This is a genomic window from Pleionea sediminis, from assembly GCF_007570825.1.
GTDB classification, from domain to species: domain Bacteria; phylum Pseudomonadota; class Gammaproteobacteria; order Enterobacterales; family Kangiellaceae; genus Pleionea; species Pleionea sediminis.
This window is the reverse complement of sequence record NZ_SUNB01000001.1, coordinates 1,614,802-1,845,487: the sequence shown is the minus strand read 5'-3', so window position 1 is coordinate 1,845,487 and position 230,686 is coordinate 1,614,802. Positions and strand designations below refer to the sequence as shown.

Annotated in this window: 201 protein-coding genes, 1 other RNA gene and 1 riboswitch (2 of these 203 running past the window's edge); of the genes, 90 read left to right on the top strand and 112 right to left on the bottom strand. The window is 39.7% G+C overall.

Annotated features, from left to right (window positions below; genetic code table 11):
- Together FAX86_RS07485 and rsd are read right to left on the bottom strand one after the other, a co-directional pair.
- Nucleotides 1-66, bottom strand: the 5' portion of a protein-coding gene (locus FAX86_RS07485) for an antibiotic biosynthesis monooxygenase family protein (protein WP_144392711.1). 225 nt of this gene lie to the left of the window's left edge; only the first 66 of its 291 coding nucleotides appear in the window; it begins with the start codon at nucleotides 64-66; its stop codon lies off the left edge, out of view.
- 8 nt (nucleotides 67-74) lie between these two features.
- Nucleotides 75-518, bottom strand: coding sequence for a sigma D regulator (rsd, locus tag FAX86_RS07480; protein ID WP_205859119.1), 444 nt, complete (start codon nucleotides 516-518; stop codon nucleotides 75-77).
- A 243-nt stretch (nucleotides 519-761) separates the two neighbouring features.
- Here rsd and FAX86_RS07475 point away from each other — a divergent pair, with 243 nt between their 5' ends.
- Nucleotides 762-2,693 (top strand): PAS domain-containing sensor histidine kinase, encoded by a 1,932-nt coding sequence (locus FAX86_RS07475; protein WP_164503500.1) that lies wholly within the window; start codon nucleotides 762-764, stop codon nucleotides 2,691-2,693.
- Between the two features lie 16 nt (nucleotides 2,694-2,709).
- On the opposite strand, the gene FAX86_RS07470 is transcribed toward FAX86_RS07475, so the two are convergent.
- The 3 genes from FAX86_RS07470 to FAX86_RS07460 form a co-directional block, all read right to left on the bottom strand.
- Nucleotides 2,710-3,252, bottom strand: a complete 543-nt coding sequence (locus tag FAX86_RS07470; RefSeq protein ID WP_144392708.1) for a disulfide bond formation protein B — start codon at nucleotides 3,250-3,252, stop codon at nucleotides 2,710-2,712.
- 111 nt (nucleotides 3,253-3,363) lie between these two features.
- Nucleotides 3,364-3,969, bottom strand: a complete 606-nt coding sequence (locus FAX86_RS07465; RefSeq protein ID WP_164503499.1) for a Yip1 family protein — start codon at nucleotides 3,967-3,969, stop codon at nucleotides 3,364-3,366.
- A gap of 731 nt (nucleotides 3,970-4,700) precedes the next feature.
- A complete protein-coding gene (locus tag FAX86_RS07460) occupies nucleotides 4,701-7,013 on the bottom strand; it encodes a Tex family protein (protein WP_144392706.1) in 2,313 nt (770 codons plus the stop codon).
- Between the two features lie 246 nt (nucleotides 7,014-7,259).
- On the opposite strand from FAX86_RS07460, the gene ompR reads away from it, so the two are divergent.
- Together ompR and envZ are read left to right on the top strand one after the other, a co-directional pair.
- Nucleotides 7,260-7,982 (top strand): osmolarity response regulator transcription factor OmpR, encoded by a 723-nt coding sequence (gene ompR / locus FAX86_RS07455; RefSeq protein WP_144392705.1) that lies wholly within the window; start codon nucleotides 7,260-7,262, stop codon nucleotides 7,980-7,982.
- 66 nt (nucleotides 7,983-8,048) lie between these two features.
- Nucleotides 8,049-9,329, top strand: coding sequence for a two-component system sensor histidine kinase EnvZ (gene envZ / locus FAX86_RS07450; protein WP_144392704.1), 1,281 nt, complete (start codon nucleotides 8,049-8,051; stop codon nucleotides 9,327-9,329).
- Nucleotides 9,330-9,420: 91 nt separating this feature from the next.
- Here the strand turns inward: envZ and FAX86_RS07445 are convergent, their stop codons facing one another.
- From FAX86_RS07445 to FAX86_RS07400, 10 genes are all read right to left on the bottom strand, one after another.
- A complete protein-coding gene (locus FAX86_RS07445) occupies nucleotides 9,421-14,451 on the bottom strand; it encodes a PKD domain-containing protein (RefSeq protein ID WP_144392703.1) in 5,031 nt (1,676 codons plus the stop codon).
- 196 nt (nucleotides 14,452-14,647) lie between these two features.
- Nucleotides 14,648-15,628, bottom strand: a complete 981-nt coding sequence (locus FAX86_RS07440) for an AgmX/PglI C-terminal domain-containing protein (protein WP_144392702.1) — start codon at nucleotides 15,626-15,628, stop codon at nucleotides 14,648-14,650.
- A 1-nt stretch (nucleotide 15,629) separates the two neighbouring features.
- Nucleotides 15,630-16,214, bottom strand: coding sequence for an ExbD/TolR family protein (locus tag FAX86_RS07435; RefSeq protein ID WP_144392701.1), 585 nt, complete (start codon nucleotides 16,212-16,214; stop codon nucleotides 15,630-15,632).
- Nucleotides 16,215-16,216: 2 nt separating this feature from the next.
- Nucleotides 16,217-16,723 (bottom strand): ExbD/TolR family protein, encoded by a 507-nt coding sequence (locus tag FAX86_RS07430; RefSeq protein WP_144392700.1) that lies wholly within the window; start codon nucleotides 16,721-16,723, stop codon nucleotides 16,217-16,219.
- Between the two features lie 7 nt (nucleotides 16,724-16,730).
- Nucleotides 16,731-17,435, bottom strand: a complete 705-nt coding sequence (locus FAX86_RS07425) for a MotA/TolQ/ExbB proton channel family protein (protein ID WP_144392699.1) — start codon at nucleotides 17,433-17,435, stop codon at nucleotides 16,731-16,733.
- A 10-nt stretch (nucleotides 17,436-17,445) separates the two neighbouring features.
- Nucleotides 17,446-17,742, bottom strand: a complete 297-nt coding sequence (locus FAX86_RS07420) for a hypothetical protein (protein ID WP_246128515.1) — start codon at nucleotides 17,740-17,742, stop codon at nucleotides 17,446-17,448.
- On the bottom strand, nucleotides 17,742-18,542 hold the full coding sequence (locus tag FAX86_RS07415) for a tetratricopeptide repeat protein (protein ID WP_144392697.1): 801 nt from the start codon (nucleotides 18,540-18,542) through the stop codon (nucleotides 17,742-17,744). The genes FAX86_RS07420 and FAX86_RS07415 overlap by 1 nt, the downstream gene beginning before the upstream one ends.
- Nucleotides 18,523-21,372, bottom strand: a complete 2,850-nt coding sequence (locus tag FAX86_RS07410; protein WP_144392696.1) for a tetratricopeptide repeat protein — start codon at nucleotides 21,370-21,372, stop codon at nucleotides 18,523-18,525. The genes FAX86_RS07415 and FAX86_RS07410 overlap by 20 nt, the downstream gene beginning before the upstream one ends.
- Entirely contained in the window at nucleotides 21,372-23,117 is a 1,746-nt protein-coding gene (locus FAX86_RS07405; protein WP_205859118.1) for a tetratricopeptide repeat protein, read from the bottom strand. The genes FAX86_RS07410 and FAX86_RS07405 overlap by 1 nt, the downstream gene beginning before the upstream one ends.
- A 2-nt stretch (nucleotides 23,118-23,119) precedes the next feature.
- A complete protein-coding gene (locus FAX86_RS07400) occupies nucleotides 23,120-23,713 on the bottom strand; it encodes an OmpH/Skp family outer membrane protein (RefSeq protein WP_144392695.1) in 594 nt (197 codons plus the stop codon).
- Nucleotides 23,714-24,114: 401 nt separating this feature from the next.
- On the opposite strand from FAX86_RS07400, the gene FAX86_RS07395 reads away from it, so the two are divergent.
- The 3 genes from FAX86_RS07395 to FAX86_RS07385 are packed head-to-tail and all read left to right on the top strand — an operon-like array spanning nucleotide 24,115 to nucleotide 26,128.
- On the top strand, nucleotides 24,115-24,765 hold the full coding sequence (locus FAX86_RS07395; protein ID WP_144392694.1) for an outer membrane beta-barrel domain-containing protein: 651 nt from the start codon (nucleotides 24,115-24,117) through the stop codon (nucleotides 24,763-24,765).
- A gap of 26 nt (nucleotides 24,766-24,791) precedes the next feature.
- Nucleotides 24,792-25,547: an SH3 domain-containing protein gene (locus FAX86_RS07390; protein ID WP_144392693.1), complete on the top strand. Its 756-nt coding sequence runs from the start codon at nucleotides 24,792-24,794 to the stop codon at nucleotides 25,545-25,547.
- Entirely contained in the window at nucleotides 25,517-26,128 is a 612-nt protein-coding gene (locus tag FAX86_RS07385; protein ID WP_144392692.1) for an outer membrane beta-barrel domain-containing protein, read from the top strand. Before FAX86_RS07390 ends, FAX86_RS07385 begins: the two co-directional genes overlap by 31 nt.
- A 28-nt stretch (nucleotides 26,129-26,156) precedes the next feature.
- On the opposite strand, the gene FAX86_RS07380 is transcribed toward FAX86_RS07385, so the two are convergent.
- From FAX86_RS07380 to FAX86_RS07365, 4 genes are read right to left on the bottom strand one after another with little or no spacing between them, the layout of a single operon-like run.
- Complete coding sequence (locus FAX86_RS07380) at nucleotides 26,157-27,350, bottom strand: UbiH/UbiF/VisC/COQ6 family ubiquinone biosynthesis hydroxylase (RefSeq protein ID WP_164503498.1); 1,194 nt, start codon at nucleotides 27,348-27,350, stop codon at nucleotides 26,157-26,159.
- Between the two features lie 2 nt (nucleotides 27,351-27,352).
- Entirely contained in the window at nucleotides 27,353-28,636 is a 1,284-nt protein-coding gene (gene ubiH, locus FAX86_RS07375) for a 2-octaprenyl-6-methoxyphenyl hydroxylase (RefSeq protein ID WP_144392690.1), read from the bottom strand.
- Nucleotides 28,637-28,676: 40 nt separating this feature from the next.
- The gene (gene pepP / locus FAX86_RS07370; protein ID WP_144392689.1) at nucleotides 28,677-29,987 is read right to left on the bottom strand and encodes a Xaa-Pro aminopeptidase; all 1,311 of its coding nucleotides are present in this window, start codon (nucleotides 29,985-29,987) and stop codon (nucleotides 28,677-28,679) included.
- 20 nt (nucleotides 29,988-30,007) lie between these two features.
- Nucleotides 30,008-30,592, bottom strand: coding sequence for a UPF0149 family protein (locus FAX86_RS07365; RefSeq protein ID WP_144392688.1), 585 nt, complete (start codon nucleotides 30,590-30,592; stop codon nucleotides 30,008-30,010).
- 113 nt (nucleotides 30,593-30,705) lie between these two features.
- Between FAX86_RS07365 and FAX86_RS07360 the strand changes: the two genes are divergently transcribed.
- The 4 genes from FAX86_RS07360 (at nucleotide 30,706) to FAX86_RS07345 (ending at nucleotide 32,036) form a co-directional block, all read left to right on the top strand.
- Nucleotides 30,706-30,906, top strand: coding sequence for a TIGR02449 family protein (locus FAX86_RS07360; protein ID WP_144392687.1), 201 nt, complete (start codon nucleotides 30,706-30,708; stop codon nucleotides 30,904-30,906).
- 6 nt (nucleotides 30,907-30,912) lie between these two features.
- Nucleotides 30,913-31,227 (top strand): cell division protein ZapA, encoded by a 315-nt coding sequence (locus tag FAX86_RS07355; protein WP_164503497.1) that lies wholly within the window; start codon nucleotides 30,913-30,915, stop codon nucleotides 31,225-31,227.
- 6 nt (nucleotides 31,228-31,233) lie between these two features.
- Nucleotides 31,234-31,416: non-coding RNA, 6S RNA (ssrS, locus tag FAX86_RS07350), on the top strand.
- Nucleotides 31,417-31,427: 11 nt separating this feature from the next.
- A complete protein-coding gene (locus FAX86_RS07345; protein WP_144392685.1) occupies nucleotides 31,428-32,036 on the top strand; it encodes a 5-formyltetrahydrofolate cyclo-ligase in 609 nt (202 codons plus the stop codon).
- Nucleotides 32,037-32,095: 59 nt separating this feature from the next.
- Here the strand turns inward: FAX86_RS07345 and FAX86_RS22175 are convergent, their stop codons facing one another.
- Nucleotides 32,096-32,236 (bottom strand): hypothetical protein, encoded by a 141-nt coding sequence (locus tag FAX86_RS22175; RefSeq protein WP_164503496.1) that lies wholly within the window; start codon nucleotides 32,234-32,236, stop codon nucleotides 32,096-32,098.
- 316 nt (nucleotides 32,237-32,552) lie between these two features.
- On the opposite strand from FAX86_RS22175, the gene rpiA reads away from it, so the two are divergent.
- Complete coding sequence (gene rpiA / locus FAX86_RS07340; protein ID WP_144392684.1) at nucleotides 32,553-33,212, top strand: ribose-5-phosphate isomerase RpiA; 660 nt, start codon at nucleotides 32,553-32,555, stop codon at nucleotides 33,210-33,212.
- A gap of 56 nt (nucleotides 33,213-33,268) precedes the next feature.
- Here the strand turns inward: rpiA and serA are convergent, their stop codons facing one another.
- On the bottom strand, nucleotides 33,269-34,498 hold the full coding sequence (gene serA, locus FAX86_RS07335) for a phosphoglycerate dehydrogenase (protein WP_144393216.1): 1,230 nt from the start codon (nucleotides 34,496-34,498) through the stop codon (nucleotides 33,269-33,271).
- A 182-nt stretch (nucleotides 34,499-34,680) separates the two neighbouring features.
- Here serA and FAX86_RS07330 point away from each other — a divergent pair, with 182 nt between their 5' ends.
- The 5 genes from FAX86_RS07330 (at nucleotide 34,681) to FAX86_RS07310 (ending at nucleotide 39,711) form a co-directional block, all read left to right on the top strand.
- Nucleotides 34,681-34,938: an acyl carrier protein gene (locus tag FAX86_RS07330; RefSeq protein ID WP_144392683.1), complete on the top strand. Its 258-nt coding sequence runs from the start codon at nucleotides 34,681-34,683 to the stop codon at nucleotides 34,936-34,938.
- A gap of 440 nt (nucleotides 34,939-35,378) precedes the next feature.
- Entirely contained in the window at nucleotides 35,379-35,996 is a 618-nt protein-coding gene (locus FAX86_RS07325) for an XrtA/PEP-CTERM system exopolysaccharide export protein (RefSeq protein ID WP_144392682.1), read from the top strand.
- Nucleotides 35,997-36,017: 21 nt separating this feature from the next.
- Nucleotides 36,018-37,553: an XrtA system polysaccharide chain length determinant gene (locus FAX86_RS07320; RefSeq protein ID WP_144392681.1), complete on the top strand. Its 1,536-nt coding sequence runs from the start codon at nucleotides 36,018-36,020 to the stop codon at nucleotides 37,551-37,553.
- 2 nt (nucleotides 37,554-37,555) lie between these two features.
- A complete protein-coding gene (locus FAX86_RS07315) occupies nucleotides 37,556-38,380 on the top strand; it encodes a CpsD/CapB family tyrosine-protein kinase (protein ID WP_144392680.1) in 825 nt (274 codons plus the stop codon).
- Nucleotides 38,381-38,382: 2 nt separating this feature from the next.
- Complete coding sequence (locus FAX86_RS07310) at nucleotides 38,383-39,711, top strand: hypothetical protein (protein ID WP_144392679.1); 1,329 nt, start codon at nucleotides 38,383-38,385, stop codon at nucleotides 39,709-39,711.
- A gap of 3 nt (nucleotides 39,712-39,714) precedes the next feature.
- Here FAX86_RS07310 and FAX86_RS07305 read toward each other — a convergent pair whose 3' ends face one another.
- Nucleotides 39,715-40,851: a DegT/DnrJ/EryC1/StrS family aminotransferase gene (locus tag FAX86_RS07305; RefSeq protein ID WP_144392678.1), complete on the bottom strand. Its 1,137-nt coding sequence runs from the start codon at nucleotides 40,849-40,851 to the stop codon at nucleotides 39,715-39,717.
- A gap of 155 nt (nucleotides 40,852-41,006) precedes the next feature.
- Between FAX86_RS07305 and FAX86_RS07300 the strand changes: the two genes are divergently transcribed.
- The 9 genes from FAX86_RS07300 to FAX86_RS07260 all read left to right on the top strand — a co-directional run bounded on the left by FAX86_RS07300 (nucleotide 41,007) and on the right by FAX86_RS07260 (nucleotide 51,494).
- Nucleotides 41,007-41,876 (top strand): XrtA system polysaccharide deacetylase, encoded by an 870-nt coding sequence (locus tag FAX86_RS07300; protein WP_144392677.1) that lies wholly within the window; start codon nucleotides 41,007-41,009, stop codon nucleotides 41,874-41,876.
- Nucleotide 41,877: 1 nt separating this feature from the next.
- A complete protein-coding gene (locus FAX86_RS07295) occupies nucleotides 41,878-42,912 on the top strand; it encodes a FemAB family XrtA/PEP-CTERM system-associated protein (protein ID WP_144392676.1) in 1,035 nt (344 codons plus the stop codon).
- 12 nt (nucleotides 42,913-42,924) lie between these two features.
- Nucleotides 42,925-43,941: a polysaccharide deacetylase family protein gene (locus tag FAX86_RS07290; protein ID WP_144392675.1), complete on the top strand. Its 1,017-nt coding sequence runs from the start codon at nucleotides 42,925-42,927 to the stop codon at nucleotides 43,939-43,941.
- Between the two features lie 5 nt (nucleotides 43,942-43,946).
- Nucleotides 43,947-45,206: an O-antigen ligase family protein gene (locus tag FAX86_RS07285; RefSeq protein ID WP_144392674.1), complete on the top strand. Its 1,260-nt coding sequence runs from the start codon at nucleotides 43,947-43,949 to the stop codon at nucleotides 45,204-45,206.
- 13 nt (nucleotides 45,207-45,219) lie between these two features.
- Nucleotides 45,220-46,395, top strand: a complete 1,176-nt coding sequence (locus tag FAX86_RS07280; protein WP_144392673.1) for a glycosyltransferase family 4 protein — start codon at nucleotides 45,220-45,222, stop codon at nucleotides 46,393-46,395.
- A 6-nt stretch (nucleotides 46,396-46,401) separates the two neighbouring features.
- A complete protein-coding gene (locus FAX86_RS07275) occupies nucleotides 46,402-47,859 on the top strand; it encodes a lipopolysaccharide biosynthesis protein (RefSeq protein WP_144392672.1) in 1,458 nt (485 codons plus the stop codon).
- A gap of 28 nt (nucleotides 47,860-47,887) precedes the next feature.
- The gene (locus FAX86_RS07270; RefSeq protein ID WP_144392671.1) at nucleotides 47,888-48,967 is read left to right on the top strand and encodes an acyltransferase family protein; all 1,080 of its coding nucleotides are present in this window, start codon (nucleotides 47,888-47,890) and stop codon (nucleotides 48,965-48,967) included.
- Nucleotides 48,968-49,263: 296 nt separating this feature from the next.
- Nucleotides 49,264-50,598 carry a DUF1565 domain-containing protein gene (locus tag FAX86_RS07265; protein ID WP_144392670.1) on the top strand — a complete coding sequence of 445 codons (1,335 nt, stop codon included), beginning with the start codon at nucleotides 49,264-49,266 and terminating at the stop codon, nucleotides 50,596-50,598.
- Nucleotides 50,595-51,494 (top strand): polysaccharide lyase, encoded by a 900-nt coding sequence (locus FAX86_RS07260; RefSeq protein WP_144392669.1) that lies wholly within the window; start codon nucleotides 50,595-50,597, stop codon nucleotides 51,492-51,494. Before FAX86_RS07265 ends, FAX86_RS07260 begins: the two co-directional genes overlap by 4 nt.
- 4 nt (nucleotides 51,495-51,498) lie before the next feature.
- Here FAX86_RS07260 and FAX86_RS07255 read toward each other — a convergent pair whose 3' ends face one another.
- The 7 genes from FAX86_RS07255 to FAX86_RS07225 all read right to left on the bottom strand — a co-directional run bounded on the left by FAX86_RS07255 (nucleotide 51,499) and on the right by FAX86_RS07225 (nucleotide 59,482).
- Nucleotides 51,499-52,365 carry an SGNH/GDSL hydrolase family protein gene (locus FAX86_RS07255; RefSeq protein ID WP_144392668.1) on the bottom strand — a complete coding sequence of 289 codons (867 nt, stop codon included), beginning with the start codon at nucleotides 52,363-52,365 and terminating at the stop codon, nucleotides 51,499-51,501.
- Between the two features lie 3 nt (nucleotides 52,366-52,368).
- Complete coding sequence (locus FAX86_RS07250; RefSeq protein ID WP_144392667.1) at nucleotides 52,369-53,823, bottom strand: MBOAT family O-acyltransferase; 1,455 nt, start codon at nucleotides 53,821-53,823, stop codon at nucleotides 52,369-52,371.
- 15 nt (nucleotides 53,824-53,838) lie between these two features.
- The gene (locus FAX86_RS07245) at nucleotides 53,839-54,804 is read right to left on the bottom strand and encodes a polysaccharide deacetylase family protein (RefSeq protein WP_164503495.1); all 966 of its coding nucleotides are present in this window, start codon (nucleotides 54,802-54,804) and stop codon (nucleotides 53,839-53,841) included.
- 78 nt (nucleotides 54,805-54,882) lie between these two features.
- Nucleotides 54,883-56,106: a glycosyltransferase family 4 protein gene (locus FAX86_RS07240; protein WP_144392665.1), complete on the bottom strand. Its 1,224-nt coding sequence runs from the start codon at nucleotides 56,104-56,106 to the stop codon at nucleotides 54,883-54,885.
- 12 nt (nucleotides 56,107-56,118) lie between these two features.
- The gene (locus FAX86_RS07235) at nucleotides 56,119-57,189 is read right to left on the bottom strand and encodes a glycosyltransferase (RefSeq protein ID WP_144392664.1); all 1,071 of its coding nucleotides are present in this window, start codon (nucleotides 57,187-57,189) and stop codon (nucleotides 56,119-56,121) included.
- Entirely contained in the window at nucleotides 57,186-58,358 is a 1,173-nt protein-coding gene (locus tag FAX86_RS07230; protein ID WP_144392663.1) for a glycosyltransferase, read from the bottom strand. Before FAX86_RS07230 ends, FAX86_RS07235 begins: the two co-directional genes overlap by 4 nt.
- The gene (locus tag FAX86_RS07225; RefSeq protein ID WP_144392662.1) at nucleotides 58,337-59,482 is read right to left on the bottom strand and encodes a glycosyltransferase family 2 protein; all 1,146 of its coding nucleotides are present in this window, start codon (nucleotides 59,480-59,482) and stop codon (nucleotides 58,337-58,339) included. Before FAX86_RS07225 ends, FAX86_RS07230 begins: the two co-directional genes overlap by 22 nt.
- A 299-nt stretch (nucleotides 59,483-59,781) precedes the next feature.
- On the opposite strand from FAX86_RS07225, the gene FAX86_RS07220 reads away from it, so the two are divergent.
- Both FAX86_RS07220 and FAX86_RS07215 read left to right on the top strand, forming a co-directional pair.
- Nucleotides 59,782-60,540, top strand: a complete 759-nt coding sequence (locus FAX86_RS07220; protein WP_144392661.1) for a methyltransferase domain-containing protein — start codon at nucleotides 59,782-59,784, stop codon at nucleotides 60,538-60,540.
- 12 nt (nucleotides 60,541-60,552) lie between these two features.
- Nucleotides 60,553-61,689, top strand: a complete 1,137-nt coding sequence (locus tag FAX86_RS07215) for an acyltransferase family protein (protein WP_144392660.1) — start codon at nucleotides 60,553-60,555, stop codon at nucleotides 61,687-61,689.
- Here FAX86_RS07215 and FAX86_RS07210 read toward each other — a convergent pair.
- The 19 genes from FAX86_RS07210 to yihA all read right to left on the bottom strand — a co-directional run bounded on the left by FAX86_RS07210 (nucleotide 61,682) and on the right by yihA (nucleotide 86,586).
- Entirely contained in the window at nucleotides 61,682-62,500 is an 819-nt protein-coding gene (locus tag FAX86_RS07210; protein ID WP_144392659.1) for a sulfotransferase, read from the bottom strand. The genes FAX86_RS07215 and FAX86_RS07210 overlap by 8 nt on opposite strands.
- Before the next feature lie 14 nt (nucleotides 62,501-62,514).
- Nucleotides 62,515-64,320, bottom strand: coding sequence for an alpha/beta hydrolase (locus FAX86_RS07205; protein ID WP_144392658.1), 1,806 nt, complete (start codon nucleotides 64,318-64,320; stop codon nucleotides 62,515-62,517).
- A gap of 13 nt (nucleotides 64,321-64,333) precedes the next feature.
- Nucleotides 64,334-66,868 carry a glycoside hydrolase family 2 protein gene (locus tag FAX86_RS07200; RefSeq protein WP_144392657.1) on the bottom strand — a complete coding sequence of 845 codons (2,535 nt, stop codon included), beginning with the start codon at nucleotides 66,866-66,868 and terminating at the stop codon, nucleotides 64,334-64,336.
- A 55-nt stretch (nucleotides 66,869-66,923) separates the two neighbouring features.
- On the bottom strand, nucleotides 66,924-67,898 hold the full coding sequence (locus FAX86_RS07195; RefSeq protein ID WP_144392656.1) for a DUF1839 family protein: 975 nt from the start codon (nucleotides 67,896-67,898) through the stop codon (nucleotides 66,924-66,926).
- On the bottom strand, nucleotides 67,899-68,828 hold the full coding sequence (locus FAX86_RS07190; protein ID WP_144392655.1) for an amino acid--[acyl-carrier-protein] ligase: 930 nt from the start codon (nucleotides 68,826-68,828) through the stop codon (nucleotides 67,899-67,901).
- Nucleotides 68,821-70,017, bottom strand: coding sequence for an acyl-CoA dehydrogenase family protein (locus FAX86_RS07185; RefSeq protein WP_144392654.1), 1,197 nt, complete (start codon nucleotides 70,015-70,017; stop codon nucleotides 68,821-68,823). The genes FAX86_RS07190 and FAX86_RS07185 overlap by 8 nt, the downstream gene beginning before the upstream one ends.
- A gap of 29 nt (nucleotides 70,018-70,046) precedes the next feature.
- Nucleotides 70,047-70,286 carry an acyl carrier protein gene (locus FAX86_RS07180; protein ID WP_144392653.1) on the bottom strand — a complete coding sequence of 80 codons (240 nt, stop codon included), beginning with the start codon at nucleotides 70,284-70,286 and terminating at the stop codon, nucleotides 70,047-70,049.
- Nucleotides 70,287-70,380: 94 nt separating this feature from the next.
- Nucleotides 70,381-71,016: a fibronectin type III domain-containing protein gene (locus FAX86_RS07175; protein ID WP_144392652.1), complete on the bottom strand. Its 636-nt coding sequence runs from the start codon at nucleotides 71,014-71,016 to the stop codon at nucleotides 70,381-70,383.
- A gap of 254 nt (nucleotides 71,017-71,270) precedes the next feature.
- The gene (locus FAX86_RS07170) at nucleotides 71,271-72,098 is read right to left on the bottom strand and encodes a hypothetical protein (protein ID WP_144392651.1); all 828 of its coding nucleotides are present in this window, start codon (nucleotides 72,096-72,098) and stop codon (nucleotides 71,271-71,273) included.
- A gap of 78 nt (nucleotides 72,099-72,176) precedes the next feature.
- Complete coding sequence (locus FAX86_RS07165) at nucleotides 72,177-73,322, bottom strand: GNAT family N-acetyltransferase (RefSeq protein WP_144392650.1); 1,146 nt, start codon at nucleotides 73,320-73,322, stop codon at nucleotides 72,177-72,179.
- A gap of 309 nt (nucleotides 73,323-73,631) precedes the next feature.
- Nucleotides 73,632-77,279, bottom strand: a complete 3,648-nt coding sequence (locus tag FAX86_RS07160) for an ATP-binding protein (RefSeq protein WP_144392649.1) — start codon at nucleotides 77,277-77,279, stop codon at nucleotides 73,632-73,634.
- 27 nt (nucleotides 77,280-77,306) lie between these two features.
- Nucleotides 77,307-77,981 (bottom strand): DUF4194 domain-containing protein, encoded by a 675-nt coding sequence (locus FAX86_RS07155; protein WP_144392648.1) that lies wholly within the window; start codon nucleotides 77,979-77,981, stop codon nucleotides 77,307-77,309.
- Complete coding sequence (locus FAX86_RS07150; protein ID WP_144392647.1) at nucleotides 77,968-79,443, bottom strand: Wadjet anti-phage system protein JetA family protein; 1,476 nt, start codon at nucleotides 79,441-79,443, stop codon at nucleotides 77,968-77,970. Before FAX86_RS07150 ends, FAX86_RS07155 begins: the two co-directional genes overlap by 14 nt.
- 170 nt (nucleotides 79,444-79,613) lie before the next feature.
- Nucleotides 79,614-80,054: a hypothetical protein gene (locus FAX86_RS07145; RefSeq protein ID WP_144392646.1), complete on the bottom strand. Its 441-nt coding sequence runs from the start codon at nucleotides 80,052-80,054 to the stop codon at nucleotides 79,614-79,616.
- Nucleotides 80,055-80,109: 55 nt separating this feature from the next.
- Complete coding sequence (fba, locus tag FAX86_RS07140; RefSeq protein ID WP_144392645.1) at nucleotides 80,110-81,174, bottom strand: class II fructose-bisphosphate aldolase; 1,065 nt, start codon at nucleotides 81,172-81,174, stop codon at nucleotides 80,110-80,112.
- 77 nt (nucleotides 81,175-81,251) lie between these two features.
- On the bottom strand, nucleotides 81,252-82,430 hold the full coding sequence (locus tag FAX86_RS07135) for a phosphoglycerate kinase (RefSeq protein WP_144392644.1): 1,179 nt from the start codon (nucleotides 82,428-82,430) through the stop codon (nucleotides 81,252-81,254).
- Between the two features lie 141 nt (nucleotides 82,431-82,571).
- Nucleotides 82,572-83,573 (bottom strand): type I glyceraldehyde-3-phosphate dehydrogenase, encoded by a 1,002-nt coding sequence (gene gap, locus FAX86_RS07130; RefSeq protein ID WP_144392643.1) that lies wholly within the window; start codon nucleotides 83,571-83,573, stop codon nucleotides 82,572-82,574.
- Nucleotides 83,574-83,751: 178 nt separating this feature from the next.
- Nucleotides 83,752-85,761, bottom strand: a complete 2,010-nt coding sequence (gene tkt / locus FAX86_RS07125) for a transketolase (RefSeq protein WP_144392642.1) — start codon at nucleotides 85,759-85,761, stop codon at nucleotides 83,752-83,754.
- Between the two features lie 195 nt (nucleotides 85,762-85,956).
- On the bottom strand, nucleotides 85,957-86,586 hold the full coding sequence (gene yihA / locus FAX86_RS07120; RefSeq protein ID WP_144392641.1) for a ribosome biogenesis GTP-binding protein YihA/YsxC: 630 nt from the start codon (nucleotides 86,584-86,586) through the stop codon (nucleotides 85,957-85,959).
- A 180-nt stretch (nucleotides 86,587-86,766) separates the two neighbouring features.
- On the opposite strand from yihA, the gene FAX86_RS07115 reads away from it, so the two are divergent.
- The 5 genes from FAX86_RS07115 (at nucleotide 86,767) to FAX86_RS07095 (ending at nucleotide 91,317) form a co-directional block, all read left to right on the top strand.
- The gene (locus FAX86_RS07115; RefSeq protein WP_144392640.1) at nucleotides 86,767-87,369 is read left to right on the top strand and encodes a c-type cytochrome; all 603 of its coding nucleotides are present in this window, start codon (nucleotides 86,767-86,769) and stop codon (nucleotides 87,367-87,369) included.
- 175 nt (nucleotides 87,370-87,544) lie between these two features.
- Nucleotides 87,545-88,150, top strand: coding sequence for a thioredoxin domain-containing protein (locus tag FAX86_RS07110; protein ID WP_144392639.1), 606 nt, complete (start codon nucleotides 87,545-87,547; stop codon nucleotides 88,148-88,150).
- A 5-nt stretch (nucleotides 88,151-88,155) separates the two neighbouring features.
- Nucleotides 88,156-89,001: an endonuclease/exonuclease/phosphatase family protein gene (locus FAX86_RS07105; protein WP_144392638.1), complete on the top strand. Its 846-nt coding sequence runs from the start codon at nucleotides 88,156-88,158 to the stop codon at nucleotides 88,999-89,001.
- Between the two features lie 5 nt (nucleotides 89,002-89,006).
- Nucleotides 89,007-90,584 (top strand): GGDEF domain-containing protein, encoded by a 1,578-nt coding sequence (locus tag FAX86_RS07100; protein ID WP_144392637.1) that lies wholly within the window; start codon nucleotides 89,007-89,009, stop codon nucleotides 90,582-90,584.
- 298 nt (nucleotides 90,585-90,882) lie between these two features.
- On the top strand, nucleotides 90,883-91,317 hold the full coding sequence (locus FAX86_RS07095; RefSeq protein WP_144392636.1) for a hypothetical protein: 435 nt from the start codon (nucleotides 90,883-90,885) through the stop codon (nucleotides 91,315-91,317).
- Nucleotides 91,318-91,377: 60 nt separating this feature from the next.
- On the opposite strand, the gene FAX86_RS22170 is transcribed toward FAX86_RS07095, so the two are convergent.
- The gene (locus FAX86_RS22170; protein WP_164503494.1) at nucleotides 91,378-91,533 is read right to left on the bottom strand and encodes a hypothetical protein; all 156 of its coding nucleotides are present in this window, start codon (nucleotides 91,531-91,533) and stop codon (nucleotides 91,378-91,380) included.
- A gap of 113 nt (nucleotides 91,534-91,646) precedes the next feature.
- Entirely contained in the window at nucleotides 91,647-92,348 is a 702-nt protein-coding gene (locus tag FAX86_RS07090; protein ID WP_144392635.1) for a DUF599 domain-containing protein, read from the bottom strand.
- Between the two features lie 73 nt (nucleotides 92,349-92,421).
- Here FAX86_RS07090 and FAX86_RS07085 point away from each other — a divergent pair, with 73 nt between their 5' ends.
- Nucleotides 92,422-94,479, top strand: a complete 2,058-nt coding sequence (locus FAX86_RS07085; RefSeq protein ID WP_164503493.1) for a thioredoxin domain-containing protein — start codon at nucleotides 92,422-92,424, stop codon at nucleotides 94,477-94,479.
- Nucleotides 94,480-94,502: 23 nt separating this feature from the next.
- Here FAX86_RS07085 and FAX86_RS07080 read toward each other — a convergent pair whose 3' ends face one another.
- A complete protein-coding gene (locus tag FAX86_RS07080; RefSeq protein WP_246128514.1) occupies nucleotides 94,503-96,488 on the bottom strand; it encodes an OPT family oligopeptide transporter in 1,986 nt (661 codons plus the stop codon).
- Between the two features lie 207 nt (nucleotides 96,489-96,695).
- Here FAX86_RS07080 and FAX86_RS07075 point away from each other — a divergent pair, with 207 nt between their 5' ends.
- Complete coding sequence (locus tag FAX86_RS07075) at nucleotides 96,696-97,880, top strand: MFS transporter (RefSeq protein ID WP_164503492.1); 1,185 nt, start codon at nucleotides 96,696-96,698, stop codon at nucleotides 97,878-97,880.
- Nucleotides 97,881-97,909: 29 nt separating this feature from the next.
- Here FAX86_RS07075 and elbB read toward each other — a convergent pair whose 3' ends face one another.
- Nucleotides 97,910-98,566, bottom strand: coding sequence for an isoprenoid biosynthesis glyoxalase ElbB (gene elbB, locus FAX86_RS07070; protein ID WP_144392632.1), 657 nt, complete (start codon nucleotides 98,564-98,566; stop codon nucleotides 97,910-97,912).
- Nucleotides 98,567-98,674: 108 nt separating this feature from the next.
- Between elbB and FAX86_RS07065 the strand changes: the two genes are divergently transcribed.
- Nucleotides 98,675-99,286, top strand: coding sequence for a glutathione S-transferase family protein (locus tag FAX86_RS07065; RefSeq protein ID WP_144392631.1), 612 nt, complete (start codon nucleotides 98,675-98,677; stop codon nucleotides 99,284-99,286).
- A gap of 322 nt (nucleotides 99,287-99,608) precedes the next feature.
- Here FAX86_RS07065 and polA read toward each other — a convergent pair whose 3' ends face one another.
- Nucleotides 99,609-102,344, bottom strand: a complete 2,736-nt coding sequence (polA, locus tag FAX86_RS07060; protein WP_144392630.1) for a DNA polymerase I — start codon at nucleotides 102,342-102,344, stop codon at nucleotides 99,609-99,611.
- A 436-nt stretch (nucleotides 102,345-102,780) separates the two neighbouring features.
- On the opposite strand from polA, the gene FAX86_RS07055 reads away from it, so the two are divergent.
- Both FAX86_RS07055 and FAX86_RS07050 read left to right on the top strand, forming a co-directional pair.
- Nucleotides 102,781-103,299, top strand: a complete 519-nt coding sequence (locus tag FAX86_RS07055; protein ID WP_144392629.1) for a TRAP transporter small permease subunit — start codon at nucleotides 102,781-102,783, stop codon at nucleotides 103,297-103,299.
- The gene (locus FAX86_RS07050; protein ID WP_144393214.1) at nucleotides 103,296-104,648 is read left to right on the top strand and encodes a TRAP transporter large permease; all 1,353 of its coding nucleotides are present in this window, start codon (nucleotides 103,296-103,298) and stop codon (nucleotides 104,646-104,648) included. Before FAX86_RS07055 ends, FAX86_RS07050 begins: the two co-directional genes overlap by 4 nt.
- Nucleotides 104,649-104,702: 54 nt before the next feature.
- Here the strand turns inward: FAX86_RS07050 and FAX86_RS07045 are convergent, their stop codons facing one another.
- Nucleotides 104,703-105,341 (bottom strand): hypothetical protein, encoded by a 639-nt coding sequence (locus tag FAX86_RS07045; protein WP_144392628.1) that lies wholly within the window; start codon nucleotides 105,339-105,341, stop codon nucleotides 104,703-104,705.
- A 78-nt stretch (nucleotides 105,342-105,419) separates the two neighbouring features.
- A complete protein-coding gene (locus tag FAX86_RS07040; protein ID WP_205859117.1) occupies nucleotides 105,420-106,517 on the bottom strand; it encodes a TRAP transporter substrate-binding protein in 1,098 nt (365 codons plus the stop codon).
- A 180-nt stretch (nucleotides 106,518-106,697) separates the two neighbouring features.
- Between FAX86_RS07040 and FAX86_RS07035 the strand changes: the two genes are divergently transcribed.
- The 3 genes from FAX86_RS07035 (at nucleotide 106,698) to FAX86_RS07025 (ending at nucleotide 113,277) form a co-directional block, all read left to right on the top strand.
- Nucleotides 106,698-109,754: a DEAD/DEAH box helicase gene (locus tag FAX86_RS07035; protein ID WP_144392626.1), complete on the top strand. Its 3,057-nt coding sequence runs from the start codon at nucleotides 106,698-106,700 to the stop codon at nucleotides 109,752-109,754.
- A 168-nt stretch (nucleotides 109,755-109,922) separates the two neighbouring features.
- On the top strand, nucleotides 109,923-111,077 hold the full coding sequence (locus FAX86_RS07030; protein WP_144392625.1) for a hypothetical protein: 1,155 nt from the start codon (nucleotides 109,923-109,925) through the stop codon (nucleotides 111,075-111,077).
- Between the two features lie 70 nt (nucleotides 111,078-111,147).
- A complete protein-coding gene (locus FAX86_RS07025; RefSeq protein ID WP_164503491.1) occupies nucleotides 111,148-113,277 on the top strand; it encodes a pilin in 2,130 nt (709 codons plus the stop codon).
- Between the two features lie 27 nt (nucleotides 113,278-113,304).
- Here the strand turns inward: FAX86_RS07025 and uvrD are convergent, their stop codons facing one another.
- Nucleotides 113,305-115,491, bottom strand: a complete 2,187-nt coding sequence (uvrD, locus tag FAX86_RS07020; protein WP_144392623.1) for a DNA helicase II — start codon at nucleotides 115,489-115,491, stop codon at nucleotides 113,305-113,307.
- 111 nt (nucleotides 115,492-115,602) lie between these two features.
- Between uvrD and FAX86_RS07015 the strand changes: the two genes are divergently transcribed.
- From FAX86_RS07015 to FAX86_RS07000, 4 genes are all read left to right on the top strand, one after another.
- The gene (locus tag FAX86_RS07015) at nucleotides 115,603-116,424 is read left to right on the top strand and encodes a 2-keto-4-pentenoate hydratase (protein WP_144392622.1); all 822 of its coding nucleotides are present in this window, start codon (nucleotides 115,603-115,605) and stop codon (nucleotides 116,422-116,424) included.
- Nucleotides 116,421-117,416: a D-2-hydroxyacid dehydrogenase gene (locus FAX86_RS07010; RefSeq protein ID WP_144392621.1), complete on the top strand. Its 996-nt coding sequence runs from the start codon at nucleotides 116,421-116,423 to the stop codon at nucleotides 117,414-117,416. Before FAX86_RS07015 ends, FAX86_RS07010 begins: the two co-directional genes overlap by 4 nt.
- Before the next feature lie 14 nt (nucleotides 117,417-117,430).
- Nucleotides 117,431-118,867 carry a coniferyl aldehyde dehydrogenase gene (locus tag FAX86_RS07005; protein ID WP_144392620.1) on the top strand — a complete coding sequence of 479 codons (1,437 nt, stop codon included), beginning with the start codon at nucleotides 117,431-117,433 and terminating at the stop codon, nucleotides 118,865-118,867.
- A gap of 74 nt (nucleotides 118,868-118,941) precedes the next feature.
- Nucleotides 118,942-119,409 (top strand): hypothetical protein, encoded by a 468-nt coding sequence (locus FAX86_RS07000; RefSeq protein WP_144392619.1) that lies wholly within the window; start codon nucleotides 118,942-118,944, stop codon nucleotides 119,407-119,409.
- 4 nt (nucleotides 119,410-119,413) lie between these two features.
- Here the strand turns inward: FAX86_RS07000 and FAX86_RS06995 are convergent, their stop codons facing one another.
- Genes FAX86_RS06995 through FAX86_RS06975 form a run of 6 tightly spaced genes read right to left on the bottom strand, consistent with a single transcriptional unit; the run spans nucleotide 119,414 to nucleotide 125,525 of the window.
- The gene (locus tag FAX86_RS06995; protein ID WP_144392618.1) at nucleotides 119,414-120,148 is read right to left on the bottom strand and encodes an HAD-IA family hydrolase; all 735 of its coding nucleotides are present in this window, start codon (nucleotides 120,146-120,148) and stop codon (nucleotides 119,414-119,416) included.
- Entirely contained in the window at nucleotides 120,141-121,043 is a 903-nt protein-coding gene (gene xerC, locus FAX86_RS06990) for a tyrosine recombinase XerC (protein ID WP_144392617.1), read from the bottom strand. Before xerC ends, FAX86_RS06995 begins: the two co-directional genes overlap by 8 nt.
- Before the next feature lie 2 nt (nucleotides 121,044-121,045).
- On the bottom strand, nucleotides 121,046-121,735 hold the full coding sequence (locus FAX86_RS06985) for a DUF484 family protein (RefSeq protein WP_144392616.1): 690 nt from the start codon (nucleotides 121,733-121,735) through the stop codon (nucleotides 121,046-121,048).
- Entirely contained in the window at nucleotides 121,732-122,562 is an 831-nt protein-coding gene (gene dapF / locus FAX86_RS06980) for a diaminopimelate epimerase (protein WP_164503490.1), read from the bottom strand. The genes FAX86_RS06985 and dapF overlap by 4 nt, the downstream gene beginning before the upstream one ends.
- 4 nt (nucleotides 122,563-122,566) lie before the next feature.
- Complete coding sequence (gene lptM, locus FAX86_RS22855) at nucleotides 122,567-122,698, bottom strand: LPS translocon maturation chaperone LptM (RefSeq protein WP_425467770.1); 132 nt, start codon at nucleotides 122,696-122,698, stop codon at nucleotides 122,567-122,569.
- A gap of 58 nt (nucleotides 122,699-122,756) precedes the next feature.
- Nucleotides 122,757-125,525: a class I adenylate cyclase gene (locus FAX86_RS06975; RefSeq protein WP_144392615.1), complete on the bottom strand. Its 2,769-nt coding sequence runs from the start codon at nucleotides 125,523-125,525 to the stop codon at nucleotides 122,757-122,759.
- 147 nt (nucleotides 125,526-125,672) lie between these two features.
- Between FAX86_RS06975 and FAX86_RS06970 the strand changes: the two genes are divergently transcribed.
- The 9 genes from FAX86_RS06970 to FAX86_RS06930 all read left to right on the top strand — a co-directional run bounded on the left by FAX86_RS06970 (nucleotide 125,673) and on the right by FAX86_RS06930 (nucleotide 136,137).
- Nucleotides 125,673-126,482, top strand: coding sequence for a nucleotidyl cyclase domain-containing protein (locus tag FAX86_RS06970; protein WP_144392614.1), 810 nt, complete (start codon nucleotides 125,673-125,675; stop codon nucleotides 126,480-126,482).
- Nucleotides 126,483-126,489: 7 nt separating this feature from the next.
- The gene (locus FAX86_RS06965) at nucleotides 126,490-127,578 is read left to right on the top strand and encodes a sensor histidine kinase (RefSeq protein WP_144392613.1); all 1,089 of its coding nucleotides are present in this window, start codon (nucleotides 126,490-126,492) and stop codon (nucleotides 127,576-127,578) included.
- Nucleotides 127,556-128,290 (top strand): LytR/AlgR family response regulator transcription factor, encoded by a 735-nt coding sequence (locus FAX86_RS06960; RefSeq protein WP_144392612.1) that lies wholly within the window; start codon nucleotides 127,556-127,558, stop codon nucleotides 128,288-128,290. The genes FAX86_RS06965 and FAX86_RS06960 overlap by 23 nt, the downstream gene beginning before the upstream one ends.
- A gap of 167 nt (nucleotides 128,291-128,457) precedes the next feature.
- On the top strand, nucleotides 128,458-129,390 hold the full coding sequence (hemC, locus tag FAX86_RS06955) for a hydroxymethylbilane synthase (RefSeq protein ID WP_144392611.1): 933 nt from the start codon (nucleotides 128,458-128,460) through the stop codon (nucleotides 129,388-129,390).
- A 55-nt stretch (nucleotides 129,391-129,445) separates the two neighbouring features.
- Nucleotides 129,446-130,093, top strand: coding sequence for a uroporphyrinogen-III synthase (locus FAX86_RS06950; protein ID WP_164503489.1), 648 nt, complete (start codon nucleotides 129,446-129,448; stop codon nucleotides 130,091-130,093).
- A 12-nt stretch (nucleotides 130,094-130,105) separates the two neighbouring features.
- Complete coding sequence (locus FAX86_RS06945) at nucleotides 130,106-131,419, top strand: uroporphyrinogen-III C-methyltransferase (RefSeq protein WP_144392609.1); 1,314 nt, start codon at nucleotides 130,106-130,108, stop codon at nucleotides 131,417-131,419.
- Nucleotides 131,416-132,651, top strand: a complete 1,236-nt coding sequence (locus FAX86_RS06940; RefSeq protein WP_144392608.1) for a heme biosynthesis HemY N-terminal domain-containing protein — start codon at nucleotides 131,416-131,418, stop codon at nucleotides 132,649-132,651. The genes FAX86_RS06945 and FAX86_RS06940 overlap by 4 nt, the downstream gene beginning before the upstream one ends.
- A gap of 9 nt (nucleotides 132,652-132,660) precedes the next feature.
- Nucleotides 132,661-133,968: a 30S ribosomal protein S12 methylthiotransferase RimO gene (gene rimO, locus FAX86_RS06935; protein ID WP_144392607.1), complete on the top strand. Its 1,308-nt coding sequence runs from the start codon at nucleotides 132,661-132,663 to the stop codon at nucleotides 133,966-133,968.
- A gap of 183 nt (nucleotides 133,969-134,151) precedes the next feature.
- Entirely contained in the window at nucleotides 134,152-136,137 is a 1,986-nt protein-coding gene (locus FAX86_RS06930; protein ID WP_144392606.1) for a S9 family peptidase, read from the top strand.
- 34 nt (nucleotides 136,138-136,171) lie between these two features.
- On the opposite strand, the gene FAX86_RS06925 is transcribed toward FAX86_RS06930, so the two are convergent.
- From FAX86_RS06925 to FAX86_RS06880, 10 genes are all read right to left on the bottom strand, one after another.
- Nucleotides 136,172-137,794: a tryptophan halogenase family protein gene (locus FAX86_RS06925; protein WP_144392605.1), complete on the bottom strand. Its 1,623-nt coding sequence runs from the start codon at nucleotides 137,792-137,794 to the stop codon at nucleotides 136,172-136,174.
- A 13-nt stretch (nucleotides 137,795-137,807) separates the two neighbouring features.
- Nucleotides 137,808-139,439: a tryptophan halogenase family protein gene (locus FAX86_RS06920; protein WP_246128513.1), complete on the bottom strand. Its 1,632-nt coding sequence runs from the start codon at nucleotides 139,437-139,439 to the stop codon at nucleotides 137,808-137,810.
- Nucleotides 139,440-139,443: 4 nt separating this feature from the next.
- Complete coding sequence (locus FAX86_RS06915) at nucleotides 139,444-140,232, bottom strand: hypothetical protein (protein WP_144392603.1); 789 nt, start codon at nucleotides 140,230-140,232, stop codon at nucleotides 139,444-139,446.
- A 79-nt stretch (nucleotides 140,233-140,311) separates the two neighbouring features.
- A complete protein-coding gene (locus FAX86_RS06910; protein ID WP_144392602.1) occupies nucleotides 140,312-143,275 on the bottom strand; it encodes a TonB-dependent receptor domain-containing protein in 2,964 nt (987 codons plus the stop codon).
- Nucleotides 143,276-143,515: 240 nt separating this feature from the next.
- Entirely contained in the window at nucleotides 143,516-146,311 is a 2,796-nt protein-coding gene (locus tag FAX86_RS06905; RefSeq protein ID WP_144392601.1) for a TonB-dependent receptor plug domain-containing protein, read from the bottom strand.
- Nucleotides 146,312-146,540: 229 nt separating this feature from the next.
- Nucleotides 146,541-147,062, bottom strand: coding sequence for a hypothetical protein (locus tag FAX86_RS06900; RefSeq protein WP_144392600.1), 522 nt, complete (start codon nucleotides 147,060-147,062; stop codon nucleotides 146,541-146,543).
- Nucleotides 147,063-147,192: 130 nt separating this feature from the next.
- Entirely contained in the window at nucleotides 147,193-147,459 is a 267-nt protein-coding gene (locus FAX86_RS06895; RefSeq protein WP_144392599.1) for a hypothetical protein, read from the bottom strand.
- Complete coding sequence (locus tag FAX86_RS06890; RefSeq protein ID WP_144392598.1) at nucleotides 147,456-148,022, bottom strand: hypoxanthine-guanine phosphoribosyltransferase; 567 nt, start codon at nucleotides 148,020-148,022, stop codon at nucleotides 147,456-147,458. Before FAX86_RS06890 ends, FAX86_RS06895 begins: the two co-directional genes overlap by 4 nt.
- A gap of 13 nt (nucleotides 148,023-148,035) precedes the next feature.
- The gene (locus FAX86_RS06885) at nucleotides 148,036-148,245 is read right to left on the bottom strand and encodes a YheV family putative zinc ribbon protein (protein WP_144392597.1); all 210 of its coding nucleotides are present in this window, start codon (nucleotides 148,243-148,245) and stop codon (nucleotides 148,036-148,038) included.
- Nucleotides 148,245-150,176, bottom strand: a complete 1,932-nt coding sequence (locus FAX86_RS06880; protein WP_144392596.1) for an ATP-binding cassette domain-containing protein — start codon at nucleotides 150,174-150,176, stop codon at nucleotides 148,245-148,247. Before FAX86_RS06880 ends, FAX86_RS06885 begins: the two co-directional genes overlap by 1 nt.
- Nucleotides 150,177-150,240: 64 nt before the next feature.
- On the opposite strand from FAX86_RS06880, the gene FAX86_RS06875 reads away from it, so the two are divergent.
- Nucleotides 150,241-151,662, top strand: a complete 1,422-nt coding sequence (locus FAX86_RS06875) for a sodium/proline symporter (RefSeq protein WP_164503488.1) — start codon at nucleotides 150,241-150,243, stop codon at nucleotides 151,660-151,662.
- Between the two features lie 3 nt (nucleotides 151,663-151,665).
- Here FAX86_RS06875 and FAX86_RS06870 read toward each other — a convergent pair whose 3' ends face one another.
- A complete protein-coding gene (locus tag FAX86_RS06870; RefSeq protein WP_144392594.1) occupies nucleotides 151,666-151,860 on the bottom strand; it encodes a hypothetical protein in 195 nt (64 codons plus the stop codon).
- A 197-nt stretch (nucleotides 151,861-152,057) separates the two neighbouring features.
- Between FAX86_RS06870 and FAX86_RS06865 the strand changes: the two genes are divergently transcribed.
- Nucleotides 152,058-153,449: a Na+/H+ antiporter NhaC family protein gene (locus FAX86_RS06865; protein ID WP_144392593.1), complete on the top strand. Its 1,392-nt coding sequence runs from the start codon at nucleotides 152,058-152,060 to the stop codon at nucleotides 153,447-153,449.
- Nucleotide 153,450: 1 nt separating this feature from the next.
- Here FAX86_RS06865 and ubiK read toward each other — a convergent pair whose 3' ends face one another.
- Complete coding sequence (ubiK, locus tag FAX86_RS06860) at nucleotides 153,451-153,705, bottom strand: ubiquinone biosynthesis accessory factor UbiK (RefSeq protein ID WP_144392592.1); 255 nt, start codon at nucleotides 153,703-153,705, stop codon at nucleotides 153,451-153,453.
- Between the two features lie 286 nt (nucleotides 153,706-153,991).
- On the opposite strand from ubiK, the gene speA reads away from it, so the two are divergent.
- The 6 genes from speA (at nucleotide 153,992) to FAX86_RS06830 (ending at nucleotide 160,043) form a co-directional block, all read left to right on the top strand.
- The gene (speA, locus tag FAX86_RS06855; protein WP_144392591.1) at nucleotides 153,992-155,878 is read left to right on the top strand and encodes a biosynthetic arginine decarboxylase; all 1,887 of its coding nucleotides are present in this window, start codon (nucleotides 153,992-153,994) and stop codon (nucleotides 155,876-155,878) included.
- 139 nt (nucleotides 155,879-156,017) lie between these two features.
- The gene (locus FAX86_RS06850; protein ID WP_144392590.1) at nucleotides 156,018-156,248 is read left to right on the top strand and encodes a DUF6489 family protein; all 231 of its coding nucleotides are present in this window, start codon (nucleotides 156,018-156,020) and stop codon (nucleotides 156,246-156,248) included.
- A gap of 11 nt (nucleotides 156,249-156,259) precedes the next feature.
- A complete protein-coding gene (locus FAX86_RS06845) occupies nucleotides 156,260-157,174 on the top strand; it encodes an acyltransferase (RefSeq protein WP_144392589.1) in 915 nt (304 codons plus the stop codon).
- Nucleotides 157,175-157,529: 355 nt separating this feature from the next.
- Nucleotides 157,530-158,288 carry a coiled-coil domain-containing protein gene (locus FAX86_RS06840; protein WP_144392588.1) on the top strand — a complete coding sequence of 253 codons (759 nt, stop codon included), beginning with the start codon at nucleotides 157,530-157,532 and terminating at the stop codon, nucleotides 158,286-158,288.
- 148 nt (nucleotides 158,289-158,436) lie between these two features.
- Nucleotides 158,437-159,396: a polyphosphate kinase 2 gene (gene ppk2, locus FAX86_RS06835; protein ID WP_144392587.1), complete on the top strand. Its 960-nt coding sequence runs from the start codon at nucleotides 158,437-158,439 to the stop codon at nucleotides 159,394-159,396.
- Between the two features lie 20 nt (nucleotides 159,397-159,416).
- Entirely contained in the window at nucleotides 159,417-160,043 is a 627-nt protein-coding gene (locus tag FAX86_RS06830; RefSeq protein WP_144392586.1) for a methyltransferase family protein, read from the top strand.
- A gap of 38 nt (nucleotides 160,044-160,081) precedes the next feature.
- Here FAX86_RS06830 and FAX86_RS06825 read toward each other — a convergent pair whose 3' ends face one another.
- On the bottom strand, nucleotides 160,082-160,627 hold the full coding sequence (locus FAX86_RS06825; protein WP_144392585.1) for a protein-tyrosine phosphatase family protein: 546 nt from the start codon (nucleotides 160,625-160,627) through the stop codon (nucleotides 160,082-160,084).
- Between the two features lie 276 nt (nucleotides 160,628-160,903).
- Here FAX86_RS06825 and FAX86_RS06820 point away from each other — a divergent pair, with 276 nt between their 5' ends.
- Nucleotides 160,904-163,540: a M6 family metalloprotease domain-containing protein gene (locus FAX86_RS06820; protein ID WP_144392584.1), complete on the top strand. Its 2,637-nt coding sequence runs from the start codon at nucleotides 160,904-160,906 to the stop codon at nucleotides 163,538-163,540.
- Nucleotides 163,541-163,689: 149 nt separating this feature from the next.
- A complete protein-coding gene (locus tag FAX86_RS06815) occupies nucleotides 163,690-164,133 on the top strand; it encodes a hypothetical protein (protein ID WP_144392583.1) in 444 nt (147 codons plus the stop codon).
- A gap of 59 nt (nucleotides 164,134-164,192) precedes the next feature.
- Here FAX86_RS06815 and FAX86_RS06810 read toward each other — a convergent pair whose 3' ends face one another.
- The 5 genes from FAX86_RS06810 to FAX86_RS06790 all read right to left on the bottom strand — a co-directional run bounded on the left by FAX86_RS06810 (nucleotide 164,193) and on the right by FAX86_RS06790 (nucleotide 168,161).
- Nucleotides 164,193-165,326, bottom strand: coding sequence for a PQQ-dependent sugar dehydrogenase (locus tag FAX86_RS06810; protein ID WP_144392582.1), 1,134 nt, complete (start codon nucleotides 165,324-165,326; stop codon nucleotides 164,193-164,195).
- A 97-nt stretch (nucleotides 165,327-165,423) separates the two neighbouring features.
- A complete protein-coding gene (locus tag FAX86_RS06805) occupies nucleotides 165,424-166,140 on the bottom strand; it encodes a sulfotransferase family protein (protein ID WP_144392581.1) in 717 nt (238 codons plus the stop codon).
- 516 nt (nucleotides 166,141-166,656) lie between these two features.
- On the bottom strand, nucleotides 166,657-166,917 hold the full coding sequence (locus tag FAX86_RS06800) for a TIGR03643 family protein (RefSeq protein ID WP_246128512.1): 261 nt from the start codon (nucleotides 166,915-166,917) through the stop codon (nucleotides 166,657-166,659).
- Between the two features lie 124 nt (nucleotides 166,918-167,041).
- Nucleotides 167,042-167,500 (bottom strand): hypothetical protein, encoded by a 459-nt coding sequence (locus FAX86_RS06795; protein ID WP_144392580.1) that lies wholly within the window; start codon nucleotides 167,498-167,500, stop codon nucleotides 167,042-167,044.
- Nucleotides 167,501-167,669: 169 nt separating this feature from the next.
- Nucleotides 167,670-168,161 carry a TspO/MBR family protein gene (locus FAX86_RS06790; RefSeq protein WP_205859116.1) on the bottom strand — a complete coding sequence of 164 codons (492 nt, stop codon included), beginning with the start codon at nucleotides 168,159-168,161 and terminating at the stop codon, nucleotides 167,670-167,672.
- Between the two features lie 179 nt (nucleotides 168,162-168,340).
- On the opposite strand from FAX86_RS06790, the gene FAX86_RS06785 reads away from it, so the two are divergent.
- Nucleotides 168,341-168,841: a SixA phosphatase family protein gene (locus FAX86_RS06785; RefSeq protein ID WP_164503487.1), complete on the top strand. Its 501-nt coding sequence runs from the start codon at nucleotides 168,341-168,343 to the stop codon at nucleotides 168,839-168,841.
- Nucleotides 168,842-168,942: 101 nt separating this feature from the next.
- Here FAX86_RS06785 and FAX86_RS06780 read toward each other — a convergent pair whose 3' ends face one another.
- The 10 genes from FAX86_RS06780 to FAX86_RS06735 all read right to left on the bottom strand — a co-directional run bounded on the left by FAX86_RS06780 (nucleotide 168,943) and on the right by FAX86_RS06735 (nucleotide 178,775).
- Nucleotides 168,943-171,270 carry a M48 family metallopeptidase gene (locus tag FAX86_RS06780; RefSeq protein ID WP_144392577.1) on the bottom strand — a complete coding sequence of 776 codons (2,328 nt, stop codon included), beginning with the start codon at nucleotides 171,268-171,270 and terminating at the stop codon, nucleotides 168,943-168,945.
- A gap of 330 nt (nucleotides 171,271-171,600) precedes the next feature.
- The gene (locus tag FAX86_RS06775; protein WP_144392576.1) at nucleotides 171,601-171,978 is read right to left on the bottom strand and encodes a hypothetical protein; all 378 of its coding nucleotides are present in this window, start codon (nucleotides 171,976-171,978) and stop codon (nucleotides 171,601-171,603) included.
- 290 nt (nucleotides 171,979-172,268) lie between these two features.
- On the bottom strand, nucleotides 172,269-172,991 hold the full coding sequence (locus tag FAX86_RS06770) for an RNA ligase family protein (RefSeq protein ID WP_164503486.1): 723 nt from the start codon (nucleotides 172,989-172,991) through the stop codon (nucleotides 172,269-172,271).
- Nucleotides 172,984-174,264, bottom strand: a complete 1,281-nt coding sequence (locus tag FAX86_RS06765; protein ID WP_144392574.1) for an AAA family ATPase — start codon at nucleotides 174,262-174,264, stop codon at nucleotides 172,984-172,986. Before FAX86_RS06765 ends, FAX86_RS06770 begins: the two co-directional genes overlap by 8 nt.
- Nucleotides 174,261-174,905 carry an RNA ligase family protein gene (locus tag FAX86_RS06760; RefSeq protein ID WP_144392573.1) on the bottom strand — a complete coding sequence of 215 codons (645 nt, stop codon included), beginning with the start codon at nucleotides 174,903-174,905 and terminating at the stop codon, nucleotides 174,261-174,263. Before FAX86_RS06760 ends, FAX86_RS06765 begins: the two co-directional genes overlap by 4 nt.
- 218 nt (nucleotides 174,906-175,123) lie before the next feature.
- On the bottom strand, nucleotides 175,124-175,627 hold the full coding sequence (locus FAX86_RS06755; RefSeq protein WP_144392572.1) for a VF530 family protein: 504 nt from the start codon (nucleotides 175,625-175,627) through the stop codon (nucleotides 175,124-175,126).
- A 78-nt stretch (nucleotides 175,628-175,705) separates the two neighbouring features.
- On the bottom strand, nucleotides 175,706-175,957 hold the full coding sequence (locus FAX86_RS06750) for a hypothetical protein (RefSeq protein ID WP_144392571.1): 252 nt from the start codon (nucleotides 175,955-175,957) through the stop codon (nucleotides 175,706-175,708).
- 104 nt (nucleotides 175,958-176,061) lie between these two features.
- Nucleotides 176,062-177,300: an NAD-binding protein gene (locus FAX86_RS06745; RefSeq protein WP_144392570.1), complete on the bottom strand. Its 1,239-nt coding sequence runs from the start codon at nucleotides 177,298-177,300 to the stop codon at nucleotides 176,062-176,064.
- Between the two features lie 75 nt (nucleotides 177,301-177,375).
- Nucleotides 177,376-178,083, bottom strand: a complete 708-nt coding sequence (locus tag FAX86_RS06740) for a hypothetical protein (RefSeq protein WP_144392569.1) — start codon at nucleotides 178,081-178,083, stop codon at nucleotides 177,376-177,378.
- Nucleotides 178,084-178,415: 332 nt separating this feature from the next.
- On the bottom strand, nucleotides 178,416-178,775 hold the full coding sequence (locus FAX86_RS06735) for a hypothetical protein (protein ID WP_144392568.1): 360 nt from the start codon (nucleotides 178,773-178,775) through the stop codon (nucleotides 178,416-178,418).
- Nucleotides 178,776-178,962: 187 nt separating this feature from the next.
- Between FAX86_RS06735 and FAX86_RS06730 the strand changes: the two genes are divergently transcribed.
- Nucleotides 178,963-179,769: a lysozyme inhibitor LprI family protein gene (locus FAX86_RS06730; RefSeq protein ID WP_144392567.1), complete on the top strand. Its 807-nt coding sequence runs from the start codon at nucleotides 178,963-178,965 to the stop codon at nucleotides 179,767-179,769.
- 18 nt (nucleotides 179,770-179,787) lie between these two features.
- Here FAX86_RS06730 and FAX86_RS06725 read toward each other — a convergent pair whose 3' ends face one another.
- From FAX86_RS06725 to FAX86_RS06700, 6 genes are all read right to left on the bottom strand, one after another.
- Entirely contained in the window at nucleotides 179,788-181,107 is a 1,320-nt protein-coding gene (locus FAX86_RS06725; RefSeq protein WP_144392566.1) for a type II toxin-antitoxin system HipA family toxin, read from the bottom strand.
- Nucleotides 181,101-181,364 (bottom strand): helix-turn-helix transcriptional regulator, encoded by a 264-nt coding sequence (locus tag FAX86_RS06720; RefSeq protein ID WP_144392565.1) that lies wholly within the window; start codon nucleotides 181,362-181,364, stop codon nucleotides 181,101-181,103. The genes FAX86_RS06725 and FAX86_RS06720 overlap by 7 nt, the downstream gene beginning before the upstream one ends.
- Before the next feature lie 137 nt (nucleotides 181,365-181,501).
- Nucleotides 181,502-183,547, bottom strand: a complete 2,046-nt coding sequence (gene fusA, locus FAX86_RS06715; protein ID WP_144392564.1) for an elongation factor G — start codon at nucleotides 183,545-183,547, stop codon at nucleotides 181,502-181,504.
- Nucleotides 183,548-183,994: 447 nt separating this feature from the next.
- Nucleotides 183,995-184,468 carry a hypothetical protein gene (locus FAX86_RS06710; protein ID WP_144392563.1) on the bottom strand — a complete coding sequence of 158 codons (474 nt, stop codon included), beginning with the start codon at nucleotides 184,466-184,468 and terminating at the stop codon, nucleotides 183,995-183,997.
- A 325-nt stretch (nucleotides 184,469-184,793) separates the two neighbouring features.
- The gene (locus tag FAX86_RS06705) at nucleotides 184,794-186,452 is read right to left on the bottom strand and encodes a P-loop ATPase, Sll1717 family (protein ID WP_144392562.1); all 1,659 of its coding nucleotides are present in this window, start codon (nucleotides 186,450-186,452) and stop codon (nucleotides 184,794-184,796) included.
- A gap of 30 nt (nucleotides 186,453-186,482) precedes the next feature.
- Complete coding sequence (locus tag FAX86_RS06700) at nucleotides 186,483-187,055, bottom strand: MBL fold metallo-hydrolase (RefSeq protein ID WP_144392561.1); 573 nt, start codon at nucleotides 187,053-187,055, stop codon at nucleotides 186,483-186,485.
- A gap of 614 nt (nucleotides 187,056-187,669) precedes the next feature.
- Here FAX86_RS06700 and FAX86_RS06695 point away from each other — a divergent pair.
- Nucleotides 187,670-189,709, top strand: a complete 2,040-nt coding sequence (locus FAX86_RS06695) for a hypothetical protein (protein WP_144392560.1) — start codon at nucleotides 187,670-187,672, stop codon at nucleotides 189,707-189,709.
- 193 nt (nucleotides 189,710-189,902) lie between these two features.
- Nucleotides 189,903-190,436 carry an NUDIX hydrolase gene (locus FAX86_RS06690; RefSeq protein WP_144392559.1) on the top strand — a complete coding sequence of 178 codons (534 nt, stop codon included), beginning with the start codon at nucleotides 189,903-189,905 and terminating at the stop codon, nucleotides 190,434-190,436.
- A 2-nt stretch (nucleotides 190,437-190,438) separates the two neighbouring features.
- Here the strand turns inward: FAX86_RS06690 and FAX86_RS06685 are convergent, their stop codons facing one another.
- The 9 genes from FAX86_RS06685 to FAX86_RS06645 all read right to left on the bottom strand — a co-directional run bounded on the left by FAX86_RS06685 (nucleotide 190,439) and on the right by FAX86_RS06645 (nucleotide 203,147).
- Nucleotides 190,439-191,134 carry a response regulator transcription factor gene (locus FAX86_RS06685; RefSeq protein ID WP_144392558.1) on the bottom strand — a complete coding sequence of 232 codons (696 nt, stop codon included), beginning with the start codon at nucleotides 191,132-191,134 and terminating at the stop codon, nucleotides 190,439-190,441.
- 1 nt (nucleotide 191,135) lies between these two features.
- On the bottom strand, nucleotides 191,136-192,920 hold the full coding sequence (locus FAX86_RS06680; RefSeq protein WP_164503485.1) for a sensor histidine kinase: 1,785 nt from the start codon (nucleotides 192,918-192,920) through the stop codon (nucleotides 191,136-191,138).
- Between the two features lie 75 nt (nucleotides 192,921-192,995).
- Entirely contained in the window at nucleotides 192,996-194,834 is a 1,839-nt protein-coding gene (locus tag FAX86_RS06675) for a vWA domain-containing protein (protein WP_144392556.1), read from the bottom strand.
- 265 nt (nucleotides 194,835-195,099) lie between these two features.
- Nucleotides 195,100-196,761: a PKD domain-containing protein gene (locus FAX86_RS06670; protein ID WP_144392555.1), complete on the bottom strand. Its 1,662-nt coding sequence runs from the start codon at nucleotides 196,759-196,761 to the stop codon at nucleotides 195,100-195,102.
- A 70-nt stretch (nucleotides 196,762-196,831) separates the two neighbouring features.
- Nucleotides 196,832-197,719: a vWA domain-containing protein gene (locus tag FAX86_RS06665; protein WP_144392554.1), complete on the bottom strand. Its 888-nt coding sequence runs from the start codon at nucleotides 197,717-197,719 to the stop codon at nucleotides 196,832-196,834.
- A 249-nt stretch (nucleotides 197,720-197,968) separates the two neighbouring features.
- Nucleotides 197,969-199,867 (bottom strand): winged helix-turn-helix domain-containing protein, encoded by a 1,899-nt coding sequence (locus FAX86_RS06660; protein ID WP_144392553.1) that lies wholly within the window; start codon nucleotides 199,865-199,867, stop codon nucleotides 197,969-197,971.
- 547 nt (nucleotides 199,868-200,414) lie between these two features.
- Complete coding sequence (locus tag FAX86_RS06655; RefSeq protein WP_144392552.1) at nucleotides 200,415-201,155, bottom strand: hypothetical protein; 741 nt, start codon at nucleotides 201,153-201,155, stop codon at nucleotides 200,415-200,417.
- Nucleotides 201,156-201,460: 305 nt separating this feature from the next.
- On the bottom strand, nucleotides 201,461-202,240 hold the full coding sequence (gene murI / locus FAX86_RS06650) for a glutamate racemase (RefSeq protein ID WP_144392551.1): 780 nt from the start codon (nucleotides 202,238-202,240) through the stop codon (nucleotides 201,461-201,463).
- Nucleotides 202,241-202,247: 7 nt separating this feature from the next.
- The gene (locus tag FAX86_RS06645) at nucleotides 202,248-203,147 is read right to left on the bottom strand and encodes a LysR family transcriptional regulator (RefSeq protein ID WP_246128511.1); all 900 of its coding nucleotides are present in this window, start codon (nucleotides 203,145-203,147) and stop codon (nucleotides 202,248-202,250) included.
- Between the two features lie 170 nt (nucleotides 203,148-203,317).
- Between FAX86_RS06645 and FAX86_RS06640 the strand changes: the two genes are divergently transcribed.
- From FAX86_RS06640 to FAX86_RS06630, 3 genes are all read left to right on the top strand, one after another.
- Nucleotides 203,318-203,914 carry an FMN-dependent NADH-azoreductase gene (locus FAX86_RS06640; RefSeq protein WP_144392549.1) on the top strand — a complete coding sequence of 199 codons (597 nt, stop codon included), beginning with the start codon at nucleotides 203,318-203,320 and terminating at the stop codon, nucleotides 203,912-203,914.
- An 8-nt stretch (nucleotides 203,915-203,922) separates the two neighbouring features.
- Nucleotides 203,923-204,768 (top strand): pirin family protein, encoded by an 846-nt coding sequence (locus FAX86_RS06635; RefSeq protein WP_144392548.1) that lies wholly within the window; start codon nucleotides 203,923-203,925, stop codon nucleotides 204,766-204,768.
- A 155-nt stretch (nucleotides 204,769-204,923) separates the two neighbouring features.
- On the top strand, nucleotides 204,924-205,442 hold the full coding sequence (locus FAX86_RS06630; protein WP_144392547.1) for a hypothetical protein: 519 nt from the start codon (nucleotides 204,924-204,926) through the stop codon (nucleotides 205,440-205,442).
- 98 nt (nucleotides 205,443-205,540) lie between these two features.
- Here FAX86_RS06630 and FAX86_RS06625 read toward each other — a convergent pair whose 3' ends face one another.
- The gene (locus tag FAX86_RS06625) at nucleotides 205,541-206,152 is read right to left on the bottom strand and encodes a hypothetical protein (RefSeq protein WP_144392546.1); all 612 of its coding nucleotides are present in this window, start codon (nucleotides 206,150-206,152) and stop codon (nucleotides 205,541-205,543) included.
- A gap of 18 nt (nucleotides 206,153-206,170) precedes the next feature.
- On the bottom strand, nucleotides 206,171-207,961 hold the full coding sequence (locus tag FAX86_RS06620) for a serine/threonine protein kinase (protein ID WP_144392545.1): 1,791 nt from the start codon (nucleotides 207,959-207,961) through the stop codon (nucleotides 206,171-206,173).
- Nucleotides 207,962-208,222: 261 nt separating this feature from the next.
- On the opposite strand from FAX86_RS06620, the gene FAX86_RS06615 reads away from it, so the two are divergent.
- From FAX86_RS06615 to FAX86_RS06600, 4 genes are all read left to right on the top strand, one after another.
- Nucleotides 208,223-209,341, top strand: a complete 1,119-nt coding sequence (locus FAX86_RS06615; RefSeq protein ID WP_144392544.1) for a DUF2868 domain-containing protein — start codon at nucleotides 208,223-208,225, stop codon at nucleotides 209,339-209,341.
- Nucleotides 209,331-210,710, top strand: coding sequence for a DUF3482 domain-containing protein (locus FAX86_RS06610; protein WP_144392543.1), 1,380 nt, complete (start codon nucleotides 209,331-209,333; stop codon nucleotides 210,708-210,710). The genes FAX86_RS06615 and FAX86_RS06610 overlap by 11 nt, the downstream gene beginning before the upstream one ends.
- 82 nt (nucleotides 210,711-210,792) lie before the next feature.
- Entirely contained in the window at nucleotides 210,793-212,193 is a 1,401-nt protein-coding gene (locus FAX86_RS06605; protein WP_144392542.1) for an Ada metal-binding domain-containing protein, read from the top strand.
- Complete coding sequence (locus FAX86_RS06600; RefSeq protein ID WP_205859115.1) at nucleotides 212,194-212,646, top strand: methylated-DNA--[protein]-cysteine S-methyltransferase; 453 nt, start codon at nucleotides 212,194-212,196, stop codon at nucleotides 212,644-212,646.
- A 71-nt stretch (nucleotides 212,647-212,717) separates the two neighbouring features.
- Here FAX86_RS06600 and FAX86_RS06595 read toward each other — a convergent pair whose 3' ends face one another.
- From FAX86_RS06595 to pepQ, 3 genes are all read right to left on the bottom strand, one after another.
- A complete protein-coding gene (locus FAX86_RS06595; protein WP_144392541.1) occupies nucleotides 212,718-213,092 on the bottom strand; it encodes a SirB2 family protein in 375 nt (124 codons plus the stop codon).
- Nucleotides 213,071-213,685 (bottom strand): YigZ family protein, encoded by a 615-nt coding sequence (locus FAX86_RS06590; protein ID WP_246128510.1) that lies wholly within the window; start codon nucleotides 213,683-213,685, stop codon nucleotides 213,071-213,073. Before FAX86_RS06590 ends, FAX86_RS06595 begins: the two co-directional genes overlap by 22 nt.
- A gap of 78 nt (nucleotides 213,686-213,763) precedes the next feature.
- Nucleotides 213,764-215,092, bottom strand: coding sequence for a Xaa-Pro dipeptidase (pepQ, locus tag FAX86_RS06585; protein ID WP_144392540.1), 1,329 nt, complete (start codon nucleotides 215,090-215,092; stop codon nucleotides 213,764-213,766).
- A 341-nt stretch (nucleotides 215,093-215,433) separates the two neighbouring features.
- Here pepQ and fadB point away from each other — a divergent pair, with 341 nt between their 5' ends.
- Complete coding sequence (fadB, locus tag FAX86_RS06580) at nucleotides 215,434-217,578, top strand: fatty acid oxidation complex subunit alpha FadB (RefSeq protein ID WP_144392539.1); 2,145 nt, start codon at nucleotides 215,434-215,436, stop codon at nucleotides 217,576-217,578.
- A 29-nt stretch (nucleotides 217,579-217,607) separates the two neighbouring features.
- Nucleotides 217,608-218,768, top strand: a complete 1,161-nt coding sequence (gene fadA / locus FAX86_RS06575; protein ID WP_144392538.1) for an acetyl-CoA C-acyltransferase FadA — start codon at nucleotides 217,608-217,610, stop codon at nucleotides 218,766-218,768.
- 98 nt (nucleotides 218,769-218,866) lie between these two features.
- On the opposite strand, the gene FAX86_RS06570 is transcribed toward fadA, so the two are convergent.
- Nucleotides 218,867-220,246, bottom strand: coding sequence for a M16 family metallopeptidase (locus tag FAX86_RS06570; RefSeq protein WP_205859114.1), 1,380 nt, complete (start codon nucleotides 220,244-220,246; stop codon nucleotides 218,867-218,869).
- Complete coding sequence (locus FAX86_RS06565; protein WP_205859113.1) at nucleotides 220,230-221,570, bottom strand: M16 family metallopeptidase; 1,341 nt, start codon at nucleotides 221,568-221,570, stop codon at nucleotides 220,230-220,232. The genes FAX86_RS06570 and FAX86_RS06565 overlap by 17 nt, the downstream gene beginning before the upstream one ends.
- A gap of 214 nt (nucleotides 221,571-221,784) precedes the next feature.
- On the opposite strand from FAX86_RS06565, the gene FAX86_RS06560 reads away from it, so the two are divergent.
- The 14 genes from FAX86_RS06560 to FAX86_RS06495 form a co-directional block, all read left to right on the top strand.
- The gene (locus FAX86_RS06560; RefSeq protein ID WP_164503484.1) at nucleotides 221,785-222,267 is read left to right on the top strand and encodes a Spy/CpxP family protein refolding chaperone; all 483 of its coding nucleotides are present in this window, start codon (nucleotides 221,785-221,787) and stop codon (nucleotides 222,265-222,267) included.
- A 49-nt stretch (nucleotides 222,268-222,316) separates the two neighbouring features.
- The gene (gene tusA / locus FAX86_RS06555; RefSeq protein ID WP_144392536.1) at nucleotides 222,317-222,550 is read left to right on the top strand and encodes a sulfurtransferase TusA; all 234 of its coding nucleotides are present in this window, start codon (nucleotides 222,317-222,319) and stop codon (nucleotides 222,548-222,550) included.
- A 147-nt stretch (nucleotides 222,551-222,697) separates the two neighbouring features.
- Entirely contained in the window at nucleotides 222,698-223,246 is a 549-nt protein-coding gene (locus FAX86_RS06550) for a DUF1285 domain-containing protein (RefSeq protein WP_246128508.1), read from the top strand.
- Complete coding sequence (locus FAX86_RS06545; protein WP_144392534.1) at nucleotides 223,243-223,479, top strand: hypothetical protein; 237 nt, start codon at nucleotides 223,243-223,245, stop codon at nucleotides 223,477-223,479. Before FAX86_RS06550 ends, FAX86_RS06545 begins: the two co-directional genes overlap by 4 nt.
- A complete protein-coding gene (locus FAX86_RS06540; protein WP_144392533.1) occupies nucleotides 223,476-223,847 on the top strand; it encodes a VOC family protein in 372 nt (123 codons plus the stop codon). Before FAX86_RS06545 ends, FAX86_RS06540 begins: the two co-directional genes overlap by 4 nt.
- Complete coding sequence (locus FAX86_RS06535; RefSeq protein WP_144392532.1) at nucleotides 223,844-224,365, top strand: M23 family metallopeptidase; 522 nt, start codon at nucleotides 223,844-223,846, stop codon at nucleotides 224,363-224,365. The genes FAX86_RS06540 and FAX86_RS06535 overlap by 4 nt, the downstream gene beginning before the upstream one ends.
- Before the next feature lie 5 nt (nucleotides 224,366-224,370).
- The gene (locus FAX86_RS06530) at nucleotides 224,371-224,901 is read left to right on the top strand and encodes a thioredoxin family protein (protein WP_144392531.1); all 531 of its coding nucleotides are present in this window, start codon (nucleotides 224,371-224,373) and stop codon (nucleotides 224,899-224,901) included.
- 32 nt (nucleotides 224,902-224,933) lie between these two features.
- A riboswitch (cobalamin riboswitch) is annotated at nucleotides 224,934-225,111 on the top strand.
- A 122-nt stretch (nucleotides 225,112-225,233) separates the two neighbouring features.
- Nucleotides 225,234-226,016: an ABC transporter ATP-binding protein gene (locus FAX86_RS06525; RefSeq protein WP_144392530.1), complete on the top strand. Its 783-nt coding sequence runs from the start codon at nucleotides 225,234-225,236 to the stop codon at nucleotides 226,014-226,016.
- Nucleotides 226,013-227,050 carry a FecCD family ABC transporter permease gene (locus FAX86_RS06520; protein ID WP_205859112.1) on the top strand — a complete coding sequence of 346 codons (1,038 nt, stop codon included), beginning with the start codon at nucleotides 226,013-226,015 and terminating at the stop codon, nucleotides 227,048-227,050. Before FAX86_RS06525 ends, FAX86_RS06520 begins: the two co-directional genes overlap by 4 nt.
- Before the next feature lie 15 nt (nucleotides 227,051-227,065).
- The gene (gene cobT / locus FAX86_RS06515) at nucleotides 227,066-228,109 is read left to right on the top strand and encodes a nicotinate-nucleotide--dimethylbenzimidazole phosphoribosyltransferase (protein ID WP_205859111.1); all 1,044 of its coding nucleotides are present in this window, start codon (nucleotides 227,066-227,068) and stop codon (nucleotides 228,107-228,109) included.
- 6 nt (nucleotides 228,110-228,115) lie between these two features.
- Entirely contained in the window at nucleotides 228,116-228,883 is a 768-nt protein-coding gene (locus FAX86_RS06510; protein WP_144392528.1) for an adenosylcobinamide-GDP ribazoletransferase, read from the top strand.
- A complete protein-coding gene (gene cobU, locus FAX86_RS06505) occupies nucleotides 228,880-229,407 on the top strand; it encodes a bifunctional adenosylcobinamide kinase/adenosylcobinamide-phosphate guanylyltransferase (protein WP_144392527.1) in 528 nt (175 codons plus the stop codon). Before FAX86_RS06510 ends, cobU begins: the two co-directional genes overlap by 4 nt.
- Entirely contained in the window at nucleotides 229,407-230,036 is a 630-nt protein-coding gene (locus tag FAX86_RS06500) for a histidine phosphatase family protein (RefSeq protein ID WP_144392526.1), read from the top strand. Before cobU ends, FAX86_RS06500 begins: the two co-directional genes overlap by 1 nt.
- Nucleotides 230,026-230,686, top strand: the start of a protein-coding gene (locus FAX86_RS06495) for a cobyric acid synthase (protein ID WP_144392525.1). It continues 797 nt past the right edge of the window; 661 of the gene's 1,458 nt are visible here — the first part of the coding sequence; the start codon lies at nucleotides 230,026-230,028; its stop codon lies off the right edge, out of view. The genes FAX86_RS06500 and FAX86_RS06495 overlap by 11 nt, the downstream gene beginning before the upstream one ends.

The window sequence follows — 230,686 nt, the reverse complement described above, 5'->3', positions numbered from 1 at the left end:
TATGATTGTCGCATATTCATCAAAACGCCCTGGTTTCAGCTGTCGCTCAATAATCACCCGAATCATACTCACTCCTAATGATGGGTTGCCAATGTTTCAATTAATTTATCTTCCATTTCAACACGACTGGCAATAGCTTCTCCCAATGCCGAGAGATCTCTATCGAGCTCTGCCATCGATTCCTCTATGGTCTTTGAGTCTGAATATTTATCATTAAAATCGACAACGAGGTCCGTTGTCTCACTAATTTTAGGGAACAGATCTTGAAGAAGCTTTAACGACTGAGGACCATTAAGATCGCAGTTACTCACCACTTGCTCGTAGACCTCAAAATGCCCAGCAGAAACATAGTCGATAAGGACATCGCAGAATTGGTCAATTTGGTCTTTACCAGGCAACATCATATCTTTACGCTTACCTGTTAAACGGCAATAAAGGACCAATAGTTCATTACGTTCTGCCAGCCAACGCTCAATAACAGACCGAGCTCGTGAATTCTGTTCTACAGAACCCGACATAGACATCTCCCAACGTTAAATCACTTTCGTGAACCGGAAACCTTTTCTATACCAATTAACCGACTAAAAAACTCAATTATTTCCGGTAATTTTACATCTTTTTATTGAACTAACTATCTTTTTATCACATCCTCAGCAGAACGCAAAGAGTTTTACCGTGCGGGAATTTGGGAATTCAACTAAGATTCTAATGTAGCAAGATCAGCGACTTATTGAAATTGAACCGTTATTAAAATGAAAAATATGCTACTTAAATTATCATTGGTCCACTGGATTCTCGTAATATCTCTTTTGCTGCTGTTATCCCCGATAGTAGTAGATTGGTTGTATTTCCTTTATACCAATCAAAAGCTAGATTCCAATAAATTACTGTTCGATGTTGAAGTTGCCATCATTACCGCAATCGTTCTGTTTTTGCCGGTTTATTTACTCTTAACGAAAGTGCACCGTAAAGAAATTCAGTCACTTGAAACCAAACGTAACGTAGCAGAGCTTATTGACCATGCAGCAGATATGATCTTAATAACACGACCCAACGGTCAAATTATTAATGCCAATAGAAAAGCTTGTCAGGTCCTTGGGTTTTCTGTCGAGCAACTAAAATCGATGCACAATACAGATATTGATATTGAATGCACCCTTTACCGAAATCCCAAAATGCACCAACAGCTTTTTAGCGGACAATCCCTTACTTTTGAATCCACCTACCGTACAGCAGATAATGAGCGAATTCCTATCGAGAATCATATTTCAATTGCCGGCTGGATGGACGGTACGCATTACTTGGAAATTGCTCGAGACATTACACGCCGGAGGAAAGTTGAAAAAGAACTTTATGACTCAAAAGAAGCTTTAGAAAGAGCACGAAATAGGCTAGAAAGCCGAATGCAAGAACGCAATGAAAAATTGGTTGAAGAAGTTCACAAACGCGAAATGACAGAAAAACGCATTTATGAAATCCGTCTTTTATTAGAAAACCTCGTTAACTCAATGCCCTCAGTCATCATTGCTCTTGATGAAAATCTAAAAGTGACACAATGGAACTTAGAAGCTGAAAAGGTTTTTGGTGTATTCGAAGGGGCAGCAATAGGTCAGGTAATTACACAATTATTGCCCCAATTTAAGTCCGTTATTTTTAAAATGATACGTCAAAGTAATAAAGGCACTAGAAAACTTTATCGAAACATCAATATACGAATGGGAGAAGAGAACAAACAGTTTGAAGTTATGGTTTATCCACTCAGTCAAAACGCGAGCTCAGACGATCCAGGAGTGGTAATCCGACTAGACGATATTACTGAAAAAGCACATTTTGATGAAATGCTGGTGCAAACTGAAAAAATGCTCTCACTCGGTGGACTTGCGGCAGGTATGGCTCATGAAATCAATAATCCTCTGGGAGCTATTCTACAAAGCACTCAAAACATTAACCGTCGCCTTTCACCGGACTTTCCAAGGAATCAAAAAATCGCAGAGCAGCTAAACCTTGATCTCGACAAAGTCGTCCAATATCTAGAAAAACAAAAAATACATTCAGCGCTAGGTGCCATAAAAGAAGCCGGAGAACGCGCTGCTACCATTGTTTCTGATATGTTAAGTTTTGCGCGTCCCAGCCAAGGAGAATCAACAAGCATCAATATTGAAGAAGCCCTACTAACCTCGATACGACTTGCGAAAAAAGATTTTACTCAATATCGTGAACATGGTTTCCGCGACATAAAAGTGGAACAACAAATAGAGCCCGACTTACCCACGATTAAGGCGCAAAAAAACCAACTACATCAAGTGCTACTCAATCTGTTAATCAACGCCGCTCAAGCACTAGCTGCTCAAGAAGACAATACTCACCCAACAATTACAGTCAAGGCACATATGGAATCGGTAAACCTTCGAATTGACATTATGGATAACGGGCCTGGGATGCCAGAAAAAATACGTAAGCGAGTTTTCGAACCATTTTTTACAACCAAGCCAGAAGGAAAAGGAACTGGGCTCGGACTTTCCGTTTCTTATTTTATAATAAGCGAGCAGTTAAAAGGTCAATTACGTGTCGAGTCTGCGCCTGATCTTGGTACTTGTTTTACAATCCTTATTCCTGCAAAAAATGAGGATGAAATAAAAACTCAAACAGAAGTTCACGAAGAGCAAATTCAGTTACCCTTCGAGAACATCTAGTCAATATTTACATTAATCAAAATGGCTTTCTTTGCTGCCAGCGAGTAAATAAGCCAAACAAACAAAATAGTGCAAAACCAGAAAATATGATTAGCATCCACTCTGGCATATTAAGCCATAGAAACTCCCAGCCATCTTCTTTTGCACATTCACCAGAACCTTTCAGCACAACTTCAACGACTTCTAAAAATGGCAATACATCCATCAAGTAATCAAGAGCAGGACCGCAGGCTGGAACTAAATGCTCAGGCAAACTTTGAAGCCAAACATGTCGACCACTCAAAAAGATTCCCAGTACCGCTATCAATAACCCAATAACAAAATAAACCCACTGCATTTTTGCTTCAGGGCGCGGACCGTGAATTGCCTTAACAAGAAACCATGCTCCAAAGGCCATAACCACCATGCGTTGAAAAATACACAATGGACAAGGCTCCAAGTTTTCAACATGCTGAAAATAAAGTGCAGCGCCAATTAGAGCAGCACAAAAAGAAGCGACAAGGAAATTAAACCAGCGAGTGTTGATCACACGCTGGCTTTGTAAAATCAAACCGGTCATAATTTCTAAGATCTTTAAACAAAGAGCTCGAGAATATCAAACCCTCATTAAAAATCCACGTTAAAAAATGACAAAACTGTTTCTATCTGTGTTTAACTTTTAGATAGCTAATTAACTCGTAAAGGCAGGAGCAAGACCAGAGCCCCAAAAAATTACGGTCACAGCTAACATCCCAACCAGAATACACATACAGGCAGTAATAATTGAGCCAGCAAACATAAAGCCGCGCTCTTTATCGATACCCATCATAATAGGAACGCCGGTATATAAAAGATAAACAGCCCAAGCAATTGCGACGAGAGAAAGAAGCATGTCCATCCAAAGAATTGGATAAGCGCCGAAAACACTGACAAGAAACAAAGGTGTGCAACTGTACGCGGCTAAGTTCATACAACGTTTCATTGAAGGACTCGAACCATAGGTTCTCGCCATCCAATGAATAAATGCTGCCAATGCGAAAACTGCAGCTAAAATAGCAAAGTATGCAGCAATGGAAAGCTTTAGCGCACTGTCTACAGTGAGCCGCTGTGTTTCTTCTGTAAAACTCAAACTCCAGCCAACGTAGGTACTTCCGACAAAGGCAGCCGATGGAGGAATTAATGCCATCACAACCAAAAATTTAAAATAAGTTTTTACAATGGAATCATTTTTTTCTGAGATTTTTTGCCATTGCTGCTCTGGCTCATAAAGCAACCCAAAAGTATTTCTCAACGACATGAAACCTGCCCTCATTTAAATTAACTCTTACTAGCATATTCCTTTTTTACGCCAATGCCGAGCTGCAACGCAACAAAAGATTAAACAAAACCAATACCTTAGAGCTGGATCAAAGAAAACATCATTAATTAAAAAAGTTTATATTTTTATCGAGATTTTTAATACATTTTAGTTATGTCCGTTTCTTTTCAGCGATAAATTAGGTATAAAGTGCGTCAGCCTAGACACTTTTTTATGGATGCTTGCGATTGCAATGGAGTTACTCAATGCTTAACCGTGGTTTATACGAACTTCTACCTTTCATTTATTTAATAACGTCTTTGGCATTGGTTATTTTTATTGATCAACCCACTCGCTGGATACCAGCTTTATTTTTTGGAATGAGTGGAGTAATGGTCCTTAGGTGGCGATATCAAGAACGTAGACGTTCTCGATCATAAACTTTTAACGTCATTTCGTTATTAAAAATAATTTTCTAATAATTTAAAAAGAGAAAAAGATAATCAAAGGACTTTGAAGGGAACTATTAAAAATATTCTACAAATAAAAAAGCCCCACTATGTGAGGCCATTAAAGGTTTTCCAGTCTGCAAGACCCGGTTTGTCCGAGTTTCTTTGTATTCGCTAGCGCAAAAACTTTATAACAAACCGTGATTCGCGTTGCAAATATTTTTTTACAATTGAGTTAAACTACCAAGAAATGTGTTCTAGTTTGTTTAAAAAACAAACTTATCACTTCCTTTTCAATGCATCCGCCAGCGCCATACCTAACGCTCCAGTCGGTGCATTAGTTACCTGTTTACGACCGCCAGAATGTTTTTTCTTTCGCATTGGGCGTTCTTTAGCCATTGGTTGTGTCGCTCCTTCTGGATTAGGACCAACCATTGATAAGCCAATTCGACGTCTTTTGACATCAACATCAACCACATGGACACGGACAATATCTCCTGCTTTAACAACTTCTCGAGGATTAGAAATAAATTTATCCGACATTACTGAGATGTGAACCAGCCCATCTTGATGAACGCCCACATCAACAAATGCTCCAAAGTCGGTGACATTAGTTACCGCACCTTCAAGTTCCATACCTGGCTTTAAGTCCTCAAGGCGCTCTACACCGTCTTTAAACTTTGCCATTTTAAAGTCACCGCGAGGATCCCGTCCGGGCTTTTCTAGTTCTTTTAAAATATCAGCGATTGTCGGTACACCAAACTGCTCGGTAACAAACTCTTCCGGAGTTAGTTTACGGATGACATCCGCTTTACCCATAACTTCTTTAATATCTTTCCCACCAACCTTTTCCAAAATGTTTTCCACTACTGGGTAGGATTCTGGGTGAACGGTCGAAGCATCGAGTGGGTTTTCGCCATCAGCAATACGTAAAAACCCAGCGGCCTGTTCAAATGCCTTTGGACCTAGACGCTCTACATTCATTAGTTGTTTACGATTTGCGAAACGACCATGCGACTCTCTAAAACTCACGATGTTTGAAGCAAGAGTTTTATTAAGTCCAGACACACGCGATAGCAATGGTGCTGATGCTGTATTCAAATCAACACCAACGGCATTTACACAGTCTTCAACAACTGCCCCCAAAGTTTTCGAGAGTTGGCTTTGACTAACATCGTGCTGATATTGACCAACACCAATTGACTTAGGTTCAATTTTAACCAGCTCCGCGAGAGGATCTTGCAATCGACGTGCAATCGATACAGCACCACGGAAAGAAACATCCAGATCTGGAAATTCCAACGCAGCAAGCTCTGAAGCAGAGTAAACAGATGCACCAGCTTCACTTACCATAATGCGATCAAATTTCAATTCGGGATGCTTTTTTTGTAACTCAGTCACTAATTTATCAGTTTCACGCGAAGCCGTTCCATTGCCAATACTGACCAAATTAACTTTATGCATCTCACATAAAGTCGCTAACTTGCGAATTGACTGGTCCCATTGATTTTGCGGTGCATGAGGAAAAATCGTCGTGTGTGTGAGTAGCTTACCCGTATCATCAACGACAACGACTTTCACACCGGTTCTTAAACCAGGATCCAGCCCCATGGTGACTTTTGCCCCAGCGGGTGCTGCCATTAGAAGATCCCGCAGATTATTTGCAAAAACATTAATTGCAGCGGTTTCCGAACTTTCTCTTAATCGACCAACAAGCTCTGTCTCAAAATGCATGTGTAATTTAATGCGCCATGACCAAAGTACTACCGTTTGCAGCCAAGAATCTGCCGGGCGGCCTTCGTTTTTAACTCCAAATCGGTCGGCTATCATTTGCTGACAAGGATTAGGAGCATTCTCGTCCTCGAGCATTTCTTTAGTCGGAACTAGCTGAAGGCTTAGTACGCCTTCATTACGCCCTCTTAGAACAGCCAAAGCACGGTGCGAAGGAATTTTGCTCAATAACTCAGAGTATTCAAAATAGTCTGAAAATTTACGTCCCGCTTCTTCTTGTCCTTCGACTAGAGTTGATTTAAGAAAACCATTTTCCCACAAAAAGTCTCGCAACTGGCCTAACAAAACAGCATCTTCCGCAAATTGCTCCATCAGTATTTGTCGTGCGCCATCTAACGCAGCTTTGGTGTCTTCTATTTTATGCTCGGGATTCAGGTAATTTGCAGCTTCTGTTTCTGGCTCGAGTGATGGATCAGACAATAAACTTTGAGCTAGTGGTTCCAAACCTGCTTCACGAGCAACTTGGGCTTTTGTTCTTCGTTTTGGCTTATAAGGCAGGTACAGATCTTCAAGTTCAGTTTTTGTTTCAGCAGCTTTGATCGACACTTCTAATTCAGGAGTCAATTTCTCTTGATCGGCCACACTTTTCAAAATAACAGAACGTCGTTCTTCCAGTTCCCTTAGATAAGTTAGGCGCTCCTCAAGTGTCCTCAACTGAGTGTCATCTAAACCACCCGTTACTTCTTTTCGATAACGAGCAATAAATGGTACTGTCGATCCTTCATCCAATAATTGAATAGCGGCTTCAACTTGTTGCGGCTTGACCGCTAACTGTTCTGCAATTCGTTGTGCGATATTTAGCATGTAGAGTTTCCTGCCCCGCTTATTAAAATGATAGTGAAATAATGAAAGCCAGCGATTATAACTAATGCTGGCTCTGAAAGGGAGCGTCACCTTTTTCTATGGCAAGAAAATACCAATAAATCGTTACATTCAAATGCTTGAGACAAAAGATAATTCATTGATACCATGGAAAAAATGCGATTCGTGCTAAACTTCTAACTAAGCGTGCAAAAAGAATAAAAATAGGAATTAATTGGGTATAAGACCATGACTGAAGAAACCCCGAAAATATTAGTTGTCGACGATGACCTTAGATTGCGTAGCTTATTAGAGCGGTATTTAAAAGAACAGGGGTATATTGTTCGAACTGTTGCCAATGCCGAACAAATGGACCGCTTTCTCGAACGCGAAAATTATCACTTAATGGTCTTAGACTTAATGCTTCCCGGTGAAGATGGCTTATCAATTTGTCGCCGACTTCGCTCAACGGAAAATCAAATACCTATCGTGATGCTCACCGCCAAAGGTGACGAGGTAGACCGAATCATTGGTCTAGAACTTGGTGCCGACGATTATCTCGCAAAACCATTTAATCCCAGAGAGCTACTGGCACGTGTCAAAGCGGTTCTGCGCCGCCGCATGAAAGAAATACCAGGAGCTCCAAGCACAGAGGAAAAAGAAATCCAGTTTGGCGAGTTCAAACTCAATTTAGCAACTCGAGAAATGAGTCGCGGTGAGCAAGTTATGAACTTGACCAGTGGCGAGTTTGCCGTTTTGAAGGCTCTTGTTTCCAATGCTCGTCAGCCGTTATCTCGCGATAAATTAATGAACCTGGCTCGAGGTAGAGATTACAGCGCACTGGAGAGAAGCATTGACGTACAAGTCTCCAGACTTCGACGAATGATCGAAGATGATCCTGCTAAACCGAGATATATCCAGACCGTTTGGGGCGTTGGCTACGTTTTCGTACCTGATGGTGGAGCAGCTTAAACCCTAACAACCTGAAATCTAAAAACGAATTTACAGTCTTTCCAATAAAAAAATTATGACCAATTTATGAGAATACTGCCTCGCGGAGCATTCGGCCGAACAGCGTTACTGATAGCGGGGCTGCTATTCGTAAACCTAATTGTTTACTTGTTCATGACTGCGTTTCTAGTTGTTCAACCGAGCAACGATATTTTGATGAAACAAATGGCCAATCAAATGAACACGATTGTTATACATGAGCAAAGTAACGTTTCCGATGATGTGCGTGAAGCTTTCGCTGAATCAACAGGTATTCAAGCATTTCCATTCAAAGAAGCATTAGGCAAAGGGTTGTCCGATGCCATTTATTACAAAAGCTTGTCCACTCAACTTTCCAAGTATTTAGGAAAAGGAACAGAAATCCGAATTGAAGAATCTGATAAAGCCTACTATTGGATTCTTCATCCCAGACAAAAAGATATGTGGATTCGTATACCTTCGATACGTGTGGATTATCGTATCTATTTAGTGCCAGTAATGTACTTCACAATAATATTTATCTTAAGTTGTTTGGGTGGATGGTTGTTTGCCAAACAATTACATCGACCACTAAAACGACTGGAAGTTGCGGCTCGAGAAATAGGCCGAGGAGACTATCCCGGAAAGCTTAAAGAAAAAGGTGCAAAAGAATTAGTCGCGGTAACTCGTGCTTTTAATCAAATGGCTAAAGATGTTCATCAACTTGAAGAAGATCGAACTTTATTGCTTGCTGGTATTTCCCATGATTTACGTACACCTATTACACGAATTCGTCTCGCATCAGAATTTTTAGGAGAAGCCGACGAAGAAACTAAAAATGGAATAATAGCTGACACAGAAGACATGGATGCTATTATCGATCAATTCATTTCATTTGTCAGAGATGGTCGAGACGAGCCAGAAAAAGAAGTTAACATCAACGAAATTATCGAGCAAATTGCCGAAAATAACGTATTGCATCAACGTGATGTCAGAACCAATTTAAAACCGATTCCCGATTACCCAGTTAAGATTCTCGCCATGAAACGTCTTATTGGAAACTTAGTAGAAAATGCATTTCGGTATGGAGAACCACCGGTAGAAATATCATCTTGGTGCGACAATAAGAAAATAATAATTACCGTAAGTGATCATGGAAAAGGAATTCCGGATATGGACGTAGAAAGACTTTTTCAGCCTTTTGCCAGAGGCGAAGAAGCTCGCACCGGTAGAGGCTCAGGACTCGGACTTGCCATCGTAAAACGAATCGTCGAGCTTCACCATGGTGAAATTTACTTATCAAACTTACCACGAGGTGGTTTGGAAGCTCGCCTAGAATTCTTTACATAAAGTCATAAACCCAATTGAATTTTCTGGCCACCTAATAAAAAGCCGCTCAAATGAGCGGCCAAAGTTTAAAGCTTGGTCATCGTTATTAGTGTTAGTCCTGGCACTCCAGTTCCATATTAGTTTGGAACATGAAGTTAGAGGCTACCGTATGACGTTCAGCAAAGAACAAGTCAAATGTATATCGGTTGCCAGGAGTAATACCAAGCTCATCTGCGATTTCATCTAGATTAATAGTGCGCTCGAGTACTGAATGAACACCACCAATATCTATCGCTAGTTTGCCATTGATGAATACCCAAAGGTCATCATCACCACGGAAAGTAAATTCTTCACCACCTTGATAATCAAAGCTCAAGTGTGTCTCCAATGTGAAGTGATAGTTATGATCTGGGTCTGTTAAGCCCGAGTTACCATAACCCTCAAAATCAATTGGGAAGAAACTGGAGTTCTGATATTCCCAAATAGTAGAACCTTCTTGACGTGTAACTAACAACTCTTTTTGTAGAGTTTTGTTTTCAGATGGTACGTCGTTATACCACATATTAAAGTAGTACTGCCCATTGGTTGTCTGTGTAGAACCATCACCATGAGCATACACAGGCTTACCATCTTCACCTAATTGCGACTCTACAATTCCGTAGTCGATAGCTACGCGATATTGGAAGTCAGGATGGTGCTTAGTGAAATCACGAATTGTGACCGGAATTAACCGCTGTGAATCACTCGCATCACATGATTGAAGCTCTTCAACTTCAACAGAAACCGTATCAGGTTTACTGTCCAGCTCACCATCATTAACAATCAATTGAAGAACGTATGTACCAACCGCATTCGGTGTGAATTGAGGCTCTGCACTGCGTTCATTAAGCAATGTTACGGCTCCATTTCCAGGGTGAGAAACAACAGTCCAGTGATAACTAATTGCATCATCATTTGGATCAAAGCTTGCCGTTCCATCTAGATTAACTAGGTCACCAGTAAAGGCCGTTTGGTTTTCACCAGCGTTAGCAACTGGACGGATGTTCTCTTCGGTCTTAATAACCATAGAGTCAGCCGCACTATCCAACATTCCATCATTAACGATAAGTTGAACGACGTAGTTTCCTCCAGCATCAGTTTCAATGGTTGGATTCATTGAGTTCGCGCCCATTAATTGCGCCGAGCTAGAATCTGGCTTACTCACAATAGTCCAGCGGAAAGATAATCCGTCACCATCAGGGTCAGAACTCGCTGAACCATCAAGCGTAACAATCGAACCTTCAGAAGCCTCTTGATCAGGTCCTGCGTTTGCTACTGGCGGCAAGTTTTGCTCAACAACAACAACCGTTTGATCAGGCTCACTGTTTAACGAACCGTCATTAACGACTAATTCGAAAACAAATTGCCCTGCAGAATCTAACACTAAGTTAGGATTAACAATTGTCGTGTTCGACAATTGAATGTCACTGTTATCGGGCTTACTAACGATTCTCCAGCTGTAAGTCAGAGTATCGCCATCCGGATCATTACTTAATGAGCCATCTAAACGAATTTCTTCGCCAACTTGACCACTTTGATCAACTCCTGCATTCGCAACAGGACGTGAGTTTTGTGGAGATAGTTCAACATAATCAGGCTGACTATCAAGCTCTCCATCATTAACGACTAATTTAATTCGATAAACTTGACTGTCAGAAATAATAACTTCTGGTGTCACTGAGTTTGCATTATTGATAACAATGTTTGCATCTTGCTCCGCTGGAGATACAAGAGCCCAACGATAAGTTAACTCGTCACCATCAGGATCAGAACTTGCTGAACCATCTAATTGAACAGCTTCATTACGAACAAAAGTTTGATCTTGGCCTGCATTGGCAACAGGTGCAGTATTAATATTCTCTGCAGTAACTCGAACTTGGTCAGGTAAACTGTTTGACTCTCCATCACCAACGATAAGTTCGACTGTATAGACACCACTAACATCAGCAACAATAGAAGGATTTATAGTGTTCGCATTCATTAACGATGCAGAACTTCCTTCAGGCATGCCGACAAGCGTCCATTGATAACCTAATGGTTCACCTTCTGGGTCAAAACTTGCTGAACCATCAAGGTAAACTGTAACACCGGTATTAGTCGTTACATCTGAACCAGCATCCGCGATTGGTGCTTCGTTAATTTGTGAAACAGACACTGTGACAGAATCAGGATCGCTATCTAATTCACCATCGTTAACTGTCAATTGGGCCACATAATCTCCGACCACATCAGGTTGTAATGTCGGATTCACTTTATCCGAATTCATTAACACAATTGAGCTACCAGAAGGCGTACTTGTTAAGACCCAACTGTATGTCAAAGGATCACCTTCAGGATCGGAACTTCGAGACCCGTCTAACGTTATAACATCGCTAACTTGAGCATTTTGATCAATGCCTGCATTAGCTACAGGTTTCTCATTAGGTCGAATCACTGAAATTGATGCTGTGTCTGGCTGACTTGAAAGCTCACCGTCATTCACAATTAATTGCACGGAATATTGACCTTCAATATCAGCTGTAATAGATGCATTTACCGAAGAAGCATTTGTAATGCTTGCAGAGCTTCCATCCGGCTTAGTAATAAGTGACCAACTATAATTGAGCGAGTCACCGTCAGGATCAGCACTTGCTTCACCATTAAGCATGAAAGTTTGCTGAGTCATTCCAGATTGATCTGGACCAGCATTAGCCACCGGCGCTTCGTTGATTTTCACAACGCTAATGGTCATGCTATCAACATTACTGTCAACTAAACCATCGTTCACAATCAATTGAATAACATAGTTACCTTCAATATCTGGAGTGATATTCGGATTAACTGTATTGCCATTAAACAAAGTTGCCGCACTATTTGCTGGTTTATTTTGTATCGACCAACGATAAGTTAGAGAAGCACCTTCTGGATCACTACTCGCACTACCATCTAGCATGAACTGTTGACCAACATCTCCAGACTGGTCTGCACCAGCATTCGCTGTTGGCGCTTGATTTGGCGGTGTATCAACACTTACGTTAACCGTATCAGGAGCGCTATCTAGCTTGCCATCATTTACGATTAACTGAAGGCGATAATTACCCGTTCTGTCTGGTGTGAAACTTGGCTTCACAGCACTTGAATCATCCAACACAACATTACTTTGCTCTGGAGTCGATAAAATCATCCAGCGATAAGTCAATGCATCACCATCAGGATCAGCACTTGCACTACCATCAAGCTGTACCGAAGAACCAAGAGTTACAGAAAGATCGTTTCCTGCATTAGCGACGGGAGCTTGATTTGGGTCAACAACCGTAATCGTTGCTGTATCAGGAATACTGCTATCTTTACCGTCATTTACTATTAATTGAACTCGGTATCGACCAGCGATATCCGACTGCAACTGTGCTTTAACTTCAGTCGCTTTAAGTAAAGTCGCATTACTTGCAGCCGGCTTTTCGATTAGAGTCCACTGATATGAAATAGTATCACCGTCTGGGTCAAAACTATTTGAACCATTTAATTCGAATAATTGATTTAATAAACCTGACTGATCATTTCCAGCTTCTGCAACAGGAATATTATTTGGAAACTCACAAACAATTTCAGTTGCATCAGGATTATCAACAAATTCAGGATCAAAAGGATTTAACATGAAATCGCGCGATTTCTTCGGCTGGCTTAAAGCTAACTCAGAAAAAACGGTGTCTTTCTTAGCGCGAACAACAGGTAGTCGAGAATCATCATTTGGATTAAACATCCAAATGCCATATTTAACATCCAAATTCGCATCCGTATCAGTTGATCGGCAGAAACGATTGACACCATTTTCAATAACCTGACACTGAGCCCAGCTCACCAAGGAGCGGCCTGTACCATCTTGATAAGGCGTTATTGCGCTGTACCAGCCTGCTGAAGAATATTGCCCAGGATATAAATCAACCTCTTGATTCGTTAAAGCGCGTGGAGAAAACTCTCCAAATAAAGTGTTATTTTGGTCGCTTAACTGTGGTTGTAGTTCCAACAAACCACCACCAGAAATAGAATTAAATTGATGACTCACAACGACTTGCAGATTTCCATTTTCTGCTTGAAGTAAATTGTCGATAGCCAAAAATGCAGCTTCAGAAGTATCCATCGTGGCTGTTTTGTATAACTGCTCCATTGCTTTCGTTTCAGCATCAATAGTTAACAATTGATAATGATTAGTTACAAAAACTAGGCCGTTAGAAGTACGCTTAGCTAGCGAACACAAATTATCTTCTGTCCAGGTATTGGGTAGATTAAGGCCTAAAGCACCATCAACACTAAAGTCACCACTCGCAGCCTCACATTGAGTCGCTGGCTGTGTACTTCGCTGCCAACGCACAAAGGCAATTCGCCCATCTTTTAATAAAGCTGGGTTTAAATCATGATTAGTTCGACCGTAAGTCATTTGAATAAGATTTTGACCATCAATATCCATTCGATGTAATAAAGATGGATTCTCAATAGGATCAACTTTTTCACACAAATCACCGACTAACTCTATATTTTCACGAGGATTTGCTGGATCGCCTGCATCACGGTCAGAAGAAAACAAGATTCGACCATCATCAGTAAAAGTAGGATTTGTGTCTTGACCCGCGTTCGCCATTTCATCATCAGCGATAACACGGCGAATAGATTTATCTTCAAATGAATAAATGTAAATATTCCACGTTGAATGTGATAACTCAGTACTTGCACCACGTGCAGCAAACGCTAACTGAGTGCCATCGGGGGAAACACTCAAGTCTTTAACGTCATAATTTGAAAAACCAAAATACTCACTTAAAACTTCTGCTTCCAATGCATCGACTTCAATACCATCTCTAACCTTGAGTTGAGCTCCTGGGAAAAAGTCGTAAGGTGAATGTAGATCGAGCGGAGATTGATCTTCAGCCGTCAATGTCTCATCAAACTGTTGCATAAGTGCAACCGATTGCGAAGATAAACTTCTCTCGACAAAAGCAAATGGAATCGTTTGTTTAATATCCAGCTCTTGCTGCTCTTCTTCTGGCTCTTCAGTTTTACAGCCAAAAAGAATGGTTACGGTCAGTAATACGACCCAAATTTTATTAAGATTTAAAAATAAAGAAGACATATATTTCCCCAATGTTTCTTTTCTCCTTTGAGCGCAGATCTTGCCACGATCAACTCACCGAAATATGGATTAAAGTCACAGATCAGAACAATTCTCGTACAGAAAAATTTAAAAATGAGACGTGTGTTTTGTGGCAAAAAAGCAACCAAAAATCCTGTGATAATTGGTTGCTTTTTGCACTAAAGTAAAAGCCTGTTTAGGCGGGAGAGAAATTGAATCTATAAGTTACTGCAGTTGCGGAAACATCTTTTTTACCAAAGTTTAATGACTTTATTCTTGCAAGAATTTGTTCATCAAGTTTTTCATAGTTAAGATCGCTATTCACAACTTTAGCTTCAGTTACCGTTCCATCGGGTTGAATTACTATTTTAAAAACGTACTGTCCAGCAAGTCCTGGTCGCTCCCTTTCTGCTTTGTAGTAAAGAGAATTTATCGGACCTTTATACCTTTCAATTACCATCCTGATACTCTCTACATCCCTTTGACCAGAACGATATTCGGAATATTTAGAAGAACCATTAGATACGCCCTCCTCAATAATCCCTTCAACAACAACGGTTTGATGATTTGATAAAGCAGTCGCCTCACCTTTCATTACTTTTTCAGAAACACTAATGCCTGTACTACGTTGAGCGGCTTTATTTTCTCCAAATACCTTGTTGTCGACCGTTGCAACAACACCCGCCTTTTTGGATGTAATTGTTTTGTTTTTCATTCCAGCAATATTTAACGCTCCGCGTAAAGCGCTCAATTCGCTCGAAACTTTATCTAACCCCTGTGACTTTTGTACCGACGCCTTTGCACTCACTGCTTTACTTTTATTCGCAGGCTTTTGCGTTGAATTACCCAATTTAGGTTTTGCCTTTTCAGCTTGAGGTTTTGGCTGTTCAAGCTTTTTAGCAGGAACAGGCTTGGGTTTTGGCTTCGGTTTAACCACTTCTGGTTTAGGTTGTGGTATTGCCTTTTTTTGTAATACAACTTTTGTTCTTACCACTTCCTTTTCTCGTGGCTCCAGCTCTTTCTCAAAAACAGGTAACCAAGGAATCGTAATAAACAATAGAAAAAGAATAATACCTGCAATGATATTAAGTTTTTTATAGCGTTCTTCCGTTGATTCAACGGGCTTCCACGGTAAACCAAGATCTAACGCTAAAGGTTGTTGTAGTGTTGCTGACATTTTATCCTCCCGAATTCTTTGAGTTGGATAATTGCGCAACCTTATCCGACGATACACCTGTTAAATGCGTCGTTTTAAAAGATTGAGTTGCAACACGGTTTACTGCCAGAGAAATATCTCTGAAGTCATTGTCTTGGCAAGTGCTTAACACTTCTTTTAGTAAACTATAAGAGACGTCTCGGTCACCCATTACTGTTGCCGATAATCCATTTTCTTTCTCATAGGCAGTTAACTCTCCACGCTTTTCCTTATAAAGAGTTAATGCCTCTGTTAAAGCTGAAATGGATTCTTCTTTGGATTTCAAAACATCATCAATAGCCACTACTTTCTCATCATTAAGCCAGATATTATCTTTACCAATCATAATAACGGCTTCTACATGAGGAGCGTCTGCTGAGCTAGAATTAGGCAAAGTTACAAACTTTGCATTTTCTAACCGTTCTGCATCACCAGAGTTTAAAAGTAGAAAGAATACCAATATTGTAAATATGTCCATTAACGCGACTAAGTTTAATTTTGTCGCGAAAACAGGCTGCTTCACATTAGAGAAGCTCAAATTGGATTCATTTAAATTTGTCGTTTCCATAATTATTTAATACTTGCGTCTGCCAGAGACACCTCTGGAAAAAGTTCAACTTCAACCATGCTTGCCGCAAGAACTGTTTTATGTGACTTCACCGTATCCATAGTGGAAATAAGTGTTTGATAATCAATTCCTGGCTCTGACAAAACTAAAACGTCTTTTTTGTCAGGAATTTGCTCTTTAACTTTCTGAAGCACTAAAGAGAGCCGCTGAAAATCATAAGACGAACTATTATCGTCTCCCTTTTTCATTGGAATTTCTTGAATCAATACATTACCAGGATAATAGACATCAATACCTTTTGAAGTCAGCATTACTTCCAGTTGTGGCGGCTCTTCATTTGCACTTACCGTACTCGGCGTCAAATTAGGAAGCTTAATCTCATGAACGGTAATTTGGGTAAATGTGAGACTTAATAGCATCACAGGCACCAAAACAATCATAAGATTCATGAAAGACGTAACGTCTAATTCAGCTTCTTCGACTTGTTTATTGCTAAATTTAAGAGCCATGGTAACCTCAGCTTGCTTCGCTTTGCGTCTTCTCAGCTTGGCTTGTATCTACTTGCACAGCCGCTCCAGCAAAAATCTGTCGGTTGTAAGTCATGATATTCAAAAATTTAACGGCCGCCATTTCAATGCTACTAACAATTGACGCTGTCTTATTTTGCAATAACGCATGAAACACAAGTAAAGGAATCGCAGCAATAAGTCCGAAAGCCGTTGTATTCATCGCAACAGAAATCGATTGAGAAAGTAAAGATGACTTTTCTGCAGGATCTGCGCTGGCAACAGCGGTAAATGCACCGATCAAACCAACAATAGTTCCTAAAAGACCTAACAATGTTGCAATATTCGCGAGTACTGAAAGATAACTGGTTCGCGATTGAAAACGCGGCATTGTTTCTAGCATACCTTCACTCATAGAGTGTTCAATATCAGCACGATGCTTAGTAACCTTCATCATATCCAAACCACAGCCAATAACTCGAGTTACAGGAGCTGTATTTTCGCGTGTATACAATTGCATCTTTTCCATATCGGTTGTTCGCAATAATGGTAAAAAGCCATCGAAAGCTTTAATATTACGAACACGCTCACGCGATAAAAACATCCAACGTTCGATTGTAATAACCAAACCCAAAACCAAGACAATAGAGATTGGATAGATAAACAATCCCCCTTCCTGGAAAAAATTTACTATAGTGCTATAAAAGTCAGTCATAAGTGCCTCTTTAATTCTCTTGATTGACTAAAGTCGTTTGTTCCAAATTTAACTCTTCATAAATAGCGATAGAGCGCTTCATTACTTTTCTATCAACTAAATCTAATGTCCGATCAATTTTATCGCTAATTTGCCACTGTAATTTATCGGGTGTTCCAATATTTTCCCAAGGTATAAAATAACTAACCGCAGGTTGTTCCTTATCTCCAATGAAGTTAGCTTCTAAAAATATTGTTTCTTTAGGCTCCTCTTTTTCGGCATTTACACCGAAACTTAGTAGAGACACCAATATTAATAGAGCTCTCATTATTTACTCTCCTTTTTATTGTTTTCTGCCAACTGCATCTGATATTCCTTTAACTTCAATGCAATATCTTCCTGAATATAGTTTGGCTTATTATTTCTTTCTTGAAGCTCTTGCATCCAAACAACAGCTCTTGGTTCCTTCGTCGAAGCTAATAAGTCGTAAGCTTCCAAATGTTGTTGAGCCAAAACCGGTTTATTTAAGTACAAGTCGTATAAAACCGCTAAATTTAAGTGCGCTTCTGGAAAGTCTGGCCATAAAACAAGAGCTTTGGCATAAGTGTTCTGAGCATGAATAAAGCGACCTAATAACCTCTGCGTTTTAGCAAGCTTGATATAGGCATTAACATTATTCTTATTAACCTCAATTGCTTTAGCAAAATGCTCAACAGCTGTATCCAAGTCTTTACTTTGTAAAGCCAGCTCTCCCTTAAGCATCCATGGTCCAGAAAGCTTATTATTCATGCTAATAAGCTGATCTAGTGTTTTATTGGCGGTTGAAACCTGCTTACTTTTAACGGCTTGCTTTGCCTTAATGAATAAAGTAACGACAGCCTTGTCTAATTGACCTTTTTCAGCAAGATAAGGATTTCGCTTTGCCGAATATCTTTTCTGCTTACCAGTTTCTTCATCAATCGAAAGATAGGGCAAAAACTTCTCTGTCGAGATTAAGTTTGCCGCTTGCTCACCATTGGTCAAAAGGGCAATTCCAGATTTCTTAGTCGTTGTTGAGCATGCAACTAACAATGCACACAACGATACAACACCGATTATGTTTATTGCTTTACCAAATTTCATCGCCATAACTCACTTCTATTTCTGATTTCGCGTATCGGGCGGGTCGAAGTTCCTTCATCGCCTGATAACTCTTTTCAATCCATTTATCGTATTCGCCTTCCCAAGCTCGATTAATATTCCCCTGGTGAAGCTCAACAACTGTATCCATTAACGGTGCGGCTTGCTCTTCAATAATGCCACGATAAGCCGACTTTTCTTCTGTAGATAGCCCGGAAGGTACCGGTGCTCTTTTCAATTCTTTTACTAGCTGTTGATAGAGTCCCGCCATTTTGACACTCGACATGGTGACAAACTCGAGAATTCCATAGTCAGCAGCTTGCTGATAACGCTGCACAGCGTCTCTCATCGCTTCGTTCTTTCTTGGAAGGCTTTTCGCCAAAGGTAAGGTCAGTCGCTTCCGTTTGAACTCAAAAGCAAAATAGTCACCGTACTTAATGTTGGCCCATGCTCCTAACCAACGGCTTCTTTCCGTACGCTGATTTCCGCCTTTTGCATCTCCCTCGATGATTCGTCGCAACCAAAACAACTGTTTCGATTTTTCGTCAGTTTTTTCGTACAAATCCGCTAAATTAAAGCGCGCTTCCATCCTGACATCGAAAGGCTGTTCATAGGTTCTAGCATACTTTCTGAACAATTTTATTGCTGTGTCGTAGTTCTTATTTTTACGATACATGCTTGCAGAGAGGAACAAACTATTACGTTTAACCTCTTCATCCTTATCATTTTTGCTAAGCTGTTCATATTCTTGAGCGGCTAGCAACCAGTTTTTATTTTGCTCATAAGCAAAAGCTAATTTTCTAGGGAACTCATTGGCATGTTCATATTTAGGAAATAATTGAATAAGCTCTTTGAGCAAGTTGATAGCTTCAGACCAACGCTCTGCACCAAGCATTAAGCGAGAAGCATCATATTGGGCAGTTACTCGAACACTTGAGTCTGGCGTTAACTTGACGATCTTTAATAGCTCTGTAATAGCAGATGCTTTGTCATCGTTAGCGACCATAACTTCCGAGTTTTTATAAATAGTTACAGCCAGACGCTCAGATATTGCCTTATGTTCACCACTCCCCTTCTTAACTAGTTGGCGTTGATTGACATAGTTTTTTTCCGCTTCTGAATAACGCTCTAATTTAAAGTTAGAGTGCGCCATTATTCCATAAGCTGTTTTCTTTAAGTTCTTATCAAGTTTTTTAGTCTTATTTATTAACTGCTGCGCTACTTCCAAAGCACGTTCGTATTGCTGTAATGAAAATAAGTACTCTGCAGCGTTAGTGAGAACTGAAGGAGAGCGATTATCGGTATGATAAACAGAAGCGAAACGCAACATACTTTCAACCGCTTTTGACTTCCATTGCGCATGCTCTTGAGAACTTTCCGACAAAGAGTCTAAATGTTTATCATAAGAAATAATGGCTGCATATCCAGCATTAGCGCCATTTTTTTGACTACCCTTATCTTTTAACTGATATGCAACATTCTCATAGTCGGTAACCGCTTCTTTATATCTACCCGCTTGAAACAATACTTCTGCACGTAAATAAGTAATTTCACCAACACGCTTGTCTGTCGGGAATGTTCTTAAGTACTCACTGTAAAAATGCGCTGCTTGATTAAATCCCTTCGACTCTACTTCAGTAAGCTTATCGAGCTGAGACTTCATTGAGCTATTGGGTTGACCACGTTTTTCTAATTTTTGTCGCTCTTTTTGGGCTAATTGAGCTTCACTATGGTAGTGCTTTGCGAGCTCATTTATATAGATTTTTAACTGCGATAAAATACCTGCGTTAATTGAGCCAACATTTCTTTCATACTCAGAGCCAATACCGTAATAACCAACATAGGTTTCTTTTTCTTGTAAAGCTTGAAGTGGAAATCCACCTTTTATATAAGTACTTATTAAGTGGCTATGCAACTCAGGTGCTTTAGCAGTAAAATTGTATCGATTTACATAAGCTCGGAATGATTGTGCTGAGTCTTCATAACGTTCTTTATCAAGAAAATATTGCCCCAGGCTGTTATAAACCATCCAAATGTAATCTTTACCACTTAGACCATCGATATCTTCAATGTATTCAGCTCCACCATACTTCGATAAGCCAAGACTAATAGACTTAAGAGTTTCCTCAGCCAGAGGCTTTTCAGCCTTACTAAGTTCGCCTTGACTATCAACTCTTTGCATTAATGTGTTAAGAACATTAACAAAAGCATCTAAGCTGTTTTCATACTTAAGCTGCTTATACTGCGACCAGCCCAACATGTAATTTGCATATAAATTTAATTTAGGATTGTTATAGGCCAGTGTAATCTTATATTCGTGCTCAGCTTGTCGGTATTCCTTTTTTGAGTACAAAATATCAGCCTTTCGAAAATGTGCCTCTGAATTATTTTTATAATTCGGATGATGACGCGTTAGCTTTGTTAACATCTCAAGAGCTTTATCTTGCTCACCTTCCATATCATATGCACGAGCCAACTGATAAAGGACATCGGCATTGTCTGGAGAGTTAGGATATTTTTTTAGAATATTTTGATAACTCTTAATGGCTTCAGCATAATAGCTTTTGGGTTGGGTAACGGTTTCTTTTAGTTGATCGTTACCGCCTTCAATCATATAAACGTCCGCAATTCGTCTTTCGATCTGCTCTTTAAGCTCATCATCTTTAAATAATGATAATAACTCTTGATACTCTTTTCTTACTTCTTGATGAGTAAGATTTTCAAATACGATTTCCTTTTCTTTTTTTGGCTGATAACTGAGATCGCCCAAAGTTTTTTGACCAGAGGAACATCCTAATAAGGCGAGTGAGATACCAATTGCAATACTTGTGCGTTTCATTATCCTTTATCTCCCGACTGCTTACTTCCATTGTTTCGCTGTTCTTTAGCTTTGTCTAATTTCATAAGTGTTGTATCGTATAATCTCGCTTTTGCTAAACGCGACTGAGCCCAGTAATAACGCATACGTTCTTCATGCTTATCAAGTTCAGCATTAACCAAACTTCTAACTATCGGCTCTAATTTGGCAATATAAGATTTCGCATTGGATAATTTCTTATCAATCGAAGCATGCTTTTGTTTTACTTCATTCAAATATTGCTTTGGCTGTTTATAAGGTGCTTTTACTAATTGCATTTGCGATGCCTTGCTTGTTAACAAAGTAAGCTCGCGATCAATGCTTTCAATTAACGCTTTAAATCGCTCTTGTTGTTCTTCAGATAAAGTTAATGCATGAAGTTTAAGTTGTGATTTTTTCTCTTCAAGTACGGCCGTAAGCTCTTTACTTCTCTTTACTAATTCAGTATCAACTGATTGCTTTCCTTTTTTGCTCGCGCTTAAAATAATAGCTTGATGCTCTAAAGTCTGACGCTTCCAGTAAGTTAGGTTCTTCTCTATTGCATATAAGTCAGATAACTCTCGTAAAGCTTCATTTAAAACCTTACTCGACATTAAATCGATTAAAAATGGAGTTAACTTTTGGTAGTCAACAGAGGGTTCTGATGCAAACCAATCTGTATCATCGACAATTACATCTAAATTCTGAATAAATTCTTTTGGTACATCCTGCTTAGCAATAATAGTTCGAGCCTCGTCAATTTTTGCAACACCTTTCTCAAAAGCTTCTATTGCTAAAAGATTGGCTTTCAATGCTTTTCTTGGAGAACCTTCCTGTTCATACAAATGAGCTAGTAAAACTTTCGCTTCTTGTACTTCAGGAATCGCAATTGATCGCGTATTTAATATTTCTAATGCAGCAACGGCATCATTAAATTGCTTCATCTTAATTGCTGTCCAAGCATAAGTTAACAATGCACGATTAGAATATAGGCCGCTTGTCCGAATAGCAGTAAGAAATTGCCATGCTTCTTTATTCTGACCTTGTTGTAAGAACAACTGAGCCAAACCATGTTTTGCTCGATCTGCGAGAGACGCAAACTCTTCACCATTATTTTGAAACGTAACAACTTGTTGTAGCTTTAAGGCTGCTGTTTGTGGTGTTCCTTCCCTTAAATGACGAATCGCTAAATTAAAAAGAATATAGGGATAATGGTAATTATTTTCTGGCAGCGTATTAACGATATTCTCCGTAACGTCAAGATGCTGAGCCTGATTGTTTATTAACGTAGCAAGATAATGGTACTCTGGATGAAGATCTTCAGGTACTTCACCTTCAATTTTTGATAACGCTTCATAAGCTCGTGTATTTTCAGACTTATGATAAAAAAGACTTGCTAAATAAAACCAAGCTCGATTTTGCGTTTCTTGATCAGCTCCCTCAGCCAATACTCGGTTAAAAGCCTGTTCCGCATTTTCTGCCAATCCATAAGATAGCATCATGCCACCTTGTAATAGATTTCCGGGAACACTTTCTGCAATCGGATTATCGATAGAGGTAGCGTAGTCATACTCAACTAATGCATTAAAATAATTCTTTTGGTAATATTCGTATAATACCGTACCCCACTCCAAATCCTCTTTAGTATGAGGGTTGTCTTCGATAGTGTTTGAGTTAACAGACGAGCAGAAAAAGCCAGCTGATAACACAAATGGCAATACGCTTTTAGTAATTGCGTTTAATTTCATTATTACCACCGCTTCAACTCAAAAACAGGCTCTTGAGTATCACCATCATCACCGATAGCGATCTCTAAGTATTCTCCAGCAGGTCCTTTATTAAAATCGAGAGACTTAGCTAATTTGTGAGAGCGACCATTAAGTCCAATACCAGTAAAAAAGACCGTCACATTATGCTTGCCTTGATTCACGTTAGTAACGTAAAGCTTCTGAATTCCACCTCGTGCCATAGATTCTCGCTGAGAATCCGAATAAACATGCGAAGAGACTAATTGACCATCAATTTTCAACTTAATACTTTCAAGCTTAAAGAACTGGCCAGTGGTAAGTGAGACGAAAACGGTGAACTTAGTACTTGATGGAAACAATAGCTTTTCTTCCATCTGGCGTAGTTCACTGTTTAAGCTTATAACATCTTGCTTGAGATCCTGTAGACCCTTAGATACCTGTTTAAGAGTGTCTAAAGCTTGTTTTTCCGATTGATTAAAGCTTCTCTCTTGACCAGCCTTACCTTGGCTTTTGTCATCAATTTTCGCTTCCGACGCCCACACATTCGAAAAAACTATTACCAAAATTAAAGTTAAAAATTGAATTGTTTTTTTCATGCCTTTACATATCCATTCGCACTATACGACTAATCCACGCGTCCAAAATTCTTAGCAGTTATTGCTCACTTTTCGATAAGAAAACGATGTGAACTTTGGGTATTCGTGATTACGAAAATGGACTATACACAAATCGAAAAATTGACTATATATTGAACTACCAAAACATCTAACTACGTCACAGATCCCAGTGCTCATGCTTTGAAATTTAAGACGTGAGTCACAACATCCTTGTTGCAAAATCGACACAGCAAAAGCTTTCGATACAATGCGAACTCGATGTAACGAGAGAATCAAGGAATGAGACATTGGCCTCAACCATCCTACTTTTCCTGAGTCTCGAAGCCAGCCCATTTGGGCATTAGGAATTAAATTCATCTTTTGATGGAGTCGGAAAGATTATGGTTAAAGCAAAACCATCTACATTTTTAGCTACGATAGTGACCGTAGCATCACTTTTGACCAACACTTCTGCGTTTGCACAAGAGTCGTCAAAATCAGTGAAAATCATTGAGCCTAACAACTCAATTACGAAAGCAGAATCAGCAGCCATAGATAGCGAAAACTTCGAAGCGGGAATCTATGGCGGATTTTTAAGTGTTGAAGACTTCAATACTAATCCAATCTTTGGGCTTGATTTTACCTATCACATCAACAACGACTTTAAAGTTTCGTTTCAAACAGCCACATCTGAGGTTGGAAGAGCCACATTTGAAGACGTTCTCGGCGGTAGTTTCTTAAGTGATGCAGACCGAAAATTTGAATATACCGGCTTAATAGGCGGGTATCGTTTATTCCATGGTCGCTCATACAGCAATGAAAAAAGTAAATATAATTCAAATATTTACTTGCTTTTCGGCGCCTCATCCATTGATTTTGCAGGCAATTCCGAGACCGGTCTGGTGATAGGCAGCAGCTACAAAACAGTAATCACAGATTGGTTGACTTGGGATTTAACGATTAAAGACCACATTGTCGACCGTACGTTTCTCGATAGCAGCAAGAAAACTCACAATATTGAATTCTCGCTGGGCTTAAATGCTTTGTTCTAAGCAAGTCAGTGAAAAGGAAGTTAAATATGAAAAAATCATTATGGCCATTGCTTTTTGCTCTTGTACTAACAACGAGCTCTCAGCATTTAATTGCCAAAGACACGGTTAAATTAGAGGTCATTGACCCCTACTTGGAAATGCACACGGGACCAGGCAACGGCTACCCCGTTATTTACACGGTTGAACAAGGTGAGTCGGTAGAAATACTTACACGCCGTCCTGATTGGTACGAAATAAAATCTGAGCGCGGCAGAAAAGGCTGGGTTAAAGCCTCTCAGATAGCACGAACACTCGTCCCCACCGGCGAACCTGTCGATTTACCAAACGTTAGTTTCGGTGATTATTTGGAGAATAGCTGGCGAATTGGGTTTAGCACGGGTCAGTTTTCCAGTGGAGCGCTTAAAGGCGCACAAACATACAGTTTCACCACTGGCTATCGGGTCCTATCTTGGTTAGGCGTGGAACTGGAAAGTGGGAAGTTTTATGACGCTGAGGTTCGAGGCGACTATTTGGGAGCCAACCTACAGTTTGAACCTTGGTCAGAGTGGGTCGTTTCACCTGTATTCACAATCGGAACCGGAGAAATGAATATTTCAGCTCAACCAGAGCTTATTGAACTGCCCATTAGTAACTCAAGTTACACTCAGTTCGGGCTCGGAGGCAGTTATTACCTTGGACGTAACTTTGTAGTTCGTGCGGGTTTTCGGGATTACACAGTATCAACAGAACAAGACGATGAGAGATTAAAACGATGGCACATTGGATTCAGCGCATTTTTCTAAAACTTTTTGTAGTAAGCCTGAGTGTTGCTTTTACTCATCCAGTCAATGCCAAGGATGATTCAACACAACAAGGTATGAATGAGCTCAACAACGAACAATTTGAGCTTGGTTTATCCGCAGGATTTTTAAACATTCAAGACTTCGGAAGTGAAATCGCAACCGGACTTCATGCAAACTTTATTGCGACAGAAAATACGTTCTTACAACTAAATTACGTGTTTACTTCGACCAGTGAATCTTCGTATGAAACGAATCAAGGTCCTCTTTTTTCTGGAGACGACCGTGATTTTAAACACCTCGACTTTTTAGTAGGTTACAACCTGTATCAAGGCGAACAGTTTTTTTCCGGTTCGAAGGCACAACTGTCTTCGCTATATATCATAGCTGGAGTGGGTGATACTTCGTTTGGTGGCGAAGAAAGATTCACTTACGTTGCTGGTGTGGGCTATCAGGTAGGTTTATCCCGAACTCTTAACTTAAAGTTTGACTATCGCAATTATATTTACGATTCAAGTTTACTTGAAGAAGATGAGAGTACGGTAAATACTCTGTTTTCAGTCGGTGTTAGTTACTTATTCTAAATGTCCCTTTCGCGTCGCTAATATTTCGTTAGCGGCGCACTCCCATCGCCTGATTTGCTAACAATCGTTTTAATCCCGACATTGAGTCGATACAACTGACTCCGAAATTACGAGCCAGAATAGTTAAGGGCGACTTCGAACGATAAATCCAATTAAGCGCCGTCATTGCTTTTTGAGTCAAATGATTATCTGATTTTCGTTCTCGCTCGTATGGTCTTAAACAAAAAGTCGCACCAATATCTCGTTGTTTATGCGCCGCCAGATTCACCTGATTAGCCAGCGATTGTGCATCCGCAAATCCGAGGTTTACTCCTTGACCGGCCAAGGGATGAATCGTGTGGGCTGCATCTCCAATTAATGCAACACGCGACTGAACATATTGTTCAGCATGACGCGCAATTAATGGAAAACATTCCGTATCAGAAACCAGTTCAACTTGTCCCAATTGATGATCTAATGCAGCTGCAATCTGTTTAGATTGCGTAATTTGATCGACAGATTTAAAGTTTTCCGCAAACTCTCTTGTTACCGACCAAACAATTGAACACATATGCCTGTCAGCAAGTGGTAAATAAGCAATTGGTCCTGTTTCTAAAAACCTTTGCCACGCCGTCAGTTCGTGATCATTTTCGGTTTTTATATTTGCAACCACAGCCACTTGCTCATAATCATGTACACTGGTTGAAAACTCAAACCATTCTCTTGTCTTTGATAAAGCACCTTCAGCTCCAACCAATAAAGATGCATCTAATTGCAAACCATCTTCAAAGCGGCATCGAATCGATTGTTCGCTTCGTTCAACAAATTCTATTGGTGAAGTAATTACATTAAATTGAGATCTCGATACCTTTAAAGCATCGTACAGCGCCGCTCGTAACCAGTTGTTTTCGACAATACAGCCCAGATTCGGAGCGACAACATCTTGAGCACTAAAAGACAATCGACTGGAACCATTTTCATCCCAAACTTTCATATACTGATAGGGAGAAATTCTAGATTGTGGCAAACACTGCCAAGCTCCTACTGATTCCAAAATATTTATCGAACGAGGAGAGATCGCACTAACACGTTGCATATATGGACTAGATTCATCCAACTGAGAAACGCTCGACATTAACGCAGGATCGACGATTGCAACTTTCAACCGATCACTCAGCAAGTTAGCAAAAGTTAAACCGACCAAACCACCACCGTTAATGATTACATCAAACTTTTTTGCCACAACTAGACTCCAGAATTCGATTTAGAGTGTGCATTTAACTTTGGCCAAAAATGGATATCGTTGAGAGGAATTCCTCGAGCAAGAGAAGGTAAGTTACTTTTTTGTCCCATGGCAAATGCAGAGAACTCAGTTTTAACTGGGCCTAAAACATCAAGCCACTTCAATAACCCATTACGGGCAATTGTTAAAACAGAAGATTTGTTTGCGAATAAACGAGCCAATGCATCTGTACTGGATAACGTAGATTGAATATCATTTTTTCGGTGCGTCCAGAACTTATCAAGATTTGAATAACTTCCAATATCATCATTATTCGAGACAGCGGTAGCCACAACTTCTGTTAATTGAGCAATATCACGCAATCCAAGATTAAATCCTTGACCAGCAACAGGATGTCCAGTGTGTAAAGCATTACCTATAAAAGCAACTCTCTTCTTAAAACCCACTTTTAACTGTCGTAAACTCAACGGATATATGACGCGCTTCCCTACTCGCTCAATGTTTCCTGTTCGAAAGCCGAAATGCTGCTGAAGAGCTTCTCGAAACTCTTTTTCAGTCATTTCCTCAATCAGCTCTCTCTGTTCTGGAGCGAAAGACCAAACGACAGATATTCTCTGATTTGTTAGTGGTAAAAAAGCAAGAGGGCCGGTATCCGTAAATCGTTCGTATGCCCAACCAGCTTTATGATGACTCGTAACGATATTACAAATAACGGCCATTTGCTCATAATCACTTTGGACTTTTTCTACCGCTAATTGCGTTGCGATTGGAGAGTGAGTGCCATCTGCTGCAATAACTAATCGACACGAGAGGTCACTTAAACTCCCCTCACGGTCAATCGTTAATATTGCTTTCTTATCGATATGTTCGACAGCAGTAACTTGGGCGGGAGTAATAACCGTTATGTTTGTATGCTGCTCTAGTAATCGATGAAAGACATTTCCAGCAACTCGATTTTCTACAACATACCCAAGCGCTTCGGTTCCATATTCTTCGGCATGTAAACGACACATTCCCATGTGCCCTTTATCTGAAACATGAATGTGCCTTATTGCTTCCGTCTGAGGTTCAAGATCTTGCCAAACGTTCATGGCTTCAAAAATTACTCGCGAACCATAGGACAAAGCAATACTTCGATCATCAAAGCTCGGTTGTTTTTGGTGATCATGGGAGTAAACATCAACAACCGCAATTCTAATTGGTAAAGGAGCCAATGCGAGCGCCATCGAAGCGCCAATCATGCCGCCACCGACAATAACAACATCAAATTGCTTTGATTCTTTCATTAATGACTCGATTTAAAGTCGTATTAAATAATTATGCGAATTAACTCGCCATCAAAGTTTCAATTTCTTCGACTGTCTTTGGAACACCAGCCGTTAAAACATCATTACCTTCAGCGGTTACCAAAATATCGTCTTCAATTCGAATTCCAATACCACGATACTTTTTATCAACACTTTCATCATCGGCAGGAATATAAATAGCAGGCTCAACGGTTAACACCATTCCCGACTCAAGAACTCTAGGTTCATTATCAATGGTATAATCACCAACATCATGAACGTCTAATCCTATCCAATGACCAGTTTTGTGCATGTAATATTTCTTATATGCCTCATCTTCAATCAACTGAGCTTTGTCGCCTTTAAGTATTCCCAACTCAATCATCCCATCTGTAAGAACATCAACAGCTGTTTCATGGGGCTGCATCCAATGATTGCCTGGACGCACCATTTCAATTGCAGCAATCTGCGACTTTAAAACGAGATTGTATAAATCTTTTTGAGCATTGGTAAATTTGCCGTTGATTGGAAAAGTGCGCGTAATATCCGAAGCATATCCTTGATATTCAGCTCCAGCATCAATTAACAACATATCGCCGTTTTTTAATCGGCTTTCATTTTCCGTATAGTGCAATATGCAAGCATTATCACCACTCGCAACAATGGATGCATAAGCTGGAAATCGAGCTCCATTGCGACAGAACTCATAATGCAACTCCGCTTCGATATCTAACTCTGTCATTCCAGGTTTACAGGTTTTCATGGCTCGAATATGAGCATCAACGGCTATTTCAGACGATTTTCGCATCAATTTAATTTCTGCTGCCGATTTAAATAACCGCATATCGTGTAACGCATGCCGTAAATCGACAAATTCACCGGGTGGTTGCGCACCTTTTTTAACTTGGGAACGAATTTTATTCACCCAATTCATCACCCTGCCATCAAGCTCATTATTTTTTCCCATTTCGTAATAAATTCTGCGACGCCCTTCCATTAAACCGGGCAAAATATCGTCAATATCATCAATGGGAAAGGCATCGTCGGCACCATACTTATCAACCGCGGCTTCCGGACCACATCGTCGGCCATGCCACGTTTCATGTTCGAGATCTTTTTCATTACAAAACAATACGAACTCGCCATGTTCTCGACCCGGAATCAGCGCCAAAACCGCGTTAGGCTCTGGAAATCCAGTTAGATAGTGAAAATCACTGTCTTGTCGAAACATAAAATGCGTATCTCGGCTACGAACTAACTCTTGAGCGGAAGCGACAATGGCAATGCTGCCATCTTCCATTGTTTGCATTAAGTTCTGCCGACGACGCGCGAATTCTTGTTTGTTAATCACACAACTCTCCCAACAATCTTTTAATGAATGGTGTCTTTTTGCCCTGGCTTTTGATGATCGGCTTGCATCAACATACTGCGAGTCTCGAGAAAAACAACCTGAGATGTAACCCGAACATGCTCAAGGACAGTATGCAAAGCTTGCTCCATCTCTTCGGTTTCCTCAACTTCCAAATCAACCTGGGAAATTTCCATCAAGTCCTCTAAAGCTTCGGACAAATCTTGACTGTCTACATCACGTTTACCAACAATCATGCCGTATCCTAACAAAAAACCTTGAGCCCACTCGCATGCACCCTCAAGGCGCTCTTCGATCGAAGCGGACTCAGGAGGCATAGCAAGCTCTAACTCAAAAATATCATTTTCTAAAATATCACCCAAATTTTTCACATAATTGTTTAGATCATCCATGATACCGCTCGGATACAATTTACCCTCATTGAGATGTCCCATCACCAGCGACTTCCAAGATTTTTGGTCATTCGGCATACCACCAGAATATAAACCGATTATCATGCCCTGAAATTCACTGGCTCGAGTTTCGCATTCTTGTTCGGCCAATATGTCTTCTAAATCGTCAAACGTCAGTAATTGCTCACTAGTCATAATTAAAACTTTTTTTAAATTGCCAATTGTGCATTGCGGTGTGATGATTATATCATTGACCCAATCTCCGCGTAGCTCTATATTTAAACCATCCGTAAAAACAACAGCTTGCTATGGAAAATTCAGAAATTTCTCAACTTGAAGGGCGAGTTGATCAGCTTTTAAAACGCTTTCAACAGCTCCAACAAGAAAATCGCTCTCTTAAGCTCAAACAAGATGAGCTCATTGCCGACCGTGCTCGACTGTTGGAAAAAAACAAATTGGCGACAGAAAAAATAGAATCGATTGTTTCTCGCCTAAAATCGATGGAGTAGTTAATCGTGAGTAAAAACGATCATTCCGTAACCTTACGCATTCTCGAGCGCGAGTATCAATTTTCTGCTGAAGAAGAGCAACGTAATCAGTTAATGGATGCAGCGCGCTTTCTGGATGGTCGAATGAAAGAAATTCGCGATAGCGGCCGCGTCGTTGGAACCGAAAGAATCGCGGTAATGGCAGCGTTGAATTTAGCGTTTGAATTACTTCATGGTGATGACAACTCTGGTAAGTCCTCTGTTGACACAAATCGTTTAACTCAACTTAAGTATCGTATTGAAGAAGTATTGGCATCCGACAGCCAATTAGAGTTAACATAACAAGAGTGCTGCCTGGGATGTTCGCGAGCAGAGAACGTCCTTGAGCCGATAATACTGTCTTTGGGAGTCAGGCAGTTATTGGTGTTGTGCAAACCCGGCATGTACCGGGAAGCCTGATCCGATACTTAGATTCCCACCTAGAGCCTTGGGTTCTAGGGCTTTTACCTGCAACGGCATTCCGGGTAGCGCGTTTATAATTTATGAACACTTCTAGTGAAGATTCCACTCAATCGCTCAAAAGTAACATTCGTCGCGAAATGCGACAGAAAAGACGAGTACTAGAAAGTCGCCAGCACTACTTCTCAGAGCAATTAAAACAGCAACTTTTTGCCTGGTCTAAATTTGCAGAAGCCAAACACGTTGCTGGGTACTTAGCGCAAGATGGCGAACTAAGTCTCGAACCAACATTAATATCAAGTCAAAATCACGGTAAGTTAACGTTTCTTCCAATTCTAAGGCCCTTACCTCCCAATCGATTATGGTTCGCACCATTTACCACAACAACTCAATTGAAAAAAAATCGCTTTGGAATTCTCGAACCGGTAACAACACCGAATCAACACTTTAGAATAAGTCGACTTGATATTGTTCTATTTCCGCTGGTTGCCTTTGATTCTCATGGCGGAAGACTCGGCATGGGAGGAGGATTTTACGACCGAACTTTTGAACATTTAATTACGCATAAAACGCGACCATCTTTTGTTGGAATCGCTTACGAACAACAACGAGTTGAAAGATTGCCTATAGAGCCTTGGGATATTCCTCTAGACGCGGTTGCCACGCCAGAAAAAGTTTGGGTGTTTTCTTAAAAAAATTTAAAAGCCCGAAAAATAAAAACCCCGCGACTTGCGCGGGGGTATATATTGAATTACCGGTTTATCTCAACAGCTCGTGTATCGCTTGGGTCTGACTTTTCGCTAAGATTGTTAGCACTGCCGACGCTCGATATTGCGATACCCAACCCCAAAACTGCCGCCAAGACAACCAGTATGTCTGGCTTTTTTTTCATGGTGCTCTCCAAACCCTGACTCTTTATGGGTCATTTTATTTTATTATTGATAGAGCTCCTTTTATTTGCGTACTTCCCTAGCCACCGAACCGTTATTTATTCGTTTTTTGTGTAAACATTGTTCAGCGGGTTTCACTTTACACCGATCAACTGTTACGATGCAACCCCTAATTTCTGCCCTATAAAAATCTGTTTTTCGCCAAAGACATACAATCTATTGACTATACAAGCAACACGGTTAATGAAGTAGTCGAAGGTCTTGTCGTAAAAGCTTATAATTGTTTTTAACCGCGAAAAATAAAGAGTTCAAAAACACATGTCTCAAGATGAGTTAAAAAAACAGGCCGCTATCAAAGCTCTCGAATTTATTGAAGAAGATGAGATTGTTGGTGTCGGAACTGGCTCGACCGTCAACTTTTTTATCGATGCTTTAGCCGAAAAAAAACATTTGATCCGCGGAGCTGTTTCCAGCTCAGAAGCCTCAACGGCTCGCCTAAGGCAACATGGAATTACGGTTTACGAATTGTCGGCAGCAGATCGAGTACCGGTATATATTGATGGTGCAGACGAAAGCAATCACCTATTACAACTCATAAAAGGTGGCGGTGGTGCATTAACGCGTGAAAAAATCATTGCAGCCGTTGCAGAAAAATTTGTATGCATAGCTGACGAATCAAAATTGGTTAAAAAATTAGGTTCTTTCCCTTTGCCTATCGAAGTTATTCCTATGGCAAGATCACATGTCGCCAGAGAAATCGTTAAGCTTGGCGGAGATCCGGTATACCGAGAAGACTTTGTAACAGACAACGGCAACCAAATTCTTGATGTCCATAACTTAGACATATTCGAGCCAATTGCAATGGAAGAAAAAATTAATCAAATTGTTGGAGTTGTCACCAACGGCTTATTCGCAGCTCGAAGCGCAGACTTTTTACTTCTCGCCTCTAAAGATGGTGTCAAGTCCATGACAGCTTAGTCGTTTCAAATTGAGGCCCGTACATCTGGGCCTCACAAATCATTACCTAAAGCCATTTAGTACAAGATTCGACTCTTAATAGTTCCTTCTATATTTTTTAACGCCTCATAAGCATCATCACTCGATGATTTATCCACATCAGTAACAACATAACCAATATCACCGGCCGTTTGGAGATATTGAGCAGCGATGTTCACTTGGTTAGAAGAAAAAATGTCATTTATCTTCGCCAAAATGCCTGGAATATTACGATGCATATGGCAAATGCGATGCTTACCTTCGTGCGAAGGCAATGCAACTTCGGGAATGTTCACCGAAGATAAGGTGGAGCCATTGTCACTGTATTTAACAAGTTTTTCGCTAACCTCAATTCCAATATTTGCCTGAGCTTCTATCGTACTTCCGCCAACATGAGGAGTTAAAATAACATTATCAAACTGTCTAAGGGGCGACTCAAACTCTTCCTGATTCGACTTGGGCTCAACTGGGAATACGTCTATCGCGGCTCCACGAACCTTTTCGCTGGATAAGGCAGATTCTAAAGCAGCAATATCAACCACCGTGCCACGAGAAGCATTAATTAAAATGGCGCCATCTTTCAGATGGCTGAAAGCTTCTTCATCCATCAAGTTTTTGGTTTGCGAAGTTTCGGGCACATGAAAAGTTACGACATCCGAAGTTTCCAGTAACTCATGATAACTATCAACTGGCATCGCATTGCCCAGAGCCAATTTACTTTCAATATCATAATATTGAACATTCATTCCCAAACCTTCAGCCAGTATTCCTATTTGAGTTCCAATATGGCCGTAACCGACAATACCCAGTGTTTTTCCTCTTGCCTCATATGAACCTGTTGCCGACTTCAACCACTCACCACGGTGAGCAGCAGCATTTTTAGCGGGAACACCTCTGAGCAGCAAGATCATTTCTGCCAATACTAACTCAGCTACACTTCGAGTATTGGCAAAAGGAGCATTAAAAACCGGTATTCCTTTGATGCGAGTCGCGTCAAGATCGACCTGATTAGTACCAATACAAAAACAACCTATTGCCGCAAGTTTTGGGGTGTACTCTAACAATTCTTCAGTCACCTGTGTTCTCGAACGAATGCCCAAAAAATGCGTGTCAGACAACACCTCTATTAGCTCTTTTTTCGGCAATGATTTTGGTGCTGAAACTATGTTTTCATAACCCGCGGCATGAAAAACCTTAGTTGCGCTTGGATGGATACCTTCTAATAAGGCAATTTTGATTTTCTTTTTATCAAATGATGTCGTTTGCAGAGCCACAATAAACACTTCCTGATTGAATATTCGCTTTTAGCTTAAGAAAAAAGCTTTAAAAAAGCTACAGATAGATCCAAACGATCCGTTATTTGACGTTACTGCCAAAAGTCGATTGAATTGGAAAGTGCAAATTTTGCTGGTAGCTGCTAAAATCGCGCCAAATTTTGTAGGACCACTTTATGAGCAACGCAAGTATTTCAGAAACCACAAAGCAACTACTGATAGACACCTTATCACTCAGCATGTCTGCAGAAGAGTTAAGTGAAGACACGCCATTGTTAGGTAATTTTCCGGAATTCGACTCAATGGCAATTGTCGCAGTCGTAACTCAACTTGAAGAAACTTTCGAATTTACCGCTGAGGATGACGAGCTGTCTGCAGAAGTCTTTGAGACCGTTGGCTCATTAATCACCTTTGTAGAGAACCACACAAACTAAAAACTATAAATTTCAATAAGATAACTTGGTCAGAGCGAGTTTCTAATTATTGACAAAACTTCTGCGAGTACAGTAGCATCTATGCGTAACTATTGGCAGAAGACCAGAAAATGAAGCCCTGAAAGTCAGCTTAAAATAGTGTCAAAGTTTTAAATGAACAAGGAAGTAGAGTGAGTGTGCAATGGATAGCAACTTTATCAGCCTGTCTTCGGTAAAGTTATCGCGATCAACCTATCCTCTTTAAAAGCAACCCGTCTTTTAAACATTTTCAACCAACTCTTTTATTTCTTTCTTCATTTTGAGATATGCTGAAGATTATTCTGTCTACTCTTTAGCTATAATTATGATAATAACTTACTGATGAGGGTCATTTGGAATAAGCAATGCGACCCTAACACTTTGATTTATATGACTATAGTTAAGAAACAAGGAATGAATAAATGAAAGTTTTTGCCATCGCCCTACTAACCTTCATCTTGGCAGGATGCAGTACCCAACCAACTGAAGTTGCAGGAATAAATCCAGCTCCCAGCAACACCGCGTTACTTGTCGACCAGTATTACATCGGTGTTGATGATGTCGTCACAGTTAATGTCTGGAAAAATCCCGATCTCTCAATAACCGTTCCAGTTAGACCTGATGGTCGAATTTCTGTGCCTCTCGTGGGCGAGATTGTCGCGGGAGGGAAAACTCCTGTTGATGTTTCTAAAGAAATCACCCAGAAGCTTTCAAGATTCATTAAAGATCCACAAGTAGCCGTTATTCTGGAGCAACTTAACAGCCATGAGTTCTTATCGAGGATACGAGTAACAGGCGCTGTTAGAACTCCTCTATCTATGAGTTTTCGACAAGGTATGACGGTACTTGATGCAATCTTAGAAGCTGGTGGACTTAATGAGTTTGCTGCAGCCAATCGAACGAAGCTTTTCCGCCGAGTCGATGATGAAGTGAAGACAATTCAAATCGAATTAGAAGATATTTTAAACGATGGCGATATGTCCACTAATTTTTCACTTCAGCCAGGAGACATCCTCTCAATACCTGAGCGTGTCTTTTAACTTTTTTATGGATAGCGAATAATGAGCCCGGAAATTACATCAACCATTCGAGTCGTTCAAAAAGAAATATGGAAACACCGCCGACTGGTGATTTTTCTCTATGTTTTTACTTCTGCAGTGTTCCTTGTTGCAGCTTGGACGTGGCCACGAATTTATACTTCATCCAGCAGTATTGAAGTTGACCAACAGAACATTCTAAGACCCCTGATGTCAGGCACAGCCGTCACCACCGGTGTTCAAGACAGGGCAACTATTGCCAGCAAGGTTATCTTTAGTCAGCGAGTGATGAATCAAGTACTAGAGTCTGATACATGGCAAGCAATTCATAAAAATGAACTTAGTACTAAAGACATGAGCAAGCTTGCAGAATATATAAAGCGACAAACGATGGTCAGAAACGCCGATCGTAACTTAATAGAGATTTCTTATAGTCACACTGATCCAATGGTTGCTTATGAAACAACAAAGTTAATGACGGAAATTTTTATCGATGAAAGTCTTGCAGCAAAACAAAATGAAAGTCGCTCAGCATTCGAGTTTATTAATAATCAAGTTGAAGTTTATCATGAGAAGCTGAAAAACGCTGAGCAAGCAATAAAAGACTTTCGTTCAAAAAATATCGATGCTTCTGAAAATGCTAAAAATAATGCAAATGCTCGATTAATAGAATTAAAGCGAGACCTCGAAACGGTAGAAATTGAAATATCAACACAAGAGTCTTCGCTTGAAACAATGACCAAGCAGATTACTGGACAAAGTGGGTTTCACAATAAAGCAAGTATCGAGCGAGAAAACGTATTAAATGAAAGGATTACTCAGTTAGAAACTCGTCTAGCCGATCTTAAACTTAATTATCATGATACTTATCCCGATATTGTTCAGCTTAAAGGTCAAATTAAAGAGCTGAAAGATCAAGTTGCCGACGAAGTTATATTACGAACTCGTTCAAAAAACGATCGTATTGTCGAAGCACCTACAGGCGAAACAGCAAGAACTTTAAGAACTCAAATTTTAAATACAGAAAATACGATTGCTTCATTAAAGGCTAGAAGTCAGCAATTGCTCAATTTGATTAATAAAGAACGAGAAACTCTTGACAACATAAACGCTGTAGAAGCGGAAATTTCGGAACTAACACGTGATTACACAGTTAATCAAAATATGTATCAAGAACTTTTGAGTCAACGAGAGAATGCTCGAATATCGATGAATATCGATAAAGAAAAGCAGGGACTATCAATGAAAGTTCAAGATCCCGCTTTTATCCCGGTTACCCCAAAAGGTCTTAGATTTGCTCACATTATCTTAGCCGGGCTAGCAATCAGTTTTATGTTACCCGTGGGTCTAGTATTCGGACTTACGCTACTCGACAAAAAAATTCGAACAGAGCTTCAAGTTCAAAATATTTTTAAAATTCCGGTGCTATCGTCTGTTCATCCGCCAACAGCACCTGGCGATCAGAAATCCGCAATCCTAAAAATGTCCTTTATGGTAATGACCGTTGTCGCTGTATGGACCGTATATGGTATTGCGATCTACTTAAGAATGAGAGGTTAATCATGAGCACAGTAGAAAAAGCCTTTTTAAAGTCGCTCGAGAAGGAAAAGAAAGAAGAGTCTCTCATTGAAAAAGCGGCTGAACAAACTGCATATTCAGAGCCAGTCAATGTCCAACGTAAAGACACACAGCAACTCGTGACATCAAGGAAAAGTATTTCCAATATGGCGCAAGTTGAAAAGTACTCTGCGAAAGAGCTTGCAGAAAGACGCCTGATTTTTTCGAATATGGCAAACAGTAAACTACTGGATAGTTTCAGAAATTTACGTACACGACTTTTAGCCAGCTGCGATAAAGATAACTTTGTTACTCTGGTAGCTCCGGTAGTTCCCGATAAAGAAAGTTATCTAATCAGTGCAAATCTAGCAGCAACATTTGCTTTAGATGAGGCAAAAACTTCAATGTTAATTGAGGCTGACATTCATAATCCTCGGTTAAATTCAGTATTTGATCTTGGGGACCAGCAAGGATTGATTGATTTTCTGGAAGACGATAGCCAAGATAGTGCAAGTTATTTACATAAAACTCGTGTGCCCCGGCTTCGTATGGTGCCAAGTGGTCTTAAAAGAGAAAATTCAGCTGAGTATTTTACATCGGACAAAATGCACGAATTTATTTCTGAATTAGTATCTCGATATCCCGATCGCTTCCCAATAATCAATGCACCTAGTATTTTAGACTCTGCCGATGCAAGAATACTCGTTGAACTTTGCGACCAAGTTGTTCTCGTCGTACCCTACGGTGAATGTTCGCAAGAAGATATCTTAAAGGCTTCTGTAACTGTCGGCCAAGAAAAACTCGCTGGATTATTACTGAATAACTTTTAACTATGGATAGAAAATATAAATGGATTGCAGTGCTTTTGTTATCACACTCAGCACTCGCGACTGAGTATGAGTACTCTTTAGGAACCTCTGGCTCTTCTAGCACTAATGTAACTCAGCGCCCAGATGGCCAGGAAGGCAGTGTCTATCAGGCAGACTTAACATTTGATATTTCAGATGAAAACTTATATGACTGGCAAATTGATTTTGCCAGTAGTTTGTCTCGATTGAATTACGATAATGATGAGTTAGCTGATGAAACTCGATCAAATATTAGATTAGAGTCGACCTATCAACCAAAAGACACTAACTTTTCACTAATGTTATTTGGAGATCTTTCTCAAGTACCTGCAAATCGGTTTCAAACAGAAGAAGTTAACAATTTAAGAGATAGTCAGACTGTGGCGTTTTCTCCAAATTATTTTGTCCGATTGGATTCACAAACAGACATAAATTTGAATTATCAACACATTGATTACCAGGTTGAAGACAGTGGACCAATTGTCGCTCAAGTTGATAACTCAAGAACGGCGCAGTCAGCATCTTTTTCATTAAACCGTCAAATTAATGCAACTAATCGACTTTCCTTAGTCCTTCAAGAAACTGACAACGACTATGATAACGATGAACAAGTTAATACTTTCGATTTTCGCCAGTCAGATCAAATTTTACGCTGGGTAGTTGTTAATGCAACAAATGAAATGCAATTAGATCTTGGTAACTCTAACGTCGATGGCGCCTCGGGTCAAAAAGCATCAGAGGAACAAATGCGCTTTTCCTGGAATCGACAAATGAATAGCCGACAATCGGTAACCCTAGAGCTGTTTGAAGGAGTAGCGAACTTAATCAATATCAATGCAGCCTCAGGAACCATTTCTATTAATCCTCAGGCGAATGCTTTGTTTCGAGCACAAAGGTCAGAATCAGGAACATTTCAATACGAATACAATACCGGGCTGGTCTCTTTTAGAGCGCAAATATTTGAAACGAATCTTTTTGGAATCTTTGCTGATAACGATGAAATTAGAAGAGGCCATGATATAACCTTGTCAACATCACTATCCCGTTTACTGAGCTCTCCTCTACAAAGACTGCTGACTTTTCGGTACTCCGATACCGAAACAGATTTCAATATTATTGGTAACTCGATTGAGGAAAATCGAATAAAACAGTCATTTATTCGCTATGACCACGTTTCATCATCGACACTTTCATTCTATAGCACGTTTGAAAAGCGAGAAGCTAAACAATTGGATCGTAATTTAGGAATAATTCCCAATACGAGCGAATACTTTACGCTGGGCTTCGTATATCGAGATCGAGGCCAGTGGTGATAACTAAAAGACTTGACTAATGCAATGATTCATTGCATCTAGATGTCTTTTAGTGACTCCATTGTGACAAGCTAACGTTATCAACCGTCGAGCGAATGACTTCGCATTCTCTAAATCAGACTCACCTAAAATTAAATCATTCGGTATATCTGAAAATTCAATCAACGATTTTTGATACATTTTCGATGCGCCCAGGCCTTTAGATTGTAATTCTGTATACAATTCATCTCGCTTTTGTTCACTTGGCAATAAAACCGGATAGCGGATTACGTGACCGATATCAGAAGGAATTAATGAATAAAAATCGATAAGTCCTTTGTCTTTATGTTGGGAAATCATTTTATGCAGCTCGTCCTGGTGATCGTCTAATGACTGATAACCGACGATAGCGCTTGATAATCTCGATGCGATAATCTCTGAAAGCGGATTTATTTCAATTAGTTTCTTATATTTAGTTTCTCCAAGCTTTAAAAAAGGCAACTTTGTTACCCAAAAATAGAATGCAGGAATCGATAATACTTTAATAATTGACCGTTTTAGTAGGTATTTAGTTTTAGCGAGTGCTGACTCATTAACAACATTGCTATTCTCCACTTCAAATTTACTGGACTTTGACTTTAAAACAGCGCCGCCGCCAAGAAGGCCAAGTGGTTTACCCCGTCCAAAACTTAAAGTCACCAGATCACCTTTCCAGTAATTATCAACATTACCAAGAGGCATACCTTGAGCACTATCTTCTATAACAACAACATTCGTTTTGCTCAACGTTCTTTTGATATCGATAATACGCTCAGGTATACCGAGAAAGTTGATAGCAATTACCGCTATCGTTGATGAATTTACAGTATCGAGGAGCTTAGAAAGGTTTATAAAAGGTAAGTTCTCTTCAAAATCGATCAATTTAACTTTTACACCTGCAAACTGACAGGCACTGAGGACATCAGGACAGGTATATCCAGGCACAATAACTTCCGGCTCAGCTATCTGTTGAGCACTTTCTTTTACTGCTATTATGGCTGCAGCGAGCGCCGATGTACCACTATCAAAACCAAATACATCAAAAGGGTGAAATACATCACACTGAAACTGGCCTTTCGTCACTCGTAAAGAATCACCAACGGGAGTTAGTTCACAAAACACAAAATATCCTTGTTAACGCTGAATTACCCTTATACAGACCATCATTTTATTATATAATTTAGGTTCAATACAGTTTACTTAAAAGTAAAGAACCTTAAGATTTACACCGCACAGGACAAGTGTTGTTTGTTGGCAGTTATAGGGAAAGAACATTCATGCAAAACATCCTCTCAATTGATGTAGAAGACTACTTTCAAGTAGCAGCCTTGGCTGAAACTATTCATACCGATGAATGGGAAAAAATTCCGACAAGGGTCGAAAATAATACCCTGCGTTTATTAGATATTTTCGATGAGTACAATGTAAAGGTCACTCACTTCATACTCGGCTGGGTTGCAGAGAGATATCCCGAACTGATCAAAGAAATTCACCGACGAGGTCATGAAGTAGCAAGTCACGGCTATAGCCACCAACTTATCTATGAGCAGTCTCCCGAAGTTTTTAAAGATGAAACTTTTCGTTCTAAAGCGATATTGGAAGATTTGTGTGGAGAAGAAGTTTTAGGATATCGAGCAGCAAGCTACTCAATTACGAAAAAATCATTATGGGCGCTCGATATATTGGCAGAAGTAGGATTTACCTACGATTCCAGCATATTTCCCATCGTCCACGATCGGTATGGAATACCTAATGCCCCAACTCAGCCTCATTTGGTTAAAACACCAAATGGATCAACTATTTTGGAATATCCATTGTCGACGATAAAAGCATTCGGTCAAACCATTCCTATAGCTGGCGGAGGTTACTTTCGCCTATATCCTTATTGGCTTTCGAGAATGATATATCGCCGACAACGTCGGAAAAATGAATCTTTTGTATTCTACTTACACCCTTGGGAAATTGATCCTGAACAGCCGAAAGTTGAAGTCAGTTGGTTTTCTAAATTTCGCCATTACAACAACCTTCAACATTGCGAAACAAGACTCAGAAAACTTCTTAATGAATTCAAGTTTGGCACAATGAAAGAAAAACTAGAAAGTCTTGAGCTTATAAATAATTCGAACTTAACGCCTGTGAGCTATTAGTATGTCTATTAAAATATTGACTCTCGATAAAGACAATACGCAAGCTTGGGATAGTTTTGTCAGTGAGAATAATGCTAGCCTATACCATCTGTCTCAGTGGAAAAACCTTATCGAAGAGGTTTTCGGGCATGAAACGCATTACTTATATGCAATAAACAATAGCAACAAAATTCTAGCTATCTTGCCAATTGTACAATTGAAAAGTTTTCTATTCGGGAATTATCTGGTTTCTATTCCATTTTTCAATTATGGTGGTATTTTCTCAGTCGACGATGAAGCAACGGATAAACTATTTCAGCATGCCGAAGAACTAAGGCGAAAACTAGGCTGCTCTCACATTGAATATCGACACCAAGAGAATATTAGTGATAACTTGCCAGTAAGAACTGACAAGGTCACGATGTTATTAGACTTACCGGAAGACCCAGGTACTTTGTGGAAAGCAATAGGTTCAAAACGTAGAGCCCAAGTTAAACGACCAATTCGCGAAGGCGTTGAGTTTAAAACAGGGGAAAAAGAACTCATTAACGATTTTTACACAGTCTTCAGTGAAAATATGAGAGATCTTGGAACACCGGTGTACTCAAAGAAGCTCTTTCAGGCTATTTTCGACAAGTTTCCGGATAAAGCCTCTATTGCTATTGTTTATCTTAATGATGCCCCCGTTGGCGCAGCATTTCTATTATCACACAATGGACAACAAGAAATTCCCTGGGCGTCTACACTTAGACGATATAATCGACTGGGAATTAATATGTATATGTACTGGAATATATTAGAATCTGCCATTAAGAATGGATTCAAGCGTTTTGACTTTGGACGCTCTGGCCAAGATGCAGGAACATTAAAGTTCAAAAAACAATGGGGTGCTGAAGAGCATCAACTTTACTGGCACTACAGTCTAGAAGAAGGCGAAAACATTCCAGTAATGAACCATTCAAATAAAAAATTTGAGTTAGCCATTAACTTATGGAAAAAACTGCCATTGAGCTTTACCAATCGTCTTGGACCTCTGGTCGTAAAGAATTTGCCATAAGGTGCTAATACGTTGCGCAAATTAAACATTATTTCAGATTTATTTACGACAAGCAGATTTCATCGAGTTTTTCGCTGGAGTCGTAGTAGGTTCTTTCCGATAGTTCCGATATTAACTTATCATCGCGTTATGGATATTGACGAAACCTATCCTTTCGACAGCGATTTAGTTAGCGCGACAACAGCCGAATTTCAGATGCAAATGGAGTACATAAAAAAACATTATACTCCAATAACAATGCAACAAATGATTCAACATATTGAAGGGGAAAAGCTCAATATAAAAAACCCGATACTTGTGACTTTTGATGATGGATTTTCAGATAATTACGCCACGGCTTTTCCTATCTTAAAATCACTTAATATTCCAGCAACTTTCTTTTTAACAACTAACTTCATCGATCATAATGAAGTACTTTGGTACGAAAAATTAGCCTTTATCATTAAATGCTCACATAAACAAAGTCTCGAAATTCCATCTCTCGGAAAAACATACAGTTTGAATCAACAGACACCTAGACAGGAAGTTTATACCGAAATAGTTGAAGCTTTAAAGTTATTATCTAACTCTGAACGCCAGAATACTTTAGAAGATTTATTTGCTCTCAATAAATCTACGTTAGAAAAAATGGATAACTTTAAACATTTAAGCATGCCTATGACTTGGGATAATATTCGAGAAATGAATGATTCTGGAATGGACTTTGGTTCACACACATTATCACATCCTATTTTATCGACTATTAGTCCAGAGCAATTAAAGATCGAGCTGATAGAATCCAAAAAGAGAATCGAGTCGGAGTTAAACCAGAAGGTAGATTCCATTGCTTATCCAGTTGGCCAGAGAGAGTCAACATCAAAAAATGTAGAGCAAGAAGTAGAGAAAGCAAACTATAAGATAGGTTTTTCGTATATCGATGGTGTTGATAATCGAAGTAAATTTTCACTAGGTCGAATTCATGTTGATTACAACATGCCGATGTCTTTTTTCAAATCCAAACTTATTTTGCCTGCTTTGTTTTGTGATTAATAATTATGGATAGTGACGTTTTTCTAAATGAAAAAAAAGACAATCCAAAATGGTATTTTATCATTTTGATAGCTTTCGTCTTTTTTGACTTGGTGAAACCTCAAGACTTCATACCTGGTTTAGGTATGTTTAGCTTCCCAATGCTTCTTACTTTAGCGCTATCGTTCATTTTTGTTATCGAGAAAAAAAGCTACTTAAGACAAGATAAAGGCTACATATTATTTATTCTATTTTGGGTGTTAGTATCTGCATCCATTCTTTATGCCACCAATACTAGAGCAACTTATGGCGCTAGCATGCTCTTATTCTGGATAGGCTTATCATTTGTTTTCCCGCTAGCGGCAATACTCAATAATCAAGAAAAATTAGAAAAGTTTATATTTTTTTGGTTAATCGCAAATGTAATGCTTGCTCTAGTCGTAATAAGAAATGGCGGTACTGGACCAGGTGGATACATGCGTGATGAAAATGACGTCTGTCTTGCCTTAATTATGGCTTTACCCTATGCCTATTTCGGCCTTTTTATGGACAATATAACAAAAAAACAAAAGGCCTTAATAACTTTAGCAGCAATAATCATACTTACTGCTATTTTGGTTACTCAGTCTAGAGGTGGTCTACTGGGGTTAGTTGCCGTAATTGGTATGTTTACATTAATGTCTAAACGCCCGGTAAAAAATGGACTCTTAATTTTACTCTGTACCGCCATCATCGGTGGAACAATAATTAGTATGCTTCCACCCGATTATATTAGTGACATGGCTGGTATAACTAATACAGAAGATTCAACCGCTGATGAACGCTTATGGTCTTGGAGTATTGGTTGGGTGATGTATCTGGAGAATCCGTTTTTTGGCACAGGTGCTGCAAACTATCCTTGGACCAACCATTTTTACTATGAAATGAGTCCAATGTGGGAGCCTGGCCGCCGTTTTATGGGGGGAAGAGCAGCACACTCTGTTTATTTTACAGTTTTACCAGAACTTGGAACGCTTGGAACGATTTTATTTTTTGCTGTAATAAAAGTGATTTATAATCGCTGCCGAGACGTTAGAAAGTCACTTTCAAGCCATCTTGATGTAACTGAATTCAAAAAGTTTTATTTATTGTTCAGTGCCTACTTATGTTCACTCATTGGTTTTTTAATTGCGGGAGCATTTATATCGGTTTTGTATTATCCCTTTATTTGGTACTTGTTGGGTATGACTTTAGTCAGTCATAGAATATATAAAAATAATATTTTGCTTAAAATTCAAAATAGTTAAATCGGAATAGTTAATGGTTGATAGTAAACCGTATGTTTTATTTATAGAAACAGGTTACAAATATAATATAGAGAATCTCTATAAGCACAAGTGTGAATTAATTTCTAAAAACTTTCGCGGTCAAGTAATTACATTCGGAGATCAAGGTGACTATCAATACGATGATGTAAAGATCAAGGTTTTTCCAATCTTATCGGCACCGAAATTAATTGCTCGCTATATTCGCTGGTTACTTAAAATAATTATGCTTCTTAGGACATTTCTATTTTCTGCTTATTATGCAAGAAAGCGAGTCAAACAGAATAAAGATTTAGATTTAATTGTAACTTATGACCCACTAACAACCGGTGTGATGGGTGTTCTTGTCTCAAAGCTCACAAAAGTACCTTTGGTAGTCGAAGTTAACGGTGACTACACTGACTGGACTAATTTCAGTCATATTAAAAATAAATACTGGCGTAGTCTAAAACGCAAGTTAGCTATACGAACGCAAAAATTCGTTTTTAAACACTGCGCAGGCATCAAATTATTGTATAAAACACAAATAGATTGGGCAAAAAAACATACAAAAAATAAGCAAGTCAAAGTTTACCCTAACTATTTAAACATTAGAAATTTTAAGTTTATCGATGAGAATAAAACCATATCAATTATTGGGTTTCCATTCGATGTAAAAGGTATTGATATTGCGATAGCAGCTTTTAAAGAAGTTTCTGACAAATATCCAGATTGGCAATTGGAAATACTAGGATATTATCCCGACAATGAAAAGGAATTGATTGAAAAGCATATTAATGGGCATAAACGAATAACTCGCTTAACCCCCATAGATAGAAAGCTCATGGAAGAGTATGTTGGAAAAACTGGCATCGTATTATGCGCTTCAAGAACCGAAGGCTTTCCCAGGGTAATAAAAGAAGCAATGATGGCTAGAAAACCTTGTATCGTGAGCGATGTTGGTGGTTTAGGTGAAGTGTTTTCCAATGGTCAAAATGGTTTGATGTTTGAGAGCGAAAACATTGATGAACTAGCCGAACGCTTAAGAACGCTCATTGATGACGATTCACTTAGAAAAAAACTCGGAAAGAACGCCGAAGTCTTCGCTAAAGCCTCTTATAGTGATGAAGCATTTATTAATAATGTATCAAGTTTTTATAACGACGTTATAAAAGCTAATCAGAGCTCTTAATTAGCCATGGCCGATAGCGATTCTATAGAGCATAAGACACTGACTGGTGGAAAAGCCTATGCTTTTATTAGTATTTTCTCCCAGATTATTTCTTGGGTTTTTACATTTGTTGTTATTCGACTTTTAGATCCTCAAGATTACGGATTAATGTCAATGGCGTCTTTTTTGACGTCATTTATTTTTGTCTTTAGCAATCTTGGGCTCGGTGCTGGAGTCGTACAAAGAGAAACTGTTAATCAAGCTGAACTATCGAGTGTATTTTGGTTTTCTATTCTAGTTGGATTAATAATGTCTATCGCAGTGTTTGGGCTGGCCTACCCAAATGCGTTAATTTTCGAAAATGAACAACTCGTCCCCATAACGCAACTTGTTTCCATAATGTTTATTACGTCTTCCATTGGAACAGTCCCTCAAAATATTCTGAGCCGAAATTACCAATTCAAAGACATCGCATTGATAAACATGTCTGCTTCGTTTATCACAAGTATTATTAGTGTTTGGATGGCCTATTCAGGATTCGGGGTTTATACATTAATTTACTCAGCAATTCTATTGGGGCTTATCAAGTCTATCGGATACTTGTGGGTCAGCAAATGGATACCGAGCGTAGCTTTTAGTCTTCAATTAGTTAAACCATTCTTGAAATTTGGTGTAACTTTATCGATAGCAGACTCCATCACTCGACTACTCGAGACATTCGATAGGTTAATTATTGGAAAACTCTACAATGAAGTATTACTTGGTTATTATGCAACGGCTATAAATCTCTCAAGTATGCCAATAGACAAACTTTCACCGTTAATTAACCCGGTGTTACTACCCATGTTTTCTCGTTGGCAGAATGATTCTGAAAAGAGTTCAAGTGCCTATCTTAAAGTACTTAAGTACTATTTATTTTTGATGTCGCATATTTATATGGGAGCACTCTTAGTCGCTGACAATTTAATTTTAGTTGTGCTTGGTGAAAAGTGGGTAAACACTACCTATATATTCAAAGGTTTCTGTATCGTTCAACTTTTTAAAGTGCTGTCTTCATACCATAAAGTTTTACTAACCTCTCAGGGCAAAGCATCACAAATACTTAAATATGATGTGGTTATGACTATTTTACTCATGCTTTCTATCCTTATAGCGGCTCTGGACAGCTTTGAATCTGTAGTCATTGCATGGGTTTCAGTTTATCCCGTTGTTACCATTATTTGGATGCTAACAAGCCTTTCAAATTCGGGTGTTGCAATTAGCAACTATAGCAAAACAATCTTGATTGGTTCGGTATCGTCAATTGTAATGTTTGCTGTAACATTTGCTTCGCAGTGGTTATTTAGAGACTTTTATCAAAGCATGACTGCGGTGTATCAGTTAATATTTCAATTTTCACTCGCTGGCTTCACTTTTTTAATATTTGTAGCGGCGTTTCAAAGAAATATTGTTGTCGAGTTGTTGCAACTATTTAAAAGCAGATAAGATATAAAATTATTGAGGGAACGACATAATGCGACTTATTGAATTGGATTTATTTCGGTTTATTGCGGCACTCGGTGTGGTACTGTTTCATTATGTTGCCTGGTTTGTCATTGACAATCCCTCGAGCTCGACTCTTTTAGATAGCATCTATTTGATTGCCCAATATGGCTTTCTCGGTGTTCCCCTATTTTTTATGATCAGCGGTTTTGTTATTTTAGCTTCTGCTTTTAATAGAAATAATATCGAATTCGCCGCCGCTCGGTTTGCTCGCTTATATCCTATCTATTGGTTGTGTGTGTCAATCACAGCACTCGCCGTTTGGTTGATTGGAGACAGTGCTTCAGCAGTAGAGCTCAAGCAGTACATTGTAAACATGACCATGCTTCAAAGCTTTGTCAAAGTATCGAATATTGATGGTGTTTACTGGACATTAGCAAAAGAATTGCAATTCTATTTCTGTATTTTCTTATTAATTAGCTTTGGTGTTATACGACGCGCAAAAATATGGGTATCAATATGGTTTATTGCGACAATAACGTTTCTTTTATTCAAACAACCGTTTTTTATGGGATGGTTTATTTCACCTGAATACTCTGCTTTTTTCATCGCCGGCGTATGTAGCTTTTTAATGTATAACAAACAAGACACTTTATTTTTTACAATAATTTATTTTTTAACTCTACCTCTCGCCGCCGTATCGACGTATCAAACGTCACCTGGATTTTTAGCCAACGCCACAGAATTTGAGCGATATGTATCTATCGGAGTCGTCGTCGTATTCTATGTTGCATTTTGGCTACTTGCTTCAGGTAAAATAAAGTTTCATCAGCAATGGCACGGCTCCATTATTTCATTGGGCGCTCTGACCTATCCGTTGTACCTTATTCACAACCGAGCCGGAAAAATTCTTTTGGATTATTTAGAACCCTTTATCGGTCCAGAGTTAGCGGTTTTAGTGTCAACGCTTTTAATGTTAGTAATTTCTTACTTAATGGTTATTCACTTTGAGCAACGCGTCGCAAAACCTTTGAAAATTGCTTTATTAAAACTCACGAACAAGCTCTCGTTTTTAACCTTCTTTAGCCATCGAAACAAGGTTAAGAGTTAACTTTGAAACTTATATGATGTGTTTTTAATAGAGCATTTTTGTATAAACGAAATAATTTAAACGTTTAAGGTCTCAGTTAAATATATCATTTTTGATATATATGAGTTATAAATAATATTGGTGAGACCCCTCTCACAAAATATACGAGAATACATTAAGTAATTTAGGGACGAACCGATACTAGTTTATAATTTAGCCTTAATGAGTGTGCATTTCGGAATCTGATTATTCAAGGTAATGGAAGACTCAGTTCTGAATTGGCGCAGATTCAGATCGCATAAATGTGAGGAATAACTATGAAACTCCCATTCAGATTCATGTTAGCTATGATAATACTGATTGTTGCAGGTCCTCTGTTCGCAGCAACCTATTATGTAGATAACCAACACGAATCAGCAAGTGATGCCAACAGCGGGAGTGAGAGCTCACCTTGGCTCACTATTCAAAAAGCAGCAAATACTGTTCAGGCAGGTGATACAGTAATTGTTAAAGAAGGAGTCTATACAGAGCTCTCAAATCAATCTCCAGGTACCGACGTAAGAGGTTTAAAACCCCAAAATTCAGGTACTGCAAACGCGCCTATCATTTATCAAGCCAATCCTGGTGACTCAGTTATTATTGATCAGTCAAATGGCGGCATCGGTTTCTATATTTCTGGACGCTCCTATATCACTGTGAAAGGATTTATCATAAGAAATATTCGTGGCCGTACTGATTTTTCGGCAGGAATAATGACCGCTGCTAATGCTTCCCATATAACGCTAGAAGACAATATTATTTTTAATATTGATGGTATCGCCGGTGCAAATGTCGCGGGAATTCGATTTGATAATACAACATTTTCTACAGCACGCAATAATTTGATTCACAATGTAACTGTAGACGGCGTAAGTAACCAGAATGCTTCTGCAATTACCAGTTTCGGTATGGAAGATGTCATCATTGAAAAAAACACCATGTACAACGCCTACAACGGTGTCTATCACAAACGCTCCTCAGGTGGCACGGGGGCATTAATTCGCTTTAACATTATTCATACAGTGACTCGCGGATTATTCTATGACGTCGCCGGCACAGGAAATGCTCCTCATGTTAATCAACGAATAACGCAAAATGTAATTTATGGTGTAAAAGATGCGATAAGGCTTGATGCTAGTGACGCATCAGGCGTTAATGATGGATTCCATGTGTGGAACAATACAATCACAGCTGACGGTTCAGCGATATGGATTGAAAACGTTAAAAACGCGAATATTTATAATAATCTAGTTTTCGGTCCATTAGGAAAAAGTGCGTTCCGGACAGGTCCTACCAATGCTCAAATTAGCGAATTAAACTTCAATAATTATCACGATGCTGAACAATTCGTTTTGAATGTATTTACCGATAATGAAAAACGTTATAACTCTTTTAGCTCTTGGAAAAGTAGCGAGAGTTTCGACCAAAACAGCACAAACGTCGACCCAGTATTTGTTGATAAGTCTGCCAGGAATTATCGCTTATCTCCTGATTCTCCATTAATTGGTGCGGGAAAAGAAGCGGTAACCATCGGCGCTTACATAACAGGCCGAGAGGAGATCGGTTATGTGGGAAAGCGCCCAAAGACGCCAACAGGAGTTAGCGTCGAATGATAAATAGATACTGTCTACTTTTAATATTAGGTGCTTCAGCAAATTCTGTGCTTGGAGACGAATCATTTTGTCCCCAGGGCTCTAGCCCAAATCCAGCGGTATTATTTTGCGATAGCTTTGAGACCCAAGGAAATTCAGAATTACAAATTGACGCCAGCCGCTATTACGACTTTGATAATGACGAAGGTGACTTTATTCGCTCAACAGAAGAATCAGCTCATGGCAATTACTCAGCCAGAGTACTTTGGCAACCAGGAGAGCAAAGCGCTGGAGCAATGCATGTCAACTTCGGACGTTCACCCCTAAATAGCACGATTCAATCTGATCAGAACTTTTCTGAAATATACTGGCGTTTTTACGTGAAACTTCCAAACGATTTTGAAGGTTATCCCGACAAATTAAGCAGAATTACGATTATGGCTAATTCCAACTGGGCACAAGCAATGATTGGTCATGTCTGGGCAAACTCTTCGAGACGTGACCACCTACAAATTGACCCAGTATCAGGAATCAAAAACGACCAGCTCGTAACAACAAAATACAATGACTTTGCTAATTTTACCTGGCTGGGTGCCTTAGATGCTGATACAACCTTTCAAAAAGGAGATTGGGTATGCGTAGAATCTCGAGTTAAGCTCAATGACTCAGGTTTAACTAACGGTGAATTTGAACTGTTTATTAATGGCGACTCAAGTGCATCCAAAACCAATATTAACTGGGTTGGAAATTGGGATAGCTATGGTTTGAATGCCATAATGTTATCGAATTATTGGAATGGCGATGGCTCTCCTAGAGAACAAACTCGATATATCGATGCATTAGTCATATCAACTCAACGGATAGGCTGCCTTTCTGAAGTCAGGCCTAATCCACCTTCTGACGTAACCGTCCAGTAACTTATTATCGAATTTCGCCAATTAGCTCTGCTAACTTGGCCCCGCCTCTTCGATTCAAATGATCTTGATTTAAAAAGTAGTCTGGACGATCTTTAAACTCATGCTTGAAGTCCAATACTCTAATTTGATTTTCTTTGGCTAATTGCAAAACTTGCTTATCATCTTGATTGACCAAATTAAGATAGACACCACTTAACGGATATCGAATTCCAATGATTTCGATATTGTTGTCACGACATTTTTGAACTATTTCTGAAAACTTTTGGCGCATTAATTCAGAGTATCCCGAATAGTTAAATTGAAGCTCATAACGCGACTGGGCAATTCTCTTTCTCGCTTCCAAAGGTAACTCACTCCATTCGGTATCTTCACCGACCTCTTCTGGCTTTAAGATACGTTTAATCTGGGACTTAGCAAATGAGTTTAGATAGTCTCTAACCTTAGGGTTCAGTAAAACAAAATATCTCTGCAAGACTTCTTTAATCAACGAATAGTCGGAAATTATAGTAGTGAAACTAAGGTACTTAATGGAACGGTCGTTGTTATTATGCTTGTCCCTATAGGGAGAGAGAATGTGGTCATCTAATGTAATGTATACTTTTTTTACTTGAGTATTTTCGATTAAATAATCGAGTTTTCTTGCCATATCGCTGTACGAGTCACTTGCTGCAGAAAAATTATATATGCCATATTTTTCAGCAAAATCATTTATAGCTAAACCGTGAGAGTCAGCAAGAATGTACTCATCAAATTTCAAGCTACTTTCCTCGTAAGGAGCAAAATAGCCTGGCGTAACGGCTACCAGAACAATTATATTAATTGCGATAACAACAATTAAGAATTTAAAGCCATTTATCAAAAATCGTTTCATAATTTAAAACTGAAAGTAAATAAATTCTAGGGACGATGAGTAATTACCGAACATATAAATAGACAACATAACACCCAAATATACAATCCATCTTATGGAGCGACTCGAGATAACATCAACTTTGGCCAGAGGATGATCTCTATCTCTTCCTAACCATTCAACACACATAAATGCCGATACTAGTAATAAAGTTCCCATAGCTTGATAAAATTGATCCATCACAAATGGATCAAACAACTTAACCGAAAATATTGTCGATAAATAGCTTATTGCATGCGTCATATTCTCAGCCCTAAAAAACACCCAGGCTAGTACCACCAATAAAAACGTAATAGACATTTGAGTAAACTCCTTAAATGTTGGTAATAGCTTATCTTTCGCCACAATTTCGATGTACTCTCGATTTTTATCAGCTAACAAAATAGGAATGTAGTATAAAGCATGTAGTGCCCCCCAAATAATAAAGGTCCAGTTAGCACCGTGCCAGAAGCCGGATACCAAAAAGATAACAAACACATTTCTTATTTTTTTTGCTTGTCCAACTCGGCTCCCACCAAGCGGAATGTATACGTAATCCCTAAACCAACTGGAAAGAGAAATATGCCAACGTCTCCAAAACTCTGAAATATCACGAGAAAAATATGGATAAGCAAAGTTTCTTCGTAACTCAAAGCCAAACAATCGCGCTGTACCGATTGCTATATCTGAGTAACCTGAAAAGTCACCATAAATTTGAAAAGCAAAAAAGATTGCGCCTAAAAGCAAGACTCCACCGGATAAATCAGCAGACCCATTAAAAATCATATTAGCATAAATAGCACAATTGTCTGCGATGACAATTTTCTTGAAAAATCCCCACAAGATTTGTCGCATACCATCCACTGCGTGGGTATAGCTGAACTTTCGTTCAACATCGAATTGATGCAAAAGGTGGGTCGCTCTTTCAATAGGACCGGCAACTAATTGTGGGAAAAAGCTAACAAAAGCGCACACTGATAAGAACTCACGATCAGCATGTAATTTTCTTCGATATATATCTATTGTATAACTTAATGTTTGAAAAGTATAAAAGCTAATACCTACTGGAAGAATGATATCAAGCCCACGTGTCGACAGCTCGAAGCCGAAGAATGTAAATGCTTGAACGAAACTATCAACAAAGAAGTTGTAATACTTAAAAAATCCTAATAAGCCGAGGTTAACCGTAATACTGGTAAATAAAAGTAGTCGTCGACCCGTTTGATTATGAGTTTTATCTAAAAACCGTCCAATCGTGTAATCAACAACGGTACTGATTAATATTAATGATAGAAATCTCCAATCCCACCAGCCATAAAATACGTAACTAGCAATGATTAAGATAATATTTTGCAGTCGAATGTTTTTACTCGATGCAAGCCAATAAAGAGCAAAAACTATTGGCAGAAAGATTAGGAAGTCTATGGAATTGAAAAGCATTCAAGTAGTCACTTATTAACGTAAAACTTTTCGGATAAAAGTTGCAAAGCCACACATTTCAGCTTCAAATTCTATCTGTTTAATAGATTCACTGTCTAAAAACCGATTAAGCTCATATACATTAACCGATGAATCGTTTAGTCCCGCTTTAACAGTTGTTGCTGAATGCACATCAATCGAACGCATCATTTCGAATTGAGCTTCTGCATACACTCCACTTGGATAACAAAAGTGATGAGTATTTTCACCCACAATATCAATGATTCGCTTGCGATTCTCTAATATTTCTAATTTCGATTTATCAATGTTATCTGGAGGAAAAGTATGCCGATGAGTATGAAGCTCAATTGCGACACCACGCTTTACTAATTCCTGGCATTCTTGAATTGTCACGTATTTGAAGCAACTGTTATCAAAAATCCATTTAGCATCTACTTTAAGCAAAGACATTAAGTCAACGAGAAGCTGCTGTCTTTCTTTTGCGTTACAGTGGTTATTAGCATAATTATAAACATCGTCATAAAACAAACTTCGACTGGCATCTGTTGATAAATCGTAATCTTTCGTTTCATTCAGCTTAGTAAATTCAAATTTTGTGCTTGATTCACTCGTTACACCAAGTAAATACTGAAAAACAATATTAAAAACCTGAGTTTGTTTATCGACATAATACGTAGAAAGATACAGTGTCCATGGAAGGTTCTGTGAATACATAAACTCAGAAATTTCCGAATAGACTCCTGACCAGCCATCATCAAAAGTTATCACTGTCGCACAATCGGGGTAGGATTCTCTCTTAAGATTTTTTACGCCTTCATCTAAAGTGATTACCGGATATCTTGCGCTTTTAAGATATTTCATTCTTTTTTCGAAAGTATTACGAGTGATAAAAAGCTTATCAAAGAACTCGTGTTCTTTATCCAGCGAAACGCCATGATAACAGAGTATCCTAAGCTTGCTTGACGTCAGCTTACGAAACACAAAGAACACTCCGGTAAACTTTGCTAAAAAGTAAATTAGTATTTTGGCAGCTCTCATATACTCGTTATACTCTTACGATTAGTATGTATTAAATAAATCAGACAAAGCTTTACCAATTGACTCAAATGCATACTTCTTTTCAGCTAATTGACGTGCATTTTCTTCTAATTTAGTACGCACCGTTTCATCATCCAATACACGTTTAATTTGAGCCGCATATTCATCACCAGTAACAGCAAATAGGACATTTTCTTCTGCCGTTACATCAATACCTTCACAGGCTATAGGGTCCGCAATTATTGCATTTGCACTGGCTAAAGCATCCAAGATCTTTAACTTGGTACCACCACCATCTTTTATAGGACAAATATATGCGATGGCGCTATCGAAAAAGTAACTAATGTCATCGACAAATCCATGAACATTCAGCCGCTCTTCTTGCTCTGCCAATGCAACAACGTCATCAGGAGGATTGGCACCTACAATATCAAATACAAGCTCAGAATCGAGATCTTTGATTCTTGGCCAGATTTCTTTAACGATAAACCGAATAGCTTCTGTATTGGGATACCAATTTAGGCGGCCAATAAATATCAACCTCTTCTCTTTCGGAACTTCTTTGTTTGGCTTAAAGAAATTGACATCAACGCCATTTGGAATAGTAAAGACTTTACTTTTTGGTGAAATGTCCTTCAGTCTTTGAGTATCAACATCAGAGCAGGTGAAGTTAAAGTTAAACTGAGGACAATACATTTTTTCATATTTTTCTAAACGCACGCCCTCCTGATAGTAATACATTTTCTTTAGGAGATTAGATTCTTTTTGTGCGCGTCTAAGAAGCATATGTGACTCAATATTATGATGATCTAACGATGTCGGTATATCACCACAATATTTTTTAAATGGAGCAAGGCTTATCGTATCAAAATGTATGTAATCGAATTTTTCTTTCGCTAAAATTTCTATTATTGCTTGTCCGTACTCTTTACTAAATAACCAGTTCATCGTATAAGGTGCCGTTATAAGACTTTTCAAAGCAATCCAATACTTGGAAAAACGATGATTGTCCGCGGGCAGATCAACAAGCGTTATCGATTTGCAGTAATCCGATAAATGCTCTTTCGATTGTCGCACACCTTCTTCGACAGATGAGAATAGAGGCTTCAATAGTGCTTTCTGGTTGAAAGCAAGTAAATGTAACTCGTGATGCTTTGCTGTCTCTTTAACTAAATGATATCCCCTTTGCAAAACGCCACCTTTAGGTGGATAAGGAATAAAGTGAGATAACCAAAGTATTTTCATAAATGAATAATCCTAACGCTGATAGAGCGACAAATAGTCTTCTGTCATTTTTTCTATGGAGAACATATTTCTTGCTTTCTGAAAGCTCTGTTCTCCCATTTTAATTCTTAGCTCATTATTTTTAATAAGTTTGACGACCCTATCTGACAGCTCTTGAATATCGTCTTTTTGGTACAGATAACCGTTGACATCAGATTTAATAAGTTCTCGATTTCCACCAACATCAGAAACAATACAGGGTAAGGATGAAGCCATCGCCTCAATAATACTACAAGATAACCCTTCGGTTTCAGAATTGAGTAAAAAGATGTCTGCAGCATTTAGTAACTCTTGAACATCATCTCGATGCCCAAGAAGCTCGACTTTCTCCGTCAATCCGAGCTTAGAGACTAATTTCTTTAACGATTCAAACTCAGGCCCATCTCCGACAAACTTTAATACAACATTATTACTTTTAATAACTCGCTCTAACGCTACAACTAATTGCTTAGGACGCTTTAATGCTACCAACCTGCCAACAGATATAAGCGTTATTGTTTTACTCTCATTTCTCTTATTGATTTGATTTTCAGGAATAGCAATACCGTTATAGATAGTTTTTATGTTGGCTTTTAAAGGAATGTAGTTATCATAAAAAAGCGCCATATCTTTAGAAACTGATATCAGTTTAGTACGAAGCTTGCTTGCCAAACCTAACAAAAACCCTCGCCCGAAACGCTGCTGCACTAGGTAAACATCATGCAAAGTTGCAATGTGTTTTATTTTTTTTGTAAAAGCTCCTAGAAAAGTACCTGTCACAGGTCCGTATAAATGGGTATGTAGAACATCAATTTTCTTCTCTTCGAGATATTTTGCAAACTTGAGTGAAAAGAATTGCGCCGTAAAAATCGATTGGTATAAATGTTGAAATGGAACCTCTTCATGCGGAATTCCATGTTTATTACATAGATTAACTAGATAATTATTACCCATATGAAGCAAGACGACATCGATATTTTTTTGATGCATAGCTAAGGTTAGGCGAAACATCATCGTCTCTGCTCCACCTACCGATTTGGTATCAATAAACTGCGCGACTTTCATTGTCGATTTAACTCACAATTATCCTGTACTCGCGGTTGCCCAAGAGAACGATACAAACTTACATATTTTCGTGCATTATCTTCTGCTGAATAGTGTTTAACAATTCGCGCATGTGCGAGTTGCGCTTTATGTCTCGACTTTTCAGGGGATTCAATGACTTTACCCAAGGCGATAGAAAACCCTGTTTCAGTTAAATCTTCGACAAGTTCACCGCAAGCACCATCAGATAGAACCGATGGAATCGCACCAACCGCACTAGCAATCACGGGCACCCCCAGATACATAGCTTCAAGCAACACCATTGGCAATCCTTCGTGATCAGAACAAATAATTAAAGCATCCAAATTAGCGATCAACCGATGTACGTTTTCACAATGTCCTCGAAAAAAGATGTTATGTGACATTTTTTTTTCTTTCACGAGAAGTTCAAGAGTTGATCTTAAAGGTCCATCTCCGATGATTTCACACTGGACAGGATATCCTTTATCAATCAAGCTCTTAATCGCATTAATGCATCGATCAATTCGTTTTATTGGAACTAAACGTCCAACAATACCGAGTTTTATTGGCTGGCTAATTAACTTATCATTTGTCTCTGAGACATACTTTTTTAACTCAGTAGCATCAATCGCGTTTTCAATGGTGACAACGTGCTTCTCACCTGCAAACTTTTTTGCATAAGTGGCTAATTCAGTAGAGACAGAAATGCATTTTTGCTGTATTTGCTTAGCACAAAAACGGTCAAGTGCTCGAATGATAAGTTTATGAGGTTTTTTCCAGTTAAATTTATGCTCAGGAGCACCATGCATTGTTCTCACTGAAAGTGCATTGATTGCTTTAGCTGCAAAGCTGCCGATTATATTTTCTTTTTCTCGATGAGTATGTACAACATCGGGTTTCCAATGAGTTAAAGTATTTTTAACCTTTTTATATATCTCTAGTGTTGAGTTTTTTGACTCCTCAATAACTTCAACTTCGATACCTGCCTTTTTTAGACGATTTGCTAACGTCCCCTGATTTAATACAATTGCTTTAGCAGTGATTGATTGAAGTGAGTGAAGAGCAGTTAACAATGTGTATACTTGAACTTCAGCGCCAGCCCAAAGATCTCCCGAGACAACATGTACAACCGTAAGCTTTTTTGAACTCATCGCTTCGAAGGTTCCCATTTAGTAATTCGCTTACCGCTTAAAAACATGAATGTCGCATGCAATATCGCAAGATTTACTTGAACAAAGAAAAAACTCAATTTAATAATAGAGAGTTTTTGAAGTGATGGTATCAACCACCCAAGTAACACCAAAGTGTAAAATAGAATTTGTCCGTATAGCAGCAATGACCAGATAAAATGCTGCCCAATTAGCAGAGTGTTCAGTAATAAGGACGAAATCATGAACCAGGGAACCATCCAACGCATTACTTTATGACTAAATACCTGAAATGAGAAGAAGCCAAATTTAAAGGGATTCAAGACTTGTCGTTTTTCCGCAAGAGCTGCAATACCTCGGATAACAGTTCTTACCTTTCTTTGGTATTCATTACTGCTATTTTTAATATCGGGATAAAACCCTAGAAGCTCGGGATCGGTAATCGCGCGAAATCCTTTTTCGACACTATTAAGCGCAGTATTAAAGTCGCTAGGGACAGTGATGTCCCAATGCTCACAAATCTCTTTACGAGCCGCGAAAAACGAACCACTCAACCCGACCAGACTGTGTACCTGACTTTCCAGACCTCTTAGCCACATTTCATATTTAACATAAGCACCTTCTCCCACAATCTCTCCTGATTGCGACATAAAACGGTCTTCGCTTGAAACAGCTCCGACAGAGGGGTCTTTAAATGCGGTTGCTATTTGTTCAATCGCGTGCGGTTCAATTCGTGTAGAAACATCAGAGAAGACAATTATATTTCCGGAAGCATGAGCAATGGCAGCCTTTTGCGCGTTTTCCTTTCCTAGGCGCTCTTTCACATTCACCAGCTGGACGCCTTGACTTGCAAACTCAGACACATACTGATTTGTCTTATCAGATGAGCCGTCAGATGCGACCAATATCTCTAACTCGCCGCCATAATCACATGACAAAGTATTTTCTAGCTTCTGCCTTATGTTTTGCTCTTCATTATAAGCTGTAATGATAAAGCTAATTTTCGGAAAAGGATGGTTCGTTTCAGAATTTGAAGTCGAGTTGTTTTTGCCAAACTTCTTGAAGAGTATTAACACAATTGGGTATATGAAATAGCTATAGATAACTCCAAAGAGTGATAATAGCAATAAGCTTTCTTCCAACATCTGCTTTCCCGTTCGTCCTGTAACGCGTGTTCCCAATTTTGAGATGAAATTTTAAGTCATCGACTTAGGAAAGTATACCCCCGAAATCCAATTAAAATGATGACTTTCTCACAGTTCATTCATGATTTCATCACAGTATTTGTCGACCTTGCATGCTATCCTAAATACCATTGAGAACGTTTAAAAATATGGCTCTAAACAATTGATATAAATTTTAAGATTGATAATCAATATATTGTGAGCTGCCTCAAATTAATATAGGATATTTTCGAGCCAACTAATGGATTACAGGTAATTTCATGAAATATATCAGCCTATTCGCGGTACTTTTATTTACTCTATCCGGTTGTAATAAGCCACCAGAACCAAAGAATGAATTTGAAGAGGCAGTCTACAATCAGTCTCGGCCTAAAAGTGACACCAAGCAAGATTCTAGGCGAAAACCAGCTGCTATATTAGAGTTCTCACAACTAGAAAAAGGAATGAAAGCCGCTGATTTCATGGCAGGTTCGGGGTATTACACAGAGCTTATGGCATATCTAGTAGGACCCAATGGCCAAGTCTTTCTTCACAATGTACCCAAAAAAGCAGAGAGAGAAGACATTAAATCAGCTATTAACGAGCGTCTTGAAGGTAATAGACTGAAAAATGTGAAAGCAGTTACTGGCGAGACAGATAATTTCGAATTCCCAGAAAAAGTTGACTTAATATTATTATCTAAAGTTTTTCACGATTTTTATGTCCCGGAACAGTCAGATCAAAGAGACTCAAAAATCCAGAATTTCTTTAAACAACTTCATGAAAACTTATCCGCTACCGGTCGTGTGCTTGTTATCGATCACTCCGCTCCTCTTGGAAGTGAAATATCATTAACCTCAAAAACGCATCGCATAGACGAAAACTTTGTGAAGGATGTATTCAAGTCTAACGGCTTTGTTTTAATCGACCAGTCCGAAGCATTAAAAGTTGAAAGTGATGACAAAACAATGAATATTTGGGAATCAAAAGTTCGAAATAAAACTGACCGATTCGTATTATTATTTGAAAAATCAAAGTAGTATTTAACACTTATGCATCAAGGATATATTAAAGGTCTCGATGGACTGAGAGCAGTAGCCATTTTATGGGTCATGTTTGGACATATATCATCAAGTCTAAACTGGCCTGTAACAAGCGCCATACAGAAGCCTTTTAATTTAATAACCAATATGGGCTGGGTAGGCGTTCAGCTATTTTTTGTTATCTCTGGTTTTTTGATCACGCAAATATTATTGAAAGATCAATTCAAGCCCGGCTTTTTGAAAAACTTCTATATTCGACGAAGTTTGCGCATTTTTCCTGTCTACTATTTGGCCCTTATAATCTTTTTTGTGTTGATTCCTTTACTTGGATTTATGCCAGAATGGCTAGCCAATTCTAAAAGCGATCAACTCTGGTACTGGTTATACCTTCAAAATTGGATTAGACCATTTAGTGAACAGGGAGCATTGGCACCACTTTGGTCTCTGGCGATAGAGGAACAATATTATTTAATCTGGCCACTTTGTGTACTTTTTTTTAGAAATAGTACATTAAAGCTAATTTGTGTTTTTATGATCGTATCAGCTCCGATTATCCGAACATTCTTATTCACTCAAATGCCAGATTTCTTCAATATTGAAAACATTGGTAAAAGTGCGGCTTATAACTTTACTTTCGCAAGATGGGACGCCATAGCTATCGGCTCGCTTATTGGCATTTATGTTAGTGAGAAAAAAACAGATATACTAATTAAAATCTCTCAGGTTGGTACTATAGCATTCACTCTGATTATTTTAGCTCAAATTGCCCTATTTAGTAATTTCACTTCAGTGGCCTTAGGTATAGGAATGCTCAATCAAACTACGGTTGCATTATTATTTGGCTGCTTGATATTACTTATAAGTCAGTCTCAAAGTGACCAGAACATCATTATAAGATGTTTAGAGTTCTCACCCATAAAGTCTATTGGTAAAGTAAGTTATGCTATGTACTTATTTCACCTACCAATCGTTGTCGTTTGGTTAGGATATTGGAATCAGTCATTTCAAAATTATTCTTGGATAGAAACTTTAATAACTATTTTCAGTCATTATTTTGCACTTGTTTTGATTATGTATATATTAGCAAGACTATCATGGGCTCTTTTCGAACATCCAATATTAAAATTTAAAGACAAATTTAATTAATGCTATTTAATTTATACTGTATCGGAGTACATATATTATCTATTACTTCTCTTAAATAGCAGTCATCTATTTTTTCTAATAAATGATATTTTTCAGGTGCTTTATTCAAGTGACTTGAGCAAAAGTCTAAATCACTTCGTTGAATATCAAGAAACTTCACGACATTATTAATACTATCGTCAAAATTTAAAGTATCAACTATTAACAACTGCTCTCTAGGTATTGTATTTAGAGTATCTTCGATCGATTTAGCCCAGAATCGCAAATACGATTCTATCGGATAGACATTATAGTCCTTTAATAAGTGATCAAACTTAGTGTACTCAAATTCAGAATGTCTAAAAAATATGGAGTGCCATATTTTAATTACATCTTCACTAGATGGAGGGTAATTGATTGTATGATTCATCATCGAGTCTAGCCAAGAGCGAGGCGATCTAACCGACATAATAAACTTTGCCCCAGGGAAAGCTCTGTAAAGTAAATCGATTCTGTATCCTAAAAAACAGTTAGACTCAATTTCTAGCCAAACTCTCTTATCTCTCTTTCTTAACTTATGAATAAAGTCGTCATCGGAAATATTTTTATTGTAGTGTTCTTGAATAGAATATATTATTGAGCGTCTTTCTGGTTCATGCGATGCTCGAAAATTCTTATTAAACATCCCAGCTATAGACGTTGTTCCAGATTTTGGAGCTCCAATTGAAAAACACTGAAATCGTCTTGGGTGAATTTTTTCTCTAACTCCATCCGGAATTAGATATTTGAGATTGTTTTTCAGCGAAGAGTTAAACTCTAGATAATTCAGCATTCCTTTCTTACCAACTATTTTTCGTATTTATACCGACTCTCGAGATAAGATGAAATTATCGATATAAAATTATCCCTACATAACTTAGATGAAAATGTATGATCAGAATCTGGGATACGCTCTATGTATACATCACCAGATTTCATTAACTTTAGAACTTCGCCTTTTGCTTGACTCATTATTATCGATTCACCAGGATCTTTAGATGCTATAAAGAACGCTAGTTTTATATTTTTTGACTTTAACTTTTGAAAATCTCTTGATAGCTGAGAGGGCTCTACAAAACCAAATTTTTCTAATATTGATTTAACAAGATTTTTAGATTTTAAAATGAAAAAATTAAAAATAAACTTCAGTAAGTACTTCATATCCACATCAGCCTTTATTAATTTTTTCCACTTTTCAATACTCAGAAGGCTGTTCTTGTATTGCTCTGTATTTTTTGCTCGTGACTGCTCTTTTGAATTATCAATATAAAGGTGAGGCCTACGATAAAACGCAAGAGGATTGATCATAATAACTTCTCTAATATTGGATGTATCTTCAACTTCAAGCGCAGTGTGAAAAACATTGTGTGCACCTGAACATAATCCAGCTATAACAAAGTCTTTCGCTCCAGTCTCTACTTTTAGTGTATCTAAGACAGACTGGATATCTTCCGTTGATTCTGCTGGATATGGAGAGTTTTCATTGTCAGGATATCCAGAAACACTATCGCCCAAATTTCTTAAGTCTACACGTATTACTTGAAAACCAATGCTTGCAAGCTTTCTCGCCAATTCTACATATATTCGGTTTGGTCCTACACGGTGAACAGCCCCCGAGTTAGCCAACACAACAGTAGGTAACGAGTCAGAAACTTTTTCAGCTGGCTTAGAGATTATTGCACAGAGTTGATTCGATCCGAGCTTCACAATTGTTTCTTTAATTTCTAAGTCATTACTTTCAATGGCCAATTCTGACTGAAATTCAATAACCGGCTTCTGAATTGTTTTGGTTGGTACTTCAGTACACCAGTCGACAATACGATTCAGAGTTCCCGTTGGGACCAGTGTCTCTTGAGGTTCAGACATCATCTCAGTATAACCATCCATGACAAATTGTGATGTTACGTAAGATGTGGTTTTTAGCAATGACTCATAAAACTTGCTACCAGGTGAAATATCGTCTCTATCAACTAATAATACTCGTTCTGCGACCTTGTAATTGAGTTCACGGAGATTAATTTGAGATAACTCATCGGCAGTGTCATTACTCAAAAGAAATCCTGCACTATCTATATAGTCTCTTTCGATGGATTCAGTTTGTTCAGATAATCTATCGAGCGCTCGCATTTCTCTAACGAATGCTCTTCCCCTTTCACAAGGTGACCAAAAAACCAAGTTATCAACCTGAAACTTAGACGCATAAAGGCCAGCAATAGTTGAGCCTAGCCTAAGCCCTAATAAAGTTATTTTGGGATTATCAAAAAATGAGGAAACGTGCTTGATAACGTCATTGATATTATTTTGAAATGTTTCTAGTCGCTCAGAATCTAGAATAGTTCCGGGTGAGTCGCCAGTTCCATGATAATCAAACCGAACAGCAGCAATGCCTTTAGCGGCAAGAGAGTCGCATAAGTGGCGTAAAGTTCGATGCGCATGACTGTACTCGTAACCAATGGGATTACATACAATAACTAGATGATTATTGACATGGTGACTTAGTGGTAAGTGCAAGCAGCAAAAAACACTATTTTTTTGACCGGGCAACCAAAAAAAGTGCCGTTCACAAATCGAGCTTTCAGCATTAGTTGCTAACTCAGACATTTTAGCATTCATTTATTTTATTCGCCTATTCCTTTAGCTTAACAGATATTTCGCTATCTAGGTTAATAGCTGAAATATTTCCTTTAACTCGATTTACCTTATCGTTAACTAATTTTAAGACAATTACTTTTTCCGTACCAGGAGGTAGATGAAAATAGTTATCTTCGGGTGTAAAACCTTTAAAATCTAATTCTACAAATTGTAAAAACTCTTCTGAGTATAAGCTCAGCTCTAAGTTCGTTTCAGATTTCTTCACTAACTCGGCTTTTAAGCTACTACCTTTCGCAGGTGATAGGTTAATGCTATGAGTAAAACACACCGAGTCACTGATTAGTTTAGTATTTCGCATTAGCTTTGCGACAATAATGTCAAATTGTGGTTGTCCGAATCGATACGAATAAGAAGGGTCTAAAAACCTGTCAAACAAAGCTTCCAAGGAAAAGTGAATTTTTTGATTAGATGCAACGGATATCTTAACACTTGTATCGGCGACAGAAACATCGAGCTCTTTGAACAGTTCAATCACTAAGTCACACTCTAGCATCTCTGAAGATTCGTTAATAACCGTAAGATAAGAACCATTAAGTCCATCCTGTGTAATTATAACGGACTGTGTTTGCCATGACTGAGCTATCAAATAATAAGCTGGTTTAGGTATATCATTTGAGTCTATGATGCCGAAACCAGCACAAGGCCAAAAATCTTTATTGAACCAGATAAGCCCGCCATTACATTGAGAATCATGTCTTCGCCAAGACTCATATGTTTTAGCTATAACATATCCGGTAACTATTTTTGAAAGTTTAATGTACCTGTCTACATCGCTTCGCTTTAAAAAAATAGGATCAACTTTAAAGACTTCTCTCAAATAATGTTCTCGAATATCATCAAAATCCCAACCAGCGCCTAAGTCTCTGGGGATTCGCTTCGTCCAATCATTACAATAGGGAAATAATGTTTGTTTGCTAACAACCTGATTAATCGTCTGTTGCACTGGAATATGAGACAATCCCATTCCTTCAGAACAAAAACGCACACTGAACGCATCGCTATCAGGAAATGTATGCATATAAGCACCTGTTCCCCAATAGTGTGAAACGCCTTCGTTTAAATGAAACGGCATTACTCCACCCGTAGGTGATGAAGGAAAATAATGAGCATCTTTCCGTGAAGAACCACAAGCCTTTGATAAAACATCTGTATAAAAAGCGTGTGTCCAAATTTCTCTAGGCATTCCAAACATTGCTGCCTGAGCTTCCACATCGGTATTACCACAGAAAACACTGATCGAAGGATGAAACTGTAAACGCTGTAATTGATAATTTACTTCAGCAATAATATTGCTATAAAAAACCTCATCTTCAAATGGGTAGTCCATACTGGCAAACATGAAGTCTTGCCACACAAGAATTCCTAAAAAATCGCAGATACTATAGAAATCATCACTCTCATAAATCATAGTACCGCCAACGCGAATCATATTAACGCCAGCATCTTTTAAGAGAGTAAGATGATTTAACAAATTGTCATAGGAGCTATTTAAACTTCGATAATCACTTAAAGTCCAGCAAGTTCCGCGACAAAATATAGGTTCACCATTAACCAATAATTGATTGAGTTGCTCGTCAAATCTTATCGACTTAAAGCCAATCTTTTCTGATTTTAACAAAACGTCCATTTCGTTACTGGTTGCGACTAGTTGATATTCGTAACACGTCGGTTTGCCATGAGTATGTGGCCACCATAAGTCGCAATCTTCTACTTCAGCATATGAGCTAACTATGTCGGAGTTACCAGAACACTCGTTAATGTTAACGGGATAAGACTGACCATTTAGCTCTATCCGGTAAGTCCACTTTTTATCTACATCCAAAGAAGTGACTTTCCCATCTAATTCAAAATATCGCTTATTATTTTTAGCGTAAGTTCTTACTGAACATTCAACCGCATCGAAGTCACTTTTATAAACTAGATGAATAGGACGCCACGGTCCAACAGCTTTAATCGGAGGAGTCCAAACATCGACATGCCCCAGCACCGTCGCTCGCAACCATCGCATATTTTGGTTATCGACCAACTTGGTTTTCCATCGTGGTCGAGGATGACGTTGCGTTAAAAAATTATTTTTTGAGTGAAAAAGGATAACGAGAGTATTATTGGATTGAATACGTTGAGTAATGTCGACTTCGAATCCTCGGTACATATTATCGGAATCTAAAATAAGCTCTCCATTCAACCAAACGGTTGTTAGAGTCGCTAGTCCCTCAAAGTTGAGCAGTATTTTGGCGAACGTTTTATGCTCATTATCCGCGAAGTTTAAGCAGTACCACCAATCATAATCATCAAAGTCATAGGAAGGATGCCAGATATCTTCTCCTGCATCCATAGCATGCATAGCAACCGTACTTGGAACTTGCGCAGTAAACTTACCTATGTGATGAGATTCAATATCTTCAGGCGAAACACATTCAGCTGGACGAGTTTTGAATAACGTCCAGCCTTCTGCTAATTCTACTTTTTGATCGCTATTAGTTTTGCTCAAATGACTCGTCTCGCTCATTGCGGCTATTCATTCACTAAATTTAGTGGCAAAGTCCTCTCTGTCGCAAAGGCATTTAGTCTTTCAAGAACCGAGACTTCAGACAATCACTAGCAGCTTGCCATTTTGTCGCTAGTGAATCAATAACTTCTAAGTTCAGAGATTTACCTCGACTAATGGCTCGAGCAAGTTGAAATTGGTAAACCTTGGTGATTTCAGAAATTTCTTTATAAAGAGTAGACGCTTTCACGACAGATGGATCATCTGAGTCTAACCACTTTAAATAATTGGCAGCTAATTCAAAACAAGCACCAAATTGACGAAAAGTAACAAAAGCATATTGATGAAACATATCGATACTTTGCCCTTTTAGCCATTCAAAATCTGACTCAAAGCGAGTTCGAAAAGCACTAAAAGGATTATTCTTAGGCATCATTTTTAATTGACGCAATAATATTTGAGTCGATATATCTCGGAGCTCATCTGAAGACCGTTTAACTAAATTATTCAGCTTTGCAATTTCGACATACGGCGCTAATACAGCTTTACTATCACTACCCGGCAATCCAAACACTTGGGTAAAATCGTCGCCTGATAAATGATAATAGCCTTGCGCGTGAAAATATCCCATGTGCTTATTAGCAATATCAAGCTCATTCACAGAGACAGTTGTTTTTACGTGCTCACGCTGATAGGCGGTTCCAGCAGTATCAGGCAAGTATTTTGAATCGAGTTCTACTAAAACAGGCCGGCCAAGTTTCACTTGCTCTTCAACGTGATCGATTAGAGGTTTCCAAATTACAAGTTCTTGGACCTCTACGCCATAGAGTTCGTATAAGTCAGTTAACTGGAACTTAAAGAATGTCCACTGATCACCTTCAAAATCAGGAGTAAGAGTAAATGCCATTGCCGCAATAGGATCGAGCTCTAATGCATGTAACTGCTCAATCCAAACATCAACATAACAGTTGGTTTCTGCCCAATCTCGTTCTTGTGTATGCAGTAAGTGCCGAGTGTAAGAGTCGGGATCCAAATTTAAAATGGTATCCATTTATAACTCCAGAACTTGCTTAACTTCTTGCGGCCACTTTTCTGGATCCAGTCCATGAGTTTTCAATAAGGCCAGAGCTATCCTTTCAAGACCAAATCCAATACATGCGGTATGAGCAAAGTTACCATCTTGAGTCGTAATATTAAACTCACTACCGAAATGATCTAAGTGACAGTTACTCGAAGAAATTGCTGTTAGCTTCTTTTCTGATGCAACAGGAACTACCAGTTCAAATTTTAACTCTTGCTCTTTTTGAGTCGCAGCCATCACCTTTCCACCGCGGCCAAAAAATGGATCATTAGCCAGCTCTGCCTTGACCGGTAGACCAACCCCTTTAAGCATCTCTTGGCCTTTCTCAAGCCAAAAGTCTCTATGCGCTCTAGCTTGCTCAGGAGTACCCAGACGAACGAATTCTCGCTGTCTGAATATTTGCATGCGTGCAGGATCGGGAGAAGGTTCATGACGAAAAACAAAAGCACGAAGATCAACAAGGCGTCCTTCTTCTGGCAATACCGTGTTCGCAGCTGTTGGATACAAAGGATAGCATGCCGCTGGAACCATCATCACATCAGCGGGTTCCAAACTGGATGTCCAGTCTTCACCTTGTTGTTTTTTATCAATCATTGCCAACTGGGCTTTTTGATTCCCTTTAAAGGTATGAATCGAACCCATTAGATCAGGCATTGTTTCTATATGATCCGTCGACAAATATGTCGTACGACTCAAAATAGGAGGAAATCGGACAACTTCAGGATTGAGTGGTTTTCCATTTTTAGTCACATAACGTTCGAATGCCTCAATAATTCCTTCGAAGGTACCACTAAGGCCATAAACACCCTGCACATCACAACCTAGCAACAACCCTGCTTCGAGTAGTTGCTCTCGGTAATTATCGTAATCTTCCACTAACTCGCCATGTAAATTACACACGTCCCGCTTCCTCCTTGTGCATAAGAACTAACGATGAATTGTGCATCATGATTCGATCATTATTTACCATTAATGATGCGCCATAAGCATCACGAATGTGGCGACCTAAGGTCATGTCAGAATTATTACGATAGCTTGCAATTCCACATATCATCATAGATTGGCCGACAATATCGATCAGTAGTTGCGAACTTTTAATCTTTAGATTATTGACTCGAATGGCAAATCCAAAATTCGTAAAGGCATCGGTATCGCCTTTTGCTAACAACTTGTCATAATCGATTATTGAGGCAGTAACGTTATTTTTCATATCGTAAAGTAAGGTCTCAACTTCAGCCAATCGAACAGAAGATATTGGCGGCATATTCGGATTTTTGCGCATTGCATTCTTTACAAACTTACGCGCTTTATCCACTGCAGAAGCAGCTATTCCAGACCACAATGAAGCCCAAACGATATGAGAATAGGGGTGCATTGTTTGACTTAGAACCTCGGTAAATGACACCGGAGAAATTTGCTCAACAGAAGCTTTCGCTTTGACAACAAATCCAGAACTACAGGTTCCGCGAAATCCAAGCGTATCCCAATCGGAAATGGGTTCTACTTCGTATTGCTCTTTACTAACTAAGACACCGACCTGATCACTTTTCGCCGCATCTGGATTTCGTCTCGCAGTAATCATTAAGTCGTCTGCGTCTTCCGCATAAGAAATTACAGGTGCCTTTTTCTCTAGTTCAAAATTTCCATCTGTCGCTTCAACAGCACAGAAGCTGGAAAGCAAATCACCACCAATACCAATTTCGGTAGTTGCAGAAGCAATTAAACGCTGCTCAGAAACAAGTTTGTCGACATATCCTTGATAATAATTCTCATCTAAGCAGTGATGAACAATACAGGCGACCTGAATTTTATGCATGGCATAAATCATCGCTGTAGAACCGCAGTAATGACCCAGAACTTCACAAACCTTGCTCACTTGTTCGATGGACATTCCCATTCCACCCAAAGACTCAGGTACATAGCTGCTCAGTAACTTAAGACCTTTAAGTGCTTCTATACCTTCTTTTGGAAATCGAGCTTTTTCATCAACATCTTGCGCGTTTGGTGCGACAATATCTTTTCCGATTTGATGAACTTGAGTAATAATTTGATTAAACTCATTTGAATCCATTTGAGTCGGCTTAAACATAATTCTAACTCCTTGAAATGCTGTACCTATTATTCGGAAAGATCTTCGACGGTTTCGGCGATTGACTCGATACTACCAAAGGTTTTGCGACTCAGCGCAGAGTCGGGGAATTCGATATCAAACTCATCTTCTAACGCAAGCATTAAGCCGACGGTGGCTAAAGAGGTTAATCCTGCTTGATACAAATCACTGTCATCTTGAAGTTGATCGACGGGAGTAGTTAAACGACCGTGAGTTGACAGGATTTCCCTAACTTTCTCTATATTCATGTGTTGCTCTTCCATTGTCCTTTGAATAATTATAAAGATTATAATTTATTCATAGAGCAAATCCTAGTAGAAAGCCCTGCTTCTCCGACTCGTTTCACATTTCTTTTTGGACAATCCTCGAAAGTTTACTTTCAATATCTTGCTCATTAATAGCCGTCATTGAAAAATAGTAACGACGGCCAGTAATCAAGTTATCTACGAGAAAGGATGTGGCCGAAGCATCATTGATATTGATCACATTATCCATCCGATTCGAAGATAATCCATAGTAAATACGATAACCCTTTAGGTTAGTCAGAGGAGTATTATTTTCATTTTCTATTGGCGGAACCCATTGCAGCGTTGCAACCCCCGTCGCCTCAAGTATCGATATAGAAATTGATTGTTTTGAGCTATTACCATCAGCATCATTAATCGTTGCCGATATTTGATGTTCGCCTAATGACAAAGTGACTTGGCGACTTGCACCAAGTCCCAGATCGCCATCAAGACTTGATGTCCACTCTATGTTCGAACTTAAATCACCATCTTGGTCATCAATTGCAGAAGCCACCAATAGGACACTCATACCTGAGGGAAATGCTTCATTATCATCTGGACTCAGAATTACTAACTCAGGAGCACCGGCTCCACCTGCTTTCGATTCACTTGGAGCACACGCTGTAATAACCATTAGCGTTAGACAAATCGATATAGCTGTAGCGATAAATATATATTTTGAATGATTCATAATTCATGTTCAGTATGTCAAAAACAGTACTAGTCCTTTAAAGATTATCCAGCCGTTTTATGACATTCATCCGATAATTACAAGCCAATGGCGATATTACTTACGAATTTGATACACATTGCTCACTTTTTCTACTGAAAAACGTAAGCCAATCAAAGATCGGTCAATATTTTTTATGGTAAGGAAATTACAAGAAAGGAAATATTGCTCGGATAAAAAACTGCCCAGCTTTGCTGAGCAGTTTTTCAATGATATTAGTTTAAAGGACAACCTTGTTCGTTGAAATCAACCAAACTTTGAATCAATGGACCATAATCGTTATTGTCGTAGCTAGTCTGGAAAGCATCAATGACGCCATCGGTTGTCATGTCAAAGCTGACACCTGCAGACAGAGCATTTAAATAAGCAGCCGTTGCATGACGAGCAGCCGTATTAACTTTACCACCTTTAGCAGCAAGAGCTTCAAATAATGTAGGATCCGTCACTTCACCCTGACGTTTCAAACGAATGGTAATAACCCGATCGAATACTTCTGAAAACAAGGTAGTCTCAGATACAGGCCATGAATCTAAATGATGAGTTTGTTTCCAATAACCAGGAGTACAGCCTTCACCACCTTGAGGTACTGATTCGCAGCGAGCCCATGCATTATCAGATGCAATACGGATAGTATCGGAAATCATTGACCAACCTTCTACAGTTGCTACATTTTCAATGGTACCTTCATAACCATCACAATAGTTGGCAGCCACAGTTTCATAAACACTGGGAGTAAAATCACTTTCATCGCTTGGTAAATCTTCCATATTAACAGCGACACCGATTTGAGGATCGGTCAACACGATACCGTAGAGTCCACCAAAAGCGTCAGGGCATTTGTAAGCCGTAAAACGAAAAAATGCATCAGAATTAATGACGACCGCTTCTACTTCGGTATTAGCGTCATACCAAGTCACACCATCGCTACTGATTTCTTTCTTTAAACACAGTTGCGTGTTCGCGGAAGCGACAGATAGTCCGAGTGCGGCGAAAATGAGAGAAACAACTTTAAGAACTTTACTTGGATTACATGCTTGTAACATGACAAACTCCCTTTTGTGATTAATTTAGAATAAAGTTGAACTACTGATCAAGTATACGAAATAAATCTCATAAATCAATTAATATCTGAGCCACTTATCATAAAATTTGAAGATTAATTTTAATAGCTGTGACCGAATGCACCTTTGCGTAATCATTTTAGGCCCCGTCTTGGCTAACTTCTTTTTATAATTGACATTTTTACCCTTACCCTCAAGTAAGTCAAAGTAATAAACATCAGCATTTTTAAAGCATTCTTCTAACATATAACCAAGATGCAAAGTGCCCAAAGCTAAGCGCTTATTAAAGTTCTCTAGATAACCGCCTGATATAAAATGAATCTTGCCATCTTTTTCAAAATTAAGCATGAACGAAACAGGTTGATCACCAACAACTAAAACGCTTGAGTGTGTCATTGAGATTGGACCACTCGTATAGTTGGAAGATATCTTCTCAATAAAATCGACAACAGAGTCATTTAGAAAAGACTTTCCCCACCTTGCCTCATGACACGATTTAAGCATGGAAAAAAACTTTTCAGGGCCAAACTCCTGGATATCAATCAAACGAATATCTCCCATGCTTTTTAGACGTTTTCGTCGCAAATAAAGCCGTAACCGAGTGTTTCTTCCCAGTGCGGACAAATAATCAGAAAATTCACCCTGGCAATCAATAACATAACCGCACCCTTCACTATCCACACGGCGATAGAAATTCCACATCGTTAACTCGTTATCGATGAAGCGCCAATTTGGACTATCGAGTAAAAAGTCCTCTAAAACAATTTCATCACAGTTTGTGCTTTTGTAAATGAAGTCAAAAATGGCTCGAATTCCTGACTCTCGAAACTGAGGATGAATAATAAAGTCCATATACTCAGCTCTTATTCCACCACTTTTAGACTGTCGTTTTCCCATCAGTTGTAATGAACGCGTCTTAATGAGCCCATGAAGATAAAATCTTTCAGATAAATACAAGGGAGCGATCCCAACAAGCTCATTTCCGGAATAGACGGCAATGACTCGCAACTCATCCGATGAGCGTGAAAAGTTCTTCCACCAGTAATACATCCATTCCCAACTCAAAAAAATGGGATCACTATCGGATAGCTCAAGTAACGAACTCCAGTCTTGCTGCTTATTAGCAAATTCTTCTTCAGTCCATAGTTGAGTGACGAGATTAGGAATAGTGGCCGCAAGCGAGTCAGCGATTGCCGTGCTATTCATCAAAAATGGTCCTTTAACTTATACATGCATATATCCAAATGTTTACAGCTATTTTCGGTGAGTTACCGAACATCGATTTTGTTATGCAGCAAGGAAAGTATAGCGTTAAAAAATAAAAGTCCGTGATTTTCGTCGGATTGCAAAACTCCCAAGGTAACTTTCGAGGATATCTGCGGAGTAGTTCCGATATTAGGCAGCGTTCTTAATTTCGGACCTACACTAAAAGCATTTGAAAGCTCAACTAGCCAGCACAAATTGCGCTGGCTAATTTAAAGAAATGTGATTTAAAAAAAAGGCGAATGTGACAGGTTAAGCTTCCAACGATTGCATAAAATCAATTTCAGCTTGTTGATAGATTGTGTTTCTATGATTAGCCCATAACTCTTGTATTTTTTCTTGATTACATACTTTCCTGTCAACCAAAACACGAGTGGTTAGCTCACCACGAGGTACCGCACTCGGGCATTTTGCGTAGACAAATTCATTTGTAATAAGATCCATATATGGTCCACATTTACTGGTAGGCATAATGAACACCAGCTGCAATCCAAGCGAATCTGTTAGGTATTGAATGACTTCTCGCGATCGAGTTTCATCCATCTTCGAGAAGGCTTCATCAACTAGCACCATTCTCAAGTGGGACTTCCCTTCGCTGAAACGAAAAGCACTGGTTATTGCCGCTGCTCGAATAATATAAGCGGGAGTTTCAAGTTGGCCACCAGATCCTGTCCCATACTCAGAAAGAGGAATTGCAGGTTTTCCTTCAACTTCTTTATAAATTTCATATCGATGATAATTTCGATAATCGGCGATACGATCGAGTTCTCTTAGTGCTTTATCTTCATCATCATCCAATAGCATAGTCATAAGCCGATCTCTAACTTTTTGAGAAGCTTTTGTTAACTTTGCATCAAACAAAGTTTGACCGTCTCCTAAATCGGGATTCCTAATAATCTCTTCGAAAAATTTTGAGTACTCTTTGTATTCTGGTAGCCACTCAAAGTCAAAGCGAAATGTTTCTCGGTCATCACCAAACTTATGGTATTGCAACTCATGATTAAGCATTTCAATTTGGCGCTTTCCATCATTGATCGCTTGATGTATCGAATGACAAAGGTTACTCACAAAAGCATTATTAAAACTTTCTTTGAGCTTTTGCAGCTGACCGTGTTTCTCGACCAGAATATTATTCTTAAGGCGGTTATAAATAGTATCAATTTGCCGCTGAAGCTGACATATGGTTCGAAATAATGCTTGATTATAGTCGCCACTAAAAACATCGTAAGCTACTGCATCGCCCGGCAAACTGTTTTGATTATGAGACTTTATCGAATCATCAAACTTTCTCTCAGTTGTGTGCAACTGTGACTCAAGACTATCTTTGTGCTGCAAAGCGAGTTCTCTATCAAGAGAAGGCGCTTTTTCCTCAGCATCCATTAACTTTGATTCATAATCAACATTTGGCCAATCTTCTGAAATTGCCTTTAATGCTTGCTCACAGTTTTCGACTTGTTGCTGAGTTGCATCTTGATCATCAGCTATCTTTTTAATAGCACGTTTCAAACTTGCGAGCTTTTCCTCGAGCTGACCAATCTGTTTAATCAAAGTATCTTCTTGAACGCGAAACTCTTCTTCTTGCGATTTAAACTGGCTCAGTTTGTCTTCAAGCTCACCATGATCATCAAGATCGATTTGTTGTATTAAGTTTTCTAACTTTTGCAGTTCTCTATGACAACTGAGCATTTGAGAAAGAACATCCGCAATATTTAAATGCTTTAGAGACTCCAAAGAGCTGAGCAACTGTTTAATTCCCTGCATTCGGTCATTCGTTAATTGCCATTGCTCTGTTAAGCGATTTAACTCAGACTGCTTCGCAAGTGTAGCCCGTTTTCTTGCCTCAATACCAAACACTAATTCTGAGTCATCGATATCACATCGCCACATTGAGTAGTTACCCGATGCTAAACAGTCTTTAGTGACTCCGCGCCGCGTCATCTTTAAGGCTTCTGTATCTTCTACGCACAACACGGCTCCATAACTCGCCGTTAAATAATGTTTTGCCGTTGCGTGAGTAAAATCTAATACATTTATGATACTATCGTTGTCTAATGATAAACGCTCGCAGTCTCGATAGGCCTTTTCCCCTTGGATTATTCTGGCTTTACTCGCTCTACCAGGTAATCCACGAATTATCCGAATAGCATCTGCTTCAAATTCTGGTTCAACAATAATTGAAAAACGAGCGCCGCCAATATAACCTTCGATAGCGGCTTGCCATTGTTCATCAGTGACTTCAACATGATCACATAACACTCGTGGATCAGCTTTAGGAAGCGCATTATTAATCGCATCAATCGCTCGAACCACATAATCAGGATAACTCACCTGCATTTGATCGAGTCGTTCTATTTCTTTTTGCTTATTACTTCGTTCTTTCGCTATTCGTTCATAGTCCATTTCTAATCGGGAAAGTCGAGATGCAACCGATTTAAGCAATGAACGATCTTCCTTACCAGCATACACCCAATGATTGACCCAGTTATGCTGTTCAGACTGCAACTCTCTAACTTGATCCAACTGTTTTTCAAGCATTTGGATATCGTTCATTAAGTCTTTACCTAATAATGCCTGTACGTCTAATGCATCTTGGCTCAATAATTTCTGAAACTTTCTTGTAACCTTTAAACTATCGCCACTGATTAATTCAGGCATAGCCTGTTGTACTTCTTTTGACTTCAAAGCATCAATAATGGAGTTGCAGGCTTTTTGAGTTTCTTGAACTTGTTTATCTTCTGTTAGCAATAATTGCGCTAGTTGAGAAAGTTTTTTCTCTTCTGCTTTTATATCTTTAGATATTTCATCTTTCTCTTGAAGAGCCGAAATCCCAAGTCGCTGAGCTTCTAACGCGACTCTCTGTTCATGAAGCTGTTCACGTCGATCTCGAGTAATCTCAATCGACTTTTGATGCTCTCTGATTTGGTCTTCACAGAACTTCTGTTGTTCTTTATTTGATAAATAATGTTTCTGCCGAGACAAAAAGTCGTTTTGTGCCAATAAATAATTTTGGTACTGTAAATCGGACCATAAATCGATGTAAGTCTGAGAGTATTCTCTAGACTGCTGTAAAATTCCAATAGATGATGTTAATCGTGCTGCATCTCGTTCCATTCCGTGAATGGTTTTAAGTTGTCCTGATATTGAACGAATAGCCTCACCCAGATCCTTCTTTTCGAGAATTTCTTCTGAAACAAAACGATCGATGCTTTGAACAGGCTTGTAAGCCATGAACCGAGAAAAAGCCTTTGCGCTATTTAGTGCTTCACTTTCAGCAACAGCATCTTTTTTACCTCTCAAAGCACCGTACAGCCGGCGTAAATAGGCTCGTTTTGTGTCGTATTTTTCAACATTCGGATTACCAAAGTTTTGAATTAACGACGTGTGGCAATTTTCCAGTGTTAAAATACTCTTGTTCTTCCCCAGGTCCAAAACTAAGTGATTCAGATTTATTTGAGTATTTTCAAATTGATTTTTAATAATATAAAAATGCAGGGAATCTTGCTTAGCCAATTTATTATTACCAGCTTTTTCAACAAAAGCTCTAACCGCTAACATGGCGGCAAAGGGAGCCCCATCTTCATTTTCGGTTGGATGGAAAATGCCAACAATATACCCATCAGTTGGGTTTAACCGTGAATAACTGCCATCATCACAGCCTAGAATATAAGAAGCTAACGTGCGGACCTTTTTGCCACCTCGTCCTCTCTGTGTTGTCTCATCTTGCCCTGGATTAAACTGAAATAGGTTTTCATGAGCAGCGGTCATTAAAGTTTGTATAGCATCCGCAGCAGTCGTCTTTCCGGAGCCATTGCCACCCGAGAATAAATTTAAGGGACCAAAGTCAAACTCCGAATTTGGCAAGTTTCCCCAATTTACAAGAATTAGCTTTTTTAAATACATAGTAAATTTTTTCTCAATTTATTCAAATTATGATGAGACAACTTCATCGACCGTACCGTCAACGTCTTCCGTTACTTCATTGGAAAGAACGTCGATAGCATCCTCATTAACAAAATTGACGATCATAGGATGAATTTTTATCCAGGTCTCACCACTTTCAAAATCTTCTTCCTGACGGAATTGAATGAGTCTTAATTGACGTAGACGCTGAAATAATTTTTTCCGCTCTGTTAACTTTTCAGGTAACGGTCGCCGTAACATATTTTTTATTGCAATAGAAATTGATTCGAGTGACTCTAATGCAAAACCTGAGTCATCAATTTTTCCTTCACGAAGAGCTTTGTCGTATTGCACACGCAAAATTAAAATCAGCGCCACTTCGTTTTGCGATAACCGTTGCCTTAAACTTCCAGAGTAAGCACTTTCATCGGCATCTCTAATTCCAGGAATTTCGGCACCTGGGGGATATAAGCGAACATATTGGAAGTGGCTGTCGTGATGTAAGTTTATTTGCGCAATCGACATATAATCTTTGACTAAATCTTCTATCCTTACATATCGATCATAGAGAGCTTGCTCTGTTGCGCTTTCGTTTCGACTTAAAACAGTATAATTCAGTAGTCGAACAATAAGTTCCTGAAACTCATTAAAAGAAACATGATGATTTTGTAAAGCATCTTCTAAAGCATTACTCAGCTTCATTGACTTCTCGCTGTTCTGATTGATTTAAGTCATTTCGTGACTTTAAGGTAATTGTAAATTCGTCGGCTTCGAAATAATCATCATTTATTCGTTTACCGGTTGGTTCTACCACAAATTGAAATTCACTGGATTGTCGTCCTGCTGAGCCAACTTCAATTGCGTGAGCTCTCATTAAGAGTTCTCTTGCAGAGCTAACAGGAAGTTGGTGCGAATAAATTCGATGACCTTTCCCTAAAGATTTCACTAAATAATCGGCCATATCTTTATTGCTTAATGCAAAAGCTCGTTCTACTGTTTGACGAATATAAAGATCTTTACGCGCCGAATCATTCATCGATTCACTATCTTCAGCCCGAGTATCGACGACACGTTTCTTTTGTCGTTGATAGAGCTTAACTTGTTGCGGGTCAAAAAATGCTACTTGTAATTGGGCAAGTTTCTCACCTGCCTGTTCTAATTTTTCATCAACTAAATTTGTTGGTTCTTGTGATAGATTTTGACATATATCAACCAGCTCACTTTGTCGACCTTGAGCTGAGAAGCTTAATTGACGCATAATGATGTCTGCTCGACGAGTAAATCCATGCAATGAACGCCGCAAAGCAGGCAACATAATTTCGGATGCGCGGTGAATTCTTTGCTCTATTCTTTCCAAAATCATCAAATAGACAGAAGTATTTTGATGCTCAATAAGTTCTGGAGCGACTTTACGCAAACTTTTCTCTGCATCAGCTTTAAATTCCTTTCGTTTTCGACGAGCTTTATTAATTGAATCTTGAATTTCATCACGCCATTTTTCAACACTGTCTGCCGATAAACGAATCGACAAATCCGGCATAAATCGTTTTTCCATAAACTCAAAAAATTCTTCACTGGCTTTTTCGACCAGTTGTTGAGCTTCAACTTCTTTAACCAGCTGTCGTTTTCGCTCATCTAATTCGGCTATAGTATCGCTAAAGTCAGATATGATTCTTTCAGAAAACTCAAAAGCATCAAGCAAATCATAAACGTCGCCCTGGTCGATAAAAACTTTTAGTGCATTTCGGACGTTACGCGTGTTTCGATGGCGCGTACGATAAGCCGCTCCACTAGTTTCAACGATCGATTGAGTAAAGAGCCGCCCAATTCTTGTGAAAGCATATGAACTTTGCAGAGTCGCTTCGTCCACCTGTTTCTCTAGCCAGCCATACTCAAGCAAAGTATTTAAGATCCAGTTTGCTTGTTCACGGTCATTTCGAACCGGTAGATTACTGTCTTCTTCTGTATCTCCGTCAAAAACAGGCGACCGAGTCACCGTTTCTTGAAATAAGGCAACCAGCTTCTCTCGCGTATTAAGAGAATCATAATCCGCCTGAATGGTATAAAGTTGTTGATATAGAGACTGCAGACAGCTGGCAATTTGCTCGCGGTACTTGCTCGTTAAAGGTCTAAAAAAGTCTTTTTGTTTTTGTATAAAAAACATTCATTTCCATCGATAGAAGTTGTTAAGATGACCTGGCTTTAAAGGCCATCAGAATAGTCACTCTTGAAACTGAGCGTTTAAAATTTACCAGAAGCGATCGGTGAATGCTTCTAATAATTTATATTTTTTTAAGATCAATAAACGACTGCTTATAACATAGAACAACAGGTTTATTTTTTCGTCTGATACCCAATTTTATAATTAAATAGAGCATCTGCTTCTTCTCTCGTTAACCGACGTACTGAGATAAGAGCAGCAATAATACAATTAATAAAAGACAGGCCAATAGCTGCCGATGGAAGGTCAAGTAACCAACTAACGATAGAAATACAGAGCAGGGTAATACTCGCACTAACAACACGATGAATTTTGTCAATCCCACGCCCCATAAATCCTGCAAAAAAACCAATTAAGAGACCAGGTAAAAAATAAACCGTAAAGGAAAACAACGGATAAGGGATTAATAAGAAATATATCAATAAGCCAGGTATCGCGCCTGCAAGGGATCCCAGAATCGTTCCTGTTAAACTCTGTTCGCTAAGTAATCGCTGCTCCAGAGTTAACTCACTCGTTGTTGAACTAGCGTAGGGATTAAGATCTGGATCTGACATTAAGTAGCTGTAAAAGTGCGGGATCGAATACTATTCAAAATCCCGCGCAGTTCAATTAATTGATTTTTGGATCTAATTCGCCGGAATCATAGCGTGCTACCATATCATCCAAAGAAAGTGCTTTTAATTTACTTGCGTTACCAGCAGTACCAAATGCCTCGTATCGCGCAACACATATATCCATCATCGCTTTAGTTGATTCAGCAAGATATTTTCTTGGATCGAAATTGCTTTTGTTTTGCGCCAGATGACGACGAATAGAACCTGTTGAAGCAAGACGCAGATCAGTATCAATATTCACTTTACGAACACCATGTTTAATACCTTCTACAATCTCTTCGACTGGAACTCCGTAAGTTTCTGGAATTTCACCACCAAACTCATTGATAACGGCTAACCAATCTTGAGGAACCGATGAAGATCCGTGCATTACTAGATGAGTATCAGGAATACGCTGGTGAATCGCTTTTATCCGATCAATTGCCAGAATATCTCCTGTTGGCGGACGTGAAAATTTATAGGCTCCATGCGAAGTACCAATCGCGATTGCCAAAGCATCAACTTTGGTTTGCTTTACAAAGTCAGCCGCTTCATCAGGATCCGTTAATAATTGATCGTGAGACAATTTACCTTCTGCACCAACACCATCTTCTTCTCCGGCTTCGCCAGTTTCTAGAGAACCGAGGCAACCTAATTCACCTTCAACAGAGACTCCACAAGCATGAGCCATTTCTACCGTTCTTTTAGTTACATCCAAGTTATATTCGTAACTTGCTGGTGTTTTACCATCTTCTCGTAAAGAACCATCCATCATAACTGAAGAAAAACCTAACTGAATCGAGCGCTGACAAATAGCTGGGCTAGTACCATGATCCTGATGCATAACAACAGGAATATGAGGAAACTCTTCTATCGCTGCCAATATTAAATGTCTCAAAAATGGAGCTCCAGCATATTTGCGAGCACCCGCAGAGGCTTGAACGATAACGGGCGAATCGGTTTTGTCTGCCGCTTCCATAATCGCTCTCATTTGCTCCAAATTATTCACATTAAAAGCTGGAACGCCGTAACCATGCTCAGCAGCGTGATCCAACATCTGCCTCATAGAAATTAATGCCATGTTTATTTCCTCTCTTCCCGATTTTTAATTCGTCGTGGCTAAGTTAATGTTTAATCCAATTAACTTAGCCAATCAATTTATTCGCTTGCTCGTTGCTCTAAAATTTCTACTGCTGGTAATTTCTTTCCTTCAAGAAACTCCAAAAATGCACCGCCACCAGTCGAAATGTAAGAAACTTTATCTTTGATATTAAACTTATCAACAGCCGCTAAAGTATCACCGCCGCCAGCAATTGAAAATGCGTCACTTTCCGCAATAGCTAGTGACATGCTTTTTGTACCTTCAGCAAATTGATCAAATTCGAAGACGCCAACAGGTCCATTCCAAACAATCGTTTTTGCTTCCGATAAGATAGCGTTCAATTTCTTTGCTGTTTCAGGACCAATATCAAAAATCATATCGTCATCGTTTACAGCATCAACATTTTTTAAGGTTGCTTCTGCGGTCTCGCTAAATTCATTACCAACAACAACATCTGATGGAACTGGAATTTCACCACCACGAGATTCCGCTTGCTCCATTAGGCGTTTCGCTTCTGGAATTAAATCCTTTTCATACAAGGATTTACCCACATTATGATCGCGAGCAGCAATAAACGTGTTAGCTATTCCACCACCGACAATTAACTGATCGACTTTCTTAGATAACGCATCAAGCACGGTAAGTTTAGTCGAAACTTTAGAACCGCCAACAATTGCGACCATTGGGCGTGCTGGATTATCCAAAGCTTTTGCTAACGCGTCCAACTCGTTTGCCAAGAGCGGACCTGCACAAGCTACCGGAGCAAATTTAGCGACACCATGTGTTGAAGCTTGCGCTCGATGTGCAGTACCAAAAGCATCCATAACAAATACATCACACAGAGCCGCATATTGTTTCGATAAACTCTCATCATTGGCCTTTTCGCCTTTATTACAGCGAACATTTTCAAATAAGACGACTTCACCTTCGTTGATATCAACACCTTTGAGGTAATCACTGACTAAACGAACTGGAACACCTAGTAGTTGATTGAGGTGTGTCGCAACTGGCTCCATGGAATCATCTGCAGATAACTCTCCTTCGGTTGGACGACCTCGGTGAGACATTACCATCACCTTGGCACCTTTCTCTAAAGCCAATTTAATTGTAGGGATAGATGCTTGAATTCTTACGTCGGAAGTCACTTCTCCGTCTTTAATCGGCACATTAAGATCTTCACGGATTAAGACACGTTTGCCTTTAAGATCCAGATCAGCCATACGTAATACAGACATAGTTGAAAGCCTTTTCAAATCGATATTTAATTTTCGAGCGATATTGTAACCGAAAACTCTGAGGATTAGTTGCCAGAACTGGCTAAACCACAAGGGTTTTTAAATCGCCTCCGTTGAACGGAGGCGGTATTAAAGCAGTACTTATGCTTTCATCATTGCAAGAGCAGTATCTATCATGCGGCAAGAAAAGCCCCACTCATTGTCGTACCAAGTTACTATTTTCACTAAGTTTCCACCGATAACTCGAGTTTGAGTTGCATCAAAAATGCTAGACGCCGCGTGGTGGTTAAAATCTGTCGATACCAATGGCTCATCGTTGTATGCCAATACATGCTCATCGGCAGCTTTCTTGATAATTTCATTAACTTCTTCAACAGTCGTGTCTCTGCTGGCAGTGAAAGTCAGGTCAACAACCGAAACATTGATTGTTGGTACACGCATCGCAAATCCATCGAGTTTACCGTTTAAGTCGGGCAGTACTAAACCAACAGCTTTAGCAGCACCTGTTTTCGTTGGAATAACGGACTGAGCAGCTGCACGGGCACGGCGGAGATCTTTGTGAGGGTTATCAATAATATTCTGATCATTGGTGTAAGCGTGAATTGTATTAACCAAGCCACTTACTATGCCTAGACCTTCGTGCAGTGCTTTAGCGACAGGCGCCAAACAATTGGTTGTGCAAGATGCATTGGAAACAATGTTATGGTCACTGGTTAAAATATCGTCATTTACACCAAAAACAACCGTGCCATCAATGTCATCGCCACCTGGTGCGGAAATTAGCACTTTCTTCGCGCCACCAACAAAATGCTTGGATGCGCCAGCTTTGTCTTTAAATACACCGGTACATTCCATAACCAAGTCAACACCGTAATCGCTCCACTTAATATTTTCGGGATTACGATCGGCAATCATTGCTATCGGATCGCCATTAACGTACATGTGGTTTTCATCGCTTGTCACATCGGCTTCAAAACGACCGTGAGTTGTATCGTATTTGGTAAGGTGTGCATTTGTCTCGATAGGGTGCGAAGAATTAATCGCAACGACTTTAATTTCGTCCTGACGATTCAATTCGTAAATTGCTCGTAGAACCATTCGACCAATTCGGCCGTAACCGTTAATGGCAACCTTGACTGTCATATTTCACCTCACTGTTATAACTGGATGAAGCAGACGCTCGCTGCTTCTTTATACTTATTACTATGAAAGTGCTAAGACACTCGGTGTCTCAGCACTTTCTGTTAATCGTATGAAAAGAGTTTTAAATTGAGGAAAGCTTTGTTGGGATCGGCACAAACTTTCCTCGACTCAAGAACGGTTATTCAGCGTTGTCCTCGAGCATTTTTTCGGCCATCGCAACCAAGTTATTAGTTGTAAAACCAAATTCTTCAAATAGTGCACCAGCGGGCGCTGACTCACCGAAACGATCCATGCCCAATACTTTTCCGTTAAGTCCGACGTACTTGTACCAGAAATCTGGATAACCTGCTTCAATAGCTATTCGATTTGTGATAGCTGTCGGTAAAACACTCTCTTTGTATTCAGCAGATTGCTTTTCAAACACATCGGTTGAAGGCATTGAAACGATTCTTACTTGATGGCTGCTCTTTTCTAGTTCGCTGGCGGCTTTAAGTGCCAACTCAACTTCCGAACCCGTCGCCATCAAAATGATTTCTGGCGTGCCGCTGCAATCTTTAATAACGTAGCCACCTTTATCGACGTTCGCTAATTGCTCATCCGAACGTTTTAATCCCGGCAAACCTTGCCGCGATAAGGCTAATGAAGTAGGTCCATCCATTCGCTCAAGGGCGTGCTTCCAGGCAACTGCCGTTTCTGTCGCATCACAAGGACGCCAAACAGACATATTAGGCGTTGTTCGCAAGCTCGTTAATTGCTCAATGGGTTGGTGAGTCGGACCGTCTTCACCTAGACCAATCGAGTCATGAGTAAAAACATAAATGGCTCGTTGTTTCATCAACGCTGCCATCCGACAAGCATTTCGGGCGTATTCCATAAAGATTAGGAAAGTACCACCATAAGGAATAAAACCGCCATGCAACGCAATACCATTCATAATGGCAGCCATACCAAACTCACGAACTCCGTAGTACAAATAGTTACCGGATGCGTCTTTAGCATCGATTCCTTTAGAACCACTCCAAAGTGTCAAATTTGAACCCGCTAAGTCAGCAGACCCACCTAAAAGCTCTGGTAAATGCTTCGCAAAGGCTTCAATAGCTAACTGTGATGCTTTCCGTGTGGCCACTTTTGCTGCTTCATTTTGAGTTTCTCGAATAAACTCGCTGGTGATTGTTTCAAAGTCTGATGGTAAAGAACCATTCAATCTTCTTTCTAGCTCAGCAGCTAATTCAGGATGAGCGTCGCGATAGGCAATGAACTGATTGTTCCACTCTTCTTCGAGAGTTGCCCCTTTCTCTCTCGCATCCCACGCATCATAAATATCTTGGGGAATCTCAAAGGGAGCGTGCGACCATTTTAAATTCTTTCGTGTGCCTGCTATTTCTTCGTCACCCAAGGGTGCACCATGACACTCTTCTTTACCTGCTTTTGTGGGCGCACCAAAACCGATGGTTGTTTTGCAGCATATCAGCGTTGGTTTGGTTGTCTCAGCTCTCGCTTGTTCGACCGCAGCTTTAATGGCATCCGGATCGTGACCATCAACATCGGGAATAACTTGCCAGCCATAAGCTCGGAAACGTTTTGGTGTATCATCAGAGAACCAACCATCAACTTCACCATCAATCGATATTCCGTTGTCATCATAAAACGCGATCAACTTACCTAAGCCTAAAGTCCCAGCAAGAGAGCAAACTTCGTGCGAAACGCCTTCCATTAAGCAACCGTCACCTAAAAAGGTGTAGGTGTGATGGTCGATCATCTCGAAATTAGGCTGATTAAACTGCGCTGCTAAGGTTTTTTCCGCAATAGCCATACCGACGGCATTAGCCAAACCTTGACCTAATGGACCGGTAGTCGTCTCCACACCTGGCGTATAACCGTATTCTGGGTGACCTGGTGTTTTGGAGTGTAACTGACGAAAATTTTGAATGTCTTCAATGCTCAATGAATAACCGGTCAGATGGAGCAAAGAATAAATGAGCATCGAACCATGACCATTTGATAATACGAAACGGTCTCGATTCACCCACTGCGGGTTCTTTGGACTGTGTTTAAGGTAATCGTTCCAGAGGACTTCGGCGATATCTGCCATGCCAAGTGGAGCGCCAGGGTGGCCAGATTTAGCTTTCTGCACTGCATCCATACTAAGAGCACGAATAGCATTGGCTAAGTCGAATCGGGTAGGCATAAAACTCTCCTGAGCTGGGGGCCCATTTTGAAATGGCGCGTATTTTCTCAAACAGCAGGGGCAAAAATCAAACCATTTCGCGTATTTTTTGCGCAAGATTCGGCTTTTTTATCAATAAAAAAACGTTATTTATAAACCACTTGGCGAAATAACGACCCCTTTCTCATATAAGAAAATTAAAACGCATGTTTACAATTATTCATACTCAAACCAGCCGAACAGCTTTTGTAGCAAGCCATCCATACCCGTTCGTTTTAATGCTGAGAAGTTTTGCACGGTAAATTCGGAATGAATTTCACTCACCTGTTTCTTAATTTTTAGCAACGTGTTTTTAGCGGCACCTTGCTTCAGTTTATCTGCTTTATTAAGCAAAACATGGCATGGCAAACCGACTTCGGCAGCCCAAAGCAACATTTGTTGGTCCACATCTTTCATCGGGTGCCGAATATCCATCAGCACAACGAGACCTTTTAAACACTCACGATGTTGTAAGTATTGGCTTAAAGTCTCTTGCCAGCGTTCTTTTATTTCCAACGAAACTTTGGCAAAGCCGTATCCCGGTAGATCAACCAGACGGCGCTCTTCGTCTAGCGTGAACAAATTAATCAATTGGGTTCGACCGGGTGTTTTACTGGTACGAGCCAAAGCATTCTGATCACAAAGCACATTTAAGACGCTTGATTTTCCGGCATTAGATCGACCAGCAAATGCGACCTCAATGCCTACATCGAGAGGCAATTGCACTAACTCCGCAGCTCCCTTTAAATAGGTCGCTTGTCGAAATGGATTAACTTTTTTATCTTTGCCGTCAAGGGATTGCTTCACGGTAATCTCCAGATATATGAGGCGCAACCCATCTACTATAGGTTACCTCAGTACAATTGTGGCTTTTTAAAAACAGTTTCCCTATAATTCAGCCACTTTCAAAAATTTGGCGCAAGTGTATCATGGCGCATTGAGTGCGAAAGTACTTTCTGAGATTTTCCGCGGAATAAAGGACAAATAATGAAAAAATTCGCAGTAATAAGCATTCTTTTGGGGCTCTTACCTTCATTGCTGACCGCTGGTGACCCAGCAAAAGGCCAACAAGCAGCTGCTGCATGCGCAGCATGTCATGGCAGTGATGGTAACTCAGTTATAGACCCGACGTACCCTAAGTTGGCTGGGCAAGGTGCAAAATACACCGAAAAGCAATTGAGAGAATTCAAGTCTGGGGACCGAAAAAACGCTGTAATGAATGGTCAAGCGGCTGCATTAACCGCGGAACAAATGGAAGACATCGCAGCTTACTTTGCTAGCTTAGAAGTTCAACACGCGGCTGTTCCAGAGAAATACATTGCTCTTGGCCAAAAGCTATACCGCTCTGGTGACCCAGCAAAAGGCCTTCCAGCATGCACAGCGTGTCATGGACCTAAAGGCACTGGTATGGAATCGGCCGGATTTGCATCATTAAGTGGGCAAAGCCCGCAATACACCATTGCTCAGCTGAAAGCATTTCGGTCTGGAGAGCGAGCAAATGATCCTAATCGCATGATGCGTGATATTGCATCACAACTTACTGATGAGCAAATTGAAGCCCTTGCTTATTATCTGGTAGGTCTTCACTAAAAACCGCACGAGCACTTTTGAAGGCGACGTTATGTCGCCTTTTTTATTTCCTTTTTCATCAGAACCTTACCTGAAATTTAAAGTCGAAAATATTGATGTCTGCACAGACAGTCATACCGGTTTCCACTAGTATGTAATATCTAGAGCACGAATAATAAGAGCCAAATAGACAGTCATGTTTAAACGAATTGTAATTCTGATAACAATACTACTCACTCTGTGTCATTCGATACAAATACATGCTCAATCTACCGAGACCGGGAAATTTGTTGCAGGTATCGATTTCACACAGTTGAACTCTCAAGAATCGGTTCCAGACTTAGTGCTTGTCTCTTGGTATGGTTCTGACTCTGCAAAAAGAGTCTACAGCGCCCTAGAAAACAATGAATTTAGCGCCATTCTTTGGCCTGCTGTTTTTCGCGAAGCATGGCGACCGGCTGCCAAAATCAATCTGGTAGCCAATAACTTAAAGCTTTCACCAGAACAGCACTTAGAGTTATTTACGTTAATTCAAGCTGAAAATAGCACTTTAAATACCCCTAAAGATTACATTGCTATTTTTAATCAATTTATTGAAGATTCCCAGCAAGTTGAAGATGCTGTTTACGACTCAGATATGCCGAAACGACTTGTATTTATACAAAATATGATTAAACAGTTCTCAATTTCGACAGTCCCGACTATTATTTTTAAAGGACAATACACAATTGATGCCACGCAAGCTAAAACGCCTGCGAGGCTAATCGAAATACTCAAATACTTGGATAATACAAAGCCGTAATCCAGATGCTATCTCCTTCACCAACGCAAACTGTCGCCGACTCAAGCCGATTTGAGCGCCTGAGAATGTTATCGTTTAACATTCAAGTTGGTATCGATATGGGAGGCTTTTCAGATTACCTGAAGAAAAGCTGGCGACACGTACTTCCGCATTCAGGTCGACATATTAACTTAGCTAAAATAGCAGAGCTGGTAAAAAACTATGACGTTGTTGCACTTCAAGAAGTCGATGCAGGCAGTTTAAGATCAAGTTTTATTAATCAAGTCGAGTACATTGCCGAGCATGCGGGTTTTCCCCATTGGCATGTTCAAAGAAACAGAAATTTGGCGAGTATCGCAGCACACGCTAACGGTTTACTATCAAAACTTCCCGCTGAGCTAGTCGTTGATCACAGCTTACCGGGACTGATACCTGGCAGAGGTGCATTACAAGTTAGCTTTGGCTCGGGCGACCAGTCACTCGTAGTTGTCGTTGCTCATTTAGCCTTAAGTCGTAAAGCACAAATTAAACAAATTGAATACATTGCGGAAAGCGTAAGAGAACATCCGTACTTTGTTATTATGGGTGACATGAATTGCGAACCGGCCTGGTTACACGCGGAGCTCAAAAAGTTTAACATCAATACTCAGTTAGTTGCTTACCCCCAACCAACGTATCCAAGTTGGAACCCACGCCGCTCTATCGATCAAATTTTAATTAGCGACAATTTGGAAGTCGCAGAATTCCGAGTTCTCCCAGAAATAATATCCGATCATTTACCGGTAGCCATGGATATTATGTTACCCAAAAAACTCGCCAGTCACTTAGAAGCCTGTAACCATCAAGAACCGACTTCGACGCAAAATTACTGACACTCATGGCTGATAACGACGAATTTCCAGAAGCCGAAGAACAGCTGCGACGCTATTTGTCTCGTGTTAGCTACACAGGAATGGGGATTGATAGCGAACTCAATGGAAAACTTGAAGACCTCAGAGATTCGATAAAAAGGCGAGAGTCGGTTGAACTACTGGGAAAAAATGTCGAGGCAATTACTCAATGTTTACATGACATAGAAGAACGCTATCAAACACGCAAAGCCGAGGCAGATCCTAAATCGGCTCTCATGATGCTTAGCAATCAACTGATTGATTCTGTAAATGATCGTAAAATTAGAAAACGGCTCAAAAAGCTTACGAATACTCAATCATCGCTAAACGTTAGCGAATGTGTAGAACAATTAAAAGCTATCATACTAAGTATGAGTCAAGCTCCGGAAAAGCGATCTTGGCTATCGAACTTGTTTTCTAGCAACAAACCCAGTCCCTCTCCAGAAAAAGTAGAAGAACACGACCAATTAGATGAAGGTCAAACCGGCTCACAAAAAAAACAAGGTATTCCCGACACCGTAAGTTCAGCTCTCCATAATTTTATAGAACAACTCGGCCACATTGAGATTTACCAAGAAGCTACCGCAACAATAAAAGAGCAACTTAGTAATTTATCTGAAGTAGAAGATTTAGCGCCTCTCATAGAAGAAATAGCCGCCGTTTTACTTCAAGCCGCCAATACCGATCACTCTCAATTCGAAAACTTCTTAAACCAGTTAAATAAACGTTTATTAAAAGTAGCCTCCTATTTAAACCAAGCTTCAATCAATAATGATGAGTTTTTTGAAGACACTAAACGACTGGATAACGAACTTAAAAAAACGATTGATGAAATTAAGCGCGAAATATCGGACTCAACTGGACTAGGCCCTCTCAAACATCGACTTATTGCCAGCTTTGAGCATATTTTCAATAGCGTTAGTCGATTTAAGGAAGCCCAGGTCAATCATGTTAAGACCTCACAGGATGAGCTTAAAATAATAAAAGAGCAGCTTAAACTTACAGAAGATGAGACCGAACGACTAACAAAGACTTTACAGGAACAACGAGAAAAAGCCTACAGTGATCCTTTAACGAAATTACCCAACCGATACGCATACAATGAGAGAGTTGCACAAGAATACGCTCGTTGGAAGCGTTATAAAACACCTCTGAGTATGGCTGTCATTGACATCGATTTTTTCAAAAAAGTAAACGATCAATACGGACACCATAATGGCGATATTGTATTGCAACAAGTCGCTCAATCTCTCAGTCAGGGTATGAGAGAAGCCGACTTCATTGCTCGCTTTGGCGGTGAAGAATTTGTGATACTGATGATAGAGACGAATCTTAATGACGCAACAAAAGCGACTAACAAACTTCGCCAACTTGTTGCCAACCAGTCGATTAGCCTGGAAGATGACACCACAATTAACGTAACCATTTCTTGTGGCGTTGCTGAATTCGAAGGAGTCAATGATGAATCAGAGGTCTTCGCCAAAGCGGATAAAGCGCTTTATCGAGCAAAAGAGAAAGGCAGAAATCAAGTATGCTGTGAAAGAAACAAAAAACATCAATCATAACTCCAGACAAAAACCGATTTGAAGCAATTTAATTCATTAAATTCAAATAGTTATGCCCTCCTCGACTTTAACAGTTGAGGCCACATTTCACCTCTAACCATTGATCTATTTATACACCGAAGATCATTTTAAGAACGAATACTTAAGACTGATCGCTAAGTTGTTATTAAACAATCACAACCTGGTTTAAGTTTTGTGATTTTCACCACTTTAATTACTCTCAAAATTTGATTTTATAACAGCTGAACTTTCACAAGTAGATTAATCGGGTGCTCACGCCTCAAATAAGGACAAACCGATGGCATTGTTGTTTCACGGCTCTCGCAATAACTTCGACCGCTTTAATCCAAGGTTTAAACATTCCGGCGATGGCACCGGCAACTTTGAAGGGTTTTATTTTATCGACAACCTGAAAGGCGCTTGGTGGCACTGCAAAAATAGACTCAAGGCTAATCGAGGCGAAGCCTATATTCATATCTGTGAAGTTCCCGACCATTTTATTGAATACAATATCGAATGGCCAGATAGTCATTATTCAAGTTCAATTTACGGCGTCAAATACATCTATGCTGATGCTATTTCAATCTTAGAGTCTCACGAGTACTCGTCTTTACTCGAAGAAGCTAAGGGAACCATAAAGTATTATCGCTTTGCCAGTGCAAATAACTGTTTGTCTGGTGGTATAAAATCGAATCTTATTGCGACATCTACAGCTCATGATAGTTGGCAATAATTTTTCAAGAATGCAATAAATACTGCATTATATAACTGCACAATTTAGAGCCCTATTGAATTAAGAAACAATCTTGAGTTCACGGCACAGCGCAATCAATAACTGAGCACTCTTATGTGCGAGATCATAGGTTCCATACGATCCCAATACCGACCCATTGTCTAGCTTAACAAACCATTCATTGGACTCACGAAAAATCATATAGCTTACTAACATTTGTCATCTCCTCCTTAAAGTAAGTTAATCCTATATCAGCAAAACTGAATCCAATATGAATCGAACATATAATCCTTTTATGGCTGCTTTCCCTTCTCTTTGCTCAATTTAAGCTAGTAATTGAGCTTTCCAGCCGCTTTTAACGCTTCTAGCGTATAAGAGCGAAATTCTCGCCGGTATAAAACACCAACGACCCAAGCAGAAACCACCATGAGTAACACAGGATGAATAAACCATGCTAATAACGCCATGGCAAAAGAATAGGCTCTCAACCCATGAGCAAAAGAGTCGTTGGCTCGCGAGAGAATTTGATTAGCATTAACAATAAATAAATCTTTATCTTCTTGAGTCGCGTCACTATCTGGCGAAGCACCCACAAGAACAATTCCAAAATTATATTGCCGTACACTCCATGAAAACTTAAAAAACGCATAAACAAATGTAAAAACCAGTATTAATATTTTAAATTCCCAACTGGCTCTTGTATTTTCAATGATAAAAGGTAAGGTATCCGTTAGTTCTATCACTTTCTCCGTAGCACCAAGCACGGTTAACAGACCTGCCAATATAAACATTGTTGTTGAAGCAAAAAAAGTAACATTTCGCTGTAAAATTCCTAAAGCCGTCACGTCGGCAATTCGAACATCTCGAGTTAAGACTCGGTTCATCCAAATTCCACGAACGCTACTCAAAGAAGTCGCTATAGTCGGCTTAATTTTTGACTTTCTACGGGCAAAAAGAGCGTAGCCGACCCAACATAAAGCAAACCAAACTAGAGCTGTCCAATCTAAAGGCGAAATAAAGTTAAAACTCATTTTTTAAATTATCTTTCAGTAAGTGTATAGTTGAGCTTAGTCTCAATCTTAAATCTACACAATTGAGGAAGCTGTGTCGTCATTTAATAGAAATAATCTGAGCCATTGTCCTAGTCCCTATTTACAGCAACATGCAAATAATCCGGTATTCTGGCAAGAGTGGACGACTCAAGTATTGGACCATGCCAGGTCAATCAATAAGCCCATCTTACTTTCAATTGGCTATTCTGCATGCCACTGGTGTCATGTTATGGAAGCAGAGTCATTTTCTGATCAAGAAACTGCCAATATCATGAATCAACACTTTATAAATATAAAGGTCGATCGAGAAGAGCGTCCCGATTTAGACAAGCTATTCCAGCAATGTCACCAACTCCTTAATCATCGTGCTGGAGGTTGGCCTTTAACCGTATTTATTGATCCTAAATCTTTAATGCCATTTTTTATTGGCACTTACTTTTCCAATCGAACTGTTAATAACCAACCATCATTTCAACAAATTCTCGCAACCATTAAAGATATATATGAGTGTAAATACACAGATGTTGAAAATGTTCGCAAAAAGGTTACAGAAAGCATCGAAAAACTCAATGTTACAACGCCCGAAAGCTACTCGCTAAAACAGCATACTTCAGATTTCGTTGAACATTACTTGCAAAATCAAGATGAGCAGTGGGGAGGGCTTCAAGGCGCGCCAAAGTTTCCACAGCCACAATTATTAAGTGCCCTATTGCATATCATTCAGACAAAGCGCCCTGTAACCAGTGAAAAAATCTATCAAGCTTTGATGCGAACGGCACAAAGCATGTCTCGTATTGGATTATTTGATCATTTAAGTGGTGGATTCTTTCGTTATTGTGTTGATGAACACTGGGGCGTACCTCATTTTGAGAAAATGCTGTACGACAATGCGCTACTTATAAACTTTTATGCTGACTTAGCTAAATTTAGCAAAGAGGGCTTTCTTGCTGAGGTATGTTATAAGACATACTCGTGGCTTGTTAGTGAAATGTCTAGTGATAATGGAGGATTCTATTCCGCTATCAACGCTGACTCGAATGGCAAAGAAGGTACATTTTACGTATTTGAAAAAAACGAAGTTCGCGACCAATTAACCGAAGAAGAGTGGAAAATTGCTGAACTCTCTCTTGGTTTATCACAACCGCCTAACTTTAATAACCAATGGCATATTCAATGTTGGTACTCCGATGAATCTCTCGCGGAAAAACTGAGTATCCCATTAAAACAAGTTCAATGGGCACTTGAACCTATAAAACAAAAACTTCTGTCCTATAGAAATAAAAGAGAGAAACCCTCTCGAGATGAAAAAATTCTAACGGGCTGGAATGCGTTGCTTGTAACAGGTTTACTAAAAGCCGGACAACTACTTAACAATGAAGATATAATAAACACTGCCAATGATACCCTGGTCTTTATTCACCAAAATCTTTGGCAAGAATCAGAGCTTTATAGTTGTTTAAAAGATGGACGTGCTTACCAAAAGGCGAATGTTGATGACTTCGCGTATTTAATGCAAGCTTTAATGACATCTCTTAAATATGAATGGTCTAATGAAAATTATCGCTGGCTATGTGAATTGTGCGAACAATGTATTCATCGCTTTTTAAAGGACACTCCGGTCTTTAATTTTTCAGATGCTGAAGACTTACCAATGAATGTCATTTCACTAGCTGACGATGCATTGCCCAGCGGAAATGGATTAATTTTACAAGTTTTAATTCAATTAGCACGGCTGCAGTCAGATAAGAAAATTCAAAATATAGTTCATCAAGTATTTGAGCACTCTACCAGTCGATTAAAGTTATCTCCCTTAGGTTATCCGTCAATTTTACGAGCCATGCTTGATTTCGAGTCCAGCTCATTAATTGTTATACGTGGATTACGAAGTGAGGGAATACGTTGGCAACAAACACTCAATCAAAAAACTCATAATCATTATGTTTTATTTATAGCTAATGATGAGAGTCTCCCAGAGAGCCTCGAGGCAAAGTATCCAAAATCGGAAAACAATTGCTACGCCATCGTTTGCGATCAGACTCATTGTAGCGCACCAATTAATGAATATTCTGAATTAGAAAATACATTGTTCAACAAGAAAAGCGCCGAATAATACGATTCGACGCTTCTTTCAAACTAATCAGCTTTTGTACTTTGTATGGATCTGAAAAACCAAACAACAAGTAAAGTAAAAGCAATTGCACCAACAACCGAAGCCATTACCTCACTACCCGTCCATCCAGTACCAATGCCTGCTGGCTTAGCCGATTGAATAAATGCCACAGCAGCAATTCCGACTCCCAGTAATCCCTCTCCGCCGACAAAGCCAGATCCGAGTAAAACACCTTTTTCTCGGCGCCCTTCTAGCTGCTCTTTATTTTTGGTTCGCTTTTCAAAATAATGTCGAATCATTCCGCCAATAAAAATAGGCGTCATCGTTGAAACTGGAAGATAAACTCCCACAGCAAATGGCAAAGAAGGTATTCGGAAAATTTCACACGCAATTGCAATTCCAGCGCCAATAGCAACCAATGTCCAAGGTAAATTTTGATCCAATACACCATCGATCACTAACTTCATAAGCGTTGCTTGTGGCGCAGGTAACTCTTTACTACCAAAACCAAAAGTTTCCGCGAGTAACAATACTGCTAAACACACAAATGTCGCCGATGTTAGCACCCCAATTAACTCAGCAGCCTGTTGCCTTTTGGGAGTTGCCCCTAATAAATAACCGCTTTTTAAATCTTGTGAAGTGTCGCCCGAAATAGAAGCGGCAATAGCAACCACACACCCCACAATAAGTGTCGCCGCTTTTCCACTGGTATCTGTCCACCCCATCGCTAAAAAGATGGTTGCCGTACCCAGTAGTGCCGCAATAGTCATACCGCTGGTCGGATTTGAAGTAACACCGACCAAACCAACAATTCGCGAAGCGACTGTGACAAAGAAAAATGAAAATATAGCCACACAAATAGCAGCCACCAATCGAGTATCAATGCCTCCCACTTCACCAAAAGCCGTTGGAGTAATCGTCAATATCAAAACAATCGCCAATACTCCAACACCAACATACTTTAACGGTAAATCCCGGCTTGTTCTTGGTACTGCATTATCTGCAGCAATAGAATGGTCTTCGTGTGTTCTTTGCTCTAACTGTTTCGCACCCACTTTAAAGCTTTCAAGCATCACAGGAACGTTTCGAATTAAAGTGATAATTCCAGCCGTCGCGACAGCACCAGCACCAATATAGCGCACATATCGCGTCCAAATTTCACCTGGTGACATATCTTTAATTAATTTTACGGTTTCAGGAAATAGCGGTGTGGTATGAGCATCTCCCCAAATTGCAATGCTGGGAATAATAATAAGCGATGACAATACGCCACCACCAACCATAATTAGAGCGATTCGTGGTCCCAAAATGTAGCCCACACCAAACAGAGCTGCCGATAAATCAACACCTAATGAAGCTTTTTTAACAAATGGGATATTAAAGCTGACATGATCTGGAATGACCTTTATCCAGGATGTTAGTGTTTTGAAAACTGTAGCAACACCAATACCATAGAAAATATACTTAGCTCGGTTACCACCTTCTTCATTCGCGACCAAAACTTCCGCACACGCAGTGCCTTCAGGATAAGGCAACTTGCCATGCTCACGCTCAATAAGAAATTTTCTGAGCGGTATCATGAATAATATTCCTAAAAGACCGCCACTCATTGCAAGAATAGTCATTTGCAATAAATCAGGATCGACGCCCCACATAAATAAAGCGGGTAAGGTAAAGATGACTCCGCTAGCGACAGAGCTCGATGCGGATCCTGTTGTTTGCGCAATATTTGTTTCGAGAATTGTGCTTTTTATGCCACCTTTCGCCAACAAGCGAAATACCGCAACACTCATAACAGCAACCGGAATTGAAGTACTGATTGTTAGGCCAGCTCTTAATCCCAAATAAGCATTTGCAGCACCAAAAATAATACCGAAAAGGATTCCTAAACCGACCGATTTGAAGGTGAATTCCGCTATCGATTCTTGAGAGGAAATATAGGGAGCGTATTGTTCACCCGGCTCCATTGCTCGATAAGCTTTACTATCGAGTCCTTTGGATTGACTCACATTAACCTCACTTTATTATTGTTTTATCAGAGAAGTAGATCAAACCAGCTGACAAATTCAACGTCAAATATAATTTTACATGCGAACTGTCGTTGATGGCTTAAATTCCATGGTATTCTTACTTGAATCGCAATCAACTTATCAATTAACAAATGGTAAACGTATAATAATTAATCGTTTACCATGCTTTACTCAAGGAAGGCTTTCTTGTCACACAAACTGCCCAAGCAAGTATGGTTGTTTACGCTATGTTATGCATTGATGCTATCTGGCACTTCAATGCTTGTACTCATTGCAGGAATCATTGGTAGCCAAATTGCACCCAGCGAACAATTAGCCACGCTTCCCATTGCTTTAGCAATTGTCGGCTTGGCCTTAAATGCGATACCCGCTTCATTTTTAATGAGTCGATATGGCAGAAAAAGAATTTTTCTCTCTTATGCCGTCGTGGGTATTTTATCTGCATTAATCGCATCTTATGCCTTGATGGCTGAAAGCTTTGCTTTATTTTGTGTTGCAGCTACTGGAGTCGGGGCTGGGGCAGCAGCAGTCCAACAATACCGATTTGCAGCCATGGAATTGGTGCCAACTGACACTATTCCAAAAGCAGCTTCAACCATATTACTCGGAGGTATTTTGGCGGCTTTTATTGGTCCGGAAATGTCTCTATTAGGAAAAAATTTATTGTCCGTTGAGTACGCTGGTTCGTTTATTTTACTTGCCGCACTGTATTGCGTTGGCTTTTTACTGCTAACTCGAACTCAAAATAGTGTGGCTCATGCACCGGATGGAAAATTAATAGGTCGACCTTTAAAAGAAATTTTTAGCCAACAAACGGTCATCATTGCTGTTCTTGCTGCAGCTGTTGGTTACGGTGTTATGGCCTTCATTATGACGGCAACTCCGTTAAGTATGCACAATCATTTTGGTCACAGCCTGACACACACTAAGTGGGTTATCCAATCTCATGTAGCGGCTATGTACCTACCCTCACTCATTTCAGGATTACTTGTAGAAAGGCTCGGTCATTATCGCATGATGGCTTTTGGATTGGTCGCCTTTTTAATATGTTTGATCATTGCATACACTTCTCAAACATTCGCTGCTTTTTGGTTAGCACTCGTATTACTTGGGATTGGTTGGAACTTTTTATTTGTTGCCGGTACATCTCTTTTGCCAACGGCCTATCGGCCTCAAGAACGATTTAAAGTACAAGCATTTAATGATTTATTGGTGTTTGGAACTCAAGCTCTCGCTTCTTTAAGCTCTGGCTGGTTATTATTTCAATTTAAGTGGCAAGGCATCCTCATTATGAGCACGGTACCTGTTTTTATTATCGCCGGCATACTCGCATTTACGCTGTTCAACCGGCGTGTGGCTTCAGATACTTGAAATAAAAAACGTTAATAAATTGGCCTTAATTAGCGTTCGATCATTCCAACAACATGATGAACTAACTTTGTAATTCCACTTGCAGCTTCTGTTATATTTCCAGCAAGCATGTAAGCTGGTGTTGAAACCACTCTTAACTCTTCATCAACAACAAATTTATCAACACTGCAATTCACATGCTCGCCACCCATTTTTTCAATATTTTCAGCAGTATCTTTATCGTTACCAATGGTTAACTTTGCACCTTCGCCATAAACTTTTGGAATGATCGCAGGGGATATACAAATGTAACCACAAGGTTTTTTGCTTTCTGCCATTGCTTTACACGCCTGCAATACATCCGAGTTAACGTCACAATCAGCTCCTTTAAACGCAAAGTTGGATAAGTTTTTGGCCGCACCAAAGCCTCCAGGTAGAATCAAAGCATCAAATTCATTTGCAGCAAACTCTTTTAAGTCTTTTACATTTCCTCTTGCGATTCGTGCCGATTCAACGAGTACATTTCGCTTCTCTGACATTTCTTCGCCATTCAAATGATTAATGACATGCGCTTGTTCAATATTAGGAGCAAAGCATTGATACTCTGCACCCTCTTGCTCTAAAGCCCAGAGAGTTAAAACACTCTCACAAATTTCGGCACCGTCAAACACACCGCATCCAGATAATATAACTGCTACTTTAGTCATTACATTCTCCTATCATTAATCTTTTCAATCATAGTAAACTTAAAATACAGCATTTCAATTAGCGTCGTTAAATCTTATAAAAATAAACGAGATAAAGAGAGAAAAAGTATGAATACTATTTACGGCATGTCAGCTTCGGGAAACTGCTATAAGTTAGCTTTAGTCTCTGAATTGTTAGAAATACCATATCACTGGAACGAAGTGGATATTCTTAATGGTGAAACTCAAACGCCTCACTTTTTACAAATAAACAGCAATGGAAAAGTTCCAGTGCTGGAATTGGATGATGGGAAACGATTGCCCGAATCGAATGCCGCACTATTTTATTTGGCTCAAAACAGCAATTTATTTCCAAAAGATACTTTTCAACAGGCTCAAGTTCTTCAATGGATGTTCTTCGAACAGTATTCACACGAGCCCGCGATTGCGGTTGCTCGATTTATAAAAAAGTTTTTGCCTGCTGAGCATGAAAGGCAAAATCAATTACCGGCTTTACATCAAAGAGGATATCAAGCACTTGATGTTATGGAACAGCAATTATCAATGAATCAATGGATTTCAGGAAATGATTATAGTATCGCAGACATTGCTTTATTTGCATATACACACGTCGCCGAAGAAGGTGGTTACTCACTTTCTGATTACTCCAATATTGTAGAGTGGATAGCAAAAATTAAACGTTTACCCAACTTTATATCAATGGAAGAAATAAAAAGCTAAGCCCAAAAAAGAAAGCCTCCGACGCTGTGACGTGGGAGGCGATACGAACTCGGCTTGGGGAAACCGAATCCAATTTCCCGCTACGAAGGAGGGTGTCGCGGGAGAACGCCATCATTGGCATTCATATACTAAGACGGTTAAAAGACGAAAAGGTTTCATACTTAATTCAAAGAACATGTAAAAAAGTATGTTTAATCTGAAAAGGAAGTAAAAGAACAGCGGATAATTGCTGAAAGAAATATAACCAGTACGATCATTCAATAGCAACGAAACCTTAAATTATCGCTCCGTTGCTATCGAATAAAGTCAGAAGAATTGCTAATTAATGCGCCTCATCCCAGTTGTCGCCAACACCCGCCTCAACCACCAGGGGAATACTCAACTCTGTTGCCGACTGCATCAACTCAACTATTTTTTTCGAACAAGCTTCTACAGCATCTTCGGCAACTTCAAACACTAACTCATCGTGCACTTGCATCACCATTTTGCAGTCGGGATTATCTTCTCGAAGCCACTTATCAACACTGAGCATCGCAAGCTTAATAATATCTGCCGCGCTGCCTTGCATTGGAGCATTAATCGCGGTTCTTTCAGCCGCTTTACGTCGCATACCATTACTGGCATTTATTTCAGGCAAGTAGAGTCGACGTCCATACAGAGTTTCAACATAACCTTGTTCCTTAGCTTTCTCTTTAGTGTCTTCCATGTACTCTTCTACACCAGGGTAACGCGCAAAATAAGTATCGATATAATGTTGTGCTTCGTCTCTGCCAACGCCTATTTGCTTTGCCAAACCAAAAGCTGACATACCGTAAATCAAACCAAAATTAATCGCTTTTGCGCTACGCCGCTGCTCTTGGGTAACTGCACTCTCTGCGACTCCAAATACTTCAGCGGCTGTAGCCGTATGAATGTCTTTATCATTTGAAAATGCTTCCAGAAGACCTTCGTCTTGCGAAAGGTGCGCCATAATACGCAATTCAATTTGCGAATAATCCGCAGCGACTATCTTTCTTCCTTTAGGCGCAACGAATGCTTGGCGTATGCTTCGACCCGCTTCATTTTTAATTGGGATATTTTGCAGGTTTGGCTCTGTAGAGGACAGTCGTCCTGTTGCTGCAACAGCCTGATGATAAGAAGTGTGCAATCTTCCTGTCGACTCTTTCACCATTTCAGGAAGTTTGTCAGTATAAGTTGACTTTAATTTTGAGAGCCCACGATATTCTAAAATCACTTTCGGCAAAGGATAATCCAGGGCTAACTCTTGCAATACGTCTTCTGCTGTAGAAGGTTGCTTTTTAGGCGTTTTCTTAATAACTGGCAATTCAAGTTTTTCAAATAAAATCCGCTGCAATTGTTTTGGTGAACCTAAATTAAATTCTTCACCAGCTAGTTCAAAAGCTTTTTCTTGCAACTCTTTAATGCGCACTGCAAAAGTCTGACTTTTTTCACGTAACAACTGTCGGTCAATATACACACCGGTTCGCTCAACGCGAGAAAGAACCGACAGCAATGGCATTTCGATGTGCTCAAAGATGCCCTTAGGTCCTTCTTCTTTCTCAAGCATAGGCCATATTTTTTCATGCAACTGAAGAGTTACGTCGGCATCTTCTGCTGCATATTCGGCGGCTTGCTCAATATCAATTTGATTAAAGGTCACTTGCTTGGCACCTTTACCGGCAATATCTTCAAAATGAATGGTATCTCGCCCCAGATAAGTCATCGCCAAAGAGTCCATGTCGTGCCGAGTCGCCACACTGTTGTATGTGTAGGATTCCAACATGGTGTCAAACGCAATACCTTTTAGTTCGATATCATACTTTGCCAAAACGCTGGCATCGTACTTTAAATTTTGCCCGACTTTTTTATGCTCAGACGATTCAAGCAGTGGTTTCAATTGATCAAGAACCCAAGTGCGATCTAACTGCTCTGGGGCATCCAGATAATCGTGGGTCAAAGGTAAATAAGCGGCCTCGCCCGCTTTTACCGCGAACGACATGCCAACAAGATCGGCATCCATATAGTTCACGCTGGTAGTTTCAGTATCGAATGCAAAGAGCTCTGCCGACTCCAACTTGTTTTTCCAAACATTTAATTGTTCTTCGGTTAAAATAGTCTCGTAGTCGCTTTTAGCTTTTTTACTCTCACCTTCCACAGTATCACTAGGCTCATCTGCATCACTAGATAACTCGTGTAGCCAGGTTTTGAACTCAAACTTTTTGTATAAATCGGACAACGTTTCGGTGTCAGGTTCTTTGTGCTCAATATCTTTTAAATGACAAGGCAATTCAACATCGGTTTTTATGGTTGCCAGTTCATAAGATAGAAACGCCATATCTTTGTTATCGGCCAATTTCTCAGGCATTTTTTTTGCGCCGCGGAAGGAAAGCTCACGAACAGCTTCTAGATTTTCATAAATATCTTCTAATCCACCAATTCCCTGTAAAAGCGCTACCGCTGTTTTTTGACCAACACCTGCAACGCCAGGAATGTTGTCGGAGGAATCACCCATCAATGCGAGATAGTCGATAATTTTGTCGGCGCTAAAACCGTACTTTTCAACCACTCTGTCAGGATCAGTAATTGGATTATTTTTATCCATCGTGTTAATCAATGTGACATGCTCGCTAACCAATTGAGCCATATCTTTGTCGCCCGTCGATATCAATGTGTTGACACCGTTATTGGTCGCTTCGTGCGCCAATGTCCCAATTACATCGTCAGCTTCAACCCCGTCGACAACTAAAAGAGGCAAACCCATTGCTTCAATAATTTGATGAATCGGCTCAATTTGAACACGCAAGTCATCCTCCATCGGTGGGCGATTTGCTTTATATTCTGCGTACATATCGTTCCGAAATGTTTTACCCTTGGCGTCGAAAACAACAACAACTTTTGCTGAAGGATAATCTCGCAGATGCGCGCGAATCATACTAATAACACCACGAATGGCATTTGTTGGAAATCCTTCGCTGGTGCGAAGCTCTTTAATCGCGTGATAAGCCCGAAATAAATAAGACGATCCGTCGACCAAAATAACTGAGTAATCAGAAGACATCGATAAAACCTGTTTTACTTTATTTGGCGCACATTTTACCGATTCTGCGGAACGTTGCGAGCAATTTGCCAAATTGCATTTCATCAAATGCGGTGCAGCATGAATAATCGCTATAACTCTAATGAGATATGCATCTTACGCAATTATTCTTAGGTAATTTGTAAGATATGGTCTATAACTTACTAATTTATATAATTTTAGTGTATTGGCCTGATTTGTGAATAACTTTGGTGATTCTATTAACCGGTCAATACAGATTCACAAAAGCGCGATTTTCAGATAAAGTACTTCCTCTTTACCACAACACCAAAAACCATAAAAAACAACAACTTAAAAAGTTATCCCCACACTTATTCAAGATGTGCGTTTTTTCGACGGAAAAACACAAGCTGTGGATAACTTTGTTTATAAACAAAAATAAGGGAAGAAAAATCGTATGTGGGCCTCAGTAAAAGGCGTATTGTCATTGATTGGCCGATCGGCAGGCAAAGGCATATCGTTTCTAACTCTCATAATGGTCGTGACAATGTTTGTCAGTACCATGTTAAGTAATTTTTTTAATACCAACTTTATTGCCCTTCAAGAATCAGTCACCTGGATGCACGCTGCGGTTTTTATGATCGGCGCCGCATATACCTTGCAGCATAACGAACATGTCCGAGTCGATATATTCTATCAACGCTTTTCATCAAGAACTCAAGCCACTGTCGATATTCTAGGAACGCTTATTTTTCTTCTTCCTGTTTCTATTTTTATTCTTGTTAGTAGCTGGAAATACGTTTCTTTGAGCTGGAAGCTCAGTGAAGCTTCTGCCGAAGCAGGCGGATTGCCCGGTGTTTACCTGTTAAAAACTCTAGTTTTAGTCATGCCCATATTACTCATTATTGAAGGATTACATCAGCTGATGATAAATGGCGAAAAATGGGTCGCAAACTCGAAGGAGCAACACTCATGATGGAATGGCTTCCCTTTATTATGTTTGCGTTCGTTTGTTTGACACTTATGGCTGGATACCCGGTCGCCTTCTCTTTGGCAGGCAGTGCATTACTGTTCGCAGGTATCGCCGTCGCTTTTGATTGGATGAACCCAGTATTACTCAACGCAACTTTTGATCGAACCTTTGGCATTATGAACAATCAGGTTTTGGTTGCTGTTCCTTTGTTTGTGTTTATGGGCGTCATGCTAGAACGTGCGAAAATTGCCGAAAACTTGTTAGAGTCGATGGCGCGCTTGTTTGGCGGTATTCGAGGCGGATTAGCCTTATCGGTTATTCTGGTTGGTATGCTACTCGCTGCCAGCACCGGCATAGTTGGAGCTACTGTTGTCACCATGGGTATGCTTTCTCTGCCGGTCATGCTGAAACGAGGATATGACCAATCACTTTCTACCGGAACCATCTGCGCTTCTGGTACTTTGGGACAAATCATTCCGCCATCTATCGTTCTTATTTTACTGGGTGAAGCAATATCCTCGGCTTATCGCTCTTCCTACGGCGGAGATCCCGTTAACGTCGGCGATTTATTTATTGGAGCACTTATTCCTGGACTTTTACTCGTTCTTGCATACATGACTTACGTGTTGCTCCGTGCATTTTTTAAACCCTCTGTCGCGCCTAAATTTGAAAATAGTGAACCAATTAATTTAAAACAGTTTGTTAAAAGTCTGGTTCTTCCGCTGGTACTTATTTTTATTGTTCTGGGCTCTATTTTAACGGGTACAGCAACACCAACCGAAGCTGCAGCGATAGGTGCAGCCGGCTCCATCTTATTAGCGATTTTACAAAAGGAGTTTGATTGGAAGCGCTTGAAGCATGTCATGATCTCAACGACTCAAACAGCTTCAATGGTATTTATGATCTTGGTTGGTGCTTCGATATTCTCTTTAGTATTTCGTGCACTCGGCGGCGATCATCAAGTTCAAGAATTTCTGAGCGCCATGCCTGGCGGAGTCGTTGGTGCAGTACTAATCGTTATGCTAATTATGTTTTTACTGGGCTTTATCCTCGACTTTATTGAAATAATCTACGTGGTCGTACCCATTGTGGCACCGATTCTTTTGCAAATGGGAGTCGATCCAATTTGGCTTGGTATTATGATTGCCTTGAATCTTCAAACATCATTCTTAACACCACCCTTCGGCTTCGCTCTATTTTATTTACGCGGTGTAGCCCCGAAAGAAGTCGAAACTCGAAAAATATATCGCGGCGCGTTACCTTTTATCGCGATTCAAATCGGACTATTAATTCTTTTGGGTGTGTTTCCTGAGCTAGCCACTTGGCTGCCTGAAACCCTATCTAAAGATTAACATTTAAAAATTGTAGTAAAGTAAAATCTCGAAAGTGCCAACGCCCTTTCGAGATTACTCTATTTTTTTGATGAATTGCTTTGAATACATCTCCCTCAAATCATCCAAATACACTCCCTGTGAATAGACAATGTCACCGCCATCTTTTCTCAAAAAATCTTTAGCCAGTAAATCGTTAAGATTTTTTGGACTGATGCCGTTAATGGTTCTGTAGACGACTTTAATATCTGTTGGCTTAAATAAACGTAAAGCGCTGCCTATTTTTGGAAGCCACCAATCCTCTATAAAGACAACTTCTCGCCCGCTACTATCGTGATAAATTCGACTAGTTGTGACTTGTAAACCAAATAATGAATTAAAATGAACCAATACCAGTATTGGCTCTCTGCTAACAGCAAAGTCAGACCGACACCACTCACCCGTATAATAGTCCAAAGTAACTTTGTCGGTAGCTCCTTTTGCTCTTAATACTTCTATTACTTCAAGCTCTACCAATTGCCGTGAACACCGGTTCGACAACACAATGGTGTTGCTATCTACCCGCTTCTTTTCTGCAACTGGCTTTAAGGTCAACGACTTCAAAGAGCCAATAAAAAGTATCTTTTGCTCGCCATCGACGGGGCTTAAGGTCATACATCCGGACAAGGTCATTGAGACCAATAAGACTAACCAACGATGGATAAGTAATTTCACGAATTAACCTTACAGATATCAAGACTGGTTCGTTTTAAGAAAAAAAGCATCAAGCCGCTGTTAAGGCGGCTTATCAATTTAGCGCAGTGAATAGAATGACTGCTCTGACACCTGATGCCATTTATACACTTGCTTTTTATACTTTACGTATGAATCATAAACACGCTGAGCGAACTCATCAGTTTGAGCTAATTCTTTAACGACTTCTTCGGATAGTGCTTCAAACTTATCCAAAACATCTTGCGGTAACTTTTTGAGTTGTACGTTGTGCTCATTAATCAAAACTTCTAAAGCTTGGTTATTCTTCTCAGTAAAGTTAGCTAGAATATCCGAGTTAGCCAATACACAAGCGGCTTTAACAATGGCCTGCAAATCATCGGGTAAAGCATTGAAAGCTTCCAGGTTAATAATGGCTTCAAGTGTTGTACCTGGCTCATGCCATCCAGGGTAATAATAATACTTTGCAGCTTTATGCAAACCAAAAGCTAAGTCATTATAGGGACCGACCCACTCAGTGGCATCGATACGTCCTCGATTTAATGCAGAAAAAAGCTCAGCACCGGGAATGAGTTCTGGTGTCCCACCCGCTCTTTTAAACACTTCCCCACCTAAACCGGGTATTCGCATTTTAAGTCCCTGAATATCGTCCAAGCTATTGATCTCTTTATTGAACCAACCAGCCATCTGGACTCCAGAGTTCCCTGCTGGCATAGGTAACAAACCTAAAGGCTCATACAGCTCCTGCCATAACTCGAGGCCTCCACCTTTAAAGAGCCAGCCATTCATTTCTTGTGCATTTAAGCCAAAAGGAACAGCAGAAAATATAGGCGCTACCGGTAACTTACCTTTCCAGTAGTAAGACGCTCCGTGGCCCATCTGTACCGTTCCCGAAGCAACCGTATCAAAAACCTGCATAGCCGGAACTAAGTCATTGGCCCCTAGCACAGTGACCTTCATTCGTCCTCCACTGAGCTCATTAATTTTTTCAGCAAGATACTCAGCGCCTTCGCCCAAGCCCTGAAAATTCTTTGGCCACGTGGTGATCATGGTCCATTCAATCACCTTACCCGAAGATTGCTTTGAATCGGTAGCACACTCAGTTGTTTGCGAACTGCAACCCGATAATCCTGCAGCAGCACCAACTCCGAGTGCGCCGACAAAAGCTCTTCTTTTCATAATTACCTCTTATCATTATTTTGGGATGCGCTGATTATTCCGTGAATGCGCGAGGGTTGCAACGTCCAAAGAGGAAGTTGATCCTTCTTGGAACAAAACAAACGAAAAAGATGATCTTTCAATTTAATTTGATATCATGGTCAGCTTAACTTGAATTTATGAGCTCAGATTCGAGGCAACATGCTAATTAAACCCTTAGCCTACAAGGGACCCGCGGATCATCTAACATCACTTTTCAGTGAGCAAAGCCTGTTCGAAGGCTTAAAGTTATTAATTCAGCGAAAACTTTTTGATTGGCAATTTGATCAAGGAACTGAGATTGTCTCAGGAAAGTTTGAAAGCGATTCCAAAATTGTAGAGTCAGAAATCAGTTGGCCCCTCGACAAATCAGGGAGTCATTGTAACTGCTCAAACCAGCTTCCATGTATTCATGTTGCAGCCTTGGCAATAGAAACAAAATGTCGAATTGATGCGATTAAGCAACCGATTAAAGAAGTTTACGACAATGAGACACTTTGGCACTCAACGCTACTGTGGCTTAAAAAACAAAGTTTCGACCCTTATCCAAATATGGCGAGACACCGATTGGTCTATTTGTTGAAACGAGAGGAAAATGAGTTTTTTGTTTCATTTTACAAAGCGTATTTAACACAAGACGGGAAGTATCAACTCAAAGAAAAATTTAATTATCGCGAAATTCAATTTAAAAAACTTCCCAAATTTATCTCACTTCATGACCAAAGTATTATTTTCCAATGTCAAAAAGCCGCCGATCGAGTAACCACCGAAGATAATGTATTCCCACTTTCGAAAATCGCCAACAATAGTTGTGATTCTATATTCAAACAAATGCTTAGCTCTCACCGTTGTTTTTGGAAAGCAAGTTCACGACCACCGCTAAAAATAAAAGAAGTTCACTCTACCGATGAGAAGCTAGAGCTTGTCACGCAACACCATTATTTAGATTTACAGAATAATCAAATTCTTTCATACATCGGAAATTCAAATTCGAAATCAATTAGCGACTCTGAATTACGCCCTAAAATTCTAATTAGTTCTTATCAAATTGACTTCCCTTGGACCAACGGTCTACCAAACTCGATGGATGCTGGATTAATAAGGTTTGTCGATCAGTTTAATACGGAATGGACATTTGAGTCTCTTAAAAATATCGAGAAAGATTTATCTCAACATCAGAAACAGAGTATCGCTAAATATATAAGGCAGATTCAAACTGTCGGTACAATAAAAGGTCATTATGAAGAACCCGTCGCACAAAAATTTGATATTGCAGATCGAGCCCTAAATATAACCTTTAGCCAACTCGTTGTTTGGCTAGCCGGATTAGTTGATTGTGGCTGGCAGGTTGAAATTACCGATTCATTTAAAATGAATTCGACGGAAGTTGATGACTGGTACATTGATTTAGGCGAGCAACAAGATTGGTTTGAACTAGAGCTCGGAATTAAAGTAAACGATCAATCGATCAATATTATGCCCTATTTGGTCAAAGCAATTGCTAAAGGCCAAATTGATCCTACGAGTAAGGACCAGTCTGATTTACAGATTCAACTTGAGACTGGAGAAATAGTTACTCTGGCGGGTTCTCGGGTTAGTCAAATTCTATTAACGTTAATGGAGCTTTTTGATCGAAAACCACTAACCGAAACGAATAGAGTAAAACTGCCTTTGTCCTACTTACCCAGAATAAGTCAGTTAACCAAAGTAGAAGAAAAATACCTATGGCAAGGTAGCGATTATTTAAAACAAAAAATAACTCAACTAAGCCAGGCAAAACCCGACGAGTTGAATCTACCTAAAACGTTAAAGGCAACTCTCAGAGACTATCAAAAATCAGGCGTTAATTGGCTACACTTTTTAAAAAACAACCACCTTGGCGGTATTCTTGCTGATGACATGGGTCTGGGAAAAACACTGCAGACCTTAACTATGCTATTAATAGAACAATCTAATCGTCAGCTTAAAAAGCCGGCTTTAATCATTGCTCCTACCAGTTTGTTATTCAACTGGAAAAATGAAGCCAGTAAGTTTGCTCCGTCACTTAACTTGCATTTATTCTATGGAAGTCAAAGACATGAATCTTTAGAGTCTTTCTCCGAATACGATGTGATCGTAACCAGCTATGGAATAGTTCAAAGGGATATTAAAGATCTAAAAAAATATCTGTTTCACTCTATCATTCTCGATGAAGCTCAAGCCATAAAGAACTCAAAAACCAAGGTTGCTCGCTGTTGCTTCAGCCTTAACTCTGAATATAGATTATGTTTAACTGGCACCCCCTTAGAGAATCATCTAGGAGAAATATGGAGCTTATTTAATTTTTTAATGCCCGGCTTTTTGGGTAGTGAAGCTCAGTTTAATCGAATTTTCCGCACTCCAATTGAAAAAGAATTTGATGATACCCGTCAAAAAGAACTCAGCAAACGCATTGCGCCATTTATGTTACGTCGGACAAAAACAGAAGTTGCTCGAGAACTACCACCAAAGACTGAGTTTGAACGTATCATCGAAATGCCAGAAGCTCAAGCGGATGTCTATGAAGCTGTTAGGCTGTCTATGAGCAATGAAATTCAAAAGGCGTTAAAGCAAAGTCAGTCTGGAAAAAATCAATTGTTAATCAGTAATGCGTTACTGAGATTACGACAAATATGTTGCCACCCAAAAATGATAAAGTTGGAGTCGAGCCACGATATTCATGAATCAGCAAAGCTGGAATGGCTCGCAAACACTTTACCCGAAATGATTGAAGAAGGTCGTTACGTATTAATCTTTTCTTCGTTTACCACAATGCTCGATATCGTCGAAGAAGAATTACAATCGCTCAATATTCCCAACTTAAAATTAACGGGCAAATCTGGAAATAGGGGCCAGCTGGTAGACGACTTTCAATCAGGAAAATACCCTGTTTTCCTAATCAGCTTAAAAGCCGGCGGTGTGGGTTTAAATCTTACCAGGGCAGATACCGTTATTCATACCGATCCCTGGTGGAATCCAGCAGCGGAAGACCAGGCAAGTGACCGAGCTTACCGAATAGGACAAGACAAGCCGGTATTTGTGTATAAATTAATTACTCGGGGAACTGTAGAAGAACGAATACTGGCTATGCAAAAGAAAAAACAACAACTATCTGACAAAATTTACGCTAACTCATTGAAAAGTATCGATAAAATAAGGGATATTGACTGGGAAACGTTATTTCAGCCGATAGAAGAATAAAACAAGTCTGTAGAGCTAATTATCAAAACTCAGTAATGCTGCTATAGTTTATTACACACAAAAATTACAAGTTATGCGCAGAACTCTGCTTTTTATAAATACAAATATTACAATCACTAAAATAATTTATAATATGCTTTCAATCTTTAACTAAGTCAGGGCTCCAAAGTGAAATTTACTTATTGGCTAGTTGTCACTTTGTTGTCGTTGTCTACAGCAGTTAATGCAATAGCACTCCAAACCAAAACAACTACGATAGCTGCAAAAACCTATAAAGACAAAGCAACCATTGTCTACATTCAGGAGAACAAATATTTTCTCGAATGGCTCAACAAAGGAAAAAGTCGACGCGTTTTACTGACTGAAAGACCCACCGGAATTATTTTCGATAATTTGGGTCAGTTCGTTGTCATAGGATTTAACAGAGAACCTAAGAAAATTAAGATCTTTTCTTTTGATAAGCCAGAAAAAACGCTACTTGCAGAACTAAAGAATGCACACTTCGCTCCACTGAACAATCGTCGACTAATTATCGAAGCTGTTCAAAAAGGTGCGCTTAAACTGTCTACCATCGACCTAGAAAAAAATAAGATAATAGAATCTAATACTTTTAGCACTTCACACCCAGCAAAACTAAGCTACCAAGGTGATATTATTTATACTTGGAACTTTGCAGATTCTGTCCAAAAAACCTCAACGATAGATTATCTAAACTTTTCTGATATTAACGAAAGAAAGACTATTTCAGTCAAAGAAAATCCAATTCACGATCTAGCATTTTACAATAAGGATTACTATATATTATCTGTCAATGATACATTAAAGCTTTTTAAGGATAAAAAGCTAAAGTGGACTAAAAAGGCTGGTGATTCTAGAGTTAATTTCAACCGTGTAGCTATATCTGAAAATCAAAACTGGATTCTTGGACATGATACGAGAAATGGCATTTTCTATGTGTTTAATAAAAATGGGCAAGCTACTTTAACTTGGGACCCATTTAGCATCAATTCTCGTAAGCTTCGATTTTTAGAATATGAATACGACTTTGCTTCTCAAAGCCCTATTTACCCAGAAGCCCCTCCAAAATATCAACTAAAGTTTGTTAAAGAGAACGAACTTTTGATTAATATGGTTGATAAGAATAAGGCTTTCTTGATTAATTTAGAGGATAAGTCAAGTGATGTAATGATAATCAAAAGTTCTCCTGACTCGTCTCATACCAACTATAAAGATGGGTGGAAGCTAATATTTATGAAAGGCTCATATGAAATAGTTAAATTAAAAACAGAGCCCTATCAATATCCAGTTAAAAGAACCGAATAAGTTCAATCAAATTAGTATTATTGAAATAAACTCTATAAATGAACCCAGTGAATATTAAAAGGAAGCCATGATGAAAAACTATTTACTGCTTATATTACTAAGTCTCTTTCTCATTTCTTGCAGTGAGCAGAAAAGCGATAAGAAGGAGAAGCCCAATATCGAAATGGCAGAATTGACCAGCAAGGCTTGGTTGCGTGCTGGACTTCCAGAGCAAACAACGCTTTATACACGACTGCCTAATCCTTGGTTTATTTTTTCCGGGCAAGACAACGCTTTTAAGTACGCTCTCGGAAATAAAAAGCATGTTGAGCAGATCCAGCAGATTCAAAAAGGTGTTTATGACAACTTTCTAACTCAAGTGGATCCTGTAATTCAAGCTCCAATGAATCTACTGTTCAAGCACACCAAAGCGCCTATTGAACTAGCAGTTCTCTCGCCTGCAAAAGGTCAGCCGTCACCTCTGGTTGTTTTTGCAACCGAACTCGACTTTAAATCGGTTAATGATTTTGAGTTAATGCTCAAAGAAATGACACAAATGGTCCCCAATTTACAATTGATGAACCAAGACAATACAAACGGTTCTGGCGAGTTTATGTTACAAGGAGGAATTACAGGACTCTATCAGTTTAATAGTACTTCAGGAAAACTCTCCATTATGGCAGGAATGGGTGCCACCGCATCAAGTCTTGTAGAGCTCAACAAAACGCTACAGACCCCCAAAAAGCATAATATGCATACAATAGAAGCAAAAATAGATTCAAGTTACCAAGGACTATTTACATGGGTTAATCCAAAGCTTGCTTTACGTTCGCTGGGTAATTTTATACCTAATAAAGCTCAACTCGAGTCAATGGGACTCGATCAAATAAATGCGGTTGGCTTGGGCTACGGTGTAAGTGAAAATAAGACGCGACTGAAAGTGATGATGGATATGCCCAATGTTGGCATACGTCAGTTTCTACCTGACGTCAATAACACTTTAGGCGTGACAGTAAGCGGGAAGCCAAAGTTTTATGGATTACTTTCTCTGCCCACCTCTAAAGACTTAGCCCGTTTTGAGAAAGCCTTTAAAGAATTGAACGGACAACTTTCGCCTGACTATGTAGAAATTAAAAAATTAACACAGGAACATGTTGGTATTAGCCTTGAGTCAATACTAGATACGGTTGGACCTGAAATAATTTTCTTCTCCGATGATGTTGCTGATTTTTTAGCGGTTAAGATACCCAACAAAACTCAGTTCTATTCTGTTTTGGAAAAGTTTAATCAGCAAAAGGGCTTCAACTATCATTCTGTGTCACATAAAGGATTGAAGATACATCATATGGTATTTAGCCATACCGATGAAGAAGCTTTTCAAGATGAACTAAATGTCATACCTCCTGTGGCTCTAGAAATATTGAAAAACTTAAAAACACACGTTTACTGGATTGAAGATGGCGATTACGCGATCATGGCTAGTATCCCTCAACCATTAATCGAACGGTCAAATCATTCCGAAAAACTAGTTCTCGGTGATTGGCTAAAACAAACGCAAAATCAAGATTTAACAGGTTCTTTACTCGGCCTTGGTGGACAAGTCAGCGATATGTCTCGTACTTCATACCATGTGTATCTTCAATTACTGCACTCTTTGGGAGATTTAAGTGGCGGAAGTTACGATCCTCTAGCATTTCCTACAGCAGACAAATTAGGATTTCCTGAAAAGGGCTCGCTCGGTATGAGCTTTACAACTCAAGGGCAAATGCTTTCACTCGAGTTTTTATTTGAACAAAGCTTGTCAGACATTTTTTATGGTGGATATACTACCTTCGCTACAGTCGGAGTTTTAGCAGCAGTTGCGCTCCCTGCATATCAAGACTATACAATACGTTCAAAAGTATCCAACTCCATGGTTTTTACTGGCCCATTAAAAAGTCAAATATCAATGATGCTATCTTCTGGAGAATCTTTAGAGTCGATTAACTCAGACGCCGTGGAAATAAAAACGATACTAGATAGCACTTACTTTTCGGATGGAAGTATTTCTGTAGAAAATGGAACTATTATTATCAACTACGACAGTGCATCATCAACACCTCAGATTTACGGACATTCAATTACGCTTAGTCCGCAGTTCGATGATCAAAATAACCTAATGAATTGGTCTTGTGACAGCACACTAGATACTAAATATTTACCACAAAGCTGTCGATATTGATTTACTAAATGTGACTTGAACCTGTTGTTAAACAACAACAGGCTCAAGTTTTGCGTATGCCAAGACTAAAGTTTTTGGTCCAACCGATTCAAAGTTAATTTGAATACGAGCTTGAGAACCGCTCCCTTCAAAGTTTAAGACCACTCCTTGACCAAATTTCGGGTGTTCAACCATTTGACCTAACTGAAAACCTTCGGGACCGTCGTCACTGTCAGAATAACCATGTTCAACAAAAACAGGTTGTGTAACCTGAGCATTCAATCGCACCTCTTCCAACAAGTTCTTTGGAATTTCTCGAACAAAACGCGAAATTGATGGATAAGTTTCTTTACCCCAAAGCCGCCGCTTTTCAGCATATAATAAATACAGCTTTTTCATTGCCCTGGTGATTCCGACATAACATAGCCGACGTTCCTCTGCCAAACCATCGGCATCGTCCATCGACATTTGATGTGGAAACAGTTTTTCTTCCATTCCAGTTAAAAAGACCACCGGAAACTCCAATCCTTTTGCAGAATGGAGCGTCATCAACTGGACTGAATCTTCATATTTTTCAGCCTGAGTATCTCCGGCTTCTAAAGAAGCATGAGATAAAAACGCGACAAGTGTTGGTATTTCTTCACCGGATTCAGTGTCTTCATAATCTAAATCATCGGCATCAAACTCACGAGCGGCTGAAACGAGTTCTTGTAAGTTTTCCTTACGCGCAAGACCTTTCTCACCTTTTTCTCGCAAATACATTTCAAGTAAACCAGACGCTTCGATGACAAAGTCTATCAGCTGGTGCAATTCCATTTCACCCGTCTCTGATTCCAAATTGTTTACCAAGGTTTGAAAAGTCATTAATCCATTTTTTGCTCGAGCCGGCAGTAAGCTTTCATCAATAACGGCTGTCGCTGCTTGCCACAAAGTAATTGAGCGAGAACGAGCAACTTCTCTTACCGTTTCAATGGATCGTTGACCTAAACCTCTTGTGGGCGTATTTACGACTCGTTCGAATGCGGCATCATCATTCCTATTAGCAACAAGACGACAATAAGCCAAAGTATCTTTAATTTCCGCTCGTTCGAAGAATCGTAGACCGCCATATATTCGATATGGAATATTGCGTTGTAACAACGCTTCCTCTAGTACACGTGACTGTGCATTAGAACGATATAAAATAGCGCATTCTCGATGATTGTTACCTTGGTTTACATAATCTTGAATTCTGGAGGCAATAAATCGCGCTTCTTCTTGCTCGTTAAACGCAGAATAGAGTGAAATAGGCTCTCCCAAATCGCCGCTAGTCCATAAATTTTTTCCTAAACGGTCATTATTGTTGGCTATTACAGCATTTGCCGCCTGTAAGATGGTCGACGTTGAACGGTAATTTTGTTCTAAACGAATTGTTTCTGAGTCAGAATAGTCTTGTTGAAATTTATGAATATTTTCAATTTTCGCACCACGCCACCCATAAATAGACTGATCGTCATCACCCACAATGGTAATTTCATTTTTTTGGCCACCAATTAACTTTATCCAACGATATTGAATGGCGTTAGTATCTTGAAACTCATCAACGAGTAAGTGACGAAAACGGTTTTGATAATGTTCACGAACATGAATATTATCGCGGAGTAACTCGTAAGAACGCAGTAATAATTCTGCAAAATCAACTAAAGATGACTGACGACAAGCACTTTCATACTTGTCATAAATACTCGTCATGGTAGCGGTAAATAAATCACCATTGTGCGCTATATCTTTTGGTCGTAAGCCGTCATCTTTTTTAGCATTGATGAACCATTGCGCTTGTTTGGGTTGCCATTCATTCTCGTCGAGCCCCATTTCACGAACAACTCGTTTAACAATACGCAACTGGTCGTCACTATCCAAAATTTGAAAATTGTCATCCAAGTCAACGTCACGAGCGTGTGCTCTCAACAAGCGATGGGCCAATCCGTGGAATGTACCAATCCACATTGTGTTTGCAGGCCTACCCAGTAAATCTTCAATACGCCCTCGCATTTCGTGAGCCGCTTTATTGGTGAAAGTCACAGCAAGCAACGCATGAGGCGATACGCCGCACTCACTAATTAACCAGGCGATACGATGAACCAACACTCGAGTTTTGCCTGAGCCAGCGCCCGCTAGTACAAGCAGTGCTGGAGAATCACTCGTTACAGCCTGCTGCTGAGCATCATTTAAAAAATGTAATATAGGATTTGTCATAATGTCGATATTCTACCAGTTAAATGAGTAGCATGCAGGCTTTAGTGTTGCATCACTTTGAGGTATGCTCAACACTCTTCCAACAAAAAAAATAAGCTCAGGAAAGAAGCCATGAGGCTCGTGCGTTTAATCCCTTTTTTAGTTTTCACTTCAACTTTAATGGCCGGCGAGAGTTTTGAACACAGTTTGTTCAAGCGATGGAAAAACAATCAGCCGATAGTCCATCTTTCTTCTCAGCAAAATGCCACTGAAGAAGAGGCATACCAAATACAAAAACGATACGTCACATTAAGACTAAATAATAATGAAGAAAGTATTGCTGGTTTTAAAGGCGGTCTAACATCTAAAGCGGGACAGCAAAAGTTTAACGTCAATAATGCTCTGGCCGGGGTTTTATTTAACTCGGGACGCCAATCAACAGGAAAGCTTTTTAAGCAGAGTGATTATGGAAAGCTCATGGTTGAAACTGAGTTAGGCTTTCTACTCAATGGTCCAATCTCAACTCCAGTAAAATCAATGAGCGATTTAAAAAAGCTAGTAAAATCGGTTGTACCCGTCATTGAGCTACCCGATCTAGGTTTTAAACAGCCCAAGTCACTTCAGGGAATTGATATCATTGCGGCCAATGTAGCCGCCAATGAATTTATCATGGGTAAACCAGTATCAATAAGTGCTATTGATAATTTAAACTCATTAAGTGTTACTCTATCTCGGGATAGTCAACTCGTAAACTCAGGCAAGGGATCCGATGCCTTAGAGGATCAATGGCAAGCTTTGTTATGGTTAGTTAATCATACAGTTCAACAAGGCTATACTATCGAACACGATCACCTATTAATCACCGGCGCATTAGGAAAGATGCTTCCTGGAACTCCAGGCAAATACATCGCGAAATTCGACTCACTAGATAATATTGAGTTTGTAATCCAATGAACACAGTTATCTTAGATGCTGCAACCTTAATACCGGTGAATAAAAGAATTAACTCCGACATTTATCTCGACAGAGATAGCTGGGACATTCAACCTGAAAAACTTATTAACTCGACAGATAATATACAGTGCTATTTACATACCTCTGAAAGCCAACGCTTAGAACGATGTAAAGATGCAGAAATTATTATAACTAATAAAGTGATTCTCGATGACAATCTTCTAAAGCAGCTGCCAAAACTAAAGCTCATCTGCATCGCAGCGACGGGCTATAACAATATTGATATTGAATCAGCAAAAAATCACAATATCGCTGTCGCTAATGTAGCTGGCTATTCAACCAGCAGTGTTGTACAGATTTGCTTTAACTTAATTTTAAATCTAGTTTTATACTGGGAATCATTGCAAGAAAAAATGAATGCCCATGCTTGGCAAGAGCACGACCAATTCGTCTTATTACCCCGGGCTTTCAATGAGCTATCAGGAAAAACAATGGGGATCATTGGGTACGGAACGATAGGAAAGTCCGTAGCAAACGTTGCAAAGAGCTTTGGAATGAAGGTGATAAAAGCTCAAATCCCAGGAAGAAAACAACAAAATAACCGGCTAGCGCTGAATGAATTTATTCCACAATGCGACATAATTAGTTTACATTGTCCCTTAACGCCTCAAACCAATAAACTGGTTAACGCAGAGTTTTTGTCGCAAATGAAGACGACCGCGTTCCTCATCAATACAGCCAGGGGCGGGCTTATTGATGAACAAGCTTTAGCTGATTGTCTTATCAACAAAAAAATTGCCGGTGCAGGACTGGACGTATTGACGACAGAACCACCGAAAGATACGAATCCTCTTTTGCAAAACGTACCTAACTTACTTATTACACCCCATATTGGGTGGGCCAGTTACGAAGCTAGACAAAGATTGATTAATGAAATAGCAGACAATATTTTAGCCTTTAAACTACAGCAGCGACGAAATCGAATCGTCTGATGCGAGAGAATACTATGAGCGCAAAACAATCTCACATACAAGAAGGTCAAGTTTTTATTCATGATATTTTTGAGCAGCAGAAGCATGCTTTTTTATCACACCCTTATCCCGATAAAAAAGAACGAAAAGAAATGCTTAAAGCCCTTAAAAAAAGCTTGCTTGCGAATCAAGACCGATTACTCAAATCTTTATCGGCCGATTATTCGCACCGTTCTAAAGACGACTCGATTATGGCAGATTTTTTACCCTCAATAATGTCCATAAATTATGCATTAAAAAATTTAAAACACTGGATGAAACCCGAGAAAAGACACGTCGATTTATTATTCCGTCCAGCCAAAGCGTGGATTGAATATCAACCATTAGGTGTTGTCGGTATTATTGTTCCTTGGAATTATCCCATTTATCTATCCATTGGTCCGTTAGTTTCTGCGCTTTCTGCCGGTAACCGAGCCATGATAAAACTTTCAGAATATACGCCATACACAAACCGAATTATTCGCGAAATTATTGAAGATGTGTTCGACCAAACAGAGGTTTCAATTATTGAAGGTGATGCTAATGTAGCAGCTAATTTTTCAGCACTGCCTTTTGATCATTTATTTTTTACCGGATCAACACAAGTTGGTAAACACGTAATGCGAGCAGCAGCAAATAATTTAACGCCAGTCACTTTAGAGTTGGGCGGAAAATCGCCTGTACTTATTACGGAAGATGCACCGATGGTTACTGCTGTTGAACGAATGATTTACGGAAAGTGTTTAAATGCTGGTCAAACCTGTGTTGCTCCCGACTACGTACTTTGCCCACAAGATAAAGTGGCTGAATTAATCGAGCTGCTCGAAAATCAATTTAAAAAATTGTATCCCTCAATTGCAGATAATAATGATTATACTGCGATCATAAATGAGTCGCACTATGGTCGACTTAAGGCATGGCTTTCTGAAGCTGAGTCGGCGGGATGTGAAATAATTCAGCTTGACTCTGGCAACGAAACCTTCGAACCAGCCAAACGCAAAATACCCCTTACACTTGTGGTTAATCCACCAGAACACTTGAACATTGTTCAGCAAGAAATATTTGGCCCAATTTTACCAATTATTAGTTACGAACATATCAATGATGCGATTCGCTATATACAAACGAAACCTCGTCCATTGGCCCTTTATTTAATGACTTTTAATAAAAAATTGCAGAAACAACTTTTGCGTCATACACACGCTGGAGGTGTCTGTATTAATGACTCGGTTATTCATGTTGCTCAAGATGACTTACCCTTTGGTGGAGTTGGTTCTTCAGGAATGGGTCACTATCATGCGAAAGAAGGTTTTTTAACCTTTTCAAAAGCAAAGCCTATTTTTAAAAAGGGAAAATTCAACTCCCTTAAATTTGCATTTCCACCCTATGGTCGTTGGATTCACAAGTTAATTTACAAATTTTATCTACGTTAAACTTAAAGCAGATTACATTGCTTTTTATCAACAATCGGCTATATTTTTAATCAGATCAAAATCGGGGGTCAACCATGAAACGCGCGGGATACATATTAGTAAGTTGGATGTTAGTTCTTTCAACTTATTCTAATGCTAAAGACTCAGGACAAGAACTCTCTGACACAGTCAATAGCTTTATGATAGAAAGCTACAACTTTGTATTAAATATCAACCTGTTAATTGAACTCTGCACTCTCGATTCTTACCTGGAAATCAATACAAATTCAAAAGCGTTTAATGACAAGCTCCATGAAAACATAGCTACTTTTGCGAAATATGGGAAAATCAAAGATTACAGTGCAAATAAAGTAGCTGCAGAAGTAGAGATTAAATTTACTTCATTTTTGCAAGGTGTTCGGTACGGTGGTTTTATCGCAGATAACTTCATTAAAACTCAGTACCCTAAAGGAGTTTGCACTGATGAGATTAAAAAAGATTTAAATAATCGAATAAATGAACTTGTACAAAAGGACGAGTTTCTTCTTACTGGGCCAGAGTAATCAGTTAGATATCTTTTGCTACCGCATAGAATTCCGATAAGCTTTCCATAGTTACAAAACTACTTTTCATTTTATCTGTTAGAGAAAAGCAGACATCCTCATTCCTTTTAGATGGAATAAGGACACCTCTTGCTCTACCATTAATAACAAAGCGCATATCGATATTAATATTATCACCCACATACAAAAACTGACTTCTTTCAATTTTATATTTCGCTAAAGCTTTGGTCAGCATATCGGGGTCCGGTTTAGCTCTGCCATTGATGCCGGCTTGCCAGTGGCAATCAAAATATTGCTCCATATTAGCGACCTGTAAGTTGGCATTACCATTACTAATGACCATTAACTTAAACTTCTCAGATAAAAACTTAAGTAATTTAAAAGCATCATCATAAGGTGTAAACATTTGCCGATGTTCGTAAAACACATCCCATGCTTGATCAGCTAGTTTCTCGGGTGCATTAAAGTAACGACATAAATCCAACAGAGATTCTTTTCTTAATAAAGTCATATCGTGGTAACGAAGAGGATCTTCGTTAACCCTTTTTTCGACTTCATAAGTATAGACGGACTCAATATTATTAATAGAATGATCGGTTAGTTCAGAATCTAAAAAAGAAAACATCTGATCAACTGCGGCTTGAATAACAGGCTTGTTATCCCAAAGTGTATCATCAAGATCGAAGCCGATTACTTTGCATTCAGTTAAAAAGCTTAAGAGTTTTTGCCTTTCATTCATCTTTCTTCTTTGCTCTCGGATGTGCGGAATCGTAAACTCTAGCTAAGTGTTGAAAATCCAAATGAGTATAAATTTGTGTCGTTGAAAGATCTGCGTGCCCTAACAATTCTTGCACAGCTCTTAAATCTGATGATGACTCTAAAAAGTGCGACGCGCATGAATGTCTGAATTTATGAGGATGAAGTCGACTTGTAGCGCCAAGCTTAATACCCCATTCAGCAATTCTTGACTGAATACTTCGGTGCTTTAACGGCAAACCAGATTCAGTAATAAATAATGCTGTTTCATCTTCATCGGTATAGGACTTTCTGAAAGTAAGCCATTTTTTAATTAGTTTAAGAGCTTTGCTGCCAATAGGAACAATTCTGGTCTTACTTCCTTTACCGGTTACTCGAATGGATGAGTCACTTATAGACAAATCATTGAATTGGACAGCTTGCAATTCACTAAGTCGAATACCGGATGAGTAAAATAATTCCATTATCGTCTTATCACGACAGCTGAGAAAGTCATCACTCGGCATTTTATCCAATAATACATTGATTTCATCAACTTCAAGCGTTTTTGGCAAATGCTTTTCAAGCTTAGGGGTTTTTATTCCATTAAAGGGATTTGCTGGAACAATATTTTTTTGTGCTAAAAATTGAAACCAATTTCTCAAACTTGATATTTTTTGCGCAATAGAACGCGACTTTAATTTACTGTAATGCATTTCTGCCAAATATCGTCTTACCCAAAATACAGAGACCTGATCACAATTAATGATGTTCTGTTTTTTTAAATATGATAAAAACTGATTTATTGCTCGCTGATAACTAGCAACTGTTTTTTCCGATAGCATTCTTTCGTATGTTATGAACTCTAAATATGATTGATAACCATCGGATAGCAGCATAGTTAATCAAAGTCTTTAAATCGAACGAGGAGCTGAGTCGTAATTGATGATATGAGTTGAAGAAATAGATCGCCCATATCAGGAGAAAAACGAGATTGATCTCGACTGAGTAACGCAAGAACACCGAGTTGTCCGTTTTTACCTAACGGCAAAATAGCAACAGAACCCGATTTAATTGCATGGGTCGAAAAGAGAGAGTCTCTTATTTTACTGTCCATTCTTCCACAAATTGGCTCATTATCAGGAAAGTTACAGCCTAATGATTCAAGTAGCCGATCAGATTTTTGATACACACGGACATTCGAAGCTCGAGTCCAATGACCGAAAAGACTAATTGAAACTGCATCCAAGTCGAATTCTCGCGGAATAATATCATGCAATGTATTAGCCAGTTGCTCTAGTGATTGGCAATCAATTAAACATAGTATTAATCGAATAGATTTTTTCAATAGATTTTCATTTTTTTGAGCAGCATTGAGCATTTCAATCAACTTGCCTTGAAGCTCTCTATTTTTTTCTCTCAATACTTTTACTTGTCGCTCAACCAAAGACACGCCACCATCAACTTGATGGCTAATTGATAACTGTGATAACAAAGAAGGATTTTTTTCCAGAAAGTCTGGGTGTTCAATTAAATAATCGAAAACTTGCTTTTCTGTAACAGGTAAAATGGATTGCTCTTGTTGACTCATATTTCGATTTGTCCTTCAAATACAAATTCCGCGGGACCTGTCATAAACAAAGACTGGCCTTCACCTTCCCAGTCGATGGTTAAATAACCGCCCGGTAAATTAACCCGCACTCTTTTACCAAGTTGCTTATTTAAGATGCCGACAACTGCTGCGGCACATGCGCCTGTTCCACACGCCAGAGTTTCACCCACTCCGCGCTCAAACACCCTAAGATTAACTTCTCGCTCAGAAATGACTTGCATAAAACCGACATTAGCTTGTTCAGGGAAAATATGATTTTCACCAATCGACTTTCCCCATCCTTCAACAGGAGTCGATTCCAGATTATCTACCGTCATAACACAATGTGGATTGCCCATCGAGACGGCTCCGACTTTGTGGCGAATTCCATCACTTTCGACACTGTACTCTAAATTTCGCTCAGCATATCGAATAGGGATCTTATCTGGCTCTAAATTCGGAACCCCCATTTCGACGGTTACATTACCATCCTTGTGCATTCGTGTAGTTATGACGCCTTTCAACGTGCTAATACGAAGTTTGTACTTCCAGGTGAGTCCCATAATTTTCACGAAGCGAGCCAAACACCGCGCGCCATTTCCGCATTGTTCGACTTCATTTCCATCGGCATTAAAAATACGATAGTGGAAATCAACGTCAGGCTGTTGCGGCGGCTCCACCAATAAGAGTTGGTCAAATCCAACACCTAAGTGACGATCGGCTAACCGTCTAATTTGGGATTGATTAAAATAAATGGGCTGTGAAATTGTATCAACAACCATAAAATCATTGCCCAAGCCCTGCATTTTAGCAAAACTGATCAACATGGAATTAGTCCAACGCTTTTTTTTGTGTTTCAACTTGCACGACTGAGTTTGCCGGTTTGAGAGGCCCTTTTTGTCCACACCCAAACAATGACAACGCAAATACAATCCAAATTGAAATTTTTATGTTCTTTTTCATGAGGCTAGTATACCTAAATCCGACATTTTACATAATGCAAAACGGTGCTTTTTGTCGTTTATTGACTTTGTTCTGTGAGCTCACGGAAAATGGTATTTCTTTCAAGCAAAACTTTAGCTTCGGTCAGCAACTCTTGCGGTATGTGCAAATTCAGTTTTTCGATATAAATATCGTCAAAACTGGCTTCGAACGCTCGGTCTAACCAGCGCTTAAATTGTAAGGAGAGGTCTGGAGCGCGCCGATCAAAGCGAAACTCTTTGCCTTTAGCTTGCACAATCAAATGTTGCTTTTCTGACTCACTGGAGTCGTCTTTCGATTCAACCGTAATAGTTAGCCCAAGAGAAGACGACTCACCTTGGTTAACTTTCTCATATCGACTCAAACTTTGATCTTTATTCAGTGTATGAATATAGGTTAAATCAGGATCATAATCATGACAGCTGTTCTTCAAACACTTGAATAGCTCATTAACGTTTTCATGTATATCATGATGACTAAAAAAGCCGTAAACCAAACCACCATGCTGATCAATAAAACAGTAGGAATTTTTATATCCTATATGAGGGTTAACAATCAGAGTATGACTACCTCGACTGCTCTTATAAAGCGCTATTTGAATGACTGGATCGGTAAAACATCTTGGATCGAGTTGAATTAATTGATAATCATTGAACTGATTAATCAGTAATTCTGATAACTTCTCTTCATCATTAAACTGATGAACAACAAAACGCTCACCCTGCTTTTCAACCACGCAATATTTGATACCTAAACGAAAGACATACTTTGTGATTGCGCCCTGCTTTTCTTGGTAACAACTGATTAATTGACGATACAAGCCTTTAACACGATTAATAATTTCAGCCGATCGCATGGATGAAAAATTGAAAAACTTGAGCAATGGTTCTTTATCTTGCCGTTCGATTAATTCCAATAAAGCAATAGCAGCTTCGGACAAACTGGTATCACCTTTGAAGTGGATAACAAATTGCTCCCCCCAACTATTAACATAATACAGGTCAATGGTTTCAATTAAGTTATAACAGTCTGTGCCATAACAAAAAGGATCATTCTTATTAGTAATAATGTGCATTCCTTGCTTTGCAATATTAGTCAATTTATCTTGCGCTACATTAATAAAGCAGGAAATCTCATTAACAACTGGCGGCGATTGATAAACCTCATCGCCTACTTTCTTTTTCGAATAATCATTGGCAAGCAATTCTTGTATTAAGTGTTCTAGCTCATCGTATTGCAGTTGCTGTTTTGAGTCACGATATTGAACAGCAGTACCTTCGGAAAGTAGCCCATTTACCTTCGCCCAAACCAGTAATTCGAGCAATGATCCACATTGATACACCGGTTCCGCAGAATAAGTCTCTTGATGACTGATCGCCCGGTCATAAAAGCTCCACAGTTCTAAATCTCGCGCTTTCGTTTGACGAACGAGTGACAAGTGTTTGTCTACCATTTGAGGCACAAAATTAATATTAACCCGTTCTATCTTTCCTTGAGTTAATTCCAGGTTTGCGCTAATTTTTCGACTTAAGGTAAGTAACTGCATTTTATACTTTTTATAAAACAATTCGTGTTGTTTTATGAACTGCCCAATCGTCCGAAAGCTCGTGATTAGCTGTTTTATGTACAAACGCTTTTCATTACCTATTTGATTGATGTCCCAATTCGCTTTGTTGTCAAAAAGCTTTCGTTTTTGTACGTTCCAGTGCCATTCATCAACCAGATTTTCAATTATTTTTCGCGTTTCTTTTAATTGATTACCTTGTTTAATGACGCGTTCATTAATTTTTTGATAAAGGCAGCGTCTTACAAACTCGAGGCGATCTGTTTGATTATTTAATATTAAATACTCTTCAACTTTTCGGTGCATTAATAAGTAAGAGTCAACCACCGTCGCATTATCCATAAGATCGTAAACAAACTGCTTGTAGTCATTACTTAGCGGCTGCACATTAGGATACTGGCTCAAATAAGATTCCATCAAAACCAGTTTTAATGCCGTCTTATAAGGAGACTCTAGCGCTTTGTTAATATACCAAAGCGCATTTGATAAAAACTCTTCGATCTCGATGTGCTTAACCGGGCCAAAATCAATCCATTCATCCCGTTGAACATGACGTTCATCAATTAATTTACTCGCAAATTTAGCATAGTCAGCACGCTGCTCAGGAGGAACCAGCCACCATAGTAAATACCGACCAGCGAGATGAATTTGTGTGCGGTAAAACTCATCTAGCAACAATCCAGACTTAATTGTTTGTTGCTCGTTCTCAGCACTACTATCGAGAATATCGTTTTCATCAACAAGATAGATGCTGGTATCTATCGATTGATTTTTCGCCCATTTATGAATCGCATCTCGTTTGTCACGCAGTAATTGACGCTGCTCTTGATTCAATTCTTTCCGGCAACACACCCAAATATCTAAATCACTGTGGGATGAATGCGCAATGGAACCCGCGCTGCCCATTAAATAAATTGCATCAATTTGTATCTGCCTGACCGCTCGCGGACTATAATCGAGACTACGGGCGTATTTTTTAGCCAGCTGAAGTGTTGCTCGAGAAACTTCGTAATTTGCGACACCACAAGGTGTTTGGCTACCAACATATCCCGGTAAAGTAGGGTGGTTTATATGAAAAAGAAATGGAATCAGCTCGAGAAAATTACTCTCTCGTTCATTCAGATTCTGCTCAAGTAGGCTTTTTCTCTGGTCATTAAGCTCAAGGAATCGATGCTGCAACTGCTTAAGTCGCTTTTTATCGATTTCCAAATTCGCCATTGAATCGGATGATGAGTTTTGCCCCATGAAGCTATAAGCTGCCTAGTAATTGTCCACACAACACGCTGATTATATTGGCATTTATGCAGGAATGAATTATGGTTAAAGAAGCTACTCAGGCTATACAAGTACAGCCCGTTTGTCACCCGATTCATTAACCAGTCAGTCCAAATTATGCAAAATACGACAACATTCGATTACCAAAAATCTTTATCGGAGATACTTAATATCTCCCAACTTGGTATTGTAATTCTAGACGAAAATCGCAAGATAATTTGGAGTAACGGACAGTTTGCCACCTGGATTAATGAAAATACCGAAAATATTGAGGGGAAACACTGGTCTTCACTGCCTCTTGAAGCTGGCGACGATGAAGAAAAGACGTTTCATCTACTCAATAAAGAAAGAAATCAAGCGCTTCACTTGGAACATTGGCAAGCATTACTTCCCAGCAATCCTAATTACACAGCCCATTATTTTCGAGCGATAACCTTTAATACTCCAGAAGGTGATTCGCCATCCGTCTATTCTCCTATTCCCAAGCGCCCCAATTGGATTCAATTCTTAGATTATGAGGTCAGCCGCAGTCGGCGGTATCAAAACCCACTGGCTATTTTAAAAGTCAAACTATTGATGTTCGACCAAGACGAGCTGTGTTCTGTCCCAGTTAAGATTAGCAATCAATTATCGCAGCTGCTAAAAGATGAATTGCGCTGGGCGGATATGATTGGCTATTCGCAATCCGGAGAGTTTTTGCTCGTTTTGCCCGAAACGAATAAAGAAGCCGGCAAAATCCTAAAGTCAAAAATCACTGCTGCCGTCGAGCAACACATTGCCCGGGAAAATGCAGGATACGACTTTGAATTGGTTTATGGAGAAGCTTATTGGCGCAAAGGAGACTCTAGTGGCATCTTACTTGATCGAGTAAGAGAAAGCTTAGTCGATGATATGAACCGCTTAACGCTTCAATTACAATCCGAATAGGACTTGCATGGAGTCGTTGAACTCAATTAAAGCCTCGGAGCGCGGGATTATCCCTGACTTTTGTCAGTTACCGCGGGTTTTCATGTTAGTGCTTTTATCCGAGTTACTGGCTGTATTGTTTACCTTATTAACTCATCAAATACATCATTCGTTTTGGCTGCAATTAGGTGAAAATAGTTTGTTTACATTATGGGTCAGTCTGGGCAGCGGAGCGATTTTGTGTTTATTAAGGCGATGGCTAAATGACCTTTCCATCATATCCGTGACTTTATTCACCTGCGCCAGCGTCTCATTTGTCACAATGCTCGCAAGTTTGGCCGCCTTATTTCTATTCTACAACCAGCCTCTTGTCTGGTTTCAACATCAAGAGCAATCTTGGTTTATTTTTCGAAACACCCTCTCAGCCCTTCTCATAACCTTAGTTTGGATGCGCTATCTTTATCTGAGACAGCAAGTGCTCAATGGCATAGTGTCAGAAAGTGAAGCACAGTTTAAAGCCTTACAAGCAAGAATCCAGCCGCACTTTTTGTTCAACACGTTAAACACAATTGCCAGTTTGATAGCAATTAATGCGCAACGTGCAGAATCTACCCTAGAGCACCTCTCTGTACTGCTCCGTTCAAGCCTAAAACCAGCGGGTGACTTAATTTCACTGTCGCAAGAAATTGAACTGTGTAAAAACTATCTGGAAATTGAAAAAGAGCGCTTAGGCCCAAAACTGACGATGAATTGGAATGTTGCATTACAAGATATCGACAGTGAGAAATTTACGATTCCGCCGTTTACCCTACAGCCGCTAGTGGAAAATGCAGTCTATCATGGCATTCAAAGGCTAGCAGAAGGCGGTTTAATCGAGATTAATATCGAACAGGTTGCGATCAAAAACAAAACAACGGGTGTCCAAATCAAGGTTTCGAACCCTTTACCGGATGATCCTGGTTTAAGCGGTAACCAGATGGCTCAGTCAAACATTGAACAACGTCTTAGTATTCGCTACGGACCATTGGCTACAATGAAGGTTAATCGAGAACAAAACCAATACAGTGTCACGGTAACCATACCAGAGCTTAACGATGAATCTATTAATAACCGATGATGAACCACTCGCACGACAACGATTAGAACGAATGCTTGCCGAGTCGAATCCAAACTCCAAGGTATTTGAGGCATCGACTGGTCGCGAAGCGCTTGATATATGTAATAAAACATCAATAGACTTGGTGTTTTTAGACATCCGAATGCCTGAAATGGATGGATTGGAAGCCGCGGGTCACCTGATGCAACTCGAGAACCCACCAGCCGTTATATTTGTCACCGCTTATGATGATTATGCGCTGGATGCATTTTCAGTGAATGCCATTGACTACCTACTTAAGCCAATAAATCGTGAAAACCTCGCGAAAGCTATTGCTAAGGCCAGTCGTTTAAATTCAATTCAAATTCAAAAAGCGGTAGAACAAACTCCCGACGCATCCAATCGCAAACATATCTCGGCAAGAATTAGAGGTGAAGTCAGACTAGTTCCGGTTAACGACATTTTTTACTTTCAAGCCGATCAAAAATACATCAATGTTAAGCATAAAGGCGGAGAGACATTGATCGAAGATCCGTTAAAGCAATTAGAAAAAGAGTTTTCAGACCAATTTGTACGAATTCATCGTAATGCGTTAGTTAATAAACAATACATTCATGGATTAACGAAAAACGAAAAAGGACATCTTTTCATCGTCTTAAAAGACTGTGAAGACGAACTTGAAGTCAGCCGTCGTCATGCTGCGGAAATAAGGAAGTTAGTTAAACAACTTTAGTCATTAAAACGACACGGAAAATTAATGCAACTTATTTTATGCATTACGCTCTTCATGCATATAATATTTAGACATTTACCAAAATAACCTTGAACCATTACTCCGTTTCCTATGTCTTATATGCTAAGATTTTAATATATACATGATGAGGTTTACTTAAGTAGTTTATGTCTTTAATTCGTATCGCAACTCGTCGCAGTCCCCTTGCATTATGGCAAGCACATTTTGTTAAAAAATGCTTGGAAGATTTGCACAGTGATATTCAAGTTGAACTGGTCCCAATGGTTACCAAAGGTGACAAGATTCTTGATACTCCTTTGGCAAAAGTTGGCGGTAAAGGATTGTTCGTCAAAGAACTCGAAGTCGCAATGCTTGAAGGAAGAGCCGATATCGCTGTCCATTCAATGAAAGACGTTCCTGCTGAATTCCCCGAAGGCCTGGAGCTTGCTGTTATTTGCGAGCGCGAAAATCCAACCGACGCATTTGTTTCTAACATCTATGCCAATATTAGCGAAGTCCCTTCTGATGCGATAATTGGCACTTCGAGCTTACGCCGACAATGCCAATTGAAAGCACTAAGACCCGATTTAAAGATCAAAAGTTTGCGCGGTAATGTCGGAACCCGACTTCAAAAGTTGGATGATGACGATTACGATGCCGTCATTCTCGCTTCAGCAGGTTTACTCCGCCTTGATTTGAAATATCGAATCAAGTCTGAACTTACTCCTGAAGAAATTTTACCCGCTGCGGGCCAAGGAGCTGTCGGAATAGAGTGTCGTAGCGACGATCAGCAGACCAAAGATTTACTCGCCCCACTTAATCATCGCATTACCGCCGCTCGAGTGACTGCAGAGCGTGCCATGTCGCATCACCTGGAAGGCGGCTGCCAAGTTCCGATCGGTGCTTACGCTGAATACGACGAAGATCAGGAACAACTCTACCTTCGTGGTTTAGTTGGCTCACTTGACGGAGTGAACATACTTAAGTTCAGCCATCGAGCACCCATTTCCGAAGCCAAACAGCTCGGAGCAATGGTCGGTGAGGCTTTAAAAGAGCAAGGCGCCGACAAAATCATTCAACCCCTGCTCCACAAAAACTAATCCCTCTATGACAACCTTTGTGGTGACACGCCCGAGCCACCAGGCGGCACCGTTAATGGAGGGCTTACAGTCGAATGGTTTGAAAGCAGTGTCGATTCCTCTACTGACAATAGAAAAAATCGACACTTCCATTCCAGCATTCAAAGACTCTGTCATATTCGTCAGCCCGAATGCTGTTCAATTTGCTCATAACCTGGTCAACAAAGAACACTGGCAATCGCTAAATCAGCTGTCCGTTTACTGCATAGGAAAAGCGACAGCTGAGGCACTATCGAACTTGGGAATCACTAATGTTGAATATCCCGTACGCACTACAAGTGAAGACTTACTTTCTCTAAAAAACCTTCTAAACTGTAAAAACAAAAGTATTTCTTTAATTTCCGGACTGGGTGGACGCGACACTATCGAATCAGAACTCACTAGGCGAGGTGCTCATGTTACTAAGTTTGAGGTTTATCAGAGAGTCGCTGTGCCTTGCCAAAACATCCATGACAATTTACCAACAAATTCGCTAGAAGCCATTTGGGTTATCTCTAGCAACGAAGCATTACAACACCTTAGCCATTGTCTGGACAAACCTGTTAAACTGTTAGTAACCAGTGAGCGGCTCGAAAACATTGCCAGGCAGTTGGAGCACACTATTGTTAAACGAAGCCAAAGTGCTCTTACAGAAGATATTATCCGCTCTGCTATGTCATTGTAATGGGAAGTCTTTATGGCCAACAAAAATAAACAAAAAAACAATCCAGATTCAAACAAATCGAACAAAGACGAACAACTAACCGATGCAGCATCCCCTGAAACTGCAGACGAGCCGACAAACCCAAGTATTAGTGATGAGGTGTCATCAAATACGTCGGATGAACCCAATGTTTCAAGTAAAAATGCATCACAAGAGCAAGAGAGCATTGCGCCTGAAATTTCAGACGTTAGGTCCAGTGACAGTTCCGACTCTCCAGAAATGGTGCTGAAACATAACGAAAAAGAACCCAAATCTTCTGGTTCAATATTATTCCTTATCTTGCTTGTATTAATTGCTTTGGGATTTGGCGGTTGGAATACCTATGAGCAATACAATACCCAGCAGTCGCTAAATGAACAGCTAACAAAACAAGATAACATCATTCAAAGTCAAGTCGCTCTGGTGGAATCGCTTCGATCTGATTTATCTAAACAGACTCAAGATCTCTCCAATACAAAATCTCAGCTCGAGCAAACAGAAAGCACCTCAAACCTACTCCGCCAGCAGCTTGCTGCTACGCAAGATAAATTAAGAGTTCTCTCGAGCCAAGGCAAGCAAGAGTGGTTAATTGAGCAAGCCCACTATTACTTAAAGCTTGCCGAACAAAAAATCGCGTTCGAAAACAGCATTTCAGTGGCAACGGCGCTTGTCGCTCAGGCAGAGGATACCCTGAAGGGCGTAACCGATTTGCAACTGGCGAACCTTAGACAAGCCATAAGTGACGATATTACCTATTTGGCGAGTATTCCCGAACATGATTTATCACCCATTCTTCTCAAACTAACATCACTCGAAAATCTTTCTATGAATCTAGAGCCACAAACCCTAATTCTTCCCAAAAAGGAGGAGCTGAAAGAAGAGCAACATAAAGAATGGTTTGATGAACTTATGGTCACACTTGAAGACTTTAGCGACAAAGCTTTTAAATACCATCCTTATGATGAAAAAGTTCCGCCTTTACTAACGCCGAATCAAAAATCCGTATTAAGAGCCACATTGCAGCTGATCATAACGCAAGCACAAACAGCAGCTCTTGAAGAAAACAAAGAGTATTTTGAGTCGCGACTAACAGCCGCGTCAGAACTGATTACACAGTATTTTGCGAATAATGAACTTTCAAAGCAAATGCTAAATGAAATTGAAGCGCTCAAAGAAGAGCGACTCAACAAAAAGATTTCGTATGAGCTTCGTGCTTTACCTATTATTGAAGAGTTACGCGAACAGCGACGATTGCAATGGTTTACCGATCAAAAATCTTCAGTAAATAATGAGGAGGACCAACCATGAAGTTGGTTCGACTCGGATTACTTGCCATCATCGTTGGCGCGATAATGGCTTGGATTATTAAAAGCCAAGAAGGTTTTGTGATATTAGCTTGGGACAAGCACGCGATAGAGATGCGCCTTTGGTTGTTTGGTGCTTTACTATTAATGCTCATTATTGCCATTTCTGTCTTGTCCTGGTTTTTTATGTCTGTGAAACGTTCAGGGCGTCAACTCAAACGCTGGAAAGATCATCGCGGCGAGAAGAAATCACGAAACCAAACTTTGGCCGGACTCATCGCATTAACCGAAGGACGATTTGAAAAAGCTGAGCAACTTTTTAATAAAAGTGCCGAAAAAGCAGAGAACCGATTGATAAATTACTTGTTGGCTGCAAAAGCAGCGCAAGAGCAAAAAGACTTTGTTAAGCGTGACGACTATTTGCAACAAGCCGCCGAAAATGAACCCGATGCAAACATTGCAGTGAGCGTCACTCAGGCTGACTTACAATATGAAAGCGGGCAGTTCGAGCATGCACTTGCATCACTCGCTCAACTATGGGGACACCGACAAAGACACCCTTACGTATTAAAATTATTAGGCAAATGCTATTACCGCCTTAAAGATTGGACAAAATTATACGACTTACTGCCTGAAATTAAGAAAAACCAAATTCTTAATACCGATCACTTTTTGCAAATTGAGTTTGAATGTACTGCTGAATTATTAAAGCTTGAAGCACAAAAAGGCTGCGAACAACTTCAACAGCGCTGGCAAAGTTTGTCTTCCGAATACCAGAAAAACCGTCGTTATGTCTGCGTATATGCTCAATTATTGATTGAATTGGGCGCAAAAGCAGAGGCAGAAGCGATTCTGAGAAGTACACTCAAGCGTGGCTATCATCACGACCTTATTTATTGGTATGGCAGTGCTGCAGGACGAGATAATAAAAGTCAGCTAAACTTCGCAGAATCCTTTAAAGCAGAAGGAGCTAACGATTGGCAGTTACACAGTACACTAGGACAATTGAGTTTTCATAATGAACTGTGGGGCAAAGCAAAAGAATACTTATCACGGTCAATCCAAATAAAGCCCAACTTAGAATCTTACCGATTACTGGTTAAAACTTTGGAAAAGTTAGGCGAAACCAACGATCAATTAAACCGATTATTATCGTCAGCACTCGAATATGCATTTGACGAAAGTCATCCACGTTTGCTGAATCGAAACACCGAAAATTTATTAACCTCTGAGTAGTTCCACATTATGACATCAAAAATACCTAGCGTTGGCTTTATCAGTCTTGGTTGCCCTAAAAATACCGTGGACTCAGAACGCATTATTACTCAACTAAGAGCAGAGGGTTATGAGCTATCCAATAGTTACGATAACTCTGACGTCGTCGTTGTTAATACCTGTGGATTTATTGACGAAGCAGTTCAAGAATCTCTCGATACTATCGGCGATGCCTTAGCTGAAAATGGTAAAGTTATCGTTACAGGTTGCTTGGGTGTTAAAGAAAACACTATTCGAGAAGTTCATCCTAATGTATTAGCAGTAACAGGCCCTCATGCTTATGATGAAGTCATGCAACAAATACATGAACACTTACCGCCAGCGCATGATCCTTTTATGGATCTCATTCCGCCAGCGGGATTAAAACTCACACCTGAACATTACGCCTATTTAAAAATTTCCGAAGGCTGCAATCACAACTGTACTTTTTGCATCATTCCTTCGATGCGCGGTAAATTAAGAAGTCGCGATATAGGTAGCGTTATGCAAGAGGCGGAAAATCTGGTTAACAATGGCGTTCAAGAATTATTGGTGGTTTCACAAGATACGAGCGCCTATGGTATCGACGTAAAGTACAAAACCGGATTTTGGGGCGGTATGCCGGTTAAAACACGTTTTCAAGAGCTTTGCCAGGAACTCGGCAAACTCGACGCCTGGGTACGACTTCATTATGTCTATCCGTACCCTCATGTTGACGATGTTATTCCTTTAATGGCGGAAGGAAAAATTTCTCCCTACTTAGACATCCCATTTCAACATGCCAGTCAAAAAGTATTAAAAAACATGAAGCGTCCAGCTGCCAGTGAAAAAGTGCTTCATCGTATAAAAAAATGGCGAGATATTTGCCCAGACTTGGCTATTCGAAGTACTTTCATTGTAGGCTTTCCCGGGGAGACCGAAGACGATTTTAAAGAATTGATTGACTTTCTTTATGAAGCTCAACTCGATCGCGCTGGTGCTTTTAAATATTCACCCGTCGATGGTGCCACCGCAAACCAGCTGCCAAATCATATCGATCCTGACATTCAGCAAGATCGCTGGGAAACCTTCATGCGCGTTCAACAAGAAATCAGTGCTGAGCGCTTGCAGAAAAAAGTTGGCCAGCGCATGGACGTGTTAATCGATGAAATCACCGATACGGGCGCAATAGGTCGAACTAAATACGATGCACCTGAGATAGATGGCCGCGTGCAAATTGCAACTGAAGAGTCTTTAGAAGTTGGAGATATGGTAGAGGTAACCATTAAATCAGCCGACGAATACGACCTTTTTGCGTAAGTAACTTTAGACTCTGAAAAATTTAAAGTTTTTATCTTTTCCCAATATTAGGAGAGCTGATAGTTCTCCTTTTTTATTTGCGAACTACTGAATATAGCTGCACATCTTTCATCCTATTCACTCAACCAACTTGTTTAAGCTTCACTCAATTCGCTGTAAGAAAATTAGATTTATGATTGACTAATGCGTAAAATCAAACCAAATCAACCCACGAAAGGATACGCAATGATTCAAAATATCGTTAAATTCCTATTAATTATAGGGATATCGACCCATCTTTTTTCAGCAGATAAAGATCTAATATCTATCGAAGATTATATGAAGTTTGGCGACATAACATTCGTCTCTTTATCTCCCGATGGTAAACATATCTTGGCGTCTGTTGAAGCAACAGGAAAAAAGAAGCTAGTTGTTTTTGACTTAAAAAATATGAAACCCAAACATTTCATTAACTTTGATGGTGAGGACGAGCAAGTTGGGAATTTCGGCTGGATTAACAACAAAAGAATCTACTATACCCTTGAGAAAAAGGTTGGTCCTCTTGATCAGCCCGCAGATACGGGATATATGTTCGCCCGGAATATCGATGGCAGCCGCCCAGCTCAGCTTATGCCTACCAAGGGCTCTGCCGGCAGACCCGACGAATGGCCCTCTTTTTTTAGAATAATGAGTATGCTTCATAATGATGATGAGCATATTTTAATTGTTAAATGGGACGATGGATTTGCGACCGCCTATCGACTCAATATTTATACCGGGAGAAAATACAAAGTTGAAAGAAGTCCAGTAAAAAATGGGGGATTGATTGCCGACTCTAGCGGCACAATAAGAGTAGCAACCGGCGAAGATTATGAAGAGGAACTTACTTGGATTTACATTAAGGATGAAAAAGGAGAATGGAAACTATTCAAAGAATTTGATGCTAAAAATATTACTTTAGATGTTCTGAGACTTGGGAAGGACGAAAAAAGTTTAATTGTTGAGTCATCTGATTCAAATATAGGTAGAGGAATTTTCAGATTAAAATTAGCGGATAAATCTTTAACTAAAATATTAGATATAGATGATGACGCAGAGATAAAAGAGCAGATTACTGATGGAGATCCTCTTAAGCCTAAATTGATAGGTATCAAAAGAATGCCGGGGTATTATGTGACTGATTATTTTGATCCGTCCCACCCTATGGCCAAGACACACCGTTCACTCGAAAAAGCTTTTCCCGGCCAAGAAGTAAGATTATATGATTTCACTGATGATGGAAAATCGGCAATGGTCAGTGTCCGGTCCGACACTAACCCAGGTACCTTTTATTTGTTCGATAGAAAAACCTTCCAAGTAAAACACTTAGTTCAGACTTTCCCTTGGATCGATCGTAAAAAACTTGCTCCGATGAAACCGATATCCTTTGAGGCTCGAGATGGACTGGAAATTCGTGGCTACCTTACAATGCCAAAAGGAAAAAAACAGGCACCACTCGTGTTATATGTGCATGGCGGACCTTATGGCGTACAAGATGTATGGGGTTATGACAACAGAGCTCAGCTTCTAGCAAGCCGAGGGTATGGTGTCTTGCAAGTCAATTATCGTGGTTCGGGCGGCCGAGGAGCAAGCTTTCAATATGATGCTTATCGGCAAGTGGGCGCAGAGATGCAAGATGATCTCACTGATGCAACCTTATGGGCTATCGATCAGGGATACACTAATAAAGATAAAGTATGCATATATGGTGGAAGTTATGGCGGTTATGCAGCCCTAATGGGAGTAGTTCGTGAACCGGATTTATACCAATGCGCAATCGGTGTTGTTGGAGTTTACGACATAGAAGTACAGGTCGATCAAAGCGATACCGCAGAATCTGAAAATGGTAGAAAATTCTTACATGATGCCTGGAATGCCTACGATGAAGAGTTTGTGAAAGAAAGGTCGGCTTATTATCACGCTGACAAAATTAAAGCAGCCATCTTTTTTATTCACGGTGCTAGGGATGAACGTGTACCAATTGACAATATGTACCGAATGCAAAAAGCGTTAGATAAGGTCGGTCATCCGTATGAAACTCTAGTTAAGCCATATGAAGGACATGGGTTTTATGATCTGGAAAACAGAGTAGAGCAATTTGAAAAAATGTTTGCCTTTTTAGAAAAGCACATCGGAAGTAAATCCGAATAAATGTATAAAAAAGAGGAGCAGAAGCTCCTCTTTTTTATACCCATCCGACTGGCTTTTTCGCTTCACTAAATTCTTTCATACCCACCACCTTTTTTAACCATTCATCGTGTTTTGCAAGGCTGTTTCTCGCCATATCAAAACGCCTTTGAATCGCAGGTGGTGTTTGGGCAGGAATAGAGCCTTGCCAATGATGGTTAAAGTGGTTCTCAAATCCCATACTGTATAAAATAAATTCGTAATTCTTATTATTCCAAATTCCTGAAGTATCAATTGATGGTCGATTGTCACCACCAGTATTGCTTTCATTAATAGATTGGAAACTCATCCCCGGAAAAAATTGATCTTCAAAGTCAGCGGACGTGGGTGGTTTTGCTTTCCAAAATTCTAACTTTGCTTTTAAACGATCATTTATTCTCTCAGGTTTTTGAACTTCTCTCCAAAACTCTGTATCGGTTCTTTTCGTTAAACAGTAATGCATATTAATAAAATCCAGCACTTCATAGAATTGATTACTCATAATTCGATTGTAGCGCTGCGAGAGTACCGACATATCTTCATCGGAATATGGAAAGTGCTCGGCTAACATAACTGCACCGAGGTCAGCTAAATATAATCCGGTTGATTCAAGCGGTTCGATAAAACCACCTGACAAACCTATCGATATACAATTTTTAAACCAAGTTTGATGTCGTCGACCTACCTTAAAGTGAATGGTTCGCGCCGGAAGCTCTTCACATCCTTCGCCTTGGTATGCATGTAACTCCTTAAGCGCCTCCTCTTCAGAAATAAAGTCACTTGCATGAACATAACCTATCGAACGTTGATTTTGCATGGGAATATCCCACACCCATCCATTCGATAAAGCAGTCGCTGTTGTGTATGGTCTTACATAACCGGGATAAAATTTATCGTAAGGAACATGCATCGTAACGGCACGGTTGCAAAGCAACCATTGTGAACAATCTTCAAATCCAACATTTAACTTTTCTTCAATTAATTTTGCTCGAAATCCGGTACAGTCGATAAAAAGATCGGCAGTGAGAATATGTCCCTGATCGGTTTCTATCGAATGAATACTACCGTCTTCACGCAAATTGACGTCCGTCATATTCGCTTTAATGTGTTCCACGCCTCGACTCACCGCAATATTAGTCAGTAAATCCGCAAACTTTTGAGCATTCATATGATAAGCATAACTAAAGGGTGCGCCTAGATTCCATTCACCCAAAGTTTTAGGTGCAAATCCCAGCTCGCATAAGTGAGGTTGAATTGTCACTGTATCGGTATAAGACAATGTTCGATCGCTGGCTAACCAAAGTTTTGAGCTTAGATCGAGTGGCTTCGGAGTAAAACGATTAAAAGGGTGATAATAAAACGAATCATCTTTTTCAACCCAGTTAACATATTTTATTGCTTGTTTAAATGAACCATCTGTCGCTTTTAAAAAATCAACTTCATCGATGCCAATAGTCGCTATCAGATGGCGCATACTTAAGACAGTAGCTTCACCCACTGATATTCGCGGAATATCGGGAGACTCGATTAAGGTAATTTCGACTTTTGCTCTTTTATTGTGACTTAACGCAGCGTTTAAATAAGCTGCTGTCATCCAACCCGAGGAACCGCCACCGACAATTACAACTTTGCGAGTTTTCATTTTTAATTCCTCGTTAACAAACCCAACCGTGAGGTTGGTAAGCCATTTTATATTGTTTCATTCCAGCAATATTTTGCAGCCAGAACTCATGAGGTGGTAATTTTTGGTTCGCCATTTGTAAGCGTTGCAGAATATAAGGATGAACCGAAAGGGCTGGTCGATTTATTCCATACCATTCATCGCATTTGTCTTTTAAAAAATGCATTCCATACAAAATACATTCGTAGCTCTCATGATTCCAAAGTGCAGCTGTATCAATAGGTAATCGATTATCAGCCCCTTTTAGTTCGTAAAAAGAACTCGTATTTGTATTAGTAAAAAATGCATTATCTTGAAAATCGGATTTGCTTGGCGGTTTTACTTTCCAATATTCAAACTTCGCTTTTAATCGATCGTTTATATGCTCAGGTTGCTGTACGGTTTTCCAAAACTCGGTATCTGTTCGCTGAGTTAAACAATAGTGCATATTGATAAAATCTAAGACCTCATAAAAACGATTACTTAAAATTCGATTATATCGAAATGACATGGACTCCATATCGTCATCGCTGTATGGAAAATACTCGGCTAACATAACAGTGCCTAGATCACTCAAATACAATCCGGTAGACTCTAACGGCTCAATAAATCCACCAGATAAGCCAATAGCAACACAATTTTTCATCCAGTTATTGTGCCGACGTCCTACTTTAAAATGAACAAAGCGGGAGTTAAGTTTTTCGGTATTCCCACCTTGATAAGATCTCATTTCTTTTTCAGCGATGTCTTCATCAATAAAATGACTTGAGTGAACATAGCCTATCGACCGTTGATTTTGCATTGGAATATCCCAAATCCAACCATTCGATAATGCAGTTGCCGTTGTGTATGGCCTGACTTTTCCTGGATAATATTCATCATAAGGAACATGCATAGTGACAGCTCGGTCACACAACAACCACTTAGAGCAATCTTCAAAGCCAACGTTTAATTGCTCTTCAATTAACTTTGCTCTAAAACCAGTACAATCAATAAAAAGATCGGCTGTTAATTCTTCGCCAGTATCCGTTGAAACACTCTTTATTGCTCCACTGTCAGTCAAAGAAACACCGGTCATATTCGCAAGAATATGCTTAACACCTCGTGGCACCGATATATCGCGTAGATAGTCTGCAAACTTTTGCGCGTTCATATGATAGGCATAAGTTAACGGAGCCCCCATGTCCCACGGTTTCATCATGAGCGGAGCGCGCCCCATTTCACAGATGATCGGTTGTTCAGAACAGGTTTCCATAAACGGAATTTTCTGATCACTTGCCAACCACTCTTCACCAGCTAGATCAATGGGTTGTCGACGAATTCTGGAAAAGGGATGATGGTAAAATGTGTTATCTTTTTTTACCCAGTTAACGTATTTGATGGATTGCTTAAAACTGGCGTCTGTGGCTTTAATGAATTCCAACTCATTAACATCAATAACCGCAAGCAAATGTCGTATTGAAGGTATAGTGGCTTCACCCACCGATATTCTTGGTATATCAGGAGATTCCAGTAACGTAATTTTAACTCGTGGTAGCCCCTCAACATTGAGTGCCTTTTGTAAGTAGGCTGCTGCCATCCAACCCGAGGAACCACCGCCAACAATCAGAACATTTCGTTCAGTCATAATTCTATTCGTAACCTAATAATTTTCTTAATCCAGGAGCTGCGTAATCAACAAGTTGCTTTTGAATTTCGGGTAATTCATCCGGTATATCGTATTTTTTACCGTATAAGTTTTCTCGTGATGTCCCACTTTGCTTACGATCCGAACCAACTTTAATTCGCTCTCGCCAATCCTTCGGAAGCTGAGACAGCCCTAACGGACTTAACAACTCAGAAAAATATTGTTCAGCAGCTTCACTTTTAATGTTTTTAACATGATGCACCATGTCTTCATATCGAACTAACTGGATTCCCGTTCCTAACCATGACACTGCATTATGAGTAAAAATTTCGTTTAACGATGGTGCCCTTTGATAAACACCAAATATCATCATGTTGTATATTTGTTCTAGCGAGAAGTTACCATTTTTCAAATGTTCTAAATCGCCTTGAAAAGAATCCGACAGAAAAAAGCGTGTTCGAGCTAAAACCCATGAATAAGGATCGCGAACAACAACAATTTGCTTTACGCCATTCAAAGCGTACGCGGAGTCGTCAGAAAATAATAGATGTCCCCAACTTAATTTAGGCTCATCTGTTTTAAATGCGTCTAAGTGTTGTTTTAAAATAGGTATTTGTATAAATTCTTTATGATATTGCTGACTTACGGGAACAAACATTCTAAAAATGTTTTTGATTAAGTGAGTTCCACACTTAGGAACTGAATTCAAAAAAAGCGGGGCTTGAAGAGCAACTTGCTCATAATTTGAATTAAGTTCGTTAAGATTATCGGGTTTTGCAATGATTCGAGGCATGATGTACTTCTAAAATTTTTTTTCTTTAAAATAACAAAAAAGCCGACAAATGTCGGCTTTTTTGAAGTTCTAATTGGAATTAAAACTTGTAGCTTAAGTTAGCAAAGTAGCTACGTCCAATGAAGTCGTATTGGCTATAGAAAGCCGCTGTACCGATTCTTTGAGTTGTAGCGCCACCACTGATTTGAGGAGGTGTTTTGTCAAACATGTTACGTACACCCGCCGTTAACTCTAAACCATCTGCAATATTCGTGTGAGTGAATGAAAGCGTATGGTATGAAGTGCCACCAGCATCAAGTACTAAACTTACATCTCTTGGGTTAGAGCTGTTTTCACCAACAAACGTAAACTCTGATTGTTCGCCTGGAACATCGTAGTTGTCAGCTTTTCCAATGAAGTTAGTGAACCAGGTAACCGACCAGTCATTTCTGGTAAAACGAACCGTCAAATTCGCCGTATGTTTTGGATCACCGATTCTTCCATTCAAATCTGAAACTGGTGACCCAGGCAAAGATAGCCGAGTAGCTTCATCTTGAATGGTGTGTTCAGTTTCAATGAATAGCTCACCAAAAGGCAACTCGGTTGTAATATCAAACCGGAAGTCATAACCCTTATTGGTTTGTCGGGCTACGTTAATAAACTTCTGATTGATATTATCAATTCCATCATCCGCATCACGTCGCTCGAATAAATCACAAAAAGGATCGTTAGGAAAAGTTTCAGAGCTATAACAACGGCCTACTATCGATGCCGCGCTTAAAGTTGCAACTTCTCCTTCGATGAGGAAGTCAAAATAATCGATCGATACGCTCATATCGATGAAATCAGGTCGCCAGATGATACCCCAGGTTTGCGCATCGGAAGTTTCGGCTTCAAGCTGACCGTAGCCGCCGCCTCGTAGAGTTGTCGCAGAAATTGAGGGAGTGTGATCGGGAGCTATTCCATCAGCTGCACAGTTATCTGCCACTGTCTGAGTGATGTTACCTTGAGCCAATTCATCAGCCCAATCGAAACAAGGGTCAACGTTTGATTGACGTAAGAAACCTGTTTCATTAGCTAGGAATAATTCAAACAACGCAGGCGCACGGAAAGAAGTACCTTTAGAACCACGTAGAGTGAAACCACCGCCAAACTCCCATGCAAGACCAATTTTATAAGTGGTCTCACTACTAATTTCTGGTGCGTCCGTATAACGAGCGGATAAAGAAACATCAACTCGCTCAGCTCCCGGTAAATCACGTAAAACAGGTAATTTCAATTCGCCATAAAGTGAATATTGCTCAATAGCACCCTGAGTGATGCCTGCCGAACTCGCTCCCCATGCGTTCCCCGCTAACACAGTATCAGAAGGAGTATCTTTTATTTGATCACGCTGATATTGGAAGCCGAATGCAGAGCCAACATAACCGTGAGGCATTTCAAACAAATCACCAGTGAAAAGACCCTCAACCGTTGTTTGATCATAAAGAGTCGTGCCGGTATCAACACCGAACAAGTAATCTCTTAACGCCTGATCGGTGATATTACCCGCCAGCAATTGCGGATCGAGCCATGGAATATCCACACAATCGACACCACGGACAGAACTTGTTGTCCCAGCACATGAGCCGCTCAACCAGTTTTGATCTGAGATAGCGTCGTCGTATATTACAGCAGACGTATAACTTGCGCTTGAATGAGACCGCTGCAAAGAGAAATCATAAAACCATTCTCCAAGTTCGCCATCAATTCCTAATACAAATCGCGAATAATCTACTGTATTAGTGTCAAAATCGTGATCAGTGATTGCCGTTGGACTCATCCATTGCGCACCTTCCCACCCAGCATTTAGAGGGTTTGATGCAAAAAACGGAGAGTTTGCGTTGTAAACATAGCCCCAATATTGGCGATAACCTTGAGATTTAACCTCACGACGATTCAATAACAACTCACTATAAAGACGAGCTGTATCACCTAGTTCGATATCACCATCGGCCATTACTGTTTTTGTAGTGACCTTTGGAATCAAGCTTTCTCGATCTTGAAATGGATGATCACCATTAACAACTGGAGTTGTACCATTGGTCAAAAACCAACCTGCAGGCATAACAATATCAAAAATGTCATCAGCAGGGCCTACTGTTGGTACATAGCCGTTTGCTATGTAGGATGCAAGGTCACCAGCGTAGTCGTATTGAGCTAGGTTGAAAGTATCTACGTCAGCATTGTCTGCCCCATAGTCATACATCCAAACGTGTCCCCACAATAAATCGATACATTGTGGTTTGCCAGTACGAGGGTCGATAATGTCGGCTCGTGAACCGTCTTGGTTAAAGTAAAAACGCTCACCACATGCGAAGAAATCGCGATCACCGCGGCGCAATTCATCTTGACGATTAAAGTCGGCTGTAACCCGGAAGCTACCAGCGCTGAAGCTCTTACCCCAGCTTCCACTCACCCGATACTGCTCACCACCTTCATCCGCAGGCTGGGCAGTAAAAACATCAACAGCCCCGCCGTCACCATCTTTAGTGATGATATTAATTACACCGGCCACAGCGTCTGAACCGTACAGAGATGAAGCACCATCTTTAAGTATTTCGATACGTTCTACTGCAGCTAATGGAAGCGTGTTGAAGTCAAAAGAAGATACCGATCCACGTGTACCGGCTGGGCCAGCACGACGGCCGTTGAGAAGAACGAGCGTGCGATTCGCACCAAGACCACGCAACGACAGTGTTTGTGCACCAAGTCCACCATCTTGAACAAATTCATTTGAAGTGGCTGCAGTGACCTGAGAAGAGCCCGAAGCTAAGGTAGATTGACGAAGCAGTTGACCAACACTTACGAAACCTCGATCCAAGGCTTCGTCTGCCATAATAACTTCGACTGGGACAGTATCGTTTTGCTCATCAGTACGAATTTTCGAACCAATGACGGTTACCTTTTGACCTTCTTGTTCTTCTTCCTCTGCTGCCCAGAGGGGATTGGCAAGCAAACCTACTGCGGAGGTTGCAAATAAAGCTGTCTTGACCGCATTAGCGATCGCTTTACGTTTATTCATAGTTACTCCCTGGTTGTTGACGAGTCGGCAATTCTTAGGAATTGCACTATTTTTATTCTTACGAGTAACTTTTTAACCTATTCGGGGTCAAAGGACAACTTTTTTCAGGGAAAATAGCGGTAATTCAAGGTAAAAAATCACAACTTTGGCACAAACAATTACCAAGAATTTTAAATATTTGTAAATGAAGAGAGGATGAGGGTATCGGACGACACCCTATATCGAATTAAACTATTATTTTTAATACTTTAATCGATATTCCAAGAATATTTCTCGACCTATCGCGTCATAATGGCTGCGGTCATAATATGGCCAATCAGCTTGATTGTTGTCAAAAACCGGCTTCTCGTTAAACAAGTTACGTATAACGATGAGAAATCTGTCATCTTCCAGCTCTCGGCCGAGAGAAAAATTAACGTATTTCCACGAATCTAGGCGCGAAGTACCATCAACGTTAGGCTTAGTGCCTTTGCGAAAAATTGAAAGAGCGGATGTCCAATCGCTAGCTCCCCATGACAAAGTTAAATTTGATTTGGTTCTAATTTCACCGTTCAAGTAACTGTCTCGAAAATCAGGATCGAAAGATGAAGGATCAGATTCAATCTCCTGAATTTGTGTCTCAAATATGTGAGAGTATTGAAAGCTCGCCCCCAAAGTTCCGATACTCGACTCATAAAACCCATCGATCATAAGGTCCACCCCTTTTTGGCGACGAAAAGCTCGGTTAACTGGCGTGTTAACAACTCCATTTATAAAAGCACCAGCTTGGGTAGGGTTATCATCATCACTACGATCAAAGCGAGCCAGTATTTCAGAACATTGTGGAGAATCAACTTCCCACCCTTCTGTTTCTCCGGTAGTAAAATTCCTCTCCAGTCGGCATTGAGCCTCCAAAAGCATCAACTGTGATTCAGGCTGCAAGCCAACTTGATTTCTTAACTCAATATCATAAAAATCGAGAGACAATGAAAACTCTTGCGAAGGTTGATAAACAAACCCTATCGATTGCGTCGTACCTGTCTCTTCCTCCAAATCTAAGCTACCTTCCCAATCAACCTGAATTCCTTCTTGAAAAACTCCATTCGATTTACAGTCGTCATAAGTATTACCTTCAATACTCATACACTGATAAATATCAATCACTTGGGTGAAATATCGAGTTTGATTAGCATATAAGTAGTGTAAGTCAGGCGCTCTAAAACTAGAGCTTTTAACACCTCGAATTTTCAAGTCCTCGTTTACGAGCCATTCTAATGCAACTTTCCCTGTCTCTGCTGAATTTACATTAGAGTCATCATTGTAAGAATCCCAACGCCCAGCAAGGGTCAAATCAAGTTTTCCAAAAGACTCATCATCAAATAATGGCAGCAAAAACTCGACACCAACAGCAACCCTTTCTCTGTCACCGCGGCCTGAAGAACCACCATAATTATACCAATTAAAACTTTTTGAATTTTCATCAACTTCTATTGAGTAAGACGTTTCATTAAACTCGGTGACTAATGCATATTCTATTGGCCTATTGCCTATTTTGAATCCTTGGCCAGACATCCAATAAGAAGCCGTTAAAGACTTAGAATCTGCTTCGCTCCAACTCACTCCAACTTTAGAGGTAAGCTCTACGGGCGAATAAAAATTAAAAATATCTCCTAAAGGATCACCTCTGACGGGAACAATCGCTATCTCATTACCATCTGAATCTTCAATTATCAGTTCAGCAATCGGATCGATGAAAAAGTTCATCATTGCTTCCGCCACTAACCTTTTTGATGTTTGTTTATGCTGGTATTCACTTGTGACTAATTGAAAACGATAATCAAACTTAGTATTGAATCCATCAAAAGCAAGCATGAACGAAGTGGAGTCTTCATTAAACTTTTGATCTTGATCTCCCGTTTCCAAAGGGCTGAAAATTCTTCGATAGTTTCGAAGCTCTAAGCCAATTTGTTGATTAGGAAGAAGAACCGGTAAAAAATAATTCTCACTCCAGCCAAGCCTGAAATTTCTTGAAGTGTTATTACTATTCCAATGTAAAATATTAAAGCTCAAATCGCCGGAGTCAAAATACCAAACTCCCCTACTATAAATAGATAGTCTATCCCTTTCATTTCTTAAAGATTCGTCACCAAAGCTCACTCTGCCACAATACTCTTTATAAACTTGTATCGGCGTACCGTCAGGTAAGTCTGGGAAAAACTCTCTCGTGTACTCCAATTCGGGATGTGCATCGCAATCTCTAGGATCTGACATTTGAGAAAACCAATCATAAGGGGCAGGAAAAAAAGTGTATTCCGAATCTGATATAGCGGGAGTCGTTAAATCATACAGCCCCTCTCTTTGACGGTAATATCTGCCAATAGATTCTCTCTGGTTACCATAAATTGGTTCTCTATTCTCCCATTCATAGCCTAAAGTAAATAGTTTATCTTCACCTCTAAAACTGTGGCCTCCAGCCAACTTAAATGACTCTCCACCGCCTTCATAGGTGTTTCCATAAGTTAACGTGAGCTCATTGGTGTCGAACTCTTCTCGTAAAATGATATTGATAACACCAGCAACAGCATCCGAACCATAAATAGCGGATGCACCATCGGTTAAAACGTCCACTCTTTCAATTGCGATAGTAGGAATTGTCGCTAAATTAAAGAAATTCGATTCACTTTGATAAGGCGTTGGATTTAGTGCAAAACGCTGGCCATTAACCAGAACCAATGTTCTCCCAGGCCCAAAGCCACGGAGATTTATCGCTTGAGCGGCCGAAGTAAAGCCATTAGGAAACTGATCGCCCTCTAGCACAGAACCCGTTTGAGCAGTTAAAGCTGTAAGAGCATCGAATATATTATTGTGCCCCAGCTTAGCGAGGTCTTCTGAGGTCAACGAGAAAATCGGAGCAGGTCCTTTCTCATCAGTCTTCTTAATAAGAGAGCCTGTGACGATGACTTTTTTCTCATCTTCATTTTCTTCGGAGGGCTTTGCACTTGTGTATGTGCTTATCAACGAAAAAGCCACGCAGGCCATCAGCCAGCTATATCGCATTAATTTTCCTCAGTCTTACTCTCGATAGACTTAACTGCTCGCATACCACAAGCCCCTGTTACATAACTACCGAATGGTCTTGGTTATTATCTTTCGTAACTAAATTTAACAGAAAAGTAGTACAACAACTAATAGCGAAATGCAATATTCGTGAATTTAAACGTAAATATTACACAATGTAAGATTGATCTGATGAGTGACTAAAAAAGCGGTTGATTTTTCACCTATTTTACGATGAAAAAGGAATGGGAATGGCTGACATGGTGCCAAGTTGTCTAAGCTCTGTTGAGCGGCTAACAATAAACTGATGCACCATATCGACGTTTTCTTTTGGAACATCAACTATAACAATGTAGCCGCCATAGTTTAATTCATCTTCAAATTGATTGAGTTGATAATGCTGCATCCGGCTGCCGATAACCGCACCAATCCAAGCAAATAAGAACATCGGCATAAAAATTGAGATAAGCCAAGAGGTTAGTGGCAATGGTAAGTGCTGAGGATTTATGGCTGCATAAAAACCGGCACCAATAATCCCAATTATGATGCCGATAAGCGCTCCCTGCTCTGCTTGGCGAATCACATCCGTTTTGTGCCAAAAGTGCGCACTGCGCACACTACGATTAATTAACCCGCTTTCGTCTTTGCTGATTACATGGTACTGCCATACAAGGTCTTTCAAAGTAATTAAGTTATGAGCAAGCTTTTCTGTTGCTTCAATGTTATCCGCAACAAAGTACAAGCGTTTCATACTTTGTCCTAATAGTTATCGATATCTCTTTAATGTATAGATAACAGCGCTTTATTAAACAAGAGAATCTGCTCAATCTATTAGACGAATTTATTGTTTCACTCTAATTTTTAATTAATCCATTTAATATCTATAAATACAGATGCTTCAGAGCTTTAACATACGGCTTTACTTCATCATCAAATGGAACATTTACAGCCTTTTCTAATACATCCGCCAGAACACGTTTTTCATTTTCATCCACTTCGCCATCTTCCAGCGCGATTGTCATTATTCGCTCCAACTCATCCACAGAATAACTACCATCTTTTGCAAAAGCTTTTATCGACTCCATTATCATCTTTACATGACTCGGTATGTCATCAAGCTGATTTATGCGAACTTTTGAATCGGTCATTTTTCTTCCTTTAATGCATAAATGCCCGGTGCATTTCTTAAATATTCTTTATAGTCCATTCCGTAACCAAATACATAGCGATCTTCTACCTTCATTCCAGTAAAATCAGCTTTGAATTCAGCCTCTGCTTTGCGATCGTGCACCTTTTCAACCAACACAGCGGTATAAACCTGCTTAGCACCTTGTGCTTTAATCGCATTTAGAATAGCTAATAAAGTATGTCCTTCATCCAATATGTCATCTACGACCAAAACATTTCTATCCGTTAAGCTGACTTGCGGCAAGGCTTTCCAATGTAATTCACCACCCGATGTTTCACCACGATATCGAGTCGCATGACAATAATCGACCACCAATGGAAAATTCAAATGAGTTAACAGCTGACCAGCAAATACTAATCCTCCATTCATTATCGTTAAAACGACAGGATTATCATCGGATAACTGACTCTCTATTTGACTCGCCATCGTCTCGATTGTTTTCTCAACTTGTTCTCTTGTGTACAGACAATCAGCCGAGTTTAAAACTTTCTCAACAACATCTTTAACATTATTCTCAGACATTTAGATTCTCTTATTAATCATTCTCTATATTAATCCACTGAATCATGGACTCTTGCGATTTTTTCTTCGTCGACTGCTTTTTTCCATTATCAGAATCAAGATGTTCGATATGGTGACAGTCGATACATTCAAATACCTTACATCCACTTTGCACATAAGTAACTATAGCGTCTATATTACCGCAATTAGGGCAGGTCGCACCTGCAATAAATTTTTTATTCATTAATCAATACCATGCTCCGCATGAGCACGAATAGATTCGCTCTCATATTCCTCTTGAAATTCAAACCATTCATCTTCTGCTTGCGTAAGTTCCGACTTTAACTGCGACTGTCTATCAATTATACGGCTCAAGTCATCTTTTCGATCACTCTCATACAGTGAACTATCAGCCATTTCAGTTTCCAGCTTCCCTAACTCACTTTGCAGCTTTTCTACTCGCTTTTCCGCCTTATCCAAATTCTTTTTGATTGGCGCTAACATTTGTCTTACTTTTGCTTCAGCTTGTTTTTTTGCTTTTCGATCAACCGCGGGAGATTTTGTGGAACCATTAGATGAATCAACTGCCGACTTATCACTTCCCCAACGATTTTGCTTTAACCATTGATGATAATATTGAGTGTCGCCATTAAATTCATTAACTTGACCACTATCAACTAAATACAATTCATCCACAGTGGCATCTAACAAGTATCGATCATGAGAAATCAGTATGACGGCACCAGAAAAGTTTTGAATGGCCAAGGTTAATGCATCGCGCATTTCCATATCTAAATGGTTAGTAGGCTCATCCAGTAAAATTAAATTAGGTCGTTGATATATAACAAGTGCTAAAACTAATCTTGCTTTTTCCCCACCCGAAAAGTTTTCAACATTTTCAAATACTTTATCACCATGAAAGGCAAAGCCTCCAAGATAATTTCGAACTTCTTGTTCTGATAGGTCAGGATCGAGATCTATCAATTGATCAAATGCACTTTGTTGGCCATTAAGCTGTTCCAATTGATGTTGCGCAAAATATCCAACATTTAAATGTTTACTAGCTTCACGAGATCCTTCAGTTGTCACTTCCGTTTGAGCGATGGTTTTTAGTAAGGTTGACTTACCCGCACCATTACGTCCTAACAATCCAATCCGACTGTCACATCGGATCGAAAAGTTCACATTATTCAATATCCATTCTTCACCATATCCAGCATTAATTTTTTCAAATCGTAGTAATGGATCGGGTTTATGTTTCGGCTCATAAAAATCAAATGACAGTTTTTCTCTAACTTGAATATTTTCGACAGTTGCCATTCGTTCCAGTGCTTTTACTCGACTCTGAGCTTGCTTCGCTTTGCTGGCTTTTGCTTTAAATCGATCGATAAACGACTGCAAGTGTGCAATTTTTGATTGTTGCTTTTCATACTGCTTCGCTTGCAAACTTTCTCGTTCTGCTTTTAGTTTAATAAACTCAGAATAATTACCTGAATATGCCTTTACTTTTCCACGCTCAAAATGCAAAACCTTTGATACGATTGCATCTAGAAAGTCTCTATCATGTGAAATAATGAGTAACGTGCCGGGATACGATCGCAAAAAAGATTCAAGCCAAAATACAGCATCCAGATCCAAATGGTTAGTTGGTTCGTCAAGCAACAGTAAATCGGATGATTGGATTAGAGCTTGAGCTAAATTTAATCGCACACGCCACCCTCCAGACAACTCAGATACATTGGCTTGCATTAGCTCGTCACTGAAACCCAATCCAAAAAGTAACTTTGCCGCTCTAGACTCGGCATCATAAGCCCCAAGGAATTCTAATGACTGATGCGCTTTAGCAATTGCTTCGCCATCATTTTCTTTTTCAGCTCGCATAAGTTCTGCTTGAGCAATACGTAAATCTTTATCACCATCGAGAACATAATCAATTGCAGTCCGTTCCATGCCTGGAGTTTCTTGTCGCACATGTGCAATTTTTAATTTTGAAGGTATATCAAAATTACCGGTGTCGGCATGCAACTCACCCAAAATGAGCTGGAATAAGGTTGACTTGCCACAGCCATTAGGTCCGACAATACCTATTTTTTCACCCTGAAAAAACGTCACGTCGAGATCTTCGACTAACGTCTTTGCTCCGCGAGAATAAGAAACTTTAGAACATGTGATCATATAGTAATTACAACTTAAGCCTGATAGGGTTACGGGCCACAGATAACTCCTATTTGAGATGGCCATGGCAGACGCCACTATTGTATTGTTAACCTTAGTACTTTACAAAATTACTCTGCTTGGTATTGGCATTTGGGCTAAGAGCAAGAATCGCTCAAGCAGTGACTTTTTCCTGGCGAGTAGAGAGCTGGGCCCATGGACTGCAGCTTTAAGTGCATGTGCTAGCTCAAGTTCAGCCTGGACGTTGCTGGGTATCAGCGGCGCGGCATATATTTGGGGCTTATCCGCAATCTGGTTACTTCCCTCTGTAATAGTTGGATTTTTAATCAATTGGCTTTGGGTTGCACCGCGAATTGCTCATCTGAGTAGGAAAGAAAAAGCACTCACATTAACCGACCTGATGATTGCAGAACCCTATGGTAAACATTGCGACACCATACGACATGTTGCCATATTTATTATTGTTTTTTCTTTTACATTTTATATCGGTGCACAATTTAAAGCCGCAGGGGCAAGCTTTCACAGCGCCTTGAATATTAATTTCACTCTTGCCGTCATTCTTGGCGCTTTCATAATAATGCTATACACCTTTATGGGGGGTTTTTGGGCCGTCAGTATTACTGATACTCTACAAGGATTACTTATGTGTTTGACGGCAATTATCCTTCCCACTGCGGCAATCATGCATATCGGTGGCATTGAACCATTAATCAATAGCTTGCTCTATCATAATGCAGGTGCTCCAACCGGAATTACTGGCCATCACACCGGAATTGCGGCGTTAGGGTTTATTGTTGGTTTACTGGGAATTGGTATTGGCTACCCAGGTCAGCCACACGTAGTAACTCGATTGATGGCCCTCAGAAATAAGCAAAGTTTGGAACAAGGTCGAGTCATTGCCATCACCTGGGCTTTGGTCGTATATTCAGGAATGCTGCTACTTGGCTGGAGTGCCAAAATGTTTGTGCCAAATCTTATCGATGGCGAAACAGTTTTTTTAGTATCCGCCAATCAACTTTTTTCACCAGTAATTTCTGGCATTATGATCGCTGCCGTACTTTCCGCAGTTATGTCGACCGCAGATTCACAAATACTAGTGGTATCGTCCGCTCTATCTTATGACTCTTATCATACTATTGATAGACAAAAACACAGTTTAGTCTTGAGCAGAATGACGGTATTAGCGGTATGTTTTTTTGCCGCTCTATTAGCATTATTTCTTGATCAAAGTATTTTTGATCGGGTCTTATTTGCCTGGCATGCTGTAGGAAGCAGTTTTGGTCCGCCATTAATTATTCGTTTAATGGGACGACAAATTAGTAATCGTTACGTATTAATGTCAATGCTATCCGGCTTTTTGCTGACGGTTATTTTTCATAACTTACCAGAGTTGCCAGGTGACTTGGCAGAGCGCTGGATTCCCTTCCTCAGCGCACTCACCATTGCCTATTTTGGATCTTTTAAAATGTACAGAAAGACGCTATAAAAACTACACTTTTGCAGGCTGCTCCTTTTCATTGGTCTCGTTCGATCCGACCACTTCACCTTCAACCACTTCTCCTTGATCTTTAGTGGATTTATCGGCAGTCCAATCACTGACTTTCTTTTTCGCTTTGTAAAAAAGATCATGCCAGAACTCATGAAAAGCAGCGCCTAAAACTATTCCAATAACTAAATACAACATTGTATTTTCTCCCATCTAAGCAAAGTTATAAAATCCAACCAGGGAGTTGCTATTAACATGCCAACTTGTAATACATTGATAAATATCGTTTTTTCTTAAAACCTCAGTACCGTATTAGTGGTTTTCACCAAAAATTGGTGAAGCATTTATAAAACCCGTACAATCTCGACTTAATAAAAACAACAAGAGAAAAAACTATGGAATGGTGGACATTACTGCCGCCACTACTGGCAATTATTATCGCTGTCTGGAAGCGCGAAGTTATTTTGGCATTGCTAGTTGCAATATTTAGTGCCGAATGGCTTTTATCTAATTTCCATCCTGGACTTGGATTTTTAAACATGGCCGAGCGATTAGTATCGGTATTCCAAAGTGAAGGGAACACTCGCATACTCATGTTCAGTTTGCTCGTTGGTGCATTACTCGCTCTCATGCAAAAGTCTGGAGGTGTCAGTGCATTTGTTCACTGGGTAGGACGAAAAGGATTTGCAGACTCTCCAAGAAAAGTTGGTCTGCTACCAACCATTATGGGCACGTTTATATTTATCGAGACCAATTTAAGCGTGTTAACTTCAGGAATACTTTCACGTAATCTATTCGATAAATTTAACATGAGTCGTGAGCGACTTGCTTACATTATTGATTCGACCTGCGCTCCAATTTCAGTACTTATTGTCATGAATGCCTGGGGAGCTTACATTCTTAGCTTAATTAGTGATTTCCCTCTCGAAAACTCTAACCGCGTGTTATTAGGCTCAATTGGCTTGAACTTTTACGCACTCATTACAATTGCTTTGGTTTTATATACTGTTTTATTCAATCGTGTTCACGGTCCAATGAAACACACTGAAAATACCATACGCGGTGAACCGGAAGAAACTTTAGAAACGCCCTCCAAAAAACGATTCATGCTATTACCGTTATTAACCATGATTTTTGGCATTGTATTTTTCATGTGGTTCACAGGCTATCAATCGATCGGCAAGCCGTTAACTGACATTTCATTTACCGACGCACTATTAGAAGGCTCTGGTTCAAAATCAGTTCTTTGGGCAACTCTGTCTGCGCTGTTTGTTGCTTATGTACTAATTAAATTTGGCGCAAAACAAAAACACAAAACGTTAGTAAGCTGGGGATTCGAAGGTATGAGTCGACTGCTCGGACTGGTAACAACCGTTTGTTTAGCATTAGCTCTAGGCGCAAGCATGAAAGCGCTGGGTACTGGTGATTTCGTTGCGCAAATGATCAGCAGTAAATTACCCATTTGGACAGTAACGCCGCTCATATTCTTCGCAGCCGCCACCATTTCTTTCACAACCGGAACTTCTTGGGGAACTTTTGGCATTTTAATTCCCATTGGAATTCCCGTTGCGCAAACGTTAGGCATTCCACCTGAGTTAGTTTTAGCCGCTATTTTGGGAGGTGGTGTGTTTGGCGATCACTGCTCACCTATTTCCGACACAACCATAGTTTCATCTCTGGCGGCGGGCTGTGATCACCTGGATCATGTACGAACTCAGTTACCCTACGCACTCACCGCAGGAATAGCGACTGTAGTACTCTACTCCATTGCCGGTGTTTTCATTTAAATCAGGACGGGTTGTTGAATTTAGACTCTAATTCAGCAACCTGTTTTTCGAGTTCTTCAAGCTTGTTCCGTGTTTTTTGTAAAACCTTGGTTTGCACATCAAACTCCTCTCGAGTCACTAGCTCAAGCTTACCCAACTGAGATTGCAACACCTGTTTGAATTGCGACTCCATCTCTAAGTGCATTTTTTTCATTTCAGGTGGTACTAGTTGGCTCATTTTGTTTGCTAAATCTTCGATTATTTTCGCGTCGATCATGTTGTATTCTCATAACTTCAAAATTAATCCCACTATAAAGCAAGCTTGGTGAAATTCAACTCACTTCGACTACGAGCAAGTAACATAATCAGAAAATAGTTTGAGCTATAAACACTACTAAAATATTGTTATTTAAAGCATCAAATAACTCGAACTATTGTTAAAAGCTGTTTATATTTACCCCAATTGAATCTGCGGTAAGTTAATCGCTTTCAATACCTTGATCAGGGCACTATCAACGTCCTGTTATCGACAGCAATACACACAAGTGAGCAAGATACAGTCAATGAGCAAGCAAACACGAACAGCAGCTGACAATTACAACATTCCACTTTGGAGTGATGGCTTTTTTAACATCGATGACGATGGCGATCTCGTTGTCATTTCTGAAAATGACGGCGTAACCTATCGACACAAATTGCACAAAATTATTGAAAAGCTGGATCTGGACGAAAAGCCTCTGCCCATGCTTCTTCGATTTGGCAATATTCTCAGAAACCGCCTGGATCAAATTGCCGATGCGTTTGCCGATACCATTAAAGAACGTGGCTACAATAATCGTTACACCTGCGTCTATCCAATAAAAGTTAATCAACAACGTTCGGTAATTAACGAATTGACCTCTCATGGCGGTTCAAGGTTTGGCCTTGAGTCAGGGAGCAAACCAGAACTGCTTGCCGTTTTAGGCACTCAAATGCCCGCTGAAAGTGTCGTTGTTTGCAATGGTTACAAAGATCGGGAATACGTTCGCACGGCACTAATTGGGCAGCAAATGGGGAGACGCGTTTATTTAGTAGTCGAGAAATTACACGAGCTCGACATTGTGCTTGATGAAGCCCAGAAAATGGGCGTTCAACCCAAACTTGGTGTTCGCGTCAGAATGTACGCTATTGGTAAAGGTAATTGGCAAGATACAGGCGGTGAGAAGTCAAAGTTTGGATTATCTCCAAGCCAGCTGATTAAGTTTACCGAGAAACTCAAAGAACATGGAATGCTCGATTGTCTAAAACTTCTTCATTGTCATTTGGGCTCACAAATTTCGAGTATTACGGATATTCGTAAAGGCGTAAAAGAATGCGCCCGATATTTTGTTGAATTACGACGAATGGGTTTGCCTTTAAGCATTATTGATGTCGGTGGTGGACTCGGTGTCGACTATGAAGGAACACAATCGCCCTCATACTATTCTATCAACTACACTGTTCAAGCCTACGCCAATACCATAGTCGAAACTATTGCCGATGTACTGGACTCACACCAACTTGAACATCCAGAAATTATTACTGAGTCTGGTAGAGCACTCACGGCACATCATGCCGTTTTAATTACCAATATGTTCGATAAAGAAACCGCGCCCGGCCTAAACGAACCAGAACCAGTAACGGCAGAAGAAACCAATGTTTTACAAAACTTATGGCGACACTATGAAAGCTTAGATGAAGAGAGCGCCATCGAAACTTACAATTCAGCCATCTTCTACTTGAATGAAGCATTAATGCTCTATACACACGAAGGCATTTCGCTCGAAGAATGGGCGCGATGTGAACAACTGTATTTTGCCATTTGCCGTAAAATCTTGCCTTTGCTCGACGAAACAATTCCCGGACATGAAACCGTCATAACTGAGCTCAACAATAAACTTGCTGACAAACTATTTTGCAATTTCAGCCTCTTTCAGTCACTGCCAGATGCTTGGGGCGTGGGACAGATATTTCCAGTTGTGCCAATTCATCACCTTAATAAGCCACTTACTACGAGAGGCATTCTTAAAGATATTACCTGTGATTCGGATGGCCGAATTGAACGTTATGTGAATGGGCGGTCGATAGAATCGAGCTTACTGTTACCTGAAGTAAATGAGTCTGAGCAGTTTCTGGTTGGAATCTTTATGGTAGGCGCTTACCAGGAAATTTTGGGAGCTCTGCATAACCTATTTGGCGATACACATTCTGCGCATATCGAACTCAAAGCGAATGGTGAATTTGAAGAACAAGAGTTTACCGAGGGTGATACTGTCGCTGAAGCACTCTCAATCGTACACTACGATGAAAAAATGCTAACTCGTCAATTTCACGACCAGTTGTCCCAGTCAAAACTGGACGTAGACACGCAAAAAGCTTACCTCGAAGAATTGGCTGCTGGTTTACAAGGATACACTTACCTCGAAGAGTAACTACAAAACCCAGGCGATCCTCAGTAAGAAGCGCCTTCTGATTGAAGGTATCGCCTGGAGCGACAATCCGGTACACTAATTACCTTTCCACTAGGCTGTTATTCAATAATAATTAATGTCCATTTCATAGGTCTTTGAAATGAAAGTAAATTTTGAAATAGATGCAACTCCAGAAGAATGGAGAAAGTTTTTTGGTATGCCGGATGTTTCCGAGCTTCACGAAGATATTATTAACGAAGCCAAGAAAAAAATAGAGTCTGGCGATTTTGATGTGATGAAACTACTTCAGCAGTTTATGCCCGCAGATATTCAAAAAATGACCGAAATGCAGCAGGATTTCTGGCAGAACATATTCAAGCAGCAGAAGTAAGAGATATTCACATGAAAGATATTTTGCGCTTTTTCATCGGCGCTACTGCAATGACTCTATTTGTTGCGAACATAATTTTTTGGATTATTCCATTACTCGCTTTATCCCTACTTAAATTTTTAATTCCAATACCAGCACTACGCCGAGTATTTAGTTATTTGCTGAATGGCTGCGCCAGTTGCTGGATCTCAGTAAACAGCATGCTCGCGCACAAACACTGTCAAATCGATATTGAGTGGCCTGACAACGCAAACTTCTCAGTTAAAGACTGGTATCTCGTCATGGCCAACCATCAATCCTGGGTCGACATTTACGTTTTGCAGAAAATTTTTAATCGCAAAATTCCATTTCTTAAGTTCTTTTTGAAAAAAGAGCTGATTTACGTTCCGCTCTTAGGTCTTGCATGGTGGGCATTAGACTTCCCATTTATGAAACGTCACAACAAAGCCTATCTTAAAAAGCATCCAGAGAAAAAAGGGCAAGATCTGGAAACGACTAAGAAGGCATGTGAAAAATTTAAACACATACCAATTTCAGTCATGAATTTTGTTGAAGGCACACGTTTTACTCCTCAAAAAGCCAAAAAACAAAATTCTCCTTATAAACATCTGCTAAAACCTAAATCAGGTGGTATTGGCACTGTACTCTCTATTTTGGGAGAACAAATGAATACAGTGGTCGATGTAACCATTCACTACCCTGATGGCATTCCAACCTTTTGGGACTTTTTGTGCGCTCGATTAAACACCATTAAAGTCAAAGTAAGATTGTTAGACGTTAAGTCTGAAATTATTGGTGATATGAATGATAGTGACGTCCGTATTCGAGTACAAACCTGGCTAAATCAAATATGGATAGAAAAAGACCAAATGATTGAAAACCAGATCGGTACCAGCAACAAACAACCCGAATCGGCAAGCGTCTAAATAGACCTATTGGTGGGCTTAATTGCCCACCACACAACAAATCAGCTCCACCCAACCTCAATAAATTTCTTAAAATTGGTACTTTTCCACAAGACATCCTCAAAACCTTCGATTTCCTACCCTAAATCCTTACATTCGCACTTAAAAGAATACTATTTTTCATTATTGTACAAATGCTCCTTAAATATTATTTTATCTATAAATATCAATAAGTTACCCGCATATTTGCTTTGCATAAAAATCATTCTGATTAAAACAAACAGAATTGTTTTGGATATTTCTCCAACTTTTATAGATATTTCACCACTTTTCTTGTATTATTCCGCGCAAATTTTAAGCAGTAGAGGAGACAGCATTGGAACAAGCAAGTGTTGAAGTCCAACTAGAAGTTTGGAAAGAACTCGCCATTAGCAAGCAGATGCTTATGCAGACCGCAGCGAAAGGACTAGGACTAGCAGAAGAATATACTTCTGAAGAGCTCGAAGCAGCTCTAAACAAAACCATCGCTTTAGCGAATAACGCCGAAGTAGAGGTTAAAGCAGCTCAAGAAAGAGCAGAACAGCAGATCGCAGAAATGCAAGCACAGGTGGAAGCAGCAGAAAAAGCCACCAAGCAAGCTTTAGCTGAGAGAGATGCCGCACTTTCTGGTAAGGAAACAGCAGAGCAATCAATGGAAGCAAATCGAAGCCAGACGGCCGATGAGCTCAAAAAGGCGAAGAATCAACTTGCCGAAAAACAGAAGGAAATAAAACAGATTACTAAAGTTCTTGCTGACACTCCTGAAAATGTCGTCAAGAAAATGAAAGCGCTTAAGAAAGAAAAAATGGACGAGTCCAAAGCGCGAAAGCAAGCAGAAGATCTCAGCAAAAAACTTCGTAAAGAAAAGCAAACCGCTGAAACAACTGTTGCCGAGCAAAAAGAAGTGCTCAAAAAAGCAGTTGAACTTTCTGAAGAATACACGGCACTTAATAAATTAGCTAATGAGCAATACAACAAGTTAGCTGAAAGTGTTGAAGATAAAGACTCTTTAGAAAAAATTCCTGCAGTTAACGAAGAATTGCTTGAGTTAATAAAGACTGCTGCTGAAGATACAAAAAAAGGTAAGAAAAAGTAACTCCTCTCACCTTTTCCGAAAAGGCCCGCTGATGCGGGCTTTTTTGTTGGCGGCTATTGATTCAGATCAAGCGTGGTTTACTTTGATAAAACAAATCATGTCTGACCTTCTATAATTAAAATTGAAGATCTGAAATGAGGCGTTACTTATGAGTCATAAAAAGGTTTCTGAAAACAACAAAGAACCCTTGTCGATATCTGAAGAATTACATGGTCCAGATCTTCGTCACCACCTCGCAGAAATAAAACATGACAAGTCAGCAACAGAGTCAGACTTTCAATCATCTGCATATCCTTACAAAAGTAAAATTTCGCGTTCAGTCTATGAAAAGCGTAAAAGAAGCTTACAAATTGAGTTACTCAAAGTTCAAAAATGGGTAAAAGCTGAAGGAAAAAAAATAGTTATCATATTTGAGGGAAGGGATGCAGCCGGAAAAGGTGGTACTATAAAACGATTCATGGAACACTTGAATCCTCGAGGAGCGAGAGTGGTTGCTCTTGAAAAGCCAACTGCAGAAGAAAAGGGACAATGGTACTTTCAACGCTATATTCAACATTTACCAACGGCAGGAGAAATTGTTCTATTTGATCGTAGCTGGTACAACCGAGCTGGAGTCGAGCGCGTCATGAACTTTTGTGAACCTGCAGAGTATCTCGAGTTTATGCGTCAGGTTCCTGAATTAGAAAGGATGCTTACACGATCGGGAATCCATTTTTTTAAATATTGGTTTTCTGTTTCAAGAGAAGAGCAGCTCAAACGATTTCAAAAAAGAAAAGTCGACCCAGTAAAACAATGGAAGTTAAGCCCCATAGATATTCAATCACTAAACAAATGGGAGGATTATACCGAAGCAAAAGAAGCAATGTTTTTTTACACTAATACAAAAGATGCACCCTGGACAGTCATCAAATCAGACGATAAAAAGAGAGCTCGCTTAAATTGTATGCAGCATTTTTTATCTTCCCTTGATTATCTCAATAAAGATCATCATAGTGTTTCAAAACCGGATCCACTGATTGTCGGACCAGCAAGTTCCATTATCGAACATGACGACCACATACTGGCAAAGTCACTGCATCCAGAGCAACGTAATTTAAACAACAATTAAAATCGATTAAAAAATTACTAATGAATGTCGTAGAAATCAATTCAGCAATTGATAGTTTCACACGTGCTTATCTGGCTATGTTCTTTACCGGAGTCGCTATTTATTATACGTCGGTCATACTCATCAAAAAACATAAACAAAAATCTGAAATGGTTTTCCCAGGGAAGCTCTACTGCGCAACTTGGTGGAATCACATGCTGTTTCGATTCTTTAGACTTATGATTTGGTTTGTTTGTATTGCGCGTTGGCTCTATCCTCAAGTCGATTCTTACTTAATCGTTTTTGATTCATTAAACTACGAACTAATAATACTGCTGGGCAATGTGTTACTAACTTTCGGATTTCTTTTTGCAATAGTGTCAAACCGAAGTCTCGGCGTTCAATGGCGCTCAGGAATAGATCCTGAAGGACCGAAATATCTCAAAACATCCGGATTTTATAAATATTCCAGAAATCCTGCTTTTGTGGCCGTCGCATTTGCACAGTTCGGTTTTTTTCTCGCAATCCCGTCGGCCTTCACCTTGATTTGTCTAGTCTTCGGGATAATGACACTTCAAAGACAAGCCACAGCGGAAGAAAAGCATTTATTACTCAAGTTTCCTGAAGAGTATTCTCTTTATCAGTCCCAAACACCTCGATGGCTGTAAGGCTAATTTAACAGAACACTGATAAGAGACATCTAGCATCAAACCTCTTTCCAATATTTTACTTTATCCACTTGAGCTGGTCTTTGCGGAGAAGGCTTACTTGCGAAATGTACGTCTGCGGCCCTTAGTTCATTTATCTTCTCTAAAGCTTCATCACCACGCATGCCATGCCGTACTAACCAACACCCAACAATTGTTCCTGTGCGACCATGACCAGCAAGACAATGCAAATAGACAGGTCGCTTCTGCTTGATAGAGCTATCAATGGCATCAAGTATTAATCGAATGGAGTTATCATTGATTGCTGTACCATCCATTGCCGGATAACGAATAAATGAGACTTCTTGATTTATTTCTTCAGCCAATCGCTCCAATGGGTCGTGGTAAAAAGGAAATTCTCGTCGAACAACTTCATCTTCTTCCTGTAAACTGATAAACGTTCGCATGCCCAAATCAAGCAAATGCTTTAAAAACTGTTTTGAGTCGTATCGGTCGCGACCTGCTGGCGACTGACCCGCCAAAAACTTGGGCTCATCGACCCACCAATATCGGAAATCTATTCCACCGGATGAAAACTTAGGCATGAGCGGCCCCAATTTTAAAAACCACTTTCCAGAGAGTAGCTTGGAAAAGAATTTGGATTAAGTTATTAACTATAGCCAAGATGAACCAGAAGTTTGAAAAATACCAACCATGTAAAGTTGGATTTAACGCTTAAAATTCATTTAACCGTCTAAAAAGCCTAATAAATAATTAACACATCATTCATCGTTTTGTCTTTTTTGCCAGCGCTCTCACAGAAAACACTGGTTATTTGACATACACTTTCGCCGATGTCAGCAAAGTGAGCAGTAAACAATATGGAACAAAGAACGTTAAGTACATTCAAAAAAACCATGAAAAACAAAAATATAGCTTTAAGCATGGTTTTAGGAACCTCTCTCATTTCTCAAAATCTCAGCGCATCGATTGCTAACCCCGATCCTTTCACCGTTAAACAATGTGGAGAAACAAGTCAGTCAATTCAGCTCGTTTTGAAAGGTAGCGCTGAGCAACATTGGGAAGAAGACCTCAATGGTTATACCGTTATTAGAAACGGTAATTGCTACGAATACGCCAAATCAGGTACCGACGGCAAGTTGTTACCAACTGGTAAAAGAGTGGGCATAGACACCCCTACTGCCATTGAAAAAGGCATAAAACCACCAAAGACAGCGCTAGCGTTTGCCCATAAAGATCCTATCGTTCCATTGTCGAAAATGCCAACAGTGAAAGAAAAGTCCGCTAACGGCTCAACCAATGTAGCGACTCGTAAAAATTTAGTAATACTCATTCGTTTTGCAGACCACACAGAAGAAGCGGCAGAAGCCAATGGTTATCCAGAGAGGGTTTTGCCATCAGCAAGTGATTTCGATGTTCTATTTAATCAAGAGGGCGGTGACGCTGACCTTGCTCCTGCTGGAAGCGTCAAAGATGTTTACCTGACTAATTCTTATGGACAACTCAATTTAGAGTCCACCGTTGTCGACTGGTACACCAGCTCCGAAACAGAAGCTTATTGGGCAGATGGAGACTCAGGAATGACGACTCGTCTTCACACCCTCTTAAAGGCAGCTCTCGATAATGCCGACCAAACAATCAATTTTAGCGATTTTGACCAAGATAATGATGGTTACATCGATGCGATAACCTTTGTGCACTCAGGCTACGGCGCTGAGTGGGGTGGTCAAGATTGCTACACTTCTAACGACCGAAACTCACGTATCTGGTCACATAAATGGGGCTTCGGCGCATGGACTTCCGATGAAGGGGTTCGAGTCAGTAGCTACAACATCAACCCCGCCTTATGGGCAAGATGTGGCTCCGATATTGGACGCGTCGGTGTTATCGCACATGAGCTTGGACACTTCTTCGGTTTACCCGACCTGTACGATACTAACGGCGGTGGTCAAGGAATCGGATCTTATGGACTTATGGCAAATTCCTGGGGAAGTGACGGTAGCCAGCGCCCGCCTTTCTTCAGCGCTTGGGGACGCCAACAATTAGGTTTCAATGAACCAGTTGAAATAACCGTACCTGGCAAATATCTACTTGATGACAACACCATTTACAAAGTACAAGAAGGCTATCCAAATCGTGAATATTTGTTGATCGAGAAACGCCAACGAAAAGCGCTGGATGGAACGCCTGTTTTCGACAATATACCAAATCAAGCTGATGGTGTTGCGATATGGCACATCGATGACGCAGCCGGCAACAACTCAGAAGGTCATCCAGATCAAGCTGAATGGCCAGAAAATGGCAATCATTACAAAGTTGCGCTGTTACAAGCCGATGGCAACTATGACATGGAAAAAGGGAATAATCAGGGCGATCGCTTTGACCTATATTCACCAAACACGACCGACATGATTGGACCCGATACGCTACCCAATACTGACTCCTATCAGGGAGGTGTGATTCAAAAAACATTCCATACTATTTCAAATATCAGCGATCCAGCCGATGAAATGACATTCTGCTTTAATCAAACAAATTGTCAGGGCTTTCTGTTTACTGTCGAGAATGGTCAAGGCGGCGGTCAGTACGCTGCGGGTAAAACAGTGACTATCACAGCCAATACCGCGCCAGAAGGTTATGAATTCGACCGTTGGGTTATTAGAGAAGGTTCTGTAGAGCTTGCATCATCAACAAGTTTAGAAACAACCGCAAAAATTCAGCCCGGCACCACGACGATTGAAGCGACTTACAAGGTGATTACTTACGCTTTGAATATCAGCAACGGTTCAGGTGATGGCGAATATGCGGCTGGCGAAGTTGTTTCAATAACGGCCAATAGCCCTGAGCCTGAATACGAATTTGATCGATGGATTGTCACAAATGGAAGTGCAGATATAGCACAACCAACAAGTCCAGAAACGACAGTAACCATTGGTACGCAAGACGTGTCCATTGAAGCAACGTACAAGGTCATCAAATATCAATTGAATATTGAAATGGGTAGCGGTGACGGCGAGTACGCAGCAGGAGAAAGCATTTCCATAACAGCCGATGCTCCAGCTGACGAATTCGAATTTGATCGCTGGGTAGTCACTAGTGGCAATGCCGTGATTGATTCTCCAACCAGCATGCAAACTTCTGTCACGATGGGTTCTGGCGACTCAACTGTTGAAGCAACCTACAAAGCCATTCTTTATACAGTCACCATTAATGGTGGTAGTGGAAGCGGAAATTATGCAGCGGGTGAAACAGTTAACATCATCGCAAATGAACCAGCGGAAGAAATGCTGTTTGATCGATGGGTAGTTGTTGAAGGCTCAGCTGAGTTTGCCAATCCTAGACGAGCAGATACCACAATGACCGTTGGTAGTGGTGGTGCAGTTATTGAAGCTACCTACAAGTCTGAAAGCGAAGAAGAAGAAAGCGGTTCACTTAACTTTGCACTTATCTTCGGCCTAATTCTCCTTGGGTTGCGTCGCATCCGAGGTTCGCACTAGTCGCTATTTCGACTATCATTTATAACACCATTTCCAGAGTTTGATATATCTCAAACTCTGGAAACTTCTATAAAATCGCTGTAACCAACACTTTGCTTAGAACTGCGTTTGTTATGCAGGTCTGGAACAAATCCATGAGGATAGCTGACATGAACTCAAGAGCTCGATTTAGAATATTAACCTGTATCTCGTTAATGAGTTGCTTAATTTTCGGCGGCTGTTCCGATTCCTCCAAGAACCAAGAGTCCGTATCAAACGACCAACAATCTAACGCTGCTTCTCCATCTCCTGTGCCGGGCACAGTAGTTCCAGGAGGCATGCCGCCAACTTCAAAACCTATCACCTATGTTCTCGTTGATGGCACTAAAATTACGGCATTACTCAAAGGCGGTCCATGTCTTAATTGGGAAGAAGATGAAAATGGTTACACGATTATTGCTAGCGAAGAAAAGTATTTTTATGCAAAGCTTGGCGATGATGGGTCATTGGTTCCAACAGAATATGAAGTCACCAAGCACGATCCTAAGCAAATTGAAGAGTTAACTCCTCATACAAAACCCAAGCCTAAAGAAGACTGTCCTTTTAACGGGTAATAGCCAAATTTATCTTTAACTTATAATTAAGGCCTCTTATGAGGCCTTAATTATATGCACTAATCATCACTGGATTTTTTATCATTAGTGGCCAGCTCTATTCGGATAATTCCATTACCTTCCGTCGCAACGTAAATATAACCATCATCCATTTGTTTAACGTTTCGCGCTCGGCCGATGCCCTTAAATAATATTTCAGTATCGACAACTTTATTACCATCCAACTTACACAACACCAGATAACCAAATTTTAATGATCCCACCAGCAGATGCCCTTTCCATTCCGGATATTGCTCACTTGTTACAAAAGTCATACCAGAAGGAGCAATAGAAGGATCCCAATAATGAACGGGTTGTTCCATTCCTTCTTGGTGAGTGTCTTTTGTAATAATGGTTCCGCTATAATTGATACCGTAAGTGATTTTCGGCCAACCATAATTTTTCCCTTTTCCAATAATATTAACTTCATCACCACCACGCGGACCGTGTTCATGAATCCAAATATCACCAGTATCAGGATTCAAAGCCATCCCTTGAGGATTACGATGCCCGAATGAGTAAATCGCGGATTTAGCTTTCGAGTTACCAACAAAAGGATTATCTTTGGGAATACTTCCATCATCTTTTATACGATAGACTTTACCTGCGTCTTGGGTAATATCCTGAGGAAACTCATCGCGTGCTCCACGGTCGCCTATAGAGAAAAATAGATACCCTTTTTTGTCGAACTCAAGTCGACTTCCAAAATGCCGACCACCTTGTGTATTAGGTGATCCTTTGTATAAAACTTTAGATTCCGTTAATTCATTGTCTTGCAACTTAGCTCTAAGAATGGCTGTATGAGCTCCCCACCCTTCACCTTCATCACTCGAGTAAGATAGATAAATGTAGTTGTTTTTTGTGTAATTAGGGTGCAATTCAACATCCAACAACCCACCTTGACCTCCTGTGTCAACTTCGGGCACACCTTTGACTAAAGCTAGTTTATTTTCTTTTGGATCAGCAATAAACAACTTACCAGAGCGCTCAGTTACTAAAAAGTTACCATCAGGTAATTGCACCATACCCCAAGGAACATTTATCCCTGAAATCACTTTTTTCAATTCATATTTATTCTCTGTAGCACCAGCATTAAAACACAAAAAGAGACTAAGAATTGATGCCAACCTATGTAACGTATATCGATGAATCATAACTTTGTTCCTTTATTCAGTTCTAAAATTTAACACTGGTTAGAAAATACTTTGTCGGATATCGAAACTGAACGATCACATTAAAATATTAACAATCCTAATCAATTAAATACATATGGTCGTAATCAAACAACTCAAAATCATTTTTATACAGTTTATAAACACGTTGTGCTAACTCAGGTGAGTAATATTTTTTCAACTTCTCATTGGCATTGGTTGCATGAACTAAGGTATTTCTGATCACCCCTTCAGAATGAGGTAAGTTCAACTCCATTAATATGAAATTTAAGTCATGCTCCAGGTTCTCTGTTTTTCCTATAAAGTCAAACTTATCGATTGGAATCAATAATAAAGAAGCTTGAGGTGCCCAATGAGCATTCTTATATAATAATCCTGACTCTAATGATTGAATAAAGTCTGCAAATTCAACATTCGCATTCTCTTTTTTACCTTTGATTTTATTTAAAAATGCGGAAAGAACACGGGTATAAGGGTCTCTTACAACCGTAAACTTATAAAGTTTTTCAAATTCCTCAACTTCTTTCCGCGACAGTGATGAAGGGTATCGAAAAAGTTTCTTTGCTTCTCGAGAAGTAACCTCTCTTTCCAAGGCAAGACTAGCTAAAGTTCCCATAATGGTTGAATTTGCCGCTTTAGGAATTCTGTTATAGAAAAATGACAGTCTAAAATCAATGCAGCCTCGGTCATCAGCACTGTTAAATGATACCTTACTATTAAAAGGATAGCGGCTGTAAAATGGGATAAATGGTTGAAACAATCGATTAACTTTTAAGTTTTTCAATCCGTTAGACATAGCACTCTTAACTTTATTTTTATCGGTTCATTCAATTTAAGCCCTAGTATACCTATTTTTAACATAAGTTTGGCCTCTAAATTGGATGAAAAGGAAACCAATAGCCATCTCGTAAAGTAATAATAAATTATTGAATAGCTAGCCGAACCTTTTACTAATAGAGAATCTTGCAAGATTTAAAAGTAACTCGGAATATATTGAAAAGACAGATTAAATAGTTGTAATCATTTAGATTTACGATAAATTATTGTTGATCAGCTTACTCTTTTTACTGGTATGTTTTCTCACAGAAACTCTTTTTCCCACTAACAAGACAATTATTCAGCGAATAGAAATCCTAGGAGTTAAACTAAATATTCTCCTAAAAAATAGTTCATTTAATTGTATTAGCAAAGACACCTGTGAAAAAGACTCTATCGACATTGCTTCGCAAACTATTCATTCTACCTCACATTCTTAAAGCAACGGATTTTTTACACAAGATGAAAAACTATAAAGCTGTCACAATCAAGAACTTTATCTTTGTTTATATTGAGTCGGGCAATACCCTCTAGCTACTTGAGGACTACGCAACTTTAAATGCTTTGTTTTTCTTCCTGAAACTCGACTTCGCCATAATTTGAAACTACTCTTTTTTAATTTTTGACGCATCAAACGAATTACCTGGTCTTGAGTCAAACCATACAACCGTTCTATAGCCTCAAAAGGTGTTCTATCTTCCCAAGCCATTTCGATAACTCTGGATTCATCAGCGGAATTCAATTTCAAACTCATCATCAGTGAAAACCAACGACCAATCTACCGCAAAGGGTGCTCAAAATCTAATAAATACGCATAAATCAATAATACAAATATTCGTCATTTAATTCTTATATATCTGATCAATTAATCTTTAGTTCATTTAATCGAATTTTTGGTTTGAGTCACTGACAAAGAGCCAACCCGCGTAACGATAGGTACGTAACTTTCGCTCTTCAATTAGGTTTTCAATGTCATTTTTTTCAATTTTATAAAGTTTTGAATACTCATGAATCCACATCGGGTTCATTATCATGGTCCTTGCTTTTTCATAGGCCTCTTGAAAAGAAACATTGGGATCAACTTTAGGCGCTTTTCTTTTATAGATTTTGATTGCGCTATTCATAACGAATAAAGTTGCTAAAAAAACTATCAAAGGGCTAACAGTTAACGGCGTTTGATCAATTAATTCAAAATATACATCTATAAATTGTAAATTTTCTTGATAAATTTCAACTAAACGATGCAGATAAATGAGTTCTTTTAAAACGTTGTGAACGTAAAAAAGTCCAACACCTAAAGTCATGAAAGTAATAAACCGGGAAAATTTTAATGTAAACATAATTAAATATCCTTTATAAAAACATTTTCCTTTGCAATTATCCATTTAACATCGCATGCTATACCATAAGCTTCCGATGGTGAGAATTTTATATCTATCGGCAATATTCACTGAAGTCAAAACCTAACTATTTGACACTCAACTAATAATTATTTTTTCAATCATTTTTTTATAGAATTTCAGGATTCATCGTCCAAAGAGTAAAGTTCAAAAATGCGGCAAAGGCTACCCATAATACGTAAGGTACTAACAACAGACTTGCCCAGCGACTTTTTTCGTAGAATGCTAAGATGGTCGCAATGATAAACCCAGCTAAAGCTACTATCTCAAAAAATGCAAACCCACCCATTTGCCACGAGAAGAAAATCCAACTCCATAGTGCATTTAAGACCAGCTGTACCAAAAACAGTATTAAAGCCAGTTTATTTTCTTTAAAACCACCATTACGCCAGATTTGCCATGCAGCAATAGCCATTAAAGTATAAAGAAGCGTCCAGACAGGACCGAAGACCCATGTTGGAGGCGACCAATCAGGTTGCATCAGTTGACCATAAAAAGTTGGAGCATTTAAAGATCCAATAGCGCCTAGAAAAGAGGCGGCAAAACATAGTATGAGCCAACCGAACAATCCTAGAATATTTCGTACCAGTGGTTTATTCAACAATTATCTCCAGCTATTAATATTCAATACTGACTACCACGGTTTTACGTAAGCACTTTGTTTTTGGATACATAAAAATGAGTGTGAAATAAAAGTAGGCTATATAAGTTATACTACCCATGTAAAATAACGAGTATAAAATTAGTAGTATTTCTATAAAATGTTGGATGCAGACTAGCATGAAATACCTTTCTCTTTTACGGCACGCGAAGTCTTCTTGGGATTTCCCTTCCTTAGATGATAAACACCGTCCTCTTTCCAAAAGAGGTAAGAAAAGTACTCAGCTCATAGCTGAACATAACTCTAATGTATTTAAAGAAGCGGAATTAATATGTGCTTCAACTTCTGTTCGAGCAACACAAACCATAGAAAATATTCTAGAACATGCCAAGATCTCAGCATCAAATTTAGAGTTTCGTGAACAGCTATATACCTTTGATGATTCAGATATTATCCGGTTTATACAAAGTATCAGCGACTCCTATCAAAGAATTCTACTTGTCGGACATAACCCGGCATTTACAGAAGTCGTAAATCAATTAACAAACAACCAACTAATCAATATTCCAACCTGCGGTATCGTAAAAATTCAGTGTGAATCTATTAGTTGGCAAGATATTACTCAATTCGAAAATAAACTGGTCTTTTTTGATTGCCCTAAGAACTATGCATCGAAGTGAGAAAAGCGTAGATATTTTGGTTTCTATTTGCCTGACAAACTCAGGTTTAACAGGCAAATATTAATTTAACGTTGCTCTATATGAATTCGCTAACCATTAATTTAAACTTTTAACCAGAGCAACATAAAGCTATACCACAGAACGCCTCCTACAATACCTCCGGCTACTGTAAAACGAAGTAATGCACCTAAAACACCATCCGCTGTATGGAAACGATCCCATAAACCTAACTTAGTCTGTAATTTGCGTTCATTCCCAGGTAGCAACCGAGTATATTCGGACGGAACAGATGAAATACCATAATTCATAGGTATGTTTTCTGTTTGTTGGTATTTATGGCCAATGTAAGACTCCGTAGTTAGCAATTGCTCCAATGTTTCTGTCCGTAGTGCAGATAGCGCAGCGACTGCCGCATCCAACCAATTATCGATGGCTTGCATCCAATCATTAATATTATTTCGATCAGGATTTGGTAACGTAAATTCACCCATAGCCTCAGCCCAAGAGTTAATTGACAAACGTTTCAGTAAGCTATTATCTAACTGCAAATGGCTCGCTTCGAAATATACATTTCTCAATACCTGACAAACTTCTGTACCGGTACTGATTAATTTCTTAAGCTCTCGAGAACTTACCTGGCCATCAGCTAATGCCACAGCAACAACATTATTCAATAACCCTCGAACATCATTAACTTCAGCAACACTATGCTCAGCATAATGCAATACATGCAGTAATCCCTTTAAATAAGCTGACCAATCACCACCCATAGATTCAGCGGCCTTAATATGTGCTGAACGACATTTTTTATCATTCATATGCACATTATTTTCTAATTCATTAACAATCTTCCGTTGATTATCAATTACATCGGAAAGTTCTTTGCGCTTATACTCTTTGCCATTGTGACGAATAACACCACCTTCTGCTTTTAAAAAGCCCTCTTTCAATCCAATCAAGCAACTAAGCTCCTCATGGGCATTTCTTAATCGCTTTAAATCGTTACGGAGTTGCGATGTATAAATAGACTTGATCGTTTTATCCAGATCCTTAATTTTCGATAGATCGAATAACTCATTAACATCATTTACATGCCGAGTTAACTGTCGACCTAGATAAGCGCCTTTGTAATTCGGATTTAAAAATCTCGCGCCATAATAACTATCAAGGTTCTTCAAAGTTTCTTCTAAATCATGTTGCTTAACTTCGAGATTCGCTAACATGTGCTCTGTCGCATCACATTGCAATTTTTCAGCATCTTTAAATACAACCCAAGAAGCATCATTATTGATTGGTGCAGCAATATAAATACGCTTTGCATTTTCTTCTCGCTCTTTATTTTCGGGATGAGTTGCCCACATCTTTGGTGGTTGACCCAATTGATCTTTAAAGACACGATGATTTTCTGGCGAGTCACACGGAATATCTTCCACCGAACCATAGGTAGGATCGTCAAGAATCACTCGCATTTTCTGAGCCACTTTAGATTGAACTTTAAATAAGTTTTTAATCGAGCGTCCAGCGGCTATTTCTGAATTTGCAAAATCTAACGTTCGATGCCATGCGTCGTCAGCAGCCTGCAACTTATGGAGCGCATGAACTAACGCATCACTCCCAGTAATCGAAACAGCCACCAGATCTGCCTGAAACTCCATTTCTCGCGTTAACGCTCTTTGGGCGATAACTACGACTGAAAACAGTGAATCCATCAATGAGCGAATCGACCACACAATCAAACGCATGATCCAACCTATCCAGGCAACGCGAAGATCGATATTAGAAATACCTTTTAAAATAGAATCCAGAAAGTCTCTTTTCGCAATAATGTGTCCCGCAATTTGCTGTGCAATATAAACCCAACGACCTACCGACATCGATTTTTGCGCAAAGTGACCGAACTCATGAGCTAGCACAGCTTTCAACTCACCAAGTGATAAGGAATTAATTAATGGCAAACCAATTTCCAGATTCTTTTTCGAGGAAAAGAAAAAATTCAGAATCGATAAATCATAAAAAACACAGGCATTAACCGTGTTGGATAAATATACTCGATGCGGACGAGGCGCACCCGCTTCGTCCGCAAGTTTATGCAAAAAGTCAAATAACTGAGGTTCCGACTCCTGAGTAACTTCTAGATGGTTAATTTCGCCGCTGTGCTTGATAAAAAACAACGCCTTAATCATGAACAAGCCGAGAAATGCCGAGCATCCACCAACTAGATAACCCAATAAAGGCTCTCTAAGTCCCTGAACTGTTTCGTAAATAATCTGATAAGCACTCCAAGAAAACCACCCTGCTAAAGCAAAGTAAACAGCAACAAACACCAGTAGCCCCATAACTGCGAGCCAAGCGTGCTTGCGATAACTTGAGGTAGGTTTAGTCAGGTCAGACGGGACAGATTGAGGCCCCTCGGGATAAGTAAAACTCATGGCTTTCAAAAATCTCTATAAGCGATACAATGATGCGAAAAGGTATCACAATTTCCATTTTAATAACAGAAAAATGATTAATATTTAATCAATACGTTAAGCCCTTGATATTTATAGTAAGCTGGAGCACTTCCATCCTATTGAAAATACATGCTTATATCTATTCACGGATGTGAGAACGCTATCACTTCGATTTTCCAAATCTTACCAATTCAGAACCAAGTGTCGCTGGTCGGTAGATATTAAAAACTCAAACCAGTGTGAATATTCAAAGTCTTTCACTCTTCCCTGAGCAATTCATCCATTAAACAATCGACTGATTAATTATTTCTATTTTCTTTGCCAATTCCAGGGGCTTAACTCAAATACCTTATCCGCATAAAAGTCGCCGCTTTCGCAGAAGTCTGGATAACCAATAACTCTTAAAGGGCGTTTCTTGATATATGACTTTCTAATTAAGTCATATTGAGCCGATAACACCGGTGAAGTCACATCGAGTGTCCAAATTAGGTTCTCACGGTCGGCAGCACAATCTTCAAAATTAGAGAATGATTTATTAACATCCATTCTAAAATAAATTTGGTGGTCACCATTGGGTCCAGTACGTGTAATTAACTCACTGACCGTTCCGTAGACATCGTTTTCGGCACTGGCAACGACACTGGTAGAAGCGATAACTAGGCTCGCTAATAATGATTTAAGGTTCATAAAATTCCTCGCTTTAAAAAAGATAAAAGTATTTTGTATACTTTGTTTGAAACTCCTTGCTTCAAACGAGCCAGGTTATATAGATTTTGCTAAAAACTGGAACCGACTAAATAGAACAAGAAATACCGTCTAGCGATTCGAACATCACTTTTGTTGTTTATCTAAACAAAACATCATTAAAATTGCGCGCGACATATACAATTTTCGGGTTTAAAAGCATTTAGCAATATGTTTTGGTAATATTTCCATTCTATTGTTAATTCAAATGATAACTTTCAATCCTTAAGTTTTTATTTAAGTTTATTGTGGAATAAATTCCTGTCACGCCAATGCACTTCTTGAGATGTAATAAAATTTATAAAGTCAGGTCTTATATACTTATATCGTGCAATAACCGAAGAGGCATTTTCTACTTTTATATAAAGTCCCTCCATACTTCCATTGTGGTCGGTATGTTTTCTTTCAGATTCGGCCAAGCTTTGATGAGCATCTTCCGTTATAAAGGAAGACTTTCCAATTAACGACGTCAGCTCACTTAAGGTTATCGAACTTGTTGTTTCAATAACACGAACAGAATGAATAAACGAATAATTATCGAGTAGATTTTGACGAGCAACTGTACTTAAAAACTGATTGTCTTTTCGGTCGTAAATATCAAACTCAAGGAAATAGTCAGGCAAACAATTGTAGTAAAGCGTATGTTTGGCAAACAGCCATTCACCAAATAAAATGTACCTTTCACCCAATAATTGAATTAGCTCTGTACTAAATTGCCACACCCATTGCTTTAATAAATCAAACTCTGGTCGACTATCAATAAACGATCCTCGAGATTGAATCTGAAGATGCCCTTTCAAGTCGAAACTGATTCCAACCTGAGTACCATCCATCTTTTCTTCGATGACAAAATACTCTCCTTTAGAAAGAAGACCCGCAAGCGAGTCATCTTTTTTATCAAGCTTATCCTCCAGGTGATAAGTTCGTGGATATTTAATAAAACTCCGGTCAGTCATAATGTAATTCCTTAAATAAAGACCGACTCGGAGCCGTTGAACGCCATAAGATATCCGATCGATGATTAGCAATGATGTAATCGTGCGCTTCATTCACCAATGGAAATTGATAACTTTCCAATTGTTTGTCGAGGACATCATCGGGCACAGCGTAACGTCGATTTTTATTACCTTTGAAAATTTCTTTTTCTGGAGCAATAAATACAACCAACGAAACCAATGCGTGATAGTCAAAACCCAAATCACACACAATCTTTCGAAAGTCACTGCGCAAGTTTGTTGCATCCCACACAACATTTTTTTTACTGCGTAAGCACTCTTTTAGAGCATCTTTCGCCCTATGAACTACTTGGCCGCGATTCTTTTGACTACTTCGATCGCCATTAATCTCCTCACGAATATCATCTAACGATACTAGCGAGTAGTCAGAATAATGCCGTTTAACAAAAGACGACTTTCCAATACCGCTTGGACCACATAACACCACAAGATGTGAATGATTAACTTTATGCTCATACGTTTTTGCAATGGCTTCTTCTTGCATTGTAATCGCATCTTTTTCGAGCTCTGAAATAGCACGCGCAATAAGGTAGCGCTTTGCTTGCTCAGGTTCTTCTGCAATTAGCGAATCTAGAGCGGTCGGAAAAAAAGATTTTTGCCAAACATTGTAGTCATCAGCAAACAGTCGAAATTCTTCAAGAATCTGTAACTGCTTATCTAAGTCAGGACAAATCCTTCCTCTCATATCGGCAACTTCAAGCCAATATAAAAGCTCTAAATTTGCTCTTCGAGAAAGCGCAAGATACTGACCTTTCGACTCATTTTTCACAACCAGCCGCTTCGGCATATGATGCTCGCCCACCAATCCCAAAACAGTCCATATAACATTGAAAGGGAGTTCAAGCTCCATCAGCTTAAAGGTTAAGTATGAACGACCTATTGCTTCATGCTGCGGGCTAGCAACCCGCATAACACCACGGATCTCGACATCTTTAGTACGCCGAGGTTTGCCAATATCATGCAGCAAGGTACCGAGAATCAAAGCTTGTCGCTGCCATCCTTGAATGTGTGCTGCATCCGACTCAAGCAATTGATAAAGCTCTTGCAGCACCATTGCTGTGTGAATATGGACATCGCCCTCACCATGCCATTCTGGATCTTGCTTTGTCTGCTTTAATTCCTTCAACCAATCGAGGTGCTGACCTAACACCGAAACACATTCGTCCATATCCGGTGTTGCATCAAATTGGAGTGAATCTAACCAAGTTTTCATGATTCACCTCCGTTATCATCCATTAATCCATTGGCCACAATCTCCGCATGCATCCAGTGTTGATCCGTTTGTACATGATTTTTGCGAACCCATTTAGCCACCGATCGACCAAAAGATTCGTAAGAAAATTCATCAACTAAACGAACAACATAACCTTCGACTTTTTCAGTATCAAAAGTAAGCCTTTTAACCTGATCTTCATTCCACTCCCCGTTATACAATATCGGTGGAGTATCAATATTCAGAAGCTCAAACCAATGCAGCGTTTCATGCCAATCCAAACAGATATTTTTTTCATTCCAAATTGAAAAGCCGTAGAAATAACTTTTCAAACTGTCATAAACTATTGAATGCTGAGCAAAAAGATTTTCGCCGCATATGCGCCAGCCCTCAGGAATATCATGAGCTATCGTAGCTTGAAAACGTTTTACCCAATCTCTGGATACATGATGACGACTATCAAGCGAACGCGCATGACAGTGATCGTTATAAATTGTGGTGTTTTCCCCGTCCATTTTCTCAGTCACCACGACCTGCTTACCGATAAAGATGTCGGTATCTACACAGCGAATATCATCGCTGGTCGCGCCAGGAGACCAAGGTAAATGTGGTGTGCGGGGATATTTAAATCGAGTATTCATAATCCCTACTCCTTAACATTTATTGTAGACATTACTCAGCCGCCTTAAAAACAGGTGCAAAGTAACAATTTCGTCTTAGTTAGGTGTAGGCATTACATTGTTCTAAATGAAAGGCGAGCTTTCAGTTCCTTTTGATAAAAATGTGCAATAAATAATCGGAGCGGATTCTAACGAAATGATAAACCCATGTACAGTAATTAATCATTCTTTTTTATTTATTACTTCTTCCATTTAGACCAAGGGTCTTTACCTTGAGAAGTGTTAGTTTCTTTTGATTCCTGAGGTTTCGCTTTCTCATTTCTTTTATGTGATTTCTTTTGCTTGTAAACCCTTTCTCCATGCTTTTCTTCTCGTTGCTGCACTCGTTCTGTGCGCGCTTTATGGATGTTTTCTGCTTGCTTTAATGTTAACTCAGCCGGCTCTCCAGGCTTCTGATCGTCAGGAATGACGCGATCGCGTGGGGGTAATTGAAATTGTTTGGCCGAAGCTCTGGGAAGGTTCTTATATTTATACAAATAAAACGATTCCACCTTCTCTCTCGCCCACTCAGTTTTCTTTAAAAACTTAATACTGGACTCAATACTCGGATTGGTCTTAAAGCAATTAATACGTAAATAGGCATATAAAATTTCAAATCCATAATGATCGACTATTTCTGTCACCAGTGTTTGTAAACTAACACCTTGTAATGGATTATTTTGGAATTGGTCGTCATTAGTCATAGCGAAATCATTATAGAGAAAAGTTTGAATCAGTATACATCATAAAGTTACGGAATGATGAGTTGTTCAATGGTAATCTTAATACCAGAAGAAAGTTGATATCGCCCCAGCATACAATAAGATTCCGATTATAAAGAAATAATTACCGAGCTTGTTGCTGTCTTCCAATTCTTCGGAATAAGGAATATGAATCTGCTCGATGATCTCACCGTTGCTTTTACCTTTGCAAAAACGACACTCGCCTATTCGAATTTTATACCTCATGCCACAACGCATACAAACCTGAGTGCGCTCAGACCAGTAGGAATTCCATAATTTCTTTATGTTCATAGATACTCCTTATTTTTCAAGTAGTCCTTATTCTTGCAGTTCCGTTAAAAAGAGTTCTGTCCATTCTAATGTTTATACGAAATATAGTAATATTATAGTCTGTCTTAAGTCCTTGAAGGCATACCCACTTTTGCCAGTTCCGTTAAATTAATACTCATAATTCCGTGTGATTCGCATACCGATTTTGCAAATAACGAGGGTGTTTGAGTTCGGCTAATAACCAACGCCTTTGGGTGAATTGATTTAAGCCAAATAGCGGTTCGAATATTTTGCATGTCATTCCCAGTTCCGAGAATAAAAACTGGCTCCACAGAAGAAAAATCCATTTTCTCAAAAAGCGAGTGCCAAACTTCAGGATGCTTAATATCGCCTTCGATAACTTCTCTTTGATAATTGAAAGCGTCTCGGTTTTGTTCATCAACCACCATGACACGTCGTTTGGCATCAATATCAATAATTGCAACGGCTTCAAAAGCATTGCTCGCTTGCTCTTGCAACTCTTCTAGAATACTTTGTCCGAACCGACCAAAACCGGCAAACACAATGATGTCTTTTGGCTTAGTATTTTGAAAATGACTTAATAACGCTGAATTCACTAATGTACGCGCCGCTGTTTGATAACTGTTAAATATTTCCGCCGTATCTAAATTACCTGACTTTTCCAATGAACGTAATAATCTTAAGTCGGCAAGATGAATGAAAATTTTATTTGCAATACCAGGGTTTTTCTCAACAATCTGACTGAAACTTTCGAGATTATAAAAATCACTGTCATCGAGTAAATAGATTTTCTTACTTTGTGGTATTCGTAGCTTAAATAATATAAAAGGATGCGTCGTATCACCGTATATCACTTTAACTCGATATAAAGACTTTAACTCATCAACTTCTGTTGCTTTTGCATTTTTTATCACCAACACAATAATCGACTTTGGGTTTCGCTGGCGTAACCTTTCAAGATAAACCGGTACTAAATCGGAACGGCCAACAACAATAATATGGTTTTTAGCTCGCAAAATTCCCAAATGATCGGGCGTTAAGATATTAACGACGGCTTCAATAATCGCCGATACTGTAATTATTGGAGCACTAAAATACGCGAGCCATAGTAAAATGCGACCCGCTAATGGTCCATCGGTGGGAGTGCCAATATCCATTCCCCCTAATACGAATAAGCCAAGCGTGTAATAGGCTTTGGTTAAAAGTCCTTCTTCGGGAACGTTAGCACGCTCAGAAACTTCCACTCCCATCAAAAAACCAATATAGCCGCAAATAAAAATTAACAGTGTGGACCATAGCTTCCAGTTGATATGTTGTTTAAATGAGAGTTTTTGTAGTTTCATAATGCCAGGTATTTTAATGTGCTTGTCTTAATCTATCGGTTTTCCGTTAAATAGGTACTTACAATTTAGAGCTTCCTACTTTTGCTCTAGTATACCGCTATTAATCCTATCAACAAACTGCAACGTAAAACTACGAACAGCCGCAGCCAACGCTTTAGCTCTCGCCTTATTTTTAAATTCGCTATCTAATAGAACGATATTAGACGTAGTGAAAAAATCAGCGGCACCGTATGACTGTAAATTAATAACTTTACCGTCGTGGGAAGTGACAGTAGCATTCAAAAAAACGATAGTGTCATTGCCCCAAACGGGACAAACAACAAAAACGACTCTCCAGCACACGAGACCGTATGCAATCGCTGCAGAGTCTGCCAAAACGCCCAGATCATCGTGCTTTTCTTTGAGATAAGTAATTTCATAATCAACTATCCATGTCGGTTTTTCTTGTTCTGTAGTCGTCAGTTGATTCAAGACATTGTTAAATATTTGAGTTATTTCATAGATCATATCTTTATCTTGAGATGGTATCGAAACTTTACCTATCGTGAGTTTTGGCAGCTGATATTGCGACTTAGGGTATTCGTCTTTAACTTCGTCATAAATTATTTCGGAGATGCTTTGAGTATTATCACTCAACCAATGAACGTCGTGTGATCTGGCCGCTTCAAACTCTCCTTTTCCACTGTGTTCTTTTGTCCAAGATAACGCACATCCATAACTGGACAAGCAAAAGAGCATGGTCATAAGTACTTTAAAAAATGGAACCGATACGTATCTATTCATGACTTACCACAAGGATTTTTTAAGATATTACTTTCAAATAACCTTAAGTCATTCATATGATCGTCACTACAATTGCTGTCTCAGTCGATTAATTTGATACGTTTGGTATTGAAAGTACTGACTCTTGTATACGAGCGTTCGAAAAAAGTGTTTTTGATTTTAAATTTCTAGTAGAAGAACGGAGTGTTAAAGTTAAAAAAGCTATACGCTATATGTATTCAGATAATTAAATGAGAAAGATTCTATTGAATCAAAAATGGCATTTAAACATAGTTACCAAAAGCTAAAATAAATGAATAAGTATCACTTTGACCCGCCAGTAGGATGACGTGCTAAAACATGATCTGGAAATATCGATGGGTGATTTTCGGTCCGTTTATAGGAATCCAGGTATCAACATCCTTGCTTCCTAACACCGTGTAATAGACATCCGGCAATTTTCTATCTTGCATAATTATCATGTCATGGCCATTGTACAGAACACCGCAATGGAATTCACGAAGTGTCGGTTTCTCTGGTTGCCAATATAACCTTTCTAATAATCGATTATTGGTGGTTTCCACAACGTCACTCATCAACTTATTGTCGAGTTTATTTCCAAGTTCAAAAAGATCGAGATTAGGTATCTGTGGTTGTGAGAAACTGACACAACAGTATGCTATTGATAAAAGAGTAAATATTCGCTTCACCATAATAATTTACCTAACGAAAGAGAAGCGAGATTGGGGTTAGAACTTTGTTCGATCGCTTAAACTAGGCTAGTATTTTATGTCTTAATACAGAATTTTTTCTGGTGTATACATGAAGAACTCTTTATTTCTATATTTATTCATACTCATCTGTTCAGCGTCAGCAATTGCAAAATCTAGGAATCTGAGTTTGGAACAAAAAGCATCGGATACTTGGTCTGGCATGCAGAGTCCATCTTTTAGCTGTGATGACAAACTTAATAGTGTTGAGACTTTAATCTGCAAAAAAGATTCTTACAGCTTGAAAGGGCTAGATAATAAATACGCCTGGTACGATTTACTTTATGCGGAGTTTGGAGATTACACCTCTGACAACCTGATGAAAAAGCAAGAATGGCTACAAACAAGAAATTCATGCGATGATAAAGAATGCATCAAAAAGGCGTATGAAGAACGAATTAAAAAGCTAAAAGCGGCACTCATTACAAATCAAAAAGAGAATAAGCCCGGCTGCTTATCTAATCCTTGGAAAAAAGCCTTTAGTCAAGCAGCACACTATGACAAACCGATAGACTCAATATCTATAACGAGTGGCGGTGGTGAGAGTCGTTACGATATCGATGGAAATAATCAATGGGATCTGCAATTGCACATAAATCCAAATCCATGCAGTGCAACCAACTGTTGGTATAATGTATATCTTATAGTAGAAGTCAACGGTTGCTTCGAAGCGATCCCAGTGTCTATTAATAGAAGTTATGCTCAGAGCCATCTTGATCTCGATCCAAGAATTTTTAAGGCATACGAAAAGGGTCCTTTTGTAGAAGGGTTTAAAGTAATGGTCTCTTATGATGTCAGTGGTTGCGCGGGAGGGAGTGGAACCAAACGCTTCGATGGTTTAAATAAGAATACCCTCCAATACGATTACTTTGCTTCGATTAAATATGAGTGTGGGAAAGAAACATCTATTAATATACGAGACCTTTCAAAGAAGTAATTCGAATGTAACGTTTATTTATTTTACTATTAGTTTTTTCGCTTGTTCTGCCATTAATGATAGAACCGAATCTTCTATATATTTTGGAAATTTATCAGGTAATTGATTTGATACGAGGTCAAGAACTGAGTCAACTTTACTGATAACGTCATCAATTAACGTATTCCCCTCTTCTTCGGAATAACCAACTCTCTGTGCCTGCGCTACAAAATGGCGACGCTGTATTTTCTCAATCACTTTATGTCGATTTTTACTCTTAAGACTCATGGCTATTGTAGCCTTTTTAGCTCGCATTTGATTGGGTCCTTCACCCAGTATAGGAGCAACAGACAATACATCGTATAGAGGCGTCAATAGATAATTTTGACGATCAATGTGTTGAATAGAGAAGTTTTTTGCATGACCGTCTGTTGCAAATAGTAAATAAAATATTATTTGCGATTTAAAAAATATATCACGGTCAATTGCTCTTTGTGACGAACTGTCGAGAACTCTCATACACTGCTCTATTCCAGGCCCTCCATCACTTTCATATTTCAAATGCATAGAATGTCCCAATGCCTGACAGAAATCCTCTTGCGGTATACGCATTATCCATTGTTTATCTAAAGACAGTCGGCGATCAAATCGCTCAACAATGAGTACTTTTTGATCTTCGAATTGTCCGATGTCGCAGCTTGCGACAGGAAGACCGAATGCTTCCAGTATTTTTGAACACAACCATTCATTTTCAACCGACCCACTCATATCCGCCTGAATGTTCGCAACCAATCCTAAAGGTAATTTGAAAATATGCGTTGTCGGTGTGGCTCCCGTTGGTCGATACCATTGATCTTTATGCCAGAGTAAAGCTGTTTTTTCTTGCGCGCCTGCAAGTGATAATCGCAATTCATCTTCGACTTCTAATCCTAACGTGTCGTCAGACAAAGTATTTCTTAATAATTTTGCAACGTCCGCCTCATTCAATTGTTCGCCTTCTATGGACTTTAAGCTTTCTGGCTCCAGCCCTTCAGGTAAAAGTTGTAATGCTCCGACACAATCTCGTCCAGCTTCAGCAAGTAAATCAAACGGTTTAGTCGAGTCTGCTCTCAACTTTTTCGCCAAACGCCGGCGAATATCGTCGTGGTCGGGTAGCAAATTATCAAAGTAATTAGCGACTGTATCACCCTGGTAAGCATCGTTGTTGGGCGTAAAAGGCAAAGATAAAGACAAAGGGCGACCTATTGGATTGTTAACCCAAGCTTCATAATATTCAAATCGATCGCGACCTCGATTAATCGACCACTCTCCGACAGAATGGCCATTCATCCATACAATAAGCTTTCGAGCTTTTACCATTGCTCACTACCTTGATCAGAAACTAGTTTCGAGGCACTTCCCATTTCATCCAATAAGTCGACTCTAACATCTAGTAATCGAAGTACTTTGAACAACCTCTCTAAAGTCACATTTTGCGGCTTAGCCTCAATTTGCTGGTAGGTTTGTTGGCTTATACCAAGCTTTTCAGCGATAGCCTTTTGTGTATAACCCCGCTTTTTACGGAAACTTTTTAACAAAATTGCTAGCTGTTCTGGGGTTTGCAGTGGATAACTCATAATATTGCCTTAAAAATACAGGTAATAGCCTGTTTTTTAACAATACAGCTTATAGACTGTATTTGCAAATTACAGCTTATAAGCTGTAATTTGACAGTTAAGCAACAAAGGCGGCTTTCGCCGCCTTTCCTCCAAGATTAAGATTTCTGATCGATTAACTCTCGTTGAATCGAGTCGGGCACAATATCGTAGCGTTCGAAGTTCATCGAAAAGCTTGCTCGGCCTGCGGTCATCGATCGGAGGTCGCTTATATAGCCAAACATGGTCGATAACGGAACAACAGCTTTAATGCTTACCGCGTTACCTTTCGATTCTTGTCCGCTGACGATTCCTCGTCGCTGTGACAAATCGCCCATGCAAGCACCGACATAATCCATCGGTGTAACAACTTCGACAGCCATCATCGGTTCTTTAAGCTTAGGCTTCATCGATTGACTCGCTTGTTTAAACGCTTCTCTTCCCGCAATTTGGAAAGCTAATAATGACGAATCATTATCGTGCGTTTCACCATCGGTCAAAATCGCTTTAAAGCCGCTGCATGGATAACCGCTTAAGACGCCATTTTGCGCCGCTTCTCGTATGCCTTTTTCAACACCGGGGATAAACTCCTTCGGTATTGAACCACCGACAACATGGCTTTCAAACTGAATGTCGTCGTCTTCAATAGGCACAAAAGATACGTGCACAACTGCGAATTGTCCGGAGCCACCGTCTTGCTTTTTGTGGCGATATACCACATCGCAAGGCTCGGTGAGCGTTTCACGATAGGCCACCTGAGGTTGGCCTGTTTTGGTCCCGACATTGAACTCGCTTTTCAGTCGTTCAATAACGATTTCCAAATGCAATTCACCCAAGCCCGATAAAACCGTTTGGCCCGAATCGTTTACCGATACGTTAAGACTCGGATCTTCTTTGGTTAATCGAATAAGCGCATCCGATAACTTACTGTCTTCCTCTCGCGAGTCGGCTTCAATCACCCGGTCGATCACTGTCTTTGGAACCTCAATCGATTCCATAAATAACGGTGTATCGATACTCGTTAACGAGTGGCCGGTTGTCGTATGTTTCAAGCCGACGATAGCAACAATGTCTCCCGCTCTCACTTCGCTTATGGGTGTTCTTGCCGTCGCCTGCATTAACACCATACGACCGATTCGTTCGAATTTACCTTCCGTTGCGTTAACGATTTTATCGCCCGACTTTAAAGTACCGCGATAGACACGAACATAAGTTAACGTACCGTGTTTATCGTTAACCACTTTAAACGCCAAACCCGCAAAGGGTTGTTCTGAGTCCGCCTCAAGCGAGACACTTTCGCCGGTTTCTAACCTGGCGTAGGTTTCGCTTTCTTGCGGTGCTGGTAAATAATCCACTACCGCATTTAGCAAACTTTGCATGCCGATGTTTTTATAGGCCGAAGCGCATAACACGGGTACGCAATAACCCGACAAACACCCTTTGCGTAACAGCTGTTGGATAACAGGGTTATCTAACGATTCGCCCGCAAACCAGGTCAACATAATATCGTCGTCAAGCTCAACTAATTGCTCTTCTAAAAAATCACGATACTCTTTTGCCTTATCACAATACGACTCTGGAATATCGATAACTTTAAAGTCCCCAATATCATTGGACTCCCAAACCATAGCTTTCATTTCGATCAAATCGATGACGCCGACAAATTCGTGATCGTCAAACATTGGCAATTGCACCGCAACAGGCCGAGTATTCAATCGCTCTTCCATCATACGAAGGACGTTTTCAAAATCGGCACCCGCACGATCCATTTTGTTAACCAACGCAATGCGTGGGACATCATACTGATCCGCCAATCGCCAGTTCGCTTCGGTTTGTGGCTCAACACCGGAGACAGCATCGAACACAACAACCGCACCGTCTAAAACGCGAAGCGATCGATGGACTTCAACATGAAAGTCCACATGGCCCGGGGTATCAATAATATTGATTTGATGATCGTTCCAATGAACCGCAACCGACGCACTACTAATGGTGATGCCTTTCGCTTTTTCTTGTTCACTGGAATCGGTTGTCGTATTACCGTCATCCACATTACCCAAGTTATGAGTTGCGCCCGCCAAATAAAGCATGCGTTCTGTCGCTGTGGTTTTACCAGCGTCAACGTGTGCAATGATGCCAATGTTTCGTAATTTTCGAAGTTTCATAAAGTCACCTATTAATTCTTTAGGCAATAGTTTGCCCTGGAGCATTGCTCCATAAATTCAATACAAAAAGATGACTCGTCTTTAGCGCGGTTTTAAAAAACCGAAGGACCAGAAGAAAGGCACGAGAACTCCCTTCCCTGGCCGGGAAAAATTACGTCGAGTAATTTGTCAAAAGTTCTCATAATCGTTACCAATGTTAATGTTTAAATAATAAAAAACCCCGGGAGCAAGGCCACCGGGGTTTTTAAAATTCATTCGGAGGCCCAAAGCCTCACTTTTGAGGCTTACATCAAAACACAGAAATAGCTGAACGATCGCAAACGGTGTTGCGCTCAGCTTTAATGTTATTTGTGTTTACGTTGATGTTCATAGTTTGTTCCTCAAAATTTGGCGGGATAATAGCACTTAACTAATAGCGCCGCAATAATTTAAGCCTTGGACGAGATTTCAAATATCAACATTAAGAAATGATGTACTTTCAATATAGTTTTTTTTAAAAGGGTCAATTAGCTTTTTCAATCTCGGAATTACGACTGAATCAGGATTGTTATGCCATCCGTAGTAGTCTTCCATAGTATAAATTTCTGTTTCTTCTTCTTTCGTCCAGTCTAAGTCATCCAATGTATAAAAAAGATGCCAGACCGCCTTATACGCTGATATTTCATTCCTTTCAAGCTTATCAGCGAGCTCGCCGACAAGATAGCTTTTATCGAGCTCGAATTGTATTTGAAAGTTATCCGTTAATATGGCTTTAGCTTCTACAATGTCATAACACAAGGCGGCTTGTTCTATCCAAGGTAAAGCACCGTCGTCATCATATTGAGCATATGCCCAATCAACGAAGTCTTGGACTGTCATTTCGTATTTGTCGAGTTTTCGGTAAAAAATAGAAGCTTGATAGTCTGTAATGTTCGTATTCATTCTAAAGAGGGCTTAACATTGTAACATAAAAGAAATAATCAGCCATGACATAATTTCCAGGGTCTATCCTTGAATCATCCTGACATTTTAACACTTTATAACCTTCCCTATAAACAAGCTGTTTTCTATGATCAGTTAGTTATTTAATAATAGGTAAAAGTTCTTCTGGCGATTCATCTTTAAAACTCATGACTTTTTTAAATAAGTCTGAACTGTTCTTTAATAATTTATATTCTTAATTTATAGATTCGTAATTCATCGGGTTACTTACTATTGTGGTTAATCCCCTCGAAGTTATTATGCTGCTTAGAGACTATATTTGCTTTTATTTTTGTTTTCTAGTGTCATTATGAGTACCAAGCACTCGCCAAAACATTGGATGAATATAAAAGTGAGATGACCTTTTTACTTCAGTTTCAGTTATTGTAGGCGTATCGATAAACGCCCAAATCGCAGACTCATGCCCATCTCTTTTTATTCCAACGATTCCAACTTTATAGAAAATTGAAAACAATCTATTTATGTAAGTGGCCCTCGAAATATCTTTATTAGTAAGGTCCACAGACCAACTAGAGATATCATCTGTTGTTGGAAATTCTTTTACAAAAATTTCGGAAGCTAATTTCTCAATTTGTTCTCTAGAAATATCAGAATGCGTAAACCCGTTCTTCTTCCTTTTTAGAATATCAACAACAAGCTCTAATGACGGATACTCTTCCTTCCACTCTTGACAAACAGCTTCCAACCTCTCCCTAGAATATGTCACTTCTACATCTTTTATTTTAGCTGAATTTATACTTGACTCACCGACAGCCTTTTCTAAGCACAAGTTACAGAAAAAGATAACATCTCGAGGTCTCATCATTGTTCTTTCAAGTATCCAACTCAGAGTATCTTGATTTCCAACATGCCTAGAAAATATATCATAAAACTTCGCATCTTTCTTCTCATATTGACGTTGAAATAGCGAACCAACTCTAAGGTCTAAAAGTTCTTTCAGCTCTGAGTCAGACCAACTTAAGTTCAACATATAGTCGCGCTGCTTATCTTCTTGGAAACTAGCATCTCTCGTTCTGTTAAATACAGTTTGAAGTAAATCTTGTCTCATAGCTAGTAAAAACTTAACCGTTCTTACTTTACGAAAAGAAACTATTGTATTAAATAAAGCTCTAATTAATTTAAATCGTGTTTTATTTTCCACCCATGTTTCATCTAACTTATCAATTAAAACATAAAACTTTTGCTGCTCATCAGTAAAAACATCCTCGCCTAAAAGTTTTATCACACGATGAAGCTCTTGAATTTGAACACTATCGACTGCACTTTGAACTCTATTTTTAATTTGTTGTTTTTCTTCTTTATTTAAGTTCTTAGTTACCACAAATTCATCGGAAATATTAACAAGTTTAGGAACGCCACCTCCCACTTTGAGTTTATTATTCAACTGCTCTTCTATTTTACTGGTAATTTCTTTTACCCTTTCTTCTACTGGGAGCCAAAATTTATCATGCCATTTCACAAGGTATTCGACAGCGACTTCTTTAGATTTATCTTTTCTAAAAATATTTAAGAGTTGGTCGATAGTACTTCTAGCACTACTTTCATCGGTTATTTTATATTTATATTTAATTAACTCTATTGCAAAAACATGTTTCCACAGGAGCTGATAAAACGGGTCTAGATTTACACCGCACTCTTCTAGTAACTTAATAACATTTGAGTGTGAAATATAATTAAGAGAGAGTTCTTCAGGATGTATTTCAATGATATTTTCTTCACGGCGCTTTACTATTTCTAACAGCGCAGACTTCCCAGAACCAGTACGACCTAATATTATGCTTCTGTCATCACGAGTGTTAACTAAAGTGTCATAGTCACCAGTATCTACAAAACAATCATAAAGATAATCCCTATCATTTTCAGCTGCCATTGCACCTAACTTTAAATGTTTCTTAAGTTTGAATTTAAGTTGTTTTTTTGACAATTTAACTCTCCCACCTTTCGAAGCATGGTTTTAAGAAAGTTTATAATTAAAAACAGGCCATCCATCCCCAACCAACACAGTCTCAATCGACTCAATATCCTTTAACCTATTTACCGAGTCCATCGCCGCCTGTTTATCCGTTAATTTCGCGTAGGGCAGCATGCATAAGCTTCCGCCCTGGTGCGATCGAATGAGATCGCCTGTAATAAGCGTAGTATTTTCTATTAACAATGCCAGTTCGCCGGGAGTTTTGGAGCCGTGCATCTCGAATACTTGCATTCCTTCAATGAGATTATCACCTTCTCCAATCCAGTGGTCGCATTCGATAGGAAAAGTATCTTTTTCTCCTTTGGGGCCAACGAGCTTAGCTTCAAGAATGGTTGCGATATTTTTAGCATCGCGAATATGGTCGGAGTTGGTAATAACAACGTAGTCTGCACCACCAAGAGATTGCAGATGCTTTAAATCGTGCAGAGAGATAGACAGCGGATCGAACACCACGTTGCCCTGCTCGCGCACCCAAACATAACTGTGAAAATCGATATCGCGCTCGGGGTTAAATTCGCTCCAGCAATAGAATTGTTCGTTGTGGCATTTTTTCAAAGGAAGGGCTCCTTTATTGTGTAAAGGCCTTCTACCATAACGTATTTTTATTTTATTGTCTTTTTACCGTCATTTTCTAAAAAGAATGCTGTCGTTAGGTTTTCGAAAGCTTTACGATTTTAGAAACTTCAACGCGTCAAAACGAACTTTCAAATACTTAGGCCTAATGACTGCAGATGACAAAAGTTATGAGAGCAAGAAAAAACCGTATTGTTAAATTTGAAAATATTTTCGTGAATCTTGATAAATGAAAGACCAAGTGCAAGCTCATATTAAATTCATAATTTTTATGTTTTTCTAAGATCGAACGCTCTTTTGATTAAATATCAACCAGGCATTATCGATTACAGGCTATTTTTTCAGCTGATTTATCAAAATTTGTTCCAACCAGAATCTCGTTAGATTATAATCTGCTCACTTTGACGAATGGATTCGGATAGTTGCCTTACTTGGCAAGGAATAGAATACATATTAATCAAACCGCTAAGGTCTGATTCAATAACATTCAATCTTTTTATCACGGAAGGTTTTGATAATTGAGAAAGCTCGCGGCAATTTTTCGCAACTGCTTTCCAATATATTTTGTACAACGGAGAATTCCCTGCGAGACCATTATGAAATTAATAAATAATGCAATAACGTCACTATCGATAAAGGTTTTTTCTTTCCTTTTGTTTGGCACTCTCTTATCGGCCTGCGGCGGAGGCTCATCGGGAGGTTCCTCAGGCGGTAATAATGAAAAAGCTTTTGAATTTGCACAATCAACTCTTAAAGTCGATGTTTACGATTACGACAACAACTCTCGAACTGACGAAGTTTATGTCAACATTTCAGACAAATTACGAGACCAAATCGCCAACGGCAAAGACATATATGCGTTTATTACTCAAACCGATCAACGATTCAGCTATGTATCGGCTTCTGTTTCAGGAGAGCGAGGCAAAGTATCCATCGACAGTAATTTAATTGATGGTCTTCCTGTTGGCATTTATACCAATGTCATTACGTTAAAACTTTGCTTCGACCAGAGCTGTAGTAAGACCATCGGCGAAGACAAACTAACTTTTGTTTTTGGCCGCCACGATACTCCTGAGCTTTCTTCACGAAGAGTTGAATTCGAAAATATTGAAGGCGCAGAAAACAACCCCGGAGAGTTTTCGATTGATTTTAAAACGATGACGGTTCCGCAAAGCCAAATTTCTTATGATATCGATTACACGAGTAACTCTGCCGATTGGCTAAGCATCGACACAACAGTGAATAATAATACTGCAACATTGGCATTAAATGGTCTGGAGTCGAGCTGCGGAACAAAGCATGCCAAAGTTACCGTGAATTTCACGTCAGAGGGTGGCTTAAGCGATTACTATACTTTCGATGTTGTTTACTCTTACGATACAACAACACCAACGATTTATACGGCTTACCCTAAAGTTCACTATACCAATCAACCCATTCAAGTATCATTGACTGGATGTGGCTTTAGAACGCTTGATGATATTGCGTTGAATAATTTAGATGTCGTTTCTGTTAATCGCCGCGAAGATTTTCGCTTAGACGTAACAGCGAATGCGGTAGATGAGAGCGGAACTGTCTCTGTCAAATTAACGGAGTCGACTCAAGAGGAAAACCTGCCTGAGTTAACGGTGAAGAATCCATCTAACTATGATTTCCAAGTATTCGAGTTTAACGGCAATATTTCAGATCCTTCAACCGCTGGTTTTTACGATGCCATTAATGATGTTATTTACGTTGAATTCGACTTCGGCTGGAAAGCTTTTAAATACGAGTCGGATTCTTGGGTTGAAGATGATAGCTTTAATGGCGATCTTGTTGATAACGCCATGACTTCAAGAGACGGTACTGCACTTTATAAAGTGACTGATAGCGAGCTGTTTAAGCTTGATGCCACCAACTATGACTTATTAAGCGCTAATGATTCCTATGCTAACTCCCTAGGTTCTATTAACGAATTATCCAATGGCGATATCTTGATGGGTGGCTTGTCGAGCAGTGGTAATCATTACCTATATTACTTTAACTCTGCATCAGAAGACTTTTTCAGTTCAGTTGAAGTTGAACAAGGTAGAAATCCAATAGTTAAAACAACGCTTGATGGTTCGAGAACTTACTTTTCAACCAATATTGAAACAGCATTCTTTCGCTATGATGCTGGTTCTGCTAAACAAGAAAAACTCTCTGAAGAACCACTTAACTTACAATATGCATCATTGAGTCAAAATGGCCAACGATCTCTATTCTATTATTTTGGCAATTCAAGAACTATTAGTATTCGTAATGATGACTTTGAAGAAATAGGAACTCTTCCACGTGCAATACCTCAAGGAGAAGGCGAAAACAGTCACGTTGCACGCGGCGCGACCTTATCGAAAGATGGTAATACAGCTTACGTTTTTTATGATGAAGCAAACGTCGAAAACAATACATATATACTACAATACGACTTAACACCGCTTTCAGAAAATGAAGAACCAGTTTTAACGCAGCGATTTGATATGCAACCAAGTTTATTTAATCAGAGTTATATGATGATGTATCATTTCAACTTATTCTTAAGCGCTGATGAAAATACGCTATTTATCAACGGTGATGATAAATTGGTTATTTTCCCTCTGAATAATCCCGCTAGTTAATTCTTTTATTTGGCTACTTTCAGTGACAAGAGGTCATTGAAAGTAGCTTTTAAACAACTCCTCTAAACCCTTCCTTCTTAAATCATTATTAATGACGGAACAAGTGTAATAAGATACTTATCTTCAAGACTATACGATGATGATTCGCTATTATTAATTTCGAAACATTCATTAGATTAAAGGATATGTTCTCTTGAAAACACTGGCACTACTGCTCTTTTCCTTATCCAGCCTGATGATATCGGCAAGTGGCTCTATCAGCGATTTTCATCGATTACTTATTTTTAATGAAAAGAATGAGTTATTAGTCGTAAAAATTAAGGATAAGCCTTTTTGGGTAACCACCGGTCGCTACGACAAAGGTGAGCTTTCGGCCGAAGAAGGGTTGCACCTACTTGCTAAAAACTATGGCTTTGAAATATCGAAACCGCGCTTCGTCGGTAAGTTCGATTTACTCAATGACAAAGAAGTGCTTTCTGTTCGCCATTTTTATACGGCTAAAGTGAAGTCTGGAAAACTAAAACTTCCCAAGGGTATAGAGTCTGGCGAATGGCTCTCAATTAATGAGTCATATAACCGAGTCACCTTTCCACATATTAATCTTTTGACTAAGCACGTGCTTGATAATCCAGATGATGTATGGGCCGCCACCGTTAGACGCTATAAAGAAGGTGACCAGTTCAAAGCAGAAATAATCGAGCCTTTTTATCGGCTATCAGAAGATTAGATTTAAGTATTTTTTCTTTCGTTCATTAAACAGTACCCAACGCCTCGTACTGATTTAATGTAGTACGAGTTGTCGTGTGTTAAGTCGAACTGCTTTTTCAAATTAGATATAAAATTATCAATAGTTCGATTATCGACATACACGTCTTTACCCCAGCACGCATCGAGTATTGCTTCACGAGAAAGCACTTCATTTTTATGTTCGAGTAATAATTTTAGAATACTAAATGCTCGCGAAGTTAAATGCAGTTCATCGTCATTGTATTTTGCTGTCATCGATCGCCAGTCAACGGTACGCCCATTAATTTCAATGGTATTTGTTTCGACTACCGCAACGGGACGACGTAATAATGCTTTAATGCGCATTAAAAGCTCTTTCGAGCGATAGGGTTTAGAAACATAATCATCAGCACCACTTTCGAAGCCCTCGACGACGTCCTTCTCCAGGCCACGTGCCGTTAACATCAATATACGCGTTTCGATGGATTGATTTCTGATCCATTGCGAGAGTTCGTAACCATCGCCATCGGGCAACATAATATCCAGTACCGCCAAATCAATGGTAGCACTTTCAAGTATCGGCTTTGCCTCAGCGACTGTTGCAGCCTGTTCAACAATAAAGTCTTCTAGCTCAAGAAAGTCTGCCAATGTTTCGCGTAGATTTTCGTCGTCTTCAACAATTAATAATCTTGTGCTCATATTAGTGAAGTACCAATTGCCATTGTGTGCCCGTATTAAAGGGGAGTTGTTCTTTCATATTGTCCTGCGGCTCTGTTATTGGCGCGCCTTCTGATTTTGATTGGATAATACTTATATTGCCATTATGAAGTTGCATGACTTTACGCGATAACGCTAAACCAAGTCCAAAGCCTTTTTTATGTTTTGTATTTGCTTGAAAGAAAGACTCAAATATTTCTTGCCATAGTTTAGGGTCGATACCAATACCATTGTCGGTAACGATGATACGCTGCTCATTATGGTGGATATCACTTTCAAACGTAAGTTCAACCCGTTCATTCGTGTTGTATTTTATCGCATTAGAAATGAGATTGAGCAACACTAAGTTAAATAATGGTTTATCCACATTAACTACATACTCAGAGTCGATGTTGTTGTTGATGATAACTTGATAAGGTAACGTCTCTTTAATGTCGTCAATCAATTGTTTTAAAGATACTTTAGCTCGACTAATGCTAAGTTGCTCTGTTTGCAAGCGGTTAAAAGATAATATGTTATCGACCATGAGCCACAAACGGTCAGCTTCACTCTCGATACGCTGTGGATAGTTCTTCCCATCCAAATTTTTGGACAGTCTCTTTTGTAAGGTTTCTGCCATAAGCCGAATGGAGGATAAAGGCGTTTTTAATTCGTGACTCACCAAGTTGACGAAGTCTTCTTTCAATTGAATGTATTTTTCTTTACGTTGCTGTCGCTGTTGAATTGCTTTGACAGCATAAATGGATAACGCCACCAAGATTATTAATATAATCACTTTTATGATCATAAACAGTTGTTGGCGTTGTTCTTGGGCTTTCCACGATGGTCGGTCAATCTTTAACGTTAACTGACTGGAATCTTCAGGCAAAAGATTAAGATCCCAAACAATGGCATCGGTACTATTCAACTGACCTCTAGCGACCAGTCGATCATGCAACAAGTTAAGTTCTTTCATAAGGTCAATGGGAGCCAGAATGCATTCTTGAGTATTCAACTGACGGGATATAAATTCCTGTCCTACCGTAAGTTCACTCTGGCAATGATTTTCGGTCAGCTTGAAGTTTGATTCTAGTATAGCCGAGCGATAACTTCTGAGCCGATCAAGCGGTAAATTGATTCGTTCTGCAAACTGTTCAATTTGTTCAAATAACCTTCTCACATCTTCTCGGTTGAAGAGTGATGCATTTTCAATTAACAATTGAAAGACCGATTTAATTTTATTCTGTTCTGATTGAAAGCCTTCAAACAAAACTGAATTAACAAAGTCAGCGCTCCATCGATTTTTTTTATCAATTTCTAATAGCAACAAGTTTGAGACGATTTCTTCTTTAACGCTCAATTGATAATTTTCTTTATGGCCAAGGAAAATGCGAATGAATTGTCTTAATGATTCGTTATCGCCATTATTTAGCGCCGATTCGATAGTACGAATGGTTGCAATACGATTTTGCATGAGCTCTGATAACTGCTCAGAGTTTTTTGCATTGGGCTGCTCTAACAATGCAGTAACGTTAGTCCAATACTTACCCCAAAATGATTCAGTATTCGTCGCCTGTGGAGGAAAGACTTGTTCTTGATGGTTGAACCAGTAAAAACTCGGGTGATAGTTGGTCCAATTTGACTGCAGTTCTTGATAATTCTTCGGAAGAGAAGCGAATATTTGCTCAAAACGATGTATTAAAGAACGCTTGGTGGCATCAGCCAGGAGTTGTTGATTACTGGCCAATAATGATTGGTTATGCCGGTACTCAACCGTTAGTAACCACAAAAAAAGAATCCCTCCCATTAAAATGAGAGGGATAAATGCAGACTTTTGGAATTGTTTTAACATGTCTGATTAAAATTATTGCAGCAGTGGCACGCGATCAATATCAATGGTTGATATCGGGCCATGTTCATGAAAAGGATCAACCCGTTTATCAAGTAGAGCCGCTTGCTCGATAGCCATGCTTAATTGTTGAACGCTGTCTTTACGCTGATAAGTCGCGGGCAGTGAAACCAATAACTCATCGATTTTTTGATAAGAATATAATCGCGACCAGTACGACTGACGTAATTTTTCAGCAAAGGCTGCGGCGACAGCAGACAGACGTAAGTCTGACGATGCGAGTAGTACGTTGTTGCGAATCACCGAAGCAGGGATATCTTTTTTCAACGTACGCACTTTTTCACTCATGGGATATTTATAAGCGATGTTTAATGTCCCCAAATCTTCATTCTTATCCGTAAGTTTAACTTCGTACAATGCCGTTACTCGATAACCCGCACCCAATTCGCCACCATCTTTTTTAGCATCGAGAAAATCCTTTTTGTTCAGGTGACGATTTTCATAACCTAACAAACGGTAGTGAGACACTTTATCGGTATTAAACTCAACCTGTACCTTCGCGTCTTTTGCCACGGTTTGAATATTTTGCGTTAACTTTTCAACAAAGGCTTCTTGAATATCTTTGTAGCCAGACAAGTACAAATAGTTACCATTTCCTTTATTGGCTAATTGTTCGAGTAAGTGATCATTGTACATGCCAATTCCCACACCAACGGTTGTTAAGAAAACACCTTTTTCTTTATAACCTTCAATTTGATTTAATATTTGCTCAGGTTGCGTGCTACCCACATTTGCCATTCCATCCGACGTTAAGATAACGCGATTGTTAAATTCGGCATCGAACATTTGATCGGCTAACTTATACCCAAGTTGTAATCCGGCAGCCGCGTTAGTACTGCCTTGAGTGTAGAGCTGACGAATGGATTGATTAATGTATTGAGCGTTACGAGCTTCGGTGGGAGGAATAACCACGTTAGCGCCATCGCTATACGTCACCAAAGCAACTTTATCATTATCGCGCAATTGCGAAACTAAGGTGATCATCGCTTGCTTAAGCATGTCTAATTTATTATCGGCAGCCATAGAACCAGAAACGTCAGCGACAATGACCAGGTTCAAAGGTTTTCTAGCTTCTTCATCGATCTGTTTGGTTTGCACTCCCAAATGAAGTAAGTGGTAGCCTGGACGAAATGGTGAAGGCATGACTTCAGCAGAAAGACCAAACAACTCTTCCGAAGGTTGGTATTGATAATCCATGGCATTGATAAATTCTTCAACGCGAATCCCTTCTTTAGCAGGCAGTTGATGTCGTTTTAGCATGTTTAACGCGAGTTTATACGATCCGTTATCGGCATCCATTGAGAAGGTAGACACCGGCTCGGCTTGCGTAAGCACGGTTGGGTTAACACCGTAGGCCTTGAATATTTGATAGTTGGTGTTGCGATGGTAAAACTTGGGCGGCAATTCAGGGTGGGGAACAATTACTTTTTCTGCTCTCGCTTCACGTTTACGAACCGAAGCCGACTGTTTCCCTCGCTTTTTAGCTTCAGCCAAAATTGAAGTTTGCGGTGCTTGAGGAGCAGGCGCCGTAAGAGCGTCCTCTTTGATATTTCCTCTTATACTAGACCCAGTAATAACCACTTTTTGGTCTTCGCTATCGCTTTCAACCTCAACCGGTGTCTCTGCTGCAATCGCTTCTTCCGCAACTACTACATCGGTAACAATAACTGGCTCTTCCTTTTGCGGCTTTTTCGTTTGAGCAACTGGACCATCGTCACTGGTGGTGGAACACGCAGCGATCATCACCGTTAGCGACGCCGCTGTTAAGGTTTTAATAATTTGATTCGTCTTCATCTTTATATCCTTCCATAACTGAATGACTTCAGTATAAAAACTGCTGGATAAGGAATTGTCATGGGTTTGTCATAAGCCTATCACAATTTAGGAAAATCGCTGTTTTGGCGTAAATTTCCAATGTATTTAGTATCTTAACGATGAAGAAGCTGTGTTAGGGTTGAATCAATATTGGGTAAGAGAAGGCAGAAAAAAGTAAGAGTTTGGTAGTTGGGCAGGCCGATAACCTGCCCAAGTTGTTACACGAGTTGCTAACTAATCGAGGTTACCAGTCGCCGCCCCAGTCACCATCGTCGTCATCATCACCTTCAATCGTGATAGGTACGATAGTGTGAACACCAGGTTTGTACTCAACCTTTATGTTGTAAGTACCTGGACTTGCGTACTGATGGCTGACGGTTTTTGCATTCGCAATGTCATTCACATTGGAATAACCACCATCACCCCAGAATACTCGGTAGTCTTGTGGGAACTTACCGGTGTATTGATCAACACACGAGCGAATACTGATGGGTAAGGATACGTTTCGCGTGGTCGAATTAACGGTTGGTCGTAACTCCGGTGAGAACGCCGTGCTACCAGGATTCAAGAAATCGAAGAATAACAAGGGTTTATTCCAAACTCTCCAATATCTAGGGCCAAAGATAGCATTACGGAAAATGCGTACTTCACCAGTAATACCCACTTCAAATTCAAGAGTTCCTAAACCTGCATTAACCCATTCTCGAGTACCGTCATTATCACCATCGCCACACAAGTTGCCGTAATACCCGAAAACTTCAATTGGGAAGTTGGGTTTTACACCCACTTGAGCGTATAAAAACCATTCACCGTAAACGTAGGGGCGAGCCGCAACATGAACGTAAGGCGCTAAACTAAGTTTGGCACTAATCGAAGCACCTAATGAATTGGTTAAGTTGTCGTTCAAGTCAAAGTGATTGGATGTATCTCGAGTACAGGATCCTAAATTACATTTGTAATTGAAATGACCTCTAAAGCGAACTGGCTTAACCAAAGCAACCTGACCTTCTGCTCGAACTTTGATGTCACCGGTACCAATTTCAATCGGTACTTTCATCGCGATTCGGACAGGAACAGGGCCAACCATAAACCATTTATCGAGAACTTTAGGTTTTGCAATTTCCCATTTGAAATCACCAAAGTTGTGTTTCGCAACACCGGTGAGTTCAAAAGAACCCGCAGCTTCGTAATTTGACTTCAGATCCAAATCCGTTACCGAGACACGCTTAGGAATGCATCCAAATCGAGTACGCTTGTAACGATAGGTTAAGTCGAGATCAATGTCGGCATCGATATCAATATTACCTTCGAAATCGATATAGGCATTGTTGCCTCCAATTTGATGATTCTTCGACAAAGTTTCATCAATGCTTTTAGAATAGCTCTTTGACTTATAGCGCCAGCGTCGATGACAAATAATGAACTTGTTGTTTTTTGCACTGGCCCCTTGTTCTTCCAGAACAATATCTTCGAGTCCCATGCGTTTGATGTAATCCATCTCTTCTTGATAGGTTTTTAACGCTGCAACTTCGGCATTGATGATCCAGGTAACTTCTTCTGGATTGATTTGCTGTGTACTTTTTGAGTAAGCATTGGTTTTTGGATCCCAGTCTCCACCCCACTCGTCTAACTCAGCTTCCATCTCCATTTTTTCCGATAAAGGCAATCCACCATAACGGTAAGCATTGTCGATTCCGGTTTGACCTTGAATATGAAATAACTCTGCTTCACGAGTGATCCCATTGTGATCGATATAAGTTACGCGACGTAGCTCATAGCCGTTGCCAGAGTTAATTACCGCATAATCCAAAGGAATCATATCCTTTTGACCAGTTTTTGCATCGACAATGTCCGTTATAGACATCATCATTACAAAACTGAGTAATGTAATTAATCTATTTTTCATTTTAAGCTCCTACTAAAAGGCGTACATGGGTACGCCTTAATTTTGATAGGTATTGAAGTCGTTGGTTAACTTACCAATCGCCGCCCCAATCGCCGTCATCACCGGAATCATCTTCACCAATGTTACAACCCGTTCTACAGTCATCATCATCTTCAATAATGAGCGACTCGCCACCAGACAAAGTAGCTACAGCAGTTAGCTGCTGAACTTCAGATGAAGTTTGTGTTGGAGCCGGATTTGGTGATGGATAGGGAAGTGGATAAGGTTTTGGGAAAACTTTAGCACCTAACTTTGAGCGAAGCTCTAGTTCTGCTTCTTCATAAATGGTGTCATCACCAGCTGCTCTCAAGCCAACATTTCCGTCAGGATCAGTCAACATAGCGATATCAAACCGAATCATTGGAAATTCGTTCAAGATTTTGTCTTGAATATGTTGAGTGACATAGTTAGAACCACCACAGATTTGCGATGAGTTTTCACCGGCATCAGTAATAGTAAGCATTCTTAAAGTATCACCTCGATTGTACTGAGTACGTAATTCATCTGCATTCAAGCAAATAGAATCGCCTAAAGCAGTACTTCCGCCTGGACAACTTAATGAATTGATTTTGTTTCTTAGAGCGTTAACGAATGCTCGGCCTTGCGAATTAGTCGATGTATAAGAACTTGTGTTTACAAAATCGACATTAAAAAGCTGACGGGTAATTGAATACATTGCGCCAGGTGTGGAAAAAGCTTTTACGTTCAATTTATCAACGCCACGATCCAATGCTATTTCAATATTCGCAATCATTTTTTCTTTAGCGAAGTTACAGCGTGTTTGACCATTATCACGAGTACGATTCATCGAACCTGTTATATCCATCGTAGCTGTCGCAATAGTATCGGCGCTGACAGTTGAACTGAAAGTAAAAAGAGTCGAAGCCACAGCGGCACAAATACCTAGTTTACGAAACATAATTATCTCCTGTTTAAATATGTTGACTGATGTTTCGCAGAGGAAAGTACGGCAGATCGAGACGTGTAATCTTGAAAGAAACTTTGAAAATGACGTTTATTTTTGATTAAACCCGAATTCAACCCAAATTAAACCTATTAACCGGTTAAAAACGAACAATTTTCAAGCAAGTTTTAGCGTAAGTCGCAGAGAGCCTTTAAATCGTTGATAAATACACCAAAGGAGATTTTTAACATAACTATGATTGATTTAGTAACTGACTCTATAATTTCTAAAAATTTGCTTAATTGAATCACAAAACTGTTGAGAAATTCCTTCACAATGTTTTTCCGAACGAGCAATAATTAAATCGACATCCTTGCCGATAATGTAGCGATTAAAATTAAAAAAAGAGCCTAATAAACGATCTAACCCGGATAAATATTGCTCTACATTGACATTTTTTGGATTGGAAATTAACAATTGAGATAGAGCTTCATGCTCTAAAACGTACCAAGAGTATTGATTTCTTGATCTAATGGAAACGTATTTATATTGAGCTAGCTCTTTGTCACTAAAAAATATTTTATCTGGATGATTGAAACGTATTTTCAACGCGATCATTTCAAGTTGCATGTAGTACCCGATATTATCCGAATACTTTTCAATCAAGTCAGTCGCTTTATCTAATGCCACATGGCTGAGTTTTAGTTTATTCGAATAGAAAAGTGACTTTGCGAGATATAAATACAACTCAACTTTAAAGCTTATTCGAATCTCTTCATGTCGATTAACGATCTGTAATGCGCTTTGAAGGTAATTAGTTGCTTTATCAAAATTGCCAACGAACAAATAGTATTCGCCCAAAAGCCAATTTGTTTTAGCTATCTCAGTATCGTATTCCGACAAAGCTTTTTCTTTCAACATCAAAGCTTCTATCAAGTACTGATGGGACAAACTCACCTCTTTATGCAATAAATAATACGCCCTTGCCATACTTTCCAAGGCATTGGCCAAAGGAACTTCAGGTGGATCATCCAGGCTTTTTAATAACTTTATCGCTCGGTTCAAAATTACTTCTTTATTGCTTATTCTCTTTTCAAAGTGATTATTTAAAACTAGCGCTCTAGCTAATAGTTCTTCTTTATTGTTTTCGAGACTCTCTAACCGGCTAAGAGATTCGTGGGCAAACTGCTTTCCTTGCGTATAAGCATCTTCACGATCACACATTGGATAAACACAGTACAAATAAGCTTTACCCAGCCAAAAAGCACCTAAAGCTTTATCAGTTTCAGAGAAATATTCCTTTTGCACAAGATCGTAAAATTTTTGAGCAAATAGTAAGGCCTCAATACGCTTATCCTGTCTCAATAATATATCGACCAACTCAAAATGAGCTTTTGCGTACACCTCTGGATTACTTTCTATATTCAGATAAAGACGTTGAATTATCTTTTCATACATCAATTTTGCTTGTTTAAAAAATCCAAAATGCTTGTATTTATCTGCCAGCTCTAAGTAATCTGATTCTTTACTAACATCAATATCAATAGACTTCACGAGTTCAGCATATTGATTATCCAATTGTTCTTTTTCTATTCCGATAATAGTATTAATTGAATAATCGTAATCATTTAAACTATTTAAATGATTACCAAAGGAATAATACGCCACTGTTGCCAATGCAATTACGGTGATACAAACGAATAAGGGCAAATAATATCGCTTTAAAGCATTGTCGCCCTTTAATGAAGAAACTTCGTTCTTTTGATTTTCAGAATTGTTCTGATTACTATCGTCTGAAAATTCAACGATATCCATATCGAGCAAGTAACCACGCCTGGGAACCGTTTTTATTTTTGTTTTATTATCGTCTTGAAGTAATGCTCTTAACTCCCAAATGCTACGTTTGAGCGAGTTTTCGGTAATGTATTTTCCGCCCCAGATGCTCTCAAGGAACATATCGGAAGAAACGCATTTATTTTTGTTTTTTATCAGCAGTTGTAAAACTTCAGCAGTTTTCTTACGAAAGTTTTGCTCTCCATGATCGGGGTGATAAATACTTTGGTTGGAAAAATCGACTTTATATTGATTATTCAAAAGCCATTTGTCATGAATAGTTTCTATTTTTTGCTCATCGTCTAAAGTATCATTCGTGTTATTTATCATAATAGAATACCGATCAACCAGGGTTCCTTTTCTAATTCATCGAAAAATGAGCTTATTTAATTTATCTTCAGGTAAGAAGCTTGCAAAATCTGAATTAAATCCATCAATGAATGATCATTAAGCAGCATTTAGTCCTTTGCTGTTAACGAATAAACAACATGATTTATACATTATCGCTTCAACTTTAACATTAACTATCACTCACCGACTATGTGAAATAATTACAACTTTGTTATTCATGAATAAATACAAACAAAAGCACACTTGTTTTTAAGCATTTGTAATTTGAATTCTTAGGCGTAATGGCAATTAGTCTAATTTATAAATCTTTATTACCACTCAATTCGAGATAATTTATAAAGATTTATTTCCTAACGCACATGTTGATGATGTGTTTAAAAGATATCCTTTAATAAAGGCTAATTAACTTTAAGTGATATGAAATATTATTAAAAGTAAATGAGAAATATCAATGCAATCCGTTGCCATTAATTCCTTATTTGAAAAGCTTTTGAATTTTTGAGTTACAATTTGGTGATTTACATGATTATGGCTTTGTAATAATTGGATCAACCAATGCGTATTGCTGAACAATCGATTGCCAAGTTGTTTCGATTTCGGGAATAAGCGCTTTGAAAGCTTGTTGCTCCGTTAGTTTTCTAAGCTCATCAACAGCTTCAGATTCAGACCAACTATTTGCCTGTTTCTTTTTTTGCGCCGTGGACTCTGCAATGCCATAAAGATACTCCGTTCGCACATCATAAAACGCAGCCGACGCGGTTGTAGAGACAGAAACATCTCTATCGTCCATAAAACCTAATGACACAATATTTAATGGAGATAAAGTATCTTCCCCCACATGAAACGCAGTATCGAATGTATACACCAGAAGTATGTCTGCTCTAAGACGTGCCGCTGCATTTCTTAACACTTTTAAGTCATCGAGCTCTGTTGGTAATAGGATCCGATTAACAGGAGCAAGGCCACGAACGGCCATTAACTTTGAGAGTCGATTAATGTCGTCATCAGACTCAATGTTACGAGTTGTAACCACACTGTAACGACCATGACCGTATGAATGCTCATCAAAATTTCGATAACCTGAAGCTTGTAAACGAATAATGGCAATGTTTGCAGGAAAGTTTGCTGCCGGTTGTTTGGCCATTAGATCATTAATTGATGCATCGGATAATGCACTAAGTGGTGCCTTCCCTCCGGGAGTTGTGTAAGAAGTTGAGCAAGCAGAAATCAACCCGAGAGTGAAGAGAAAAAGTAATGTTCGAATCATTTTGATTTATTCAGTAATTAAGTTTGAACATAACTTTAAACAATCCATGAGGAAATAATGTCATCGTTATGTCATGACATCGTCATAGCTTCTTTATTTAAATTGGAGAATAGCAATCAACCAAAAAATCAGTCCCTTGATAGCTAGTCCATATTTTTAATTATCAAACCATCTTGGCTGTTACACCCAAATTCCAAACGCAGGATGATCCTATCGTGTAAAACGTGGATGCAGTACAAATAACGAGCGTTGCTATATTACGTTGACAGGATAATCGACATTTATTTCAATTTTTTGATGGTGATTTAATTAAATTCAATTTTAGTAATATTAAAACTGAGGTTTTTTGTAAAATCTTGTTCATAAGAATTACCGGTGTAAAAGAACACAGGATAATCTGTGGAAGATTTGTCGCAATTATCTTTGATGGGCAATAGTACTTGCTCAAGTCGGCGTGCGATGGCTTCGCCCGAATCAATCCATTCAATATAAGGCGCTATCAACTTGAATTCATTACGGAACCACGGAAAATGGGTACAGCCTAAAACACACGTATCAACGGCTGCATTAATCAGTGGCTGAATGATTTCTTGCAACGCGTTAATGTCCGTCGGCAAACCGTTGAGTTTCATTTCTGCCATGGTAACCAGTGGTTGAGAAGCAACTCGGATTACTTCACAATCACTCGCAAATTCAGCAATGAGCTTGTCGGTGTAAGGCCGATTTACCGTGCCTTCCGTTGCTAATAATCCTATCTTTTTGTTTTTGGTCAATTTCGCTGCTGGTTTAATTGCCGGTACAACGCCAATAAATGGAAACTCAAATCGCTCCCGCAAATAGTCTAAAACCGCTGTACTCGCTGAATTACAAGCGATAACGACAGCATCAATGGCATGTTGCTTGGTGATTCTTCGAATGAGCAATTCCATACGTTCTTCCAGCGCTTGCTCAGTTTTTGTTCCGTAGGGGAAAAATCCGTTGTCTGCCAAATAGTGACAAGTAATATCAGGGATAAGCTTGATAATTTCTCGATGAACGGTTAATCCACCAATTCCCGAGTCCATAACTAAAACTTGGTGCGACATTAATAACTCACTTACGTGATTTCGCTTGTTGCATAAATATATCCATCAATAATCGAACCGCGGGACCTGCTCGCTCTCCTCTGGCATTAACCAGATAAAGATGAATACTTCGAGTTTGTCCTTGATCGAGTGGCAATGGCACTAGATCACCTTGTTCAATATCGTTCTTCGTGTAACCAGTCGGGAGCCAGCCATACGCTAAACCACGTTTTACCACCTGCACCGATGTCGAAAAATGCGATGTCGTAATGCGTTGTTCGCTTCCTAACCAACCTGCATCTTGTTTACGTTTTATACCTGAATCACGTAATACAACTTGCCGGTGAAGTTCCAAATCGGCATGTGTAAGTGGATGATCGAGCTGCAGCAAAGCATGACTTTTATGGGCAACCGCCAACAATTCAATATTGCCAAAAGACTCACCGACAAAACCGGGCGGTACACGCGGAGTAATGGCTAAATCAGCTTGTCCATCGAGTAATACTTCATCCGTACCTGAGAGCGAAGTTTCCAAAAACCGCACCCTAGTGGGCTGTTCACTTTGCTCAGAAAAGAGCTCAATGGCATCAAGCACTTCACTAATCGGAAATATGACATCAACGGCAACGGTCACTTCCGTCTCCCAACCGTGTGATACGCACTCGGCCAGCTGCTCAATACCATCGGCTTCTTCAAGCAATTTCCTAGCTTTTCGCACCATGATGCCACCAAGATCCGTTAATTCCGCCTTTCGTCCATTGAGTCGCAATACTTGGCCGCCCAACTGTTCTTCCAGACGCGAAATTGCGTAGCTAACGGTCGACTGACTTTTACTTAAAAGCTCTGCGGCTTTTGCATAGCTGCCTTCATCAACCACCGCCACCAGTGATGCCCATTGCTCGAGTGTGATTTTGGGAGAAAAGCTCATTAGCGTGCTCATATTATAGAAACGAAAAACGAATCATCGAATCGATTTCATTAATTATCATCTAACAAATCGATTAAACCTATCTATTTTCGACCATTTAAAATCGACTGGATGAATATATCATAGGTACATAGCCAATTAAATCACATTGAATTAACAGCGAGTTCACTATGAATATACTACACATTGAATCCAGTATTTTTGCCGAAAATGGCGTGTCGAGCCAATTAACGCGTCGCTTGATTGACACCATAAAAAGTCGTAAGTCAGACGCAGAAGTCCGATCAAAACATTTTGCCAATGAGCCGGTTCCTCATTTCGATGGTTTATTTTTAAACGCGTTAATGAAAGAAGAAGCGAAACGAACGGATGAGGAGAAGGAAAAAGCAAACTACGCCGACCAACAAATTGCCGACATCCAATGGGCCGACACACTGGTAATTGGTATGCCCATGTACAATTTTAGTGTTCCATCGATGCTGAAAGCCTGGTTTGATTTTGTTGCTCGAGCGGGTGTGACATTTCGTTATACCGAAAATGGACCAGAGGGTTTATTAAAGGGTAAAAAAGCCTACATAGTCGCAACCCGTGGTGGGCAATATAAAGACACGCCAACAGACAGTCAGGCGCCGTTTATAAAAACCTTTTTAAATTTTATTGGCATTGAAGACATTGAGTTTATCTATGCTGAAGGTCTTAATATGGGTGACGAACTCAAACAGCAAGCCATTGAAAGTGCCGAACATCACATTCAACAAGTCGCTTAGGTGAAATTATGAAAACACGAGACATTACTCAAATTATTCAGGCAAAGCCTGCATCAGACGGTGCCGGTGTGCGCCTCAACCGAACCATTGGTGGTGGCGGGCTGCAAGGTTTCGATCCTTTTTTAATGCTCGATGAATTTAATAGCGATAATGCCGATGATTACATCGCCGGTTTTCCATCGCATCCGCACCGCGGATTTGAAACCGTCACTTATATGCTCGAAGGCAACATGCTGCACGAAGACCACATGGGAAACAAAGGCCTACTGCAATCAGGTGACGTTCAGTGGATGACTGCGGCAAGAGGCATTATTCACTCGGAAATGCCACAGCAAGTCGAAGGCCGAATGCGCGGATTTCAGCTGTGGATCAATTTACCTGCAAAGGAAAAAATGAATGATCCTCACTATGAAGACATTAAAGCGGCGAATATTCCCGTTATAGAAACCGAAGACTACTGGGTTAAAGTAGTTGCCGGCAACCTGGTGCTTAACGGGCAAACGGTTGTAGGTGCGGTAAATGGCATTAGCACCGCGCCCGTGTATTTGGATGTGCGACTAAAACCCAATACATCGCTTACCCTTCCCATTGCCGATACACATAAGTTACTGCTATATGTCTACGAAGGTGAAGCTCGAGTGAATGAAAAGATAGTTAAACAGCAGCAAATGGGTGTTTCTGATTCTGGTGAGGAACTCACATTAAACGCGGGTGATCATGGCTTAAAAGCGTTAGTTTTAGCCGGAAAACCGTTACAAGAACCCATAGCCAATTGGGGGCCGTTTGTAATGAACACCCGAGAGGAAATTGAGCAAGCCATCAGCGATTATCGAAATGGCGTTCTCACGCAGTAATCATCATTCCTATCTTGGCTCTTATGCGGTGCCGATCGAGAGATCGGCACCCAGGCGTTTATAAGTCAGCTATTAAATATTAAAAAAGATTTTCTATTCAGATTGAATTCAGGATAACTCTCCTAAAATGGACTCATCATTAAGGAGAGAACGTCATGTTTAAGAAATTAAGTTTATTGCTCATACTCGGCGCGTGTTCGACCGCCAGCTTTGCTGAATCAACAGTTGGTTTTTCTTTATCGAGAGAACACGCCGATATTGGCAATATTGCTTCTTTTAATATTTACAGCCAATTTACCGATTCACGCACTAACTTTGGCTATCAACTCGGTACTGGATTAAGTGCCGCCGAAATCACTGACTACGATGGATACGTTGATCATTACACCGCTTGGGAAGGTTTTGGAAGAATTGGCTTTTTCTCTGACGTTTCTCTATACCTGGAAGCTGGTATCGACATTGGAGAGATGCTATGGCTCGACGACGATCATCATCACGATCACTATTATGATGAACATCACAACGATGTAGACAATTTTATTGGTGCTGGCTTTGGTTTATCACAAGATCATTTTGATTTGAGAGTCTTCAGCCGATATCGATACATCGATGGTTATAACTTACACGACAATCAGGATGTCTTTACCGGCGTAGAATTTTCGTTACATTTTTAAATATTTTTAGTGTATTTACAGTCTGCAAGTTCGTTTATTCTGGTTATTCATAACTGCTATCCTGCAACCCTTTTATCCCGGACATGTCCGGGATTTTTTTAGTTCAATGCAATTAACATGTTTTGTTGTTCTCTATTTACCACTAACTGCATCTGATTTTCAGTCGTTTCATAAGCCACACCATCAACTAATACTTCGGTTTTAATCGGATAAACCCCCTGAGGCATTCCTTTAGGTAACGTAAAAGTAAACTCATTACTAAAAGCACCACATTTATTTGTTTTTGAATTTACCTGCTTAACCAAACTTTTTAATACTTTGTCAGGGTCCTCGTTATCATAGATAGTAATTTTTTCTTGAATATTCAACTCATTACTTTTCTTTCCACGGACCACTTCAAGAGAAGACTGAACCGAGATTTTTTTACCAGGGTTAACAACAGCACCTGGTTTTATTGTGGATTGATAACTTAATAACTGTGGGTTACTAGGAAGCTCTTTATGTTGCTCTTTATATTTGTTAACCACTTGCTTATCATTTCGAGTTTGCTCAGAGCGATAATCGATCACCATATCATAAATAATTTTTGCGGCTACACCAGCGACAATGAGCGCACCCACTGTTCTTAAATGCTTTTTCTTACAGCCTGTACCGACGACTAAAAAGATACATAGAACCAAGACAGAAAAATATTTAAAATTGATGCTCATTTGTTGCTCCTAATATATCTATTCAATAGTAATCGCTTTTTTGGCATTAGCGATGGCTCGCTCGGCATCTTTTTTAAGCTTGATTGCCGGCGCATAATTTTCAACAAAGGCAAGTGCCGACTCTGCTTTTGCTATAGCACAACTGTAGTCATACTTTTTAAAGCAATCTTGCCCGTCGGTTAGAATTGACTTTGCTTTCGCTAACGCATTGTCTTTTTGTTTTATTTCATAATTAGCGCTTTGTAATAAAGATTGTGCTTCCGTATTATCAGCCTCAACACCCAAAGCCTGTTTGGCTTTTTCAATTGTGCAATTAAAATATTTCTTCTCAAAACATTCCTTAGCGCCGATTAAGAGTGACGAGATATTTTCGGAGTGCTCACGAGCGCGATCGTTTACTTTCTGCTGCAATGCTAATAACTCCTGATTTTCAGGTGTTAAGACAAGTGCTTCATCAAGTGCTTTACTGGCACAAGAAAAATCATTATTTGATAAACATAACTTAGCAACCGATTGTAACTCATCAATTTGTTGCTCTAATTCAAAGCGTGCTTTAGCATCCCTCGCTTTCGCCAGTAACTCTTTAGCTTGAGCGTGATTACTTTCAATTTTTAGTATGACATTGGCGTTATCAATGGTGCAGTTAAAGTCATTTTTTTGAAAGCATGTTTGAGCTGCGTTTAAAGTCTCAGAAACTTTCTTTTTTAATTGGTAGTCACCGGAATAAATAACATAGCCGACAGCGACTGCAGCAATAACGGCGGCGCTTGCAACAATAGGAACCAACCCGGCAAATTTAGATGGACCAATTAATCCTTTTAAGAATAAATCAATACTGGGTGTTCTGTTAGCAGCTTCAAGCTGTAATGCATTAGATAATGCTCGCCACTGACGACTACTTAATCCCTTAACGGGTTCAGGTTGTCGATTTAATCCAAGTGCAACCGGTGCAGATTGACCATCGTAGGGATGACGACCGGTCAACAACTCATAAGCAATGATTGCCGCAGCGAACACATCGTCAGATGGTTGTGGTGTTTCTTTATGAAACATTTCAAGACTGGCATAACCCGGAGTGAAAGCTCCTATGCGTCCAGCATCGAAATGATCTTTGGTTTTAATGGCTAATCGAGCAATTCCAAAGTCGAGTACTTTAGCGCCTTCTTTATCCAAAAAAATATTCGCCGGCTTTAAGTCACAATGAATGACACCTTTTTTATGAGCAAAACTTAAAGCGCGACAAAAGTCAGCAATAATTGGGAGTGCTTTATTCTTGGGTAAACCTTTTCCTTCGTGGCGTTTGATCAAAGAATCCAGATCTTCACCCTGAAGCAACTCCATTGTCATAAAAACCGTGTCACCATCACGATCAAAATCGTAAACTGTTACAATATTTGGATGAGATAGTTTTGCCGAACGGCTGGCTTCCCTTTGTAGAGCAACAAAAGCATCGGGATGATTTTTGAAGTCGCCACTTAATACTTTAATGGCAACATAAGGATTATTGTCGCTAGCCTCGACGCGACGCAAATCTTGTGCCTTATAAACCGATCCCATGCCACCAGCACCAATACTGGAATCTAAAACAAAGCGCTGATTAAGAATGATTTTATTGGCTTTCAGTGCACGATCAGCATCTTGTTGTGCTTGAGCAAAACCGTTTTGCGTATTTGTCGATTTGAGTATTTGTCCGATCTGGGTCAACTTTGCTTGCTTGTCGCGAGCTCGTTGAGTTGTCGAGCCAGATTCTCCATCACTTTCGTTATGATGAATATCGGCAGGCGGTTGTCCTTGATGATTGTGGCTCATTGTTTATAGTCTTTTCGTTATCGTCCTTCAACGCTCACTTAATAATCTCAGATATATTCAAGAGCGACAAGTCACTGAGTTCACGTTTCATAGCAATTATGGCATTTGTTATTCGATAGTAATCCGTTTTGGTTAAATTTTTATAGAATCAGATGCGGCGAACTCAAGTTGCATCACAAAACTCGATTAGTTAGGGTAAATCCCTCTATAATAAGGACTTTTATCAACAGGCGCTGATTTCAGCATTCACAAAGGCATCCAGTGACCAGGATTCAACCAGACAGTACCACTCACATATCACGTCCCATCGTTGCTATCGGATTTTTTATTGGCATTTTTTTAAGCTTTGCAGTACTGAGTGGTGATGAAGCTGGCCGTGTCAATTTGTTGTACTTACTGTTGATATTTCTCTTTATTCCTCTGATCAGCGCGGTCATTTCAGTGATTAGCCTAATCCACGGTAAAGGGCTTAATTTTGCGCGGTTAGTTACCCAGATACCCGTCTGGTCGCAATCTCAAAAAGCATATATGCACAAATTGCGGCAAATGAACCTGGATAAGTCCTGGTTTTTTCTACAAAGCCAAGCCGCAGCGCTCGCTTATTCAGCAGCAGGTGTATTGGTTTTTCTTGTATTGTTACTTGTCACAGACATGAATTTCGTCTGGCGCAGCACTTTGCTGAACGCCGAGCAAATATTGCCAGTTTTGGAAGTTATCTCAGCTCCCTGGCCGTTTTGGCCTTCAGCTCAACCACAATTAGAACTTCTACAAATGACTCAAGACTCGAGATTAACGGATAACTATCAAGATCAGTCCGTATTCGGCGATTGGTGGGCTTTTATTCTCGCAACTCAACTGCTTTACTCGTTCATATTGCGAGGTGTCATGTTGGCTTTGGCTAAACTCTGGGTTTCACGCAAAACACAAAATGACATCGAAACTCAATTGAGTCAAAAGTTATCATCGGTAACCCCACAAAAACAACAACACCCGTCGCTTGCACCAATTACTCATGCTTTGCCTTCATCCATTACACTAAATAATTGGGCTGAAATTGATAACAAACTCTTATCGACCATTGGTGCTGCGGAGTTACCAATCATTAAAGCCGGTCCATCTGCCAATGAAAATGAGCAACAACTTGCTGAAGCCTTTAAAGACGATCAGTTATTGGTGGTTAAATCTTGGGAACCACCGATGGGTGAACTATTTGACTTTATGGCATTAGGTCGCGGTTACCTGATTCCAGTGGATATTAAGCAAGGTAGGATCGATGCACCCGAAAAACATCACCTCGAAGAATGGCAACGCTTTATTAACTCATTAAACCAATGGCAACTTTATCTTCCGCAAGAATGGATGAATCACTATGAGTCATGAACAAAAGGCCCAATTTGCGGTTGTGGGCCATCCTAACAAAGGTAAATCATCCATCGTTTCGACGCTGTCTCACAACGACAATATTGGTATTTCCAGTCGAAGTGGCACCACCGAAAAAGCCGATCGATATACAGTTACAACCGATCACGGCTGCTATGACTTAATCGACACGCCAGGATTTCAGCGACCAACTAAAGTTTTAAAGTGGTTGAATCAACAGTGCTCAAATACCAGCGAGCGTGCGCAAACGGTGGTTAGCTTTGTAAACAATTCTGAATGCCAAAGAAATTTTCCTGACGAAGTGGAATTGCTAAAACCAATGACCGAGGGAGCCGCAATTCTTTATGTTGTCGATGGTTCACGTCCTTATGGTCCTGAATATGATGCAGAAATGGAGATCTTGCGTTGGACCGGCCAGCCTTCAATGGCACTTATTAATCCGATAGAAAACTCCGATTGCATTGACGAATGGGAAAACGCTTTAACACAATATTTTAAATCAGTGCGCGTTTTTAATCCCTTGAAAGCGGATTTTGAGAAACAAATTGAACTGTTGCAAACCTTTGCTCATTTAAACCCCAAATGGTCAAACCAATTAAAGCAGATCGTGAAAGACTTATTGCAAAAGCGTGAGCAACAATGTCATGACAGTATCATTGTTCTAGCGCGCCTGGTTGATGACTTATGCCAGTACCAGCAATGCCAAAAAGTACTGACGCCCGATCAGGCAAAGCAAGTCAGGCCCTTGCTCGAGAAACAATACAAACACTGGATGAAGCAGCGTGAAGAAAAGGCGATTAAAGAGTTGCTCGCCAATTACGCTCACTTTCAGACACAGTTTTCTCTCGATCAATTCGATTTACCACCCGATCTTTTTGACTGCGACGAATGGTACGCCTGGGGTCTCAATAAAAAGCAGCTGACTTCCGCCGCCGCGGTGGCTGGTGCCGTGGGAGGCGCAGCAATCGACCTGGCGGTTGCAGGTCACAGTTTTATGTTAGGCGCTATTGGCGGTGGTCTCCTGGGTGCTGGCAGTGCCTGGTTTGGTGCTGATAAACTTATCGATGTAAAAGTTAAAGGACTCCCTCTGGGCGGCTATCAAGCCTGTGTTGGTCCCATAAAAAACCGTAACTTTCCTTACGTAATTATTGGCCGGTTTGTTCACATGTTTCGTCAGATCTCTCAATTAAATCACGCTAACCGTGAAGCTTTAAATTTCAATGCGACCGATTTTCAAGAGAAAGTTGCCTTGCTTGAAAAGTCGGAACAAAAGGAATTGCATCGAGCATGCGATCTATTAATTAAACAAAAGCCGGTCGATAACCTTGCAGATGTATTAATGCCACTGTTTCGAGCGGATACCGATTAAGCCCAGCTGGCATTGAAACCTTAAGACTATTTTAGTTCCGAATCTGGCGAGTTATCCTAACGAGATAGGGTAAACTTGCTTTATGAATACACACACATTCTCCAGTTCTGACTTCAAAACCGCACGATTATCGCGCGACCCGCGTTTTGACGGGCTGTTTTTTATTGCAGTGAAAACCACTGGAATTTTCTGTCGCCCTATTTGCCCCGCTCAATTACCCAAAGAGGAGAATGTCTGTTATTTCAAAACGGCAATCGAAGCAGCAAGAGAAGGATTTCGGCCTTGTCTGCGATGTCGACCGGATAGCGCACCAGGCTCTAATCCATGGCAAGGTGTTGAAACCAGTTTTAATCGAGCAGTAAAACTCATTGATGAAGGATTTCTAACGGAGCATTCGATCGATAAACTATCTGACAAACTCGGTATTACCGATCGGTATTTACGCAAATTGTTTCATCGTTATTTAGGTGTTTCGCCTATTCACTATGCTCAATACCAGCAGTGCATGTTTGCGAAGCAGTTGCTGCATCAATCCCGATTGCCAATTTCAGACATTGCCATAGCAAGTGGCTTCAACAGTGTTCGACGCTTTAATGACTGCTTTAAGAAAATGTTGAAAGTACGTCCATCGGATATACGGAAAAGTACAAAGTCAAAAACCAAACTCGAAGATAATAGAATTCACTTAACGCTATCGTACCGACCACCTTATGACTGGGAGGGTTTGCTTTCCTTTTTATCAACGCGGCAAATTAATCATCTTGAGTGGTTCCATGATAGCGAGTTCAATCGTGAGGGTTACGGACGAACATTTTTTCTGGGCGATATACATGGAGACTTTTTTGTCTCTCCAGTAAAAGATAAAAGTAAGCTCGATATTGCCATTCAACTGGAAGATCCTTCAAAATTAAACGGCGCGGTTAAATTAATTCAAAGAATATTAGATCTTAATTCCAACGCCTCAGCCATTGATCAACAACTAAGCCCTCTTTTTCCCAAAGGTTCTTATAAAACAGGAATAAAAATTCCTCAAACGGCCAGTTTTTTCGAGGCCGGAATTCGCGCTATTTTAGGTCAACAAGTTTCCGTTAAAGCGGCTCAAAACTTGGTAACTCGACTAGTGACAGAGCTGGGTCAAGATTACCAGGAAAACAAAAAGCTTTTTCCAACGGCAATGCAAATCAAAAGCAGCTCTTTGGACTTTCTTAAAATGCCTCAAGCCAGAAGAGAAACATTAAAGAGTTTTGCTGACTGGTATGTGAAAAGTGACGATAGAAAGGTAGAGAATCTATTATCCATTAAAGGTATTGGTCCTTGGACAGTGGATTACATTCGCATGCGTGGTTTGGCTGATACGGATGTTTGGTTAGGATCGGACCTGGGCATTAAAAATGCGCTTAAAAACCACAATATAATTCTGAATGCCGAAGCCGCAAAACCTTGGCGCAGCTATTTAACATTTCAAGTATGGAGCATGCTTTAAATGATATTTATCGATTATTACGAAAGTCCTATCGGTACCATCGAACTTACGGCAAATACGAATGGACTTACTGGACTGTATTTTTCTGAAGAACGTCAGAACACAAACATTAATTCATTACTACAACAAACAAAAAAGCAACTTTCCGAGTATTTTTTGGGTAAACGGAAAGATTTTTCGATTGAATTAAATACGGATGGAACCTGTTTTCAACAGCAAGTATGGAAAAATTTAAGACAAGTTAAATATGGCAAAACAATAAGTTATCAAACGCTTGCCAACACGATTAATCGGCCTAAAGCAGTACGCGCTGTCGGCGCAGCGAATGGAAAAAATCCGATATCTATTATTATTCCGTGCCATCGTGTCATCGGTTCAAACGGTAAACTGACCGGTTATGCAGGAGGTTTGGAAAGAAAAGAATGGTTACTCAATCATGAAAAGGCGATTTAGTTGATTAATTATTTTTAATCAACCTATCTGGTTGACGTTGATACTGCCAACCAGACAAGTATAAATAGTAGTTAAAAAACTGGCTTCGTCATCGCTGCCCAATAGATGGCAAAGAAAGTCGCCAGTGCCGCAATAAACGCAACAATTTTAATTGTTTTTGTTTTGCCTCGCTTAAGCGCAAACGTTCCTAGCACAATATATGCAACGAGTAACAATAACTTTAATGTTACAAAATCAACTTTTAAGGGATACATTCCAGACATCACAACCAATATTACAGCAGAAACTAATAATATTGTGTCTACAATGTGAGGAACGATTTTTACCGGCTTGGCATTCAACATTTTAGAGCCACTGATCATCCAGTAGCCACGAATAACGAAGCCTAACAAAGATAATCCTGCAAAGGTCATGTGCAAATGTTTTACGATTGGATAGATTTCCATTGGACTTTTTCCCCAAAGCGAACAATAAGTTGTTCTGTTAGTGTTGTTTTATTTTCAGCTGGCAAAGCGACCTGATAAGTCACTTGCGCATCATATTCAGTATTTATTATTTCAGCATCAACTAATTTCAGTTCATACTCAATATCTTTGGCGCATTCATAAGCACCAACAATTTTGAGCCAAGCTTTATCAATTTTGTCAGTAACTTCTATTTGCTCCATTACGAGCTTTACACCGCCACCATAAGCACGAGCCAATCCGCCGGTTCCGAGCTTTGTTCCACCATAGTATCGTGTACAAACAACAATAATGTCGCCAATGCCTGAGTGTTGCAAAATATTTAGCATCGGCTTTCCTGCGGTACCCGCTGGTTCACCATCATCACTGCAGCCGATTAGAGTTGTGCTTTTTGGATCACCGACGATATAAGCCCAACAGTGATGTGTAGCATCTGGTTCTGCTTCACGTAACTGCTTTAAATATCCTTTAGCAGCCTCCACAGTATCAACATTGATGGCACGAGAAATAAATCGACTGCCTTTGATGACCTCTTCGACTTCGACTGGCTTTGCAGGAACAGAATATCCAGACATAATTACCGCTTAGTTCACTGAGTAACTCATTAAGGACGCACAACAGACGAAGAAAAAAGCCCGTTGTGCTGTTTCCTTTTAATCGACTTGAGCAAATGCTTCTCGAGAAAGGTTTCGATGTCCTTTATCAGTAACAACGATATCATCTTCGATACGAATGCCACCGAACTTTTTAAAGTCTTCGACTTTCTTCCAGTTAACATTGTTATTAAATTCTGACGATTTAATGTCTTTGAGCAGCGACTCAATAAAATACAAACCAGGCTCTACGGTTAATACTTGAGACGCTTCTAACTTACGTGTGTTTCTTAAAAAGGGATGTTGCTCCGGTGGGTTTGTCACACCACCTTGTTCATTGGTTTGGTGACCGCCAACATCATGCACTTGTAAGCCTAATTGATGCCCTAAACCGTGAGGGAAGAAAACACTGGATACGCCTTCTTTCACCATTTGCTCAGGCGCCATATCGATAAAACCAAAACGATTTAAAATATCGGAAATTTGATGATGTGCTTGAATGTGCAAATCAACGTATGACCCATTCGGCTTTATTTGCTCAAGCAAACCCAAATGCATTTCATCCATCGCCGCAATCATCTCGGCAAATTCATCATTCTTTTTGAAGGAGTAAGTACGTGTAATATCGGACGCGTAGCCATGAAACTGAGCGCCGGCATCAATCAAAAAGGCATGATGTTCTTTTGGAGGTTCACCTTCGCATCCGGTGTAGTGCAAAATGGCGCCATTACTATTAAGAGCGACAATGTTGCCGTAGGGCATGTCATTTTCTAACTGCTTTGCCGCCTTCAAATAAGCCAGTTGGATTCCTTGCTCAGTTTCTTTTGCGTAAAAAGCGTCTTTGGCTGCGGTATGCGCTCTGGCAGCAATAACGTTAGCTTGCCACAAACATTCAATTTCATAATCTGACTTATAAGCTCGGTGCCAGTACAAAGGATATACAATCGTTTCTGGATTCTGTGCCGAAAAGCTTACTGCATCTAACACACCTTCCTTTTGACCAAGAAGAATCACTCGACCTTCTTTCGGGATGTGCGACAAAGCTTCTTGTGGTCGCTGAATAATTTGAATGTCAAAATACTTTACCCAGGGACCTTCTGGATCGACCGGAACCGTATGCCAAAAATCAACGGGTTGGTAATAACACAGGGTCGGTTTACCCGATTGAGGTAGTATGATCTGACAGTGGGGATGATCAGCCAATGGTAAAACTGCTTTAAAGTGAGGATTCACTTTAAATGGATAGTCCATGTCATCGAGATATTTGCGAATGGGCATACCAGAGGGAATAACAGCATAATCATACTTGTGTTCCGCCAGCAGGCTTTGATAACGCTCCAGCAGAGCTTCGAAATGTGCGTCAAAGGTCGCTTCAATGTTTTTAGTCATACCTATCGCTCTTTAATCATCTAAAATTAGCCCTGCATTATACAGATTGAGGCCCAAGCACCAAACCAGCTCTCTCGATGCACCAAATATGATCATTTTAAAACGAGCATTCGACAAGTCTCGTTGAGTCGTTGAATATCACTCATTGTGCGATTTATGCTTAAATTAGGCGCTTGATTAAACTGGCTGGCTACTTGTCTGACCAGTGAACTGTGTTACTATTGTGCCTTATCGCAGTGCAATAATGCGTGTAAGAAACGCTGTACCAAACCAGTATTCTAATTCTAACCTATTGACTTTGATAGGTTTATTAATTCTCTGTACAGGATGGAGTCAATCTTATGATTTTTGAAGGCCAGTCACTGACCTGTCAGTTGCTAGACGGCGGCATTGCCGAAGTCTGCTTTGACAACAAAAACGAATCTGTAAACAAGTTCGACAAAAAGACATTGGAAGAGCTTAAAAACGTTACTGAAGCCCTAACTGGGAACAAAGACGTTAAAGCCGCCATCGTCACCAGTAGTAAGGGTGTCTTTATTGTCGGAGCTGATATCACAGAATTCCAAGGTCTGTTCGCTAACTCACGTGAAGAACTTCTTCAGTGGACAGCGGAAGCCAATTCAATTTTCAATGCTTTTGAAGATCTTCCTTTCCCAACCGTAGCAGCTATTAACGGATTCGCGTTAGGCGGCGGTATGGAAATGGTTTTATCGTGTGATTTGCGTGTAGCATCAACGGCAGCTCAAGTCGGCTTACCAGAAACTCGACTTGGACTTATCCCTGGATTTGGTGGCACGACACGTTTACCAAGAGTTATTGGTAGTGACAACGCCATTGAGTGGATTGCCATGGCGAAACAATATAAGCCTGATGATGCTATCAAAGTTGGCGCCATCGACGCTGTTACTGCTCCAGAAGCCTTAAAAGATATTGCTCTTCAAATGGCGCAAGATGCAATCGATGGAAAGTTGGATTGGCAAAAACGTCGTGAGCAGAAAAAAGGCCCTCTTCATCTTAATAAACTTGAGTCAGCTATGGCATTCACTATCGCCAAAGGCATGGTTGGAGCAAAAGCTGGCAAAAACTATCCAGCACCAATGGAAGCCATTCGAGTTGTTGAAGAAAGCGCGACATTAAGTCGTGACGAAGCACTTAAAATTGAGCACGAAGGTTTTGTCAACGTCGCTCAAACGTCGCAAGCTAATGCGATGATTCAAATTTTCTTAAATGACCAACTGTTAAAGAAAAAAGCAAAGATTGCCGGTAAAGCAGCGAGCAAAGATATTAAATCTTCAGCGGTTCTCGGTGCAGGCATTATGGGTGGCGGAATCGCTTACCAGTCTGCAGTTAAAGGCATTCCTGCGGTCATGAAAGATATCCGTCAAGAAGCTTTAGAACTTGGTATGGGCGAAGCGCAAAAGATTTTAGGCAAAGGCATGAAAATTGGCAAAGTAAGCGCTGAAAAAATGGCGAAAACAATTGCTAATATCAAACCTACCTTAAATTACGAAGACGTTAAGCCAGTCGACATTGTTGTTGAAGCCGTTGTTGAAAATCCCAAAGTAAAAGACGCTGTGCTAACCGAAGTTGAAGGTTTAATTGCTGATGACGCAATCTTAACCTCTAACACTTCTACGATTTCAATCGATTTATTGGCAAAGAACCTCAAACGCCCAGAAAAATTCTGCGGTATGCACTTCTTTAATCCCGTGCATAAAATGCCTTTGGTAGAAGTTATTCGCGGCGAAAAGTCGAGTGATGAAACTATTGCAGCCGTTGTTGCTTACGCAAGCGCAATCGGAAAATCACCTATCGTTGTTGGTGACTGCCCAGGATTCTTTGTAAACCGAGTTCTTTTCCCTTATTTGCGTGGCTTCAGTCAAATGCTGCAAGAAGGCGCTGACTTCCGTGCTGTTGATAAAACGATGGAAAAATTTGGTTGGCCAATGGGCCCATCTTACTTGCTAGATGTTGTAGGAATTGATACTGCCGTTCACTGTGTGAGTGTGATGGCTGAAGGTTTCCCCGATCGAATGAGTGCTCTTGATGGCGATCCAATCAAAAACCTGGTCGATAAAGACATGTTTGGTCAAAAATCGGGTAGTGGCTTTTACGTTTACTCGGTTGATAAAAAAGGTCGACCTAAGAAAGACGTTGACGAAAATGTATTCGGTATTATTGGTAAACCTTCAAAAGACTTTGATTCGCAAGAGACTATTGAGCGCTTAATGGTGCCAATGATTTTTGAAGTGGCTCGTTGTATTGAAGAAGGTATTGTTGAAACACGGGCTGAAGCCGATATGGGTCTGGTTTACGGATTAGGGTTCCCTCCATTCCGTGGTGGCGCTTTGAAATACGCCGATGAGCTAGGTATTGATACGCTAATGCAGCTATCAGAAAAATATCAGCACTTGGGCGCTGCTTATGAAGCACCAGAAATCATTAAAACGATGGCTAAAGACGGCAAGCGTTTTTATACCGCGTAAGTCGAACCAGAATTCCCAGGAGAATAATTATGACTGAAGTCGTTATTGTAGATGCAATTCGAACCCCTATGGGTCGATCTCGAGGCGGTATGTTTCGTAACGTACGCGCCGAGCAATTATCTGCGCATATCATGCAATCTTTACTCGAGCGTAACTCTGCATTAGATCCCAAAGACATTGAAGATGTAATCTGGGGTTGTGTTCAACAAACATTGGAGCAAGGTTTTAACATTGCTCGAAACGCAGCGATTATGACCGACATTCCACGTACGGTTCCTGCGCAAACGGTAAACCGCTTATGTGGTTCATCGATGCAGGCGCTACATACTGCTGCGCAAGGTATTATGACCGGTCATGGCGATGTTTATATGATTGGTGGCGTTGAGCACATGGGTCATGTACCAATGACTCACGGTATCGATTTTGCGCCTCAAATTGCTAAGTATGCGGCGAAAGGCTCAGGCTCTATGGGCTTTACTGCGGAACTACTCGGCAAAATGCATGGTATCACTCGCCAACAACAAGACGAGTTTGCTTACAACTCACATCAAAAAGCGCACAAAGCAACCGTTGAAGGTCGCTTTAAAGATGAAATTGTTGCTATCGAAGGCCACGATGAAAATGGCGCGCTTAAACTGTTTGATTACGATGAAGTTATTCGTGCGGAATCCACAGTTGAAGCACTCGGTAGTTTACGTCCAGCTTTCGATCCAACCGGAACAGTAACCGCAGGAAATGCATCAGCTCTTTCTGACGGAGCTTCAGGCATGTTAGTAATGAGCGCAGAAAAAGCCAAAGCACTTGGCTTAAAACCCATTGCAAAAATTCGTGCCATGGCTTCTGCCGGGTGTGACGCTGCAATAATGGGTTACGGCCCTGTACCGGCGGTACAGAAAGCATTACAACGAGCAAATCTTAAAATTGATGATATTGACTTGTTCGAGCTGAATGAAGCTTTCGCAGCACAATCATTACCGGTACTTAAAGATTTGGGGCTGCTTGATGTTATGGAACAGAAAGTTAACCTCAATGGTGGTGCAATTGCTCTTGGTCATCCTCTAGGATGCTCAGGTTCAAGAATTAGCACAACACTTTTAAGATTGATGCAAAATAAAGACGCTACCTTAGGTGTCGCGACTATGTGTATTGGTCTAGGTCAAGGTATCGCTACTGTATTCGAACGCGTATAACCTGATAAGAAAAGTCCTTGGTAAATAGCCGAGCTCGAATTTCGAGTTCGGCCATTTTTTTTAAAGTGGAATTTTAAAATATAACTACAGCAAGCATTTTACAGTTGGTCACCCATTTCAATTTCTGTTACTGAACCGTATTTTTTTGCAACCTTTCGAATATCATCCGCTTTACCAATCAACACAAACTGCAAGTTGTCTTTTGGAAAATACTGTTTAACCAAATCATTCGCTTTTTCGACCGTCAACTCATTAACGTTGGTATTAAAATTATTAATAAATGAAGGATTAATATTTAATACTTCAAAATCAACAAGCAACTCCGCCAATTCTCCAGCTGTTTCAAACTTTGGAGGGAACTGACCTTTCACATAAGCTTTTGCTGACTTTAAAATAGACTCATTAATACCTTTGTTCCACAGTTGATAATATGTTTTTAGGGCAAGATCAATTGCCTCTTCGGTGGTTGATGTTTTAGTAAATGTCGAAATACGAAAGTATCCATCATTTTTCAATGTTATAAAGTCGCTGCTTGCACTATAAGTTAACCCTGCGTTTACTCGCAAAGCATCATTAAGCCAAGATGTAAAACGACCACCTAGTATTGTATTAATAACTTCCAATGCAACATAATCTTCATTATTTCTCGCAATGCCTTTTCCGCCAATATAAAAAGTTGTTTCTTTTGCATCTTCTTTATTGACTAACAAAACTTGAGCAGACGGAGGTTGCTTCATCTTTTCGATTCTAACAAAATTTTGTTTGTGGCGATTTTTCCAACCAGAAAAAGCTTTCAAAACTTGTTGCTTCATTGATTTAACTTGAAAGTCACCGACAACCGCAATGACAATATTATTTGGTTGATAATATTTTTGATAGAAGTTTTCGATAGCACTTTTATTTATTTTCGATAATGATTTTTGTGTCGCCATGACCTGAACAGAGTATGGATGATCACTAAAATAGAGAGATTTAAAGTAATCACCAACGAGAGCTTTAGGACTCTCTTTACGTTGTTCAATTTGACTCGAGTATCGAGTTAAATATTTATCAAGCTCGTCTTTATTAAAAGTTGGACTCATTAAAGTGTTGGCGATAATATCAATAACGGTTTTTTTATCTTTCTTATGAAATGACGACTGCAGGCCACTAACATCAACGCCTGACCAAGTTGATAAGTTCGCACCTATGAAATCAAGTGCCTCCTCCATTTCTTTTTTCGTCATAGATTTATTACCGAAGCGTAAAGCTTCAGCTGTGACATCAGAAAGGCCTTCTATGGGCGAGTCGACGGCACCTGCAGACACTCGCACTTGAATATTAATTAGAGGTACCTCTTTGTGCTCCATTAAAAGTAACGTCATCCCATTTTCTAACTTAACTTTTTCATAATCTGGTAGTTTAAAATCACCTGCAGAAACACAACAGGACAGAACAGTTAACAATAAAACGACAGAAACCTTATAAATCATCTGCATGAGAATCCTCCTTTAAATCTATAATTCCAACGGTTCGGTTTGCTTTGACAAGATACTTTTTTGCTACGCGTTGAATATCTTCTAAACTGACTTTTTCATAGTATTTAGGAGCATCAAGTAAGCGCTTGTAATCCCCAAAATAAACTTCATAGGAACCTAGCTCATTCGATTTACCATTAATAGTTTGTATCGTGCGATAAAAATTAACGCTTTGGTTATTTTTTATTTTTTGTAGCTCTTCTTCGGATACACCCTTTTTAATGACATCATTAATGACTTCTATCATTGCTTTTTCAAGTACATCAGAAGCAACATCCTGATTTGCCACAGCGTAAACATAAAAGAGATTAGGATCGATGCTTTTGGGTAAGTAAGAAAAAACACCAGATGCCAGTTGTTTTTCATCAACTAACGATTGATAAAGTCGGGATGTATAACCGTCAGATAAAATACTGCTTAATATATCCAGTGAATAATAATCTTCGTGCTTAGACTCAGGTATATGCCATGCCATCATTATATTGGGACTACTAATAGAGGGTTTATGCAGATAAACTCTTCGCTCACCTTTTTGCTCAGGTTCAACGGTATGAATATTTCTTGGTTTTGGGCCATTTTGAATCGGTTCGAAATACTTTTTAGCCAATGCTTTAACTTCGCTAACTTTGACATCACCAGAAATCACAACAACAGCATTATTCGGTGAATAATAAGTTTTATGATAAGTAACCAAATCTTCGAGTGACCATCCTTCGATATCACTGGCATGACCAATGACTGGCCAACTGTATGGATGTGCGCGAAAAGCTGCATTTTTCACTTCTTCACTAATTGCGCGAAAGTTAGAGTTTTCAAGACCGGTTCGTCGCTCAGAGGCAACCACCCCACGTTCGCTTTCCACGACATCTTTTTCAATCGCTAAATGAGCAATGCGATCGGCTTCTAATTGAAAAATGGTTTCCATGGATTCCACCGGAAACCAATTGGTGTAAGCCGTAATATTTTCCGTCGTGTAAGCGTTATTTGCACCACCAGACGCTTCCATGACTCGGTCAAACATTTTTGGTCCGTAATTTTTTGAACCATTAAACATCATGTGTTCAAAAAAATGAGATATTCCGGTAATGCCAGGGTATTCATTACGTGAGCCAACCCGCCAGAATAAATACATATTGGCATTCGGTATGGAGTTATCCTCAACCACAATAATTTTCATGCCATTTTTTAACGTAAACTCATCAATCTCCTCAAGAGATAGAGAATGAGCCAGAGATACATACATTAGACAACTAAAGAGAGCGCCTACTATTTTTTTAACACTCACGAGAGATTTCCTTTTTACAAAATTGACACAGCATCTTAATAACTTTCTGAGCAGAACAAAAGCGATTACTAACAGCAACCCCCCAACCAAAACGAGTAAATAAACGATCTAATAAGAAAAAGATGGCTGAATTCCCACAACTCAAAGCGAAAATCGCGGTAAGTAAATCGCAAATATGAACGTTATAATTAAATTAGACTTTGAGGAGTTACGGATGAAAAAGCTTTCTATACTTGTTTTTTGTATTGGATTACCTCTAAAAGCGATGAGCATTTCTGAGCTTAACGCCGATTTTGCCGATGAAGAGTTTGCCCAGTTTTTCTCAAATACGTTTGAAGCTTCTCTTGCCAAAGCAAAGCAAAATCTGGATGTTTTTTCCAGACACCTAGAACTCTCACCCTCACAAAGAGAAAGTTGGCAACGTTTTGAAATTACGTTTTTAGAGCAACTGGAAGACAGAGAGATACGAAGAAATAAATTAGCCGCTTTTAAACGCCAAAATAAAAGTTTGAATAGTATTGAAACCCTTAATCTTCGCGAAGAACACCTGCAAACACGGTTGCATGAGACACGCCAGCTTATGCTTGTGGTCGACAATTTATATCAACAACTCAACTCTATGCAAAAGGCCAAATTCGACCGGACTATGAATCATTTGTGGCTGAAGCGTTCCTTTTCAACTCACCATCGCAACTAAGCACCAATTGGGTTAAACTCCAGCTTTTATCTCATAACCTAAATAGCCTGTGAAAGATAACACTCGACAATTAGATACTTTGGGATTGCGATGCCCAGAGCCTGTTATGATGATTCGTAAAACCATGCGTGAACTGAAGCCTGGAGAACAACTCGAAGTCATTGCCGACGATCCTTCAACACAAAGAGACATACCTAAATTTTGCCAATTTATGGACCATCAGTTACTAGAGCAATCCGTAAACAATGGTATTTACTCCTTTCTCATAGAAAAGTCCCAGTAACTTTACTGAGTGAAACGATTTTAGAGCAATAGTTTCTAAAGGAAGAAATCTTGATTAGCTTGAGTTCTTATAAACGACCCTCTGCCTTTGCTATCTGTTCCTAAACGCGTAAACTAAACGAGAATAAATCAACATTTAGGCTCAATCGTGGATCTGAATAAACTGGCATCAAGTATCGACGCAGACAATTTACCGCCCGTCGAAAAATGGGATCCGGAATATTGTGGTGAAATTGATATCGAAATCAAACGCGATGGCAGCTGGCATTATATGGGAACACCTATTGGGCGACAAAAACTGGTAAAGCTATTTTCTACCGTTCTAAAAAAGGAGAACGATCAGTACTTCCTGGTAACACCTGTTGAAAAAGTCGGTATTCGGGTTGTTGATGCCCCCTTTGTTGCCGTACTAATGGATGTTCATGAAACAAATGAAGGACAAGCATTGCTGTTTACCGATAATGTCGGCAATCAATTTATCGCAGGGAAAGAACACCCTATTTGGGTTGAAATCGATCCGGAAACCAAAGAACCTTCTCCCTATATTCGAGTTCGTCGTAATCTAGATGCTTTAATTAATCGCAATGTGTTTTATCAACTTGTCGACATCGCAGAACAAGTAGAGCAAAACGGTAAAATCGAGCTTCGAGTTTCCAGTCAGGGAGAGACTTTTTCACTTGGCAAAGTAGAACAATGATCCAATTTACCTTTAAAAAGCCACCATTCCCTGCCCTCATTTGTTATCTAATCGGATTTATCATCATTAGCGTTACCATGGCGCACCAGTTTTTAAACTGGAATTGGTTATCGGTTAAAACAAACCAGCAAATATTTATTGTCGGCGCATTGACCGTAGCCGTTGGCTCTTTACTGAATTGGATATTGCCCCTATTAAAGAAACCAAACAAAACAGAGGACGATCCATCGTGAATCAAATTGTCTGGATCGATTTGGGTGTAAGAGAACTTGATCGAGCCGTTAAGTTCTTTCAAGCCGTTTTACAGCAAAAGTTAAAAGTTGAAGAGTTTGATGGCTACCGTTATGCCGTCTTTGAACACTCGGGTAATAGTGTTTCTGGCTGTCTGGTTCCACAAACAGACTTTGTGCCTTTATCAGCCTCAACACTCATTTATTTTAATGTCGATGGAAGACTGCAGGATGCCGTTGAGCAAGTACCCTTAAATGGCGGTAAGGTCATAAAGACTCCACATTCGATAGGACCTCACGGTGCCCGAGCTATCGTTTTAGACAGTGAAGGAAATACGATTGCCCTGCATTCAACAACTCCGGTTTTATGATCCAGCGCACCTGGCTTAAGAAAAAGCGACTCTTAATACCGCTTACAGTCATACTTGTTGTTTTAATGATACCCAATCATTGGCGAATTCCAGTTGTTGGAGCAACACAAAATGACTGGAATGCCCAGACGTTTTGGTACGAACACTGGGGATCATCAGTCACCCATAAGGGCATTGATATTTTTGGCAATAAAGGCGATCCCGTCGTTGCTGCCAATCACGGAATACTCTTGTACCGAGGGCAACTCTCGAAAGGAGGTAATGTTGTGGTCTTGCTGGGTCCCGAATGGAAAATACATTATTACGCTCACCTTGATTCAATAACAAACGATTCGTGGATTTATTTCTCAGGTGATGCGATTGGCACATTGGGCGATAGTGGTAATGCTCAAGGCAAGCAACCTCATGTCCACTTTAGTATTGTGAGCCTGCTCCCCTACCTTTGGCGAATTGACAGCTCAACACAAGGCTGGAAAAAAATAGTTTATCTTAATCCTATTGATTACATCACAGAGTAACTTTCATGATCCCAGTAAAAATAATTGTCTTCTTAATAATCGTTGGAATTACCGCCGGATGCACAAGCTCTGCAAACCCAACAGCTAAACACTCAGAACTCAGTTCACATTCCTCGTTCCACGCCAAAACAAACGCAATAGGCGAGATCTCTGCCGTTGAATTACTCGACAAGTACACAGCCTTTTCCAGCACGTATCAAAAATATGAGTTATCGGAACAAGATAGCCAACGGCTAAAGGCTATTAAAGATCCGATGGAGCTGATTATTGTGTTTGGAACCTGGTGCCATGACAGTCAACGTGAAGTTCCCAGACTGCTTAAACTTATCGATACCGCGAATAATCCGAATATAAAGACCCGATTGATTGGAGTTGGCTACGATAAGAAAATCCCGATTGAAAATAATCCTTATGGAATTTCAATTCGATACACTCCAACAGCCATTCTCCTGGATAAAGATCACCGCGAAATTGGCCGTATCATTGAAACACCCAATAAAAGCTGGGCAGCTGATATCGAGGCCGTTTTAAACTAATCGGATGATGACTTTCGATTGTCTGTGGTATACTCCCCCGCAGTTAAATCGGTGTGCTCTGCACTTAATAGGGAACGCGGTGTAATTCCGCGGCTGTGCCCGCAACTGTCAGTAAAGCGAAAGAGTTTCCACTGAGAGCTTACGCTCTTGGGAAGGAATCTGGAGGATATCTTTACGAGCCAGGAGACCTGCCGAGTGGCTTGCGAATAAGCCATTTCAAATAAGTATTACCCGAGCGGGTTACTCGGTGGTGCTGTGTGTGCTCAATCTCATAAGATTTCACTTCACAATACCCTCAATCAACTCGCTCAAGCTGTTCAGTTGGAGTTTGAGTGTCAAATACTGTTTTCAAATCAAGTCATCTCTGTTGGCGTGCTGCCGACAAATTGATACTCGATCAACTTAACTTTTCTATCAAACAAGGTGAATTCGTTGGATTGATTGGACCTAATGGTGCTGGTAAGTCATCTCTTTTACGTTGTCTTTATCAAAAAATCACTCAATACCAAGGCGAAATTTCATTTTTAGACCGTGATATTAAAAGCTACTCAAGACAAGAACTCGCAAGTCGCATCGCGGTAGTACTACAAGAACCTCCCAGTCAATTTTCATTAAAGGTTTATGACGTTATTGCCATGGGATTAACGCCTCACAAAAGTCTTCTTTCATTTGATACCGCTAGTGATAGAACGCAAATTGAAGCAGCCGCGACACAAGTTGATTTGACCGATAAGCTCGAACAATATTTTAATTCTTTATCAGGCGGAGAAAAACAACGCGCCATGATTGCACGTGCGATGGTTCAGAAACCTCAAGTACTATTAATGGACGAACCAACCAATCACTTGGATATTAGACACCAACTGGAAGTGCTCGATTTAGCAAGAAGTCTAGACATAACCGTCATCGTCAGTATTCATGACTTAAATTTAGCCGCCGCATTTTGCGATCGCTTTATATTAATGAATAAAGGACAAATCGTTGCCAATGGGTCTCATGAAAATGTATTAACAGAGCAACATTTAAATTCGGTATTTGGTGTGCATGCACACGTTGATCAACACCCATTCCACAAAGGTCCCAGAATAACTTTCGACTTGGGAGACAAGCCGTGAGTTTATTAACAGTTAAACGCCAACAAGGATTCAGTTTGCAATATGCCTTACTGATCACCGGCAGCGTATTTTTTTTAATCGGTACCTTTCTTTTTGCAACCGCAAGTGGCAACGTTGATATCACCTTTGCTCAAGTCATTGATGCAATTTTTTGTGAAGAGAATTGCCAAGTTTCTAATTTACAGCAAAAGATCATATGGGAAATTCGCCTTCCAAGAATTTTAATGGCCTTGTTAACTGGTGCAGGCCTTTCTATTACTGGCGCAGTACTACAAAGCGTAACTCGTAATCCGCTGGCCGATCCCTACTTGTTTGGAATTTCTTCAGGCTCAGCACTGGGTGCGGTCGTTGCAATGGCGTTAATTCCAGCTGCCGTGTTGTCAATTACCTTTGGCGCATTAATCGGTGGCGCTGTTTCTGTTGCACTCATGCTTATACTCGCAGGCCGTTCAGCGTCTCATGTTGAGCGACTGTTACTGGCAGGTGTTGCTGTGTCATTTATGCTAAGTGCCTTTACCAGCCTTATTCTTTATTACTCGAATCCACAAATCGCCGCTCAAATGCTCTTCTGGATGATGGGCAGTTTTTCAAACAGCCAGTGGAACTCACTAGTGATGCCAATGACCATGGTCACCATTGGATTTTTAATATTCTTAGTGTTTCGCCGCTGGTTGACTGCAATTCAAGCTGGAGAAGAAAGTGCTCATACTCTCGGAATACCCGTCAGTCGCTTGCGGTTAATGATGCTGATTGTTTGCTCAGCCATTACCGCTGTGCTCGTCGCTCATGTTGGAGGTATTGGGTTTGTTGGTTTAATGATTCCTCATATTTGTCGCTTTATTATAGGGAATCAAATTCACCGGTTATTAATTCTCTGTCTGTTACTCGGCAGCGCATTTATGATTTGGGTCGATGTTATTGCTCGTTCATTACTCGAAAATCAAGTACTACCCGTTGGCGTAGTTACCTCTGCAGTGGGCAGTTTTTTCTTTTTTGTCATTTTAAAGTCACGCAGTAAAAACGAATTTGATTAACAGGACCATATCATTGTGATTACACCAACAACATTTAATATTAAAAAGCTCGATAAAACTTTCATCAAAAAAATTGAAAGTAAAATTAATAACAAAACAAAACCTCCTGGGTCACTGGGACGAATCGAGTTATTAGCAAGCCAATTAGCTCTTATTCTTGGCTACGATGAAATTCAAATTAATCAACCAACCATGCTCGTGTTTGCTGCTGATCACGGCATTGCTGAAGAAGGCATTAGCATTGCACCTTCTGAAGTAACACAGCAAATGGTATTAAACTTTCTTAATGGTGGGGCTGCTATCAATTGCTTTTGTCGAACCAATGAGATGAATTTTAAAGTAATCGACGCTGGAATAAAAAATCCGGTTAATCATGAAAAATTAATACAACAATCAATGGGGTTAGGCACTCATAACTTTACGACCCAACAAGCCATGACAGTGCAACAAGCTAGCGAAGCTATTTTATTGGGACGAAATATTACAAATGAATGTATTGATCAGGGTTCAAACTTATTAGGCTTTGGCGAAATGGGAATTGGCAATACTTCAGCGGCGGCAGCCATTATGGCAGCAGTATTAAAAATACCCGCAGATGAATGCGTTGGACGTGGTACGGGTATTAGTGATGATGCACTGAATAAAAAACTAGAGTGCATTGAACGCGCGCTCAGAATACACGCCGATAAACTGGATTGCCCACTGGATATTCTAGCAAGCGTTGGTGGATTTGAAATAGCACAAATGGCAGGCGCGATGCTTGCCGCAGCTGAGAGAAGTAAAGTTATTTTAGTCGATGGGTTTATTTCAACGGCAGCGGCATTAATTGCTCACCAAATAGCACCTGAAATCAAAGACTATATGATCTTTTGCCACCAATCGAATGAACAAGGTCATCAACGCATGCTTAATCACTTAGATGGTAAAGCACTCTTATCATTAGATATGCGCCTAGGTGAAGGCACCGGTTGTGCATTAGCACTGCCACTCATTCGTTCAGCCGCAAGTTTTTATAATGAAATGGCGAGTTTCGATACCGCTGGCATTAATCCCGTTTAATTGAATATGCGACTACTTTTAAAACAAGAGACCAATTTATTCTGGATTGCTTTAAGCTTTTTTACTCGTCTTCCAGTACCAAAGAATCTAGAGTTCTCTCAATGTAATTTAAATAAAGCCAGTCGCTATTTTTCTTTGGTCGGTTGGCTTGTGGGGATTAGTTGTGCATTAATTTTTTATCTTGCAGCGCAAATTGTGAGTATTCCAGTCGCGGTCATTTTATCAATGGGTTTTAGCTTTTTATTGACAGGAGGCTTCCATGAAGATGGCCTAGCCGATACTGCAGATGGACTTGGTGGAGGCTGGACACAAGATCAAAAGCTCAAAATCATGAAAGACTCGCGCCTGGGCAGTTACGGCGCTCTGGCTCTTTGGTTCGCTTTATCACTTAAGTTTGTCCTGTTAAGTGAATTAGGTTACACCGCTGTTTATGCTCTTATTATTGCTCATCCCCTGAGCCGTGTGATGTCGACTATAATTATTGCAGGTTTACCTTATGTATCAGAAGAATCTCAATCTAAAATAAAACCTCTAGCAGAAAAAATGACTTTGAGCGATCTAGCGATAATTTTTGTCATCGGATGCTTACCGCTAATTGGGATAATAAAAGAAGCATTAATCGTGCTTGCTGCAGTATTATTGGTAACCCTACTTTTCTCCTGGTATCTAAAAAAGCAAATTAGAGGATTTACTGGAGATGCTTTAGGAGCGACACAGCAATTAACTGAGCTAACAATTTATTTAGCTCTGATAGCAACTGGAGCTTTGCAATGATTCACTTAGTTATTGGTGGTGCGCGTTCAGGAAAAAGTAACTATGCAGAAAAACTGGCGCAAAAAAGTAGTCAACCAATTACTTACATTGCTACAGCAACTGCTGGCGATGATGAAATGAAAAAACGCATAGCCTATCACCAACAAGACCGACCGAAAGAATGGATGTTAATTGAAGAGCCTTTCTATCTCTCTGATCACATTAATTTGTTGAAGAATCAATTTGTTTTAATTGATTGCTTAACCCTTTGGTTGAGCAATTGGCTATGCACCTATGATGTCGAGGCTTTTGCACAAGAAAAAGATTCTTTTATTAATGCCCTGCTTAACTCGAAGAGCTCAATAACACTCGTCACTAATGAGGTGGGCAGTGGCATCGTTCCTATGGGTGAATTATCAAGAGATTTTGTCGATCAAGCTGGATGGCTAAACCAAGCCATTGCTAGCGTTGCCGATAAAGTAACGCTCGTAGTAGCAGGATGCCCTCTTTCGCTTAAAACGCAAAAACAGGACCAGTTTATCTAATGAAGACAACGCTTACATTGATCCGCCATGGCGAACCACAATTAACCAATGCTCTATTAGGAACAACCGATTCAGCGTTAAGTAAGCTAGGTATAGAACAGTTAACAGAAACGTTTAATTGTCTCGATAATATTGATGTCTTAATTTCGAGTCCATTATCGCGCTGCTCTGAATTCGCAACCGCATATTCAGGTGAAAATAATATACCTCTCATTATTGATAAAGAATGGCAAGAGTGTCACTTTGGCGATTGGGATGGCATGCTGTATGAAAAATTGAATCTAGATTTCCCCGAAAGAGTCGATGCATTTTTCCGTGATCCGGCAGCAAATACACCACCCTTTGGTGAATCTCTTTCCGACTTTAGCGATCGCGTTGAATCAGCATTGCTAAAATTACTTCACACTCATAAAGGACAGGATATTTCGGTCTTAACACATGCTGGGGTTATTCGTACTATTGTTGCCTGGTGTTTGGACATTAAATACAGTTCTGGCATTCAATATCAAAAATTTGCGCTGAACTATGCAAGCATTACTAGAATTTCCATCGAAGATGATGAAATTGGCAATCACTTTCCGCAATTAGTAAGCCTGAATAATAGAGACCATTTAAGCAATGTTAAATAAGGGTCTGATGATCCAAGGAACAACATCGGATGCAGGCAAAAGTATTACCGTTGCCGGTCTTTGCCGAGTTCTGAAGCGAAGAAATATTTCCGTAGCTCCATTTAAACCCCAGAATATGGCTTTAAATAGTGCAGTTACCGCTACCGGCGGAGAGATTGGTCGTGCCCAAGCCTTACAAGCCTTTGCTTGTGGTTTGGAGCCGCAAGTCGATTTTAATCCAGTATTATTGAAACCGAGTAGCGATCAATCGTCACAAGTCATATTACATGGCAAAGTCGTTAACAATTTGGATGCGAAATCGTTCGGAAGTATTAAGGAACTCGCATTCGATGGTGTTTTGGAATCTTATCATCGATTACAAAAACAATACGATTTTGTACTGATCGAAGGCGCCGGCAGTCCAGCGGAGATCAATTTGAGAGAACGAGACATCGCCAATATGGGATTTGCTGAAGCTGTCGATTGTCCGGTAGTGCTTATTAGCGACATCGATCGAGGCGGTGTATTTGCACATATTGTCGGAACTTTGGCTTTGTTGTCGGCATCGGAACAACAAAGAACCAAAGGATTCATAATTAATAAATTCCGAGGTTCTATCGACTTACTGCAATCAGGACTCGACTGGCTCGAAGACTATACTAAAAAGCCCA

What these genes read in the sequence shown, in the direction of transcription:
- rsd (WP_205859119.1), bottom strand. Translation starts at nt 518, where the DNA reads ATGTCGGGTTCTGTAGAACAGAATTCACGAGCTCGGTCTGTTATTGAG.
- FAX86_RS07475 (WP_164503500.1), top strand. Translation starts at nt 762, where the DNA reads ATGCTACTTAAATTATCATTGGTCCACTGGATTCTCGTAATATCTCTT.
- FAX86_RS07470 (WP_144392708.1), bottom strand. Translation starts at nt 3,252, where the DNA reads ATGACCGGTTTGATTTTACAAAGCCAGCGTGTGATCAACACTCGCTGG.
- FAX86_RS07465 (WP_164503499.1), bottom strand. Translation starts at nt 3,969, where the DNA reads ATGTCGTTGAGAAATACTTTTGGGTTGCTTTATGAGCCAGAGCAGCAA.
- FAX86_RS07460 (WP_144392706.1), bottom strand. Translation starts at nt 7,013, where the DNA reads ATGCTAAATATCGCACAACGAATTGCAGAACAGTTAGCGGTCAAGCCG.
- ompR (WP_144392705.1), top strand. Translation starts at nt 7,260, where the DNA reads ATGACTGAAGAAACCCCGAAAATATTAGTTGTCGACGATGACCTTAGA.
- envZ (WP_144392704.1), top strand. Translation starts at nt 8,049, where the DNA reads ATGAGAATACTGCCTCGCGGAGCATTCGGCCGAACAGCGTTACTGATA.
- FAX86_RS07445 (WP_144392703.1), bottom strand. Translation starts at nt 14,451, where the DNA reads ATGTCTTCTTTATTTTTAAATCTTAATAAAATTTGGGTCGTATTACTG.
- FAX86_RS07440 (WP_144392702.1), bottom strand. Translation starts at nt 15,628, where the DNA reads ATGTCAGCAACACTACAACAACCTTTAGCGTTAGATCTTGGTTTACCG.
- FAX86_RS07435 (WP_144392701.1), bottom strand. Translation starts at nt 16,214, where the DNA reads ATGGAAACGACAAATTTAAATGAATCCAATTTGAGCTTCTCTAATGTG.
- FAX86_RS07430 (WP_144392700.1), bottom strand. Translation starts at nt 16,723, where the DNA reads ATGGCTCTTAAATTTAGCAATAAACAAGTCGAAGAAGCTGAATTAGAC.
- FAX86_RS07425 (WP_144392699.1), bottom strand. Translation starts at nt 17,435, where the DNA reads ATGACTGACTTTTATAGCACTATAGTAAATTTTTTCCAGGAAGGGGGA.
- FAX86_RS07420 (WP_246128515.1), bottom strand. Translation starts at nt 17,742, where the DNA reads ATGAGAGCTCTATTAATATTGGTGTCTCTACTAAGTTTCGGTGTAAAT.
- FAX86_RS07415 (WP_144392697.1), bottom strand. Translation starts at nt 18,542, where the DNA reads ATGGCGATGAAATTTGGTAAAGCAATAAACATAATCGGTGTTGTATCG.
- FAX86_RS07410 (WP_144392696.1), bottom strand. Translation starts at nt 21,372, where the DNA reads ATGAAACGCACAAGTATTGCAATTGGTATCTCACTCGCCTTATTAGGA.
- FAX86_RS07405 (WP_205859118.1), bottom strand. Translation starts at nt 23,117, where the DNA reads ATGAAATTAAACGCAATTACTAAAAGCGTATTGCCATTTGTGTTATCA.
- FAX86_RS07400 (WP_144392695.1), bottom strand. Translation starts at nt 23,713, where the DNA reads ATGAAAAAAACAATTCAATTTTTAACTTTAATTTTGGTAATAGTTTTT.
- FAX86_RS07395 (WP_144392694.1), top strand. Translation starts at nt 24,115, where the DNA reads ATGGTTAAAGCAAAACCATCTACATTTTTAGCTACGATAGTGACCGTA.
- FAX86_RS07390 (WP_144392693.1), top strand. Translation starts at nt 24,792, where the DNA reads ATGAAAAAATCATTATGGCCATTGCTTTTTGCTCTTGTACTAACAACG.
- FAX86_RS07385 (WP_144392692.1), top strand. Translation starts at nt 25,517, where the DNA reads ATGGCACATTGGATTCAGCGCATTTTTCTAAAACTTTTTGTAGTAAGC.
- ubiH (WP_144392690.1), bottom strand. Translation starts at nt 28,636, where the DNA reads ATGAAAGAATCAAAGCAATTTGATGTTGTTATTGTCGGTGGCGGCATG.
- FAX86_RS07365 (WP_144392688.1), bottom strand. Translation starts at nt 30,592, where the DNA reads ATGACTAGTGAGCAATTACTGACGTTTGACGATTTAGAAGACATATTG.
- FAX86_RS07360 (WP_144392687.1), top strand. Translation starts at nt 30,706, where the DNA reads ATGGAAAATTCAGAAATTTCTCAACTTGAAGGGCGAGTTGATCAGCTT.
- FAX86_RS07345 (WP_144392685.1), top strand. Translation starts at nt 31,428, where the DNA reads ATGAACACTTCTAGTGAAGATTCCACTCAATCGCTCAAAAGTAACATT.
- FAX86_RS22175 (WP_164503496.1), bottom strand. Translation starts at nt 32,236, where the DNA reads ATGAAAAAAAAGCCAGACATACTGGTTGTCTTGGCGGCAGTTTTGGGG.
- rpiA (WP_144392684.1), top strand. Translation starts at nt 32,553, where the DNA reads ATGTCTCAAGATGAGTTAAAAAAACAGGCCGCTATCAAAGCTCTCGAA.
- FAX86_RS07330 (WP_144392683.1), top strand. Translation starts at nt 34,681, where the DNA reads ATGAGCAACGCAAGTATTTCAGAAACCACAAAGCAACTACTGATAGAC.
- FAX86_RS07325 (WP_144392682.1), top strand. Translation starts at nt 35,379, where the DNA reads ATGAAAGTTTTTGCCATCGCCCTACTAACCTTCATCTTGGCAGGATGC.
- FAX86_RS07320 (WP_144392681.1), top strand. Translation starts at nt 36,018, where the DNA reads ATGAGCCCGGAAATTACATCAACCATTCGAGTCGTTCAAAAAGAAATA.
- FAX86_RS07315 (WP_144392680.1), top strand. Translation starts at nt 37,556, where the DNA reads ATGAGCACAGTAGAAAAAGCCTTTTTAAAGTCGCTCGAGAAGGAAAAG.
- FAX86_RS07310 (WP_144392679.1), top strand. Translation starts at nt 38,383, where the DNA reads ATGGATAGAAAATATAAATGGATTGCAGTGCTTTTGTTATCACACTCA.
- FAX86_RS07300 (WP_144392677.1), top strand. Translation starts at nt 41,007, where the DNA reads ATGCAAAACATCCTCTCAATTGATGTAGAAGACTACTTTCAAGTAGCA.
- FAX86_RS07295 (WP_144392676.1), top strand. Translation starts at nt 41,878, where the DNA reads ATGTCTATTAAAATATTGACTCTCGATAAAGACAATACGCAAGCTTGG.
- FAX86_RS07285 (WP_144392674.1), top strand. Translation starts at nt 43,947, where the DNA reads ATGGATAGTGACGTTTTTCTAAATGAAAAAAAAGACAATCCAAAATGG.
- FAX86_RS07280 (WP_144392673.1), top strand. Translation starts at nt 45,220, where the DNA reads ATGGTTGATAGTAAACCGTATGTTTTATTTATAGAAACAGGTTACAAA.
- FAX86_RS07275 (WP_144392672.1), top strand. Translation starts at nt 46,402, where the DNA reads ATGGCCGATAGCGATTCTATAGAGCATAAGACACTGACTGGTGGAAAA.
- FAX86_RS07270 (WP_144392671.1), top strand. Translation starts at nt 47,888, where the DNA reads ATGCGACTTATTGAATTGGATTTATTTCGGTTTATTGCGGCACTCGGT.
- FAX86_RS07265 (WP_144392670.1), top strand. Translation starts at nt 49,264, where the DNA reads ATGAAACTCCCATTCAGATTCATGTTAGCTATGATAATACTGATTGTT.
- FAX86_RS07260 (WP_144392669.1), top strand. Translation starts at nt 50,595, where the DNA reads ATGATAAATAGATACTGTCTACTTTTAATATTAGGTGCTTCAGCAAAT.
- FAX86_RS07255 (WP_144392668.1), bottom strand. Translation starts at nt 52,365, where the DNA reads ATGAAACGATTTTTGATAAATGGCTTTAAATTCTTAATTGTTGTTATC.
- FAX86_RS07250 (WP_144392667.1), bottom strand. Translation starts at nt 53,823, where the DNA reads ATGCTTTTCAATTCCATAGACTTCCTAATCTTTCTGCCAATAGTTTTT.
- FAX86_RS07240 (WP_144392665.1), bottom strand. Translation starts at nt 56,106, where the DNA reads ATGAAAATACTTTGGTTATCTCACTTTATTCCTTATCCACCTAAAGGT.
- FAX86_RS07235 (WP_144392664.1), bottom strand. Translation starts at nt 57,189, where the DNA reads ATGAAAGTCGCGCAGTTTATTGATACCAAATCGGTAGGTGGAGCAGAG.
- FAX86_RS07230 (WP_144392663.1), bottom strand. Translation starts at nt 58,358, where the DNA reads ATGGGAACCTTCGAAGCGATGAGTTCAAAAAAGCTTACGGTTGTACAT.
- FAX86_RS07225 (WP_144392662.1), bottom strand. Translation starts at nt 59,482, where the DNA reads ATGTTGGAAGAAAGCTTATTGCTATTATCACTCTTTGGAGTTATCTAT.
- FAX86_RS07220 (WP_144392661.1), top strand. Translation starts at nt 59,782, where the DNA reads ATGAAATATATCAGCCTATTCGCGGTACTTTTATTTACTCTATCCGGT.
- FAX86_RS07215 (WP_144392660.1), top strand. Translation starts at nt 60,553, where the DNA reads ATGCATCAAGGATATATTAAAGGTCTCGATGGACTGAGAGCAGTAGCC.
- FAX86_RS07210 (WP_144392659.1), bottom strand. Translation starts at nt 62,500, where the DNA reads ATGCTGAATTATCTAGAGTTTAACTCTTCGCTGAAAAACAATCTCAAA.
- FAX86_RS07205 (WP_144392658.1), bottom strand. Translation starts at nt 64,320, where the DNA reads ATGAATGCTAAAATGTCTGAGTTAGCAACTAATGCTGAAAGCTCGATT.
- FAX86_RS07200 (WP_144392657.1), bottom strand. Translation starts at nt 66,868, where the DNA reads ATGAGCGAGACGAGTCATTTGAGCAAAACTAATAGCGATCAAAAAGTA.
- FAX86_RS07195 (WP_144392656.1), bottom strand. Translation starts at nt 67,898, where the DNA reads ATGGATACCATTTTAAATTTGGATCCCGACTCTTACACTCGGCACTTA.
- FAX86_RS07185 (WP_144392654.1), bottom strand. Translation starts at nt 70,017, where the DNA reads ATGTTTAAGCCGACTCAAATGGATTCAAATGAGTTTAATCAAATTATT.
- FAX86_RS07180 (WP_144392653.1), bottom strand. Translation starts at nt 70,286, where the DNA reads ATGAATATAGAGAAAGTTAGGGAAATCCTGTCAACTCACGGTCGTTTA.
- FAX86_RS07175 (WP_144392652.1), bottom strand. Translation starts at nt 71,016, where the DNA reads ATGAATCATTCAAAATATATATTTATCGCTACAGCTATATCGATTTGT.
- FAX86_RS07170 (WP_144392651.1), bottom strand. Translation starts at nt 72,098, where the DNA reads ATGTTACAAGCATGTAATCCAAGTAAAGTTCTTAAAGTTGTTTCTCTC.
- FAX86_RS07165 (WP_144392650.1), bottom strand. Translation starts at nt 73,322, where the DNA reads ATGAATAGCACGGCAATCGCTGACTCGCTTGCGGCCACTATTCCTAAT.
- FAX86_RS07160 (WP_144392649.1), bottom strand. Translation starts at nt 77,279, where the DNA reads ATGTATTTAAAAAAGCTAATTCTTGTAAATTGGGGAAACTTGCCAAAT.
- FAX86_RS07155 (WP_144392648.1), bottom strand. Translation starts at nt 77,981, where the DNA reads ATGAAGCTGAGTAATGCTTTAGAAGATGCTTTACAAAATCATCATGTT.
- FAX86_RS07150 (WP_144392647.1), bottom strand. Translation starts at nt 79,443, where the DNA reads ATGTTTTTTATACAAAAACAAAAAGACTTTTTTAGACCTTTAACGAGC.
- FAX86_RS07145 (WP_144392646.1), bottom strand. Translation starts at nt 80,054, where the DNA reads ATGTCAGATCCAGATCTTAATCCCTACGCTAGTTCAACAACGAGTGAG.
- fba (WP_144392645.1), bottom strand. Translation starts at nt 81,174, where the DNA reads ATGGCATTAATTTCTATGAGGCAGATGTTGGATCACGCTGCTGAGCAT.
- FAX86_RS07135 (WP_144392644.1), bottom strand. Translation starts at nt 82,430, where the DNA reads ATGTCTGTATTACGTATGGCTGATCTGGATCTTAAAGGCAAACGTGTC.
- gap (WP_144392643.1), bottom strand. Translation starts at nt 83,573, where the DNA reads ATGACAGTCAAGGTTGCCATTAACGGTTACGGCCGAATTGGTCGAATG.
- tkt (WP_144392642.1), bottom strand. Translation starts at nt 85,761, where the DNA reads ATGCCTACCCGATTCGACTTAGCCAATGCTATTCGTGCTCTTAGTATG.
- FAX86_RS07115 (WP_144392640.1), top strand. Translation starts at nt 86,767, where the DNA reads ATGAAAAAATTCGCAGTAATAAGCATTCTTTTGGGGCTCTTACCTTCA.
- FAX86_RS07110 (WP_144392639.1), top strand. Translation starts at nt 87,545, where the DNA reads ATGTTTAAACGAATTGTAATTCTGATAACAATACTACTCACTCTGTGT.
- FAX86_RS07105 (WP_144392638.1), top strand. Translation starts at nt 88,156, where the DNA reads ATGCTATCTCCTTCACCAACGCAAACTGTCGCCGACTCAAGCCGATTT.
- FAX86_RS07100 (WP_144392637.1), top strand. Translation starts at nt 89,007, where the DNA reads ATGGCTGATAACGACGAATTTCCAGAAGCCGAAGAACAGCTGCGACGC.
- FAX86_RS07095 (WP_144392636.1), top strand. Translation starts at nt 90,883, where the DNA reads ATGGCATTGTTGTTTCACGGCTCTCGCAATAACTTCGACCGCTTTAAT.
- FAX86_RS22170 (WP_164503494.1), bottom strand. Translation starts at nt 91,533, where the DNA reads ATGTTAGTAAGCTATATGATTTTTCGTGAGTCCAATGAATGGTTTGTT.
- FAX86_RS07090 (WP_144392635.1), bottom strand. Translation starts at nt 92,348, where the DNA reads ATGAGTTTTAACTTTATTTCGCCTTTAGATTGGACAGCTCTAGTTTGG.
- elbB (WP_144392632.1), bottom strand. Translation starts at nt 98,566, where the DNA reads ATGACTAAAGTAGCAGTTATATTATCTGGATGCGGTGTGTTTGACGGT.
- FAX86_RS07065 (WP_144392631.1), top strand. Translation starts at nt 98,675, where the DNA reads ATGAATACTATTTACGGCATGTCAGCTTCGGGAAACTGCTATAAGTTA.
- polA (WP_144392630.1), bottom strand. Translation starts at nt 102,344, where the DNA reads ATGTCTTCTGATTACTCAGTTATTTTGGTCGACGGATCGTCTTATTTA.
- FAX86_RS07055 (WP_144392629.1), top strand. Translation starts at nt 102,781, where the DNA reads ATGTGGGCCTCAGTAAAAGGCGTATTGTCATTGATTGGCCGATCGGCA.
- FAX86_RS07050 (WP_144393214.1), top strand. Translation starts at nt 103,296, where the DNA reads ATGATGGAATGGCTTCCCTTTATTATGTTTGCGTTCGTTTGTTTGACA.
- FAX86_RS07040 (WP_205859117.1), bottom strand. Translation starts at nt 106,517, where the DNA reads ATGAAAAGAAGAGCTTTTGTCGGCGCACTCGGAGTTGGTGCTGCTGCA.
- FAX86_RS07035 (WP_144392626.1), top strand. Translation starts at nt 106,698, where the DNA reads ATGCTAATTAAACCCTTAGCCTACAAGGGACCCGCGGATCATCTAACA.
- FAX86_RS07025 (WP_164503491.1), top strand. Translation starts at nt 111,148, where the DNA reads ATGAAAAACTATTTACTGCTTATATTACTAAGTCTCTTTCTCATTTCT.
- uvrD (WP_144392623.1), bottom strand. Translation starts at nt 115,491, where the DNA reads ATGACAAATCCTATATTACATTTTTTAAATGATGCTCAGCAGCAGGCT.
- FAX86_RS07015 (WP_144392622.1), top strand. Translation starts at nt 115,603, where the DNA reads ATGAGGCTCGTGCGTTTAATCCCTTTTTTAGTTTTCACTTCAACTTTA.
- FAX86_RS07010 (WP_144392621.1), top strand. Translation starts at nt 116,421, where the DNA reads ATGAACACAGTTATCTTAGATGCTGCAACCTTAATACCGGTGAATAAA.
- FAX86_RS07005 (WP_144392620.1), top strand. Translation starts at nt 117,431, where the DNA reads ATGAGCGCAAAACAATCTCACATACAAGAAGGTCAAGTTTTTATTCAT.
- FAX86_RS07000 (WP_144392619.1), top strand. Translation starts at nt 118,942, where the DNA reads ATGAAACGCGCGGGATACATATTAGTAAGTTGGATGTTAGTTCTTTCA.
- FAX86_RS06995 (WP_144392618.1), bottom strand. Translation starts at nt 120,148, where the DNA reads ATGAATGAAAGGCAAAAACTCTTAAGCTTTTTAACTGAATGCAAAGTA.
- xerC (WP_144392617.1), bottom strand. Translation starts at nt 121,043, where the DNA reads ATGCTGCTATCCGATGGTTATCAATCATATTTAGAGTTCATAACATAC.
- FAX86_RS06985 (WP_144392616.1), bottom strand. Translation starts at nt 121,735, where the DNA reads ATGAGTCAACAAGAGCAATCCATTTTACCTGTTACAGAAAAGCAAGTT.
- dapF (WP_164503490.1), bottom strand. Translation starts at nt 122,562, where the DNA reads ATGTTGATCAGTTTTGCTAAAATGCAGGGCTTGGGCAATGATTTTATG.
- lptM (WP_425467770.1), bottom strand. Translation starts at nt 122,698, where the DNA reads ATGAAAAAGAACATAAAAATTTCAATTTGGATTGTATTTGCGTTGTCA.
- FAX86_RS06975 (WP_144392615.1), bottom strand. Translation starts at nt 125,525, where the DNA reads ATGGGGCAAAACTCATCATCCGATTCAATGGCGAATTTGGAAATCGAT.
- FAX86_RS06970 (WP_144392614.1), top strand. Translation starts at nt 125,673, where the DNA reads ATGCAAAATACGACAACATTCGATTACCAAAAATCTTTATCGGAGATA.
- FAX86_RS06965 (WP_144392613.1), top strand. Translation starts at nt 126,490, where the DNA reads ATGGAGTCGTTGAACTCAATTAAAGCCTCGGAGCGCGGGATTATCCCT.
- FAX86_RS06960 (WP_144392612.1), top strand. Translation starts at nt 127,556, where the DNA reads ATGAATCTATTAATAACCGATGATGAACCACTCGCACGACAACGATTA.
- hemC (WP_144392611.1), top strand. Translation starts at nt 128,458, where the DNA reads ATGTCTTTAATTCGTATCGCAACTCGTCGCAGTCCCCTTGCATTATGG.
- FAX86_RS06950 (WP_164503489.1), top strand. Translation starts at nt 129,446, where the DNA reads ATGGAGGGCTTACAGTCGAATGGTTTGAAAGCAGTGTCGATTCCTCTA.
- FAX86_RS06945 (WP_144392609.1), top strand. Translation starts at nt 130,106, where the DNA reads ATGGCCAACAAAAATAAACAAAAAAACAATCCAGATTCAAACAAATCG.
- FAX86_RS06940 (WP_144392608.1), top strand. Translation starts at nt 131,416, where the DNA reads ATGAAGTTGGTTCGACTCGGATTACTTGCCATCATCGTTGGCGCGATA.
- rimO (WP_144392607.1), top strand. Translation starts at nt 132,661, where the DNA reads ATGACATCAAAAATACCTAGCGTTGGCTTTATCAGTCTTGGTTGCCCT.
- FAX86_RS06930 (WP_144392606.1), top strand. Translation starts at nt 134,152, where the DNA reads ATGCGTAAAATCAAACCAAATCAACCCACGAAAGGATACGCAATGATT.
- FAX86_RS06925 (WP_144392605.1), bottom strand. Translation starts at nt 137,794, where the DNA reads ATGAAAACTCGCAAAGTTGTAATTGTCGGTGGCGGTTCCTCGGGTTGG.
- FAX86_RS06920 (WP_246128513.1), bottom strand. Translation starts at nt 139,439, where the DNA reads ATGACTGAACGAAATGTTCTGATTGTTGGCGGTGGTTCCTCGGGTTGG.
- FAX86_RS06915 (WP_144392603.1), bottom strand. Translation starts at nt 140,232, where the DNA reads ATGCCTCGAATCATTGCAAAACCCGATAATCTTAACGAACTTAATTCA.
- FAX86_RS06910 (WP_144392602.1), bottom strand. Translation starts at nt 143,275, where the DNA reads ATGAATAAACGTAAAGCGATCGCTAATGCGGTCAAGACAGCTTTATTT.
- FAX86_RS06905 (WP_144392601.1), bottom strand. Translation starts at nt 146,311, where the DNA reads ATGCGATATAGCTGGCTGATGGCCTGCGTGGCTTTTTCGTTGATAAGC.
- FAX86_RS06900 (WP_144392600.1), bottom strand. Translation starts at nt 147,062, where the DNA reads ATGAAACGCTTGTACTTTGTTGCGGATAACATTGAAGCAACAGAAAAG.
- FAX86_RS06895 (WP_144392599.1), bottom strand. Translation starts at nt 147,459, where the DNA reads ATGACCGATTCAAAAGTTCGCATAAATCAGCTTGATGACATACCGAGT.
- FAX86_RS06890 (WP_144392598.1), bottom strand. Translation starts at nt 148,022, where the DNA reads ATGTCTGAGAATAATGTTAAAGATGTTGTTGAGAAAGTTTTAAACTCG.
- FAX86_RS06885 (WP_144392597.1), bottom strand. Translation starts at nt 148,245, where the DNA reads ATGAATAAAAAATTTATTGCAGGTGCGACCTGCCCTAATTGCGGTAAT.
- FAX86_RS06880 (WP_144392596.1), bottom strand. Translation starts at nt 150,176, where the DNA reads ATGATCACATGTTCTAAAGTTTCTTATTCTCGCGGAGCAAAGACGTTA.
- FAX86_RS06875 (WP_164503488.1), top strand. Translation starts at nt 150,241, where the DNA reads ATGGCAGACGCCACTATTGTATTGTTAACCTTAGTACTTTACAAAATT.
- FAX86_RS06870 (WP_144392594.1), bottom strand. Translation starts at nt 151,860, where the DNA reads ATGTTGTATTTAGTTATTGGAATAGTTTTAGGCGCTGCTTTTCATGAG.
- FAX86_RS06865 (WP_144392593.1), top strand. Translation starts at nt 152,058, where the DNA reads ATGGAATGGTGGACATTACTGCCGCCACTACTGGCAATTATTATCGCT.
- ubiK (WP_144392592.1), bottom strand. Translation starts at nt 153,705, where the DNA reads ATGATCGACGCGAAAATAATCGAAGATTTAGCAAACAAAATGAGCCAA.
- speA (WP_144392591.1), top strand. Translation starts at nt 153,992, where the DNA reads ATGAGCAAGCAAACACGAACAGCAGCTGACAATTACAACATTCCACTT.
- FAX86_RS06850 (WP_144392590.1), top strand. Translation starts at nt 156,018, where the DNA reads ATGAAAGTAAATTTTGAAATAGATGCAACTCCAGAAGAATGGAGAAAG.
- FAX86_RS06845 (WP_144392589.1), top strand. Translation starts at nt 156,260, where the DNA reads ATGAAAGATATTTTGCGCTTTTTCATCGGCGCTACTGCAATGACTCTA.
- ppk2 (WP_144392587.1), top strand. Translation starts at nt 158,437, where the DNA reads ATGAGTCATAAAAAGGTTTCTGAAAACAACAAAGAACCCTTGTCGATA.
- FAX86_RS06830 (WP_144392586.1), top strand. Translation starts at nt 159,417, where the DNA reads ATGAATGTCGTAGAAATCAATTCAGCAATTGATAGTTTCACACGTGCT.
- FAX86_RS06825 (WP_144392585.1), bottom strand. Translation starts at nt 160,627, where the DNA reads ATGCCTAAGTTTTCATCCGGTGGAATAGATTTCCGATATTGGTGGGTC.
- FAX86_RS06820 (WP_144392584.1), top strand. Translation starts at nt 160,904, where the DNA reads ATGGAACAAAGAACGTTAAGTACATTCAAAAAAACCATGAAAAACAAA.
- FAX86_RS06815 (WP_144392583.1), top strand. Translation starts at nt 163,690, where the DNA reads ATGAACTCAAGAGCTCGATTTAGAATATTAACCTGTATCTCGTTAATG.
- FAX86_RS06810 (WP_144392582.1), bottom strand. Translation starts at nt 165,326, where the DNA reads ATGATTCATCGATATACGTTACATAGGTTGGCATCAATTCTTAGTCTC.
- FAX86_RS06805 (WP_144392581.1), bottom strand. Translation starts at nt 166,140, where the DNA reads ATGTCTAACGGATTGAAAAACTTAAAAGTTAATCGATTGTTTCAACCA.
- FAX86_RS06800 (WP_246128512.1), bottom strand. Translation starts at nt 166,917, where the DNA reads ATGATGAGTTTGAAATTGAATTCCGCTGATGAATCCAGAGTTATCGAA.
- FAX86_RS06795 (WP_144392580.1), bottom strand. Translation starts at nt 167,500, where the DNA reads ATGTTTACATTAAAATTTTCCCGGTTTATTACTTTCATGACTTTAGGT.
- FAX86_RS06785 (WP_164503487.1), top strand. Translation starts at nt 168,341, where the DNA reads ATGAAATACCTTTCTCTTTTACGGCACGCGAAGTCTTCTTGGGATTTC.
- FAX86_RS06780 (WP_144392577.1), bottom strand. Translation starts at nt 171,270, where the DNA reads ATGAGTTTTACTTATCCCGAGGGGCCTCAATCTGTCCCGTCTGACCTG.
- FAX86_RS06775 (WP_144392576.1), bottom strand. Translation starts at nt 171,978, where the DNA reads ATGAACCTTAAATCATTATTAGCGAGCCTAGTTATCGCTTCTACCAGT.
- FAX86_RS06770 (WP_164503486.1), bottom strand. Translation starts at nt 172,991, where the DNA reads ATGACTGACCGGAGTTTTATTAAATATCCACGAACTTATCACCTGGAG.
- FAX86_RS06765 (WP_144392574.1), bottom strand. Translation starts at nt 174,264, where the DNA reads ATGAAAACTTGGTTAGATTCACTCCAATTTGATGCAACACCGGATATG.
- FAX86_RS06760 (WP_144392573.1), bottom strand. Translation starts at nt 174,905, where the DNA reads ATGAATACTCGATTTAAATATCCCCGCACACCACATTTACCTTGGTCT.
- FAX86_RS06755 (WP_144392572.1), bottom strand. Translation starts at nt 175,627, where the DNA reads ATGACTAATGACGACCAATTCCAAAATAATCCATTACAAGGTGTTAGT.
- FAX86_RS06750 (WP_144392571.1), bottom strand. Translation starts at nt 175,957, where the DNA reads ATGAACATAAAGAAATTATGGAATTCCTACTGGTCTGAGCGCACTCAG.
- FAX86_RS06745 (WP_144392570.1), bottom strand. Translation starts at nt 177,300, where the DNA reads ATGAAACTACAAAAACTCTCATTTAAACAACATATCAACTGGAAGCTA.
- FAX86_RS06740 (WP_144392569.1), bottom strand. Translation starts at nt 178,083, where the DNA reads ATGAATAGATACGTATCGGTTCCATTTTTTAAAGTACTTATGACCATG.
- FAX86_RS06735 (WP_144392568.1), bottom strand. Translation starts at nt 178,775, where the DNA reads ATGGTGAAGCGAATATTTACTCTTTTATCAATAGCATACTGTTGTGTC.
- FAX86_RS06725 (WP_144392566.1), bottom strand. Translation starts at nt 181,107, where the DNA reads ATGGTAAAAGCTCGAAAGCTTATTGTATGGATGAATGGCCATTCTGTC.
- FAX86_RS06720 (WP_144392565.1), bottom strand. Translation starts at nt 181,364, where the DNA reads ATGAGTTATCCACTGCAAACCCCAGAACAGCTAGCAATTTTGTTAAAA.
- fusA (WP_144392564.1), bottom strand. Translation starts at nt 183,547, where the DNA reads ATGAAACTTCGAAAATTACGAAACATTGGCATCATTGCACACGTTGAC.
- FAX86_RS06710 (WP_144392563.1), bottom strand. Translation starts at nt 184,468, where the DNA reads ATGAATACGAACATTACAGACTATCAAGCTTCTATTTTTTACCGAAAA.
- FAX86_RS06695 (WP_144392560.1), top strand. Translation starts at nt 187,670, where the DNA reads ATGAAATTAATAAATAATGCAATAACGTCACTATCGATAAAGGTTTTT.
- FAX86_RS06685 (WP_144392558.1), bottom strand. Translation starts at nt 191,134, where the DNA reads ATGAGCACAAGATTATTAATTGTTGAAGACGACGAAAATCTACGCGAA.
- FAX86_RS06675 (WP_144392556.1), bottom strand. Translation starts at nt 194,834, where the DNA reads ATGAAGACGAATCAAATTATTAAAACCTTAACAGCGGCGTCGCTAACG.
- FAX86_RS06670 (WP_144392555.1), bottom strand. Translation starts at nt 196,761, where the DNA reads ATGAAAAATAGATTAATTACATTACTCAGTTTTGTAATGATGATGTCT.
- FAX86_RS06665 (WP_144392554.1), bottom strand. Translation starts at nt 197,719, where the DNA reads ATGTTTCGTAAACTAGGTATTTGTGCCGCTGTGGCTTCGACTCTTTTT.
- FAX86_RS06660 (WP_144392553.1), bottom strand. Translation starts at nt 199,867, where the DNA reads ATGATAAATAACACGAATGATACTTTAGACGATGAGCAAAAAATAGAA.
- FAX86_RS06655 (WP_144392552.1), bottom strand. Translation starts at nt 201,155, where the DNA reads ATGATTCGAACATTACTTTTTCTCTTCACTCTCGGGTTGATTTCTGCT.
- murI (WP_144392551.1), bottom strand. Translation starts at nt 202,240, where the DNA reads ATGTCGCACCAAGTTTTAGTTATGGACTCGGGAATTGGTGGATTAACC.
- FAX86_RS06645 (WP_246128511.1), bottom strand. Translation starts at nt 203,147, where the DNA reads ATGAGCTTTTCTCCCAAAATCACACTCGAGCAATGGGCATCACTGGTG.
- FAX86_RS06640 (WP_144392549.1), top strand. Translation starts at nt 203,318, where the DNA reads ATGAATATACTACACATTGAATCCAGTATTTTTGCCGAAAATGGCGTG.
- FAX86_RS06635 (WP_144392548.1), top strand. Translation starts at nt 203,923, where the DNA reads ATGAAAACACGAGACATTACTCAAATTATTCAGGCAAAGCCTGCATCA.
- FAX86_RS06630 (WP_144392547.1), top strand. Translation starts at nt 204,924, where the DNA reads ATGTTTAAGAAATTAAGTTTATTGCTCATACTCGGCGCGTGTTCGACC.
- FAX86_RS06625 (WP_144392546.1), bottom strand. Translation starts at nt 206,152, where the DNA reads ATGAGCATCAATTTTAAATATTTTTCTGTCTTGGTTCTATGTATCTTT.
- FAX86_RS06620 (WP_144392545.1), bottom strand. Translation starts at nt 207,961, where the DNA reads ATGAGCCACAATCATCAAGGACAACCGCCTGCCGATATTCATCATAAC.
- FAX86_RS06610 (WP_144392543.1), top strand. Translation starts at nt 209,331, where the DNA reads ATGAGTCATGAACAAAAGGCCCAATTTGCGGTTGTGGGCCATCCTAAC.
- FAX86_RS06605 (WP_144392542.1), top strand. Translation starts at nt 210,793, where the DNA reads ATGAATACACACACATTCTCCAGTTCTGACTTCAAAACCGCACGATTA.
- FAX86_RS06600 (WP_205859115.1), top strand. Translation starts at nt 212,194, where the DNA reads ATGATATTTATCGATTATTACGAAAGTCCTATCGGTACCATCGAACTT.
- FAX86_RS06595 (WP_144392541.1), bottom strand. Translation starts at nt 213,092, where the DNA reads ATGGAAATCTATCCAATCGTAAAACATTTGCACATGACCTTTGCAGGA.
- FAX86_RS06590 (WP_246128510.1), bottom strand. Translation starts at nt 213,685, where the DNA reads ATGTCTGGATATTCTGTTCCTGCAAAGCCAGTCGAAGTCGAAGAGGTC.
- pepQ (WP_144392540.1), bottom strand. Translation starts at nt 215,092, where the DNA reads ATGACTAAAAACATTGAAGCGACCTTTGACGCACATTTCGAAGCTCTG.
- fadB (WP_144392539.1), top strand. Translation starts at nt 215,434, where the DNA reads ATGATTTTTGAAGGCCAGTCACTGACCTGTCAGTTGCTAGACGGCGGC.
- fadA (WP_144392538.1), top strand. Translation starts at nt 217,608, where the DNA reads ATGACTGAAGTCGTTATTGTAGATGCAATTCGAACCCCTATGGGTCGA.
- FAX86_RS06570 (WP_205859114.1), bottom strand. Translation starts at nt 220,246, where the DNA reads ATGCAGATGATTTATAAGGTTTCTGTCGTTTTATTGTTAACTGTTCTG.
- FAX86_RS06560 (WP_164503484.1), top strand. Translation starts at nt 221,785, where the DNA reads ATGAAAAAGCTTTCTATACTTGTTTTTTGTATTGGATTACCTCTAAAA.
- FAX86_RS06545 (WP_144392534.1), top strand. Translation starts at nt 223,243, where the DNA reads ATGATCCAATTTACCTTTAAAAAGCCACCATTCCCTGCCCTCATTTGT.
- FAX86_RS06535 (WP_144392532.1), top strand. Translation starts at nt 223,844, where the DNA reads ATGATCCAGCGCACCTGGCTTAAGAAAAAGCGACTCTTAATACCGCTT.
- FAX86_RS06530 (WP_144392531.1), top strand. Translation starts at nt 224,371, where the DNA reads ATGATCCCAGTAAAAATAATTGTCTTCTTAATAATCGTTGGAATTACC.
- FAX86_RS06510 (WP_144392528.1), top strand. Translation starts at nt 228,116, where the DNA reads ATGCGACTACTTTTAAAACAAGAGACCAATTTATTCTGGATTGCTTTA.
- cobU (WP_144392527.1), top strand. Translation starts at nt 228,880, where the DNA reads ATGATTCACTTAGTTATTGGTGGTGCGCGTTCAGGAAAAAGTAACTAT.
- FAX86_RS06500 (WP_144392526.1), top strand. Translation starts at nt 229,407, where the DNA reads ATGAAGACAACGCTTACATTGATCCGCCATGGCGAACCACAATTAACC.